Origin of the sequence: Shewanella gelidii, assembly GCF_014647855.1 — a bacterium.
Classification (GTDB): domain Bacteria; phylum Pseudomonadota; class Gammaproteobacteria; order Enterobacterales; family Shewanellaceae; genus Shewanella; species Shewanella gelidii.
The window spans coordinates 57,672-288,357 of the sequence record NZ_BMPZ01000001.1 but is presented as its reverse complement, the minus strand read 5'-3'; the positions used below and the strand labels follow the sequence as shown (position 1 = coordinate 288,357).

189 protein-coding genes, 8 tRNA genes, 1 other RNA gene and 5 pseudogenes (2 of these 203 only partly in view) are annotated in these 230,686 nt (G+C 43.1%); 161 read left to right on the top strand and 42 right to left on the bottom strand.

From position 1 onward, the window contains the following. The 5 genes from ribBA to IEY18_RS01275 form a co-directional block, all read left to right on the top strand. Positions 1–57: the final stretch of a bifunctional 3,4-dihydroxy-2-butanone-4-phosphate synthase/GTP cyclohydrolase II gene (gene ribBA, locus IEY18_RS01295; RefSeq protein WP_188917039.1), read on the top strand. The gene continues 1,047 nt to the left of window position 1, outside the view; the window shows 57 of its 1,104 coding nt (coding positions 1,048–1,104); its start codon lies beyond the left edge, outside the window; it ends in the stop codon at positions 55–57. A gap of 120 nt (positions 58–177) precedes the next feature. Next, entirely contained in the window at positions 178–654 is a 477-nt protein-coding gene (ribH, locus tag IEY18_RS01290) for a 6,7-dimethyl-8-ribityllumazine synthase (protein WP_188917037.1), read from the top strand. Between the two features lie 14 nt (positions 655–668). Further along, positions 669–1,073, top strand: a complete 405-nt coding sequence (nusB, locus tag IEY18_RS01285; protein WP_188917035.1) for a transcription antitermination factor NusB — start codon at positions 669–671, stop codon at positions 1,071–1,073. An 82-nt stretch (positions 1,074–1,155) separates the two neighbouring features. Next, positions 1,156–2,112 (top strand): thiamine-phosphate kinase, encoded by a 957-nt coding sequence (thiL, locus tag IEY18_RS01280; RefSeq protein ID WP_188917033.1) that lies wholly within the window; start codon positions 1,156–1,158, stop codon positions 2,110–2,112. Beyond that, the gene (locus IEY18_RS01275; RefSeq protein WP_188917031.1) at positions 2,112–2,606 is read left to right on the top strand and encodes a phosphatidylglycerophosphatase A family protein; all 495 of its coding nucleotides are present in this window, start codon (positions 2,112–2,114) and stop codon (positions 2,604–2,606) included. The genes thiL and IEY18_RS01275 overlap by 1 nt, the downstream gene beginning before the upstream one ends. Positions 2,607–2,748: 142 nt before the next feature. Here IEY18_RS01275 and recN read toward each other — a convergent pair whose 3' ends face one another. After that, positions 2,749–4,410, bottom strand: a complete 1,662-nt coding sequence (gene recN, locus IEY18_RS01270; RefSeq protein ID WP_188917030.1) for a DNA repair protein RecN — start codon at positions 4,408–4,410, stop codon at positions 2,749–2,751. A gap of 313 nt (positions 4,411–4,723) precedes the next feature. Between recN and IEY18_RS01265 the strand changes: the two genes are divergently transcribed. Further along, entirely contained in the window at positions 4,724–5,632 is a 909-nt protein-coding gene (locus IEY18_RS01265) for a LysR family transcriptional regulator (protein WP_188917027.1), read from the top strand. Positions 5,633–5,750: 118 nt separating this feature from the next. Here IEY18_RS01265 and IEY18_RS01260 read toward each other — a convergent pair whose 3' ends face one another. Together IEY18_RS01260 and barA are read right to left on the bottom strand one after the other, a co-directional pair. Then, entirely contained in the window at positions 5,751–6,359 is a 609-nt protein-coding gene (locus tag IEY18_RS01260) for a YjaG family protein (protein WP_188917025.1), read from the bottom strand. Beyond that, positions 6,349–9,144 (bottom strand): two-component sensor histidine kinase BarA, encoded by a 2,796-nt coding sequence (barA, locus tag IEY18_RS01255; RefSeq protein WP_188917023.1) that lies wholly within the window; start codon positions 9,142–9,144, stop codon positions 6,349–6,351. The genes IEY18_RS01260 and barA overlap by 11 nt, the downstream gene beginning before the upstream one ends. 98 nt (positions 9,145–9,242) lie before the next feature. Here barA and rlmD point away from each other — a divergent pair, with 98 nt between their 5' ends. From rlmD to rpoS, 13 genes are all read left to right on the top strand, one after another. Further along, complete coding sequence (gene rlmD / locus IEY18_RS01250; protein WP_188917021.1) at positions 9,243–10,610, top strand: 23S rRNA (uracil(1939)-C(5))-methyltransferase RlmD; 1,368 nt, start codon at positions 9,243–9,245, stop codon at positions 10,608–10,610. 144 nt (positions 10,611–10,754) lie between these two features. After that, positions 10,755–12,962 (top strand): GTP diphosphokinase, encoded by a 2,208-nt coding sequence (gene relA, locus IEY18_RS01245; RefSeq protein WP_188917019.1) that lies wholly within the window; start codon positions 10,755–10,757, stop codon positions 12,960–12,962. A 180-nt stretch (positions 12,963–13,142) separates the two neighbouring features. Further along, the gene (mazG, locus tag IEY18_RS01240; RefSeq protein WP_188917017.1) at positions 13,143–13,937 is read left to right on the top strand and encodes a nucleoside triphosphate pyrophosphohydrolase; all 795 of its coding nucleotides are present in this window, start codon (positions 13,143–13,145) and stop codon (positions 13,935–13,937) included. 190 nt (positions 13,938–14,127) lie between these two features. Continuing rightward, a complete protein-coding gene (gene pyrG / locus IEY18_RS01235; protein WP_188917016.1) occupies positions 14,128–15,765 on the top strand; it encodes a CTP synthase in 1,638 nt (545 codons plus the stop codon). 126 nt (positions 15,766–15,891) lie between these two features. After that, complete coding sequence (eno, locus tag IEY18_RS01230) at positions 15,892–17,187, top strand: phosphopyruvate hydratase (protein WP_188917014.1); 1,296 nt, start codon at positions 15,892–15,894, stop codon at positions 17,185–17,187. A 103-nt stretch (positions 17,188–17,290) separates the two neighbouring features. Continuing rightward, a complete protein-coding gene (ftsB, locus tag IEY18_RS01225; RefSeq protein ID WP_188917012.1) occupies positions 17,291–17,593 on the top strand; it encodes a cell division protein FtsB in 303 nt (100 codons plus the stop codon). 14 nt (positions 17,594–17,607) lie between these two features. Beyond that, positions 17,608–18,297 carry a 2-C-methyl-D-erythritol 4-phosphate cytidylyltransferase gene (ispD, locus tag IEY18_RS01220; protein WP_188917010.1) on the top strand — a complete coding sequence of 230 codons (690 nt, stop codon included), beginning with the start codon at positions 17,608–17,610 and terminating at the stop codon, positions 18,295–18,297. 19 nt (positions 18,298–18,316) lie between these two features. Continuing rightward, complete coding sequence (ispF, locus tag IEY18_RS01215) at positions 18,317–18,796, top strand: 2-C-methyl-D-erythritol 2,4-cyclodiphosphate synthase (protein WP_188917008.1); 480 nt, start codon at positions 18,317–18,319, stop codon at positions 18,794–18,796. A 23-nt stretch (positions 18,797–18,819) separates the two neighbouring features. Then, complete coding sequence (gene truD, locus IEY18_RS01210; protein WP_188917006.1) at positions 18,820–19,872, top strand: tRNA pseudouridine(13) synthase TruD; 1,053 nt, start codon at positions 18,820–18,822, stop codon at positions 19,870–19,872. Positions 19,873–19,907: 35 nt separating this feature from the next. Beyond that, complete coding sequence (gene surE / locus IEY18_RS01205; protein ID WP_188917004.1) at positions 19,908–20,657, top strand: 5'/3'-nucleotidase SurE; 750 nt, start codon at positions 19,908–19,910, stop codon at positions 20,655–20,657. Then, complete coding sequence (locus tag IEY18_RS01200) at positions 20,654–21,289, top strand: protein-L-isoaspartate(D-aspartate) O-methyltransferase (protein WP_188917002.1); 636 nt, start codon at positions 20,654–20,656, stop codon at positions 21,287–21,289. The genes surE and IEY18_RS01200 overlap by 4 nt, the downstream gene beginning before the upstream one ends. Before the next feature lie 78 nt (positions 21,290–21,367). After that, complete coding sequence (locus IEY18_RS01195) at positions 21,368–22,237, top strand: peptidoglycan DD-metalloendopeptidase family protein (RefSeq protein WP_188917860.1); 870 nt, start codon at positions 21,368–21,370, stop codon at positions 22,235–22,237. Positions 22,238–22,316: 79 nt separating this feature from the next. Then, positions 22,317–23,276 carry an RNA polymerase sigma factor RpoS gene (rpoS, locus tag IEY18_RS01190; RefSeq protein ID WP_188917000.1) on the top strand — a complete coding sequence of 320 codons (960 nt, stop codon included), beginning with the start codon at positions 22,317–22,319 and terminating at the stop codon, positions 23,274–23,276. 92 nt (positions 23,277–23,368) lie between these two features. Here rpoS and mutS read toward each other — a convergent pair whose 3' ends face one another. Beyond that, positions 23,369–25,942: a DNA mismatch repair protein MutS gene (mutS, locus tag IEY18_RS01185; RefSeq protein ID WP_188917859.1), complete on the bottom strand. Its 2,574-nt coding sequence runs from the start codon at positions 25,940–25,942 to the stop codon at positions 23,369–23,371. Between the two features lie 310 nt (positions 25,943–26,252). Between mutS and IEY18_RS01180 the strand changes: the two genes are divergently transcribed. The 15 genes from IEY18_RS01180 (at position 26,253) to IEY18_RS01110 (ending at position 36,973) form a co-directional block, all read left to right on the top strand. Then, on the top strand, positions 26,253–27,245 hold the full coding sequence (locus IEY18_RS01180; protein WP_188916998.1) for a recombinase RecA: 993 nt from the start codon (positions 26,253–26,255) through the stop codon (positions 27,243–27,245). A gap of 12 nt (positions 27,246–27,257) precedes the next feature. Next, a complete protein-coding gene (locus tag IEY18_RS01175; protein WP_188916996.1) occupies positions 27,258–27,707 on the top strand; it encodes a regulatory protein RecX in 450 nt (149 codons plus the stop codon). 180 nt (positions 27,708–27,887) lie between these two features. Next, on the top strand, positions 27,888–30,512 hold the full coding sequence (gene alaS / locus IEY18_RS01170; RefSeq protein WP_188916993.1) for an alanine--tRNA ligase: 2,625 nt from the start codon (positions 27,888–27,890) through the stop codon (positions 30,510–30,512). A gap of 12 nt (positions 30,513–30,524) precedes the next feature. After that, positions 30,525–31,763, top strand: a complete 1,239-nt coding sequence (locus tag IEY18_RS01165) for an aspartate kinase (protein WP_188916992.1) — start codon at positions 30,525–30,527, stop codon at positions 31,761–31,763. A gap of 117 nt (positions 31,764–31,880) precedes the next feature. After that, positions 31,881–32,078 (top strand): carbon storage regulator CsrA, encoded by a 198-nt coding sequence (csrA, locus tag IEY18_RS01160; RefSeq protein ID WP_188916990.1) that lies wholly within the window; start codon positions 31,881–31,883, stop codon positions 32,076–32,078. Between the two features lie 223 nt (positions 32,079–32,301). Next, positions 32,302–32,393: transfer RNA gene (locus IEY18_RS01155), tRNA-Ser, on the top strand. Between the two features lie 21 nt (positions 32,394–32,414). Continuing rightward, positions 32,415–32,491: transfer RNA gene (locus IEY18_RS01150), tRNA-Arg, on the top strand. A gap of 23 nt (positions 32,492–32,514) precedes the next feature. After that, positions 32,515–32,591: transfer RNA gene (locus tag IEY18_RS01145), tRNA-Arg, on the top strand. A 28-nt stretch (positions 32,592–32,619) separates the two neighbouring features. Beyond that, positions 32,620–32,696 (top strand) — tRNA-Arg (locus IEY18_RS01140). Between the two features lie 23 nt (positions 32,697–32,719). Then, positions 32,720–32,796, top strand: a tRNA-Arg gene (locus IEY18_RS01135). 6 nt (positions 32,797–32,802) lie between these two features. Beyond that, positions 32,803–32,894, top strand: a tRNA-Ser gene (locus tag IEY18_RS01130). A gap of 25 nt (positions 32,895–32,919) precedes the next feature. Next, positions 32,920–32,996 (top strand) — tRNA-Arg (locus tag IEY18_RS01125). A 756-nt stretch (positions 32,997–33,752) separates the two neighbouring features. Continuing rightward, positions 33,753–34,010, top strand: a complete 258-nt coding sequence (locus IEY18_RS01120; protein ID WP_188916988.1) for an OadG family protein — start codon at positions 33,753–33,755, stop codon at positions 34,008–34,010. A gap of 21 nt (positions 34,011–34,031) precedes the next feature. Beyond that, positions 34,032–35,834 (top strand): sodium-extruding oxaloacetate decarboxylase subunit alpha, encoded by a 1,803-nt coding sequence (gene oadA, locus IEY18_RS01115; protein WP_188916986.1) that lies wholly within the window; start codon positions 34,032–34,034, stop codon positions 35,832–35,834. 8 nt (positions 35,835–35,842) lie between these two features. Continuing rightward, positions 35,843–36,973: a sodium ion-translocating decarboxylase subunit beta gene (locus tag IEY18_RS01110; protein ID WP_188916984.1), complete on the top strand. Its 1,131-nt coding sequence runs from the start codon at positions 35,843–35,845 to the stop codon at positions 36,971–36,973. 99 nt (positions 36,974–37,072) lie between these two features. Here the strand turns inward: IEY18_RS01110 and IEY18_RS01105 are convergent, their stop codons facing one another. Beyond that, positions 37,073–37,261 (bottom strand): hypothetical protein, encoded by a 189-nt coding sequence (locus IEY18_RS01105; RefSeq protein ID WP_188916982.1) that lies wholly within the window; start codon positions 37,259–37,261, stop codon positions 37,073–37,075. A gap of 104 nt (positions 37,262–37,365) precedes the next feature. Further along, the gene (locus IEY18_RS01100; RefSeq protein ID WP_188916980.1) at positions 37,366–38,622 is read right to left on the bottom strand and encodes a dicarboxylate/amino acid:cation symporter; all 1,257 of its coding nucleotides are present in this window, start codon (positions 38,620–38,622) and stop codon (positions 37,366–37,368) included. Between the two features lie 258 nt (positions 38,623–38,880). On the opposite strand from IEY18_RS01100, the gene IEY18_RS01095 reads away from it, so the two are divergent. The 5 genes from IEY18_RS01095 (at position 38,881) to IEY18_RS01075 (ending at position 45,088) form a co-directional block, all read left to right on the top strand. Further along, a complete protein-coding gene (locus IEY18_RS01095) occupies positions 38,881–39,324 on the top strand; it encodes a YqaA family protein (RefSeq protein ID WP_188916979.1) in 444 nt (147 codons plus the stop codon). An 11-nt stretch (positions 39,325–39,335) separates the two neighbouring features. After that, positions 39,336–42,176, top strand: coding sequence for a M16 family metallopeptidase (locus IEY18_RS01090; RefSeq protein WP_188916976.1), 2,841 nt, complete (start codon positions 39,336–39,338; stop codon positions 42,174–42,176). Positions 42,177–42,361: 185 nt separating this feature from the next. After that, the gene (gene gshA / locus IEY18_RS01085) at positions 42,362–43,948 is read left to right on the top strand and encodes a glutamate--cysteine ligase (protein ID WP_229779714.1); all 1,587 of its coding nucleotides are present in this window, start codon (positions 42,362–42,364) and stop codon (positions 43,946–43,948) included. Continuing rightward, positions 43,949–44,377 (top strand): hypothetical protein, encoded by a 429-nt coding sequence (locus tag IEY18_RS01080; RefSeq protein ID WP_229779689.1) that lies wholly within the window; start codon positions 43,949–43,951, stop codon positions 44,375–44,377. It abuts the gene before it with no gap. 90 nt (positions 44,378–44,467) lie between these two features. Further along, positions 44,468–45,088, top strand: a complete 621-nt coding sequence (locus IEY18_RS01075; protein WP_188916972.1) for a transglycosylase SLT domain-containing protein — start codon at positions 44,468–44,470, stop codon at positions 45,086–45,088. Between the two features lie 69 nt (positions 45,089–45,157). Here IEY18_RS01075 and IEY18_RS01070 read toward each other — a convergent pair whose 3' ends face one another. Then, entirely contained in the window at positions 45,158–46,417 is a 1,260-nt protein-coding gene (locus IEY18_RS01070; protein ID WP_229779688.1) for a sensor domain-containing diguanylate cyclase, read from the bottom strand. A gap of 393 nt (positions 46,418–46,810) precedes the next feature. On the opposite strand from IEY18_RS01070, the gene purE reads away from it, so the two are divergent. The 4 genes and pseudogenes from purE (at position 46,811) to IEY18_RS01050 (ending at position 51,362) form a co-directional block, all read left to right on the top strand. Further along, a complete protein-coding gene (gene purE / locus IEY18_RS01065; RefSeq protein ID WP_188916970.1) occupies positions 46,811–47,317 on the top strand; it encodes a 5-(carboxyamino)imidazole ribonucleotide mutase in 507 nt (168 codons plus the stop codon). Positions 47,318–47,621: 304 nt separating this feature from the next. Further along, positions 47,622–49,496, top strand: a complete 1,875-nt coding sequence (locus IEY18_RS01060) for a vWA domain-containing protein (protein ID WP_229779687.1) — start codon at positions 47,622–47,624, stop codon at positions 49,494–49,496. Positions 49,497–49,587: 91 nt separating this feature from the next. Further along, positions 49,588–50,106: pseudogene (locus IEY18_RS01055) on the top strand (sigma-70 family RNA polymerase sigma factor); the annotation flags it as partial. Positions 50,107–50,213: 107 nt separating this feature from the next. After that, a complete protein-coding gene (locus IEY18_RS01050; protein WP_188916966.1) occupies positions 50,214–51,362 on the top strand; it encodes a hypothetical protein in 1,149 nt (382 codons plus the stop codon). Positions 51,363–51,465: 103 nt separating this feature from the next. Here the strand turns inward: IEY18_RS01050 and IEY18_RS01045 are convergent, their stop codons facing one another. After that, a complete protein-coding gene (locus IEY18_RS01045) occupies positions 51,466–52,716 on the bottom strand; it encodes an HD-GYP domain-containing protein (RefSeq protein WP_188916964.1) in 1,251 nt (416 codons plus the stop codon). A gap of 397 nt (positions 52,717–53,113) precedes the next feature. Then, positions 53,114–53,560 (bottom strand): hypothetical protein, encoded by a 447-nt coding sequence (locus IEY18_RS01040; RefSeq protein WP_188916963.1) that lies wholly within the window; start codon positions 53,558–53,560, stop codon positions 53,114–53,116. A 311-nt stretch (positions 53,561–53,871) separates the two neighbouring features. Here IEY18_RS01040 and IEY18_RS01035 point away from each other — a divergent pair, with 311 nt between their 5' ends. From IEY18_RS01035 to IEY18_RS01015, 5 genes are all read left to right on the top strand, one after another. After that, entirely contained in the window at positions 53,872–57,174 is a 3,303-nt protein-coding gene (locus IEY18_RS01035; RefSeq protein ID WP_229779686.1) for a S41 family peptidase, read from the top strand. A gap of 478 nt (positions 57,175–57,652) precedes the next feature. Beyond that, on the top strand, positions 57,653–58,009 hold the full coding sequence (gene hpf / locus IEY18_RS01030; RefSeq protein ID WP_188916961.1) for a ribosome hibernation-promoting factor, HPF/YfiA family: 357 nt from the start codon (positions 57,653–57,655) through the stop codon (positions 58,007–58,009). 237 nt (positions 58,010–58,246) lie between these two features. Then, positions 58,247–59,626 carry a cache domain-containing protein gene (locus IEY18_RS01025; protein ID WP_188916959.1) on the top strand — a complete coding sequence of 460 codons (1,380 nt, stop codon included), beginning with the start codon at positions 58,247–58,249 and terminating at the stop codon, positions 59,624–59,626. 517 nt (positions 59,627–60,143) lie between these two features. After that, complete coding sequence (locus IEY18_RS01020) at positions 60,144–61,541, top strand: cache domain-containing protein (RefSeq protein WP_188916957.1); 1,398 nt, start codon at positions 60,144–60,146, stop codon at positions 61,539–61,541. A gap of 5 nt (positions 61,542–61,546) precedes the next feature. Further along, entirely contained in the window at positions 61,547–62,167 is a 621-nt protein-coding gene (locus tag IEY18_RS01015; protein WP_188916955.1) for a response regulator, read from the top strand. Positions 62,168–63,202: 1,035 nt separating this feature from the next. On the opposite strand, the gene IEY18_RS01010 is transcribed toward IEY18_RS01015, so the two are convergent. The 5 genes from IEY18_RS01010 to IEY18_RS00990 all read right to left on the bottom strand — a co-directional run bounded on the left by IEY18_RS01010 (position 63,203) and on the right by IEY18_RS00990 (position 69,748). Then, complete coding sequence (locus IEY18_RS01010) at positions 63,203–64,249, bottom strand: DcaP family trimeric outer membrane transporter (protein WP_188916953.1); 1,047 nt, start codon at positions 64,247–64,249, stop codon at positions 63,203–63,205. 392 nt (positions 64,250–64,641) lie between these two features. Beyond that, positions 64,642–65,799, bottom strand: a complete 1,158-nt coding sequence (locus tag IEY18_RS01005) for a BRCT domain-containing protein (RefSeq protein ID WP_188916951.1) — start codon at positions 65,797–65,799, stop codon at positions 64,642–64,644. Between the two features lie 522 nt (positions 65,800–66,321). Beyond that, positions 66,322–67,419 carry an alkene reductase gene (locus IEY18_RS01000; protein WP_188916949.1) on the bottom strand — a complete coding sequence of 366 codons (1,098 nt, stop codon included), beginning with the start codon at positions 67,417–67,419 and terminating at the stop codon, positions 66,322–66,324. A 67-nt stretch (positions 67,420–67,486) separates the two neighbouring features. Further along, positions 67,487–68,713, bottom strand: coding sequence for an alkene reductase (locus IEY18_RS00995; protein WP_188916947.1), 1,227 nt, complete (start codon positions 68,711–68,713; stop codon positions 67,487–67,489). Positions 68,714–68,866: 153 nt separating this feature from the next. Continuing rightward, positions 68,867–69,748 (bottom strand): LysR family transcriptional regulator, encoded by an 882-nt coding sequence (locus IEY18_RS00990; RefSeq protein WP_188916945.1) that lies wholly within the window; start codon positions 69,746–69,748, stop codon positions 68,867–68,869. A gap of 327 nt (positions 69,749–70,075) precedes the next feature. On the opposite strand from IEY18_RS00990, the gene IEY18_RS00985 reads away from it, so the two are divergent. The 9 genes from IEY18_RS00985 to IEY18_RS00940 all read left to right on the top strand — a co-directional run bounded on the left by IEY18_RS00985 (position 70,076) and on the right by IEY18_RS00940 (position 83,348). Beyond that, positions 70,076–70,417 carry a zinc ribbon domain-containing protein YjdM gene (locus IEY18_RS00985; protein ID WP_188916943.1) on the top strand — a complete coding sequence of 114 codons (342 nt, stop codon included), beginning with the start codon at positions 70,076–70,078 and terminating at the stop codon, positions 70,415–70,417. A 552-nt stretch (positions 70,418–70,969) separates the two neighbouring features. Then, positions 70,970–71,140, top strand: a complete 171-nt coding sequence (mads1, locus tag IEY18_RS00975) for a methylation-associated defense system helix-turn-helix domain-containing protein MAD1 (protein WP_017038628.1) — start codon at positions 70,970–70,972, stop codon at positions 71,138–71,140. Next, positions 71,137–72,615, top strand: a complete 1,479-nt coding sequence (locus tag IEY18_RS00970; RefSeq protein ID WP_188916938.1) for a type I restriction-modification system subunit M — start codon at positions 71,137–71,139, stop codon at positions 72,613–72,615. Before mads1 ends, IEY18_RS00970 begins: the two co-directional genes overlap by 4 nt. Then, on the top strand, positions 72,615–74,378 hold the full coding sequence (locus tag IEY18_RS00965) for a DUF262 domain-containing protein (protein WP_188916936.1): 1,764 nt from the start codon (positions 72,615–72,617) through the stop codon (positions 74,376–74,378). Before IEY18_RS00970 ends, IEY18_RS00965 begins: the two co-directional genes overlap by 1 nt. Beyond that, positions 74,375–75,841 (top strand): type I restriction-modification system subunit M, encoded by a 1,467-nt coding sequence (locus IEY18_RS00960; RefSeq protein ID WP_229779685.1) that lies wholly within the window; start codon positions 74,375–74,377, stop codon positions 75,839–75,841. Before IEY18_RS00965 ends, IEY18_RS00960 begins: the two co-directional genes overlap by 4 nt. Further along, positions 75,841–77,061 (top strand): restriction endonuclease subunit S, encoded by a 1,221-nt coding sequence (locus tag IEY18_RS00955; protein ID WP_188916934.1) that lies wholly within the window; start codon positions 75,841–75,843, stop codon positions 77,059–77,061. The genes IEY18_RS00960 and IEY18_RS00955 overlap by 1 nt, the downstream gene beginning before the upstream one ends. 2 nt (positions 77,062–77,063) lie before the next feature. Then, entirely contained in the window at positions 77,064–80,030 is a 2,967-nt protein-coding gene (locus IEY18_RS00950; RefSeq protein WP_188916932.1) for a type I restriction endonuclease subunit R, read from the top strand. After that, positions 80,030–82,567, top strand: a complete 2,538-nt coding sequence (locus IEY18_RS00945; protein ID WP_188916930.1) for an N-6 DNA methylase — start codon at positions 80,030–80,032, stop codon at positions 82,565–82,567. The genes IEY18_RS00950 and IEY18_RS00945 overlap by 1 nt, the downstream gene beginning before the upstream one ends. Before the next feature lie 34 nt (positions 82,568–82,601). Further along, positions 82,602–83,348, top strand: a complete 747-nt coding sequence (locus tag IEY18_RS00940; protein WP_229779684.1) for a retron system putative HNH endonuclease — start codon at positions 82,602–82,604, stop codon at positions 83,346–83,348. On the opposite strand, the pseudogene IEY18_RS00935 reads toward IEY18_RS00940, so the two are convergent. The 3 genes and pseudogenes from IEY18_RS00935 to smpB form a co-directional block, all read right to left on the bottom strand. Then, positions 83,345–84,583, bottom strand: a pseudogene (locus IEY18_RS00935) (integrase domain-containing protein). The gene IEY18_RS00940 and the pseudogene IEY18_RS00935 sit on opposite strands and share 4 nt — an antisense overlap. Before the next feature lie 196 nt (positions 84,584–84,779). Next, positions 84,780–85,135: a transfer-messenger RNA gene (ssrA, locus tag IEY18_RS00930) on the bottom strand. 93 nt (positions 85,136–85,228) lie between these two features. Continuing rightward, entirely contained in the window at positions 85,229–85,723 is a 495-nt protein-coding gene (gene smpB / locus IEY18_RS00925; RefSeq protein ID WP_188916925.1) for an SsrA-binding protein SmpB, read from the bottom strand. Positions 85,724–85,920: 197 nt separating this feature from the next. Here smpB and IEY18_RS00920 point away from each other — a divergent pair, with 197 nt between their 5' ends. The 3 genes from IEY18_RS00920 (at position 85,921) to IEY18_RS00910 (ending at position 87,300) form a co-directional block, all read left to right on the top strand. Beyond that, complete coding sequence (locus IEY18_RS00920; RefSeq protein ID WP_188916923.1) at positions 85,921–86,358, top strand: SRPBCC family protein; 438 nt, start codon at positions 85,921–85,923, stop codon at positions 86,356–86,358. 22 nt (positions 86,359–86,380) lie between these two features. After that, on the top strand, positions 86,381–86,761 hold the full coding sequence (locus IEY18_RS00915) for an RnfH family protein (RefSeq protein ID WP_373290704.1): 381 nt from the start codon (positions 86,381–86,383) through the stop codon (positions 86,759–86,761). Positions 86,762–86,964: 203 nt separating this feature from the next. Then, positions 86,965–87,300, top strand: a complete 336-nt coding sequence (locus IEY18_RS00910; protein WP_188916919.1) for an RnfH family protein — start codon at positions 86,965–86,967, stop codon at positions 87,298–87,300. Positions 87,301–87,451: 151 nt separating this feature from the next. Here the strand turns inward: IEY18_RS00910 and IEY18_RS00905 are convergent, their stop codons facing one another. After that, on the bottom strand, positions 87,452–87,943 hold the full coding sequence (locus IEY18_RS00905; protein ID WP_188917850.1) for an outer membrane protein assembly factor BamE: 492 nt from the start codon (positions 87,941–87,943) through the stop codon (positions 87,452–87,454). A gap of 276 nt (positions 87,944–88,219) precedes the next feature. Between IEY18_RS00905 and IEY18_RS00900 the strand changes: the two genes are divergently transcribed. From IEY18_RS00900 to IEY18_RS00875, 6 genes are all read left to right on the top strand, one after another. Further along, a complete protein-coding gene (locus IEY18_RS00900; protein ID WP_188917848.1) occupies positions 88,220–89,023 on the top strand; it encodes an SAM-dependent methyltransferase in 804 nt (267 codons plus the stop codon). Between the two features lie 50 nt (positions 89,024–89,073). Next, on the top strand, positions 89,074–89,286 hold the full coding sequence (locus tag IEY18_RS00895) for a cytochrome c family protein (protein WP_188916917.1): 213 nt from the start codon (positions 89,074–89,076) through the stop codon (positions 89,284–89,286). 74 nt (positions 89,287–89,360) lie between these two features. Beyond that, positions 89,361–91,073, top strand: a complete 1,713-nt coding sequence (locus IEY18_RS00890) for a tetratricopeptide repeat-containing diguanylate cyclase (RefSeq protein ID WP_188916915.1) — start codon at positions 89,361–89,363, stop codon at positions 91,071–91,073. A 916-nt stretch (positions 91,074–91,989) separates the two neighbouring features. Then, positions 91,990–93,207: an aldolase/citrate lyase/malate synthase family protein gene (locus tag IEY18_RS00885; protein ID WP_188916913.1), complete on the top strand. Its 1,218-nt coding sequence runs from the start codon at positions 91,990–91,992 to the stop codon at positions 93,205–93,207. A 62-nt stretch (positions 93,208–93,269) separates the two neighbouring features. Next, positions 93,270–94,613 carry an isocitrate lyase gene (gene aceA, locus IEY18_RS00880; RefSeq protein WP_188916911.1) on the top strand — a complete coding sequence of 448 codons (1,344 nt, stop codon included), beginning with the start codon at positions 93,270–93,272 and terminating at the stop codon, positions 94,611–94,613. Between the two features lie 267 nt (positions 94,614–94,880). Next, entirely contained in the window at positions 94,881–96,299 is a 1,419-nt protein-coding gene (locus IEY18_RS00875) for an HDOD domain-containing protein (RefSeq protein WP_188917846.1), read from the top strand. 85 nt (positions 96,300–96,384) lie between these two features. Here the strand turns inward: IEY18_RS00875 and IEY18_RS00870 are convergent, their stop codons facing one another. From IEY18_RS00870 to IEY18_RS00855, 4 genes are all read right to left on the bottom strand, one after another. Then, positions 96,385–96,915 (bottom strand): nuclear transport factor 2 family protein, encoded by a 531-nt coding sequence (locus IEY18_RS00870; RefSeq protein WP_188916908.1) that lies wholly within the window; start codon positions 96,913–96,915, stop codon positions 96,385–96,387. 80 nt (positions 96,916–96,995) lie between these two features. Continuing rightward, entirely contained in the window at positions 96,996–97,820 is an 825-nt protein-coding gene (locus tag IEY18_RS00865; RefSeq protein WP_188916905.1) for a M90 family metallopeptidase, read from the bottom strand. A gap of 367 nt (positions 97,821–98,187) precedes the next feature. Further along, positions 98,188–98,544, bottom strand: a complete 357-nt coding sequence (locus IEY18_RS00860; RefSeq protein WP_188916903.1) for a replication protein RepA — start codon at positions 98,542–98,544, stop codon at positions 98,188–98,190. Further along, positions 98,504–99,247, bottom strand: coding sequence for a division plane positioning ATPase MipZ (locus IEY18_RS00855; RefSeq protein ID WP_188916900.1), 744 nt, complete (start codon positions 99,245–99,247; stop codon positions 98,504–98,506). Before IEY18_RS00855 ends, IEY18_RS00860 begins: the two co-directional genes overlap by 41 nt. Before the next feature lie 477 nt (positions 99,248–99,724). Between IEY18_RS00855 and IEY18_RS00850 the strand changes: the two genes are divergently transcribed. Both IEY18_RS00850 and IEY18_RS00845 read left to right on the top strand, forming a co-directional pair. After that, positions 99,725–99,934: a DUF3820 family protein gene (locus tag IEY18_RS00850; RefSeq protein ID WP_188916898.1), complete on the top strand. Its 210-nt coding sequence runs from the start codon at positions 99,725–99,727 to the stop codon at positions 99,932–99,934. Positions 99,935–100,015: 81 nt separating this feature from the next. Then, on the top strand, positions 100,016–100,558 hold the full coding sequence (locus IEY18_RS00845; RefSeq protein ID WP_188916896.1) for a GNAT family N-acetyltransferase: 543 nt from the start codon (positions 100,016–100,018) through the stop codon (positions 100,556–100,558). Between the two features lie 87 nt (positions 100,559–100,645). Here the strand turns inward: IEY18_RS00845 and IEY18_RS00840 are convergent, their stop codons facing one another. Further along, a complete protein-coding gene (locus IEY18_RS00840; protein ID WP_188916894.1) occupies positions 100,646–102,409 on the bottom strand; it encodes a bifunctional metallophosphatase/5'-nucleotidase in 1,764 nt (587 codons plus the stop codon). Between the two features lie 445 nt (positions 102,410–102,854). On the opposite strand from IEY18_RS00840, the gene IEY18_RS00835 reads away from it, so the two are divergent. After that, positions 102,855–103,775, top strand: a complete 921-nt coding sequence (locus IEY18_RS00835) for an SDR family oxidoreductase (protein ID WP_188916892.1) — start codon at positions 102,855–102,857, stop codon at positions 103,773–103,775. Between the two features lie 65 nt (positions 103,776–103,840). On the opposite strand, the gene IEY18_RS00830 is transcribed toward IEY18_RS00835, so the two are convergent. Further along, positions 103,841–104,992 carry a CNNM domain-containing protein gene (locus IEY18_RS00830; protein WP_188916891.1) on the bottom strand — a complete coding sequence of 384 codons (1,152 nt, stop codon included), beginning with the start codon at positions 104,990–104,992 and terminating at the stop codon, positions 103,841–103,843. 276 nt (positions 104,993–105,268) lie between these two features. Between IEY18_RS00830 and rlmN the strand changes: the two genes are divergently transcribed. The 8 genes from rlmN (at position 105,269) to der (ending at position 114,163) form a co-directional block, all read left to right on the top strand. Then, the gene (gene rlmN / locus IEY18_RS00825) at positions 105,269–106,390 is read left to right on the top strand and encodes a dual-specificity RNA methyltransferase RlmN (RefSeq protein WP_188916882.1); all 1,122 of its coding nucleotides are present in this window, start codon (positions 105,269–105,271) and stop codon (positions 106,388–106,390) included. Positions 106,391–106,422: 32 nt separating this feature from the next. Further along, the gene (gene pilW / locus IEY18_RS00820) at positions 106,423–107,211 is read left to right on the top strand and encodes a type IV pilus biogenesis/stability protein PilW (protein WP_188916880.1); all 789 of its coding nucleotides are present in this window, start codon (positions 106,423–106,425) and stop codon (positions 107,209–107,211) included. Further along, entirely contained in the window at positions 107,208–108,197 is a 990-nt protein-coding gene (rodZ, locus tag IEY18_RS00815) for a cytoskeleton protein RodZ (RefSeq protein WP_188916878.1), read from the top strand. Before pilW ends, rodZ begins: the two co-directional genes overlap by 4 nt. Positions 108,198–108,238: 41 nt before the next feature. Beyond that, positions 108,239–109,354, top strand: a complete 1,116-nt coding sequence (gene ispG / locus IEY18_RS00810; RefSeq protein ID WP_188916876.1) for a flavodoxin-dependent (E)-4-hydroxy-3-methylbut-2-enyl-diphosphate synthase — start codon at positions 108,239–108,241, stop codon at positions 109,352–109,354. Between the two features lie 149 nt (positions 109,355–109,503). Next, complete coding sequence (hisS, locus tag IEY18_RS00805) at positions 109,504–110,781, top strand: histidine--tRNA ligase (RefSeq protein WP_188916874.1); 1,278 nt, start codon at positions 109,504–109,506, stop codon at positions 110,779–110,781. A gap of 14 nt (positions 110,782–110,795) precedes the next feature. After that, entirely contained in the window at positions 110,796–111,416 is a 621-nt protein-coding gene (locus IEY18_RS00800) for a tetratricopeptide repeat protein (RefSeq protein ID WP_188916872.1), read from the top strand. A 9-nt stretch (positions 111,417–111,425) separates the two neighbouring features. After that, positions 111,426–112,613 carry an outer membrane protein assembly factor BamB gene (gene bamB / locus IEY18_RS00795; protein ID WP_188916869.1) on the top strand — a complete coding sequence of 396 codons (1,188 nt, stop codon included), beginning with the start codon at positions 111,426–111,428 and terminating at the stop codon, positions 112,611–112,613. Positions 112,614–112,696: 83 nt separating this feature from the next. After that, positions 112,697–114,163 carry a ribosome biogenesis GTPase Der gene (gene der, locus IEY18_RS00790; RefSeq protein WP_188916867.1) on the top strand — a complete coding sequence of 489 codons (1,467 nt, stop codon included), beginning with the start codon at positions 112,697–112,699 and terminating at the stop codon, positions 114,161–114,163. Between the two features lie 208 nt (positions 114,164–114,371). Here der and xseA read toward each other — a convergent pair whose 3' ends face one another. Further along, positions 114,372–115,715, bottom strand: a complete 1,344-nt coding sequence (xseA, locus tag IEY18_RS00785; protein ID WP_188916866.1) for an exodeoxyribonuclease VII large subunit — start codon at positions 115,713–115,715, stop codon at positions 114,372–114,374. A gap of 131 nt (positions 115,716–115,846) precedes the next feature. On the opposite strand from xseA, the gene guaB reads away from it, so the two are divergent. From guaB to tadA, 3 genes are all read left to right on the top strand, one after another. Further along, entirely contained in the window at positions 115,847–117,313 is a 1,467-nt protein-coding gene (gene guaB / locus IEY18_RS00780) for an IMP dehydrogenase (RefSeq protein ID WP_188916864.1), read from the top strand. An 88-nt stretch (positions 117,314–117,401) separates the two neighbouring features. Continuing rightward, positions 117,402–118,979, top strand: a complete 1,578-nt coding sequence (gene guaA / locus IEY18_RS00775; RefSeq protein ID WP_188916862.1) for a glutamine-hydrolyzing GMP synthase — start codon at positions 117,402–117,404, stop codon at positions 118,977–118,979. Between the two features lie 175 nt (positions 118,980–119,154). Beyond that, positions 119,155–119,646: a tRNA adenosine(34) deaminase TadA gene (gene tadA, locus IEY18_RS00770; RefSeq protein ID WP_188916860.1), complete on the top strand. Its 492-nt coding sequence runs from the start codon at positions 119,155–119,157 to the stop codon at positions 119,644–119,646. Between the two features lie 495 nt (positions 119,647–120,141). Here the strand turns inward: tadA and mltF are convergent, their stop codons facing one another. Then, entirely contained in the window at positions 120,142–121,593 is a 1,452-nt protein-coding gene (mltF, locus tag IEY18_RS00765) for a membrane-bound lytic murein transglycosylase MltF (RefSeq protein WP_268244239.1), read from the bottom strand. A 272-nt stretch (positions 121,594–121,865) separates the two neighbouring features. Between mltF and purL the strand changes: the two genes are divergently transcribed. The 6 genes from purL to IEY18_RS00735 all read left to right on the top strand — a co-directional run bounded on the left by purL (position 121,866) and on the right by IEY18_RS00735 (position 131,299). Next, positions 121,866–125,747, top strand: a complete 3,882-nt coding sequence (gene purL / locus IEY18_RS00760) for a phosphoribosylformylglycinamidine synthase (protein WP_188917844.1) — start codon at positions 121,866–121,868, stop codon at positions 125,745–125,747. Between the two features lie 1,150 nt (positions 125,748–126,897). Then, the gene (locus tag IEY18_RS00755) at positions 126,898–128,451 is read left to right on the top strand and encodes a cytochrome ubiquinol oxidase subunit I (RefSeq protein WP_188916856.1); all 1,554 of its coding nucleotides are present in this window, start codon (positions 126,898–126,900) and stop codon (positions 128,449–128,451) included. 14 nt (positions 128,452–128,465) lie between these two features. Further along, the gene (gene cydB / locus IEY18_RS00750) at positions 128,466–129,605 is read left to right on the top strand and encodes a cytochrome d ubiquinol oxidase subunit II (protein WP_188916853.1); all 1,140 of its coding nucleotides are present in this window, start codon (positions 128,466–128,468) and stop codon (positions 129,603–129,605) included. Positions 129,606–129,619: 14 nt separating this feature from the next. Further along, entirely contained in the window at positions 129,620–129,739 is a 120-nt protein-coding gene (gene cydX, locus IEY18_RS00745; RefSeq protein WP_188916852.1) for a cytochrome bd-I oxidase subunit CydX, read from the top strand. Between the two features lie 354 nt (positions 129,740–130,093). Next, entirely contained in the window at positions 130,094–130,441 is a 348-nt protein-coding gene (locus tag IEY18_RS00740) for a hypothetical protein (protein ID WP_188916850.1), read from the top strand. A 246-nt stretch (positions 130,442–130,687) separates the two neighbouring features. Then, positions 130,688–131,299 carry a hypothetical protein gene (locus IEY18_RS00735; protein ID WP_188916848.1) on the top strand — a complete coding sequence of 204 codons (612 nt, stop codon included), beginning with the start codon at positions 130,688–130,690 and terminating at the stop codon, positions 131,297–131,299. Between the two features lie 193 nt (positions 131,300–131,492). On the opposite strand, the pseudogene IEY18_RS00730 reads toward IEY18_RS00735, so the two are convergent. Next, positions 131,493–131,663: pseudogene (locus IEY18_RS00730) on the bottom strand (IS110 family transposase); the annotation flags it as partial. Between the two features lie 131 nt (positions 131,664–131,794). Between IEY18_RS00730 and IEY18_RS00725 the strand changes: the two are divergent. Then, positions 131,795–132,460, top strand: a complete 666-nt coding sequence (locus tag IEY18_RS00725) for an RDD family protein (RefSeq protein WP_188916846.1) — start codon at positions 131,795–131,797, stop codon at positions 132,458–132,460. A 186-nt stretch (positions 132,461–132,646) separates the two neighbouring features. Here the strand turns inward: IEY18_RS00725 and IEY18_RS17360 are convergent. Continuing rightward, positions 132,647–132,816, bottom strand: a pseudogene (locus tag IEY18_RS17360) (IS110 family transposase); the annotation flags it as partial. Positions 132,817–132,959: 143 nt separating this feature from the next. Between IEY18_RS17360 and IEY18_RS00720 the strand changes: the two are divergent. Then, the gene (locus IEY18_RS00720) at positions 132,960–133,841 is read left to right on the top strand and encodes an NAD-dependent epimerase/dehydratase family protein (protein ID WP_188916844.1); all 882 of its coding nucleotides are present in this window, start codon (positions 132,960–132,962) and stop codon (positions 133,839–133,841) included. 46 nt (positions 133,842–133,887) lie between these two features. Here IEY18_RS00720 and IEY18_RS00715 read toward each other — a convergent pair. After that, positions 133,888–134,203: pseudogene (locus tag IEY18_RS00715) on the bottom strand (IS110 family transposase); the annotation flags it as partial. A 266-nt stretch (positions 134,204–134,469) separates the two neighbouring features. Further along, the gene (locus IEY18_RS00710; RefSeq protein ID WP_188916842.1) at positions 134,470–136,473 is read right to left on the bottom strand and encodes a methyl-accepting chemotaxis protein; all 2,004 of its coding nucleotides are present in this window, start codon (positions 136,471–136,473) and stop codon (positions 134,470–134,472) included. 479 nt (positions 136,474–136,952) lie between these two features. Here IEY18_RS00710 and IEY18_RS00705 point away from each other — a divergent pair, with 479 nt between their 5' ends. Further along, positions 136,953–138,896 (top strand): putative bifunctional diguanylate cyclase/phosphodiesterase, encoded by a 1,944-nt coding sequence (locus tag IEY18_RS00705; RefSeq protein ID WP_229779682.1) that lies wholly within the window; start codon positions 136,953–136,955, stop codon positions 138,894–138,896. A gap of 186 nt (positions 138,897–139,082) precedes the next feature. Here the strand turns inward: IEY18_RS00705 and IEY18_RS00700 are convergent, their stop codons facing one another. Together IEY18_RS00700 and IEY18_RS00695 are read right to left on the bottom strand one after the other, a co-directional pair. Then, positions 139,083–142,175 carry an efflux RND transporter permease subunit gene (locus IEY18_RS00700; RefSeq protein WP_188916840.1) on the bottom strand — a complete coding sequence of 1,031 codons (3,093 nt, stop codon included), beginning with the start codon at positions 142,173–142,175 and terminating at the stop codon, positions 139,083–139,085. Further along, positions 142,168–143,289 (bottom strand): efflux RND transporter periplasmic adaptor subunit, encoded by a 1,122-nt coding sequence (locus IEY18_RS00695; RefSeq protein ID WP_188916838.1) that lies wholly within the window; start codon positions 143,287–143,289, stop codon positions 142,168–142,170. The genes IEY18_RS00700 and IEY18_RS00695 overlap by 8 nt, the downstream gene beginning before the upstream one ends. 202 nt (positions 143,290–143,491) lie before the next feature. On the opposite strand from IEY18_RS00695, the gene IEY18_RS00690 reads away from it, so the two are divergent. Further along, the gene (locus tag IEY18_RS00690) at positions 143,492–144,103 is read left to right on the top strand and encodes a TetR/AcrR family transcriptional regulator (protein ID WP_229779681.1); all 612 of its coding nucleotides are present in this window, start codon (positions 143,492–143,494) and stop codon (positions 144,101–144,103) included. A gap of 259 nt (positions 144,104–144,362) precedes the next feature. Here the strand turns inward: IEY18_RS00690 and IEY18_RS00685 are convergent, their stop codons facing one another. The 4 genes from IEY18_RS00685 to IEY18_RS00670 form a co-directional block, all read right to left on the bottom strand. Continuing rightward, positions 144,363–144,926, bottom strand: a complete 564-nt coding sequence (locus IEY18_RS00685; protein ID WP_188916834.1) for a chalcone isomerase family protein — start codon at positions 144,924–144,926, stop codon at positions 144,363–144,365. A gap of 99 nt (positions 144,927–145,025) precedes the next feature. Beyond that, a complete protein-coding gene (locus tag IEY18_RS00680; RefSeq protein ID WP_188916832.1) occupies positions 145,026–145,505 on the bottom strand; it encodes a DUF2947 domain-containing protein in 480 nt (159 codons plus the stop codon). A 171-nt stretch (positions 145,506–145,676) separates the two neighbouring features. After that, a tRNA-Arg gene (locus IEY18_RS00675) sits at positions 145,677–145,753 on the bottom strand. Between the two features lie 147 nt (positions 145,754–145,900). Then, positions 145,901–147,061 (bottom strand): flagellar assembly protein FlgT, encoded by a 1,161-nt coding sequence (locus tag IEY18_RS00670; protein ID WP_188916830.1) that lies wholly within the window; start codon positions 147,059–147,061, stop codon positions 145,901–145,903. Positions 147,062–147,356: 295 nt separating this feature from the next. Between IEY18_RS00670 and IEY18_RS00665 the strand changes: the two genes are divergently transcribed. Then, positions 147,357–147,986 (top strand): FlgO family outer membrane protein, encoded by a 630-nt coding sequence (locus IEY18_RS00665; RefSeq protein ID WP_188916828.1) that lies wholly within the window; start codon positions 147,357–147,359, stop codon positions 147,984–147,986. Continuing rightward, positions 147,983–148,429: an LPP20 family lipoprotein gene (locus IEY18_RS00660; protein WP_188916826.1), complete on the top strand. Its 447-nt coding sequence runs from the start codon at positions 147,983–147,985 to the stop codon at positions 148,427–148,429. Before IEY18_RS00665 ends, IEY18_RS00660 begins: the two co-directional genes overlap by 4 nt. A gap of 136 nt (positions 148,430–148,565) precedes the next feature. Here IEY18_RS00660 and IEY18_RS00655 read toward each other — a convergent pair whose 3' ends face one another. From IEY18_RS00655 to flgA, 3 genes are all read right to left on the bottom strand, one after another. Next, positions 148,566–148,991: a flagella synthesis protein FlgN gene (locus tag IEY18_RS00655; protein ID WP_188916824.1), complete on the bottom strand. Its 426-nt coding sequence runs from the start codon at positions 148,989–148,991 to the stop codon at positions 148,566–148,568. A 27-nt stretch (positions 148,992–149,018) separates the two neighbouring features. After that, a complete protein-coding gene (flgM, locus tag IEY18_RS00650; RefSeq protein ID WP_188916821.1) occupies positions 149,019–149,339 on the bottom strand; it encodes a flagellar biosynthesis anti-sigma factor FlgM in 321 nt (106 codons plus the stop codon). A 75-nt stretch (positions 149,340–149,414) separates the two neighbouring features. Continuing rightward, positions 149,415–150,122 (bottom strand): flagellar basal body P-ring formation chaperone FlgA, encoded by a 708-nt coding sequence (gene flgA, locus IEY18_RS00645; RefSeq protein WP_188916819.1) that lies wholly within the window; start codon positions 150,120–150,122, stop codon positions 149,415–149,417. Between the two features lie 209 nt (positions 150,123–150,331). Between flgA and IEY18_RS00640 the strand changes: the two genes are divergently transcribed. From IEY18_RS00640 to IEY18_RS00395, 50 genes are all read left to right on the top strand, one after another. Further along, positions 150,332–151,252 carry a chemotaxis protein CheV gene (locus tag IEY18_RS00640; protein ID WP_188916817.1) on the top strand — a complete coding sequence of 307 codons (921 nt, stop codon included), beginning with the start codon at positions 150,332–150,334 and terminating at the stop codon, positions 151,250–151,252. Between the two features lie 157 nt (positions 151,253–151,409). Next, positions 151,410–152,243: a CheR family methyltransferase gene (locus tag IEY18_RS00635; RefSeq protein ID WP_188916815.1), complete on the top strand. Its 834-nt coding sequence runs from the start codon at positions 151,410–151,412 to the stop codon at positions 152,241–152,243. A 133-nt stretch (positions 152,244–152,376) separates the two neighbouring features. Beyond that, complete coding sequence (flgB, locus tag IEY18_RS00630; protein ID WP_188916813.1) at positions 152,377–152,775, top strand: flagellar basal body rod protein FlgB; 399 nt, start codon at positions 152,377–152,379, stop codon at positions 152,773–152,775. 2 nt (positions 152,776–152,777) lie between these two features. Beyond that, complete coding sequence (gene flgC / locus IEY18_RS00625) at positions 152,778–153,191, top strand: flagellar basal body rod protein FlgC (RefSeq protein ID WP_188916811.1); 414 nt, start codon at positions 152,778–152,780, stop codon at positions 153,189–153,191. Between the two features lie 31 nt (positions 153,192–153,222). Then, positions 153,223–153,987, top strand: a complete 765-nt coding sequence (flgD, locus tag IEY18_RS00620) for a flagellar hook assembly protein FlgD (RefSeq protein ID WP_188916809.1) — start codon at positions 153,223–153,225, stop codon at positions 153,985–153,987. Between the two features lie 67 nt (positions 153,988–154,054). Further along, the gene (gene flgE, locus IEY18_RS00615) at positions 154,055–155,419 is read left to right on the top strand and encodes a flagellar hook protein FlgE (RefSeq protein WP_188916807.1); all 1,365 of its coding nucleotides are present in this window, start codon (positions 154,055–154,057) and stop codon (positions 155,417–155,419) included. Between the two features lie 230 nt (positions 155,420–155,649). Then, a complete protein-coding gene (gene flgF, locus IEY18_RS00610; protein WP_188916805.1) occupies positions 155,650–156,393 on the top strand; it encodes a flagellar basal-body rod protein FlgF in 744 nt (247 codons plus the stop codon). Between the two features lie 10 nt (positions 156,394–156,403). Next, the gene (flgG, locus tag IEY18_RS00605; RefSeq protein ID WP_188916803.1) at positions 156,404–157,192 is read left to right on the top strand and encodes a flagellar basal-body rod protein FlgG; all 789 of its coding nucleotides are present in this window, start codon (positions 156,404–156,406) and stop codon (positions 157,190–157,192) included. Positions 157,193–157,202: 10 nt separating this feature from the next. Next, the gene (gene flgH / locus IEY18_RS00600; protein WP_188916801.1) at positions 157,203–157,877 is read left to right on the top strand and encodes a flagellar basal body L-ring protein FlgH; all 675 of its coding nucleotides are present in this window, start codon (positions 157,203–157,205) and stop codon (positions 157,875–157,877) included. A 35-nt stretch (positions 157,878–157,912) separates the two neighbouring features. Further along, on the top strand, positions 157,913–158,983 hold the full coding sequence (locus IEY18_RS00595) for a flagellar basal body P-ring protein FlgI (RefSeq protein ID WP_373290702.1): 1,071 nt from the start codon (positions 157,913–157,915) through the stop codon (positions 158,981–158,983). 17 nt (positions 158,984–159,000) lie between these two features. Next, positions 159,001–160,017 (top strand): flagellar assembly peptidoglycan hydrolase FlgJ, encoded by a 1,017-nt coding sequence (gene flgJ, locus IEY18_RS00590; RefSeq protein ID WP_188916797.1) that lies wholly within the window; start codon positions 159,001–159,003, stop codon positions 160,015–160,017. Between the two features lie 43 nt (positions 160,018–160,060). Then, complete coding sequence (gene flgK, locus IEY18_RS00585) at positions 160,061–162,001, top strand: flagellar hook-associated protein FlgK (protein ID WP_188916795.1); 1,941 nt, start codon at positions 160,061–160,063, stop codon at positions 161,999–162,001. A gap of 9 nt (positions 162,002–162,010) precedes the next feature. Continuing rightward, positions 162,011–163,225, top strand: coding sequence for a flagellar hook-associated protein FlgL (gene flgL, locus IEY18_RS00580; RefSeq protein WP_188916793.1), 1,215 nt, complete (start codon positions 162,011–162,013; stop codon positions 163,223–163,225). A 98-nt stretch (positions 163,226–163,323) separates the two neighbouring features. Then, positions 163,324–164,781 carry a flagellin gene (locus tag IEY18_RS00575; RefSeq protein ID WP_188916791.1) on the top strand — a complete coding sequence of 486 codons (1,458 nt, stop codon included), beginning with the start codon at positions 163,324–163,326 and terminating at the stop codon, positions 164,779–164,781. Between the two features lie 217 nt (positions 164,782–164,998). Next, on the top strand, positions 164,999–166,444 hold the full coding sequence (locus tag IEY18_RS00570; protein ID WP_188916789.1) for a flagellin N-terminal helical domain-containing protein: 1,446 nt from the start codon (positions 164,999–165,001) through the stop codon (positions 166,442–166,444). A gap of 223 nt (positions 166,445–166,667) precedes the next feature. Beyond that, positions 166,668–167,084, top strand: a complete 417-nt coding sequence (locus IEY18_RS00565; protein WP_188916788.1) for a flagellar protein FlaG — start codon at positions 166,668–166,670, stop codon at positions 167,082–167,084. A 102-nt stretch (positions 167,085–167,186) separates the two neighbouring features. Then, the gene (gene fliD / locus IEY18_RS00560; RefSeq protein ID WP_188916787.1) at positions 167,187–168,551 is read left to right on the top strand and encodes a flagellar filament capping protein FliD; all 1,365 of its coding nucleotides are present in this window, start codon (positions 167,187–167,189) and stop codon (positions 168,549–168,551) included. Between the two features lie 51 nt (positions 168,552–168,602). Next, a complete protein-coding gene (locus IEY18_RS00555; protein WP_188916786.1) occupies positions 168,603–168,947 on the top strand; it encodes a flagella biosynthesis chaperone for FliD, FliT in 345 nt (114 codons plus the stop codon). 10 nt (positions 168,948–168,957) lie between these two features. After that, a complete protein-coding gene (gene fliS, locus IEY18_RS00550) occupies positions 168,958–169,374 on the top strand; it encodes a flagellar export chaperone FliS (RefSeq protein WP_188916785.1) in 417 nt (138 codons plus the stop codon). Between the two features lie 314 nt (positions 169,375–169,688). Continuing rightward, positions 169,689–171,122, top strand: coding sequence for a sigma-54 dependent transcriptional regulator (locus IEY18_RS00545; RefSeq protein ID WP_188916784.1), 1,434 nt, complete (start codon positions 169,689–169,691; stop codon positions 171,120–171,122). 226 nt (positions 171,123–171,348) lie between these two features. Further along, on the top strand, positions 171,349–172,431 hold the full coding sequence (locus tag IEY18_RS00540; RefSeq protein WP_188916782.1) for a sensor histidine kinase: 1,083 nt from the start codon (positions 171,349–171,351) through the stop codon (positions 172,429–172,431). Further along, entirely contained in the window at positions 172,424–173,776 is a 1,353-nt protein-coding gene (locus IEY18_RS00535) for a sigma-54-dependent transcriptional regulator (protein ID WP_188916781.1), read from the top strand. Before IEY18_RS00540 ends, IEY18_RS00535 begins: the two co-directional genes overlap by 8 nt. A gap of 171 nt (positions 173,777–173,947) precedes the next feature. Beyond that, positions 173,948–174,280, top strand: coding sequence for a flagellar hook-basal body complex protein FliE (gene fliE, locus IEY18_RS00530; protein WP_188916780.1), 333 nt, complete (start codon positions 173,948–173,950; stop codon positions 174,278–174,280). A 40-nt stretch (positions 174,281–174,320) separates the two neighbouring features. Next, positions 174,321–176,015, top strand: coding sequence for a flagellar basal-body MS-ring/collar protein FliF (gene fliF, locus IEY18_RS00525; RefSeq protein WP_188917840.1), 1,695 nt, complete (start codon positions 174,321–174,323; stop codon positions 176,013–176,015). Further along, complete coding sequence (fliG, locus tag IEY18_RS00520; RefSeq protein WP_188916779.1) at positions 176,002–177,048, top strand: flagellar motor switch protein FliG; 1,047 nt, start codon at positions 176,002–176,004, stop codon at positions 177,046–177,048. The genes fliF and fliG overlap by 14 nt, the downstream gene beginning before the upstream one ends. Positions 177,049–177,050: 2 nt before the next feature. Next, positions 177,051–178,064, top strand: coding sequence for a flagellar assembly protein FliH (fliH, locus tag IEY18_RS00515; protein WP_188916778.1), 1,014 nt, complete (start codon positions 177,051–177,053; stop codon positions 178,062–178,064). Further along, positions 178,033–179,373 (top strand): flagellar protein export ATPase FliI, encoded by a 1,341-nt coding sequence (fliI, locus tag IEY18_RS00510; RefSeq protein WP_188916777.1) that lies wholly within the window; start codon positions 178,033–178,035, stop codon positions 179,371–179,373. The genes fliH and fliI overlap by 32 nt, the downstream gene beginning before the upstream one ends. Before the next feature lie 8 nt (positions 179,374–179,381). Further along, the gene (fliJ, locus tag IEY18_RS00505; protein WP_188916776.1) at positions 179,382–179,831 is read left to right on the top strand and encodes a flagellar export protein FliJ; all 450 of its coding nucleotides are present in this window, start codon (positions 179,382–179,384) and stop codon (positions 179,829–179,831) included. A 252-nt stretch (positions 179,832–180,083) separates the two neighbouring features. Beyond that, positions 180,084–182,402: a flagellar hook-length control protein FliK gene (locus tag IEY18_RS00500; protein WP_188916773.1), complete on the top strand. Its 2,319-nt coding sequence runs from the start codon at positions 180,084–180,086 to the stop codon at positions 182,400–182,402. A gap of 61 nt (positions 182,403–182,463) precedes the next feature. Continuing rightward, on the top strand, positions 182,464–182,973 hold the full coding sequence (fliL, locus tag IEY18_RS00495; RefSeq protein ID WP_188916771.1) for a flagellar basal body-associated protein FliL: 510 nt from the start codon (positions 182,464–182,466) through the stop codon (positions 182,971–182,973). 43 nt (positions 182,974–183,016) lie between these two features. Next, complete coding sequence (gene fliM / locus IEY18_RS00490; protein WP_188916769.1) at positions 183,017–184,045, top strand: flagellar motor switch protein FliM; 1,029 nt, start codon at positions 183,017–183,019, stop codon at positions 184,043–184,045. 12 nt (positions 184,046–184,057) lie between these two features. Next, entirely contained in the window at positions 184,058–184,459 is a 402-nt protein-coding gene (gene fliN / locus IEY18_RS00485; RefSeq protein ID WP_188916767.1) for a flagellar motor switch protein FliN, read from the top strand. Between the two features lie 16 nt (positions 184,460–184,475). Further along, on the top strand, positions 184,476–184,850 hold the full coding sequence (fliO, locus tag IEY18_RS00480; RefSeq protein WP_188916765.1) for a flagellar biosynthetic protein FliO: 375 nt from the start codon (positions 184,476–184,478) through the stop codon (positions 184,848–184,850). Then, positions 184,847–185,593, top strand: a complete 747-nt coding sequence (gene fliP / locus IEY18_RS00475) for a flagellar type III secretion system pore protein FliP (protein WP_188916763.1) — start codon at positions 184,847–184,849, stop codon at positions 185,591–185,593. Before fliO ends, fliP begins: the two co-directional genes overlap by 4 nt. Before the next feature lie 15 nt (positions 185,594–185,608). Next, complete coding sequence (fliQ, locus tag IEY18_RS00470; protein ID WP_188916761.1) at positions 185,609–185,878, top strand: flagellar biosynthesis protein FliQ; 270 nt, start codon at positions 185,609–185,611, stop codon at positions 185,876–185,878. Between the two features lies 1 nt (position 185,879). Beyond that, positions 185,880–186,677, top strand: a complete 798-nt coding sequence (fliR, locus tag IEY18_RS00465; protein WP_188916759.1) for a flagellar biosynthetic protein FliR — start codon at positions 185,880–185,882, stop codon at positions 186,675–186,677. Positions 186,678–186,680: 3 nt separating this feature from the next. Beyond that, positions 186,681–187,814 (top strand): flagellar biosynthesis protein FlhB, encoded by a 1,134-nt coding sequence (flhB, locus tag IEY18_RS00460; protein ID WP_188916756.1) that lies wholly within the window; start codon positions 186,681–186,683, stop codon positions 187,812–187,814. Positions 187,815–187,938: 124 nt separating this feature from the next. Further along, on the top strand, positions 187,939–190,038 hold the full coding sequence (flhA, locus tag IEY18_RS00455; RefSeq protein WP_188916754.1) for a flagellar biosynthesis protein FlhA: 2,100 nt from the start codon (positions 187,939–187,941) through the stop codon (positions 190,036–190,038). A 12-nt stretch (positions 190,039–190,050) separates the two neighbouring features. Beyond that, on the top strand, positions 190,051–191,439 hold the full coding sequence (flhF, locus tag IEY18_RS00450) for a flagellar biosynthesis GTPase FlhF (RefSeq protein WP_188916752.1): 1,389 nt from the start codon (positions 190,051–190,053) through the stop codon (positions 191,437–191,439). 4 nt (positions 191,440–191,443) lie between these two features. After that, positions 191,444–192,325 carry a MinD/ParA family protein gene (locus tag IEY18_RS00445; RefSeq protein ID WP_188916749.1) on the top strand — a complete coding sequence of 294 codons (882 nt, stop codon included), beginning with the start codon at positions 191,444–191,446 and terminating at the stop codon, positions 192,323–192,325. Continuing rightward, positions 192,318–193,037, top strand: a complete 720-nt coding sequence (locus tag IEY18_RS00440) for an RNA polymerase sigma factor FliA (protein WP_188916747.1) — start codon at positions 192,318–192,320, stop codon at positions 193,035–193,037. The genes IEY18_RS00445 and IEY18_RS00440 overlap by 8 nt, the downstream gene beginning before the upstream one ends. A gap of 45 nt (positions 193,038–193,082) precedes the next feature. Next, the gene (gene cheY, locus IEY18_RS00435) at positions 193,083–193,466 is read left to right on the top strand and encodes a chemotaxis response regulator CheY (RefSeq protein ID WP_229779680.1); all 384 of its coding nucleotides are present in this window, start codon (positions 193,083–193,085) and stop codon (positions 193,464–193,466) included. Positions 193,467–193,483: 17 nt separating this feature from the next. Further along, positions 193,484–194,221 (top strand): protein phosphatase CheZ, encoded by a 738-nt coding sequence (locus IEY18_RS00430; protein WP_188916742.1) that lies wholly within the window; start codon positions 193,484–193,486, stop codon positions 194,219–194,221. A 15-nt stretch (positions 194,222–194,236) separates the two neighbouring features. Then, entirely contained in the window at positions 194,237–196,432 is a 2,196-nt protein-coding gene (locus IEY18_RS00425) for a chemotaxis protein CheA (RefSeq protein ID WP_188916740.1), read from the top strand. Positions 196,433–196,497: 65 nt separating this feature from the next. Continuing rightward, on the top strand, positions 196,498–197,634 hold the full coding sequence (locus tag IEY18_RS00420) for a protein-glutamate methylesterase/protein-glutamine glutaminase (protein ID WP_188916738.1): 1,137 nt from the start codon (positions 196,498–196,500) through the stop codon (positions 197,632–197,634). Then, positions 197,627–198,163 (top strand): hypothetical protein, encoded by a 537-nt coding sequence (locus IEY18_RS00415; RefSeq protein ID WP_188916736.1) that lies wholly within the window; start codon positions 197,627–197,629, stop codon positions 198,161–198,163. Before IEY18_RS00420 ends, IEY18_RS00415 begins: the two co-directional genes overlap by 8 nt. A gap of 30 nt (positions 198,164–198,193) precedes the next feature. After that, on the top strand, positions 198,194–198,985 hold the full coding sequence (locus IEY18_RS00410; RefSeq protein WP_188916719.1) for a ParA family protein: 792 nt from the start codon (positions 198,194–198,196) through the stop codon (positions 198,983–198,985). Then, the gene (locus IEY18_RS00405; protein WP_188916717.1) at positions 198,969–199,961 is read left to right on the top strand and encodes a chemotaxis protein CheW; all 993 of its coding nucleotides are present in this window, start codon (positions 198,969–198,971) and stop codon (positions 199,959–199,961) included. Before IEY18_RS00410 ends, IEY18_RS00405 begins: the two co-directional genes overlap by 17 nt. Before the next feature lie 7 nt (positions 199,962–199,968). Next, the gene (locus IEY18_RS00400) at positions 199,969–200,466 is read left to right on the top strand and encodes a chemotaxis protein CheW (RefSeq protein WP_188916715.1); all 498 of its coding nucleotides are present in this window, start codon (positions 199,969–199,971) and stop codon (positions 200,464–200,466) included. 188 nt (positions 200,467–200,654) lie between these two features. Beyond that, positions 200,655–201,053, top strand: a complete 399-nt coding sequence (locus IEY18_RS00395; RefSeq protein ID WP_188917838.1) for a DUF2802 domain-containing protein — start codon at positions 200,655–200,657, stop codon at positions 201,051–201,053. A gap of 279 nt (positions 201,054–201,332) precedes the next feature. Here the strand turns inward: IEY18_RS00395 and IEY18_RS00390 are convergent, their stop codons facing one another. Next, on the bottom strand, positions 201,333–201,641 hold the full coding sequence (locus tag IEY18_RS00390) for an EscU/YscU/HrcU family type III secretion system export apparatus switch protein (RefSeq protein ID WP_188916713.1): 309 nt from the start codon (positions 201,639–201,641) through the stop codon (positions 201,333–201,335). A gap of 9 nt (positions 201,642–201,650) precedes the next feature. Beyond that, complete coding sequence (locus IEY18_RS00385) at positions 201,651–203,300, bottom strand: hypothetical protein (protein ID WP_188916712.1); 1,650 nt, start codon at positions 203,298–203,300, stop codon at positions 201,651–201,653. 295 nt (positions 203,301–203,595) lie between these two features. Between IEY18_RS00385 and IEY18_RS00380 the strand changes: the two genes are divergently transcribed. Further along, positions 203,596–204,375: an MlaA family lipoprotein gene (locus tag IEY18_RS00380; RefSeq protein ID WP_188916710.1), complete on the top strand. Its 780-nt coding sequence runs from the start codon at positions 203,596–203,598 to the stop codon at positions 204,373–204,375. A 102-nt stretch (positions 204,376–204,477) separates the two neighbouring features. Next, positions 204,478–205,602: a response regulator gene (locus IEY18_RS00375; RefSeq protein WP_188916708.1), complete on the top strand. Its 1,125-nt coding sequence runs from the start codon at positions 204,478–204,480 to the stop codon at positions 205,600–205,602. 162 nt (positions 205,603–205,764) lie between these two features. On the opposite strand, the gene IEY18_RS00370 is transcribed toward IEY18_RS00375, so the two are convergent. After that, positions 205,765–207,282: a peptide MFS transporter gene (locus IEY18_RS00370; protein ID WP_188916706.1), complete on the bottom strand. Its 1,518-nt coding sequence runs from the start codon at positions 207,280–207,282 to the stop codon at positions 205,765–205,767. 592 nt (positions 207,283–207,874) lie between these two features. Here IEY18_RS00370 and rfaH point away from each other — a divergent pair. From rfaH to IEY18_RS00280, 17 genes are all read left to right on the top strand, one after another. Further along, entirely contained in the window at positions 207,875–208,384 is a 510-nt protein-coding gene (rfaH, locus tag IEY18_RS00365; RefSeq protein ID WP_188916704.1) for a transcription/translation regulatory transformer protein RfaH, read from the top strand. A gap of 551 nt (positions 208,385–208,935) precedes the next feature. Further along, positions 208,936–211,416, top strand: coding sequence for an SLBB domain-containing protein (locus IEY18_RS00360; protein WP_373290691.1), 2,481 nt, complete (start codon positions 208,936–208,938; stop codon positions 211,414–211,416). Between the two features lie 131 nt (positions 211,417–211,547). Next, positions 211,548–214,268 (top strand): SLBB domain-containing protein, encoded by a 2,721-nt coding sequence (locus tag IEY18_RS00355; RefSeq protein WP_188917834.1) that lies wholly within the window; start codon positions 211,548–211,550, stop codon positions 214,266–214,268. Positions 214,269–214,350: 82 nt separating this feature from the next. After that, the gene (locus IEY18_RS00350; protein WP_188916702.1) at positions 214,351–215,322 is read left to right on the top strand and encodes a Wzz/FepE/Etk N-terminal domain-containing protein; all 972 of its coding nucleotides are present in this window, start codon (positions 214,351–214,353) and stop codon (positions 215,320–215,322) included. A gap of 459 nt (positions 215,323–215,781) precedes the next feature. Next, positions 215,782–217,044 carry an oligosaccharide flippase family protein gene (locus IEY18_RS00345; RefSeq protein ID WP_188916700.1) on the top strand — a complete coding sequence of 421 codons (1,263 nt, stop codon included), beginning with the start codon at positions 215,782–215,784 and terminating at the stop codon, positions 217,042–217,044. After that, positions 217,001–217,855 carry a polysaccharide pyruvyl transferase family protein gene (locus tag IEY18_RS00340; protein WP_188916698.1) on the top strand — a complete coding sequence of 285 codons (855 nt, stop codon included), beginning with the start codon at positions 217,001–217,003 and terminating at the stop codon, positions 217,853–217,855. Before IEY18_RS00345 ends, IEY18_RS00340 begins: the two co-directional genes overlap by 44 nt. After that, positions 217,842–218,999 (top strand): glycosyltransferase, encoded by a 1,158-nt coding sequence (locus IEY18_RS00335; RefSeq protein WP_188916696.1) that lies wholly within the window; start codon positions 217,842–217,844, stop codon positions 218,997–218,999. The genes IEY18_RS00340 and IEY18_RS00335 overlap by 14 nt, the downstream gene beginning before the upstream one ends. After that, positions 218,962–220,107, top strand: coding sequence for a hypothetical protein (locus IEY18_RS00330; RefSeq protein ID WP_188916694.1), 1,146 nt, complete (start codon positions 218,962–218,964; stop codon positions 220,105–220,107). Before IEY18_RS00335 ends, IEY18_RS00330 begins: the two co-directional genes overlap by 38 nt. After that, positions 220,104–221,312, top strand: coding sequence for a glycosyltransferase (locus tag IEY18_RS00325; protein WP_188916692.1), 1,209 nt, complete (start codon positions 220,104–220,106; stop codon positions 221,310–221,312). Before IEY18_RS00330 ends, IEY18_RS00325 begins: the two co-directional genes overlap by 4 nt. An 18-nt stretch (positions 221,313–221,330) precedes the next feature. Further along, the gene (locus IEY18_RS00320; RefSeq protein ID WP_188916690.1) at positions 221,331–222,365 is read left to right on the top strand and encodes a polysaccharide biosynthesis protein; all 1,035 of its coding nucleotides are present in this window, start codon (positions 221,331–221,333) and stop codon (positions 222,363–222,365) included. A gap of 3 nt (positions 222,366–222,368) precedes the next feature. Beyond that, entirely contained in the window at positions 222,369–223,472 is a 1,104-nt protein-coding gene (gene wbjC, locus IEY18_RS00315) for a UDP-2-acetamido-2,6-beta-L-arabino-hexul-4-ose reductase (RefSeq protein WP_188916688.1), read from the top strand. Positions 223,473–223,487: 15 nt separating this feature from the next. After that, entirely contained in the window at positions 223,488–224,618 is a 1,131-nt protein-coding gene (gene wecB / locus IEY18_RS00310; protein WP_188916685.1) for a non-hydrolyzing UDP-N-acetylglucosamine 2-epimerase, read from the top strand. A 528-nt stretch (positions 224,619–225,146) separates the two neighbouring features. Beyond that, complete coding sequence (locus IEY18_RS00300) at positions 225,147–226,343, top strand: glycosyltransferase family 4 protein (protein WP_229779679.1); 1,197 nt, start codon at positions 225,147–225,149, stop codon at positions 226,341–226,343. Then, the gene (locus tag IEY18_RS00295; protein ID WP_188916680.1) at positions 226,340–226,936 is read left to right on the top strand and encodes a sugar transferase; all 597 of its coding nucleotides are present in this window, start codon (positions 226,340–226,342) and stop codon (positions 226,934–226,936) included. Before IEY18_RS00300 ends, IEY18_RS00295 begins: the two co-directional genes overlap by 4 nt. Then, on the top strand, positions 226,929–227,561 hold the full coding sequence (locus IEY18_RS00290; protein WP_188916677.1) for an acetyltransferase: 633 nt from the start codon (positions 226,929–226,931) through the stop codon (positions 227,559–227,561). Before IEY18_RS00295 ends, IEY18_RS00290 begins: the two co-directional genes overlap by 8 nt. Before the next feature lie 4 nt (positions 227,562–227,565). After that, the gene (locus IEY18_RS00285) at positions 227,566–228,744 is read left to right on the top strand and encodes a DegT/DnrJ/EryC1/StrS family aminotransferase (protein ID WP_188916675.1); all 1,179 of its coding nucleotides are present in this window, start codon (positions 227,566–227,568) and stop codon (positions 228,742–228,744) included. Between the two features lie 51 nt (positions 228,745–228,795). Beyond that, positions 228,796–230,686: the 5' portion of a polysaccharide biosynthesis protein gene (locus IEY18_RS00280; protein WP_188916673.1), read on the top strand. Its footprint extends 50 nt past the window's final position; only the first 1,891 of its 1,941 coding nucleotides appear in the window; its start codon is at positions 228,796–228,798; its stop codon lies off the right edge, out of view.

The window sequence follows — 230,686 nt, the reverse complement described above, 5'->3', positions numbered from 1 at the left end:
CGCTATCATTCGCTATCGGGTTTTGGACTAGAAGTTACAGAGTATATTGCTGACTAAATAAAGGCTCAGCAAATTCAGGTTTCCCATAAATTGCATAGCGCTCAGGGTAAATAGCTGTGATATCATAGCCGCACTTTTTGCCCGGAGCCGGGTGCACTAGCAAAATTAGGTAAGAAGATGAACGTAGTCGAAGGTAATATCGAAGCGAAAGACGCCAAGGTGGCGATTGTCATTTCACGTTTTAACAGCTTTCTTGTAGAAAGCTTGCTTGAAGGTGCAATTGATACTTTAAAGCGATTTGGACAAGTCGCGGATGAAAACATCACCGTAGTACGTGTACCAGGAGCATTTGAATTACCGATTGCTGCTCGTAGAGTTGCGGCAAGTGGTAAGTTCGATGGCATTATCGCATTAGGTGCAGTCATTCGTGGTGGAACACCACACTTTGATTTTGTCGCTGGTGAATGTAACAAAGGACTAGCACAAGTTTCTCTTGAATTTGATGTTCCAGTTGCATTTGGTGTTTTAACAACCGATACCATTGAACAGGCTATCGAGCGTTCAGGCACCAAAGCTGGCAACAAAGGCGGAGAGGCTGCATTAGGTTTACTTGAGACCGTGAATGTCCTTCAAGCCCTAGAACAACAGTTGTAATAGCAGGAAAGAGAATGAAGCCTTCTGAGCGCCGAAAGGCACGCCGTTTAGCGGTACAAGCCATTTATTCATGGCAACTAAGCGGAAACAATATTGCTGACGTTGAACATGAGTTTTTAACCGAGCAAAATGTAAATGGCGTAGATGTTACTTACTTCAGAGAGTTGTTTAGTGGTGCTGCCACAAAGAAAACTCAACTTGATGAGCTAATCGTTCCACATTTGGAGCGCCCTTTAGATGAAGTTGACCCTATTGAGAAAGCCGTCCTTCGGCTTGCTGTTTATGAGTTAACTTTTAGAAAGGATGTACCTTATAAAGTTGTGATCAACGAAGCCATTGAATTAGCTAAATCATTTGGTGCCGAAGAGAGTCACAAGTTTGTTAACGGTATACTTGATAAATTAGTCGCTCGTAAGTAGCACACCAAATAAACGGTATCTTCGGATACCGTTTTTCATTGCAAAGATAGGAGGTGCGGTTGATGCTGCGCCAATTGACACAATGAAAGAGTTTCAGCTAATCGCAAAATACTTCACTGGCCGCAGTCAATCTCGTCGTGATGTCCAAATTGGCATTGGTGATGACTGCGCTCTCGTGACGCCCGCAGAGAATAAGTCAATCGCAATCTCTTGCGATACACTTGTAGAGAATGTTCATTTTTATCCAGATATACCGGCGAAGCACTTAGGGTATAAGTCGCTGGCGGTCAACCTCTCCGATCTTGCCGCAATGGGTGCAGAGCCCGCGTGGATGACACTCGCATTAACAATGCCAGAAGTCGATGAAACATGGCTAGAGCAATATACAGAAGGGTTGTTTGACGTCGCAGACTACTACGGTGTTTCGCTCATTGGAGGAGACACGACTCGCGGTACTCGCGCGATTACGATTACCGTGCATGGGCAAGTGCCTACAGATAAAGCACTGCGTCGAAATACCGCCCAAGCTGGGGATTGGATTTATGTGACTGGAACGCTGGGAGATTCTGCGCTCGGTTTAGATATCTTGCGTAACAAGCAACAGGTTCCTGGGCAGTATGAATCTTATCTTACCCATCGACATTATCGACCAACACCAAGAGTGTTAGCAGGACAGTCACTGCGGAATTTAGCAAGCAGCGCAATTGATATATCTGACGGTATTGTTTCTGATATTACCCATATTTTAAAGGGGTCAGAATTAGGTGCGGTGATTAGTGTTGAAGATTTACCTTTGTCAGAAGCTATGCAAGCCAGTGTGAGCAATGATGAAGCCATTGGGTATGCGCTAACGGGTGGGGAAGACTACGAGCTGCTCTTTACGATTCCAGAAGCACAAAAAGGGGCTTTAGAAACAACATTGGGCCAAACCGGGGTTAAATTTACCCAAATAGGACAAATGACCCAAGGGACATCATTGCGTTTACTTAAAGACGGGGAGTCCTATATCCCTGCAAATTATAGTTTTGAGCACTTCTAATGCAAATTTGGTCTAGTGATCCTGCGTTAACACGTTTATCTTTAAAAAATCCTATTCACTTATTGGCGCTGGGTTTTGGATCCGGCTTGACCGCAAAAGCACCTGGTACCTTTGGGACATTAGCTGCGGTGCCGTTTGTGATGTTGATGTCGGAGTTGAATAGCTCGTGGTATATCATCATTACGCTGGTTGCCTGCATCGCGGGTATATACCTCTGTGATAAAACAGCTCGAGATATGCAAGTTCATGATCATGGTGCCATTGTGTGGGATGAATTTGCAGGTTTAATGATTACTATGTTTGCTGCGCCAAGTGGCTTTATCTGGTTGGTTGTTGGTTTCTTGCTATTTAGAGTGTTTGATATTTTGAAACCCTGGCCTATTCGTTGGCTGGACGCCAAAGTTCATGGTGGTTTTGGCATTATGATTGACGATATTCTCGCCGGTGTTTTTGCATGGAGTTGTTTACAACTGCTCGTTGGTATTTTTGCCTAGAACAAGAGAGTTAATCGGCAAATTCTATATAGGTTAGAGAGATAGAATGCACATTGATTGAAATCAATGTCGTAAGGGAGTCCATATTCAGGGCTCCCTTTTTATTTGTGTTTGAACTGTCTATTGGCGAATATACCTAAATTCATAAGCAAAGTAATTCTTTGGCATTCGCAAGTGTGTTATCGGTGATGGTATCACCGCCTAGTAATCGTGCAAGCTCAGAGATTCTTTCACTTTGGCTGAGAGGCTGCATCGAGGTTTCGGTTTTCCCTGCTTTCGTTTGTTTATCGACAAACATATGTTGATGACCATTGCCCGCAACCTGAGGGAGATGAGTGACACAAAACACTTGGGTCACATCCCCAAGGCTACGTAGCATTTTTCCAACAACAGAGGCGGTTGGCCCCGAAATACCGACATCAACCTCATCAAAGATTAACGTTGGCGTTGCAACTTTTTGAGCTGTAATGACTTGTATTCCCAGACCTATTCTTGACAACTCCCCGCCGGAAGCGACTTTGGCAATCGGTTGTAAGGGGAGCCCCGGGTTTGTGGTGACCATAAACTCTACACCATCACTGCCTATTGCTGACATCTGCTCAGGTTGATGATTCACCTCGATAAAGAACTTCCCTTTTGGCATATTGAGTGTTTGGATAGATTGCGTCACGAGAGTATTCAATTCTTTAGCGTAACGCTGGCGGCTTTTATGAAGTTTTGTAGCCTTACGCGCATAATCTTCGTAACACAGTGAAATTTCACTTTGTAATACTTCAAGTTGCTGTTCGTTGCTGCTCAAGTCGTCTAATTCACTTTTCAGCTGCTGGTGGTGTGAAAATAACAACTGAGGGGTTACTTGGTGCTTACGGCTTAGCTGTAGCGCAGTAGACATGCGCTGCTCTATCTCTTGAAATAGCTCGGGGTTAAATTCCAATTGACTTATATAGTGCTGTAATTCATTACTACTTTCTTGCACTTGAATCAAAGCCTCATTGAGCATGCCAGAAATACTCTGCAACTCTGGGTCAAGCGTCGATAACCCGTCGGCTTGAGAAACCGCTTGGTTTAAGTGCTGATCGAGATTGAAATCTGGCGAGTCTTGCAGTCGTTCCAAAAGTGCTTGGGCTTGTTCCGCTATTTGTGTGCCATTGGCAAGTTTTTTATGCTCAATTTCAATGCTTTGATATTCACCGTCTTGCAACGCAAATTCATCGAGCTCTTCGACTTGATATTGCAGGAGTTGTTTTCGCGCATCCCGTTCTTGCTGAGTTTGAGAAAGCTTTTTGAGTTGCTTAGTTAAACTTTGATGCTTATAAAAACTATCGGATACGGTTTGAATTAACTGCTTATGATTGGCATAACTGTCTAAGAGCGTCAGTTGGTGCTCTGATTTTAGCATTGCGTGATGCGCATGCTGGCCATGAATTGCGACAAGCAGTTGCCCAAGGGATTTCAATTGAGTCAATGGTACGGGGTTGCCATTGATATAAGCTCTTGAACGCCCATCTTGGCTAATAGTTCTTCTTAATATGCAATCATTTTCGAGTTCTAAATCATTTTCTACTAGCCACTGCTTCGCAGCTGGAATATCAACAACTGAAAAGCTTGCGCTAATTTCTGTTTTACTTGCTCCTGGGCGAACACTATTAGCATCGGCTCTATTTCCTAAGCATAAGCCTAAAGCGTCTATGGCAATAGATTTACCGGCGCCGGTTTCTCCCGTAATGCTGGTCATTCCATTTGAGAACTCTAACTCTAAAAAGCGAACAATGGCATAGTTGCTAATATTAAGCTGGCAGAGCATGGTGTCACTCCATTCATAACAAGTACTGTATTGATGAACAGTATAGACTGTTTTTTTATACAGTTAAACAGTGTTGTTTGGTTTCTGTTCAAAATGGGCTTTATCGGAATATCAATTTTCTATTGATGACTCTAATTGTTCGTTTTGGCTATATGTCACAGTTATTGCAATTGTTATGGAGTTGAGCGGAATTGCGCAAGTAAATGCTGCAGTTAAGTAGCATAATGGCGTGCATGGTGTAATCGGTGATTTGTGAAGCAGGGATACGCTACCCACCGAAATGGTATTTTAAGTGAAGGTGTTGGGTAGAAATATGGGTGACAAATTAGGCGGAGAGTTACAACTTGTGTACTTATTTGTACATCTCGTGAATGCCGGAAGCATCTCTCAGGCAGCGAAAGATTTAGACATGCCTATTGCGACAGTCAGCCGAAAGCTGGCAAAGCTGGAAGAAAAGTTAGATCAGCAGTTGTTTATGCGAAGTACTCGTAAGTTACGCTTAACTGAAGCAGGGCTTGAAATATTTAAACGATATCAATCGCTTATTGCGCAGTTCGATAAGCTTTCTGGTTCTTGTGATGATAAACCTGAGGGGATCTTACGCATTGCCGCACCTATTTCGATTGTTTCAATGGTCTTTATCAAAGTTTTAAAAGAGTTTTGCGATTTATACCCAGATATCAAATTGCATATCGCACAGAGTAATGAAGTTGTTGATCTCATTGATATGGGAATTGACGTAGCAATTGTTGGTGGAGAACAACCAGATTCATCTTGGGTTTCTAGCACTCTTGGTATTTTGAGCTATGGTATGTTTGCGTCGCCATCTTATTTGAATCAAGCGCAACCATTGACGCACCCACGAGAATTAAGTGAACACCATATCGTTAAAGTATGGCCTTTATTCAATTGGCTATTAAAGCATCCGAATGGCGAGTCTTTCTATTTCGACGGTGTTGCAAATTTAACATTGACCGATTTGCATGGTGCGATTCAAGCGACGACTAATGGTGCGGGTATTCTCTATGGACCGATTCTTTTCGTAAAAGATCATTTGAAAAATGGTAATTTACAGCACTTGTTTCCCGATTGGATTGGCGAAAAGCGGCGTATATCGATTTTGTATCATCAACGCAGTCAGCAACCGTTAAAAGTCCGGTTGTTTATTGATTTTATGCAGTCTAAATCAGAACAGTTATTTTCTATGGATACGCCACTCTAATATGGCGAAAAACCATCGTACGCATTTTTCAGTTGGTGATAAAAAAGCCCGCGGTGATTGCGGGCGATTCAAAGTTGTTTGTGCGTGGCGCTGAGCCTATCTATTTGCCAAGGAAGTTTTAGCCTGAAGTTGTTGCTGAAATACCGATATTGGAGATAGCATCAGTGACAAGCTCTTTTCTAAGTGCTTTGACAAAGTCAGCAGTTATTCTAGGGTTGTCTTCAATGACTTCTAGTAACTGTCCTTGGATTGATTTTTCTTCTTGCATCACTTCATGACCAAAGACGTAGTCATCTAAATCACTTTCAGATAGCTCTTGGTCGCAAGTGGCTTCAATATAGTTCGCCACAGTGCTCGAAGAGAGCTTACTGATGTTGATTAGATCCTCTTCCAGTTTGCCCTGAATTGCCCCTAACAGTGTAGTAATGGCCACTACGGCATCAAGCGCTGGAAACACGCCATAAGCATCAAAGTCTTCAGGTTCAGGCGTATTGTCTTCGAGACGCTGTAAATAAATATCAATGTTCAGCTTTAGTTTCTTGTCATACTGGCTCTGCCATAACAAGTTTAAAACGGTATCTAAAACTTTAGAGTCGCCGAACTCTGAGAGTTCTGAGAATAATTGGTAATTGGGAAACATGCGTTGGCATAAGCACAGTGCAAAAAGCTGTTTTTGAGAAAGTTCAAGTGCTTTCAAGCGCTTAAAAAATCCAGGTTTATGACTCATAGGGTAATTCCGCTGATAGCTGGGTGATCACTTGGGTGGCGGCTGATTCTACCTTAGTTAGTTCATCAAGTAACTCTAGTATTTCAGGTTCTAGATCTTCAACTTTGCAGCCTTTCTTCAGTGCGCTCTCAATTTCTTGGCATAACCTTTGTGTTGTTGGAATACCGCAGTAGCAAGAAGCACCGTGTAATTTATGGATCACTTGATACATTTTGTCTGCGTCGAGTTGAGTGAGCGCTTTATCTATATTATCAACTGTGTTGGGCAACGACTCAATCAGCATCGAGAGCATATCCAAAGCGAGATCAGTTTTTTGATTTGCTTGGCTTAAACATAAATCCCAATTGAGCGTGTGTTGCTCAAAATGTGTAAATTTGGGGCGGGTTACCCAGCGACTAATTACATTTTTCAATGCCTGCTCATCGATAGGTTTGGGGAGATAACCGTCCATACCGCTAGCCAGTATTTCTTCACGTTCATCGGCTAGTGCATGTGCGGTCACAGCAATAATCGGTGTATTGCGGTTCAAGGACTCTGCGCGAATAAGTTTTGTCGCCTTCATGCCGTCAATGTCTGGCATTTGGATATCCATTAGAATTAAATCAAAGCGACGACTTTTGGCGAGCTCTACGGACTGCTGGCCGTTAGCTGCAGTGATGACTGTGGAAACAATTTCCCCAAGTAGGGTTGTGATGAGCTTAAGATTCGCTGGGTTGTCATCAACAGCGAGTACGGTTAGCGGATACCTTGGTTCTGGTGCCGGCATATGAGAGTGAGCAACTTGCTGATCGTTATCCAATGGAGGATAAAGTAACTTTTGTGCTAATACATGTTCGCCGACTGGTGATGTAAGCACTGAGTCACAATGGGGACGAATGTATTGAGCAAGTCCCTCTTGGTTATCACACTCATTGAGCATAATGAGATTGTTGGTTTGGGCTTTTATATCTTGCAATAAACGAGCAACATCGGTGCATGATTCATGATGGTTACAATTGAGCAGCGCGCAATCAAACTGTTGTGTTTTTTCTTCAGCAAGTCGTTTTAATTGCTCAAAATCTGTGAAGTAGGTGACATGCATATTCCAACGTTGTAATTGCCGGCATAGAATTTCACGGCTTAAGAGCCTCGGCTCGTATACCAGTACAGATTGCCCTGCGAGCTTTTTCAACTCGATTGGTTCACCCAATGGGAACTGACTTGTTTGCATCGGGAGAACAAACCAGAAAGTAGAGCCTTTGCCCTGAGTCGAGTGAAACCCTATTTGGCCTCCCATTTGATTGACCAAACGTTTTGTAATGATCAATCCTAACCCTGTGCCACCAAAACGGCGTGAAATCGAGGAGTCGGCTTGACCAAAAGCTTTAAAAAGTAGTTCTTGATGAGCATCACTAATGCCAATGCCGGTATCAATCACTTCGCAGCGTACAGACACCTTGTCATCTTGAACGTCGGCCACTTCTAAACGCAAGCGGACAAGTCCTGATTCGGTAAATTTAATCGCATTGCCAAGTAAGTTTGTAATAATTTGGCTAAATCTGAGAGCGTCTCCAGAGACGCTGTCAGGCACATCTTCCGCAATGTCGACGACCAACTCTAATTGTTTAGCATGAGCACTACCAGCAATCAAAACAATGACGTCATTTAACGTGTCTCGCACTGAAAATGGCATATTTTCAAGCACCATTTTTCCTGCTTCTAACTTGGAAAAGTCTAGAATGTCATTGATGATATTTAGGAGTGTAGACGCACTGCGTTCAATTGTTTTGATGTAGTCCCGCTGACTAGAGTGCAAAGGGGTTTTGATGAGCTGCCGAGAAAAACCGATTACACCGTTCAGCGGAGTACGTAACTCATGGGACATATTGGCTAAGAACTCAGACTTAATACGACTTGCTTCTAGTGCTCTTTTCTTTGCTAAATCGAGTTCAACGTTTTGGATTTCGATTTGCTCTAGTGTTTCCCTTAGATCAGAGGTTGCTTGGTCAATATTTTGCTGCATCTCATCATGATATTCAGAAAGCGCACCAGCCATAGCATTAATACCACGCTTTAGAAGGTCGAGTTCTCCAATTAAGTTACCTTCTAAGCGGGTGTCGAGCTTACCTTCTCGTATTTTGGCAACAACGCGCACCATTTCTGTAATTGGCTGGGTGACGCTCTTTACCAGTCTAAAGGTAAACAATAGGTTAAGCTGCACCCCAATGAGTACAATAATAAAAGCCGCAACCGCAGCCCTGTGCTGCTCAAGTAAAGCCGTTTCTTTGTTTAAGTATAAAGTGACGTAACCCAGAATTTGAGCGTCTTGGTTTCCTGATAATCGCCCTGTAGTGCTTGTATAAGGAACACTTGTTGTTGCAATAATAGGGGCTCGAAGTAGTAGACTGTCACCGATTTGCTCAAATTCAGTTGTTGTTAACTGGCGAACTTCACGTTTATAGCGCATCACTTCAAAGTCTTTGTGATAGTGAGAGGTCACAAAAAGTTGGTTGTCGGCATCAAAAACGGCAATTGATTTAATGAGTGGTGAGCGGTTGAGTTGAGCGGCAGCGAGCAGGCGTTTGGTTGCTTCACGATTATTGCTCTCAATCCCGAGTTCACTGGCTATGGCCAGTGGTTCAATAATGTTACTTCCTTGTTCAACGAGAGTCTCTTCTAATTCATAGAAGCGATTTATGGTAAAGTAGCTGCCCAACAGAATACCGACCAGAACAGTTGGCGCTAGAGCAAGTGCTAAAACCCATGATCTAAGGCTATATTTAGTTCTGCCGTTGATACTATTCATTCGGCGGCGGTATTCCCAATTACAAAAGATGAATCGTTTGCTTAGACTGCCAGAAATAGGCCTGTCTTTGCCAGTAGTTTATTGATTTCGAGAGATAGATGGCACAATTTTTTAAACCAAAGCCCAAGCGCACGAAGCAACTTTCTCCGCGATTACCGCTTCAGATTGAACAATTAGATCATTTGGGGGCTGGTATTTCTCAGCACCAAGGTAAAGTTGTGTTTATTCCGAATACCTTGCCTGGCGAAGATGTTATTGCTCAATTAGTTGAGCAAAAAAAGAGTTATGCACGTGGTCGAGTTATTGAAATTACAAAACAAAGCCCAGATCGTGTTCAGCCGGCTTGTGAGTACTATGGCCAGTGCGGCGGCTGTGATATGCAGCACCTTCATGTTGCGAAACAGAGACAACATAAGCAAAAGGCATTGGCCGATATAATCAGCCGAGCAATCAAACAAGATATCGTTAAGCCTTCCATCATTGAGGGCGATGCGTGGGGTTATCGACGTCGCGCTCGATTGGCAACAAAATATAATAAAAAATCCAAGCGTTTATCTTTAGGTTTTCGAGCACCACAAAGCAATGATGTTATTGCAATTCAGCATTGCAAAGTGCTTATGCCTTCATTATCGCAATTGATTGCACCACTGTCTGAATTACTAAATACGCTCGCTTGTCGAACCAGTATTGGCCATGTTGAACTGACCGCTGCGAAAAATGGCTTGTTTATTGTATTAAGAATAACCCAAGACTTGCGAGAAAGTGATGAATCCGCATTAGAGGGCTTTGCTCGAGAGCACGATGTGGCATTGTGGCTGCAGCAAGACGACGGCCTGTGCATTGCGTTGAAAGACACAACTGCACCACAGGAAGCCGCATCATCCATAGCCCAAGCTCCGTTTTATGAGGTGGCTTTGGCTTCTGGTCAACATTGCAAACTTGAGTTTTCTCCAGGGAATTTTATCCAAGTAAATGGTGAAATGAATCAGTTAATGATTGCTCAAGCGGTTAAGTGGCTTGCCCTTCAGCCTGGAGAAAGGGTGCTTGATTTGTTTTGTGGGGTCGGTAATTTTAGTGTTGCTTTGGCTCAATTTAACGCAGATGTTGTTGGGGTCGAAGGCGTGCCCGCGATGGTTGCGCAAGCAAAGATAAATGCAGCTCAAAACCATATTGGTAACCTTGAGTTTTTCCATGCAGATTTGAGCCGGGATTTAAATGAAGCCAGCTGGCTTGGGAAAATTGACAAGTTGCTTCTTGATCCTGCCCGGGCTGGTGCTTATGAAGTACTACATCAACTGGAGCAAATGCAGCCTAAAAAAGTTGTTTATGTTTCTTGTAATCCCGCGAGCTTAGCACGTGATGCTCAGGTGCTCATTGAACAAGGTTATCAACTGAAGCAACTCAGTATGCTGGATATGTTTCCTCAGACGCACCATATCGAGGCAATTGCACTATTTGAGCGTTAAATTTGCTGAGTGTTTGGCCATTTGCCCATTGTATTTGCTATCTTTCTTGTCTCTTTAAAATAGAAAGTTATGATGTTATATCAAGATATTTGTCGCTGGTTTTGAGGCATAATATCGATTCGACGTTAATTAAGGAATGTATCCATGGTATCGGTTCGCGAAGCGCATTTTGATGATCCTAATTTTCAGCTAGAAGCTTGGGCACAACGCCATATATGTGACAGTGACGAAGCTGAAAAAGTGCTGCAATTGTTTCAACAAATCGACGACCTAAAATTCCAAGATAAAAACGTCAAACAATTACTGTTAGTACAAGCGCGTGAAATGATCGAGATTTTAGCCCCATTAAATATGGATCTAGAAACGCTTCAAGCCGCAGTTCTATTTGTCATGTTAGATGCTGGGTTATTGGACAAAGAGGTAATCGAAGCGCGTTTTGGGGCGAGTTTAGCCAATTTAGTCGGTAGTGCTGTCACGATGAATGCGATTGGAAACTTACAAACCTCGAGTTCATCCGAGCCTCAAGTTGACAATATTCGTCGAATGCTCCTGGCTATGGTCGAAGATGTAAGAGCCGTGGTTATTAAACTCGCTGAAAAAGTGTGTCAGCTTCGTCAGGTTAAAAATTCTGATGAAGAAACCAGAGTTTTATTAGCCCGAGAAATTTCAGATATTTATGCGCCACTCGCGAACCGCCTTGGCATTGGTCAACTGAAGTGGGAATTGGAAGACATTTCATTTCGGTATTTGCATCCGGAAACATACAAAGACATTGCCAAACAGTTGGATGGCAAACGGTTAGATCGTGAGACCTTCGTTGATGAGTTTGTCAGTCAATTGCAAAGTAAACTCGATGCCGAAAATATTCGAGCCAAAGTCTACGGTCGACCAAAACATATTTATAGTATTTGGCGAAAAATGAAAGGCAAGCAACTCGCTTTTGATGAGCTATTTGATGTGCGCGCGGTTCGAATTGTGACTGACCGCCTTCAGGATTGTTACGGCGCTTTGGGAGTGGTGCATACGCTTTGGCATCATATTCCTCGGGAATTCGATGACTACGTCGCCAACCCTAAACCAAATGGTTATCAATCGATTCATACTATTGTCGTGGGCCCAGAAGGGAAGACGGTTGAGATCCAAATTCGTACCCAGGAAATGCATGACGATGCCGAGCTTGGTGTTGCCGCCCACTGGAAATATAAAGAAGGGCATGCAGGTAAGCAGAGCGGTTACGAAGAGAAAATTAATTGGCTACGCAAAATTTTGCAGTGGCAAGAAGATGTGGCTGAAAGTGGCAATTTAGTTGATGAGATCCGTAGTCAAGTTTTTGAAGATCGTGTCTATGTATTTACTCCGAGCGGTGAAGTCGTCGATTTACCCCAAGGTTCAACTGTTTTAGATTTTGCCTATTATATTCACTCACAAGTTGGACACCGCTGTATTGGTGCAAAAGTTGATGGCCGCATCGTTCAATTCACTTATCAAGTGGATACCGGCGAGCGCGTTGAAATTATTACTTCCAAGCAACCTAACCCCAAAAGAGATTGGTTAAACCCAAACTTAGGCTATATCCGTTCCTCACGAGCGCGTTCAAAGATCTTGCACTGGTTTAAACAGCAAGATAGAGACAAAAATATCGTCGCGGGTAAGGAGATGTTAGAAACAGAACTAACTCGGATTGGTATGAAGTTAAAAGATGCGCAAAGTGCTGTTGAGCGTTTCAATATGGTGAGCATGGATGATCTTCTGGCTGGTATTGGCGGCGGTGACGTGCGCTTAAATCAAGTTGTGAATCATGTTGAAAGCCAGAACCGAGCGTCAGAGGTCACAGACGAAGAGGTTGTTGAAGGCATCGTAAAGAAAAGCCAGCAACACAATAAACAGGCATCTTCAGCAAAAAGCAAAGGCCAAGTTGAAGTGAATGGCGTGGGTAATTTAATGAGCCATATCGCCAATTGCTGTCAGCCCGTTCCCGGAGATGAAATCTTTGGCTACATTACGAAAGGCCGTGGTATTTCGGTGCATCGTGCTGATTGTGAACAAGTCAAAGAATTATTGCGTGTTCACCCGGAACGCTCTGTGGATGTGGTTTGGGGGGAGAACTACTCAGGCGGCTATAAAATCCGTATTCGGGTAACCGCGAATGATCGTGGCGGTTTGCTTCGGGATCTGACTACAGTGCTTGCAGCAGAAAAATCTCATGTTTTAGCGATGAGCTCTTCTTCGGATGTGAAAACTCAAACCGCAGCGATTGAGCTGGAACTAGAGCTGTATAATCTCGATGGGTTGTCTCGAATATTGCAAAAAATTGCTCAAGTTGAAAGTGTCATTGAAGCGCGTCGTCTTTAACGGCAACCACACCTAAAGCATGCCTAAACGTGGCCAGTCCGAATAGTCGGATTGGCCATTTGAAGGATGGCTTAATACCAATTAAATTGAGATATCTTGGGATGTTGTTTGGCATGTGTTTATTTCATCAATCTGTAACCCCATCGCATTGCAAATCCTGCGTGAAAAGTGAGAACTCTTATGTCCCCAACCGCTGATATAACCCCTTTACTGAAGATAATGGCGCGGTTACGAGATCCTGAGACTGGCTGTCCATGGGATAAAGTGCAGACATACCAAAGTATTGTGCCTTTTACTCTCGAAGAGGCTTATGAAGTTGCTGATACGATTGAACGAATGGCGCTAGATGAATTACCTGATGAGCTGGGAGATTTGTTGTTTCAAGTTGTTTTTTATTGCCAGTTAGGTAAAGAGCAGGGCATCTTTGACTTTGCCACGGTCGTTGATCGCGTTTGCCAAAAACTAACCAGTCGTCATCCGCATGTGTTTGGCGATATTCAGCTCACCTCAACAACACAGGTGAAACAAACGTGGGAGGCAATAAAAGCCAAAGAGCGACAAGATAAGTCGCTCCACTCTGCGTTAGATAATATTCCAGTATCACTACCTGCACTTTCTCGGGCTGTTAAGATTCAGAAGCGAGTCGCAAGAGTGGGTTTTGACTGGCCAGATCTTGGGCCTGTGGTCGATAAAATTCATGAAGAGTTTGATGAAGTTTTATATGAAGTTAAACAGAAAGACGTTTCACCGCAAAAAGTACAAGATGAAGTCGGAGACCTATTATTTGCGGTGACTAATCTTGCGAGGCACCTCAAGGTTGATCCGGAACAAGCCCTAAGGCAAGCCAATCGCAAATTTGAACAGCGTTTTCGGGGTGTAGAGCAAAAAGCTTTGGTCAGTGGAAAGCCTATGGAGTCTCATAGCTTGCAAGAGCTCGATGTATATTGGGAACAAGTAAAACAAGAGCTGAGCTAAATGAGCAGACTTCTCTAGGTCTTGTTCATCGCGTTTAGCTGAAAATTGTCGGTCAGCAAACTGATTTTTGCTCAGGAAGTCAGATAATAGTATTTGTTAATTGTCGAAGCTGTGCGCCTTTGGTATAATATTTTCCCGTCCTAGTGCTTTATAACAAGCACGTATTTCAACTCAATTTCTCAGGTTCAGCATGACGACTAGGTATATCTTCGTGACGGGTGGCGTGGTTTCATCACTCGGTAAAGGCATTGCTGCTGCATCACTTGCAGCAATTTTAGAGGCTCGTGGCCTCAACGTAACTATTATGAAGCTGGATCCGTATATCAACGTTGATCCTGGCACCATGAGCCCAACCCAACACGGGGAAGTATTTGTTACTGAGGACGGAGCGGAAACGGATCTTGACTTAGGCCATTACGAACGTTTCATTCGTACCAAAATGAACCGTCGCAATAACTTCACTACCGGACGTATTTACGAAGAAGTACTGCGTAAAGAACGTCGTGGAGATTACCTCGGTGCAACAATTCAGGTCATCCCTCACATTACGAATGCGATTAAAGAAAAAGTCATCGCAGGCGGTGAAGGTCATGATGTCGCTATTGTAGAAATTGGTGGTACCGTTGGTGACATTGAGTCGCTTCCATTCCTTGAATCGATTCGTCAATTGGGTGTAGAGCTAGGACGCGAGCGCACTTTATTTATGCATTTAACGCTTGTGCCATTTCTTGGTGCAGCAGGCGAGGTAAAAACTAAGCCGACTCAACACTCTGTTAAAGAGTTACGTTCAATTGGTATTGCACCAGATGTTCTAGTTTGTCGTGGTGATCGTGCTATTCCTGCAAATGAAAAAGCAAAAATTTCATTATTCTGTAACGTTGAAGAGCGCGCAGTTATCTCGCTAAAAGACGTCGATAGCATATACAAGATCCCCGCATTATTGCGTTCGCAAGGTTTAGATGAGTTGGTCGTTCGTCGTTTCCATTTGGAATGTGATGACGCGGACTTATCAGAGTGGGAAAATGTAATTTATCAAGAAGCAAACCCTAATGGTGAAGTTACCATTGGTATGGTTGGTAAATACATTGAATTGCCTGATGCATATAAATCAGTCAACGAAGCATTAAAACATGCTGGCTTAAAGAAGCGTGTGTCGGTCAATATTAAGTATATTGATTCGCAAACAGTTGAAGCAAAAGGCGCCGAAGTGCTTCAAGGTTTAGATGGTATTTTGGTCCCGGGCGGATTTGGCGAGCGTGGTGTTGAGGGTAAGATTTTTGCTGCTCAATATGCACGTGAGAATCAACTCCCATATTTTGGGATTTGTTTGGGAATGCAAGTCGCGTTAATTGAGTTTGCGCGTAATGTTGCAGGCCTAGAAAATGCGCATTCGAGTGAGTTCTGCAAAGAAACGCCACATCCAGTTGTGGGGCTGATCACAGAATGGATGGATAATGACGGTAAACTCGAACAACGTCATGAAAATTCTGATTTAGGCGGTACAATGCGCCTAGGTGCTCAGTTATGTCACTTAATTGAAGGCACAAAAGCTGCAGCAGCGTACGGTGAGCCAACTTGTGTTGAGCGTCATCGTCACAGATACGAAGTGAATAACGCATATAGAGAGAAGTTAGAACAAGCCGGATTGGTATTTAGTGGCTTGTCATCAGATAAAGAATTAGTAGAAATGATCGAATTACCAAACCATCCATGGTTTGTTGCCGGTCAATTCCACCCTGAATTTACATCTACCCCTCGAGATGGTCAGCCATTATTCGAAGGTTTTGTTGCCGCAGCCGACGCGTATCAGAAACGCGATTTAGGCTAACCCTTTTTCCGATAAGGCCGGCGTTCTGCAAAGATCGACCGGTCTTTATTCTTTTAAAGGCAAGGTAAGTTCAGGTTTGAAGAATTTGTTTTATTTTTATTTTTTAAATCTTTAATCGAGGACATTATGGCTAAGATCGTACATGTAATTGGTCGCGAAATCATGGATTCACGCGGTAACCCAACAGTAGAAGCTGAAGTACACCTGGAAGGTGGGTTTATTGGTATGGCCGCAGCGCCATCAGGTGCTTCTACCGGTAGTCGCGAAGCGCTTGAGTTACGTGATGGTGATAAATCACGTTATTTAGGTAAAGGTGTGTTAATGGCGATGGGCAATATTAATGGCCCAATCCGTGACGCACTTGTTGGTAAAGATGCAACCGCGCAAGCTGAAATTGATCAGGCGATGATCGATTTAGATGGCACAGAGAACAAAGACAAGCTTGGTGCAAATGCAATTCTTGCTGTTTCACTAGCAAACGCCAAAGCCGCAGCAATGAGTAAGGGAATGCCGCTATTTGCTCATATTGCTGAATTGAATGGTACGCCAGGTCAATATTCAATGCCATTACCAATGATGAACATTCTAAATGGTGGCGAGCACGCTGATAACAATGTTGATATCCAAGAGTTTATGATTCAACCTGTTGGCGCAAAAACTTTCCGTGAAGCGTTACGTATGGGTGCTGAAATTTTCCATACTTTGAAGAAAGTTTTACAAGCAAAAGGCTTAAATACTGCTGTTGGTGATGAAGGTGGTTTTGCTCCAGACTTAGCGTCAAATGCTGATGCGCTTGCTGTGATTAAAGAAGCGGTCGAGAAATCAGGATACAAGCTTGGTTCAGATGTAACACTAGCGCTTGATTGTGCAGCATCAGAATTTTACAAAGATGGTGAGTACAACCTTTCTGGTGAAGGAAAAGTGTTCTCAGCAAATGGTTTCTCAGATTTCTTGAAGTCGCTTTGCGAAGAGTACCCTATTGTTTCTATCGAAGATGGCCTCGATGAATCTGATTGGGATGGCTGGGCTTACCAAACACAAATTCTTGGTGATAAAGTGCAGCTTGTAGGTGACGATTTATTCGTAACGAACACTAAGATTCTAGAGCGCGGTATTACGAATAACATTGCCAACTCAATTTTGATTAAGTTCAACCAAATCGGTTCTCTTACTGAAACGCTTGCAGCAATCCGTATGGCGAAAGAAGCTGGTTACACCGTAGTTATTTCACACCGTAGTGGTGAAACCGAAGATGCGACGATTGCTGATTTAGCTGTTGCAACGGCCGCAGGCCAAATCAAGACAGGTTCTCTATGTCGTTCTGACCGTGTTGCGAAATACAACCAGTTACTACGTATTGAAGAGCTGCTTGAAGAGAATGCTCCGTACCGAGGTTTAGTTGAAATTAAAGGTCAAGGCTAAAAATTTGACCAAAGTACAAAAAGGCCACCACTAGGTGGCCTTTTTTGTTGTACTATCTGTTTACTATATTCCAATGAAGCGACGACCCTGATCTCATAGCCTTATGAAACGTTTAGTTTTTGTCATCACAATTGTCTTAGCACTTTTACAGTATCGCCTATGGATTGGTGAGAATAGCTTGACTGAATATTACAGTTTGGAGAAGCAAATTGCTTTGCAACAAGCAACAAATGCAAAACTAATCGATCGAAATGAAGTTTTAAAAGAAGAAATTTATGAACTCCGCAGTGGTACCGTTGCACTAGAAGAGCGAGCCCGAAATGAACTTGGCATGGTCAAAGAAGGTGAAACTTTTTACCGTGTAGTCAATCGTGATTCAAACAAAATTAAAAAGACATTTCAGTAGTAGAGGCATGGGCTTTGAAAACACAACCCTCTAAAGTCGTTGCCATTGTGCCTGCGGCTGGGATCGGTAGCAGAATGCAAGCCGATATTCCTAAGCAATACTTACCATTAGGCGAACAATGTATCCTTGCTCATACGCTTGATGTACTTTTAAATCACGACAAAATAGATCAAGTCGTCGTCGCACTTAACCCTGAAGATCAAACGTTTCCTTCACTCGCTCAAGCAACACATCCAAAGTTGACTACCGTTGTCGGAGGAAAAGAGCGTGCAGATTCTGTTTTAGCAGGGTTAAAAATTGCCGATTCAGGCTCTTGGGCACTCGTTCATGATGCTGCGAGACCATGTTTAAAGCCTTCTGACATTGATAAATTGCTGGCGTCGAGGCTAGATAACCCGCAAGGGGCAATATTAGCAATGCCAGTAAGAGATACGATGAAGCGTGCAAATACCCAAGGGAAAATCGGTGAAACCGTATGCCGGGAATCGCTATGGCATGCATTAACGCCACAGCTCTTTCCTGCCGAGCTGCTCGCATCATATTTAGACAAAGCGCTGCAAAATGGCGTAAATATTACAGATGAAGCGTCTGCGATGGAGTGGGGCGGTGTTCAACCCGCTTTGGTTATAGGCCGTGCAGATAATATAAAAGTGACCCATCCTGATGATCTTGCATTGGCTGAGTTATTTTTGGCTCGCAGATAATGGTAAGGAGTGTGTTTCAATGACGAATATCCGAATTGGCCATGGATTTGATGTACATAAGTTTGGTGGCAATGCGCCGTTGATGCTTTGTGGTGTCAATGTGCCTTATGACTGTGGTCTTATTGCGCATTCCGATGGTGATGTTGTACTTCATGCGATAAGTGACGCTGTACTTGGTGCGCTAGCTTTAGGTGACATCGGTAAACACTTTCCTGATACCGATCCACAATTTTCAGGCGCAGATAGTCGTGTCCTATTACGGCACTGTATTGCGCTTGCAAAGGAGCGCGGCTATGGATTAGGGAACCTCGACGTTACGGTGATCGCGCAAGTTCCGAAGTTACTACCTTATATCCAAGCTATGCGTGATGTGTTGGCTGAAGACTTTGAGACAGAAGTTGAAAATCTGAATGTGAAAGCAACAACGACCGAAAAGTTAGGCTTTACCGGGCGAAAAGAAGGCATAGCTGTTGAAGCTGTCGTATTGTTAATTAAATAAGATGAAGTGACTACAGAACGATCATGACACAAACCAACGCATTGTATTATTTACTGGGTAAGCCGAGCGCGCAAGCTAACCTTAAAACCCATAATAGTGACTTTATTGTAAAAGAAATATTGCCTTTTGAGCCAACAGGTGAAGGCGAGCACCATTTGCTGCATATACAGAAAGACGGCTTAAATACGATTCAGGTTGCGGACAAACTTGCCAAATTTGCAGGCATTCATTCCAAAGATGTCAGTTTTGCCGGGCAGAAGGATAAATACGCAGTTACACAGCAATGGTTTGGCGTACGTATTCCTGGGAAAGAGACACCGGAATGGAGCCAGCTGAATTCAACTGATTTGTCGATACTGTCTGCCCATCGTCATACAAAGAAGTTGAGAACAGGTGCTCTTGTGGGCAATCGATTTAAGCTGACACTGCGTGAAGTCTCTGATATTGAAGATGTGAAACTAAGAATTGAACAAGTTTCACATCAAGGGGTTCCGAACTATTTTGGCGAGCAACGTTTTGGCAACGGTGGTCGTAATTTGATCCAAGGTCGTCAAATGTTAGCCGGACGAAAGGTTAAAGATCGCAATAAGCGCAGCATGTATTTATCGGCAGTACGATCGTATCTTTTCAATCAATGTGTAAGCCAACGATTGGCGACGCACAGCCACGCTAAATTAGCAGGCGATTGTGTCATGTTATCTGGTAGTAAGAGTTATTTTGTCGCTGACTCATGGGATGAAACGAACTGCAAACGTTTATTGGAGAAAGATATCCAGCTTTCAGCGCCGCTATGGGGGAAAGGAGATATGCTTTCTAAAGGTGAGGCTGCGCAATTTGAAAAGAGCGTTTTATCTGAGTTCGAGCAGGATTGTGAGGGACTTGCCCAAGCGGGGCTGCAACAAGAGCGACGCCCCATGATTGTCGAGCCCCAAGGTCTGAAGTATGTAGTTGAGGATAATGTATTAACTTTGGAATTTGTCTTGCCTAGTGGTTGCTATGCGACGTCAGTGTTGCGAGAATTATTTGATTATCAGGATATGAGCAAGCAGCCACAACCCTCAACCGATAACGCATGAATAGTCGTGATTTGTGAGTACAGAAGGAGCAATGTTTGATGAAGGTTTTGGTAAGCAATGATGATGGGATTCATGCGCCGGGTATTCAAGCCTTATCGAATGCGCTTGCAGAGTTTTATGAAGTATTAACTGTTGCCCCTGATCGAAATTGCTCGGGAGCAAGTAATTCCCTAACATTGACGAACCCTTTAAGAGTGCAACGATTGTCGAATCAACGGGTTTCTGTCAACGGAACGCCGACAGATTGTGTTCATTTAGCGATAAGAGAACTGTGTGATGGTGAGCCTGATATGGTGGTATCGGGTATAAATGCTGGTGCCAACTTAGGAGATGATACCCTATATTCAGGCACTGTAGCTGCTGCTACAGAAGGTCGATTTTTAGGTTTACCGGCAATTGCCATTTCTTTAGTCGGCAGCAAATTAGTACATTACGATTCAGCGGCTACTTATGCCTGCAAAATTGTGAAAGCGTTACGAGAACACCCGATCGATAAGGACCAAATTTTAAACGTGAACGTGCCAGATTTACCTATTGCAGAGATTAAGGGAATCAAAGTAACGCGGCTAGGCGCTCGGCACAAAGCTGAAGGAATGATTCGTACCCAAGACCCCGCTGGTCGCGAGATATTTTGGCTTGGGCCGCCAGGTGAAGAGCAAGATGCAAGTGAAGGGACTGATTTTGATGCTGTTGCTAATGGCTATGTTTCTGTCACTCCCCTAACTGTGGACTTAACGGCGTTTGAACAAATTTCAAAATTACAGGATTGGATAGAAAAAATATGAGTCAGGTTGCTTCAACATCAGCGCGAAACATGGCGTTGAAATTATCCGAAGCAGGTATTTTATCTGCAGAAGTATTGAAGGCCGTCTCAGAAACGCCAAGGGAGTTGTTCTTAGATGCCGCGCTGGCACACAAGGCCTATGAAAACACGGCATTACCGATTGGGCAGGGACAAACCATTTCACAACCATATATCGTAGCAAGAATGACGGAGCTTTTGTTGCAGCACCAACCTCAATCAGTGTTAGAAATTGGCACTGGCTCAGGTTACCAAGCTGCAGTTTTGGCTCAGCTAGTACCTCAGTTGTACACGGTAGAACGAATCAAGTCTTTGCAAATCATGGCGAGACAAAGGCTGAAACGGTTAGATTTGCATAATATTGCGTTTAAATATGGGGACGGTTGGCAGGGCTGGCGTAATCGAGCGCCATTTGATGCCATCATGGTGACAGCAGCAGCAGCAGAAGTTCCTTCAGAGTTATTGAAACAATTGGCTGATAATGGTGTGTTGATTATTCCTGTGGGTGAAGATCACCAACAGCTTCTGCGAGTCACACGACGTGGCGACAAGTTTACTTCAGAAGTGATTGAATCGGTCAAATTTGTGCCACTTGTGAATGGTGAACTTGCCTAAGATTATTTTGATCTAAAAACAGGAAGCTTAAAAACAAAAGGAACTAATTTGAAGCAAAGTTGGCTGCTCTTTATAGTAATGATAGCGATACTTTTGAATGGTTGTAGCTTCCAAGCTGCGAAGCCGGCTCCTGTAGACTCAATTTTTGAGCGAAGTAAGCCAATCTACAATAAAGGCTCATTAAAATCGACTCGATATAAAGTGAAGAAGGGTGACACGCTTTACTCTATTTCGTGGGGGGCGGGCAAAGATTTCGTTGAGATTGCTCGGCTGAATCGGATGAAAAAACCGTACACGATATACCCCGGACAAGTGTTGTATTTACAGCCGCTAAAACCACGAAAAAAACCTATTTCCAGTAAAGTAAAACCTGTTTCCACCCGCCCACAAATCACTTCCGCACCGAAAGTGGTCAAGAATCAAACGCCTAAATCAAGCAAAAGCTCTAATCAAAAACAGCAACAAAGTGCAAAAAAACAGCTTGATCGGGGTCGCAACTCTGCGTACTCTGTAACCAGTGCCACACAAAATATTAACAAAAGTATACCTTCGTCACGATCAACGTTACCCAAACAAGTGAGTCGTTGGTTTTGGCCTTCAAAAGGGCGTTTAGTGGGTACCTTTTCTGCCAAAGAGCAGGGAAGTAATGGAATCAAGATAGCGGGGCGACGCGGGGATATTATTAAAGCCGCGGCAGATGGAAGAGTTGTATATGCTGGGAATGCGCTGCGTGGGTATGGCAACTTAGTCATCATTAAGCATAGCGATGATTATTTAAGTGCTTATGCACATGCAGACAAAATCTTGGTCAAAGAGAAACAAAGCGTAACCGCAGGACAAATGGTTGCCAAAATGGGGAGTTCAGGTACCAATCGAGTGATGCTTCATTTTGAAGTTCGCAAACATGGTAAATCAGTGAACCCTTTAAATTATTTGCCTAAACGATAATGGTTTAGGAGCCGTATTGGCGTTGGAGGATAAAACAGTGCAGTAATTTTAATGATTGAAAGGTTAGGGAGAGTTCATTATGAGCCGCAAATCAAATGCCGCAAAGGCAGAAAAGCCAACAAATTCAAACCCCAAAGCCGTCAAGGATGCCAGTGTAGTCGTTCAAGAAGAAACCGAACAATTGGTTCAGGAAGACCTACAAAAAAATCTAGACGCGACACAACTTTACCTCAGTGAGATTGGCTTTTCGCCATTACTAAGCGCAGAAGAAGAAGTTTATTTTTCCCGAAAAGCTCTTAAAGGGTGTGAGAAATCTCGCAACCGTATGATTGAGAGTAACCTAAGACTTGTCGTTAAAATTTCTCGTCGTTATAACAACCGCGGATTAGCATTGTTAGATTTAATCGAAGAGGGAAATCTCGGATTGATCCGCGCCGTTGAAAAATTTGATCCAGAGAGAGGGTTTAGATTTTCTACATACGCCACGTGGTGGATCCGTCAAACAATTGAACGTGCAATCATGAATCAGACGCGGACCATACGTTTGCCAATTCATGTTGTGAAGGAATTAAACGTTTATTTGCGTACAGCGAGAGAGCTAGCGCACAAGCTTGACCATGAGCCAACAGCTGAAGAAATCGCTGAAAAACTTGATATCCCAAGTAGTGATGTTAGCAAAATGTTAAAGCTCAATGAGCGGATTACGTCAGTGGATACACCTATCGGTGGCGAGAATGACAAGGCTCTACTAGATGTCATTGCTGATGATGACTCAGTTGGGCCCGATCATAAAGTACAAACAGAAGATATTTCTAACTCTGTAGTGAAATGGCTATATGAGTTAAATACTAAGCAAAGAGAAGTGCTTGCCAGAAGATTTGGCCTCATGGGTTATGAGCCATCAACATTGGAAGATGTCGGCTCTGAAATTGGTTTGACGCGTGAGCGCGTTAGACAGATCCAAGTTGAGGCGCTACGCAGACTTAAGGATTTATTGAGCCAGCAAGGATTGTCTGTTGAAGCGTTATTTAAAAGCTAGGATTAGTTTTTAAGAGCTATAAGAATGTTGATAAAATTTTTAATTGAAAAGCCACCGATTGCTCGGTGGCTTTTTTTTATTTTACGACTTTGCTATGAATTGAGCTGCTGCTTCAGCTTATACAGTAGGTCGTGAGCTTCTCGAGGGCTCAAGTCATCGGGATTGATTTGCTGTAACAATAACTCGACTTCTGAATCTTGGATAACCGAAACGGGCATTTGCGTTGACACATTTGTATCCGGATGGGGCTCATTATTTTGTGTTTCTAGATGGTGTAACTTGAGCTTGGCGGCTTGAATGACTTTCTTCGGAACACCTGCTAACGCTGCAACCTGTAAACCATAGCTTTTACTAGCTGCGCCTTCTTCTACAGCATGCATAAAAGCAATGCTATCACCGTGCTCCACTGCGTCTAAATGGACATTGAAAACATTCGACATTATCTGAGGTAAATGTGTTAATTCAAAATAATGGGTTGCAAATAGAGTCATCGCATTGATTTTTTGTGCCAAGTACTCGGCTGCTGCCCAAGCAAGTGACAAACCGTCGTAAGTCGAAGTACCTCGACCAATTTCGTCCATAAGAACTAAACTATTTGGTGTCGCATTATGTAAAATATTGGCTGTTTCAGTCATTTCGACCATAAATGTCGACCGTCCTGATGCTAAATCATCCGAAGCGCCAATACGCGTAAATATGCGATCAATCGGACCAATTCTTGCTGAATGGGCAGGTACAAAGCTTCCTATATGTGCCATAAGAGTAATTAAAGCGACTTGTCGCATATAGGTAGACTTACCTCCCATATTAGGTCCCGTCACTATCAGCATTTGACGTTGCGGATTGAGCGTGACGGGATTGGCGATGAAAGGACTTTGGCTAACCTTTTCTACGACTGGGTGGCGACCAGATTCGATCTCTATACCCGGCTCTTTTGTTAAGCTGGGACAGCAGTAGCCCAGCAAATCAGCCCGTTCAGCAAAGTTGCTTAATACATCTAGCTCCGCCGCTGCAGACGCAAGATCTTGTAGCTCATGTAGTTTGGGCAATAACAAGTCAAACAACTCTTCCCACAATCGTTTTTCAAGAGCTAAAGCTTTTCCTTGGCTGGAAAGAACCTTTTCCTCATGTTCCTTGAGCTCTGGTGTAATATATCGCTCTGTGTTTTTTAAAGTTTGGCGCCTTTGATAGTGCATTGGTGCAAGATCAGATTCACGTCTGCTCACTTCGATATAGAAACCGTGAACTTTGTTATAGCCAACTTTGAGCGTACTAATTCCTGTTTGCTCTTTTTCTCTGGCTTCAAGCTGCAACAAATAGTCATTGGCACCATCACTAAGGCTTCGCCACTCATCAAGCTCATGATCATAACCTGCGCGAATTACACCGCCATCACGTATGAGCACCGGCGGGTTATCGACTATTGCGCATTCCAATAATTGTAATTGTTCTGGGAACTCTGCCAACTTTATTGCGAGACGCTGCAAGTGAGAATTTTGACTTGAACCGAGCACCGCTTGAATATCAGGTAGCAATGTTAAAGCTTGCCTCAATCGAGCGAAATCTCTTGGCCTTGCCGTCCTTAACGCGAGTCGCGCCATGATGCGTTCGACATCGCCGATACTTTTTAAAATATGATGAAGAGCTTCAAAACTGCCTCGCTCCAATAGCTCTTTGACCGCAGTATGCCGAGATTGGATGGATTGGTGATCGGTGAGCGGTTGATGGATCCAGCGCTGCAACATTCGGCTACCCATTGCCGTGGCTGTATTATCTAGCACCCAAGCAAGTGTATTTTCCGTGCCTCCAGAAAGATTCCGAGTGAGCTCTAAGTTCTTGCGCGTTGCGGCATCAAGCACAATGCTATCTTCGGGATTTATTCGCACAATTGATTTGATATGCGGTAATGCGGCTTTCTGAGTGTCTTTTACATACTGCATCAAGCAGCCTGCAGCTTGTAGCGACAATTTTGCGTCTGTTATACCGAAACCATGTAAGTCTTTTGTTCCAAATTGATTTAACAAAAGGGTATGACTCGTATCCGAATCAAACTCCCATTCTGGTCGTCGTCGCTTTCCTTTGATGTCATTGATTAACATCAGCTCAGCAAAGTCTTCGCTGTAAAGGAGTTCTGCTGGTGCTGTTCGTTGTAGTTCTGTTTCCAGCGCTTCACCGTCTGCTAATTCGCAAATCACGAATCGGCCAGATGATAAGTCAAGGGTCGCATAGCCAAACCCGACTTTGCCTTCATAAACAGCGGCAAGAAGGTTATCTTGTCTTTCCTGAAGTAGCGCTTCATCGGTCAGCGTACCGGGCGTAACGACTCGAACAACTTTTCGTTCTACCGGTCCTTTTGACGTGGCTGGATCTCCTATTTGTTCACAAATTGCGACAGATTCACCTTGTTGAACAAGTTTTGCGAGATAGCCTTCGACGGCGTGATATGGAATGCCAGCCATGGGAATTGGGTCGCCTCCGCTTTTACCCCTAGCGGTCAAAGAGATACCCAGTAGCTGTGATGCATTCTTCGCGTCTTCGTAAAACAGCTCATAAAAATCGCCCATCCGATAAAACAACAACATGTCAGGGTGCTCAGCTTTCATACCGAGATATTGACGCATCATTGGTGTGTGTTTTTCCAAATTAGGGGCTGACTTGGCATTCATGGCTTGGCTTTGACTCTCTACAGACTGATGATAAATTTTGTGGCTGCTCATCTTATCAATAAAATCGCAATATGGGCGTGATTTATTCGGTAAAGTTGTCGGGTCTATCGTGATTAGCTAAAAGGTGAAAATGCGCGGAAATAGGAATTAATGCGGGAAAATAAAAAATTATTCGTACAGCACTTGATACTGTACAATCATACAGTATACTAGGCGTATCAAATGAGACTCGCAGAACCAAGATATCGAATTTGCGTGGCTTGTATCAAGTATGCATACAGTACTAATGCTGTAGTTAGAGGGAAACAAGATGAAGGCTGATCCAAATAAAGAAAAGGCACTTGCTGCAGTTTTAGGACAAATTGAAAAGCAGTTTGGTAAAGGTTCTATCATGAAACTGGGTGAAGATCGCTCAATGGATGTAGAGACGATATCTACCGGTTCTTTATCTTTGGATGTTGCTTTAGGAGCGGGCGGATTACCTATGGGACGTATTGTAGAAATATACGGACCCGAGTCATCAGGTAAAACAACCTTAACGCTTGAGGTGATTGCAGCAGCTCAAAAGCAAGGTAAAACTTGTGCATTTATTGATGCAGAGCACGCACTGGATCCTATCTATGCTCAGAAGTTAGGTGTTGATATTGATAATTTATTGTGTTCACAGCCTGATACCGGTGAGCAGGCATTAGAGATTTGCGATGCACTCACACGTAGCGGAGCGGTTGACGTCATCATTGTTGACTCCGTTGCAGCATTAACACCAAAAGCTGAAATTGAAGGTGAAATCGGTGATTTAAAGCAATCAAATACACTGCTTATTTTTATCAACCAAATTCGTATGAAAATTGGTGTTATGTTTGGTAACCCAGAAACGACAACAGGTGGGAACGCGTTAAAGTTTTACGCTTCTGTTCGACTCGACATTCGCAGAACCGGTGCAATTAAAGAAGGTGACGAAGTCGTCGGGAATGAAACTCGAGTGAAAGTAGTAAAAAATAAAATTGCTGCTCCCTTCAAGCAGGCTGAATTCCAAATTCTTTATGGTAAAGGGGTGAATAGCACTGGTGAGCTTGTAGATCTAGGTGTGAAGCATCAATTGGTTGAAAAGTCGGGTGCATGGTATAGCTATAAAGGCGACAAGATTGGCCAAGGTAGAGCAAATGCCGGGAAGTATTTGCTTGAACATCCAGAGGTTGCCCAAGAAATTGATACGGCACTGCGCTCCAAGTTATTAACGAAGGCTGCACCAGTGACTGAAGGCGAAGAAAATATCGACCTAGAAACCGGTGAAGTGTTTTAAGCTTTATTCTGAATGAGCCAATCTGCTAGACAAATCGCGGTCGCGCTTCTGGCGCGCCGCGACCACTCCCGTCAAGAACTTCAAATCAAATTACGCCAAAAAGCCTTCGAGTCATTGGAGATTGAACAAGCGCTCGATTATTGTGAATCGAACCAGTATCTATGTGATGAGCGCTATGCTCAGTTATTAATAAAAAGCCACATTTCTAAAGGCTACGGCCCCGCTAAAATTCAGCAAAGTTTATATCAAAAAGGTGTGAGTAAAAGCATCGTTTCAGAGGTGTTGCAGCAAACGGATTGTGATTGGTTTTTACTGGCCAAAAGCCGGGCTTTAAAAAAGTTTGCGGGAAAACCAATAGCGGATGCCAAAGACAAAGCAAAACGAATTCGCTTTTTGATGGGGCAAGGATTTAGCTATGACCAAGTTGCTTTTGCACTTGAGTATGATCCTTATGAGACGTAATAAACCCGATTGTGTAATTTTAATTTTGATCTTGACTCATTTTCTTTTCTTCGTGCCGCTATATCTGTAAACAACACTAGTCGTGCACAGTGTCTCTGCTTATAATGCTTGAAATTTATTATGCGTTTAGCTCAAAAGGCTAGTTATAGAGCGCCACTTTCTCAAACTCAGGAAGATTTCATGTATCAAACCACTGCTGCGCTAAGAAGTGCTTTTTTGGATTTTTTCAACCGAAATGGTCATCAGGTTGTGGACAGTAGTTCACTTGTTCCTGGAAATGACCCTACGTTGCTCTTTACCAATGCTGGTATGAACCAGTTTAAAGATGTTTTCTTGGGAATGGATAAGCGCAGCTATACACGAGCGACAACAAGCCAGCGTTGTGTACGAGCTGGTGGCAAGCACAATGATTTAGATAATGTTGGATATACGGCTCGTCACCATACATTCTTCGAAATGCTAGGCAACTTTAGCTTTGGTGATTACTTCAAAAAAGAAGCCATTCGTTACGCATGGAGCTTCTTAACTGAAGAATTGAAACTTCCTAAAGAACGTCTGTGTGTCACGATATATGAAACTGATGACGAGGCATTTGATATTTGGACGCAGGAAATCGGTGTTGCGCCAGAAAACATCATTCGAATCGGAGATAATAAAGGTGCAGCATACGCATCTGACAACTTTTGGCAGATGGGAGACACTGGCCCATGTGGTCCTTGTACCGAAATTTTCTATGATCACGGCGATCATATTTGGGGAGGACGCCCAGGGACACCAGAAGAAGATGGTGATCGATTTATCGAAATCTGGAACATCGTTTTCATGCAGTACAATCGCCAAGCAGATGGCACTATGGAGCCCCTGCCTAAACCTTCTGTGGATACCGGCATGGGGATTGAGCGCATAGCGGCGATTATGCAAGGTGTTCATTCAAATTATGAAATTGATATCTTCCAAAAGCTTATTGCAAAAACAGCGCAGATTATCGGTACGCATGATCTAGAAAATAAGTCCCTAAGGGTCATTGCAGACCATATTCGCTCTTGTGCGTTTCTGATTGCTGATGGCGTGATGCCATCCAATGAGGGTCGTGGATACGTGCTGCGCCGTATTATTCGCCGTGCAGTTCGTCATGGTAATAAGTTGGGGGCGACAGAGGCTTTCTTCTTCAAACTTGTGCCAACGCTTATCGATGTTATGGGAGATGCAGCGAAGGAACTCGTACGTACACAAGCGGTTGTCGAGAAAGCGTTAAAAGCTGAAGAAGAACAATTTGCACGAACACTTGAGCGTGGTTTAGGGATTCTAGATGTAGCTCTTGGAGCGCTTGAAGGTGAAATACTCGATGGCGAAACCGCATTTAAGTTGTATGACACCTATGGTTTCCCGGTAGATTTAACTGCGGATGTTTGTCGCGAACGAAATATCCAAGTTGATGAACCTGGATTTGAAGCTGCAATGGCGGAGCAACGTAGCCGGGCACAAGCCGCGGGACAGTTTAGTGCTGATTACAATGCTGCTTTAAAAATTGATGAAACGACAGCCTTCTTGGGTTATACGGACCTATCCAGCAAAGCGCGAATCACGACCATTTTCGAAAACGGTGAAAGCGTAAAACGTATTTCTCACCAAGAAGAAGTGATCGTCGTACTGAGCGAGTCACCGTTTTATGGCGAGTCCGGCGGGCAAGTCGGTGATCAAGGCATTTTGATTGCTGATGGTATTGAGTTTGTCGTGACTGACACGCAAAAGTACGGTGAAGCGTTAGGGCACATTGGTGTTCTAAAGCAAGGTCAACTCGAAGTGGGTCAAAGCATCGAAGCGAAGGTTGATAAGAAAAAGCGTCATCGCACAGAGCTCAACCATTCAGTAACCCACTTATTGCATGCAGCGTTGCGCAATGTACTTGGCGAACATGTGACTCAAAAAGGCTCTTTGGTTGATTCTGAAAAATTGCGATTTGATTTTTCACATTTTGAAGCGGTCAAGCCTGAAGAGCTACTCGCAGTTGAAGAGATGGTGAATACACAAATTCGACGTAATCATGCTTTGACCTCCGAAGTGATGGACATTGAAGCTGCTAAAGAAAAAGGTGCGATGGCGCTATTTGGTGAGAAATACGACGCAGAAGTTCGTGTAGTATCTATGGGCGATTTTTCAATTGAGCTTTGTGGCGGTACTCATGTTGGTCGAACTGGTGACATTGGTCTATTCAAGTTAACTTCTGAAGCGGGTATCGCCGCGGGTGTTCGCCGAATAGAAGCTGTGACTGGTGCAGCGGCTATGGCATATGTTGCTGAGCAGCAGGCCGAGCTCCATATGGCTGCAAATATACTGAAAAGTGATGCAGGGTCAGTTGTCGCGAAGTTAAAAGCGCAACTTGATAAAACCAAAGCACTTGAGAAAGAATTGTCTCAGCTGAAGGATAAGTTAGCAGCAGCTGCGGGCGCAGACTTAGCTAGTGAAGCTCAAGATATTCACGGCGTAAAAGTACTGGTTAAAAAAGTTGAAGGTATAGAGCCCGGCGCTCTACGTGGTTTACAAGATGAACTGAAGCAAAAACTAGGTTCTGGTGTGGTGTTACTTGCAATTGCTGGCGAAAACAAAGTGAACTTGATTGCTGGTGTGACCAAAGATCTTGTCAAAAAGGTTAAAGCTGGTGAACTTGTCTCTATGGCCGCTGCGGGTGTTGGTGGTAAAGGTGGTGGTCGACCTGATATGGCGCAAGCCGGTGGTAGTCAGCCAGAAAACATCGACGCGACTTTATCAAATGCAGTAACTTGGTTAACTGAGCGTCTTGCTTAAAAAGAGGTGAGTGTGGTTGAAGGACAACAACAAAGCACTTCACCATTGTTGGTAAAAAAGTTTGGTGGAACTTCGGTAGGCTCAATTGAGCGTATCGAAGTTATCGCTGAACAAGTGGCGAAATCTTTTCATCAAGGTGAAAGACAAGTTCTTGTTTTATCTGCGATGGCAGGCCATACCAATCATCTTTTTGGGTTGGCTAATCAAATCGAGCGTGTGCCTGATGCTCGAGAGTTGGATATGCTGGTTTCGACTGGAGAGCAAATTAGCGTAGCTTTGATGGCGATGGCGCTTCAAAAGCGAGGTTTAAAAGCACGGTCTTTGACCGGCGACCAAGTTCAAATTCATACCAATAATCAATTCGGCCGCGCAAGCATTGAGCGTGTTGATACTGACTATCTACAGATGTTACTTCAGCAAGGCATTATTCCTGTCGTTGCTGGGTTTCAAGGGCGTAACACTCAGGGAGAGGTGACCACACTTGGTCGCGGTGGTTCAGATACGACGGCAGTTGCAATTGCGGCCGCACTTTCTGCGCAAGAGTGTCAAATCTTTACCGACGTTGCTGGTATTTATACAACTGATCCAAACATAGAACCTTCAGCGCAGAAGCTTGCGGCGATCAGTTTTGACGAGATGTTTGAAATGGCTCGACTGGGAGCGAAAGTTCTGCATCCTGACTCTGTATCGTACGCGGAACGATTTAAGGTAAGGCTACGGGTGTTGTCTAGCTTTGAAAAAGGTTCTGGTACGCTTGTACAGTTTACTTCGGCAAAGCAGCCATTAGAGAAGGTTGTAGGCATCGCAGGCGTCGCAGAGCAAGCGATGATCAGCTTGCCGGATCTGGAGAGCGGCAGTGAAAGTTATCAAAAAATCTTTCAATTACTAGCAGCTCACGGTGTTGAAGCGGACCTAGTTTCAAAAACGCTTAGTGATAAAGAAACAATTTGTTTTACTTTAAATGATTCTGAGCTTGATTTGGCTTTGGCAACGCTTGATAGTATTAGCCAAGTTGTTAAATTAGGTGCAGTGCATAGTCACCGAAAATTGGCAAAATTGTCATTGGTTGGGGACGGCGTGTTTGCAAAAAGTGATATCCTCGCAAAAGTTTTTGAAACTTTGACCTTGATACAAACTGACGCAAAAATGATTACGACGTCGGATATCAAACTGTCGTTAGTCATTGACCAAAGCGCGTTGCATACCGCAGTTCGGGCGTTACATCACGCTTTTGAACTAAATAAGGCATAATTAAATAACTGTTTTAGTATTGAATACTATTATTTTGTACTAAGCTAACCTTATAATAAGGACATAAACGCATAAGTGATTTGCGTTAATAGCAATTAGTAATAAAGGAGCAATCGAATGCTGATATTGACTCGTCGTGTTGGTGAAACATTGATGATTGGTGACGAAGTTACAGTTACAGTTTTAGGTGTAAAAGGTAATCAGGTTCGAATTGGTGTGAATGCACCAAAAGAAGTTTCTGTGCATCGTGAAGAGATTTATCAGCGCATTCAGTCTGAAAAGACCGGTGGTGCCCCTGAAGGTGGTAACTTCTGATTTCAATCAGAAATGAAAGTTAGATAAAAGAAGTCAGTTTAAATGCTGGCTTTTTTGTTTTTTCTATCGTTTAAAAGCGCAATTGTTTACTGAATATCGTGCTCTAATCACAAGGCTGGCGTGTAATTACAGCAATATGCTTAAAAACACCTCAAACAGTTAGGGTTTCGGAAAAAGGGTTTGACTTATTTTCGTCAAACAGTAATATGTGCGCCAAGAAAACGGAGAGGTGGCCGAGTGGCCGAAGGCGCTCCCCTGCTAAGGGAGTATGGGCTTTAACTCCCATCGAGGGTTCGAATCCCTCCTTCTCCGCCATTTCTTACTAATCAATACGATGCGCGTGTAGCTCAGCTGGATAGAGTACCTGGCTACGAACCAGGCGGTCAGAGGTTCGAATCCTCTCACGCGTACCATTTTGATTTAGAAACAATACGATGCGCGTGTAGCTCAGCTGGATAGAGTACCTGGCTACGAACCAGGCGGTCAGAGGTTCGAATCCTCTCACGCGTACCATTGTTTCACACTGCTATAATTTTTAGATGCGCGTGTAGCTCAGCTGGATAGAGTACCTGGCTACGAACCAGGCGGTCAGAGGTTCGAATCCTCTCACGCGTACCATCTAAAAATATCAAAGAATTTAAGCGCGTGTAGCTCAGCTGGATAGAGTACCTGGCTACGAACCAGGCGGTCAGAGGTTCGAATCCTCTCACGCGTACCATATTTCGGAGAGGTGGCCGAGTGGCCGAAGGCGCTCCCCTGCTAAGGGAGTATGGGCTTTAACTCCCATCGAGGGTTCGAATCCCTCCTTCTCCGCCATTATTTTTATATTTCTACCGAATTTGCGCATGTAGCTCAGCTGGATAGAGTACCTGGCTACGAACCAGGCGGTCGGAGGTTCGACTCCTTCCATGCGCGCCAAATACTCAAACCCTGCATTCGCGGGGTTTTTTTATATCTATTTACCATGCCAAATTGTTATTGCAATCTGCTGGTGCTTTCCAAATGATTATGGTTTTGTTGGCCAATAGATTGAAAGCATCGGAAGTTGGTCAATGTCTTGTAAGGTCTAAGCTGGTTTTACTGCGATTGATTGCCCTTTAATGTCCGACCTGGGAACATGTAAAAAAGGTATTGTATTTTAAAGGTTTACGCTGCTTGAGCATTTTGTGCTTTAGTCTTGCATAATTATGTATTCATGGTAGGAAGAAGGTGTTTTTTTGGAAGGGATAACTAGTCATTTTATTGAATAATTTGAAATTCATCATTTTTATTGTTCATTATTCTCCATATTGAATTTGCAATAACTTTATAACGTCCTTCTGATCAACAACAAAAAAACTCAAGAACTATATAATTCTTAAAATATAGCGGTTAGGATTGGTGAATGTTCATCAAACATTAATTTTTTTTACAAAATTTGGTATGACCAATTTACATGTGAAGGGTAAATTTGTTATAGATTAGTTATGTTTTTCATCTCTAGCCAGCGGTCTTAGAGTGTTCTACTCGGTTCGCTGCTTACGCCAATCTGAATTTTTCATCTGTTCCGGTGAATAATTATATGTTTTATTATGCGTTGGATTGACGTAAAGTCATTCGGGTGTGTCTCGATTTATGGGTACAACTGAAAGAAGACAGCTAAGATGAGTTGTTGAAAAGAGTGAAGGGGAAGATATGACATCGATATTCCAACAAATATCCGACGCCTTGGGCATTATGGTCTTAGGCATGGGGTTGGTATTTGTGTTTCTAAGCATCTTAATTGTAGGTGTTAAATTAGTTGCTAAATGGGGAGCGCCCGTTGTTTGCGCTAAACCGAGTACCGCTGCTGCACCACAGCAAGTACCTAACCATGGCAACAACATGGAACCTCAGCTCCTAGCTGCTATTACTGCGGCTATCCATCAATATCGCAATCGCGCGCAAGCTTAGTTTTAATTTTGGGGAATGAATATGAGTAAGCCACTAGCATTAACCGATGTCGTCTTAAGAGACGCTCACCAGTCACTGTTGGCTACCCGCCTGCGTCTCGAAGATATGCTGCCAATTGCACCATCGTTAGACAAAGTCGGATTTTGGTCGTTAGAGTCGTGGGGTGGTGCCACATTTGACTCTTGTATCCGTTACCTAGGTGAAGATCCTTGGGAGCGTATCCGTGAATTGAAGAAGGCGATGCCTAATACACGTCAGCAGATGTTACTTCGCGGACAAAATCTATTGGGCTACCGTCACTATGCTGACGACCTTGTAAATCGCTTCGTTGAGCGTGCACACACCAACGGCGTCGATGTTTTCCGTATTTTTGATGCAATGAACGATGTCCGTAACCTTGAAGCTGCAACAAAAGCAGTCGTTGAAGTTGGTGCGCATGCACAAGGGACGCTTTCGTACACAACAAGTCCCGTTCACACGCTTGAAACGTGGACTGATTTGGCGAAGCGCATCGAAGATCTAGGCTGTCACTCACTATGTATCAAAGATATGGCCGGCCTATTGAAACCTTTTGAAGCATACGAGCTGATAAGCCAAATCAAAAAGTCGACAGATCTTGAGTTGACCATGCAGTGCCATGCAACAACCGGTTTAAGTACGGCAACTTATCAAAAAGCAATTGAAGCAGGCATTGATGCGCTCGATACATCTATCTCTTCAATGAGCCAAACTTATGGTCATTCTGCGACAGAAACGCTTGTAGCTATGGTTGAAGGTACTGAGCGTGACACAGGGTACGATCTTGTATTGCTTGAGGAAATCGCAGCTTACTTCAGAGAAGTGCGTAAAAAATATGCACAGTTTGAAGGCAGCCTGAAAGGTATTGATTCGCGAATTCTGCGCGCACAAGTACCAGGTGGCATGTTAACGAATATGGAAAACCAACTGAAAGAGCAAGGTGCTGGTGACAAACTTGATCTTGTTTTAGAAGAGATCCCACGCGTTCGTGAAGATTTAGGCTTTTTGCCTTTGGTAACGCCAACGTCGCAAATTGTAGGGACACAGTCGGTCATCAACATCTTAACAGGAGAGCGTTATAAGTCGCTTACCAAAGAGACGGAAGGCGTGCTAAAAGGTGAATATGGTGCAACACCTGCACCGGTCAATGCGGAGCTACAAGCGAGAGTTCTTGATGGTGCCGAAGCGATTACTTGTCGCCCAGCCGATTTGCTCGAACCTGAGCTCGAAAGACTCCGTGCTGAGCTAGCTGGTATCGCGAAAGAAGAGGGCATTGCGCTTGCAGAAGAAGCTGATGATGATGTTCTGACCTATGCATTATTCCCACAAATTGGATTGAAGTTCCTTAAAAATCGCAATAATCCAGACGCTTTTGAGCCTGCTCCTCAAGCACCAACGGAAGAGAAAGCTCAACCAACAGCTGCCAAAGCGCAGGCAAGTGACCAAGCCCCAGAAACTTACACCGTCAACGTGCAAGGCCAGCAATATGTAGTGCAAGTCGCTTCAGGTGGCGATATCAGTCAGGTGACGCCAGTTGCAGCTCCAGTTGCGGCAGTACCAGCAGCCCCAGCGCCAGTTGTTACGGGTGCCGTAACTGCTGAAATTAGTGCACCGCTATCTGGTAACATTTTTAAAGTAAATGTTGCGCCAGGGGCACAAGTTCAAGAAGGTGACGTAGTGATCATTCTGGAAGCCATGAAAATGGAAACCGAAGTGCGTGCCACTGCCAGTGGTGTGGTTGCTAGTCTTGCCGTGCGCGAAGGTGATTCGGTTGCCGTTGGCGATATATTGTTAGCGTTGTCTTAGGAGCATTTATGGAAGGTTTACTTGCTTTCTGGGCAGAATCTGGTTTAGCGAATTTTACGTCAGGTCAATTGTTAATGATGGGTGTTGGCGCACTGTTATTATTTTTGGCCATCGCGAAAGGCTTTGAGCCTTTACTGCTTTTACCTATTGGTTTTGGTGCGATATTAGCTAACATTCCAAATGGAGGCTTTACCGATGAAGGTGGCCTGCTGTGGTACGTGTACCATGTAGGGATTGAAACTGGTGTATTCCCGCTGCTCATTTTTATGGGGGTGGGCGCATTAACGGATTTTGGTGCGTTGATTGCTAACCCCAAAATGCTTTTGCTGGGTGCAGCAGCGCAGTTTGGTATTTTTGCAACCTTGATTGGTGCAATTGCGTTAAATCTAGTTCCCGGGTTTGAATTCTCTATGCAAGATGCTGCGGCAATCGCGATCATTGGTGGTGCCGATGGGCCCACGGCGATTTTCTTAGCCTCTAAGCTCGCGCCAGAGCTTCTAGGTGCTATTGCGGTTGCAGCATACTCGTATATGGCATTAGTGCCGATAATTCAACCACCCATTATGAAGCTTTTGACTACTGAATCAGAGCGTCAGATTAAGATGGAACAGCTTCGTGAAGTCGGTAAGCGTGAGAAGATTATATTTCCGCTGATGGTGCTTGGTTTGACGATTCTTTTCCTTCCAGCAGCAACACCGCTTGTGGGGATGTTCTGTTTAGGTAATTTGATGCGTGAGTCTGGCGTCGTGGACCGTTTATCGAATACAGCTCAAAACGAACTGATCAATATCGTCACCATTTTCCTTGGTTTAGCTGTCGGATCTAAGCTGTCTGCAGATAAGTTTTTACAAGTAGAAACGTTAGGCATTCTTATACTTGGTGCCGTTGCATTTGGTATTGGTACCGCGACGGGCGTACTTATGGCTAAGCTGATGTGTAAGTTATCAGGCGGTAAGATTAACCCATTGATTGGTGCAGCAGGTGTATCAGCAGTGCCCATGGCAGCAAGGGTTGTGAATAAGGTTGGATTACAGTCTAACCAACACAACTTCCTGTTGATGCACGCAATGGGACCAAACGTCGCTGGTGTACTTGGTTCCGCTGTAGCTGCCGGTGTCTTGCTTGCTGTACTAGGCTAAAATCAAGATGGCTTGGTTTCACGATTAAACTGTGAATCCATAATAAAAAACCTGCTTAATCACATAAGCAGGTTTTTTTGTGGGCGATGGTTTGGCTCGTTACCACTGGCCAATGTTTTGGTCGGCAGTAATCCAAAGCAATAGACTGAGTGCACCGATGACGACACTACTGATTGCAATGATATAGATATACCCCTTTTTGCCTTGACGTAAAGGGACTTGATTCACTTGTAAAAATAGAGTCCAAGCCACACAAAGCAAAAGCGGGAGGAGAAATAATTTGTTCATAGAAGGCTTAGTCCTGGTGTGAGCGCATCGACAATAAATCCTCAGCAATTGAAATAATAATGCGCAGAAATTTATTCAGCGTCAATTAATTACCTCAACAAGCTTCAGTTTGTCTTTAAAGGCATTTCATCCATACGTTCATTCTCGTCAAAGGTTTGTTGATCGAATTGCCCTTCTGATTTACCAATAACGACCACAGTCATCATATCGCCTGTCACATTGGTACAGGTACGGATCATATCAATAACGCGATCAATGGCAGCAATAAATGCGATTCCTTCAAGTGGAAGGCCAACAACACCTAAGGTGACGGAGAGCATCACCATTGCACTACCTGGAACACCAGCTGTGCCAACCGATGCAACGGTGGCGGTGACCGCGATGAGTCCATAGTCACTCATATCGAGTGGAATACCATAAATTTGTGCTATAAAAATTGCCGCGATTGCAGGGTAAATACCACCACAGCCATCCATATTCATTGTGGCACCTAAGGGCAGAACAAAAGAAGAATAGCGCTTTGAGACGCCCATTGACTCGGTGCATTTCGTGCTGGCCGGGAGCGTGCCAAAGCTAGATGCTGTTGTGAATGCTACCAGTTGAGCTGGCATAGCTTTGCGAAAGAACTGCAGTGGGCTGACCTTCGCGGCAAATTTAATGAGACCGCCATACACAAAAATAATATGGATGAATGCCGCAATGTATATGGCCGCAATAAATTTTCCAAGTGGCAGTAAGGTCGATAGCCCATATTTACCTACGACCCACGCCATAAGGCCAAACACACCGATCGGAGTTAATTTGAGAACGAGTCGGGTTAATTGGTACATGACTTCTGCACCAGCCTCAATGGCTTGCTTTAAAGGCCTCGCTTTTTCACCCACTTGGTTAATAGCAACTCCAACTAGTGCGGCAAAAACAATAATCTGCAGTACCTTGCCTTCTGCCAGTGACGCAAAAGGGTTAATGGGGATCATATTCAGCAGAACTTGACTAAACCCTGGAATATCTCGATGCCTAATCTCTGTCGTCTCAAGCTGCATCGAACCGCCCATATCGATGAGGCTACCTATACTTAAACCAATGAGAGAGGCAAGCGTGCCTGTAAACATAAACATTGCTAACGTTTTGAGGCTGAGTCGCTTGAGGCTCACTTCTCCACCTAAAGAGGTAATACTGACAACGATGGCGCAAAAAATGAGTGGTGCTACCAACATTTTTATTGCTGCAATAAAGAGGTCTCCCAGCGGCTTAAAGATTGTCGCTTCTGCCCCCATGAATACGCCAAGAATAATACCAAGAGTAAAACCAGCGACCACTTTTTGCCAAAAAGGGATATTTGAGAGAACGCGCAAATTCATATCATTTCCAGTTGGAGAGCGCTCAGTGCAATGGGTTTGTAGTGTAATAAAGGCCTGTAGAATTTCGTTATATGAGAAATTCACTTGCACGAGCGTTGGGTTATTACATGTATTGTATCCATTGTTTCTATTGCGAACCAAAGCGTTTTTATTTATAACTTATCGAGATAAGTAATTTCGTTCCTAATCCTTCCTAAATTTAGTAAGCATTAAGGTGCTTGGGCCCAACGCCTCTACAAATTCAATAGGTATTTATTGTTGGCTACATTATGGTTGATGTTCACAGGTGCATTTATTGCTGCAACTGTATTACCGGGCGGTTCAGAATTACTTTTGGTGGGGTTTATTCAGCAAGCGTCCGTTCATTGGCTTTGGCTCGTTGTGGCTGCAAGTATAGGTAATACACTGGGTTCGGTCACGAGTTATTATTTGGGGCGATTAGGGCGAATTGCGCAAACACCAGAACTCATGGCGAAAGGAAACTATCAGCGTAGCTTCAAGTTATTACAGCGATATGGCAGCATTGCGATGTTGTTTGCTTGGGCCCCTGTCGTGGGGGATGTTTTGTGTATTTTGGCTGGGTGGCTACGATTGCCAATTGGCCGCACATGTTTTTTTATCGCGATTGGGAAAACCTTTCGCTATTTCATCGTGGCAGCTGTTGCTTTGCAATGGTTTGAGCCCGCAGTAAGCTTATTGTAGGAGTATTGGTTTTGAAAAAATGGACCTTGGCTTTAGCTTCACTTTCAATTGCGTTGGCGGGGTGCGTCGTTATCCCGAACCAAGCAAATGTACCTGAGGGGGTTACCCTCATTGAAGCTTCAACATCTAAAGCGAATGAAGTCAGTATTAACTACAAGAAATATCAGCTTGCGAATGGCTTAACTGTCATTTTACATCAGGACAAATCCGATCCGTTGGTGCATGTAGATGTAACCTATCATGTGGGTGCAGCGAGAGAACTCCCTGGACGTAGTGGCTTTGCGCATCTTTTTGAGCACATGATGTTTCAAGGTTCGCAGCACGTTGCCGATGAGCAGCATTTTAAAGTGGTTACAGAGGCTGGAGGGTCACTGAATGGCACCACCAATTCGGATAGAACCAATTACTTTGAAACAGTTCCCAATAATCAATTGGAAAAAATGTTGTGGCTTGAGTCTGACCGTATGGGCTTTTTATTACCTGCATTAACGGATGCAAAGTTCGAAGTACAGCGTGAGACCGTAAAAAATGAACGCGCACAACGTGTCGATAATCGACCTTATGGGCGCATGAATGAGCGATTCAATCAGGCTTTTTATCCACAAGGCCACCCTTATTCATGGCCTGTGATTGGTTGGCCAGAAGATTTGAATCGAGCCACACCAGAAGACGTCAGACTCTTTTTTCAACGCTGGTATGGCCCTAACAATGCCACATTAACGATAGGTGGGGACTTTAATGAGTCACAGGTTCTAGCATGGGTTGACAAATATTTTGCAGAGATCCCACAAGGACCTGAAGTAAAGACTCCCGCGAAGTCGCTCGTGACTCTCGATAAAACCCGTTATATCTCGATGGAAGACAAGGTTCACCTTCCTTTAATCAAAATTGCTTTTCCAACGGTATATGCTCGTCATGAAGACGAAGCACCTCTTGATATGCTCGCCAGTATTTTAGGGGGAGGAAAAACGTCCTTATTCTATAAAAACCTAGTAAAAGATGGCTTTGCGGTTCAAGCAGGTGTGAGTCATCCATGCCAAGAGTTAGCTTGCCAAATGTCAATGTATGCACTTGCTAACCCAGCAAAAGGCGGAAAGCTTACTGATGTTGAAGCTAGAATCCAACAGTCCATTGCCGAGTTTGAAAAACGAGGCGTGACAGAAGCGGATTTGCAGAAGGTTAAAGTCCAGTTTGAAGCGGATACTATTTTTAATTTGCAAAGTGTGCGTGGCAAGGTTTCAACTCTGGCGTTTAATCAAACATTTGCAGGCAAACCTGATCTCATAGCCGAAGATTTAGCGCGTTATCAAGCCGTGACTTTAAAAGATGTGTGGCGTGTATTTCACACCTATATAAAAAATAAGCCAATGGTTGTAATGAGTGTGGTGCCAGAAGGGGCATCGGCGTTAGTTGCTTCTGCAGACAACTTTCAAGCACCTTTGCCATTAGTTGCTCAATCAGCTGTTCAGGGAGTTCAAGCTTACACTCCACCCCCGCTATCGTTTGATCGCAGCCATATGCCTGTAGCCACGAAAGCCCCCGGTATCACAGTGCCTACTTTATGGAATGACCGGTTGAACAATGGTGTTGAGGTCATTGGCACTCAAAGTACGGAAACACCAACGGTTGAACTCGTCATTTACTTGAATGGCGGTCATCGTTTGGTGGATGTGAAGCAAGCTGGCTTAGCACAGTTGACCGCGGCAATGCTTAATGAGTCGACTCAGCTTCGAACGACTGAAGAATTAACACAGGCTTTAGAATTGCTTGGGAGTAGTGTGCAGTTTGGCTCAAGCCAATATCAAAGTTATATCAAGGTTTCGTCGCTTACTTCCCAGTTAGAAAGAACAATGGCAATCGTAGAAGAAAAGCTATTTCAACCTGGATTTAAGGCGGCAGACTTTCATCGTATTAAGCAACAACAGTTGCAGTCTCTCCAGCACCAGCGGTCTGATGCGAATTATCTCGCAAGTACCGCTTTCAGCGAGTTGATGTTTGGTCGAGGTTCTTCATTGGGTGTCAGTAGTGGTGGTTCATTAGTAAGTGTGGATCGGTTAACACTTGATGATGTTAAGTCTTTTTACGCCCAGCAATATCGTGCAGGAAACGCACAAATTGTCGTGGTCACTGATATGGAGCGTTCGGTGTTCATGCCCTTATTATCGGGGTTAAACCGATGGCAAGGAGAATCCGTTACCTATCAACCCATAGCTGAATTTCCAAAACTCCAAAAAAGAACCATTTATTTAGTGGACAAACCGGGGGCTGCACAATCGGTCATTAACATTGGTAAGCGAGCACTAGCTTATGATGCAACCGGCGATTTTTATAAAGCCTATTTGATGAATTACCCGCTTGGTGGCGCTTTTAATAGCCGAATTAATTTGAATTTACGTGAAGATAAGGGCTACACCTATGGCGCACGTTCAGGGTTTAGCGGTGGAGAGGAAACGGGTTACTTTAAAGCAAGTGCGAGTGTACGCACCAATGTTACAACTGAGGCCATTCAAGAATTTTTGGCAGAAATCTCTCGATATCAAAGTGCTGGTATGTCCGCTGGTGAACTACACTTTTTAAAGAGTTCTGTCAGTCAAAGCCAAGCGCTTGATTATGAGACTCCTTATCAGAAAGCTGGTTTTTTACGTATGTTGCAAAAATACCAGCTCAGTCCGCAATATACTGAGGAGCAAAGTGAAATCATCGATAACCTTGAGCTCAGTGAATTAAACAAACTTGCACAAAAGCATATGGATCTGGAGCAAATGGTGATCTTGGTTGTTGGCGACAAAAAGGTCATTGAGCCAAACCTCAAAAATTTAGGGTATGATTTGGTTCAATTAGAGTTGAATTAACTAAACTTATCCCCATATCCCAATTAGCAGCGAGATAGCAATACTGCGGCGACAATTTGGATTGTCGCCGCATTCAGTTTTTTAAATACCCGTCAGGCTTTTGGTGTTTGAATAATTCTTTTTGCTTTATCTTGATCCGATTCAAAGTGTCATCGCCGAAAACGACCGTTTTCATCTGATGAACACTGCAATTACTAGAGAAAAATACATTGGATTCTTTCAGTCAGTGGGTTGACCAACTTTCAAATGAACAGGGGCGTCAAGCTCTATTAGGCATGTTGAGAGGGGTAGAGCGTGAAGCGTTAAGAATTGATAAAGACGGGTATTTAGCGACCGATCCGCATCCGCAAGCTTTAGGTAGCGCATTGACTCACTCTCGAATAACAACTGACTACAGTGAAGCTTTGCTAGAGTTCATTACGCCTGTTGAAACCAATATTGATAAGTTGCTTGAGGGGTTGACGAAAACCCACGCTTATACCGTACAAAATTTAGATGGCCAACAATTATGGCCTGTCAGCATGCCTTGTTATGTGGGAGATACCAAAGATATTCCCATTGCCCAATATGGCAGTTCCAATGTTGGTAAAATGAAGACTTTATACCGCCAAGGGTTGACCTATCGCTATGGCGCATTAATGCAGATTATCTCTGGTGTTCATTTTAACTTCTCTGTTTCACAAACATTGTGGGATACGTTATACGAGCAAAGTGATAAAAGTCTAAGTCGATGCGATTTTGTTTCTGAACGCTATTTTGGAATGATCCGCAATTATCGTCGTTTAGTTTGGGTCTTACCTTACTTATTTGGTGCCTCTCCTGCTTTGTGTGGCTCTTTCATTAAAAATCGCCCCTCTGATTTGCCATTTGAGAAGACAGGGAAGGGGACTTTATATTTGCCCTATGCGACTTCTTTGAGAATGAGTGATCTTGGCTATACCAATAAAGAGCAAGAAAAGCTGTCGATTAGTTATAACTCGTTGAGCGAGTACTTAGCTGGTATGCATGAGGCGATCAAAATGCCGTCGGCGAAGTTTGCTGAAATCGGTGTAAAAGTGGATGGACAGTATCGTCAACTGAACGATTATGTTTTACAAATTGAAAATGAATTCTATTCGCCGATCCGTGCGAAACGGGTGAGTTTGAAAAATGAAAAACCTTCTCAATCTCTCGCACGTGCTGGCGTCGAATATATTGAAGTTAGAGCGCTCGATGTCAATCCGTTTAGTCCAATCGGAATTGAAGCGTCCCAAATTCGTTTTCTTGATCTGTTTTTACTTTATTGCTTGCTAAGTCCTTCTGCAGCCTCTGATGATACTGAAAGCCAAGAAATTGCCGCAAACTTAAAGTCAGTGGTATTAGAAGGACGTAAACCCGGTTTAATGTTGAGCAAAAATGAGCAACCTATTTCACTACAATCGTGGTTGTCAGATTTGATGGCAGAATTAAAGCCACTGGCAGTTTTGCTTGATGGAAAGCCTGAGGGTGAATATCAACTTGCGTTAATGACGTGGGAGCGTGCTGTTGACCAGCCTGAAGCAACGATTTCTGGGCAAATAATGCAACAAATTTTTGAACAAGAAACTGACCATGGATATTGGGTCATGGGGCTAGCAAAGCAGTATGAAGAGCAAATGAAGGCGTACCCATTAGCGCAAACAGATATCGATGAGTATATGGCAGAAGCAAAATCCTCAATTAGTGCTCAAAAAGAACTGGAAAAAAGCGGTGGGGACTTTGACCAATTTCTAAAAAGCTACATGGAGAGCTAAGTGTTCGTGACCCGTGTGTTGCCCGTATTAGGCATGTTGCTTTGGATGAGCGCATGCTCTCATACGCCAAATGAAAAAGTAGTTTGTGGCACGGTATCCAGTTACCTGCCACCCGCTGCGGAACAAGATTTGTTTAGAGCCATTGTGACCCACATTGATGGTCAGCCAGTGATTTCTCGCCCCAATTATCAACTGCAACCTGGACGTTATGTCTTTACGTTAGCAGAATTAATCTTGGATCATCGCCTCCAAGTACGGCCATCCGCTCGTGTTGTGAAAACATTAGAGATACAAGTGGCGCAGGATCAACGCTATCACCTTGCTGCAAAACTAAACACCGATAAAATCTATATCGGTGATGACCAGGGATTTTGGCTGCCTGTGGTGAGGCTTGAAGAAAACCACCAATGTGAGATTCAAACGTTATAAAGCGGATGTTTTTTCAAGGTAAGCGTTGCATAATTTGATCTCGAGTGTGAAACTAATTTTATATTTAATAAGAACTTGAGTCGCAGTTTAATGAAGCTTTTAAATTCTTTTGCCCTTTGTACTGTCGGCGCTGTGTTGTTGTGCGGCTGTGCGACTGCCCCCCCAGAAAATCCAGATAATATATGCGCGATTTTTCAAGAAAATCGTGATTGGTACGACGCAGCTGTCGATACCCAAGAAAAATGGGGGGTCCCCATTCATGTGCCTATAGCCATGATGTATCAAGAAAGCTCGTTCAAACACGATGCCGCCCCGCCAATGGAATATTTTCTCGGCTTCATTCCAACAGGGCGAGCGAGTGATGCATATGGCTATGCTCAAGCTAAGACGATGACCTGGGATGATTACGTACGTGAAACAGGAAATTCATGGTCGAGTCGGAGTGATTTTGATGATGCGATGGATTTTATGGGATGGTTTATTTATAAAACCCATAAAATTAATGGTGTATCTAAGTGGAATGCTAAGCAGCAATACCTCAATTATCACGAAGGTTGGGGGGGATATAAGCGAGGAAGCTATCGGGCTAAATCCTGGTTAGTGAAAGTGGCGAATAAGGTGGACCAAAGATCTAAACGCTACGCCGGTCAATTAAAAGGGTGTAAAGAGGACTTAGACTCGTCTTGGTTGTGGCGAACATTCTTTGGTTAGTTGAGGCAGTTTTTTCAGTGCAATAGAGGTGAAAAGCAGACGACCCAGTCTGCTTTTTGCATTCACGTTTTAATCAAGAATTGAAAGATGCTGGCTTTCTTGAGCGAGCTTTTTGGCACGCTTGGCGGAATACATTCTTAAGTCTGCTTCCTTAAAAGATTTTTCCCAATTAAAAAAGTATTCAGCGATACCATAGCTAAAGCTAATCGGGGGAGATTGTTCCTTCATCTTGATTTCTAGCGCTTCGAGCTGAGTTGTTAAAGTCGCTTCATCGCCTTGAAGAAGCGCAACAAATTCATCGCCACCGTAACGAGCAACTGGAAATTGTGGAGACCACATTTTTTTTAAGTGTTTGGCAAATGTTTGTAGCGCATAATCACCGGCCTGATGCCCCAGTTCGTCATTTAGGGGCTTTAGGTTATCCATATCGAGGATCACGATAAAGCTATTGCCTTCAGCTCTTGGTGGTGTTTCTGCAATCATTGAGTCAAACTTTTTACGATTATAGAGCTGGGTAAGCCCGTCCATTGTTGCTAGAGTCTCAATCTTTTTCGATTTTTGGTATAAGGCAATAGCATTTGCTGCTTCAGATGTTAGAACACTCACTAGGTTGGCATCATAGTCCCCAAAAGCATCCGCTTTACTACTGTCCAAATTCATCATGGCGTAGAGTTCACCATCAATATGGATAGGACTTGATAAGGTTGAACGAATCGGCTCATTAGACGCCTGTAGCAAGGTTTGTTGGTCTTCTTTAGAAAGAGTGCTGTCGGAGTTAATGTTTTCCATGTCATTGATCACGACTACCCGATCACATCGGCCATCGGTGAGTCGATATTCAAAAGTTTCTTCTAACGAAAAATTAATAGTTCTAAGTGCGTCAATATCCAGACCGATCACACATTCGAAATGCAAATGTTTGGTTTTCTTATCGACTAAAATAATGCTGCCCATCTCAGCATCATCGATAGAGCTGACAGCTTTCGCTAGAAGTGCATCTAAAAAGGATTGTTCTGAGTGGTAATGACTAGAGAGGTGAACTAGTTCGTAGGTTGTATCGTTGATATGCATCACTTGTTCTAAGTGTTGCCAAAGCCGATTCAGTCGCGCTTTGTGGATGTAGTAAGCGCATGTATAACCGACTAAGTAAATACAATTGAGAGTCAGTAGTTTAAGACCTGCGAGTTCATCTGCAGGAAAGACAAATATGAATAATATCGAAATGAGCAGCATCGGCATGGCAAGCAGTAATAAGTGCCACTTCAAGTCTAAGTTATCAATTTGTTTTTTCTTGAAGCTGTCTTTTTTGACGTTAATTCTTCGTTGCACCTAAGTCATCCTTCCTTAGTTGCTTTATTGTCATCATCTCAGCTAAAAAAGCTGACCCGCAAAAAGCATCATTATTAAACATTGTTCAATATAAGTGTGATCTTCTAGGATGAATCCATAGCAGATGCACTGTGGGATAGTCTCAAGGCATATAACAACAAATTATCAAATATTTCATTGAGATACGCGCATTTTTGAGCGTTTATACATTCATGAATGTCGCGAGGGTACAAAATGAGCTAATCGTTTTGTTATTTTTTTAATTAGTGAAAACTGTTTTATCTCCATGAACCCGAGGAATTGTCTGTACCTTAGGCCAATAAATTGGAGTATAATACGCGCCGATAATAACACTAACTTCTATAAATCACCCTACATATTAAAGGAATTCCAATGAGTAAACCATTTGTTGCCGTTTTAATGGGATCGGACTCTGATCTACCTACCATGCAAGCGACTCTTGATGTACTTAAGACCTTTGACATTCAATTCGAAGCAAAAGTAACTTCAGCACATCGTACTCCAGCAGCAACTCACGCATATGTAACTGATGCTGAAGCTCGCGGTTGTAAAGTATTTATTTGTGCTGCTGGATTAGCCGCCCATTTGGCTGGTGCAGTTGCAGGTATTACAACCCGCCCAGTTATTGGTGTACCAATTGATAATGGCCCACTTCAAGGCCATGATGCACTGCTTTCTACAGTTATGATGCCAGGTGGTGTTCCCGTTGCCACTGTAGCAATTGGTAGCGCTGGTGCGAAAAACGCAGGTTATCTCGCTGCGCAAATGTTGGCAGTTGGTGATGACGAGTTAGCCGCCGCAGTTAAAGCTGAACGTCAAAAAGCTGCTGAAGCAGTGCAAGCTAAAGATGCTAAGCTTCAAGCGAAACTAGCACAGTAATTCTTCCCTGATTACTTGGCGCTTAAGTGATTAGATTGGCTTAAGTGTGAAAGTGTAAGGATAAAAGGCGACCTTAATTAAAGGGCGCCTTTTTTATTGGCTAGGATTGGCACCTAGGTTGTGAGCAACACTGAGGCATTCACTTATTAAGTCATCGTACCAATAAAAGAGAACCCGCAAATTACAGCTGAACGGCGCCTCGATTTAATTACAAAAAATTTTTATTTTCATAGCCCTTTTTTCAATTCGGTTCGTTTGAATGAGTTACAAGCACCATAGAATGACACCGTCATAGGGAATGATTATGAAATATGTTTGCGGAACAAAAGCGTTAACCGGTCGATATAAAGTGATGGCGACCCTAATTACATCAGCACTTGTCATTGCAGGCTGTAGTGGACAACACTCGAGTAAAAAGGAGTCACCAGCAGCAGAGAGCATTGAAGTGAGTATTGCAAACCCAGCCGAAGTTCAAGCTGCAAAACATGCGATGGCACGACATCAAGAGCATTTCTCGAAAGCAAAAATGCGAGTCGCTGCACTGCAGCAAGGTATGGCCGTGAGTGTGGATGCCTACGCGCAACCTAGCTTCTATCATGGGCCGGAACAGCCTCAACATGCACAGTCCAATTCAGACAAATTTGCGAGTCAAGAAGAGGGTGGTTTTAAGCGTGTACTCACGCAGCCGGTTTCAACGTTTTCGGTCGATGTCGACACCGGTAGCTATGCAACGATGCGTCGCTGGATTAATCAAGGCCGCTTACCTCAAGCACAAACAATACGAATCGAAGAACTGATTAATTATTTCAATTATCAGTATCCTACGCCTGATTCTCAGACGCAGCCGTTTTCCGTAGCTACCGAATTGGCACCGTCCCCATATTCTGATGACAAGATGTTACTTCGCGTTGGCCTGCAAGGGTATGAAGTGGATAAAAAATTAATTGGTCCAAGTAACTTAGTGTTCTTGATGGATGTCTCTGGTTCGATGAACTCCCCAGATAAACTGCCACTGCTAAAGCAGTCTTTATTGATGCTCGCGAAGCAACTTTCTGCGCACGATAAGATATCAATAGTGGTTTACGCAGGTGCAAGTGGCGTCGTACTCGATGGTATTGACGGCAATAACCACCTGCAAATCGCAAATTCTTTGGCAAAAATGCAGGCTGGTGGCAGTACTCATGGGAGCGCCGGGATTCAGCTTGCTTATCAACTCGCTCAAAAACACTTTATCGAAGGTGGCGTGAATCGAGTCATTCTGGCCACTGATGGTGACTTTAATGTCGGAACGACGGATCAGGCTGAGCTTGAGGCTTTAATCCAGCGCAAACGGAAGTCAGGCATCCAATTAACCACGCTAGGTTTTGGGCAAGGTAATTATAATGATCATTTAATGGAGCAACTCGCTGACAAAGGGAATGGTCAATATGCGTATATTGATACCTTAAGTGAAGCGCGCAAAGTGTTGGTTGATGAGATCTCTTCGAGCTTACTGACAATTGCGCAGGATGTGAAAATTCAAATCGAGTTTAATCCAAATCTGGTCGCTGAGTATCGACTGATTGGATATCAGAATCGTCTCCTCAAGCGTGAAGACTTTAATAACGACAAAGTTGACGCTGGAGATATCGGTGCAGGGCATAGTGTTACAGCTTTGTATGAACTGGCCTTAAATGGCAGTACCAATCAAAGTGTAGATCCATTGAGGTATGTAGACAAACAAACAAAACCTTTACAACCCAAAGGGAAGATTAATAATCATAAGTCTGATTTTCATAAAGAAATAGCATTTGTGAAACTGCGTTATAAACCTAAATTTAATGAACAGAGTATTTTGCTAAAACACCCAGTCTACCAAAATTCGGCCAAAGCATCGTTTGATGGTGCGAGTACAGATTTTAGGTTTGCCGCATCGGTAGCAGGTTTTGGGCAACTGCTAAATCAATCTGTTCATGTGGAGCGGTTTGACTATGCGAATGCAATTGCGATTGCACAGTCTTCTATGGGAGAAGATCCCTATGGGTATCGTCATGAATTTGTAAAGCTCATTAAAAATGCAGAGCTGTTGTCTCAAGCGAATGCCAATTTAAGCGATTCAAATCACAGTGTTAACTCGGCTGTACAGCAGGCTAGAATATCTCCTGCTAGCATTAAGCTAAACCCGATCCCAAAAACATAAGGGTTAATTCACTGATACTGGGGATTAACTGGAGGCTGTATTGAGTCAAACCTTTTCAACACAAGAGCCAGATATATCTGATGAAGAGTTGATGCTCAACTACAGCCGAGGCGATATGGTTGCCTTTGAGCACTTGTATCTCAAGCATAAAGGCGGCCTCTATCGTTACTTTGTGCGGCAAATTGGTGACCAACAACTTGCTGAAGATCTATACCAAGAAACATGGAGCCGAGTCATTCGGGCGGCTGCCCAATATCAATCGACGGCAAAGTTTACAACCTGGCTTTATAAAATTGCCCATCATTTGCTGATAGATCATGTACGTGCTGTTAAACCTGTTGATTTGGTGCCAGAAATCGATGATGTCAATGACATTGATAGGGAAGATCTGAATGCGCTCGATAGGATGTATATCCAGCAGCAAAAGTCACAAGTTTTAAAGCACTGTATTGCGCTGCTCCCATGGGTGCAAAAAGAGGCGTTAATATTAAATTTTGAATTGGGATTTACGGCAAAAATGATTAGCCAGGTTGTGAACGTCACCTATGAAGCAACGAAGAGCAGACTTCGTTATGCTAATCAAAACGTGAAAGAATGTGTCGCCCAAAAGTGGCAAGATACAGACCTCGATTTCTGCACAAATGATACATCAGCATTTTCTAGTCTATCTAGCACATCTCGCAAACAGCCAACCCATGGCGCAGAAGAGGAGTGAGCATGCAAAAAAATGATACTTCTGACACCACGGAAAATCGCCGTTTGTATCAACTTAGTGCAACGGAGCAGCCATCTGCTGAGCTAGACAAAGAAATCTTGCATCTCGCTCAACGTCAGCTAGATGTGTCGGGTATTTCATCTGAATTTGAACAAGATGATCAAAATCTAGGTAAACACAAACCCAATGAGTCATTGGGGAGTGATTCTGATGGCGGTTTTGCGGCAAACACTAGCAAAACTTCGCATCAGCAAGCAGATCTACGACATCAAGCCGCTTCAATTTCTTGGGTTGCAAGGATGCGCCGTTATCGCTGGCCGATTTCGACGGCGGCTTCGGTTATTTTTATCTCTTTCGTGTTTTTAACGAATCAAGCGTTTATGCTTCGAGAAGCTCGCATTACAGAAGAGCAATTCTTAAGTTCTGACACTGAGCCCGCGCCTGTTCATGCTGAGTTGTTGAAAAAAACTATGCCTCAGCAAAAGGGCGTTGAGCAAGCAAGCAGAGAACGAAAACAGATGAACAAAGCCTCATCAGCAGCGCCTCATCCTGAAAACAATAGTGCGCTTCAAGCGCAGCGCGCAGCGCGAGTTAAAGCTGCTGCCGAAATGGATGCACAACAACATGACAAGCGTGTCAAAATGTTAGAGCGTTCACCTACCGAGCACTCGCGTTCAGAATTTACTTCGTCCCCCAAGCAAGCCATTGTGCAATCAACGGAGATGTCACCGCAGGTAATAGATGTGGTTCAACCGCGCGCGACTGCATTACCTCAGTTGAAACAGGTTCGTCGTCCAAATGAGGCTGGAGCAAGTGCGCTGGATTCAGAAACGACGACAGAAATGCTTGGCAAAAGCGATGATATAGAATTAAAAACAGCGGTCGAATCAACTAACAAAATTGCTGTAACTGGTCCCTTTACTGCAGCTGAGTTACAGCGTATTCGGCTTGGCATTGCAGCTGAGCAGTTTGGAGCGAAGCAATCCATGAAGTTAATGCTAGGTTTGATCCGTGCTAATGAGTTGCATGATGCGGATGCGCTTTATGTTTATTTGCAAAACCAATTCCCAGAATTGGAGAATCCAGAGCATGAGCAATATCAAGCATTCGTCGAGCTTGCAAACATGCTACAGCATGCGCATCAACAATAGACGACAAGCAGCCCCAGTTTTCAAAACGGAATTTGGAGATGGGGCTGAATATTTGTTTTCATTTAAGTGTGTGGGAGAATTGATGGCTCTTTTGAAGAGCCAGTTAGTTTGGCTTCAATTCAAAAAACTCAGCAGGGGAAGAGTTCGGGTCATCATTGAGGGATGCTTTGGAAAGGTGTTCAAATTTATCTTGGATTTCAGTCAAGCAATCCACAATCTCAGGGTCAAAGTGTTTTGCTCGGCCTTCTAATATTATTTCCATTGCGCGTTGATGACTGAACGGTTCTTTGTAGCAGCGTGGTGACGTCAGTGCATCGTACACATCTGCAAGGGCAACAATTCTTGCTGCAAGGGGAATTTGTTTGTTGGATAATCCTTGAGGATAGCCCGTGCCATCCCACTTTTCATGATGGCCTGAAGCAATATCTTCGCCCATTTTAAGGAGCGAACATTGGGGAGCGTATTGCCGCAAGCTATGGATGACCGAACTCCCAATTAAGGGATGTGATTGCATTTTTTGATACTCATCGGCAGAGAGCTTGCCGGGTTTTAGTAGGATTGAATCAGCAATTCCCACTTTGCCGATATCGTGCAAAATCGCAGACAGAGCAATGTCCTGAATAAACTCTCCTGTTAACTCTTCTGGTGCGCTTTCTTTTGTCGAAAATTGAATGGCGAGCATACGAGCATATTGCCTCATCCGCAATAAATGAGCACCAGTCTCATTATCTCTGTACTCAGCTAAGCGCGCTAAACCGATAACGGTTGCTTGCCTTGAAGCTTGAATTGAGATGAGAGAAACACTGAGCTTATTTAATAGGTAAGAAATTGATAACGTCAGCATGGCATTGATCACGAGAAAGTTGATGCTGACAACTGCCCATATTGTTGCATTAAAGTCGGGAAGGCTAGGCCAACTAAGAAGACCAAAGTGATAAGCAAAGCCGATAAGAGTCAAGGTGAAAATATTGATGACTTGCGCGTATAGACTGTGTTGGTAACCCAATAGCATCGCGGCAAGAGGGGGGAAAATAAATAACCAAAAAAAGCCTGCGCCCGTTGGGCCAATGGCAAGTAACATACTTGCGCCAACAAAATACCCTAAATAGCAGCCTACTAAATAGCGGGTTGAATTAGCTAATCGTTTCGCAAAAAGAACAATGAGTAAGAGCATATAAAAGACGGTGTCTAACGCCACCATAAGCCAATTATTGTCTTGAGCAAACAGATAAACACTCGTGAGGTAAACAGGGATACACAATATCGCTAGAAACGAAAAGAGTCGTTTAAAAATCAGTTTTCGCCAATGACCGATACTCACATCGGAGATTTGGTTCACACTGTCGATATTCATTAAGGTTCCTTGTGACTACTTTCCATTAAAGTGATTTGACATAACAGGTTAGCACTCGTTTTGCCTACATAGACAGTGCGACCTTAGTTGTAGGATAGCTGCAATTTGATGCCCAATTCACCGCGTTGAGTGCCCGATTCTAAAGCGCCGAAAAACGTCTTCGTCACACAATTTCATTGTCGTCACGGAGTTTTATTGGGCTAATGATAGTACAGTCCTCTTTTGTAAAAACATGTCTCGCGTCATAGGGAATCATAGCCGAATCCACGGTTTTTAGTGTGATGAACAATTCAAATTGTGACCCCACAGCGCAGAACGGCATGCTATAAAAAACTCACTCACCCGTAGAAAGTAGTCGTGTAGGTTCATTGTTATAGGTCGTGGCTGTAGCTTAATTTTATGATGATTGCGTGAGCCAATCCCAAAGGCCAAAAGAGCTTTCGGGTAAAAGATCGATACCTAAAGCGGATTTGAGTATATAAAGCACAACAAACCCTAAACAGGTACAAATCAATAAACTTAAACAAAGAGTCAGCGTGAGCATCAGTGCTGAGATGCTTTTCTCTCTTCGAGTGAAAGCGCGTTTGTTTTTGCCCAGCAAAATGACGTAGTAATAGCGCCACATGATGAAGGGAAGAGAGAAAGTGCCGCGACGATCGATGAAATGTCGATTCCAAACTCTATCACCCAAAATCATTTTGATCCCCACCAACTGCTCATCAGTGTAGCTTGCCGCTAATTCCTTTGGTAGATGGCGAAGTAAGCTCGCCAATATCGGGTCATTGCGAATTGAACTGGGTGCTTCTTGGTTCGGTTGTTCAGCAGAGCACTTTTTGCTGGTCACATTGATGTCCCTAGATTGATAGCATCGATTAACACTCAGTATAGGATATGCACGATAGTCGGCCGCTGAGTTTGTGTTTTCGTTGAACAATCAATGTTGGATGACACATTTGCTAAAACTTCTACCCAACCATTGTGCTGCGTTTGGTAATTGATTTTGTTAATGTCACAGTCGCTTACTCTGTAGCTGTTTATATAGGCTTTCCAGCATGAACTTGAATGGTGGCAATTGTCATTTCTGATTCAAAGGCTACAGAATCGCTTTATTTGTTGTTGATTTGAACAATGACTCGTTCACTAGAAAGGCTCGTTATGACTCGTTTTCGCTCATCTTTAAAAAATGCTCTGATTTTTAGTTTGTTATCGAGTGCGCTTCACTCACAGTTTGTCGTGGCTAAGTCACCTCAAAGTGCCGATATGCAAGGTTACTATCGAATGCCAGCTTTGCACGAGCAAACGCTTGTATTTACGGCAGAAGGTGATTTATGGAAAAAATCGCAAGATGAATCACATGCACAACGTTTAACATCATTGGCCGCTGAAGAAAAGAATGCGGCGATTAGTCCTAACGGGAAATGGGTTGCGTTCTCGGCGAACTACGAAGGCACCACTGAGGCTTATGTTATTGGCATTGCTGGTGGGCAAGCGAAACGAGTGAGCTTCGAAAATAGTCGAGTACGTGTACAAGGGTGGACGCCAAGTGGGCACGTATTGTATGCCACTGATAATGCTCAAGGCCCAACCAATCGTTGGGTATTGAAGTTGGTGCACCCAGAGACATTGGAAGTGGCTGACATTCCCTTAGCTGATGCCATTGAGGGGGCGGTTGATGATGCCGAAAAGAACATTTTCTTTACGCGGTTTGGGCTTCAAGCAACGGGAGACAACGCGAAGGTTTATCGTGGTGGTGCGAAAGGGGAGTTATGGCGATTTCAATTGGGGTCTCAGCAGGAGGCGACGCGCTTAGCCCCGCAACATGAAGGGTCAATGCGGCAGCCTATGGCTGGCAAATCGCGATTGTTTTTCGTCAGCGATCAAGACGGTAATCCAAATATTTGGTCAATGACGTATGCAGGAGAAGATCTCAAGCAGCATACTCACTTTGTTGATTGGCAGGTGCGTGACGCCCAACTATATAGGGACAGTATCGTTTTTCAGCTTGGAGCTGACATACAGCATTTGGATATAGAGACAAACCAGATAAAAAAGTTAACAACGACATTAGTATCTGATTTTTCTCAGCGACGTGAACAGTGGGTACAACAACCCATGAAGTACGTCGAACATGCGCAAATATCTCCAAGTGGCGAACAAGCGGTGATTACGGCGCGAGGTCATGTGGCAATTGCAGCAACCGATGGGCGGCGTCTAGTTGAGATTGGCGATGGCAAAAGCCGAATTCGCTCGGCACTCATGAGTCATGATGGTCAATGGATCTATGCGATAAGTGATGCCAGTGGTGAGCAAGAGGTGTGGCGATATCCTGCCAATGGTCAACCTGAAGCAAAACAATTGACTTATAACGGGCAGACGCTTCGCATGAGCCTAAGCTTATCTCCTGATGGTCGTTATTTAGCGCATGATGATTATGACGGCAACGTTTGGTTATTAGATTTGAAAAAGTCGCAGCAACAGAAGATTGTTACGGATGGTGAAGGCCTTGGACCATACGCGGATCTAGTTTGGTCGGCTGACAGTAACTTCTTGGCATTGACCAAACAACAACTCGGTCATAGCCGCAGTCAAATCGTGCTTTATTCTGTAAAAGAAAAAAGGACGCAAGCGATTACCAGTGACAAATATGAATCATTTTCTCCAAGCTTTAGTTCAGATGGTCAGTGGTTATATTTTTTATCAAATCGCGAATTCAATGCCACGCCATCGTCCCCTTGGGGAGATCGCAATTTGGGGCCTCAGTTTAATCGTAGAACCCAAATTTTTGCGGTTTCGTTATCTGAGCAAGCGGCATTTCCCTTTAAAAAACCAAATGAATTGACAACTACGGTGGTGGAAGGCGATGAAAAATCTCAGCCCCATTTAGCAAAAATTGATTGGAACAATTTGTCGATGCGTTTATGGCAGGTGCCGGTTGTTTCCGGTAACTATAGTCGGCTCAATGTACTTGAAGATAAGCTCTTTTTTATTGAGCATCCTGCAGCGGGAACACCACGTCTAAAAATTCTAAAGGTCGATGCACTCAAGCCTAAACTCGATACTTTTGCGGAAGATGTTGCTGATTATCAATTGTCTGCTGATCAAAGCAAAATGCTTGTGCGTAAGCATAGTCAGAAGGGGCGTGAACTTTTAATTATTGACGCTGGTGAAAAAATCGCAACGGATCTCAGTCTAGCGAAGGTGCGAACCGAGCAATGGCAACTCAAAGTAACCCCCCAAATTGAATGGTCGCAAATGTTTGATGATGCCTGGTTAATGCACCGGGACTCTTTTTACGACAAAAAGATGCGTGGCACCAATTGGGTTGAGTTACGTCAAAAGTATTTACCATTGGTTGCACGCTTAACTGATCGTCATGAGCTGAATGACATATTTAAGCAGATGATGGGAGAACTTAATGCGTTGCATTCACAAGTGCGTGGTGGTGATTCGCCAGTTGATGGAAACACTGCCAAAGCGGCAAGTTTAGGTGCATTGTTAAAGCAAACTGATAAAGGCGTTAAAATCAGCAGTATTTACCAAGATGATCCTGAGCTACCGCAGATGGCTTCCCCACTTGCGACACCCGGTGTAGATGCCAAAAATGGTGATCGACTTGTTGCGATTAATCATAAGCCTGTGAGCACGGTGGCTGATGTCACTCGCTTATTGCGTAACCAAGCAGGAAAACAGGTCTTACTCACGCTAAAACGTGGTCGAGACTTACATCAAACGGTCGCTGAGCCGGTTACTGTAAAAGCGGCGAACAAGATGCGCTATCGTCATTGGGTCACCCTAAATAGTCAGCAGGTTGCTAATCTAAGCAATCAAAAAATGGGCTATTTGCACCTTTATGCCATGGGCGCGAAAGACATTGCTAATTTTGCCCGTGAGTTTTATGCCAATATAAATAAACAGGGATTGATTATTGATGTGCGACGCAATCGTGGTGGCAATATTGATAGTTGGATTATTGAGAAACTACTCCGCAAAACCTGGGCGTTTTGGCAGCCGACCCATGGTACTGCCAGTGGCAATATGCAGCAAACTTATCGGGGCCACCTAGTTGTACTTACTGATCAACTGACCTATTCAGATGGAGAGACATTTGCTGCAGGCATTAAGTCGCTTGGTATTGCGCCGTTGATCGGCAAACAAACTGCGGGAGCTGGTGTTTGGTTATCTGGTCGTAATCGATTAACTGATAAGGGAATGGCTCGGGTTGCTGAATATCCACAATATGCAATGGATGGGAGTTGGATTATAGAAGGCCGAGGTGTCAGTCCAAATATCGAAGTCGATAATTTGCCCTATGCCAGCTTTCAAGGCAAAGACGCACAACTTGAAGCTGCATTTGATTATTTAGCCAATCAAATTAAATCGTCACCAGTTACTCCTTTAAAGGCTTTGCCAATCCCAAGTGATGGCGCGGCAAAAGATGTACGTCCTTTAGGTTTGTAATGAACGGATTATTGAGTTTATAAGTTTTAGGGTGTTATCAAGCGTTTTGGTTCCCAGCTTGATAGCACCCTTTTTTATGTCAGGCGAATGCGGCATCTAGGGTTAGGTCATTGCTTATCCATGTGTTTCATCAAACAGTCCCTTGATTCATATTTGTTGAGAATAATCACAAGCATTGTGTTGTGACTCACAAAATACAATTGTGATTTGGAATGGTTAAGCTTGTATATATTCCGATAGTGATCCGGCCAGCAATTGTATGCATAGTTTCACTAGCATTCATATTGTGAACCCTCTATGCTGTGATTGTAGCTTTGTGGAACAACAGCGCGAAATGTAAGTCTTAGGGACCGTCATTCGTAATTCGAAAGAATCGTGACATAGTAAGCCGCTCAGTGTGAATTGCACTTGTGTGTTTTTATGTTGTTACGCTGCTGTCATCAAGGTCTATTTGTAGAATCACAGAAAAGGAAAACCTATGAAAATAAATCTTTCGGGTCACCACGTTGATGTTACAGATTCAGTTAAAGAACATGTCGCTGAAAAGTTTTCCAAAATAGAAAAACACTTTCCATCACTTATATCTCTAGACGCTATCATTGCTAAAGATCATAAACAGTATGAAGTGGAATTAACCACGAATTATGAGGGCGTCCGAGTATCAGCCCGTGGCTGCGATGATGTGATGTATCCAGCAATTGCGCAAGCGGCCAAAAAACTCGATGCGGCACTAAAGCATCGTAAGGGACAACTCAAAGCTGACCTTCATCAAAAACCGGTAAGCACTGCACCAGAAATTGCTGCAGAGATTGTTCAGGAAATGGATTTAACTTAAATGAAAATGAGCAGGGGAAACCCTGCTCAAATATTTACCAGTAATAGACCCCCGCCAAATACCCACATAAACGAGAAAATGAATTAGCAATTGAACATCAATGAAGTGATACGCTGCGCTTTAAGTTGTGTGAGAAATCATCAATGAGAATTAAATTTAGTGGTTCGAAATGTGACGATTTCACTATGAGCTGCTACTGTTGAGTAAGTGTTTGATTGTTAATAACGAGCTGTCTGAATGAATATCAATCATAAACTGCATATCATCACCATTGTTCCAGTCATTATTGCGCTAACTGCTGTTCTTTATGTCACGCAGATGCAATATCAAGCGCTGTCAGAACAAGCATTAGATGTATTCCGAGAAAGTGTGGTAAAGCATCGCAAAGAAGAACTGACCAATTATGTTTCGATTGCGAATGGTGCGATCAAACACGTGATTGAGGATGAACAACTACCAACCCACATTGCAAAAGAGCGAGTTAAAAAAATGCTCTATGAAATGCGCTTTGGCGAAGATGGTTACTTCTTTTCTTACCATTATGACGGTACAGCCTTGGTATTGCCGGGACAAGAATGGCGTGTGGGAGAAAACTGGATAGAGTTAAAAGATAAGCATGGCGTGATGGTGATCCGCGATCTAATTCAGGCCGCACAGTCCGGTGGTGGGTACCTCAATTATATTTTTAACCAGCCATCAAAGGGCGAAGTCGCTAAAAAACTAGCCTATGCAGAGCAAGTTGGACCTTGGCAATGGATGTTTGGTACAGGCGTATATATTGACGATATTGATGAACAGACCGCTAAATTAAATGAATCGTTTGCAGACCATATTAGCCGGACGTCAATGACGACGTTATTTATCGGTATCTTATCGGTTACAGGGGTATTTGTGGCAGGCCTTTACATTCGTGTTGGTGAGCGTAAGCTCGCGAATTCACAACTCAGGGAACTGAATCAAAGAATTTTTCGTACACAGGAAGAGGAGTGCAAACGGGTTTCTAGAGAGTTACATGATGGTATAAGCCAAACTGTAGCCGCCACGAGGTTTGCTTTAGAAACGGCACAGCTGAAGTTGGAAGTCGGTCATGATGCGTCGAGTGAATTAGATAAAGCGATAAATCTAACGCAGCAAACGGTTCGAGATATTCGTAGCATTTCACATGAGTTACATCCTGGGATATTAGAAGATTACGGTTTAGGTGCTGCGCTCAATGAACTTGGCAATGAGTTCTCTCAAAGAACAGGGATTGAGGTCAAGTTAGACCGGTTATCCGTTCGAAAGATCCTTTCTGCTGAAATTAGTAGTGCCTTGTATAGAATTGCACAAGAGTCATTAACAAATATTGAACGGCATTCGGGAGCGAAGAAGGTCAATATTTCTCTTAGTTTATCTAGCGGCAGTTTAACCTTAGAAATACACGATGATGGTCATGGTTTTGATTATGAAAGCTATGAGCACTCAGCCAAGCCAAGTGAAGGAATTGGTTTAAGAAATATGAAAGAGCGTTTGCATTTTTATAATGGCCAAATTTCAATTAACTCTAGTCGCACACATGGTACGAGTATTATTGCGCGTATTCCAAAAAACCAGTTGAAATACTATGGTGACGAGTAGTAAACATCTCCCTAACTTGTGTTTTATTGTACGAAGTCATGATTGAATTAAAGTTGATATTTGATATCCATTCTCATTTGCGCTTGGTGTTTTATGCAAGGCGTTCGCTGATGGCAATTCCAATTTGTTTCTGAATTATGAACTTTTTTTAAGGGTTTTTACTTATATAATTTTGCGAGTTTGTACTTAAAGAGATGCTAAATTGCCATATTACGGTGCAGCTTTAGCGTCTGTGGAGGCTTAGAATCGGTTTATTCGGGGCTGAAATAATACCTGTTTTTAGGTTCTTTTTTGTTTTAGCTCTCCCATTTTTAATCGCTTTTGCGAATGATTGCGCTGGTCGAGATGAATGCCGATTTATTAGAATGTGATCTGTGTCAGCTCAAGTTGCTGAATCTTTGATTAAGTCATCAAAATTGAACCCTGCCCCAAGTAATCTCAAAGTTGATTAGCTGTTAAGATATGCGCCTTGTCAGATCTAGATTGATTCTTGATAGAAAAGCTGAAGGCATGAGTAATGAATATTAATCATAAGCTGCATATCGTAACGATACTTCCTCTAGTTTTAGCACTCACAGCAGTGCTGATTGTCACGCAGATGCAATACAGAGAATTATCTAATCATGTCGTTGAGGTGTACCGGCAGAGCATTATCGATAATCGAAAAGACGAATTAAAAAACTACTTATCAATCGCCAACGGTGCATTAAAACATTTACATCAGGATCAATCTGTCAGTCAACCCCAAGCGCAAGCCCTAGTGAAGTCGATGTTAGCTGAAATGCGTTTTGGCGATAATGGTTATTTCTTTGCCTATGATTTTGATGGCAATAGCCTTGTATTGCCTGCACAGGAATGGCGTGTTGGAAAGAATTGGTATGACGCTGATGATGGCAATGGCGTGCAGTTTATCCAAGCTTTAATCTCTCGAGCTGAAAACGGGGGGGGATATTTAAATTATCTTTTTAATCAACCTTCGAAAGGAGGTGAAGTGAGCAAGAAACTTGCTTATGCAGAAAAGCTTGGCAATTGGGATTGGATGTTCGGTACCGGAATTTACATTGATGATATTGATGAACAAACCCAACTTCTAAATAAATCAATTTCCCGCCATATTGGTTACACCTCGTTCATGGTATTGTTGATAGGTATTTTATCGATCATCGCCGTATTTATTGCGGGCCTGTTCATCAGAATAAGTGAGAAGCGCTTAGCGAACATAAAGTTAAGGGCGCTCAATGAGAGAATCTTCCAAACCCAAGAGGAAGAGTGCAAGCGAGTTTCTCGCGAACTTCATGATGGTGTGAGTCAAACCGTTGCAGCAGCTCGTTTCTCTTTAGAAACTGCGCAGCTCAAGCTAGAAATCGGTGGTGACTCTACTGAAGATATGAATAAAGCGATTACCCTGATCCGTCAGATAATGCTAGATATACGAAGTATTTCACATCAGTTGCATCCAGGGATTCTTGAAGACTATGGGCTAGGGGCTGCCCTGAAAGAGCTGGGACGTGAGTTTTCTCTACGTACGGGAATTGAGGTCAAAGTGCAGCGGTTGTCAGTGCGAAAAATCGTATCTACCGAGCTTAGTGGTGCCTTATACCGTATCGCGCAAGAGTCGCTGACAAATATTGAGCGTCATTCTGGCGCAACCGAAGTACGCATCTCTTTATGTCTGTCACCAGGCTGGTTAACATTAGAGATTGCTGATAACGGTCGAGGTTTTGATTATTTAAGCGTGGATTCATGCAGTAAACCCCTAGAAGGGATTGGTTTACGGAATATGAAAGAGCGTTTAAGTTTCTACAATGGTATTTTGAAAGTTGAGTCTGCATCCGGTAAAGGAACCAGCTTAATTGCGCGGATCCCCCAAAGCGAACTACGCTACAATGCAGATACATCTTATGAAGGAGGATAATAATAATGATTCGAGTACTCCTCGTTGACGATCATCCCATGTTTAGAGAGGGCTTACGCTATCGTTTGAGCTTAGATAGTGAAATCCAGGTGGTCACTGAAGCTGAAAACGGCCGCCAAGCGTTAGACCTTTTACGCTCGATTGAAATTGATTTAGTGTTGATGGATATCAATATGCCAGAGATGGATGGCATGTATGTACTAGAGTTGATCAAAGAGCAAGAGATCGACTGCAAAGTGTTGATGTTAAGTATGCACGATAACAAAGAGTATATTGTTGCAGCAATGCGCCATGGAGCCGATGGATATATCTTAAAAGATGTGCCAGGAAAAGAGCTCATTCAAGCCATTAAGAAGGTCGCAAGTGGTAAATCCTACTTTAGTTCTGAAGTCACTGAGATTTTATCGAGAGAGCTCGCTAGTGAGCAGCGTGGAATTGTGACGCGCCGAGAACAGTTGGTGTTACGATTGATTTCCCAAGGCATGAATAATAAACGCATCGCTCAAGAAATGAACGTGAGTGTGCGAACCGTCGAAACCCATAAACGCAATATAAAAATTAAATTGGGAATTGATAATACCGTGGGTTTGGTACGTTATGCGATAGACCATGGCTTAGACCGATAAGCTGAACACGGTGCATATTGAGGTGCTTGAAGTGATGTAGCCATCGTCCATTATGTGGCTGATGGCACGTTTTATAAAAGCACCTGATTATGAAATGTTTACTCTTCTACTCTTCTACTCTTCTACTCTTCTACTCTTCTACTCTTCTACTCTTCTAGTTTAACCTTGCTTTTGTATATGTTGATTGATTCGCTTTTGTTTCCGTGAAGCTTTATAGCTTATTCTTAATAAGCGTATTCAATGCGTTTATTTGAAAGTTGTTGCAGATATGGGGGGAGTTAATTCATTCGAGTTCATGCTGTGAATATAGCGGTTTCTACGGTCAGTCTCCAATTTCAACGTTCAAGCTTTTATTGAAATACTTGTTTAAAACTTGGGGGGACGAAGAGTTTATAAATGTTCAGTGTGAATGATTTTGTCGAAGAGAAATTGATCTGAGCAGTCAGTTAAGCAGGTCAATCGACGATTCTAAGCGATAACTTATAGGACGAGTTAGCCAAATTTTTAATGGACTGATAGGTTGTAAACAAGATTAATTGAGAGCATTGCGCGCAAGTTTGGTGAAGCTAAGTCGATTTAATATTTGTCTTGAGAATGATTTGGAAATTGAAAAGGCGAAACGTGGGGGCCATTTAAAAAAGAGACCCGGAGCCATAGGTTGAGAGCTCCAGGTAAAAATGCAAAGCATGGCTGCTATGCGGTGGGAGTAAAATGTCGATGAGGTCCAATCTCATCCGAACGTGCCCTCTAATATCTGGTCTGAGGGCGATACAACTCGACCGTATCCCAACGTATCGAACTGTAATTCTAAATCTTTTCATGTGCATTCAATGCACGGGGCTAACTCATTTTTACGCTTATCACTTCAAGTGACTTTTTAATTCTTGATTTAAACTTGCTAATACTATTGGAGCTTTACTTTATACTGTTGATTTAATTTGCGATATTTAATCTCACGCCTGAGCTAAACAGTTTATTATTCTGATAATAAGTGGCGCAGAATTCTGCGCCACTTCAATCAGTTTCGGCTAAGGACTAAAGAGCGTACTTAACAGATACTTGTAGGTAGTCTGAATCGTTGTCTTCAGCTTCGTAGTTACCAAACTCAACACCAACGCTTAGAGACTTGTTCACTTGCTTAATCAAGTTAACAGCGTAGTGGTTGCGGTCAGTATCTACACCTGGGCCAGCTAAATCTTCAACTTCTGAGTGACCGTAGTACACTGTAGAGCGAAGGTCGCTAGTCCAGAAGTGACGGTAAGCAACGGTATAAGCGATAGTTTCTAGTAAATCACCATCAGCGTCTACTGCATCACCAGCGTTGTGGCCTGGAGAGATATAACGACCAGCTGCACCAGCGTTGAATGCTACGCGTAGGTCATCTTTACCGAATGTTTTGAACTTACCATGTACGCTATAAGCGAACTGAGTTCCGTCAGCAGCACCAGCAACACCGTTGTCATCAAAAGTACGTGCTAGACCAGCAACAGCAACTTGACCCCAATCGCCTTTGAATGTGTAGCGACCTACAACATCTGGGATTGTTTGGTTGTCATCAGCAGAAGTTGGGTTTTCTAAAGCTAGCTCTAGACCACCATTGGTGTAACGTACTTGACCTTGACGGATGAATACTTGACCAACATGTGGGCCACCAAAGTCTAGTGACTCAGGGATAGATGCTAGTGGCATGAAAGTTGACCAAGTTTGACCGACTTTCCAGTTTTTGTATGCGATGAATGCGTGGCGCATACGTGGGTTATAAGAGTTAGAAACTTTGTTGTTACCATTTCCGCCGTAGAAGTCATACTCTAGGAAACCAGTGACGTCGCCGTTTTGATACTTAACGTTGAAACGAGACTCTTTCGCGTGGATTTGAGTCTTGTTAGTATCAGGAGCTGAACCGCCTGTACCGATCCAAAGATCACGGTAGCCAATGTCACCAGCTACGTGGCGAACGTCAGCTTTGAAGTAACCACCAAAAGTAAGCTTTTGGTTGTCATCGATTTGAACGGTATAACCAGCGAAGGTTGGCGCAGACATTAATGCTGCTACAGCGATTGCTGCTTTAGTTAGTTTGTTCATCAATATGCCTTTTTATTGTGTTTTACTAGTTGGTTGCTCTTTATTTACAAAGGCGCCAGATTTTAATCTAACTTTGCCTCTGCAAACTTATTTCTTCTATAAAGCTAACCTTATGGCTTTGATGATGTTTTTTTTATCCGTGTTTTCACTTAAATTGACTAAGTGTTTACACTTAGAAAGATTGGTTTTGTTGAGGTTAAATAATGTTAATAAATTGGGATGTGTTGTAAATATTATTTTTGTGAAGTTAAACCTGCGCTAGATCACATAACGAGTGAGTGCTGTTTCTTTTATTTAATATATGTGTTTAACACGTTTGATGCAATTATAAATAAGAATTTTATTATATTAAGACATGCGGAGCCCTGATTTCACGATATAAACACACCTATTTAGGCGATATTTAAATGGGACTTTAATGCTGCTAGCCAAGTCGTTTCCGAAACCACTTGATACCCTTTGTCTGTGAAAGCGTTTTGTCTTAAACGTTCAATTTTTCGGTACCAGCTACTGTGTTTTTCGGACAAATCGGTTAAACCGCCGACCACGATATATTGTGTTGTCTCACTAGGGTGTCTTGCCAATTGCGCGCCGCTTTCAATGGCTTTTTTTTCATAAGCAGAACGATTGGCATATTCAAAGTGGCCAACAAAGCAGATTGTCGCCTGATTTGGGGGAATAACCATATCGATATGGTTGCATGTGTCAAATGAAATGGTATGAGACTGGCTTGGCAGGGAAAATTCTCCCAAGTACTTTAGCTTTTCTAAAAGGCGATGCTTACTTTCATCTTCAATCATTTTGCTTTTAATGATTTTTTGCAAATCTTTTGTGAGCGCACTCATAGGCCATGAATATAAGTGTTCCATATAGTTTGTATACCAATGCTCTAGTGCCACTATATTGTGATGGTTTTTCGGTGCGTAAGACTCAAATTTGCTGATTATTCGGTGTAACTGTACAAATTCAGAATGTCCTCTGCAGGTGTAACGATCTAGTAAAGGAACGGTCTCGAGCTGATCTTCGATAAGCTCAAGTAAATCATCGATTTCTTTATCTTGAATCGATCGCGTGAGTACAATGTCTTCTACAAAGTTAACAAGCTCTTGATACTCGCTATTCAATCGATAGCGGGGCTCGCACTTTAGCCAGATATCAAGCAGCAGTTGATTATAGTTACAGAGTTGATTGCACTCTGAAATGCCGACTGCAATGTTATGTAAGCAACGTAGCCCATGCTGAAGGTGTCCGTGAGAAGGTCGATAAGCTTGATGTTTATGTTTGCGGTAGTGTTCCAAACGAACACTCAGTGATAAAGGGATGAGCGTTGTCGCAGTGAGGGCTAAGAACTCATGTTCATCAATGGCTACAAGCTTCAATCGTTCAATATGTTCAATGTTTGCTTCAGTTGCGAACGGGCCAATACAGACGAGGTGCAATTCATCGCAGATATGTGTCATTGGCGCGTAACCGGCTTGCTGAGCCAATGTTCTTAAAGAATGTAATGTTGTCTCGTTAAGACCAATAAATCCGACCTGTAATGATTGCACCAGTGACCTCCGTGTCAGTGTAGCGAACTGTCCCCATCATTTTGGGTGGTGAGTAAGCAAAGCAAAAATATATGTGCTTTTTCAGCGACTTTAGATAAACGAATGATTCATCGTTGTGATCTGGATCTTGTTTTGGTTGTACACGTGAACCGGCGGGTTCGCAGTGTGTTTTTGATTGTTAACTAGATGCGCTAAATGCATCAAATCCTGTGTAGCTGATACAGCGAAGTTAAGGATTATTCTCTTTTGTTAGTTTTGGATGCAGTTTCATTTGCAGCGATATACTCAAGGTGAATTCAAATAATGTCGCGGATTTTAGTTGCGCATATGGATGGCATAGTGTGTTGAATGTGCAAGCTCATTGCGCTCATTTTTAATTCAAGCGTGGTGAATGCATGACAACATATTTTTGGATGTTGGCCCAGCAGCGTAATAAAATGGATTGAAAAGGATAGCCGATGAATTCCCTTGCTTAAAATCAAGCTCTTTAAGCAAGGGAGTATTGCTGAACGTTTAAAAACTCTATGGTTTTGCAGAACATCTTGGGTAGTCGGTATAACCTTCTGCACCGCCACCGTATAGGCTTAAGCGTGCATCAGAATCAAATTCTGCTAGCGGTTGTTCATTGGCCATTCGCTCCACTAGATCTGGGTTGGTTACATAGGGTGTGCCAAAAGCAACGAGGTCGACCAAGCCATCTTGCAATAGTGCTTGAGCCGTTTGTTTCGTTTGCTTACCAGCCACCATAATAGGGTGAGGGTAAACTGAGCGAACTTGTCGACGAAAATCAGTAGTTACAGGTAAGTAATTGCCTATATTCTCGGAAAAGTGAACATAAGCCAGCCGCATTGGCGCGAGTTGCTGAAGTAGTGCCATGGTGAGCGCTACGATTTCAGGGTCTTCGCTGGCGGCGCCTTCTGTAACCATTGGTGACAATCTCACCGCCACCTTACTAGCCCCAATTGCATCGACCGTCGCTGCGAGCGTGTCAACTAACAATCGCATTCGGTTTTCTAGGGAGCCACCATATTCATCTGTGCGTTGATTACTGGCAATTCTTAAAAACTGATCAAACAGGTAGCCGTGAGCACCGTGGATCTCAACCCCATCAAAGCCAGCGGCAATCGCATTCTTGGCTGCTTGGACAAAATCATTTTTAGTGGCCAGAATTTCCTTGGTGCTCATCGCTTTTGGCGGGCTAGTTTCAATCATGCCGAAGCCACCATCCGGTAGCGGGCCGTATACTTGATCTGGAATTTTGATTGCCGATGGTGCAACGATGGCTTGCCCTGCAATACGCTCATGGCTGCGACGACCCACATGCCAGAGCTGGGCAAATATTTTGCCGCCAGCATCGTGGACCGCTTGGGTAACTTGCTGCCAGCCTGCTATTTGCTCTGCGGTATAAATACCTGGGGTCATCGAGTAGCCTCGGCCAACTGCAGACACTGGTACTCCTTCACTAATGATGAGCCCAGCTGAAGCGCGCTGGCGATAATATTCAGCCATTAATAGATTTGGAATGTCGCCGGGTTGCGTACTGCGAGAGCGGGTCATTGGTGCCATTACAACACGATTTTTAGTTTGAAATGCATCAAAGGTAAATGGGGAAAATAGCATGGGATGAATCCTAAATTGGTCAATCGAATTTGGTTGTTTTTTGGTTTTATTTTCAGTCGCTAGTCGTTTATTGCGCACTGTTCACATCACTTCGACCTTGCAGTTGCTCATAAGCTGGATAGTCAGTAAACCCTTGCTCATTGCCGCCAAATAAAGTTTGTGGATCATGAGTCGCCCACGGTTGATTCTGTTCAATTCTAAGGGGTAAATCGGGATTGGCAATAAAGGGACGGCCAAATGCAATCATATCGGCAAAACCATTATTTAAAGCATCTAGAGCTCGTTTAAGATTATATTTTCCCGCGTAAATCATTACGCCATGATAGGCATCTCGCAAGGTTTGTTTAAATGCGTTACTCATCGGTGGTGCATCGTCCCAGTCGGCTTCAGCAATATGGATATAGGCCACCTTGTGCTGGTTCAGCATTGTCGCAACGGCAGTGTAAGTTTGCTCTGGTGTGGCATCAACGGTTCCATTTAGCGTGGTCAGTGGTGCTAGCCGTACGCCAACTCGCTTAGCACCAATGGCGTCTGCAACTGCGGATACCACTTCATCTAGAAATCGGAGTCGGTTTTTCAAGCTTCCCCCATACTGATCGGTGCGATGATTGGCTTCTGAATCAATAAATTGATTGATTAAATAGCCATTGGCTGCATGTAATTCAATACCATCAAACCCTGCATCAATGGCATTGAGCGCTGCTTGCTTGAACTCTGCAACCACCTTGGCAATATCATTAATTGTCATTGCACGGGGGAAACTCACATCCACAAAGCCGGGTTGGTTTTGACCATCATCTACAAAAACTTGCACCTTGTTTGCTGCAAGGGCTGAAGCAGAAATTGGGCTCTGACCACCGATGTTATCACTATGGGTCACACGGCCAACATGCCATAGTTGTGCAAAAATCACCCCGTGGTTCGCATGCACTGCATTGGTTACTAAGCGCCAACCTTCTATTTGTGCTTTTGTGTAAATTCCGGGTGTCCAAGCATAGCCTTTACCCATTGGTGAAATTTGCGTGCCCTCGCTAACAATGAGTCCTGCGGAGCTACGTTGGCCGTAATAGGTTGCCATCATGGTGTTAGCAATATCACCCGGTTGAGAGGCTCGTGAGCGAGTCATCGGTGGCATGACAATGCGATTGGTCAGTTGATAAGGACCTAGAGTGATCTCCTCTAACAGTGGGTTAGTTGGCGAGGTAAATTGTGCCGTGTCTTTTATCGGCTGTGCTGATGCTGAGGGCTTAGTTAAACTCTCCCGGTTTGTTGGTGTTTGATTGCGTGTAGACATAGTTAATGCTCGTTGTTTGGTTAACAATGAACCAATACTACCCGCTGTAATTCATTAGATTAACGGCAACAAAAACAAATCAATTTTGTAGTTTTCGCAAAAATCAGCCTCATCTAAAATCAAAGTAAATGCTTTTATCCTTGTTACGCCTTCTTACAGGGTTAACCGAGGTTGAATGTAGTCAATAAAAGCAGAAATGCGTCTAGCAACATTTGACGACTTATAGAAAACCGCATGCACTTGGCTTTGGTCGGTATAGCGCTTTTTGTGGGATTGAAATAATGGCACTAATCGTCCCGCCGAAATATCACTATTCACCATAAATCCAGATAAACAGGCGATGCCATTGCCTGCAAGCGCCAATTGGCGAACCGTTTCACCATTGCTTGCTGCAATTGTCGGCATGAGGGAGTCGCATCCCTGTAGTGGCCATTGGTTTAGATGCTTTGGCTGATGAAATCCAATAATCTGATGCTGACTTAATTCTTTGATTGAATTTGGTATGCCGTGCTCTGATAGATAATCCGCCGAGGCGACAATATGTAAATCGCTGGTACCCAAAGCTCTAGCATGGAGACTAGAGTCGGCGAGTTTGCCAATTCGAATGGCAACATCGGTGCGCTTTTCAATTAAATCAATGAAACCTTCATTAGAGGTGAGCTCTAAATCTATGTGTGGGTAAGCGAGGCGGAACCCTCTGATTAAGGGAATTAACTGATGGAATAGGAAAGGGCTGGCCGCATCAACCCGCAGCTTACCTTTGGGTAACGTCCCTTTGCTGGTCAGCGCCTCTTCTGCTTGGCGAATGTGCTGTAAGCTGCCACGCACCGATTCGACAAATTGTCGCCCTTCAATAGTGAGTTCTACCCGTCTTGTGGTTCGGTTAAAAAGGGTTACGCCGAGCTGTTGTTCCAGCTTACTGATACTGCGCGAAACACGTGCGACTTGAATATCAAGCTGTTCAGCAGCGAGGGAAAATCCGCCACTGTCAGCGACGGCCAATAAGATTGTTAGATCATCAGAGCGGGTTCGCATCACTCACCAAAGTCAAAGCATTAATTGTTGCACTTATAGCAAATATTGGTATTGCATTGAAGTTGTTATTGGCAAAACTAAACGCTAGAGTCCTCTCTTGTTCGGCGCTGGAACCTGTTTTTAACAATAGAGCAGAGGGTAAAAGAAGAGAGCGATTCCTCTCACGGCAACTGCGAGAATTGTGATGCGCCACAAGTGCATACGCTGGCCGTTGTACGTTATCTTGAGTATGATGTGGCCATAAATTTTTCCCGAAGGTTATGCTTTAACCTGATGGTTGCAAAATCCTAACTGAATAACATTATTCAAATTTAAAGAGAGTACATCATGAGCAACATCCCACCTTGTCCTAAATGTGAATCCCCTTATGCCTATGAAGATGGATCGCAGTTGATCTGCCCCGAGTGTGCTCATGAATGGAACCCGAATGAAGTGATCGTTGATCCTGATGCCATTATTCTTAAAGATGCTGTTGGCAACCTATTGGCTGAAGATGACAAAGTCACTTTAATTAAAGATCTTAAAGTCAAAGGCTCATCATTAGTATTAAAAGTGGGCACCAAAGCCGTCATCAAACGCTTTGTCGATGCTGACCATGACATCGACTGTAAAGTCGATGGCCACGGGCAAATGATGTTGAAATCAAAGTTTGTAAGAAAGCAAAACTAGTTGTAGTTGCCATATTGGTAAAATGTTTAAAAACATCCGCATATTGCGGGTGTTTTAGTTTGATGCTAATGATAGTGAGCTAGTGGACAGTCCAAAATGAGGCTAAAATTAGTCGAGTAAAGTAGTGGCGATTCAGAAAGAGGTGCAGATTTTAATGCCGAACACAGTTTGGCTTTTGATGGGTATACTCCGCTTATGCTTGCGATTGAACTTGATGAGGCTGAAATAGTTGAAGCAATGATTGGTTCTACTCATCATAATGTAGATTGGGCCGCAACTTGTTTAGAGAAACACACTAATAAGCGTGTAGACATCAGTATGATAATCAGTAACTGGCAATCGAAAAAGGTTTTAAAACTGTTATCAGAACGCTATCCAACGCAATAGTATCTTACCAACTGTAATTACTTTGAAGCTCTCGCTACTAACTAAAGGTGTAAAAAGCATCTTTATGTTAGTAGCGGGAGCTTTGTCATTGCCGATTCCCCAATTTTCTCATATTCTCTCACTACCCGTTCTAATTAATTAAACCAACATGAGATAACACTCTGAATGGTAGACCAAATTTTAACCTTGAAAGAGGTGGCTGCTTACCTAAAGTTGGCCGAAAAAACAGCATATAGATTGGCAAGCGAAGGCAAGCTTCCTGGTTTTAAAGTCGGCGGTTCTTGGCGCTTTAAGCGTGAAGACCTTGAGGCTTGGATAGAAGAGAGTAAAAAATGACTGAAAAACTAACGCTCTCCCAATTAGAGCAATACTTATCAAAAGCCGCCTGGATATTAAAAGGTCCAGTTGACGCTTCTGACTTCAAAGTATACATATTCCCACTGCTTTTCTTTAAGCGTATTTCTGATGTGTACGATGAAGAATTCCGTATAGCACTAGAAGAATCAGATGGTGATGAAGAGTACGCAGCATTACCTGAATTTCACCGCTTTGAAATCCCTGATGGTTGCCATTGGAAAGACGTTCGAGAAACAACAACTAACGTAGGTACAGCGATTGAAAATGCCCTTCGGGGTATAGAACAAGCTAACCAAGAATATTTATACGGTATTTTTGGTGATGCACAGTGGAGCAACAAAAATAAGCTTTCAGATGAATTGCTGATTAACCTCATTGAACACTTTTCTCAATACACGCTAGGAAATCAAAATGTTGACCCTGACATGCTGGGTAACGCATACGAGTACCTGATCAAACACTTTGCTGATTTAACCAATAAAAAAGCGGGTGAGTTCTATACGCCTCGCTCAGTGGTACATCTTCTTGGCTTAATACTTGACCCGCATGAAGGTGAAACTATTTACGACCCAGCCTGTGGTACAGGCGGTATGTTACTTGAGTGTGTTGATCACCTTAAAGACAATAAAGAAGATTACCGAACGCTAAAACTCTTTGGGCAAGAGAAGAACCTAACATCAAGTTCTATTGCTCGTATGAACATGTTCTTACACGGTATAGAAGACTTTGAAATATTGCGTGGTGATACGTTGCGTCACCCTGGGTTCTTTGAGGCGGATGGCCTTAAAACCTTTGATTGTGTCATTGCCAACCCACCATTCTCGTTAAAAGATTGGGGTGCTGATACCTGGGCCAATGATCCTTATGGGCGTAACATTGCTGGAGTACCACCAAAAGGCAATGGTGATATGGCGTGGGTGCAGCACATGGTTAAATCTATGAACAGCACTGGCCGTATGACAGTCGTATTACCGCATGGCGCGTTATTCAGAAAGGCTGCGGAAGGTAAAATCAGAAAACAATTGCTAGAAAGCGATTTATTAGAAGCCGTTATCGGTTTAGGACCAAATGTATTCTACGGAACTCAACTAGCCGCTTGTGTCATGGTTTTTAAACAAAATAAACCGGCTGATAAGAAAGGTAAAGTGTTGTTTATTGATGCCTCTGATCAAATTCGTGTTGGTCGAGCTCAAAATTTCCTAGAGCCAAGTCACGTTCAACAAATTTACGATTGGTATCACGACTATCAAGATGTCGAGTACTACGTAAAAGTCGCATCAATGGATGAGCTTAAAGAAAACGACTTTAACCTTAATATCCCACTCTATGTAGAAAAAATTATTGAAGACAAATTACCCTCTGTTGAAGAAGCAATGGCTGATTTAAAACAAGCATGGCAAGCAAGTTTGGATGCTGAACAAAAATTTAAGAACGTATTAAAAGGTTTTTTATAATGGCTTATTCAAGCTTATCAATTAAGCAGTTAATCACTGATATCAGCGATAACAAGTACTATCTACCTGCCATTCAACGTAAGTTCGTTTGGGGGGAGGAAAAAATTTGCAACCTGTTTGACTCTATCATGCGCGATTACCCAATTGGAACTTTCTTGTTTTGGGATTTAGCAGCTGAAAAAGCCGATCAATATACTTTTTATGAGTTTCTCAAAAACTATCATGAGCGTGACTCAAAGAATGAGTTAGTGCGTAAAGACTTTACTCAAGAAGTACGAGGCGTTCTTGATGGCCAGCAACGAATTAGCTCTCTGTATATTGCCTTACAGGGTGTTTATTGCTCAAAGAGAAAATACGCGAAGAAGGCAACCAATAATGCTTATCCTGAACGCCAACTGTATCTAAATTTGTTTGGTGATGAACAAACATACGAGTTTAAGTTTTTAGAGAAAAAGGATGCGTTAATTAAGGATGATGCTAACTATTTCTACCTAGTAAGGGATATACTAAAACAAGCTAAAGATGTGGACCCTCAAGATATACTAGAAGAGCTTGAAAGTAATGCGTCTGACGATGCAGACCTGCTTAAGCGCAATGGCCGTGTAGCTAGGAAAAAGCTGTTCTTATTAGCGAAAAAATTAAACCAAGATGAGCTAATCAATTACTTTAAAATTGTTGATAAAGACCTTGATGAGATCCTTGATATTTTTGTCCGTGTAAACAGTGGCGGCACAATATTATCTAAGTCAGATCTTCTGTTTTCAACGCTGGTGGCACACTGGGAAGATGGTAGAGAGCAAATAGAGCAGCTTATAGAGAGCATGAATGGTGAAGATAGTCTGTTTAATTTCAATACAGACTTTTTGATGCGTACTTGCTTGTTCCTCGTTGATGCACCAATGAGCTTCAAGGTACAAACTTTCGATAAAAATAATATCGCTAAGATTCGTGATAATTGGGAAGCAATAGTTAATGCATTAACACAAACATCTTCGATGCTTCGTGAGTTTGGTTTCAACAAGACCAGACTATCATCCAATTATGCGGCGACCCCAATTGCTTACTATCTATATAAATGTGGGAAAGTAGATAAAGAATCAAAAGTTGAGCTACGTAAGCTGGTAGTTCATAGTCTGCTAAAACAAATCTATAGTGGTCAAGCTGACTCAGCCTTGAGTGGGTTACGTGACGGTCTTAGAGATCGTAACATTGAAGGGTTCCCCTTAAAAGATTGTCGCTTTTCATTCACTAGTTATCAGCATACAAAACTTGCTGGTGGTAAGAGACTCAGCATTGATAGTGATGATATTGAAGACTTCTTAGAATACAAAAAAGGTAGTTTCTGTTTTGTGCTTCTATCTGTTTTGTACCCCGATTTACAGTTAGACCAAATTAGCTTCCATCAAGATCATATGCATCCTCACAGCGGATTTAAAACGCCTGCTCTGAATGCATTGGAACTGAATCCAGAAGAGATTAGTCGCTGGCAAAACTTGAGAGATCAACTCCCAAACCTTCAGTTACTTGAAGGGCAAGAAAATTCTGGCAATAAGAATGCGATGCCACTAGAAAACTGGGTAGTAGAGAGTGAAACCGATGAGCAATATTATCGCCAGCGAAACTACATACCAGCAGCGCAATCGCTCAAACTGGAAGACTTTGAACAATTTTTTGAAGCCAGAAAGCAGTTATTACGAAAGCAGTTACACCAAATATTTGATGTTGCTTTACACGCTGAAGCCGTGGAGTTAACCGAACAATGATGACTCAACAAGAATTAGAAAAATACCTTTGGGGTGCTGCGACTACTTTACGTGGCACTATCGATGCGGGTGATTATAAGCAGTACATCTTCCCGTTAATGTTCTTTAAACGCATCTCAGATGTATACGATGAAGAGTTTGATAACGCCTTAGCGGAAAGTGATGGTGATTTAGAATATGCCGCTTTTGCAGAAAACCATCATTTCCAAATCCCAGATGGGGCGCATTGGCAAGATGTTCGAGAGGTGACAACTAACGTAGGTTTAGCATTGCAAAACGCCATGCGTGCTATTGAAAAAGCTAATCCAGATACCTTAGATGGTATTTTCGGTGATGCGAGTTGGACCAATAAAGACCGACTTTCTGATGCCATGCTCACTAACCTTATTGAGCATTACTCGCAGCATAAATTAAACCTTAAAAACGTACCTGACGATAAGCTAGGTAATGCTTACGAGTATTTGATCAAAGAGTTTGCCGATGACAGCGGTCACACCGCAGCAGAGTTTTACACCAATCGCACGGTAGTTAAACTGATGACAATGATCATGGACCCACAACCGGGTGAATCAGTATACGATCCTACCTGTGGTTCTGGTGGTTTATTGCTTAACTGCGCCTTGCATTTAAAAGATGAAGGCAAAGAGTACCGAACACTTAAGTTATATGGTCAAGAGATTAACCTATTAACTTCAGCTATTGCTCGAATGAACATGTTTATGCATGGCATTGAAGAGTTCGATATCGTGCGTGGCAATACCTTGTCTAATCCAGGCTTGCTAGAAAACGATGAACTTAAAAAGTTTAACGTTATCTTAGCTAACCCTCCTTACTCAATTAAATCATGGGATCGTGGCGCATTCGAAAATGATCCTTTCGGTCGAAATTTATGGGGCATGCCACCACAAGGTTGTGCAGATTATGCATTCCAACAACACATTCAAAAAAGCTTAGATCTAGGTAATGGTCGTTCAATTTCACTTTGGCCTCATGGTATTTTGTTCCGTGATTCAGAAGCTGAAATGCGTAAGAAAATGATTGAGCAAGATTTGGTTGAGTGTGTAATAGGCTTAGGACCAAATCTCTTCTATAACTCGCCAATGGAAGCATGTTTGTTAATTACTAAAACAAACAAAGAAGATCATAAAAAGGGAAAAATCTTATTTATAAATGCGGTAAAAGAAGTTAGGCAGGATAAAAATATTGGTTATCTAGATCAAGTTCATATCGACAAAATATTTAATGCGTATAGCAAATTTGAAAGTGAAGATAACTTTGCTGTGTTAGTCGACAAACTAGAGGTTTTAGATAAGAAAGCCAATATGGCCATTAATTTATACGTTCGTCCTGACTCCTTAGTTAATAGCGAAGAAGCCTGTTTTGCGACAGCTTATCAAGAGTGGCAACAGTCATCAGATAATTTAAAACAATCAATGGAAAAGTTATTTAAGGAGTTAGATTAATGTTAGACATGGAATCTATTAAAAACTTCACTATTGATAAGTCAGAGTGGAAGGCGGTTAAGTTTGGTGATGTAGTATTTGAGCCAAAAGAGTCAGTTAAAGATCCTGTAGCTGAAGGCATAGAACATGTTGTTGGTTTAGAACATATTGACGGTGAAGATATTCACTTACGCCGCTCAGCAAGTATTGAAGAAAGTACCACCTTTACAAAGAAATTTAGCAAAAATGATGTGTTGTTTGGCCGACGTAGAGCTTACTTAAAAAAAGCAGCTAAAGCTTCATTTGAAGGGATTTGTTCTGGTGATATAACCGTAATGCGTGCTAGAGAGGAGTTACTTATTCCTCAACTGTTACCATTTATTGTAAATAACGATAGTTTCTTTGACTATGCCATCACACATTCGGCAGGTGGCTTATCACCAAGAGTTAAATTTAAAGACCTAGCAAATTTTGAATTTTCTATTCCTGGTAAATTAGGCCAACAAAAGCTGCTTTTACTTTTAAAAAGTTTAGATGAATCTATACAAGATGAATTGAGCCTTAAACGAAAACTTTCCATTAATTTAGAAACTCAAATTGAACATAAAATACATGGTGAAATTTTAAATGGCAAAACTATAAATCAAGTAATTGATAGCTTGTCAGGTAAGAGGGAAGTTATAAAGTTACAAGAGCTTGGTGAAGTCATAAAAGGTAAAGGTATCGCCAAGTCAGAGGTTATAGACAGTGGAATTCCTTGTGTCAGATATGGTGAGCTTTATACAAAACACCACAGAATAATTAGAAAGTTTCATTCTTTTATTTCTTTAAAGTCTTCGGAAAAAGCTGTAAGGCTTAAAGTTAACGATATTTTATTTGCTGGTTCTGGAGAAACAATTACAGAGATTGGTAAATCTGCGGCTTTTATAGAAAATATCGAAGCATATGCTGGGGGGGATATTTTGATATTCCGTCCGAAAGATATGGATGGCACATATTTAGGTTATTTGATGAATTCACAGCTAGTGAGGCATCAATTGAATAAATTTGGAACAGGAGCAACAGTTATGCATGTATATAGCTCAGATATACACAAAATAGTTGTTCCACACAGAAGTAAAGATGAGCAGATCAAAATAGCAAATTCATTAGAAGAAATAGCCAGTAATATAAGGCTTTTAGATAAACAGGTTCACAAGACTAAAGAGTTATTAACTTTATTACTCAGCAAGGTGTTTTAGGTATGGGATTTACCGAATTAAATAGTGTGGAACACTACATCATCCATCAAATGAGTGGTGTTAATTTAAATGCCAATCAAGTTTCAGAGCCACAACCAACTTTTGGGGTTAAATGGCAATTCCAATCGCCAGAGCAACTAGGTCGTGGTGTCAATGAGGTATTAGTTGAGTCTCAATTGGTTAAGGCGTTAATTCGTCTTAATCCTGAGATTGAAGCTAATCCAAACTTGGCGGATGAAGTAATACATAAGCTCCGTGCTATTTTAATTTCGGTAAATCAAGTAGGTTTAGTTAAAGCTAACGAAGAGTTTTTCGCTTGGATGACAGGTGAAAAGACCATGCCATTTGGTGAAAATAATCGCCATGTACCGGTTAAGCTAATCGATTTTGAAGACTTAACTCGGAACGATTATGTAGTAACTAACCAGTTCCGTATTCACCAAAGAGAAACCAAAATACCAGATGTAGTATTGATGATTAACGGTATTCCTGTGGTAGTTGGTGAAGCGAAAACGCCAATTAGACCCTCAGTAAGTTGGTTAGACGGTGCGCATGAAATTCATCAAATATATGAAAATGCTGTGCCGCAATTGTTTGTACCTAACGTTTTATCTTTTGCCACAGAGGGTAAAGAACTGTTTTATGGTGCTATTCGCTGTCCGCTAGAGTTTTGGGCCCCATGGCGTGTAGAAGAGAATGACAGTCAAATATCTAAAGTGCTAGGTTTAGCCGAAATTGGCAAAGAGCTAACAGACTTGCTTAGCCCAGCTCGTTTACTTGATATTATGCGCAACTTTTCTTTGTTTACCACTAACAAGAAAAAGCAGCGTATTAAGGTTATTCCTCGCTTTCAGCAATATGAAGGGGCGAATAAAATTGTCCAGCGTGTTATTGAAGGCAAAATTAAAAAAGGCCTGATATGGCACTTCCAAGGCTCGGGTAAATCATTACTCATGGTGTTTGCTGCGCAAAAGCTAAGACGAGCACCAGACTTAAAAAGCCCTACAGCCATCGTATTGGTCGATAGAATTGACCTCGATACACAGATAAGTGGAACCTTTAATGCCGCTGATGTAGCTAATGTTGCTACCACTGAGACGATTAAAGAACTACAACAAATGATTGAACGAGACACTCGCAAGATCATTATTTCAACTATTCACCGTTTCCGTGATGCAAAGCCAAATATGAATGATAGAGAAAACATCATTCTATTGGTGGATGAGGCTCACCGCACGCAAGAGGGTGATTTAGGCCGACAAATGCGTGCAGCATTACCTAACGCATTCCTATTCGGTTTAACTGGTACGCCAGTTAACAAGGCAGATAAAAATACCTTTTGGGCGTTTGGCTCTGAGGAAGATAAAGGTGGCTATATGTCACGTTATACCTTCCATGATTCAATTCGAGATGAAGCAACATTGCCTCTGCACTTTGAACCACGATTAGTTGATGTACATGTTGATAAAGACGCACTTGATAAAGCTTTTGAAGAGTTTAAAGAAAGTGCTGCACTAACTGACGAAGAAGCCGATGAGCTAAACAAGAAATCGGCAAAAATGTCAGCGTTTTTGAAGTCGCCTGAGCGTGTTGAAAAAATCGTAAAAGACATTGCTGAACACTTTAAAGCTAAAGTAGCGCCTCATGGCTTTAAGGGCATGATAGTTACACCAGATCGTCATGCTTGTGTGCAATACAAAGAAGAGCTAGATAAGTACTTTCCTGAAGAGGCCAGTAAGGTTGTTATTTCTACTACTGCCAATGATGATTTTGAGTTTAAGCAAAAGTGGGCGGTAGATAAAAGTCAGCAAGAAAAGATTGTTGATGAGTACAACGATGCAACATCAGAGCTTAAGTTCATCATTGTAACAGCCAAGCTGTTAACCGGCTTTGATGCCCCAATTTGTCAAACCATGTACTTAGACAAGTCATTAAAGGACCATACGTTACTTCAGGCAATTTGCCGTACAAACCGGTTATATCCTCAAAAAACATTTGGCTGTATTGTTGATTACTTTGGTGTATTTGATGATGCTGCCAAAGCACTAGAGTTTGATGAGCAAAGTGTTAAGCAGGTTATTACTAACCTTGGTGATTTACGTTCTAGGTTGCCACAAGCAATGGCTGATGCGTTAAGACACTTTGAAGGGGTAGATAGAACTCTTGATGGGTTTGAGGGCTTAGAAGCAGCACAGAACGCTATTAATACCGATGAAAAGAAAGATGCCTTTGCCAAAGACTTTAAGTACCTTGCTAAGTTATGGGAGTCTTTATCTCCTGATAATATCTTGGATGTTTATAACCAAGACTATAAATGGCTAGCTCAGGTGTTTGAGTCGGTAAAACCTGCTTCGGATAATGTTGGTAAAATGCTGTGGTTGGCACTTGGTGCGCAAACCACACAATTGATCCACGAGAATATTCATGTAGGTGAAGTGCATACGCTAGAAGAGTTTGTGTTAGATGCTGATGTCATAGAAAACATCTTCAACAACCCAGACCCGAGAAGAGTAAAACAGCTCGAAAAAGATCTAATTAAACGCTTCGTCAAACATGGCGGCAATGCCAATTTTAAAAAGCTAAGTGAGCGTTTAGAAGAGCTGCGTGACAAGGCTGAAAAAGGCTTAATTACCTCAATTGAATTCGTAAAAGAGTTATGTGCCATAGCCAAAGATACGGTTAAAGCTGAAAAAGAGCTAGAACAAGAGCTTCAAGAAAAGTCACCAAAAGCTGCACTTACAGAACTGTTCTTAGAGCTTAAGACTGATGAAACACCTGCTGTTGTCGAGCGCATAGTTACCGACATTGATGCAATCGTAAGGGTAGTCAACTTCCCTGGCTGGCAAAACACAGTAGGTGGTGAACGAGAAGTACAAAAATCACTACGCAAAGCCTTACTTAAATACAAATTACATAAAGACCAAGTGCTATTTGATAGGGCATATGGTTACATCAAGGAATATTATTGATGGAAAAGCATGAAGAAGTGCATCGCGCGGCTAGAGCGCAGGCAAAAGAGATTTGGAAGTTGCTTGAGTATATTCGTGGTGCGGCTCCAATTTCAGATTATCGTTCACTAGCTTACGCCATTTTGTTTATTCGATATCTGCAAGACATTAGTGGAAAACATTTTGAAGCACCAGGATTTTATACGTTTGATGAAATTCGCTCTCATATACATAGTCTTACATCACATTGTATAGATTTAGGCTTGCTCCCTACAAATCTAGGTCATATAGCGAGCGAGTCTATCCAAGAGATTCTTCTCAAGAACAATCGAATTGATGAAGAATCTGTAAGGTTGGCTATACGAGGGAAATTAGTAAATAGACACAAAGATGTAGCTAGGTTTACCCTCTCTGAATTGAATAGCCTTTTCGCAGAGAATGAGTCTAAATCAGGAAGTGAGTTTTATACACCTAGAGATGTTAACAGGCTAGTAACGACTTTAGGTTTGAATTATTCTCCTAGGTCAGTTTGTGACCCATTTGCTGGTGGAGGTAGTACCGCATTTTCATTTCATGAAGCGATGAAGGGGCAAGTCAGAGTTGATACGCAGGAAATGAATCCTGACATTTATTTTCAATTGGTCGTCACTAGAATCTTGAGACAGATTGGTGGGGATGATTTCTTAGAAGACTCGATCAGCAACCCTAAACTAAATAGTGAGCTTTATGACTTAGTCGTTTCCTTTCCGCCTTTTGGTCTGAAACTTCCCATATCATTAAGGGAGCGATTGTTCCACGATAGTTCTAGACCTTGGCTATGGTTAGGAGAGAAACTTCCAGCGTCAAGATCCGACTGGGTAACAACGCTTTCTATGCTGCCACCTTTAAATAATAAAACCAAACTAATTATCGGAATGTCTTTGAGCGCATTGACTAGAACTGGTTCCGAAGCTTCTGTTAGGAAAGTTCTCTCCGAACAAAATATTATTGATACAGTTATCTTATTACCTAAAGGTATCCATTACTCCACTGGAATAGCAACGGTCTTATTAGTCTTTGATATGAATCCACAGCAAAGCCAAAACAAGGTTCGCTTTGTTGATGCATCGCTTTTTTACCAACCTCGTCGAGGGAGAAATATACTCGCCCCAGAGAACATTGAGCGTATAGTTGAGTCTTGCATTTCTGATGGGCGCTTTAGTAAAACAGCAACTCTAGATGAAATTGCTCAAAATAAATTCAACCTAAACCCGAGCCTTTACGTTGAAAAAACGATAAAAGTAAGCCAGGTGAAACTTACAAATTTCAGAGGTTACACCGATTTCACCGTCCCTATACATGAATCTTTGACTGTCTTAGTCGGAGAGAATGGAGCAGGTAAAACTTCAATTCTTGAAGCTATCTCATGTGGTTTAGGACCGTTTCTAACCGCAATGCCTGAAGCCAAAGGTAAGTTGATTCGTAAATCAGACATTCATGTTGGTTCTAATGGTGTTGCTGACTTTGCTCGTATATCAATGGATACGGCTTCTAGTTTAAGCTGGGATTTAGTAACGAAGGGCTCAGATAGAAATACTCTAGCTAAAATTGGTACTCAGGCACTATCTGATTTTGCTAGTCAAATTGTTGATAACATGGATGAATATCCGCTTATCGCTTATTACGGAACAAATAGGGCACTGTCTTCTTCAAGCGGAAAGGTTTCAATTAGCCCTTTTGAAGAGGCTCAACGAAGTGAAGGGTACGATTCAGCTCTCGATGCAAAAATCAACTACGGTTCGCTCAAAAATTGGTTCTCAAAAATTGAGGTCGACGAGCTAAAACTAAGAGATGAAAAGAAAACCCACTCCTTTTCCCACCCCGCAAAAGCTCTTGTGAAAACGGCTGTAAAGCAAATAGTGGAAAGAGCAGAGGATGTTGCTTTTGATAAAACGATAAACGATGTTGTTGTGTCTTGGAGAAATGAGAATGATGAGGTCATATCTTTAGGTTTAGAACAACTAAGCGAAGGCTATCGAAATATGGTTGCACTTACTATCGACCTAGTAAGAAGAGCTTATCTCTTAAACCCTACTTCAAAATATCCGCTCGATGTATCTGGAGTAGTTATTATCGACGAAATTGAGCTCCACTTGCATCCAAGATGGCAGCAAAAGATTCTAGGAGATTTAAGGGACTTGTTTAAGAGCATTCAGTTCATTGTCACTACACATAGCCCTCAAGTACTGACAACCGTTAATGTCGAATCTATTCGTATTGTGTCTGCCGATGCGAAAGAAGCGAAGCAATTAACTGGAACTAGCACCTATGGGGCAGAGAGTTCACGGATGTTGGAAGACGTGTTAGGTGGTTCAACTCGTCCTCAGCATATTGAAATTGTACGAAAGTTAAATCGTTATACTGAACTGGTGGAATCTGACCAATGGGATTCAGATGAAGCGTTAGGGCTAAGAGAAATATTATATAAATGGGGCGGGCAAACAGAAGCAGAGCTTCAAAGGCTAGAAACAGATATTCGTATTCGTGAGTTTGAGCGAGACAATGAAAAAAATCAATAAAGGATCAGAGCCAAACCGGCTAGGAGTATTCAGAGTGGTAAATCCTGATGCTTTGTGGGATAAAGGTTGCAAAAACAGTGGATTAATTGGTGAGACTTTCCGTTGCTGTGCTACTAGATATCATGAAACTCAACAACAATTGCGGACGGATCAAGGCAATTTATGTGCATATTGTGAACAGGATTTATTATCTGGGACAAACGGAATTCTGGACGACTGTCGTATTGAGCATTTTCATCCCAAGTCGAGACGTAAGCTGGGAGAGGTTAACTGGGGGTTAAATTGGGCTAACTTACTAGTTGTTTGCTGTGGAGGGAATCAAAGGAAGGTTGTTGATCCCGAAAATCGATTTGATACTAGGCCTGAAAACTACTCTTGTGATGTACTAAAAGGTGATAAAATTCTAGATACAATTGTCTTTAACCCTCTAAATTTACCAGATATCAATATTTGGAAGTTTTACCGCTCGACAGGCTTGATTGATGTCGATGAAAGTATTTGTACGGCTCGTGGTCTAGACGTCAAAATGGCCCGTCAAACCGTAAAGGAGCTAAACTTAAATTCTCCACGAATCATGCGAGCTCGAAAAGCAATCCTCGATAACCTCAATAGTCGAATTACAGAGAGGTTGAAGAGTGGAGAAACAGTAGAAGAAGCCCGAAGAGTTTTAGCCGCATCAGTGCTTAGAAAGAATAGAGCAGGTGATTGGCCCTCTTTTTTTAGTACGACACGCTTTTACCTAGGTCAGCAAGCTGAACAAATTTTAGTTCATCCACTTTAAACTTTCATAAATTGCTTGGTTCCTGTAACAGAGAGGCTGCCTTTGGCGGCCTCTGCTATATGCCCGCTCCACCAGCTCATCATGGGCCTTCTACGCTCTAAAAAATCAGAGCGGTTGTAAGCAGCTCGCACCAAATTTGAGTCAACGTGTGATAAGGCTGCTTCAATTAGATCTGATTCAAAACCTTGTTCATTAAGCGTTGTACTTGCCATTGAGCGTAGTCCATGGCTAACCAGCTTACCTCCAAACCCCATTCGTTTTAATGCCATATTTGCAGTCTAAGAATTACAGTGAGTTTTGGGGTTTCTATCAGATGCGAATATATATTCGCGGTGGCCACTTATCGGTTTAATTGTATCTAGAATACCAAGCATTTGTTTCGTTAGTGGAATGACATGCTCTCTGCGTTTTTTCATTTTTTCAGCAGGTATCGTCCAGATTAAATTCTCAATATCTATTTCTTCCCAACGAGCTGTAGCGGCTTCTGAAGGCCTTGAGATAGTGTGAAGCTGCCATTCTATAAGACATCGAGTAACACGCTTAATAGAGGCTTGTGAAAGCGCTAGCATCAGGTTTGGTAACTCTGATGGTGGTAGCGTCGCCATATTTTCTTTTTTTGGCTTTTTAAATGCTGAGCGCATGCCAATAAGAGGGTTAGCGTCGATATAACCACAGTTGACACCATAGTTCATGATTTCATTTAGACGTTGGTTTAAACGTTTTATTGTTTCTAAACTGCCTTGAGCTTCAATAGGGCGGAATACCTGAATTACTTTAGGAGCTTTGATGTCAATCAATGGTACCGCACCAAGTTCGGGGAAAACGTGCCTTTCTAATGAGCGCCATGTTTTAGCTGCATGATCTTCGGTGACTTCATGCTTTTTAATTTCTAGCCATTCGGCGGCTACAAATTTTAAGGTATAGAGTGACTCTTGCTTTAACTTGAATGATTCTTGTTCTCGTTTTTCTTTGGGGTCGATACCACTTGCAACAAGTTCGCGGTATTCGATTACCGCTTTTCTTGCTTTGACTAATGACACTTCAGGGTAGGTGCCTAATCCTATATTTACGCGTTTCTTTGTTACTGGGTGATAGTATTTAAAGTTCCAGTGCTTTGAACCGTTAGTTCGCACTCTTAGTTGGAGGCCGTTGCCATCAGAAAGTGTTTTCTCTTTAGAACCAGGTTTTAGGTTCTTGATTTGAGTGTCTGTCAACGGTGTTGATCTTCTAGCCATAAAATCAAGCTCTCCAGAGGAAGTCGTTAAGCTATAGTATCCCAAAGATAGATGAAAATTCGTTGGGATACTCGCTGGGATACTAAAATTTTAAGCTTCTATGAAACCTTACAAGACCTTATGATACTTTAAGTTGTTGATTTTACGTTTTTCAGGCAATAAAAAAGACGTCCTGAGACGTCTTAATTACTTAATTTGGTGGAGGCGGCGGGGCTCGAACCCGCGTCCAGAAAGCCTACATCCAAGGCGCTACATGCTTAGTCTCTCTATTGGTTAACCAAGTACACTCCGAAAGACAGGATTGCAATTGGCGAGTTCGGTACTGCTTCGCGGTTCACCCCCGAACAAGGTTCCCTCGCTAGTACGATGTAAGATGACCATCAAAATCCACTGCCCATGTACGAAACGTGTGGCTGATGGCTAGCTAGCCTAAGCTGCTAGAGCGTAGTTATCGTCGTTTGCAACTATAACTGTGCGGCTTTTTACGAGGCCAACCGCCCCTCGGCATGCTCCCAGGGTTTCGTGAATCCTGTCGAATCCAAAATCGCCCCCAAGTACAAATTGATTGTAACGCTTTGTCTGCTAATTACCTAGTGACATTTACCAAGCGACAATCGTTTGTTCGTTTTGCGTTCGAAATCAGCGTTACTTGCGTAACGAATCTTTCATTGTGCGTGATTTTTCAATCTGCCATTCGCGCTCTTTGGTGTCGTCCCGTTTATCGTGGTCTTTTTTACCTTTACCGAGTCCGACTTCAATTTTAACCCATGCGCCTTTGGCCCAATACATTGATATAGGCACCAGAGAGTATCCTTGGCGGTCCACCATGCCCTGGAGTTTATCGAGTTCTTTGCGCTTGAGTAATAATTTACGCGAGCGCATTGGGTCGCATACCACATGTGTTGATGCGGTATTGAGTGGTGTGATGGTACAACCAAACAAGTAAGCTTCGCCGTCTCTAATAAACACATAGCTTTCAGAGAGGTTGATTTTACCCATTCGAATCGACTTCACTTCCCATCCCATGAGGGATAGACCTGCCTCAACCTTGTCTTCGAATTTATAGTCGAAGGTTGCACGCTTATTGCGAGCAATTGTTGCGGTTGGATTCTTTGATTTTTTTGCATTTTTCTTAGCCATAGGCCAGCTATTATACGCGCACCTGAGCAAGATGGAATTGCTGCAACGGCAATATTTAGTCGATTAGTGTGGCAAAAGCAGAGTTTGTTGGTTTTTTATGCGTTAATCCACAGCGGTGATGTTGGTCTAATGCGTTTTTTTAGAACCGTGTTAAAATTTGCCGTTAATAGATAAATGGAATAGTGAAAGCAAAGTTAATGGCGCAGATAACTCGTAGTGTCTTAGTTCGTTTTAGTGCGATGCAAATGTATGAGCTGATCAATGATGTTGAGTCTTACCCAGAGTTTTTACCCGGCTGCGTCGGTGGCAAAGTGCTCGAGTTTGATGGGGAGACCATGCTAGCTTCAGTTGATGTCAGTAAAGCGGGGATAAGCAAAACGTTTACGACGCGCAATCACGTCATTCCAGGCAAGCTGATTAAGCTTGCTTTAGATAGTGGTCCCTTCAAGCATTTAGACGGAGAATGGCGCTTCATTGAGCTGGCTGAAGATGCTTGTAAAGTTGAGTTCGAATTAAGTTTTGAATTTTCAAGTGCATTGGTTGAAGTGGCATTTGGCAAAATTTTTAAAGAGCTCATGGGGTCGATGGTGACGGCCTTTACCTCGCGCGCAAAAGTGATTTATCTCAATGACTAGCAATGCGAAGAATCAAGGCTTGATGAGTGTTGAAGTCATTTATGCGCTGCCCAATCAACAGAAACGTATTCGCTTGCAGGTCAAATCTGGCACGACTTGTATTGAAGCGGTCACACAAAGCAACATCGCAGCACTTTTTGACGAGATAGATTTAGCATCCGTTAAGCTTGGGATCTACAGCCGCTCAGTAAAGCATCATCAAGTGGTGAAATCCGGGGAGAGAATTGAGATTTATCGCCCTTTGCAAGCCGATATGAAAGCGATGCGAGTCAAAGCTCAAGAGGTTCGGCAACGTCGGTTAGAAGAAACCTTAGTGTTTGAACGTTGCAATGAATGCCGCCGCATTTGTTTTGAGTGTCGCCCGAAAAAAGCTGCGCTTGCAGCGTTAGCTCAGGCGAGTTAGTGATTCTTAAGTTGAACTTTGGCAGTGTGATGGATTCCCGCTAGGAATCCATTTTGCTTGGCTTTATCGTTTCTGCTTCCTAAATGTTCATTTGTCGATTTGCGTATCCTTCGTCATATTGAATTCACCTTTCACAGTCTGTATAAAGGAGACCAAGATCAAACAAGGCCATAATTTTTGCGCCTGAAACTTGGTAGCCTTTGATGAATTGTGAACCCAATACATTTGCTGTGAATGTCGTTTATGCTTTACCCGAGCAGCAAAAAGTGATTTCTGTAACCGTTGAACCAGGAACGAGTTGTATTGAGGCGGTGCGCCAAAGTCATATTGTTGATTTTTACCCAGAGATTGATTTAGAAACGGTGAAGCTGGGTATTTATAGCCGTTTGGTCAAACATCATGAGGTACTGCAACCTGGCCAGCGGGTAGAAATCTATCGCCCATTAATTGCTGATCCTAAGGATGTACGCCGTCGTCGTGCAGAGAAGGCAAAATTGGAAGGTCGTGCAAATAAAGTGACCGGTGGAAAGCTCTCTTAGACCTGAGAATGGTGAAATCGTCATGGGGCGAGTAACCTATGAATATCAAAAAAGCGCCGATGGGCGCTTTTTTTGGTTAAGTAATCACTGCTTATTGAAAGTAAGCATGAATCCATTCGAACTTTCATGCTGGCCTGCTTTTCAGTGATACTTAGTCGAATTTCTTCTGGGCTTGGGGTTGGCCAGACTCCTCTTCAACCAGTGGTTTTTTCTCTGGTCGTTGCTCAGGAACCTGGGGTTGTAAATCCTTTGGGTTTGCCATTGGAAGCTTGCTTTGTTCAAGCGGCGTATAAAATTCAGCACTCAATTCATAGTCGCCATCGACTTTGACTAATTTGTCAGCTTCAAACCTTAAAACAAGTTCTTTGTGGGTAATTTTCGCATTGCGGCCATTTTTATAATGATAAACATAATACCAAGTATCATCAGCAAAACTATCTCGAAGAACCGGCCGGCCTAAAATATATTCAGCTTGTTCTTTTGTCATCGCAATACGCAACTGCTCGACCTGTTGAGGCTCCATGTAGTTGCCTTGTGGGATATCAGGCTTATAAATCAACCAATCGAATACGCTACAGCCACTGAGTGTGATGGAAAGCGCCATTGCGCCGACGAAGGTAAGACTTTTATTTTTGATGGTCATTGAATGCGCTACTTCTTTAAAAATTGCTGGCCATAATACCCAAGCTCTATAGCTACTGACAAGTGTTTGCGTTGAACGTTCCAATTCCTTAAGCGTTTTCACGAATAAGTCCGGTTCGTGTACGGTTTCTGTTACGTCACCGATTTAATATTTCTGGTTGCAAATCCAGTGATTGTTTTACTTTTATGCAGCCAATGCTAAATTGAGCAAATAGCTGTATTGGTTAATTAAAGTTAATTGTTTACTAATGTAAGACTGTTGAACTTTTGAGGTGCAATTGTGGTGAAGAGTGGTCATTTAATTTGTGTTGGAACCGGTATGGTGCTGGCTGGCCAAATAAGTGCTCTCAGTCGCAGTTATATTGAGCAAGCTGATATCGTGTTTGCGCTCATGCCCGATGGGTTTGCTCAACTTTGGTTAGAAGATCTCAATGAGAATGTCGTAAATCTGCAGCAGTTCTATGCTAGAAATGGTGAGGCTAAAAGTCGGCGCTTAACCTATGAACAAATGGTAAATGCCATGCTGGCTGCGCTTCGGCAGGGGCAAAATGTAATGGGTGCATTTTACGGCCACCCAGGTGTATTTGCTTGCGTACCGCATCTTGCGATTGCGCAGGCCAAGCGGGAAGGATTCATTGCCCGTATGGAGCCCGGCATCAGTGCAGAAGCATGTTTATGGGCTGACTTAGGCATTGATCCTGGGCAAACCGGCCATCAAAGTTTTGAAGCAACGCAATTTATGTTTTACCAGCACACGCCAGATCCTGCTTGTCATTTGTTGCTATGGCAAATTGCGATTGCGGGAGAACATACATTGAAAACGTTTCAAACCAATGAATCTCGCTTGCAAGTGTTGGTCGAGTTGTTACTGCAGTGGTATGCGGGTGAACATGAAGTCATCATCTATGAGGCTGCGAACTTGCCCATTCAATCTCCAAGGATAGAAAAGTTGCCTTTATCAAGCTTACCCCAAGCGCATTTAACAACGGCGAGTACGTTATTGATCCCCCCGGCACGTAAATTGGCCGTAAATACGCAAATATTGACTAAACTTGGCATTACGGCTGCCGATTTAGGTTAATGTGACTCAAAGTAAAATCAGTTTTTGTTTTTTAAAAAGGAATTCTTGATATGTCAAAGTTAAAAGATTTTATGGTTGATTTAGCAAGTGATGCAAAATTGACGGAAGCGTATCGGCAGAACCCAATCGATACCATGAAAAGTTACGGCCTTACGGACGATGAAATCAAAGCTGTGATGAGTAATGATCAAGACGCCTTGAAAAAAATTACCGGTGAAGATGATTTTCAGCATTATATTATTATTCACAAATTTGATGAATAAATAGCCAAGTGCGTTTTATCCTCCTGTTTTCAATATTACTGAGCAGCTTGCCTTTAGGGGCAAGTGAGCTCGCTGTGGATGATTTTTTAATTGAAATTGAAAATAAAATTAAAACGCAACCCAATGTTGTTCCGGATCTCGTCGATCGTGTTCTCGAGTCAAACCAGGCTTTGACCGCTGAGCAAAGAGCTCGCTTGCTACTTTCACAAAGCCATCTTAAATTGCTTAGTGCTGACTATGGCGCATCTTTAATTCTATTGAACCAGGCTGAGGAACAAAGGCCGCCCGCACACATTTTGACCAAGATTTATCATTATCAATCTACGGCATATTTGCTGTTGCAAGACTATGATAATGCACTCAAGGTTATTGCCGCGAACCTTTCTCGAATAGAGAAAATCGAAGATTTGGATGTAAAAATCATTTCCTACATTCGATTAGCCAGTGTATTTGATCAATTGGGAGCGTACGAGGAAGCGATGACTTATGCACTGCTTGCTCGAGATTTAACCCAAGACACCGATCCTCACAATTATTGTTCAGCCGCAATTTCTGTGGCTGTTAGTCATTTGGAATTAGGCCATCTATCTAAAGCTAAATCAGGCTTTTTTGCGAGCAAACGAGCCTGCATTGTCGCGAAACACGATATTGTTACTGCGATGAGTATTAAGGGGTTAGGGCATGTCGCGCTAAAAATGGGTGATTATCCCGAAGCAGAGAAGCGATTGTTAGAAGCTCTTAAAGCGTATCAACCCTTTCAATATCAGCAGGAAATCACAGCGATTCAAGCGCTATTGTCGGAAGTCTATTTAGCTTTAGGTCAGGTCGATAAAGCCCATGATTATGCTCAGCGTGTACTTGCAGCAAAAACTGACAATTCAGATGTACTTCATTTAGAAATTGCGACTCGTGTGCTATCCGGGGTAATGCAACAACAGCAGCAATACGAACTTGCTTATCAGTATCTGCGAGACAGTAATTCATATCAAGATCAAATCATGAATGCGGCAAAAGCAAAAGCCAACGCCTATCAAACTGCAAAGTTCAATAGCGCAGAAAAAGAACGTGAAATTGCCCTTTTGAATAAAGACCGAGAACTGTACTTGTCAATGCAGCTTACTAAAGAGCAAGAGCATGCCAATATGGTTTTGCTAACGACCCTGTTGGTCGGTGGAGTTTTCTTTTTAGGGATTTTGGTCGTTGTTGGCTATATGCAAAAACAAAAGTTTATGCGGTTATCCAAAATCGATTCATTAACGGGCATTATGAATCGTGGCGCGGGACAGGATATGGGGGAGGATGCTTTAATTAAAGTTCAGGCTCAACAAGGAAGCTATTCGGTAGTTCTGTTTGACATGGACCATTTTAAGTCCATCAATGATAACTTTGGTCATGCTACGGGGGATTGGGTACTTAAAAAAGTGGCAGACACAATTTCAGGCATGCTCAAAAATAGCGACATTTTTGCCAGAGTAGGAGGAGAAGAGTTTGTGATCCTTTTGCCTTTTGCGGATGAAGCGCATGCGCTAGGTGTTGCTGAAAGTTGTAGGCTGGCGATTGAAAGTATTGATACCAAATATTCTGGTCAAGATTTCTCTATTACCGCCAGTTTTGGGATTGCGCATTTAGCCGCTGATGATTTAAGCCTTGACCCGATTTTACATCGCGCTGATGTCGCACTGTATCACGCTAAAGAGCAGGGACGGAATTTGGTCTCTAAGTATGTTGCAGAGATGGAAGGCTTTGGCAGTAATGCTGCCGTTCAAAATCAACTGGCGCTCAATTAAATCCATTTGTTTTTGTTTACCTCACCGGTTTTTCTCTTTACCAAATCGACATCTTTTATCCAGACATGTGAATCACACATATCAACCTTATATTAATAAGCATGCCTAGAAACAGTGTCTGTGAGGTGCCTTTTTGCGGCGTTGTTCCTCCAAGCGCGCATAATGGTTCGAATAGAGATGATCTACCGCTGGATGGAGATCCTTGATCATGATGAAAGATAGGGGCCAATCTCGACCAAACAGTAAAACCTGCATCTTGTGATTTAATTAAAACACTTTCCTAACAAACCAGTATTAATCTTCAAGCCTAATTTCAAAATAATTTGGCGCTTTACCAAAATAATTATGCATTTCTGACGGGCAACACTTAGCCACTATTCAAAGAACTCACATTAATGCGTGCTTACCTTTACGTTAGCGTCAAAATAAAACGACTGTTTGAATTCTCTGTTTTGTAATTTCCACTCAAGCTGCTGATATTAATTGATAAATTGACTATAGGCTAAAGTCTAAGCTAAACAAAATGCCCAAATGACTCAAGTTTGTAATCTGTGTTTGCGTGTAAATAATTCATTGCGTCATGTAAAAAAAATACGGATAAGCATTCGCGTCGAATGACGTGGTCAACTGGTAAGACAAATTTTTTAGAACCAACCTTCACAATAGGGCGGGCTAATTTATATGTAATATTTACAGTTACTTAGGTGGGAGTCTGTCTTTTGGTCAGACCAATTTTTGAGGTTGTTTTTATTGATCTAAGTCAAGCTTTGTTCGCTTTAGCATTGTTGCAAATACAATGGTTAGTCGATAACTTTTAGTACGAAACAAACATTTGCTGGTTTTTTGGTCGGGATCACCAATTTCGACATTTGCGGTTAGCTGGATTGTTATAAAAGAGACTTTAGGAAAGATTGGGATGACACAACAAGTACAGTTAAAGCAAAAGAACACCTCGGTATCGCCATTGATGCTGAAGGGATCTGATGTGGCAGGCCAAGAGCGCCTTTTGAATGCTCAATCATTGTGTTTATTAGCTCATGTGTGTGAGGCTTTTTCAAAAGACCATGCAGCACTTTTAGCGCAACGTATTGTACGACAAGAACGGTTGGATTGCGGTGAATTACCGCAGTTCATGAAGCAAACTCGTGCTGTCCGTGCTGGAAAATGGACTGCAAACGCATTGCATCGTCAATATACCAATCGAAAGGTTGAGCTCAAATTAGATCCTCGTCATCTTGAAAGCGCTGGTGCGCAAACAAAGCAGATTGATGGGGTGGTGATTGACTATCAAACGGTGATGACGTGGCCAGAACGTATTGCGGCAATGTTACGTGCGATGGAGCTGACACGTGGGGAGTTGGCTATTGGTTTGGCTTATCACGAAAGCCAAGGCATTGCGCTCACTCCAAATTTAGCTTGCCGAACAAGACCTTTAGATGAGATTGAGGGCAATGTGCACCTGAATGAAGAAGGTATTCCTGCAGCACTGTTTGACTTGACGATGCACCTATTTCATAACTTTCGCCACCAATTATTACATGGTGCTATGCCGCATGTTGAGATCGACGATATTCAATCTGCTGACGAAGCATACTGGTGGTCGAAAGTGCTCTCTTTTTTAGAAAATCGCTTTTGCTTAAAGCCTGGAACGATTAAATGTACCTGCAAAATTGCCAGTTATAGTGCGGTATTTGAAATAGAAGAGGTTGTTCATGGATTAAGAAATCACGTCATTGCATTACGGAGTGATATTAATTCGTTCTCTTTAGCTTATAACGAATCATTTATCCATCAGCAGGATAGGCAACTTCCCTTCGACGTACTCAAGGATAGTCGCCACCCCATTTCAGATGCATATTTAAGGCAAATTGTGAAGGTCGCGCATCGACGTGGCGTATTAGCATTGACTGAGATGGACACTAACAATTTCCAGGATGAGCAAGATGCTATTCATCATATCTCTCACGTCATTCGATTAGGGTATGACGGCATTTCAATATCGGATGAGACTTTATTGGCATCAACTAAATCATCAATTGAACAATATATTGGTGAACATAATGACAATCAGTTGCACATAACACGTGATGTCGATGCACCTGTTGCCGTCAGCGATTTAATCAAATCACAATAGACCGAAACTCTGTTTGATAGAAACCCAAGGCCGAAAGGCTCGTATAAATAAGGAGTAGCCTTATGAAAGAAGCAACTACCCAAATGACCCGTCAACAAAAAATTGAAAGTATTGAACATGATTGGGCAACTAATCCGCGCTGGAAAAACGTTCGTCGCCCATATTCTGCGAGTGAGGTAGTGGCTTTACAGGGATCTGTCGTCATTGAAAATACCATGGCGAAACGTGGCGCTAAAAAGCTATGGGAACTTCTCCATGGGGATGCCAAAAAAGGCTATGTTAATTCGCTGGGTACACTCAGTGGTGGTCAAGCGGTGCAACAAGCAAAAGCAGGGTTAGAGGCCATTTATTTATCAGGGTGGCAAGTTGCTGCTGATGGTAACTTAGCGGGTGCAATGTACCCCGATCAATCTTTATACCCCGTGAACTCGGTGCCAACACTCGTCTCGACAATCAATAGTGCGTTTCAGCGAGCCGACCAAATTCAATGGTCGAATGAAATTGAGCCAGGCCAGAAAGGCTATGTAGATTATTTCTTGCCAATTATTGCAGATGCCGAAGCTGGATTTGGTGGTGTACTGAATACCTTTGAGTTGATGAAGAGTATGGTTGATGCAGGTGCTGCGGCGGTTCATTTCGAAGACCAGCTGGCTTCCTTAAAGAAAGATGGTCACATGGGTGGCAAAGTGTTGGTTCCAACTCAAGAAGCGATTCAAAAGCTTGTTTCTGCGCGTTTAGCAGCAGATGTATGTGGTGTCGACACCCTCATTATTGCACGAACGGATGCCAATGCAGCAGGGTTGCTTACTTCTGATTGTGATAGTCAAGATCGAGACTTTTTGACGGGGGAGCGAACCAAAGAAGGTTTTTATCGTGTGAATGCTGGGATTGACCAAGCGATAGCTCGAGGTCTTGCTTATGCTCCTTATGCTGATCTGGTTTGGTGTGAAACTGCGACGCCTGATCTTGAAGAAGCACGTAAGTTTGCTGATGCAATTCATCAACACTTCCCAGATCAGATCTTGGCATATAACTGTTCGCCATCATTTAATTGGCGTAAAAATTTAGATGACGAAACCATTTCTCGTTTCCAGCAAGAGTTGTCTCAAATGGGGTATAAGTACCAGTTTATTACTTTAGCTGGCATCCATAACATGTGGTACAACATGTTCGATTTGGCATATTGTTCAGCGCGAGGTGAAGGGATTAAGCACTATGTCGATAAGGTACAAGAAGCTGAGTTTGCCGCATCGAAGAAAGGTTATACCTTCGCTTCTCATCAACAAGAAGTGGGAACCGGTTATTTTGACCGCGTGACTAACATTGTTGAGGGGGGGGAATCGGAAGTGACTGCGATGACAGGTTCGACGGAGGAAGCGCAATTTCCAGTCAATGATCCCGAATAACGCCAATTAAGTTTAGCAACCGATGGTTGTGTCGCCCCATGCTATATCCTACGTGTAGCATGGGGCTTTTATTTGAACTGGCCTACAGCTTGAATATTATTATTGCCTATTTAACTCTCTGAAGTTGCTCTAAAGCGTTTTACTGCTAACATTTTAATGTAGAACACAAAATAATAACGACAAAGCAAGGTTGTACTGCATTTGAATACGGTAACGGGGAAAACCAAAGGGACTGAATATTGGACACAACGGATCAGTGAGCAGGAGATGCCTGCGCTGTGCTCTACGGTTGGCACATTAGAGAAACTAGCAAGAGACGATAAATCTTCTTTGTCGATTCTTGGGCGTAGTGTTATGCACGATAACGCCCTGACCGCACGGATCCTCCGTGTCGTTAACTCCGCAATTTATAGTAAAGGTAATACGCAAATTACGACGGTGAGTCGTGCAGCAGTCATTTTGGGTTTTGACTGTCTACGCAATATTTGTATTACTGCCAAATTACTGTCTAGCTTACTTGAAAATAAGAACCTTTCTCCCAAGGTGTATGAGCGTTTGCTAAAGCTGATGGCGCAAGCATTCCAAGCGGCTGTGCTCGCCAAAATGATGCTTTATGAGCATGATGAAGAAGTGCAGGAGCAGGTATTCATTGCCGCATTACTACACCATTTAGGTGAAAGTGCATTTTGGAGTTCCGGCGGCGAGCTTACCGAGCAGTTAGATGCAGAACTGAATAAATTGATTCATGTTAAAGATCAGCACGCACTGATTCGAAAGCGACTTGGCACCACCTTTTCGCAATTGTCGTTGGGGATTGCTAAAAACTGGGGGTTAGGTGAGGTTTTGATTAAATCTTTGACCAATCCGTTAGAAAAAACTCCAGAAACTCAGTCTATTTTTATTGCGAATCAACTCAGTGAAGTTTTGACGCAAACTGAGCAAGATCCTGAGCGATTTGAAGCGTTGATTGCTCAAGCTTCAGAGATGCTGGGCGTTGATGCGAAAAAGTTCCGAAAAAAAGTGATTCGATGTGCTAGTGCAACACATAAATTAGTGGATGCATATGATGCCAAAGCCCTTGGGAATTATTTGCCTACAGAAGATTCATTAAAGCGCATTACCGAATCAGAAGAGGATGAAAAAGCGCAAGAGGCAGACAAATTAGTTCGCCAGAATGATGCCAGTATTGAGCTAAAAAAGTTAAAACAGCTTACTCGTTTTACTGTTGCTAAGACTGATTTTAATTTGATTATAACAACGGCGTTAGAAGGCATACTTGATGGTGTTGGTGTGGATCGTTGCGGGATTTGGCTTGTGAGTCCATGCCGAAAAAAGTTACAGCCTCGGATTGTGCTTGGAGATGACGTTGAAACAATGAAGCGCGAATTTTCCGTGAGTCTAACTGAGCTCAATAACGTGTTTAAGCAATGCTTAGTGAAAAGAGAAAATATTTGGGTGAATGACCCTAATAGTAAGACTTGGCGAGCGAAACTTGGAGATTACCATCGTGAGCTGGTCTCACCAAAAGGCTTTGTGTTGTGCCCGTTGGTGGTTTCAGACAAAGTTATCGGTGTTTATTATGCTGACCGAGTGACGACTTTGCGAAAGTTTGACGATGAGAGCTTTGATAGCATTTCACATTTTGCGCAGTTAGCAAATGTTTGTCTTTCGGTATCGACTCGTTAACTTACCCTTCTTGTACATTAAATCCATGACATAGGGCGGCGTGATTTGACTTACGCCGTTCTACGTTATGCTTTTATAAGTTCTGTTATGGGACCGGTTTGTTTTTTTGACTAGACTCAGCCTGAATTTGAGCGGTAATTTTTTTAGCCATTGGGTTTGGGATAGGAAAACTCAAATGATATTGAGCAATTTTCCAACCATTTTTGGTTAAGAGCAGTGTTCCTGTCCCTCGGCTTAAACCATAACTACTGTTATACAAAATTTCATCAAATACAATGACATTTCCGTGATGGTTTAGAGTTCTATGATGAACGTCGTAACGCCAGCCTCGAGTTGGTGATGCGTACTTTCTAAATTCTGGCATACGCCAATGCTCGCTTGCATCTGTACCAATAAATACGGCGTTTTCAAGATAAAGGTTGAAATATGCTGGCCAGTTAGCACTTGCGGCATAGGCATGAAGTTGATCGAGCAACTGATGTGCAGGTGCTAATTCTGCTGTGAGTGGTTGCTGAAAGGAGTCATGTTTTATTTTTTGTTCGGCGTTTACTGTAAAAGTGAGTAAATTCAATAAAACAAGGAGTAAAACAACTTTCATTGGGTTTTGGCTGATCATTTTTAACCTATTGCTTTGAGGGCATAAGGCAAGAGTTTAATTAAAATTTTTGGTATTGGATACATGAGTTGTTGGCCTCATCAATGCCAGTTGATGGGATCAAGTCGATAAAACTGACTCAATTGCTTATAGAGTTCAGGATATTGAGCCGCCATTGATTGAGATTGTTCGAAAAAGACTTCACTGACCACGGCAAAAAACTCTGCTGGATTGGTGGCGCCATAATTGTCAAAAAGTGAGGGCGTATTTGTAGCGACACAGTGCTTCAACGCTTCAAACTCTTGGCTTAATACTTTTGACCATTGTTGGTAATCTTTTGACGTGGCCAAGATAGGGGCACCATTGGCTGAACCGCTCTCTTGATCGAGTTGATGGGCAAATTCATGGATCACAACGTTGTTGCCATCAAAAGGCGCTGCTGCGCCAACAAGTGTGTCATGCCAGGATAAAATGACTTTGCCATTTTCCCATGATTCTCCAGAAAGTACGCGGCGGTTATACCATACAACGCCAGATGCATCTGTTTGTTCATTTTCAGTAATAAACGCGGATGGGTAGACGAGGATTTGTTTTAGTTGAGGATAAAACCCGGTCTGACGATTTAAAAGTAATAAACAAGCTTGCGCTGCAATTGTGACTTTGACTTCATCGTTTATCTGTATACCTTCACACCCTACAAACTCTTTTTCATGAATAAAGACTTGGATGTGTTTTTTTAATTGCAGCTGCAGATCTGCGGGCATGCTTAAAAAATAAGGAAAACGCTTCTTTAGAATATGACGCCATCGAGTTGGAAACGGTGAGCTTACAACTTTTCGACGGCGGTATTGGGCACGTTGTGGGCTTGTCACGAGCCAAGCGATAGCAACGCACCCTAAAATAAGCATCAAAATAAAAGACAGCATAGTCGCTCCAATATCCAAGGGATATATAAGAGATAAGGTCAAATGTTTGAAATGCAAGTCGTAGATATATAGCGTAAACATCTAGCTCATGCGACTTTAAGCTAAATCAAATCAGCAAATTAGTATCTATGACATGAATTGTTGTTGATATGGTTGGAAGTCAATTGTCGTTTTTGTTGGACGGATAGTGTTTCTTTTGGTGGTGAGCCTAAAGAAAAAGAAAGACTGGTAGCAAACAGGGCAAGCAATAAGGTTGCGGGGTTGAGCTTATTAAGATGAACATTAATAAGTTACATATTTTGCTTGCCCCTTGAGCCGTGCTACCAGTCAAGGGAGATGTTGAGCCACACGTAACGTCAATGACGATTTATTTGGCGCTTTGAGCTTTCTTGCTGTCTTTCATTGCCTGATATTCTTGTTCAATGAGGTCTCGAATTAACCTAGATTTTGCAATGCCTTGGTGTGTTGCCAATTCCGTGAGCTGTTGAATTACCGTTTCGTTTAAACTAAATGTCGCATTCTTTGATTTTCGGTTCGGTGTTTTGTGAATGGGTTGCTGATGAGCCGAAACCAAAGTGAGAGCAATGGGTGAATGTTTTGAAGCTAACGCCGCTTCACCCATAGCATAGCGAGAGGCATCTTCAATAAAGTCTTCTAAAGAGACCGGCTTTATAAAAGCAACGTTAGATGACGTAACGTTTTTCTTGAGATCTGCTAGAGCCATATTGATTTCCTAAGGTCGAGACTTGCTTTGTGAGGATGAATTGTTTGATTTCATCAGCATTCTTTAGATTAAACATTTCGCAAGCAATGTTTCTTATTTCGTCAGCAGCCTTGCCTTTGGGATCCATTTCTATCACTGAACATCCAGACTCTTCACTATCGTCATAGATGTTGCGGCAATAAGTAATTGCATTGAGTACATTGATATCGTATGAGCGACAAATCTCTTTTGCTTCCAATATACGATTGGCTTGACTTGGTAAACTTGGGCATTGAGTCATTACAAAGTTCGCCTGCAATTTGGGGTTTATCATCATGCAGGTTGCGACGATGTCCTCCATATGATTGACTGTTTTTAAGTCGCGGCGTTTAGGTCGTAGGGGCATCAATATGTAAGAGGCGACCGACATGGTTGCACGAAGCGCTAAATTGTCTTGTCCACCGCAATCGACGATGACGACATCATAATGTGACTCTAGACTGAGTAAATCGTTGCGAATTTTGCCATAGAGTTGGACACAGTTAATGGTCGTCAGCTTTGGAACTGCATTTCTCGCGTGTATCCAATCTGAAGTGGAGCGCTGGGGATCGCAATCGACCATGATGATTGAAGCCGCACACTCTTCGGCGAGATACACCGCTATGTTTTGAGCTAGGCAGCTCTTACCGCTACCACCTTTCTCTCCGCCGACTAGAATAATCATCTTGATGACCTCTCATAAAGGGTGATGCTGCTTGCTTTATATGCGTGAAAATCTTGGCGCAGTACTCTTCAAATAACCTTCGCAATGAAGGATTGAATATGGCACGTTCTTCACTCACTGAAGTTGCAAAACCTGTAACAATAAATTCACTTTAGACATCATTGTTTGGGGCGTCAACTGCTTGATTTTTGACATGTTTACGCTCGAATGGCAGTCGCTATTATTTTGACTTTATGCAAGTGGAGGCCAGATTATTGACGTCCTGACATACATGGTGGGCACTTGAGTTACTCGATGATTATCAAGGGTTTATTTTGTTTTATTATGAATGATGTTCACTGCTCTGAGCGAAATTAGAAATGAATTTGTCGCTTACTCGCAATAAAATATTTTTTAATTTTTTTACTGTGGTGTTAGGGAAGCATTAAAGAATTCGTTACTATGCCCCCAAGATTGAATGAAGAGTGATGTATTGCGATGGAGCAACAACAGCTGGTAGAAGCCGTGAATCAAGTCATGCCATTTGGGAAATATGCTGGGCGCCGATTACTAGAATTGCCTGAGCCTTATTTAGTTTGGTTTCACAGTAAAGGTTTTCCTGAAGGGAAGTTGGGGCAACAGTTAGCATTAATGTATGAGGTGAAGCTAAATGGTTTAGAAGGAATGCTTAAACCATTATTGAAGTAGCTCAAACCTGCTAATTTGACTGCTAGATTTACTAACCCACCGTTCCCATCCTAAATGGTTTAAAAAGATACTGTGAGATATATGAACCAAGGCAACAATTATCGTATACAGGGCTTAAATCCAAAAATCGGTAGACTGTATGCTCATGACTTATCAAGCCTTTATCATGATTCAGTACAACATTGCGCGAATGGTATTTATTCGCAAGCGCAGTGCGATGCATGGTCGTTTGCGCCGCGATCAGACTATTATTGGTTCAAGCAGTTATCACGTAATAAGAGTTGGCTAGCGCTCACGCAACCGCAGTCATCATCTGCACAGGAACGCGTGTGTATGGGGTTTGTCAGCATGGCCACTCGATTTCAAGAGCGTGGGTATATTGAACATTTATATGTAGCACCGCATTACCAGCGGCAGGGTATCGCAATAGAGTTATTAAATCAGTTAGAGTGCTGGGCTGTTGCTCAAAATTACCGACAGCTGACGACGGATGCCTCTGCACTATCGAAAGCCGCCTTTTTACGCCAAGGCTTCCATATCAAGCATAAAACCTACCAACAAAAGCGCGGGCAAATTTTACAAGGTTTTTATATGGTGAAATCCTTAAAAGGTCATCATATTTAGAGTGTAACGCTGTTGACGGATGCATTGAAAATGATTCGCCGTATTGATGCTTCTATCTAGTCGCTGTCTCATGTCCCATTGATGATGCTAGCTGTGCTGACTGATGTAGCTTAGCTGTGGTGCTAACGGCTGATCAATCACTTCCTTTTTACGGGCAAATTGCATAAATGCGGCCGCGAGGTTGATGTCTTGAATATCTTTTTGCCAGCATGATTGCAGTAAAGCTTGATAGCCTTCCTTACCCGATGCCGTATACGAGCTAGATACACCGACATAGTAATGATGGGTTTCTATGGGTTTCCAGACCAACTCTTGATTGTGAATATCATGATTCGCAGGATGTAGTTTGTCCAAAATTTGCAGTTGCTGAAGGCGGCTACCTATGGGCTGGCGACCGTCGTAGTGATATTTCAGACCATAGGTATATGGAAAGCTGCCAGCGCCCGTGCCGATAACACCGTTATTTGTCGCGGCATTAATTGCAGACTCAATGGCTTCAATCAGATAGCAGCCTTGAATTTGGTAGCGGACAAGTGGGAGTTCAAAAGGCAGAACGCGGCCAATAATATCGGCGACACTGATTTTTCCCTGCTCAAGGGAGTGGCGGACGCCGCCGGCATTATGTAGTGCAAAGTCTATATCAGCAGAAACCTCTCGCGCTTCGTGGTACATACTTTTGCTGACCCAAGGAGAAATTTCACTACCGTGGGGTAAGTGCTTACTGGGTAGACGAGAATGCTGTAGCGTTTTGGGTACAAAAGCGAGGATTTGATGTTCAAGCGCGTCGATTGCTGGGCGATATTGACTCCCAATTGCATAACGAATTGCGACATCCTCTTCATCCCACAAGATCCCTGGATGATCGGTTAATATGCTGCGGATTTGCTCATAATCATCTTCATCAACATCTTGAGGGGATTGCAAAAGAAACTGCTCATCCAGCATAAAGTTATTATTGCCCAGTAGTCGGGTCACTTTGCCAGAGGCATCAAATTCAATATTTGCGAGCCCTAACGTCTCAGCATGTAAGCCCGCATGCACAATCGGTGTCTCGTTGACACGCTCGCCATAGGTGAGGTTGCTTCTGCCTAATTTGCGAAAATCGCCTTGTAAGGTATGGGTATGCCCACCCACAATAAGACTGATCCCTTCGACTTCTTGCGCAAGAATTCTATCCTGTTGTAACCCCAAATGGCTGAGCACAATAATATGATGAATACCTTGCTTTTTAAGTGATTGTACGGTGTTTCGAGTCGTGGCAATGGCGTCTATAAAATGCACATCTGCATCTGGGCGCGCAATTTCTTTCATTTGATCAAGCGTGATGCCGACAATGGCAAGTTGGCGGTCATGAAAACTGCGGATTAGAGGTTTGGCAATGTGGTTCACTGGATCATAGTCATACAGCCTCGGCTCACCGCACAATGGTGCAACTTTACCTTTTTGCTCTCGGCTGAGATCCATATTGCCAGCCAAAATGGGAAAGTTTGTTGCTTGGATGAATTCTTTGACGGGGCCGTTTCCTGCATCAATTTCATGATTTCCGAGGACCATTGCATCTGGGGTCATCATCGATAGCAAATGAGCGTTTGCGGCACCTTTAAACTGGTTAAAATACAAAGTGCCTTGGAAGCTATCGCCCGCGTGCAGAAACAGAAATTCCTGCTGATTTTGTTGGGCTGCTAGTCTTGCTTGTTTGACTTGATATTGCAGCCGTGCGTAGCCGCCAGTATGGCTATATAACTCAAATGATTTATTGTGATGCTCGATATTAAATTGGATGCGACTGGGCTCAAAATGAGAGTGGGTATCATTTATATGGGCAAGTTTGAGTGTATAAGCTGTTTGCATGGAGTCCTCGATTAGTGAGGGTGAATTATACGCCAAAACCAATTGGTGTGGGAATAGCACTGGTCACAGGTTATAGGTCACAGGTATTGCTGCACTATGTTATCGGCAGAAAGTTGCAATAGGGTGTACAAGTAAGCAGAGCTCTTTTTAGTGCTAAAAATTTGTTTTTGGTAAAGCCTAAGTATCCACGGCGTTCCGAAGGTGTGCCTGTACATAGGCCAGCGGTAGGCAATGGGGATGATTATCAGGCGATATGAATAGCCACTGAGTCGCTAGGCTCCACGCCGTACCAACATTCGCATTGAAGTTCTCCTTTTGCAGCTACAAAGTCTCAATAACTGCGGGCTAGTTCATGGAGTGCTAAAGCAAATTTGAACTGGAAACTGGTGCGACATATAGTGAAGGGATCTCGCGTATAGTCTGGTATTTCGGTAGAGGAATTTTGATGAACGATAAATATGGCCGCATTTTGGTCGCTGGCTCAACTGGCTACTTAGGAATGCATATTGTTAAAGAGCTAGTAGAGAAAAAGTGTGACTTTAAGGCTCTCGCGAGAAGTACAGGCAAGCTAACGGAGATGGGGGTTGACGAAGATAAAATCATCCATGCCCGTGTCACTCGAGCTGATTCCCTGCAAGGCTGCTGTGATGGGATTGATGTCGTTATCTCCTGTTTAGGCATTACCCGGCAAAAAGATGGTCTGAAATATATGGATGTCGACTATCAAGCTAACCTTAACTTGCTGGAGGAAGCTGAGCGAGCAGGGGTGAAAAAGTTCATTTATATTTCCGCTTTTAATGCGCAAAATTTGCAACACATTCGTATTTTAAAAGCGAAAGAAAAATTTGCTGCAAGACTACTAGCATCTGAAAAACTCACTCCATGTGTGATTCGCCCAAATGGCTTTTTTGTCGATATGAAAGAGTTCTACATCATGGCTAAATCAGGCAAGGTGTTCCTGTTGGGTAAAGGCGATGTGAAACTTAACCCCATTCATGGTGAAGATTTAGCAAAGTATTGTATTCGAGCCATTCTAAAAGAAGGGCAAGAGTATGATGTTGGTGGCCCTGAAGTTCTTTCAGAAGATGAGATTGCCAAACTTGCGTTTAGCGCGCTGAAGAAAGAAGAAAAAATATCGCATTTTCCAGATTGGATTCGGCGTGTCATACTCTTCTTTAGCCGCTACTTACCTGAAAAGAAAACTGGACCGGCGGAGTTTTTTCTTTCAGCAATGGCGCAAGATATGATTGCACCTATTTATGGCACTAAAAAGCTGGGTGAGTACTTCAAAGATTTGGCGAGAAGAGAAAGAGCGCTTGCACAAAAGGCCAAGAACAAAGGCGAAACACCGGATTCAGGCGCCTAAATCTAGTCTTTTCATTGCAAGCATGTGCGCCTGATAGCTAAAATTTTTTAGCATTTTATATAAAGCTATTTGGAGGTGTCACTTTGCTCTATGTTGAGTGCCGTTGACACTTCACCTTCACTTTCATCGGCTTCATCTTTGGCTACGCTTGTGCGCGCTTCTTCATGCCCCATATCTGCGGAAAATACGATTCCTTTTTCTTTCATGCGTTTTTCCCACTGACTACGAGCCAGCTGCTGCATGTCAATTGCGGGATCGTTTAAGTCGACAATTTCTAAACCAAGCAGTGACTCGATAATGTCTTCTTGGGTGACGACACCAAGGATGTCACCATACTCATCCACGGAAACCGCAATTTGTGTATTGCGTCGGATCATCAGCTCAAATAACGGGAGGATGCGTGCCGAAGACGGGATGACGAGCAAATCGCGTTTGAACTTTACGAGCTGGGCTTGTGGCGTTTGATAGTTGGCGAGAATAATGTCACTTCGATCCACATAACCAATAATATCTTCATTGTTTTTTTGAAATAGAGGAATTCGAGTAAATGGTTTGTCGCTGTGCAGTTTTACAAATTCTTCAACTTTCATACTGGCTGGTAGATTAAAGATAACTGTTCTTGGGGTCATAATTGCAGTGACCGGAACATCTTTGGCGGAAAGCATTTGAGTGACAATTTTTGATTCTTGTTCATCAAGTTCACCGGACTCATGCCCCATTTTCGCCATGGCGCTGATCTCTTGTCTGACAAAAGGCTCCGGTGTACTTTCACTCATAGTTTTTGTGACTTGTTGAGACATCCAAATTAACGGTTTCGTTGCGCGTTCGAGCCATAACAAAACATATGACACCGCCGGCGCTAGCTGCCGCCACTGGTTCGCCCCGATGGTCTTTGGAATGATTTCTGAGAAAAATAAGATTAAAAAAGTCAGCACCCCCGAGAATACCCCGAGCATATCGTCACCAAATACCTTGGCTGCTTGGGCGCCAGCAACCGCTGCACCCACAGTATGGGAGATTGTATTTAAGGTTAGAATTGCAACGAGAGGTGATTCTACGTTTTCTTTTTGTATATTTAACCGCGCTGCGGCGTCCGGATTTTCTTCGGCCAAGGCCGAAATGTAGCTGGGTGTCACTGAAAGTAATACCGCCTCAAATACACTGCAAAGAAAAGAGATCGCAATGGCGAAAAAAACGATGGCAATAAGGGTGAACATGGGTTGATTTACCTATCCTTAGTCTCAGGGATTTAATGGTCATTGATATTATGTATTAAACGATGGTGTGACCTACAGGAGAAAGTCGGAATAACTGTATTATCTTCTGCGCAATCAAATGATTGTTTAATTATAGGGCTATCTTAAAGCATTCATAGAAGAAATTGCATCGGCGATACAAACTTGTTTGGCTTGGGCTGCCCCTAGCTATCAGCGCCGATGGCCTGTATAATTCTGCGCCCTGTTTCAGGTTTATTGAGTTTTGAGGTTAGACAAATGAGTGACAAAAAGATCAATTTATTAGATCTCGATCGCAGGGCGATGCGAGCTTTTTTTGCCGATTTGGGTGAAAAACCGTTTCGTGCCGATCAGCTCATGAAGTGGTTATATCACTTTGGTGTCAGTGACTTCGAACAAATGACCAATATCAATAAAAAGCTGCGAGCCAAGCTGGCGGCCAAGTGTGAGGTGGTTGCGCCTGAAATCTCAAGTTATCAAAAATCTAATGACGGCACGATTAAATTTGCGATTAATGTCGGCCAAGGCCAAGAAGTTGAAACCGTCTATATTCCAGAAGAAGATAGAGCGACACTGTGTGTATCGTCTCAAGTTGGCTGTGCATTAGAGTGTACCTTTTGTTCGACGGCGCAGCAGGGGTTTAACCGAAACCTAACTGTTTCTGAAATTGTTGGCCAAATCTGGCGTGTCTCGCACTTTTTAGGTTTTGCGAAAGAAACGGGTGAACGACCGATTTCAAATGTTGTGATGATGGGCATGGGTGAACCGTTATTGAACTTATCTAACGTTATTCCAGCGATGGATATTATGTTAGATGATTTAGGTTTTAGCCTTTCAAAGCGCAGAGTGACAGTATCAACTTCTGGCGTTGTACCGGCTTTAGATAAGTTGGGTGATGCGCTGGATGTGGCGTTAGCCGTGAGTATTCATGCTCCTAATGATGAGTTGCGTGATGAGCTTGTTCCAGTGAACAAAAAGTACCCTTTGGATGACTTTTTGGCCAGTATTCGTCGCTACCTTTCTAAATCAAACGCTAACCGCGGGCGAGTAACTGTTGAGTACGTGATGCTTGATCACATCAATGATAGTACTGATCAAGCCCATGAACTGGCTAAATTGATGAAAGAAACGCCGTGTAAAATCAATCTTATTCCCTTTAACCCGTATCCTGGTTCGCCGTATGGCCGTTCGTCCAATTCACGTATTGATCGTTTTTCTAAAGTGCTAATGGAGTACGGCTTAACGGTTATTGTTCGTAAGACCCGTGGTGATGATATTGATGCTGCTTGTGGTCAGCTTGCGGGGGATATCCGTGATAGAACGAAACGTTTAGCGAAAAAACGCATGCAAGATAACCAAATTTCGGTCACAATGGATTAACTCTTTGTTTGCTAATAATAATGGGCTTGCCAATGAAGCAAGGATTGCCACAAATTTGTTTAATGCTCACGCTGGCTGTTTCGATGACAGCGTGTGTTACTGAGCGTACCTATACTGGTACCGATATTCCCGTCTCTCAAAGAACATTTGATAAAGAGTTAGCCGCCAGAGACCGACTTAACTTAGGTTTAACCTATTTAAGGAAAGGCAATAGTGTTCAAGCGAAGTTTAACCTAGACAAAGCAGAAGAATACGCCCCATACCTTGAAGATGTACATGTTGCTAAAGCTTACTATTTCCAAACTGTAGGTGAGGTTATTCGCGCCGAAGAAGCCTATGAAAAAGCAATCAGCCTCTCAACAGCGACCGGTAATTCATACAATAATTTTGGTGTGTTTCTTTGCCAACAGAAGAAGTATGAAAAATCAGAGAAGATGTTTTTAGCGGCCATCAATATTCCCAAATATACGCGTATTGGCTCAAGCTATGAAAACCTTGGCCTCTGTAGCAAAGAAGCTGGTCATATCGAAAAAGCACGACAGTATTTTGAGATGGCGTTAAAATATGAGCCTCGACGTCAATCAACCTTGCTTGAGTTAATCGATATGGAAATGGACGCTCAACAATACACCATGGCCAAAAGGCAGCTCGAGCGGTATCATTCTGTTGCTCAGCAGTCGGCTCAAAGCTTGGCTTTAGCAATAGAAATTGAGCAAGGGTTGAATGATCTTATTGCGGCCTCACGATTTGGCCTTATTTTGCTGGCTAAATTTCCCCAGTCGCCCCAAGCCTTGCAGTACAAAACAAGTTTGCAACAATGACAAATCAAAACGAAGATCTGTTCGCTCAAGAAGAGAGTGAACGCGAAGAAACACTAGGTCCAATCCTACGGGCCGCCCGAGAGCAAAAAGGCATGTCGATAGACGACATTGCAGAGCGTTTGCACCTGCGACCGAGTATCGTCAAAGATATTGAAGCAGATTGTTTCAATGATATCGCTTCTTCAACCTATGCCCGTGGCTATGTCAGGAATTTTGCTCGAATTGTTGAGGCTTCAGAGCCTCAGGTGATGGCGTGCCTTGCTCGTCAGGTGCCATCTGTTGATGAGCACGCAATGCAGAGTTTTTCGCGCAAAACCAGCCGTGAAGCCCGAGACAATCGTTTAATGTTAGTAACCTATTTGATTGTAGCGGTCTTACTGACATTATTGATTGTTTGGTGGGTGCAAAAATCTGAGCTACTGTCTGGGAAAGACTTTTCGCAACCAACAGTTGAGGAGATTGCTGAATCACTAGAAGATGAGCCGTCTCCAATGCTCCGCGAACCAGAAGCCAATGCGGCCCCTGAAACCGCGCTAGATAACGACGCTGAACCTGCGCCTGCAGTCAATCAACCGCAGTTGAATGAGCGTGAAGCTGCGGTGGTTATGGCAGCCTCCATTGCTGAGCAAGATTCGTCTTCCGCAATGACCGCGGTCAATCAAGCGATTGATGAAACTGCGTTAGAGAGCACACCCAACACTCCTGTCGATGCTGTAAAATTAGCGAAATCTGCAAACGGGTTGACTGCGTTAGAAGTCAGCCTGACTGGTGACTGCTGGATTAAAGCCACCGATGCGACAGGCAAAGTATTGATTAATGATTTGAAAAAATCAGGTAAAACCATTTCTGTCACAGGAAAACCTCCTTTTAAGTTGGTGCTTGGTGCGCCGCAAGTGGTTTCGATGAAACTTGATGGGGAGTCTGTTGATATGAGCCAGTTCCCACGTAATCGAGTTGCTAGAATTACGGTACCTGTTCAAGGTTAATCGTAGTGAATCCCAAAGAATTCAAATAGAGCAAACTTAAGATGTACAACGAGAATCCAATCATTAGACGCCCATCAACTCGAATTTATGTTGGTGATGTACCGATTGGTGATGGAGCACCCATTGCCGTTCAGTCGATGACAAATACGCGAACGACCGATGTCGAAGCGACCGTTGCTCAAATTCGAGCGTTAGAAAATGTAGGTGCTGATTTAGTTCGAGTATCGGTACCGACAATGGATGCCGCCGAAGCATTTAAGCTCATTAAACAACAAGTCAAAGTGCCTTTGATTGCAGATATTCACTTTGATTATCGAATTGCACTAAAAGTTGCTGAATATGGTGTCGATTGCTTGCGGATTAATCCTGGCAATATTGGCAATGAGGAACGTGTTCGCAATGTTGTCGATTGTGCTCGTGATAAAAACATTCCGATTCGTATCGGGGTTAATGGTGGTTCATTAGAGAAAGACCTCATGGATAAATACCATGAGCCAACGCCAGAAGCCCTCTTAGAGTCGGCCATGCGTCATGTGGATATTTTAGATAGACTGAACTTTGATCAATTCAAGGTGAGTGTTAAAGCTTCCGATGTCTTCCTTGCTGTTGAGTCATATCGCTTGCTGGCCAAGCAAATTCAGCAACCATTGCATCTCGGGATTACTGAAGCGGGTGGCGCTCGTGCCGGTGCCGTTAAATCAGCGGTTGGTATGGGAATGCTACTGGCTGAAGGCATTGGTGATACGCTACGGGTTTCGCTTGCTGCTGATCCGGTTGAAGAAATCAAAGTCGGTTTTGATATTTTAAAGTCGCTACGTATTCGCTCTCGCGGCATTAACTTCATTGCTTGCCCGTCATGTTCTCGTCAGGAGTTCGATGTCATTACGACGGTCAATGCTTTAGAAGAGCGCTTAGAAGATGTTACGACAGCAATGGATGTGTCGATTATTGGGTGTGTAGTTAATGGACCTGGCGAAGCCTTAGTCTCCGATATTGGCCTCACTGGCGGGAATCGTAAGAGTGGTTATTACGATGATGGAGAACGTCAAAAAGAGCGCTTTGATAATGAAAAAATTGTGGATCAGTTAGAAGCAAAAATTCGAGCAAAAGCTGAGTTAATGGCAAATCGGATCCCAGTAAACGAACAAGACAAATAACGCTGAAAGCGCGCTTTTTTTATACAAACTAAAATGTTTCAACCGCCTTTAGGGAGAAATCCTTAAAGGCTGTTTTACGTTTGGCGCTGATACGCCTATAATGCGGAACATTTTTGAATTTTAATCAGCTAGTAATACGAGTCGAGCCCGTGGCAAAACAGATCCAAGCGATTCGCGGAATGAATGACATTCTGCCAACTCAAAGTCCTCTATGGCAAAAAGTAGAAGCTGAACTTCGAGCTTCTGTCAGTGCGTATGGATATAGTGAAATCCGTATGCCTATCGTTGAGAGTACTGACCTTTTCAAACGCTCTATTGGTGAAGTGACCGATATTGTCGAAAAAGAAATGTATACGTTTGAAGATCGCAACGGAGATAGTTTGACCCTGCGCCCTGAAGGCACTGCATCCACAGTTCGAGCAGGTAACGAGCATGGGTTGCTGTATAACCAAGAGCAGCGTTTATGGTATATGGGACCAATGTTTCGCCATGAGCGCCCGCAAAAAGGCCGCTATCGTCAGTTTCACCAATTTGGTGTAGAAATCTATGGTATAGCGAGTGCTGATATCGATGCGGAAGTGTTGATGTTGTCGGCCCGTTTATGGGAAAAACTTGGAATAAGTGAGCATGTAACACTTGAGTTAAATACCCTTGGTGACAGTGAAGAACGCGCGACATATCGTGACGCTTTAATTGCTTTTTTAGAGCAATATAAAGACCAGTTAGATGAAGATAGCCAGCGTCGTATGTACACCAATCCTCTACGTGTTTTAGATTCAAAAAATCCAGAGGTTCAAGCTTTATTAACAGACGCACCTCAGCTTTCTGATTACCTTGGCGAAGATTCAAAAGGACATTTTTCACATTTGTGTGAACTCCTTGACGCTGTGGGTATCCAATACACCATTAATCCAAGGCTCGTCCGTGGACTTGACTACTATAATCGCACTGTTTTTGAGTGGGTCACGTCAAGTTTAGGTGCCCAAGGTACTGTTTTGGCGGGTGGCCGTTATGACGGCTTAGTGGGTCAATTAGGTGGAAAGGACACTCCAGCAGTTGGTTTTGCAATGGGGCTGGAGCGTATAGTTTTACTGCTAGAAACCTTGGAACTGACTAAAGATATTCCGGCACCTGTTGATGTGTATGTCACGGCAATGGGTGACAATTGTAAGATAGAAGCGATTAAAGTCGCAGAGCAGTTACGCCAACAACTGCCACAGCTTAAAGTAATGAGCCACTGTGGTGGTGGTAATTTTAAAAAGCAAATGAAACGAGCTGATAAGAGTGGTGCAAGTATCGCGCTTATCCTTGGGGAAAATGAAATCGCTGCGGGTCAAGTTGCAGTGAAGCATTTGCGAAATAATAATGAACAACAGCTCGTTGCCCGTGATGATCTGGTAACGACTTTGGCTGGATTGGTTGAATAAGAGGGGAAGTGTGCGTGGAAATTTATAGCACAGAAGAACAACAAGTTGACGCAATCAAAACATTTTGGAAGGACTATGGAACATCGATCATTATCGGTGCGGTCGTAGGTCTAGGAGGCTTATATGGTTGGAATACCTATTCTGATTATAAAGTCACCCAACAAGAGAAAGCTTCTGAAGCATTTCAAAGTGTAGGCTTACAGCGTGCAGACCCTGTTGCGATGAAAACAGCGGCCGCAGAATTTAGCACAGCCCACGACCAAAAAGGTTATCAAGCGATGCTTGACTTGATCTTGGCGAAAGCTGCGGTTGATGCAGGTGATTTAGCCGAAGCAGAAAAAGTATTAAAACAAGTGATAGCAGCCAAGCCAGGTTCTAGCCTTGATGTGATTGCGACCATTCGCCTTGCGCGGATTCAAGCTGAGCAAGGCCAGCTTGCAACAGCAATCGCCACTTTAGAGCAAGTGACTGATGAAGCTTTCCTTGCGCAGCGCGATGAATTAAAAGGTGACTTTTTGAGTCGTCAGGGCGATGTTGAGAAAGCAAAGGTTGCTTATCAATCTGCAATGGACAAGGGTGGAGCTGCTGCAAGCCCAGGCCTAAAAATGAAACTTGATAGCTTGAATCAAGCCTAAGGATTGCCAATGAAATCTTGGTGTAAAACCCTCATTGCTTGTGGTTTAAGTTTAAGTGTTCTGACTTCATGTTCATCAAATGATGTTGAAGAAGAGCCAGCCGCGCCTTTAAAAGAGTTACAAGCTAGCGTATTTCCTGAAGTGAGCTGGAGTGTCTCTGTTGGCAACGGCGTCGGGAGCTTCTATTCGCAATTGTCTCCTGCGGTTCGCTACGGCAAAGTTTTTGTTGCGGGTCGATTCGGAGAGGTTGCTGCCTTTGACGAAAACACCGGTGATCAGGTATGGAGCCGAGATTTTAGCGAAGTATTTCGTTCAGCTGCTTTGGCAAAAAATAAAGGTGCGCGTTTGTCCGGTGGTATAACCGCGGCGCGAAATAAAGTCTTTATTGGTGGTGAGAGCGGCATGCTTGGTGCGCTAGACGCTGAGACTGGTGAGCTGGCATGGTATGCACTTACAAGCGGAGAAGTGCTTTCAGCACCAACCGTTGCTGAAGATATCGTTGTGGTACATACCGGTATTGGCACCATTGAAGCTTATGATGTTGAGAGTGGTAAGCAAGTTTGGACCAATGAGAACCAACTCCCTAACTTAACGCTTCGCGGTACAGGTTCGCCTGCTTATGAATCTGGCGGCTTTTTTGTTGGCAGTGCCGATGGCAAAGTCTCAGTGATTATCAAAAGCAATGGGCAAACGGCTTGGCAACAACCAATCTATACGCCTACTGGTGGCAATGAATTCACGCGCATGGCTGATGTCGATATGAAGCCGGTGATCGTGGGCCAAAATCTTTACGCAGTGAGTTATAACGGTAACCTTGTGGCGATGGAGATGCGCTCGGGTCGTATTATTTGGTCGCGTAAATATTCTAGCTTCAACGAGCTGGCTGTATCTGGCCTAAGCTTATTTGTTGTTGATGATTACAGCCGCATTTATGCCGTGGATAAGCGTAATGGGCTAGAGTTATGGAGTAACTCTGAGCTGATTAATCGCAATCTAACTTCTGCTGCCGTATTTGGCGAGTATGTTGTGGTTGGTGATTTTGAAGGCTACCTTCATTTTATAGCGCGTGAAAGTGGTAAGATTGAAGGCCGTCTTAAAATAGATGATTCAGGCTTGTATAGCCAACCTGTCGTTGTTGCAGATAAGCTATATGTGCAAACTCGGGCGGGTAAAGTCGCTACCGTTACGCTTCCGTAGCGCTGAATGCAATAGCATTGATAGCCCCCGGAAGTGTGTTCTGGGGGCTTTTTAATTATAAAGAAGTAAATTGAGGCAAAAACATGATTCCTGTAGTGGCCCTTGTGGGTCGGCCTAATGTAGGTAAATCCACATTATTTAACCGTCTCACCCGTACGCGAGATGCGTTAGTCGCTGACTATCCTGGGTTAACCCGTGATCGCAAGTATGGCCGTGCCCATTTAGCTGGATACGAGTTTATTGTTGTTGATACTGGTGGCATCGACGGTACCGAAGAGGGTATCGAAACGAAAATGGCCGAGCAATCTTTGGCAGCCATTGAAGAAGCTGATGTAGTCTTGTTCATGACAGATGCCAGAGCGGGTTTGACAGCGGCTGATCAGGCTATTGCCCAGCATCTACGTAGTCGTGATAAAACGACTTTTGTGGTTGCCAATAAAGTTGATGGTATTGATGGTGACTCTGCTTGTGCTGAGTTTTGGTCATTAGGTCTTGGTGAAGTTTACCAGATGGCTGCATCGCAGGGCCGAGGTGTGACGAATATGATTGAGTATTCGCTGGCGCCTTACGCTGAAGCGATGGGTATCAGCAAAGATGGTCAGCAAGATGAAGACGTGGCTGCGCGTGAATATAGTGAAGAAGAAGCAGAGGCAGAGCAAAAACGTTTGCAGGATTTGCCGATTAAGTTAGCGATTATTGGCAAACCCAATGTCGGTAAATCTACGCTGATTAATCGTATTCTCGGTGAAGACCGCGTGGTGGTTTATGACCAGCCCGGCACAACCCGAGACAGTATCTATGTCCCTATGGAGCGTGAAGGCCGAGAGTACATTTTGATTGATACGGCTGGTGTTCGCCGTCGCGCGAAGGTGCACGAGACCGTGGAGAAGTTCTCGGTTATTAAAACCTTGAAAGCTGTTGAAGACTCAAACGTTGTTTTACTTGTGATTGATGCGCGCGAAGGGATCGCTGAGCAAGATCTTGGGCTGCTTGGTTTTGCGCTTAATGCTGGGCGAGCACTGGTTATCGCCGTTAATAAATGGGATGGCATTGATCAAGAAGTAAAAGATCGTGTCAAGAGTGAGTTAGATCGCCGTCTAGGCTTTATCGATTTCGCTCGCATTCACTTTATCTCAGCACTGCATGGTACGGGCGTTGGCCATTTGTATGAGTCTATTGAAGAAGCATATGACAGTGCTACACGTCGCGTGAGCACGTCGATGTTAACGCGTATTATGCAAATGTCGCAGGATGATCATCAGCCACCAATGGTGAATGGTCGACGTGTGAAGCTAAAGTATGCGCATGCTGGTGGCTATAACCCTCCAATCGTTGTCATCCATGGCAACCAGGTCGCCAAGTTACCCGATTCTTACAAGCGTTATATGATGAATTATTTCCGTCGTTCACTCAAAGTTGTTGGCACGCCAATTCAATTGCGTTTTCATGAAGGTGCCAACCCATTTGAAGGGAAAGTCGAGAAATTAACACTGAGTCAGGAGCGTCGTCGTAAACGTATGATGGGTCATATCAAAGACAAGAAGAAATAGTCTTTGAATCGTTTTTAACGTGAATGTCACTATAAAAAGGAACCTTAGGGTTCCTTTTTTGTGATTTTGACTACGACGGGGAGGTAAACTCAGAAGCATTACCACGATGTTTACTCGTTGTTTGATAATAACTGCTGATTATTACGATGCACCTTTTCAGTATTTAAGTCGTGAAGATGCGTATCACCACATCGTCATTTTAACCATCTTAACTCTCATCAATGTGGGTGATGGTCGAGGTCAGACTGCCTTGATGTAATTGCGTCACTACCGTTTCCCCAATTTTAGCCGCATGTGAAGATGTTAAAAGCTGGCCTTTATTGTTTCGACTAATGCTATAACCACGGCCAAGGGTTGATAAAGGACTAACCGTATCGAGTTGGTGAGCCGCTGATTCAAATCGCTGCTTTGCCTGCTCAAAAGTCTGGGCTACTGCACCGTCTAACCTTTGACTTAAATAGGTTAGTTGTCGCTCTGCTAAATCAAGTTTATTTGCAGGGGAACGTTGTAAGAGCCTCGCAGAGAGTTGCTGCTGTATGACGTAGTGCCGATTTAGTTTCTGGCTGACAGATTGGTTAAGCCGATACTCAAACTCATCAAATTTCTGTTGAAGGCTTTGTAAGCGAACTTTGGGGTCTTGCCGAGAGAGTTGATGTTGTATGTGTTGCAGCTGATTCGCGCGCTTCAAGCTAAAATGCTGCCAGCTTTGTTGTAAGCGATCGTGCCACCGGTTGATTTGTTGACGTCGCTGCTCACTATCTGAAGAAAGAATTTCTGCCGCTGCTGAAGGGGTCGGGGCTCTTAAATCAGCCACATAATCACTGATAGTGGTATCGACTTCATGGCCAACAGCAGACACAACGGGGATTGCACTATTGTATATTGTATGGGCAAGCGCTTCGCTATTAAAGCACCATAAATCTTCTAAAGAGCCGCCACCACGCGTGAGGAGCAACACATCAACTTCAGCTCTCTCATTGGCAACCTCTATGGCTCGACACAGCTCTTTTGCCGCGATTTCCCCTTGCACCTGGCTTGGGTAGATCACAACCTCGAGTGACGGGTCTCGTCGATGCAGCACATGTAATATATCGCGTATTGCGGCACCGGTTGGGGAGGTGATGATGCCGACTTTACCAATGGGGGATGGTAAGGTGCGTTTGGTCTCCACAGAAAACATGCCTTCTGCGGCGAGCTTCATCTTCAACGCTTCATATTGCTGTGCTAAAAGACCATCACCTGCCGGAAGCATGCTGTCGATAATGAGCTGATAATCACCTCTCGGCTCATAAACACTAATCGTGCCTTTCACCAGAACTTGTTGTCCATTATTGGGAACAAAGGTGACGGAACGGTTACGGCCTTTAAACATCGCGCAACGAACTTGAGAGCGACTATCCTTAAGCGTGAGGTACCAGTGGCCTGAACTTGGCGAGGAAAAATTGGAGATTTCAGCTTCTAACCAGATTTTTCCAAGTTGATTCTCCAAAATTTGTCGAACTTCACCGTTCAGCTTAGAGACTGTATAAACGTTGTTTTTTAGCGTTTGCATCAGGATTTAGCCGCTAATGGTAATTTTTTACTATTTTCCATTTACCACTGCGTATATGCAAGGTATAATTCCGCCGCAATATTTTACCTCTATTATTAAATAATATCCTACCTATCGGGGAAATGTTGCTCATGCTACGTTTAATTAAAGATGCACTTACTTTTGACGATGTGTTGCTGGTTCCAGCGCACTCGACAGTCCTCCCTAACACTGCAAGCTTGAAAACTCGCCTTACCAATAAGATTGATCTAAATATACCTCTCGTCTCTGCAGCAATGGATACTGTAACTGAGTCGCGCCTTGCGATTGCGATGGCTCAGGAAGGTGGTTTAGGATTTATTCATAAAAATATGAGTATCGAACAACAAGCAGAAGAAGTTCGTAAAGTTAAAATTTATGAAGCTGGTATTGTTCAGCAACCGGTCACGATTTCTCCAACCACTACGCTTGCTGAATTGAAGCGTTTGATTGAGAAAAATGGCTTTGCCGGTTACCCAGTTGTGAACGCCGCCAATGAGCTTGTTGGTATCATCACCGGTCGTGATACTCGTTTTGTGACGGATTGGAGCAAAACGGTCAATCAAGTGATGACACCGCGCGATCGTCTAGTCACTGTGCTCGAAGGTACGCCTTTAGCGGACGTTCAAAAGTTAATGCATGAACACCGTATTGAAAAAGTTTTAGTGGTCGATGATAACTACAAACTGAAAGGTCTCATTACGGTTAAAGATTTCCAAAAAGCAGAGCAAAAGCCCAATGCTTGTAAAGATGAGCTTGGCCGCTTACGTGTGGGTGCCGCTGTGGGTGCTGGCCCAGGTAATGAAGAACGAGTTGATGCATTAGTCAAAGCTGGCGTAGATGTATTATTGATTGATTCATCTCATGGGCACTCTGAAGGTGTATTACAACGTATTCGTGATACCCGTGCGAAATACCCTGATTTGCAAATCGTTGGGGGTAACGTCGCAACCGCAGATGGCGCAGTGGCATTGGTTGAAGCTGGTGTGAATGCTGTTAAAGTCGGTATTGGCCCAGGCTCAATTTGTACCACCCGTATTGTTACAGGTGTTGGTGTTCCTCAAATTACAGCTGTATCTGATGCAGCAGAAGCGGTAAAAGCGCTTGGTATTCCAGTCATTGCAGATGGCGGTATCCGCTTCTCTGGTGATTTAGCAAAAGCACTGGCTGCTGGCGCATCATGTGTCATGGCGGGTTCTATGTTTGCGGGTACCGACGAAGCTCCAGGTGAAACTGAGCTTTATCAAGGTCGTGCATACAAATCATACCGCGGTATGGGGTCGCTTGGCGCAATGTCTCAAGGTTCTTCTGATCGTTATTTCCAAAGTGATAACGCGGCGGACAAGTTAGTACCAGAAGGTATCGAAGGCCGCGTCCCTTACAAAGGAAAACTGAAAGAGATCATCCATCAACACATGGGTGGTTTGCGCTCGTGCATGGGACTTACAGGTTGCGAAACCATTGATATCCTAAATAACAAAGCTCAGTTTGTTCAAATTACCGCTGCAGGTATGGGTGAATCCCATGTCCACGACGTGACAATGAGCAAAGAAGCACCTAATTACCGTTCTGGCGGTTAACTCCACAATGGAATATGAGGGCAAACACGATTGCCCTCATTGATTTGAATTCAATCCCTACAAATTTAAGCGAACAAAAAGGTTTCCCATGAGCGATATTCATGAGCATAAAATCCTGATCCTTGATTTTGGATCTCAATATACCCAATTAATCGCACGTCGAATCCGTGAAATCGGTGTCTACTGTGAACTGTGGGCGTGGGATGTGTCTGAAGAGCAAATTAAAGGCTTTGCCCCGAACGGCATTATTCTCGCGGGTGGACCTGAAAGCGTAACTGCTGAAAACTCACCTCGTGCGCCACAATATGTGTTTGAAGCGGGTGTACCAGTCCTTGGGATTTGTTACGGCATGCAAACGATGTCTGAACAGCTCGGTGGCAAGGTTATTCAAGGGATTGGTGAGGGTGAGTTTGGCTACGCTCAAGTCGAATTGCAGGCGCCATCTGCGCTATTTAAAGCGATTGAAGATGCGGTCAGTGAATCGGGTAAGCCGTTACTTGACGTGTGGATGAGCCACGGTGATAAAGTTTCTGAAATTCCAGAAGGCTTTGTAGCTGTTGCGAACACAGAGACATGCCCATACGCCGCAATGGCAAATGAAGACAAACAGTTTTACGGCGTGCAATTCCACCCTGAAGTAACCCACACGCGCCAAGGCAAGCGTATGCTTGAGCACTTTGCGTTAGAGATTTGTGGTTGCCCCGCCAATTGGAAGCCTTCATCAATCATTGAAGATGCGATCGCGCGCCTGAAAAAACAAATCGGCGATGATGAAGTCATTCTTGGTCTTTCTGGTGGTGTTGACTCATCGGTTGTGGCGATGCTGCTACATCGCGCGATAGGGGACAAGCTGACGTGTGTATTCGTTGACAACGGATTACTTCGCTTAAATGAAGCAACGCAAGTGATGGATATGTTTGGTGATCATTTTGGTCTTAATATCATTCATGTTGAAGCTGAAAACCGTTTCCTTGATGCGCTCAAGGGCGAAAGTGACCCAGAAGCTAAACGTAAAATTATTGGCCATGTGTTTGTCGACATTTTTGATGAAGAATCGAAGAAGTGCGTCAATGCAAAATGGCTTGCTCAAGGTACGATCTACCCTGATGTGATTGAATCTGCAGGCAGTGCTACGGGTAAGGCGCATGTGATCAAATCACACCACAATGTCGGTGGATTACCTGATGACATGGAGCTGGGTCTTGTTGAACCATTGCGTGAACTCTTTAAGGATGAAGTGCGTAAAATTGGTTTAGAACTGGGCTTGCCATATGACATGCTATATCGTCACCCGTTCCCTGGACCAGGCCTTGGCGTGCGTGTGTTGGGTGAGATTAAGAAAGAGTATTGTGACTTACTAAGATTGGCGGATGCAATCTTTATCGATGAGCTAAGAAAAGCTGAGCTCTACGACAAAGTTAGCCAAGCATTTACCGTCTTTTTACCTGTTCGCTCGGTTGGCGTAATGGGTGATGGTCGTAAATATGACTGGGTTGTTTCTTTACGAGCGGTTGAGACGATTGACTTTATGACCGCACACTGGGCACATCTACCGTATGATTTCTTAGGTCGTGTATCGAACCGCATTATCAATGAAATTGATGGGATCTCACGCGTGGTTTACGATATTTCGGGTAAGCCGCCAGCGACAATTGAGTGGGAATGATGCCACTGAACTTCTAAAGTGATGTTTCACTGGATTGAAGATAAAAAAGGCGCCTCGGCGTCTTTTTTTATATAATCGCGTCAGCCATTGATGATGACTTCAATTGGTTGGTTAGGCATCAATGTACCAATGATTGTGTTTATATTAGAAGTTTTTCTAGAGTGAGTAAGACGCATTGCAACAATTAAAAACAGATGAATATTGGATGGAAAGAGCCATTGCTTTAGCAGCGCAAGCGGAGGCTAAAGATGAAGTTCCGGTCGGCGCAGTACTCGTCAAAGACGGCGAGTTGATTGCTGAGGGTTACAATTATTCGATAGGTCTTTGCGATCCGAGTGCGCATGCCGAAATGCAGTGTTTGCGTGTGGCTGGACAAGTACTGGAAAATTATCGACTCTTAGATACAACGATGTATGTCACCCTAGAGCCGTGCGCAATGTGTGCGGGGGCGATGGTGCATAGTCGTATTAAACGTTTGGTATTTGGTGCGGCCGATGAAAAGACGGGAGCGGCGGGAACCGTGATGAACCTATTGCAGCATCCAAATTTAAATCATCAATTGCAAGTCGAGGGGGGCGTGATGGCTGAAGCCTGCAGCGAACAGCTCAGCAATTTCTTTAAACGACGCCGTAAAGAGCATAAAGCGAAGAAACAACAAAAAGGATAATTCGCCGCTAGTTTGGCACTCGAATAAAAGTGAAAAACTGCTTTTGTCGATTTAACATGCGTAAGTGGCGTGTTTTTAACATTGTTCGCCGTCTTGATGCATTTCTCATCATTTTTTTGTTTTTCATTTGAAAGAGTTATCCATATATTTGACGAGAATTATCATATTCTAAATCGCTGAAGTTCTACAATCATACTTTTTGACGGTATTCGTTTTTACGCGGCGACTATCTTGAATATTGATGTAAACGATACAGTTAAGCTTTCGCTAATTATATGGCGAAATATCTGTTACTGTAACCCTTTAATTCATCATCATGAGCATTTTTAGATTGTTCTACATTGCAATTTTGAGTGCGCATCATAACGCTAGCCGTTTCATTTTCACCAATTAATTATTTTTGCACCTTGTCATTGTCCAGAATATAAAACGGCCCTTTGGCTGCATTCAATGCACGGCCCTGTGTGCTGCCAGAGCCTTGCAAAGGCTGCGCGTTTATTTCGGTTGGCTCGCACTGACTTCTGATTCTTTGCTGTTTTTTGGCGGGGAAAGGATAGCAGTCGTTTGTGACATTTCTGATTTTTCATCAAAGTGGGCGCTTTGGCTATCGAGCCAGACCATGGTGTCGTAATAACGGCGAATATTATCTACATAGTGGGCAGCTTCGCTTCCTCGAGCATAGCCGTAGCGGGTTTTTTGGTAATATTGTCTTTGTTGCAATAACGGTAAGACTTGCTTTACGTCCCGCCATGCACTTGGATTAAGTCCCATATTTTCGGCGAGCTTACGTGCATCTTCCACGTGCCCCATACCAATATTATAAGAGGCGAGTGCGAACCAGATGCGTTGGTTTTCCGGGATAGAATCTGGCAAACGTCGTAATAACTTTTTCAAATAGCGCGCGCCACCCTCAATGCTTTGCTCTGCATCAAGTCGATTTTTAATTCCAACCTGCTTGGCGGTCGGCAGTGTTAACATCATCATCCCGCGAACGCCAGTAGGAGAACGTGCCTTAGGATTCCAGTGGGACTCCTGATAGCTTGTTGCCGCTAGTTTTCTCCAGTCGAGCTCGCCAGCATAGGTTTGAAATAAATGTTTATACTTTGGCAGTTTGCTATCAATTGCGCGTATGAAAGCTCGAGTATCAACATAGTCAAAACGTTTTACATGGCCAAAATAGCGTTCATTTAAATGCTCAAGCGTGCCCTTAACATTAACCTTATGCCAGAACTCAAGTAGATGGCTCATCAAGGTGTCGCTCTGGTTTGCAGGAAGGAGCCAAACGACGGGCAGATCATTGGCGAGGATAGGACCTTGTCTTAATTCTGGCATCATTCTGCGGTTAATCAGTAAGCTACTTGAATCACTTACTGTATATTGCAGCTCTCCTTTTGCGATGAGGTGCAAAAGTTCTTCGTTGTCTTTGCCATAAACCTGTTTCCATGTCAGCTCTGGGTGCTGTTGCTGATAGCGGCTCAGTGTTTCTACATAGGCTGAATCGGCATTAATGGTAATGGGTTCATCAATGTCGGTAATCATTCGGGGCCGCGATGAGCCTTGTCGGTAAACCAAAATCTGATCTACAAAATATAAAGGTGGACCAAGCCTAAAACGTGCTTTGCGGTTGGGAGTTTCCGTTAAGCCTGCGGCAATGATATCAATATCTTGGTTTTCTAACGCCGCGTATAAATCAGAAACACTGGCGTAAGGCGTCATACTTAATTTCAAACCGAGGTGGCGAGCAAATCGTTTAGCGAGTTCGTAGTCAAAGCCATACTTACCCTGACCGGTCGTGATATAAATTTGCGGGCCATAGAGAGTGCCGACTTTGAGGTGGGTTTTCGGTTCTGCACTTGATAGTTTTTCATCTGACACGGTTTGTTCTTGGCAAGCCACCAATAAACTGCATGTCATGAAAATCAAAAAATATCTAAGTGTTGTTAGCAAAATTAAACGCCATTTAAATCAATAAGATGTAGCTGTTCCCTGCTTTGATGAGGCTCCATTATTACACAATAAGTATGGCTTAGCATTCTGCAAGTGCGAATCTAGATTTTGTTATCCTTAAATATGATAACTGTTTTCTTAAAACAGGGGCGTCAATTGGCCTTGAATCGCACGTCAGACGAAGCGCTAAAGGTGATTTGTAGCGCACATTTCCCTATAATAGCGCGCAGTTCTGACCCTGCAATTTATAATCAAAAAGGTGAAAAGACGTGATGGAAATCATCCGCGGAGCCCCCGCACTTTCTGCGTTTAGAGTGCAAAAGTTAATGGAAGCATGTCGTAGTGCTGCATTACCCGTTAGCCAGATTTATGCTGAGTACATCCATTTAGCTGATATGTCCGGAACGCTTTCCAGCGACCAACAGCAACAGCTTGATAAGATTCTGACTTATGGTCCAGCCATTGAGTCGCACCAACCTTCTGGCTCGCTTATTTTTGTTACCCCTCGTCCAGGCACCATTTCTCCTTGGTCTTCTAAAGCAACGGATATCGCATATAATTGCGGCCTTAACCAGATCAATCGCCTTGAACGTGGCATTGCTTATTATGTGGAGTCTGATGAGCTTACCGTTCAGCAGCAGGGAACCTTAAATAATCTATTACACGACCGTATGGTTGAAGTTGTTGTGCCCACCTTTGAAAGTGCTGCGCAACTATTTAATGAAACCGAGCCAGCCGCGTTTACCAGTGTCAATATTTTAGGGGAAGGCCGCCGGGCACTCGAATATGCCAATACAGAGCTTGGCCTTGCCTTAGCGGAAGATGAAATTGATTATCTTGTTGAAAATTTTGTTGCACTAGGCCGTAACCCCCACGACATTGAGCTGATGATGTTTGCGCAAGCAAACTCTGAACATTGCCGTCACAAAATCTTTAATGCAGATTGGAAGATTGATGGCAAAGAGCAGCCGAAGTCATTGTTCAAAATGATTAAGAATACCTATGAAGTCACACCGGACAACGTGCTATCTGCCTATAAAGATAACGCGGCTGTGATGACCGGTGGCACGGCAGGTCGCTTCTTCCCAAATGCTGAAGGTGTTTATCAATACCATACCGAGCCAATGCACATCTTGATGAAGGTGGAAACCCATAACCATCCGACCGCAATTAGCCCATACCCGGGTGCTGCAACAGGTTCTGGTGGTGAAATCCGAGATGAAGGGGCAACTGGCCGAGGCTCTAAACCGAAAGCCGGTCTGACCGGTTTCAGTGTGTCAAACCTTAAAATTCCTGGTTTTGAGCAACCTTGGGAACAAGATTATGGCAAGCCATCTCGTATTGTAAATGCGCTCGATATTATGACAGAAGGTCCACTGGGTGGCGCCGCATTTAATAATGAATTTGGTCGCCCGGCCCTGCTAGGTTACTTCCGAACCTATGAGCAAGAAGTGAATAGCCATAATGGCGTGGAAGTTCGTGGTTACCACAAGCCCATTATGCTCGCCGGTGGTTTAGGAAATATCCGAGAAGATCATGTTCAAAAGGGTGAGATCACGGTTGGTGCGAAGTTGATCGTACTTGGTGGTCCAGCCATGAATATTGGCCTAGGTGGCGGTGCTGCTTCATCGATGGCATCGGGCCAATCAAGCGAAGATTTAGATTTTGCTTCAGTGCAGCGTGAAAACCCAGAAATGGAACGTCGTTGCCAAGAAGTCATTGATCGTTGCTGGCAAATGGGTGACGACAATCCCATCCAATTTATTCATGACGTTGGAGCGGGGGGCTTATCTAATGCTTTCCCTGAGCTTGTCAGTGACGGTGGTCGTGGTGGCAACTTTGAACTGCGTAATGTGCCGTCTGATGAGCGAGGCATGAGCCCGCTAGAGATCTGGTGTAACGAGTCGCAAGAGCGTTACGTCATGTCTGTTGCTTCGGAAAATTTAGAAACGTTCGCTGCAATCTGTAAGCGTGAAAGAGCGCCATTTGCCGTTGTTGGTGAGGCGACGAAAGAAGAACATTTAACGCTGACCGATAATCATTTTGATGACAAGCCGATTGATTTGCCGCTTGAAGTGTTGCTTGGTAAAGCGCCTAAAATGAGCCGCGATGTGGTTTCGGCGAAAGCACAATCCAAAGCGCTTGATCAGCAAGAGATCAATGTTGCCGATGCAGTACGTCGTTTATTGCGTTTGCCAACCATTGCTGAAAAAACTTTCCTGATCACCATTGGCGATCGCAGTGTCACAGGTTTAGTGAATCGCGACCAAATGGTTGGACCTTGGCAAGTTCCAGTTGCTGATTGTGCAGTGACCGCTTCAAGCTTTGATGCTTATTGCGGTGAGGCTATGTCTATGGGTGAGCGTACACCACTTGCCTTGCTTGACTTTGGCGCGTCTGCTCGCATGGCCGTTGCAGAGTCCATCATGAACATTGCCGGTGCAGATATTGGCTCGATGAAACGCATTAAACTGTCTGCGAACTGGATGTCTGCAGCAGGGCACCCAGGAGAGGACGCCGGACTTTATGAAGCGGTGAAGGCCGTGGGTGAAGAATTGTGTCCAGAATTGTCGTTGACCATCCCAGTCGGTAAAGACTCGATGTCAATGAAGACCGCATGGCAAGACGGTGGCGAAGATAAAGCAGTCACTTCTCCGATGTCTTTGGTCATTACGGCATTTGGTGCCGTCCAAGATATTCGTAAAACCGTAACACCAGAGCTACGTAGTGACAAAGGGGAAACCTGTTTGTTAGCCGTTGATTTAAGTAACGGGCAACGTCGACTCGGTGGCTCATGCCTTGCGCAAGTTTATGGGGAGCTGGGTGATTTAGCCCCCGATCTCGAACAAGCATCGAATTTGCGCCACTTCTTTGAAGTGACTCAGCAACTCGTTGCGGATAACAAATTGATCGCGTATCACGATAGAAGTGATGGTGGCCTATTTACAACGCTTGTTGAAATGGCTTTTGCGGGGAATACAGGTTTAAACATTGAATTGGATGGCGTTGAGGGGACCGATGTAGAAGTCCTATTCAATGAAGAGCTTGGTGCCGTCATGCAGGTGAGCGCGCAAGATGCAGCGCAAATTTGCCAGAGTTATTCTGCCGGCGGGGTTGATTGCAAGCCCATTGGTACTTTGCAGCCTGGTAATCAGATTCGAATTAGTCGAGATGGTCGTCCTGTTGTGACAGAGTCTCGTAGCGAATTACGTACGATTTGGGCAGAAACCACTTATCAAATGCAGTCGTTGCGTGATAACCCGCAATGTGCACTAGAAGAACACCAATTGAAGCAGAACCCTGACGAACCGGGTTTGAGTGCCCAATTGAGCTTCAACCCGAGTGAAGATGTCGCCGCACCATTTATTCTTAAAGGTGCAGCACCTAAAATGGCAATTTTGCGGGAACAAGGTGTCAACTCTCATTTAGAAATGGCTGCCGCATTTGATCGTGCAGGTTTTGAGAGCCGAGATGTACATATGAGTGATATTCTCGCGGGCCGCATCTCTTTAGAGGAGTTCCAAGGACTAGTTGCTTGTGGTGGCTTCTCTTACGGTGATGTGCTGGGTGCCGGCGAGGGTTGGGCGAAATCAATCCTGTTCAATGAGCGTGCTCGAGATCAGTTTACGCAATTCTTTGCCCGTGATGATAGTTTTTCCCTTGGTGTCTGTAATGGTTGCCAAATGCTATCGAACCTCAAAGAAATCATTCCGGGTACCGAATTGTGGCCACACTTTGTGAGAAACCGTTCAGAGCGTTTCGAAGCCAGATTCAGCTTAGTTGAAGTTCAACAAAGCCCATCTATCTTCTTTGAGGGTATGGCGGGGTCAAGAATGCCTATCGCCGTATCACATGGTGAAGGGCGTGCAGAATTTAAGAGTCCTGAGCAGCAACAGGCCGCACTTCAGTCAGGCACTGTGGCAATCAAGTATGTCAATGGACTAGGGGAAGTAGCAACTCAGTATCCGCAAAACCCGAACGGTTCTCCTGATGGTTTGTCTGGCATATGCTCGACAGACGGCAAGGTGACAATCATGATGCCGCACCCTGAGCGCGTGTTTAGAACCGTGGCGAACTCATGGCATCCTGATTCTTGGGGTGAAGATAGCCCTTGGATGCGGATGTTCCGTAACGCTCGCGTTAAGATTGGTTAATTATTTAAAAATGCATAATAACCTTTGGTTTTAGTCAAGAAAGAGCTGGGTTTTACCTAGCTCTTTTTTTATGCCGTCAATTTGGAAAAGTTAATCAATTTAATTATATCAGTGGCTTATAATATGATTAGGTAAATCTAATAATTAGAATTGTGTAATTGTGCCGCTAGCCACTCTTTGACTCCTTAATGGGTCATAATCTTCATTTATAGATGTGAATTCCAGCATGGAATACGCTGTATTGCCCATTGGAATTTATTGTGTCATTGCTGTTGAGAAAATGAGTCCCATTCATTTTTCGCTACTTCTTGACCTCATTTCATCGGAATTCTTGCTGATAAAGACGTTATCACTTGACTGTGTTGGCGTCATATTCTGAGCTCATTTGCTCACAATGAAATTGGAGCGTGTATTATTTTGTTTAATAACAGGTGGTTGCGCTCATTATTTCTGATGGGGGATACAATTTTATGTGGCAATGGGTATATTGAGATTTCAAAGCAGTGACTAAATGCTTTATGACTTTATGGGTAGTTATTCAAGTGAAATAGAAATTGAGTTGAACTGTATTTTTTATTTTCTCTTTAGATTTCGCATTGCACTACTTTTTGTACTATCTTGTTTAATAATGTCTTTTTGTATATACCTTGAGCGCCTGCTTGTGCATTTTTGTTATTTCAGATGGTTTCGCGTAGTAAATTGTGTGAAGTTGATTAAAACAAGGCTTTTTGCTTGATTTATTTTCGCCCTACCATGGCTGGTTTTTTTAATCAACGCCTCTTGGGGTGTTAGTGTGCGGTAACTCGCAAATTATTCCTGTTCTTGAGCTTGTCGTTGATTTGTTGGCTATGGCGATGCTATAAAATGATGGCTTATATGAATGAGTTGCTTCAGTTTTTGTTGAATTTGTCCCGTTATATCGATTTGTAAGCTCAGCCGATATAAATTGCACAATTGCTACATTTGCAGCAGCTTATTAAGGATATACCCACAAAGATTAATTAACTTTCATTTAATCTTGCGTGGGACACGAAAGGTGCATTTTAGATACTTTTGTATTAGCAATGGCAAAAGTCATTCAATCTAATGCCGATTATATGCAGCCAGCCCATATGAATAATGGTTGGTTTTTCCACGTGAGGAGTCACAAATGATTGTTGAAGAGGTTGTTGAGCTATCGCGCTTTCAATTTGCGATGACAGCAATGTATCACTTCCTGTTTGTTCCCCTAACTTTGGGGCTAGCATTTTTGCTAGCGATCATGGAATCACTTTATGTGATGACAGATAAACAAATATATAAGGATATGACCAAGTTCTGGGGTAAGTTATTTGGAATTAACTTTGCAATTGGTGTGACAACCGGTTTAGCAATGGAATTCCAGTTTGGTACAAACTGGTCTTACTATTCCCACTACGTTGGGGATATTTTTGGTGCACCACTTGCGATTGAAGGTTTGATGGCATTCTTCCTTGAATCGACGTTCGTGGGAATGTTCTTCTTTGGTTGGGACCGATTCAGTAAACGCCAACACTTGGCAGTGACTTGGTTGGTTGCAATTGGTTCGAATATGTCTGCACTGTGGATTCTTGTGGCCAATGGTTGGATGCAAAACCCTGTCGGTTCGGTATTTAACTATGAAACCATGCGTATGGAAATGACGAGTTTCGCTGACGTATTGTTCAACCCGGTTGCTCAGGTCAAGTTTGTCCATACCGTAGCTTCTGGCTATGTTGCGGGTTCAATGTTTGTACTTGCAATCAGTGCATATTACATCCTGAAGAATCGAGACTTACCTTTTGCTCGTCGCTCTTTTGCAATTGCTGCGAGTTTCGGTATGGCTTCTATTTTGTCTGTTATCGTACTCGGTGATGAATCAGGATATGAAGTTGGCGAAGTGCAACGCGTTAAGTTAGCTGCGATTGAGGCTGAGTGGCATACTGAGCCGGCACCAGCGGCATTTACGGTAGCAGGTTTCCCTAACCAAGAAACGCAACATACTGACTACGCCCTTAAAATTCCGTATGTCATGGGGATAATCGCCACCCGTTCTATTGATGAACAAGTGGTCGGCTTGAAAGACTTAATTGCAAACCATGAAATTCGAATCCGCCATGGTATGGAAGCATACGCACTGTTAGAAAAATTGCGTGCAGGTGACGAGACGCCTGAAGTCAGAGCGGCTTTTGAAGACGCCAAAGTTGATTTGGGTTACGGCCTCCTTCTGAAGCGTTACACCGACAAGATTGTGGATGCCACTGAAGAACAAATTAAAGCCGCAGCGCTCGACTCTATTCCGCAGGTTGCACCTATGTTTTGGACCTTCCGGATCATGGTCGCTGCCGGTGTCTTGATGCTGATTATTTTCGCAGCTGCATTCTGGCAAAGTACGCGTCATCGCATTGCTGAGAAGAAGTGGGTGCTGAAAGCTGCATTGTACGGACTGCCGTTACCTTGGATTGCAATTGAATGTGGTTGGTTCGTTGCAGAGTATGGTCGCCAACCGTGGACTATCTCTGAAGTGCTGCCGACCTTTATGTCAGCATCTAGCCTGAGTGCCGGAGATCTTTGGTTCAGTATTATCAGTATCAGTGCCTTTTACACCGTGTTACTCGTGATTGAGAGTTACTTAATGGTTAAGTTTGCCCGTCGTGGTCCAAGTAGCTTGAAGACCGGCCGTTATCACTTTGAGCAGCAGGCATAACAGGAGCATTCATCATGTTTGATTATGAAACGTTAAGATTTATTTGGTGGGCGCTCATTGGCGTGTTGTTTATCGGTTTTGCGGTTACTGACGGTTTTGATATGGGGGTTGGTGCATTGCTTCCGTTTGTCGGAACCGATGATACTGAACGCCGTATTATGATTAACTCAATTGCCCCGCATTGGGACGGTAACCAAGTTTGGTTAATCACGGCCGGTGGTGCTTTGTTTGCGGCGTGGCCAATGGTTTATGCCGTATCGTTCTCGGGTTTTTACATTGCGATGGTTTTGACACTGCTCGCATTGTTTATGCGCCCCGTTGGTTTTGATTATCGCTCGAAAATCGAAGACCCAAAATGGCGTAAGTCTTGGGACTGGGCAATTTTCTTTGGTAGCTTCGTTCCTCCGCTCATTATTGGTGTTGCATTTGGTAACTTGCTCCAAGGGGTACCATTTGATTTTGATGAGTTCTTAAGAGCAACCTATCATGGTGGTTTCTTTGGCTTGTTAAATCCATTTGCCTTGGTCGCAGGTTTAGTGAGTGTTTGTATGTTCATGATGCAAGGTGCAACATGGCTACAAATGAAAACAGAAGGTGAGCTCAGGGTTCGCGCAGCTAGCTTTACACAAGTGCTCGCACTTGCTGTGACTCTGTTGTTTGCAGTTGCAGGTGTCTGGCTAATGAATGGCATTGATGGTTATGTGATTACATCGAACCTTGATCATTTTGCAGCGTCTAATCCTGCAAACAAAACCGTAGCAATCGAAGCTGGTGCTTGGTTAGCCAACTACGATAAATATCCAATTACCATGTTGTTCCCTGTTTTGGGGTTAGCATTGCCATTACTTGTGATTGTATGTAGTCGTTTTAACCGCTGTGGTTTTGCGTTCTTGTTTAGCTCATTAGCCGTTGCCTCAGTGATTTTAACTTGTGGCGCTGCGATGTTCCCATTCGTGATGCCTTCGTCACTTGACCCGAACCTGAGTCTGACAATGTGGGATGCTACAGCGAGTGAAATGACGCTGACGGTTATGACATTTGCCGCAATCATTTTTGTCCCGATTGTTTTAAGCTACACAGCGTGGACGTATTACAAGATGTTTGGTCGCCTTGATCGTAAGTTCATTGCAGATAACAAGACATCACTCTATTAAAGGAGCAAATAATTATGTGGTATTTCACTTGGATACTTGGTGTATTACTGGCTTGCTCTTTTGGCATTATTAATGCCTTGTGGTTAGAGCACACAGAAAATATGGATCGCGCGATTGAGCAAGAGGACTCATAGTCTACTATTTTGTAACCTTTTGATTTTGTAGCCTTTGATATATGGCTACGGAATCAATCGCGAAAAAATAATTGAGCTCAAAATCAAAAAGCCTGCCTGTGCAGGCTTTTTTGTATATAACATCGAAGATTAAGTGAGTCCCCCCTTGGCTAACGAGCTTGATTTCTGCCATTGCTCGGAAATACAACAAGTGAATTCAAGGTTTGGGAGTTATAAATGCTCTTCATTTGAGGAAAATGTTGCTCGCTTAAACTGCGAATTCTTGTCATCATTCGCTATTACTTGCCAATGGCTAGAGACGTCGTTTTGTCGAACCTATTTAAGTTTTTTGCCATCATATATTGTGTCTGCTGCATGGCAACGGCTTGGTTATCACAGCACTTACTCGGAGCCGGAATGTGGTTTTGGGCTATTCTGACTGCCGGAGTTTTTGTTGCAATATCTCCGTATTTACCCAAATTCACAGATTCAGGTAAGCACTTTGCGGTTAGCTTGAGCACGGTTATTGCTGGCGTTTCGGCTTGTTTTTCAATTTGTGCTGTGGGCTTAGGCTTGCTTGCTGCAACTGTTGGTGGAAACTTCCGGCTTGACGTTGAGGAAGCATGGCTGCTTATCCTGTTTGGTCTGACCGCCATCATGGGGATTATCTTGGTCGTGGTGAATCGTCGAGATATTAAGAACAGTCAACAATTTGAAGCTTAGCCTATCTTATCTATAGCTGTGCTAGCGTCGCCTTAGGCTAGTGTCTGCAACTGTCCAAAAAAGTTGAATTCAAAGTATTAAAAATCACAACAGTTTGGATATTTTCTCTTCGATTTGTCGTTTATTAGGCATTTTTCAACCAGAAAATGCGTCAAGATGAATTGACGCAGCGGCATTCGAAGCTTTTCTAGGTGAAACTCTTGATGTTTTGTATAAAGTTGTTCGAATATATGGAGTTCGTAGCAAATGGAATTTAAGCAAGTCCCTCTTACTTCACCGTTATCTAATGATATGAAACACTCCATAGAACTTTTTCTATATCGTGCAGCGGAGCTATTAGAAAATTATGATGACTTAAAAAAGAATGGTGTTGGCTTCGGAGGATTATCCAATTATTCATTCGAAGACGGTGTGATTTCAGGTCCATCATTAAATGTTTGTAGGCATAGATTAAAAGGACTTTTTGTCGATTTTCGATTCTTTTTTGGGAATGACGAACCAACAAACTTCCTCAGTTTTACTGGTGTACTTGGAAAGTTAACTGATGATATTGGCTTTAGAAGTGTTCTAAAAGAATCCAAACAGTTTTGGATCGAAAAGGGATTTTTAGATGGCTGGTCCAAAATACCAGCGCGTGAAATGATACGAATTTACTTTAATTCACAAGCATTCCATGGTCGTCATATAAACGAAGGTGAATACCTTGAATTAATAAAATCCTTTGATCAAAAAACTCTTGAATATATACTCGTTTTTTATATTTCGGATAGAATTCAAAGTATAAAAAATATAAGTTGGGTGCTGGAAAAGGTTTGTAAAGACAATGTGTTGCAAGTTCCAGCATATAAATATGCCTAACAAGCCAATTAAGCGTGGGACTGCTAAAGCTTGGCGCAGTTCCACTTCGTTACACAGTTTAGCCAAGCGTTTATCAGCCTCTTTGTGAGGAGCTGGAGGACCCCCTCAAAATTCGGATCTTCCAGCATTGTGAAGCAACTTGATGTATTCATGCATCTCCCAGCGTAAATGTAGCTCTGTTATCTTGTTGTTTTTCCTCTTCCTTCGATTGGAATTGTCTTGCCAGTTTCGTGATAGAAGCTTTTGCACTGGAAATACGACCCAAATGAATGGATTGCGCACTGCGTTGATCTTCAATATAGGCAACTTCAACAAATTCTTTGTGAGTGTCTAAACCTATGAAAAGTATGTTATGTTTGCTCATGCTGATCTCCAATTTTTAGTTTCTTTAACAAAACTATTATGGCTCTGGCTTCAGCTAACCCACGATTGATTGGAGATCAGCATCTTTAGTGGGGAGTCATTATGTCTATGTACTCAAGGAGAGTTAAGCACATGGATTCTAGTCCTAATTATAATAACTACACACTAGATGAACTTTTAGACGTTCAAAACCATATTGATTCAGAGCAATACCCTGAAAGAGCAAAAGAAATTAAGCTAGCTATCTCTAATAAAGCGAGTGATCCCGCGACTAAGGCTGAGATGGAAAGGCAGCAAGAATTAGATAAATATTCTACTTTCGGCCCTCGATTTTGGGCATCAATTATTGATGGTATTGTTATTAGCGTTCTTTCAGCAATTCTTGCTTACTTAGGAACCCAAGCAGGTGGTGGAATACAGGCAACATTAGGGTATATCGACACTATGCAATTTGCTGTTTATTCTATTGCTCTTCATACTCTTTACGGTCAAACCCTCGGTAAAATGGCGTTAGATGTAAAAGTAGTAGATCATCTATCAGAAAAAGGAATTAGTTTTAAACAAGCCTTCTTGCGAGATTGTGTACCTGTTGTAATGTTAATATTATTATTAATTGCTTCTCTATTTTTACCTGTTAACCAAGTAGGTGAAACACCTGATTGGTTAATTTATGCAATGATGGTTTTTGGCATTTCATACTTTTTGTGGCATTTACTTGAGATAATCACAATGCTATTCAACGACAAAAATAGAGCAATGCATGATTTTATCGCGGGAACGGTAGTAATTCGCACATAACAGGTTAAAAAATAAGGATAAAAGCAGCTAGCTGTTATCGTTCCTCAACATTTTAGCCAACTAAATTTTGCCCATTAACAGGGCGCTGGGGGCTCCCCTCAAAACTCAGGTCTTCCAGCAGTGTGAACCAACTTGATGTATTCATGCATCGCCCAGCGTAAATGTTGCTCTGTTATCTTGTAGTTTTTCCTCTTCCTTCGATTGGAATTGTCTTGCCAGTTTCGTGATAGATGGTCTTACACTGGAAATACGATCAAAATGCATGGGTTGAGCACTGCATGCTCTTCAATATAGGCGACTTCAATAAACTCTTTGTGAGTATATAAGCCGATGAAAAGTAAGTTATGTTTTCTTATGCCGATCTCCAATTTTTAGTTTCTTTAACAAAACTATTATGGCTCTGGCTTCAGCTAACCTACGATTGATTGGAGATCAGCATCTTTAGTGGGGAGTCATTATGTCTAGTAGCTTTGAGGTCAATCATGAGTAAGGTGCCTAAATGAGAGTATTGGTAACGGGCTCTGCGGGTAGAGTCGGGCGTGCAATCTATATTAAATTAATGCGAACACATGACGTAGTCGGCATTGATAAAACGCCATGCTCAATAGCCGATTACATTGGTGATATTCGTGATAATGCTCTGATTGAGGGGGCACTTAAAAATATTGATGTCATCATTCATACAGCGGCTCTTCATGCTCCCCATGTTGGTTTTGTGCCTGATTCAGAGTTTCAATCTATCAACGTAGATGCAACTGAGAAACTGGCTTTGGCTGGCGTAAAAGCAGGTATTAAGCAGTTTATTTTTACCAGTACAACTGCATTGTACGGTAACGCTTCGACGCCTAAAGGGATTGCTGGTTGGGTTAATGAGCAAGTTACTCCGCAACCCAAGTCGATTTACCATAAAAGTAAAATTGCTGCTGAAACTAAGCTCGAAGAAATTTCAAACCTGTTTCAGCTTCCGGTGACTGTGCTGCAAATGTCGAGGTGTTTTCCAGAGCAAGCGGATTTAATGGCAGTATTTCGTCTGACTCGTGGAATTGATGCTCGTGATGTAGCAAACGCTCACTTATGTGCTGTGGAAAAGCGCTTAAGTGGTTTTAATCGTTTTATCATCTCTGGTGCAACACCTTTTCATCTTTCTGATTGCGAAGCTCTATATTCTGAAGCTGGATCGGTCATCAAGCGTAAGTGCCCAGAAATCGCGTTAGCATTTAAACAAAGAAATTGGCAGTTACTTCAAAGCTTAGATCGTGTGTATGATTCATCGTCCGCACAAGAGAAATTAGGTTGGTCGCCTATACATGGTTTTGAAAGTGTTTTGGAAATGCTAGATACTGAATCAGCAGAAGTATTACCAATTTTGAAACGCAGCTAATAAGAGACAATGGCGTCAATCGTTAATTTCGAGCTTTTGGCGTTTCTCACATCACACCACCTCTTAGCATTGAATTTAACGTGACAACCATCTTCCTGATACAGGCAATTATCGCCACTTTCTTTGGTTCTCCTGCACCTATTAGTCGCTGGTCAGTTTCTTTGAAGACAGGATTGGACGGAATTGCAGACATCATCGCCATGTATAGAGCAGTTCTGGATTGATTCCTCCTCCTTGAGTTTTTCTTTGACCTTTGAAACGGCTGTTTCCCTACATTGGCTCAGTTTTGGCTGTTTTGCCTATCCCTTTCATGCTTTGAGGGATGACGTTTTAGCTTGATAGTCAGGGCATGATTCGATGAGCGCGCTGAGGCTAGTTGCAAAATTTATTTCCTCCTTTGCTTCCTTTGTCTCTGCTCTTGTTGGCATGTTCACCGCCGGAAGAGTTTTTTGAGCTGCATTGCCTAGCAACTGGCGGGTTTATTTAAATGGGAACGCTGAATTATTTTTCTTCGGGACGTAAGGCAAGTGAAAATTGCCAGCGGCGGTGAAATGAAAGGCAAATAAAAGCGGCTCATATATGAGCCGCTAAATCTTAGTATTTTAAACAGAAAGACTTTCGAACAGCGTTAAACTTTGAATACACCGATCTGCTGTTGCAACTCACTTGCGACATCAGATAACTCTTCCGCAGTTTGTACGGTTTCGTTTGCTCGCTGTTCTCCTTCTTGCGCAAGAGCTGTAATTTGATGGAGGTTACGCGTGATTTCCTCTGCCACTGCACTTTGTTGTTCTGTGGCACTGGCTATATCAGCCGTTACGCCTGCGAGTTCGCCAATTCTTTGGGTGATTTCGGTCAACTGCTCATTGGCTTGGGCGCCTTGATCTGCCGAATGTCCTCCAAGTTCTTGGCTTTGTTCCATTTGGGTTGCAGTCACGCCAACAACTTGCTGTAAGCGACCAATTGTTTGCCCAATTTCAGAAATGGAAGACTGGGTTCGTTGAGCCAGATTACGCACTTCATCGGCAACGACGGCAAAGCCTCGCCCTTGCTCACCTGCTCGGGCCGCTTCAATGGCGGCATTCAGAGCAAGTAAGTTCGTCTGCTCTGCAATAGAGTTAATCACTTCTGTGACTTGACTGATCGCATCGCTTTCTTTGCTAACATCTCCGACCGCATGATGACTACTGCTCAGCTGTGAGCTGAGATCGCGTAAACCATTGACGACTTCTTCCAACTGCTGCTGCCCTGATTGCGCAGCATTATCGACTTGCTGACTTTGGCTCGCACCATGGTTTGCGTGATCCGCCACATTGCGAATCGACACTGACATCTCTTCAATAGCGGTCGCGATTTGGTCGGTTTGGGCCATCATCGCTTGCGCCTCTTCCCCATTCAAACGAGCAACTTCCTGAGATTGAGTGGCTTGTGCTTCTACCTGTTTCGCTGACTGTTGTAATGAGACAATCAGCTGCCTTAAATTCGTAGCCATATTGCTTGTGCTAATGGTGATTTGATCGACTTCATTGTCACTGTTTTCTGTTGCCGTGGGTAAGTTACGGCTCAAATCTCCGTTGCCTAGTGCTTCTAGATGTTGCTGAAGTAGCTTCAATGGATTGAGAGATTTATGTAAAACAATAGACAGTAAGACCGTGATTAAAATGATGCCTGCAATCGCGACCGCGGCATTGATTTTAAGGAGGGTGAGGCTTTCTTCGTTGAGTTCTTTACTTTCCACTTGCCCGACAAGTGACCAGTCCCAACCGGGGACTAAAATACTATGGGCAAGGGTGTCTTGCTGTCGATGATTGATGTACTCATGGGCGGTGTCATATTGCTTTGCCTGTGCAAGCGATAAACCGTTAAGCACATCATCAGTCACTTTGCTGCCGACGTCGTAACTAGGGTGCGCAATTACACTGTTGTCAGCGTTTCGGAGTAATAAGTAATGACCAGTTTCTTCCAGTTTAAGTTTATTTACGACTTCGCGGATTTGCGTTAATGAACTTGTGATATCAAATCCAACATACATGATACCAATCACTTCGCCTTCTTTACTCAAAATAGGGCGGTAGACGGTCATATAGTCTTTTCCAAAAAGGTAGGCGTAACCTTCATAACTTTGACCAGCGATGAGCGCCTCATAGCCTGGGTGATCTTTACCAAGGTAAGTGACTAATGCACGTTTACCATTGGGCTTTTTGAGGGATGTAGTAATGCGCAGAAAGTCGTCACCATCCCGAACAAATACCGTCGCTGTTCCACCAGTCAGGTTGGCAAATCGATCGACTTTACTTTTTGATGCGTTGAGTTGTTCGCGCTCATGAGCTAGTGCTGGAGTGGCCTTGCCAAAAATCTTAACGGTTTTATCTGGTTTTCTAAATTGTCCTGGATACATCTCCCGAAACACATCAGCACTGCGTCGGCCTTGTTCTAATAAGCTGTCGTATTGCAGTTTTAAAAGGTCAGCCAATTCATGCATTTGTACCTGCATGGCTGAGGCGCCTTTGTCTTTGATTTCATTTGAAGCGGTTGTGTAGGATATCGAACTTAAAATGGCAAAGATTAAAATAGTCAGCAGGAACGCGAGGGTACCGATCTGCTTTGCAATAGGCCAATGCTTATAATTCATAGTTTTTTTGGTCTTTTCGGTGGATGGTTGCTGGAGCACTCTAAACTTTTTTTTAACAATTGTATTTGCGCCATATCTCAGAAAAACGGTAAGAATTTGGGCTGGTCGTTTTATCGACTATTGCTTGGCGAGGGATGGATCGGGCTACTCGCCAAATTGAGATGTAGGTCGCAAACAGCTTGTTCTATCTTTGGTTTAGCTTTTGCTTAAGCGGAGGCTTTTCAGAATCTATGATTGGGCTAATTAGGCGATACCTCTTTGGAGGTATTTGCAGTATAAAGATATTGAACCTGTCTTTTTACTATAGCCTTCTAAGCTGCATCTTATTGATATATATCACTGAAATTGCAACAATCTCAGTGAAAAATTCAAATTAAAATTGTGCCCATTTAGACCCTCTACTATACTTGCCGTAGAATAATCGCCCTTGTTTTTACACAAGAATTTATACTCACCTTTTCTATTTATTAAGATTCCTTATGGCGCGCTTTTCAAGAGTATTACTTGTACTGTTTAGCAGCATGATGGTTTTATATCTCATGTTCGTAATTACGTTTACCCAAGGTATGGGTGTTCTGCAAAAAGAGAACTTTCACCAAGCAATCAGTACGTTCCAAATATCCGAAGTTAGTGCGATTGATTCACAAATTGCTGCAGTTTTGTTTTTAGAAAACGAAATCGTGAAGGACACAGAAGGCTATTATGCGGTGCTGTCTCGTCAAGGCGGTCAAATTCAAGCCGTTAAGATAAGAGATATCTTCAGCAAGGTGATGTTGTTCAGTAACTTACCATTATTATTGGTGGTGTTCTTTGCTTTTGTATTTCCGTATTACATGTCTAGTCGCGCAGAGCAAAAAACAGCCAAATCCTTAGGGCAAGTGAACGAGCAGGCAGATAAGTTACTCAGTGCCTTTAGCATTGAGCTAGCTGAAGTGGCGCAGCAAAACCCAGTCTCAAAATTAAGCTATACCTTGAATGCACTTAACGACCGCGTGCTGCATTATCAAAGGGAAACCGAAACCAATATTTTTCAAGATAAATTGACGGGACTTGCAGACAGACATGCGTACTTATCTTATTTAGAGATCCAGCTTGCTAGAGCAGAGGAAGCAGGGCATAAGCAAGCATTGCTATTTGTTGATCTTGATGGCTTTAAACAGGTCAATGATTCTTTCGGGCATAGTTTTGGTGATGAGGTTCTGATTCAAGTTGCTGGCCGTTTGATGAATATTGTTCGCAACCATGACTTAAGTAAAACACACCCTGTGAATCATATTGAGCAAAACTTGTCTCGTTTAGGCGGAGATGAGTTTTCAGTATTTATCGAACACCTAGAAGATGAAGGTCAAGCGATCGAAATTGCGCAAAGCATTTTACAAGAAATGGAACGTGATTTTTTGCTTGGTAATAAAGTTGTCAAAATCGGAGCAAGCATTGGTATTGCTGTCTATCCCGATAGTGCGTCTAACCCAAATACATTGCTGCAAATGGCAGACGTTGCTATGTTTCGCGCTAAAACCGATGGCCGAGGAATTTTCAGAGTTTATTCGCCGGAAATGGGCAGCAAAATGCGCCGCTATCATTACTTACTTGAAGAAATGCGGCTTGCATTGGCGACGCAAAACTTTAGTTTGTCGTTCCAGCCGATTGTTCATGTGGAAGATTGCAGCATTGATTACTTTGAGTCTTTAGTTCGTTGGAATCACCCTGCGGAAGGGATGATTACTCCTGGTGAGTTTATTCCGATTGCAGAAGAGTCAAACTTAATTTTAGAGCTGGGTGACTGGATATTGTTTGAGGCCTGTCGACAAATGGCGGCTTGGTACAATGCTGGGATGCGTAAAGTGAGGATTTCCGTGAATATTTCGGCGGTGCAGTTAAAGCATCGTCGGATGCATCAATGGGTGATGCAGACGATTGACAAAGCCGGCTTACCGCCGTCGGCGTTATTATTAGAGATTACAGAGTCTTGCTTTATTGATGCGCCGCAAAAAGTCATTGAAGAATTTGAAAAGCTGCGTGAAGACGGCGTTCAAATTGCGATTGATGATTTTGGTACCGGCTTTAGTTCGTTGTCGACCTTGGCTGAGTTACCAATTGATGTCATTAAAGTTGATAAGCTTTTTATTGACCAAGCGAATGTAAACCCGAAGTACGACAAAATCTTAAACTCAATTAGTGAACTTGGGCAGCACCTAAACCTTAAGATTGTGGCAGAAGGTGTGGAGCAAGCACAGCAGTTTGAACTCGTGAAAAAATTGGGGATTCAATGTGTGCAAGGGTATCTTATTAGCCGTCCAGAAACTTCGCGAAATGTGGGCTCCAAGGTGCTGAACAGTAACTTTAGCCAAGTGGCGCAATCAGGTACCAATGTTTGGCAGCCCCAAGCGTCGGAGCTACCACCAGAGCAGACCTCTGCTTAGTTGATGCTGAGATTACACGAAGAAGCTCTCGTCTGTGATGCACTTATAGCATAAGACATGGTTGATAATTCCCAAGCCCAGCTCAGCAGTAAAGCAATTGCCTAACATCTTGGTCATCATGTTTGTTTTTAAAAGCTGCCGTTTATCGAGGCGGCATCCCATGAGTCTATTAAGCTTATCGGCGCTTTAATTCACCGTTTGTATTTCTTGATTGTTTCCTACTCGCTTTTTACGTGATTTTCGCTGGGGCGTCATCCATAGAGAATACATCACCGGCACCCAAACCAGAGAGAGAAGCGTGGTCAATAGAGTGCCCCCTGCAATTGCGATGGCAAAGGGAGGCCAAAATCCGCCGCCAGCGATAATTAATGGGAGGAAGCCACCAATGGTTGTAATGGTTGTTGAGCCGATGTGGCGTCCACAACTACTGACTGCATCAATGATCACCTGCTGATCACCTTGACGGGCTGTTTTTAAGTCTTCTAGCTCAGCCAAGATGACAATCGCTGCATTGATTGCCAATCCCATTAAACCCAGTAATCCAATGATCACCGTAAAGCCAAATGGATATCCAAATACATAAACGGCGAGCAGACCAAGGCCCGCGGATTGTCCTGCGCTCAGCAAGATGATGCCTGTGAGCCGAAAAGAGTTGAATGACAGTACGACCGTTGTAAATAGCAGTGTTGCAACGAGAACGATATTTGAAAGTAAGTTGCCTACAGCTTCGTTGCGCTTCGCGCTTTCTCCGCCAATTTCGATGCGATAACCACTAGGTAACTGGATGTCATTCACCTGTTGACGTATATCGTTGAGAACCTTAGCCGGCAACACATCAGCTGTGATATAGGCTTCAATAATATTGACCCGCTGACCATTGCGGCGGGTAATTGAACCTCGACTTACGTCAATACGTGTTTGTGCGAGTGCTGAAAGTGGAATGCCGGTTCCCTGAGTCGACAGCAGATTGAGTTCAGTTAGCCTCGTTTGTTGTTCTCTTGCGCGCTCGACTAAACGAACTCGCACAGGTAGCGACTCTGTTTGTTCGATGATGCTTCCGCCATTTATTCCCGCTGTTGCGGCTTGGATTTGATTCGCAATATCGGCCAAGCTCAACCCGCTCATTAAACTTGCATCTTCATTGACTTGCAGCCACAACTTTGGTGCCCCTGCACCCAATGTGGTTCGAGTGTGAAGTACATCTTCGGTTTGGTTTAAAATTAAGCGGACCTGTTCGCCAATGATCCTGAGTTGCTCTAGGTTTGAGCCATAGACCCTGAGCTCTACTGGCGCGTTAAAAGGTGGGCCTTGTTCAAGCTTGCGAACTAAAACCTGCGCAGCAGTGTATTTTTTATCAAAAGACTTTTGTATCTCAGGAATTAGCTGGTTTGCAGTCTGGAAGCTTTCTGCGGTCACCATGGCTTGCGCGTAGTGAGTAGCACCCTGCTGGCGTTGGGTAATGTTGTAATAGAAAGAGGGCGTATTGCCACCAACGACCCAACTGACATCGTTTACCCCCTGTGTAAGATGTAAATCGGCATCCATTGCTTTGATTTGAGCTAACGTATTATCAAGGCTGACATGGGGCGCGAGATAGACTTCAATTTGGAACATATCTCGGTCTGATGGCGGAAAGAATTGCTCTGTCATTTTGCCCGCAGCGACGAAGCCAAGGAGTGGCAATACCCCAATAATGAGTGCAGACAGAAAGGGGCGCTGCAAAGCAATTTTAAGCGTTGCTCGGAAACTTCGGCTAAGAAATGGCGCAGAAATGCCGGTTTGCGTCCAAGTCTTGCGGATTTTCTTGGGACTAAAGCGTCCTGCTAGACCTGCAATTAAAGTATGGGAGATGACATAGGAGCCAAGCAAGGCAAATATAACTGATATGGCGATGCCGCCGACAAATTCTCCCGCTGCACCAGGCATAAGTACGATGGGAGCGAATGCAAGCATGGTCGTCATTGTTGACCCGGCGAGCGGGAGCCATAAATGCCGCAGTGTTTGCTCAACGGCTTTGAGCTTGCCTAAGCCTTGCTGCCGCCGTTGCGAGATTGCGTCGACGATGACAATTGCATTGTCGACCATTATTCCCAGTGCAACCACAAGCCCAGTGACAGACATTTGGTGTATGGGTAAACCGACATACTTCATACAGGCTAAAGTGAATAAAGCGGTTAAAGGAAGAGACAAAGCGACGATTAAGGCATTTCTTAGTCCCAAGGTGAGCATCAAAACCACAAGAATAATGACAAAACCTTGAACCAAGTTTATCAGTAGGTTTTCAAGGCGCTCACTGGTATAGCTTTCTTGCTCGAATAACCATTCTATTTTTATATTCGACGGCAATGCGGATTCTAGATCGGTTACTGCGACTTGTACTTGTTGCTGCCATTGGTCAACCCGCACGCTTTTAATCATTCTGGCGGCGACCATAACGCCATGACGTTGCTTGATTAGCGCAATACTAGATGCGGGTGTTTTAGCTTGACGCTTAACGGTTGCGATATCACCTAAACGGATAATTTGGCCCAAGTGATCAACTTTGATCGGCACTTGTTTGATGCGCGTGATTGAATCAAGTTCACCTGAGATCTCAACCAGTGCTCTAAAGCTCTGATTGTTTAATTCACCCGCTGATATTTTGCTGTCGGCTTGCTCCAGTTTGGTGGCAATAACCGCGGGCGTGAGCTGCAATTGATTAATTTTGTAGTTTTCCAGTTCCACCAAAATTTCTTCTTGTGGCTCGCCATAGAGCTTCACAAAATCGGTACCTTGCAGTGCCCGAAGTCGACTTTGAAGCTCTTTTGCATAGCGCTTGAGCATGTCGGTTCGTGGGGCACCGTCTCCTTGCCAGGAGACGCCCAAGATGACGGTGCTTGCATAGCCAATTTGGTCATCTAACCGAGAGTTTCTGGCTTGTTCGGGAAGTTGTGCATTGGCATCAGCAATTAGATCTCGAGCTTTTGACCATACGGGAGCGGTTTCTAAGACGTCATCTTTTAATTCCAGTTGGATTACGGAGATCCCGGGGCGAGATGTTGAATTGACTAGTTTTAATTCTTCTAAGCGGCGTAATTGATTTTCTAAAACTTCAGTGACTAAAGACTCGACTCTAGAAGCAGAAGCGCCGGGAAATTGAGTAATCACAGAAGCAAAGCGATTGGTGATATGCGGATCTTCGGAGCGAGGCAAGCTAGAGACTGCGCCAAATCCTGCGACTAATAATAGCGCGATGATTAGGCTGGTAAGGCGGCCGTTGTGAACGAGGTGCTTAATCATTGTGGCCATGCTCCTGTGGATTAACCAGCTGACCAGACACTAATTTGTGGAGCCCTTGACTGACGAATTGTTCCTTGTCTGAAATTGCACCTTGAATATACGCTTTGTCTCGATCGGTATAGATGATTTCGACGTCTCGACGTTGCACGATAAATGCGTGTTCTTGCGGCTTGATCACATAGATATTCCAAAGGCCGCGCATGCCTTCTGTTAACGCGGCAATCGGTACCCAGTAACCTGTTTGTTGAATTTGCTGCTGGTAATCCAAGTAGGCAAGCTCACCATTGATGACCGCCGCATTTTTGGGCAGCGCAATACGTACTTCTTGTGTGCGGGTGACAGGATTCAGCTGACCACTAATACCGCGAATGCGTGCTGTATATGTTTGTTTACCAACTTTAACACTCACTTGCTGGTCCGTACTAAAGCTACGTGCAACTTCAACTGGAACACCAATAAATGCTTGCGGTGTATTGCTTTGGATTAAAGTAAAAACTGGACTGCCGAGTTGGACCACACCACCAAGATTCTGGTGCCGTTCGGCAACACTTCCTTCAAACGGAGCCAGTAACGTTGATTTTTCTAAGTTGAGGTTGATGGCAGATAGGCTCGCTTGCAGCTGCTTTTTCCTCGCGAGTAAACTGTTGAGTTGCCCTTTAACTTCATCCAGTGTTTGTTCAGAGATATAACCTTGATTCGTCAGCTCTAAGCTTCGATTGAGCGTGCTTCGCGCTAAGTCTATATCCGCTTGGTTTTGCAACAAAGATGCATCCACTTCTTGTTGCTGGGCGAGCAATATACTGACGTCGAGCTGTGCTAGGGGCTGTTTGGCGCTGACTTTATCTCCACTGTCGACGTAGAGCTGTTTGATTTTTCCGGAAAGCTCAAATCCAACTCCTGTGGTATTCGCCGCGCGAATATTTCCGGAAAAGAATTGTTTGTGAGCATAGAAATCGGTTTGGTTGAGCGTTTTGACTGCGACGGTTTGCAAACTCGGCTCTGCTTGAATGTCAGCATTTTGGTTACCGCACCCAGTGAGTGGCATGATGAAAACCATCAATGTTGCTATTGATGCTAAATAGAATTTTAGGGATTGCGTTGGTTTGGTTTTCATAATCAATGTTCCACGTAAAAATCGCAATACGTTTAAGTATCATGGTTGCAACTAGACTACCCAGTCTAGTTGTATCAAACTGGACTGTCTAGTCTACTTTGTGATTAAATGTGTTTTAGCTTTTCGACGCGCTGATGATAGTGTCGTGTAACTTTGAGACGTAGTTATTAAGTTGTTTGCCAACATGAGTGAGAATGAAGTCATGCCTAAAAGCACCCTGAGTCGCAGTGAACAAAAAAGAGCGCAAGTCCTAGAGGCTGCAATTGAACTGTTTTGCGACAAAGGCTATCCGCATACCAGCATGGAAGAAGTTGCCAAGCTGGCCAATGTTTCAAAGCAAACGGTCTATTCTCACTTTGGAAGTAAAGATGAGCTATTTGTCGCTTCTATTGAATCGCGCTGTGTCTTTCATGGAGAAAGTGAGTCGGTGTTAATCGACCCGCTGAATCCAGAAGAAGAACTAATCGCTTATGCGCAAATGTTTAGCTCGATAGTACTGTCACAAGAGGCGCTCACTGTATTTAGGGCTTGCATCGCGAATTTGGATAGTCACCCGCAATTATCGGATATGTATTTTCAGGCCGGACCAATGCATACAATTGAAATATTGTCGGACTACTTGCAAAAAATGGAGAAAACAGGCTGTTATCAATTTGATAACACAAGAGATTGTGCAGTGCGACTGTGCATGATGTTACTGGGCGAAATGCGTCTCAAGCTTGAACTTGGTTTGGCAACCCAAGCGCTTGAACCTAGTCGGCATGGATATATGCTTGGTTGTATTCAAATGTTTTTAAAGGCTTATCGAGTTTAGGCTTAATAAGGGCCGAGCTGCATATCGCACCACTTGAGCGCCATGCTGTTATCTATGGAATAAGTGAATGCGATTCGCGTTCTAGGGATATGTTCTATCAATTACTTTGAACTGACGAGCTACCTTTAAACGTGGAAGCCTTCCTGCTTTGATTGACAGTGAAGGCTTCAAGATTGAGTGGATTTACGTCAATCCGTTTAAATGAGCCCACTTGTTTAAAGCCTGCTACAGACTTCAATTCGTGGTGCGTTCATTTCAGTTATAAACTGAGCATGGCCTCTTTAAGACTGTTTTGTGCCGGTTCATTGCCAAGCCATATTCCGAGTAAAGCTTCACGAAAAGCTATATCTTCAAATTGACCTTGTGCTTTGCCATTTTTATAGGTGGTAACACGACCAGAGGAAAAGGTGACAAACGTAAACTGATCGCCCTCAGAAACCCCACTTTCAAATAACGCCATAAACTGAGCTATCTTATCGTCAATATGACTTGTATTGTCATGGGTGGCTGCATTGAAGCCATCTTCAATTGCCGCTTGCATTTTTTCGGCGGTGATCATGCCTGAGACAATATTGAGGCGAATTATTGCAGGGCTTTGTTGCAGAACTTGCGTGAGATCATGAGCTGGTGCCGGAAGGTATAAACTACCAACGTACAGATCCATAAAAAACTTACTGCGAATGCCTGCACCATTGAGTATCAAAGGCTGTTCGGACCAAATAATCTGTTCTTTAATCTCGACATCTGCAAGCTCCCTTGCGGCAGTGTCGTTGGTATTTAGCAAAAGGAGTAGCGCCAAGGATGTGGCGAGTAAATACTTCATGATTTTACTTTTCCATAATTAATAGCGTAGTGGCAATGTGCCCGTGTGAACATGAATGTCGCGTTCGAACTCAATATATCAGTGTCCACGGTTTAAGTATTAGTTACGTGTTCCAACTTGGTATTGGCCTTTTTGGTCGAACCAAGCGGCTTGTTTTTGCTTTGGAGCGATTAAAAGTGGGCCATCGTCAAAGAATAAGAAGCACTTCCAGTTTCTTTCAAATACTTGCCAAGTGGTTTCAATGACTTGGTACTTGTCGTAACAAAAATAAACTTTGGCTTGGGGTTGCCATTGAATGAACTCAGCAATTACTGTAGGCAGTGCAGGGTCTTCGCTATCCCACGCGCTTTGCCAGTGATCTGTTTGCTGCCAGGTATTTCCTTTTGCTGCCCAATCTCCTTTTGAAAATTGATCAGGACGACTGCATTTATTGCTTATCCATTGATTCCAGATTTGCATTGAAGCTTTTTCTGTTAATGGGAAAATTTGCGATTTGTCTTCATCAGAAACTGGCAAATCTTTGTGATTAAAGATCCACTTGCGTTTGTATTGCGCTAAAGGAATATGAGCAGAGGTCAAGTAACCACTCCAAGTCGAATAAACAAGGCGTATATTATAAAGATGTGTATCGATTTAGGGAATGACAATTGTCATTCACGAGTGTTAAACCAAGGTTTTAGAGCGGATTCTGAGCAAGGCTGAAGCAACGAGGGGATGAAGTCATAGCTGGCGACCTTGATTGGAAAAGAATGGCGTCCCCTAGAGGATTCGAACCTCTGACCTGCCCCTTAGGAGGGGGCTGCTCTATCCAGCTGAGCTAAGGAGACATATTCAACGTCAGCCATTATATAAATAATTTGTAAAAATACTATGATTGGAATGGATTATGTTTCTTATCCGAATGATTATTAGACAAAATTATCCCCTTTATCCAAATGTTTACTTTTGGGCAAAGGGGAAAATCTGGATTGAAACTAGATTTTAAGTGCGATATCACTGATTTGAATGTTGTAGCTGGCATTCTGATTTTTGAGTACTGCGGTGGCCGTCATTTCACTGATTTGGTCTATGATGACTTCTGCATTGCTCTCGCTTGCGAGGGGGCGCAGTTTGCTGAGCCTATCGGGTAAGTTTTTTTGCAAAATGATTTGGAACTTATCACCGACTTGTACACCATTTTGTCGGCCGAGGTTAATAATAATTCTATCGGCTTGCCTGGCAACCACCTGTGCCATGACTGGACGGCAGCTCAATAGGTTGTCCAAATCCTTAATGGCACTATTTAAAATATTATCTACTCGAGTCCCGTATTTCGATTGCCAAAAATTACGGGTGTTGGTGGCCACCTTTTGCTGACGTTCGTATTCCCAAGGTGCTTGGGAGTGATAATTCTTACGCCAAATCCGCTCACCACTGATGCCATGGTAGAGGGACAAAGTGAGACCAAATTGTCTAATCGGCGGCTCTGCCCAAAAGTTTAGAAAGCTGCTTTCAGACTTTTCTGTAGAAATGTCAGTGATTTCTGAGGTTAATACGTACTGACTATCAGTGGTTTCACTATACCAACTTGGAAGGCGGTACCCCATGGTGTCATGTAGATTGCTATTCATTTCCAGGCGATCTTGACTGTGATCATGGGCTAACGCTGAGCGAGAAGTTTGATTAATACTCTGGCTCAAATGTTCTGAAATATTTTGTCCAAAATTTTCAAGTTGCCCATATCGGAGTTGGCTTCGCTCCTTCACTTCGGTTTGCGGGATTAGGACGGCAACTTTTGTATTGGCTCCCATGCATTGAAGCGCAGGATCACTAAAGATATCGACTCTGAGTTGAACCGTTAACTGGTTTCCTTCGATGCGTTCAGAAATGAGCTCGACCTCACCGGTTGATGCGGCTTGATGGACATCGTATTGATCAGCTGTTAACTGGCCGTTTGTGACTTGCTGGTGGCTGGTATAGCTCATTCCTGTCTTCAACATGGCATAGTGTGTTGCCTGATCAACAGCTTGTTGCCGGGCAAGATTAATGTCGCCATTGATGATTTGGGCTTGGCCGCTGGATTCAATCCACTCGCCGTATACGGGCGATAACCAGAATAATAGCCCCACCGATAAGATTGTAAGATGTTTATTCATCAGTATTTACTCTTAGGTTAACCCCTCTCACTGCGAATATGAATTCGATTCGAGCAGGGGCAACAAAGTGCACCATTCAGCGAATTCATATCGAATTGAAGTCGATGATTTGTCACTTTTGCTATTGATGAGCAAATAGCTAGCAAGTTATATGCCTTTAATTGTTCGCGCCGAAAATAATAATCGTAAAGTTTCAGCTATGCTTGCCGATACAGAAAAGTAGGTAGGTAATGATGTGGTCAGCGTAGAGTTTAGGCTGAGACATGATTACTAAGTAAAATATAGGAATCCTTCGATGAAACTAGCTGCATTGATCCCATTGCTAATGCTTTCAGCTTGTATGAGTACAGTAGAGCCGGAGCCTCAAAGTGTTCGATTGAATAGCGGCTATGGTTTATCACCGACCGATAGTGTCAATCACTTGTCGCAGCGAATTGTAAACTCATTGGTGCGAAATAACGATGTCCTGCGCTCTGACCAACCTTTACTCGTGACAACGCCCGTTGTATTGGACAGCTTATTTGAAAGTAATAAGTTTGGCTTACAGTTACAGCAGGGGATGATGACGGCCTTGCATGAACATAAATTCAACCTTGTTGATGTCAATGTCGCGGATAATATGAGAGTTGCGCCAAATGGCGAATTCATGTTGTCACGTGATTGGCAACAACTTCCCGCAGATGTCGCTGTAGAACATGTTTTGGTGTCGACGATGAGTATGAACAAAACGGGTGTTGTGCTCAATGCTCGCATCGTCAATATCGTAAATAACCGAGTCGTTTCTGCAACGCAAGCTTCTGTTTTACAGAAAGAACTTCCTGAATATATTGTGTTGTCACCAAAAGTTATTGCGAAAGGTGGTTTGCTGTATCGCAATGAAAACCATGGCGATTCACACGTACGTATCATAGGAGACAAGCAATGAAACTTTGGTTAATTGCGCTATTACTCATGTTGACTGGGTGTGCGACTCAAGATAGATATGTGCAGTGGGAGACGGAGGCACCAGAAACTTTCCCCAAGATTAGTGCAGTGGGGTATGCAACTTTGGCCATGCAACCAGGGAAGACACAGTCTCAGAAAGTGCTTGCAGCGATGCAAGCTTCAAAAATTGCTGCTTACCGAGAATTGACTGAGCAGGTCTATGGACAAAGGTTATCTTCGAAGAGTAGCGTGAGTGACTGGGTTTTGAAAAATGATACGATTAATGCATCTGTTTCGGGAGTCATTCGAGGTGCGAGAGTCGTGCGGTCGTACCCTGCAGGCGAACATTATGTGACTGAATTAGAGTTAGATTTTTCACAAGTATGGGCTTTATATCAGCAACAACATAAATCGAGGAAAGTGAAGCAAATTACTTACTTCTAATTCAAACAGTAGACATCGATATCATACAAGCCGCGTGAACGCGGCTTTTTTTGATCCAACCCCCAGTGCTTTATGTGTCCACGTCGCGTGTTCTGCTTTTTTGGGGGGGACATCGTTATTTTCAAATGAGATATGGCTAGGCTTTGATGTTATTGCCTAGAGTTGCAGAGCTTGTTGTTTTGCCTTTTTCGTCATAGGTCATTGTCGATGAGCTGCGACTCGCCTGTAAGGCTTGTGAAAATCGGTTGATACTTGCCATGTTGAGATCGATAAGATCGGCATTTTGAGCATTGAGCGTTTGGCAATCTGCCAGCTGCTGCTCTGCAATACGGATTTTTTCTTGAATGACGGGGTTAGATTTTGCTTGTGCTATATCAGGCTGGTTTGCGATGGCTTGGTCGTTGATTTGCAACTGTTGGAGGAGGGCAGCTTTTTGGCTAGCTAAAGACAAAAGGGTATCCGCATCTTGAGCGACCAATGCCTGCTTTTCTTGCTCAATAATCTCTTTGAGATTGAGCAAGAGGTTGGTTTGATTATCGACCAAATTTTCTATGTTTGTCATATCTAGCCGGTAACCTCACATGCTAGTTTATTCAGTGTGTAGTTGGCTTAGCTCTGATTCAAAAGTGCTAATATTTGCTGCTAGTTTTTCAGCATCAACTTTATACTTACCTTCAGCAATAGCCGCCTTAATTTCGGCTACTTTATTTAAGTCTACGTCAGGCATCGCACTCATTTGAGATTGTACCCCTTGTAGCTGCTGAGCTTGCTCGGTAATCATCACTGAATCTGCACTTTTAGGTGCAGAATTACTGGTGGATGGCGAACTATTCGCCACATTGTTTTGTGTCTTTTGCGAACGAACTTGTGTGTTTGCGGAAGACTGTAATTTATTAATATCAATAGCCATTTTAGGCTCCAGCGTCGAATGTTCAAGTTTCCTTAACTTGAATATCGGCTTAGTGGCAAAAATCTTTAGCTCATTTTACATTTTAATTTCAACTTCTCCAATGCCTGTGACTCTGGCATCGATAGTTTTGCTAGAACGACTGTTACGAATGCGAATTGAATCACCTAAATTGCCGTCTCTTAATGCTTCGCCTCGTGTCTTAATGACAAAATTACTGGTGCGTGCGTATATAGAGACTGTATCTCCTTTGCATACGTAGCACAGGTTGTTTTCAAAAATGGGCTGACCTTTGGGTACTCTTCTTTTGACGCGAATCCCTTCGAGTTGTGTGACTTCATTAAATTGCTTGCCGCGAATGGCGCTTTGTTCAATGAAGCGTTTCTCTAATTGATGTTGCTCAATCAGTTCTCCTGCTGCGAGTACCTCTTTGGCGACAACAATGGGGTAGAGAATACTGACTCTGACGGATACATAGATCTGCCAAGGGTAGGCTAGTTCATCGGTGATACAGCTTATTTTGACCGTGTTATTACGACTAATTTTACGTTTCGAAGCCAGCTCCGCTTTTAACTCAGACTGACAATTAGGAATCGCGAGCCTGTTATCATATATCTGTGGTGTAATTTCGACCTTTGCTGTTGATGGCACAGTAATTTTTTTGGCAACGACCTCTTTAGCTAAAGAAGTTATGGCCGATAAAGAAGGCGCAGCCGTTGTTGTTGGTGAATAACCAATCAGCAGCGTCGATAAAATACTAAAAAACAGAAGTAATTTTACTTTCATAATGAAGAGACTAGCGTGTTGTGCCAGAATACACCTATACTTTTATTCAGGTCGTTGCCTTTGGACGTATATATGACAAATTCTTAGTCAATATAATGACTCCAAAAGCTTCTAAAACAATTATTACGACTAGTTAAAGCAAATAGTATGCCTATACTGAGTTAGAGCGGTGTCGGTAAACAAAAAACAAGACAACACAAGGCAGAGTTATGTCGAGCATTCTTGAGTCAGTCAATAAACGTACGCAATTAGTAGGGCAGAACCGATTGGAGTTGCTCTTATTTAAGCTGAATGGACGCCAGCGCTATGGGATCAACGTATTTAAAGTGAAAGAGGTGCTGCAGTGCCCTCCATTAACAGGACTTCCTAAGCTCAACCCTTATGTTCGAGGCGTCGCTCATATTCGGGGTACGACGATTTCTGTAATTGACTTGAGTGCTGCGACTGGTGGTAGACCGATTGAAGATATCTCGAATTGCTTCATCATTATTTCCGAGTATAACCGTAGTGTTCAAGGTTTTTTGGTGAGTTCAGTAGAGCGCATTATTAACATGAACTGGGAAGCTATTTTGCCACCACCACAAGGAGCTGGTCGTTCTTCATATCTGACGGCGGTGACCGAAATTGAAGGTGAACTGGTTGAAATTCTGGATGTTGAGAAAATTCTTGATGAAATTTCACCGGTACAAACTAAAATTAGTGATGATGTTGATGAAGGGTTGACCATTGATCGGGAAGAAAATTTCCACATTATGGTGATTGATGATTCCTCGGTGGCAAGAAAGCAAATTATTCGTTCGTTAGAGCCATTGAATTTGCAAATTGATACCGCAAAAGATGGCAAAGAAGCCCTCGATAAGCTCGTTGCGCTGACGTCTGAAATTGATGATTTATCAAAAGAGATCCCACTTATTATTTCAGATATTGAAATGCCTGAAATGGACGGTTATACCTTGACCGCTGAAATTCGTGACAATCCGAAGCTGAAGAATATTAAAGTTGTTTTGCATACATCACTCAGTGGTGTGTTTAACCAAGCGATGGTTGAAAAGGTTGGTGCGAATGACTTTATTGCTAAATTTAATCCAGACGAACTTGCTGCTGCAGTGAATAAGCATCTAAGTTTATAGCAAGCGATAAGCCATTTAGTTACCAGCTAAGTGGCTTTTCATACCATACAAGGCTTGTATAAACGGAAGCGCTAATGTATAACGCAGCGGTTTATCATTCGGAATAAAAGAAGTTGGCATAGGGAATTGGCAATTTCGTTATATTTAGGAAGTTATAGTGCCAAATAAATCACTCGCAGAAACAGAATACACACAATTCCGCCTGTTTTTAGAACAGCATAGTGGAATTGTTTTGGGTGAAAACAAACAGTATTTGGTTCGTTCAAGGCTCGCTCCCTTGATGGGTAAGTACAATCTACCGTCGTTATCGGAAGTGGTTAAGCAGTCGATGAAGCCATCGGAAAGGCAATTGCGAGCAGCAGTGATCGATGCCATGACCACAAATGAAACTTTATGGTTCCGAGACCGTTATCCATTTGAGCTGTTGGCTAATAGTTTACTACCCGAGTACGGCAAGTTAGGCCGTCCTGTTAAAATTTGGTCTGCGGCATGTTCATCAGGACAAGAGCCCTACTCATTAGCGATGACGGCGCTGGAGTACCAACAGAAAAAACCTGGAGCATTACCGAAAGGGGTAAGCATTCAAGCTACAGACTTGTCACCGTCGATGCTCGAACGCTGTAAAGTTGCAGAATATGACAGTCTTGCGTTGGCAAGAGGCTTGTCGGAAGAGCGGAAGCGTCAATTCTTTGAACCAACGACCGTTGGCTCTATGAAGCTCAAAGATAATGTGAAGCGTTTAGTTAACTTTCGCTCGCATAATTTACTTGAGAGTTATGGTTTGTTAGGCAAATTTGACATTATCTTTTGTCGTAATGTTCTCATTTACTTTGCTCCAGAGGCAAAAGCTAAAATTCTGCGGCAATTCGCTGCCGCGCTGAATCCTAATGGGATCTTATTTCTTGGTGCTTCAGAGTCTATTGCTGGTTTAACCGATGAATTTGACATGGTTAGATGTAACCCTGGTATCTACTACCGTAAGAAAACATAAGCGCTTATATTTATTTAGAAAACACCAGCAGTTTGCTGGTGTTTTTGTCTATAGACACTCCTTTCAAACAAACTAATCTTCTTTTGGCATATTAATTGCTTTTATTCCCTCGTAAGCACGAGGAGGCAATTTTATGGCGATTAATTTTGATAACGCACTTGGTATTCACCAATACACGATCGGTATACGTGCTAAGCGCGCTGAAGTCATTTCTAGCAATATCGCAAATGCCGATACTCCTCATTATAAAGCGCGAGATGTCGATTTTGCTGCAGCGATGCAAGCGGCAAAAACAAGCCAGTCCGGCATGAGTTTGAATAAGAGTAATGAAAAGCACTTCGATTTATCGATGCAGAGCCAACAACATGTTGGATATCGAGTGCCAAATCAGCCGGATACCGGTGATGGTAATACGGTTGATGTTCAACAAGAGCAAACCGCATTTATGGAAAACGCTTTGGAATATCAAATGTCTCTTGGCTTTTTAGACAGCAAATTTGCCGGGTTGCGTAAAGCGATTAAAGGAGAGTAGCGATGAGTCTATTTAATATTTTTGATGTTGCAGGCTCAGGGATGTCAGCGCAGTCCGTGCGACTAAACACTACCGCAAGTAATATCGCGAACGCAGATTCTGTCTCAAGCAGCGTGAATGAAACGTACAAAGCCCGTCACCCTATTTTTGAAGCAGAGATGGCGAAAGCAACCCATGATCAGCAAGCAGTTGGTGTTCAAGTTCGAGGTGTTGTTGAAAGTGATGCACCTTTAACCCGAGAGTTTTCTCCTGACCATCCCTTGGCTGACAAAGATGGGTTTATTTACAAATCTAATGTCAATGTGATGGAAGAGATGGCCGATATGATCTCCGCTACGCGATCGTATCAAATGAATGTACAAGTTGCTGATGCTGCAAAATCGATGCTTCAGCAAACCCTTAGAATGGGTAAATAATTTTGATGACAAATATCGTGGGAGGTAAGTTGTGAGCCTCATAAACTCAGTAAATCAAGCGTCACCGACTAGCGTTAGTTCGAGTCAGACTAGTTCTCCGTCGGCATCGAGCACATCAACTACGGGTAATCCGTTTTTAGATAGTGTTCGTCTGCCAGAAAGTGAGCCAGTTGCTGAATCAAACAACCAAAGCCTGACGCAAGATGACTTCTTTTCTTTGTTGAGTCAGCAACTCTCAATGCAAGATCCGTTTAAACCGGTTGATAACGACCAGATGATCTCGCAGATGTCCTCATTTTCAACAGTAGATGGCATCAACAACTTGAACAGTGAAATTCAAAATTTGAATAGTGTGATGTCTTCTAGTCAAGCATTGCAAGCTTCAGGTCTGGTTGGACGAAAAGTTTTAATCCCTTCTGATACTGGGAATGTCTCAGCTGAAAATAGAGTGCTGAACGGTGTTATTAGCACCCCATCTTCTATGAATGATATTACGGTTCGAATTGAAGATGAATCCGGCCAGTTAGTGAAAAGCTATGTTGTTGATGGGAGTGCCGGAGGCAACATTGATGTGAAGTGGGATGGCTTAGATCAAGATGGCCAACCTGTTGCCGCTGGTAATTACTCAATGAAAGCTAGTGGAAAGATTGATGGCGCGGCGCAAGAGTTGCCTGTGTCTACTTATGCTCATGTTGAAAGCGTGTCTTTAGGCACGGCACAGACAGGAGCGATTTTGAATCTGCGTGGTGTTGGCGGAGTCAAGCTCGGGGATGTACTCGCGGTTTCTGAAACCTAATACGAGTCAATCATTGTTGGGCACTCAGTCAGCCCGGTAACAAATTTAGATAAGATAGAGGTTCATTATGTCTTTTAATATTGCTTTGAGTGGAATATCTGCCGCGCAGAAAGATCTAAATACGACGGCAAACAATATTGCCAACGCCAATACGATTGGCTTTAAAGAGTCGAGAGCGGAATTTGCAGATGTATATGCAAATTCAATTTTCTCTAACAGCAAAACGGCTGTTGGTGGCGGTGTGGCGACTACGCAAGTTGCGCAACAGTTTTCACAAGGTAGCTTGCAATTTACCAGTAACTCGTTAGATATGGCGATTAATGGTGGTGGCTTTTTTGTGACATCATCTGAGCAAACTGGCCAAGATTACGCCTTTACTCGTGCCGGTGCTTTTAAGTTAGATTCGAATAACTACATGGTTGACTCCGCGGGTAATTATCTTCGAGCTTTCCCCGTTGATGAAGTGACGGGAACGTCAAACTCTGTGAGTTTAGATAATACGACTCCGATTCAAATCCCTGATACTGCGGGTAGCCCAGCGATGACATCTGCCGTCGGTATTCAAATGAATTTGGATGTCAAAGAAACGCCACTCAATCCGGCCAACTTTGACCCAACTGATTCGAGTACCTATAACAAGGCCACAGCAGTCACCACATACGACTCTCTGGGTGAACCACATATTTTGACGACCTATTTTGTGAAGCCTCAAGGGGCATCGTTTGCCGGTCAAAGTAGCTGGGTTGCGTATTATGCCGTAGACGGTCAACAAGTTGATATTGTTGGTGGTGGTCAAGCCTATGGTGTGGATACCACGGGTGATGGTGCTGCAGACTCAACCGCAAATGCTGCGACTACCGGAGGTTGGCAAGGCTCTATTCTTTCTTTTGACAGTGCAGGTGCTTACACCGGCACGTCACCAGCAACGCTAACCACTGAAGCGTTGGGTATTGGTGGGGCGGATGTACTTGGCCCTGGTGCTGATGGTTCGCAAACGTTGACGGTGACATTTAATAATCCGACGCAATATTCAGCGCCATTTGAAACCACAGAGCTGACACAAAACGGTACAACCGTCGGGCGTTTGACGAATGTCGAAGTTGGGACTGACGGTTTGATCAATGCAAAATATAGTAATGGTGCTACAGTCGCACTAGCGCGTGTTGCACTGGCTCGCTTTGGTAATGACCAAGGTTTGACTCAGGTGGGCAATACGTCATGGAAGGCAAGCTTAGATTCAGGCCCTGCACTTGCGGGTGAAGCGAATACCGGTACATTCGGTGCGATTCGTTCATCAGCACTTGAGCAGTCAAATGTTGATTTAACTACTGAGCTGGTTGATTTGATTTCAGCACAGCGAAACTTCCAGGCGAATTCTCGAACGCTTGAAATTAACAATACATTGAACCAAACCATCCTTCAGATCCGTTAGGTTTCGGGGCAAGGTGCTGCTAGGCGGCAACACCTTGCCTTCATTCTTATCTGGTGAATAAACAAACGCCTCCTTATCTTTTCGAAGAATGATTCCGGTGATCACGGCTAGAACGTCTTCTCGCTTAATTGCTGATTTACCTCCTATTTATGACCAAAAACTCTTTGTGTGCTCTTATGGCATAGTTATTGCTTTTACAATGTATTAGCAAAAGATTGACGGAGCCTAAGGTGGATAAATTTCTTTATGTGGCAATGAGTGGTGCGAAGCAAAACATGAATGCTTTAGCTGTTCGTGCCAACAACTTAGCCAATGCGAATACTGACGGCTTCAAAGCCGATATGGCTCAAGCCCGTTCAATGCAGGCATTCGGTGAAGGGTTACCAACACGAGTTTTCTCCATGACTGAGATCCCATCTGCCAATTTTCAGTCAGGTTCGTTGAAAAGTACCGGTCGAGATTTAGATGTCGCCGTTAATGGTGATGGTTGGATTGCGGTTCAAGCACCTGACGGTGGTGAAGCATATACCCGTAGTGGTGGTTTGAAGTTTGATGCGACTGGGCTGCTTCATAACGGCCGAGGCAACCCGGTGATGGGAGATAATGGACCAATTGTTCTCCCACTGCCTATAGAAAAAATTCAAATTGCTCAGGACGGTACGATTGCCGTGCGTCCACAGGGCGCGACTGCAGATATCGTTGAAGAGGTTGGGCGGATCAAGTTAGTGAATCCCGGTAATGATCAATTAATGCGTGGAGAGGATGGTTTGTTCCGACAAATAACAGGTAACCCTGCTCCGCAAGATCCCTTAGTGATGCTGGAAAGCGGCGCAATTGAGGGAAGTAACGTCAATGCTGTTAGTGAAATGACAAATCTAATTGACTTGCAGCGACAGTTTGAAATGCAAGTGAAAATGATGAAGAACGCAGAAGAAAACGACAAAGCCTCTGCCTCACTTATGCGTATTAGTTAGGAGATAGATTATGCATCCCGCTTTATGGATTAGTAAGACAGGCTTAGACGCCCAGCAGACGAATATTTCGGTTATTTCAAATAACGTTGCCAATGCGAGTACTGTTGGATACAAAAAAAGCCGCGCAGTGTTTGAGGACTTACTGTATCAGACTGTGAATCAGGCTGGTGGTATTAGTGCCTCTAATACTAAATTGCCCAATGGCTTGAACGTGGGCGCAGGGACAAAAGTTGTCGCGACGCAAAAGCAATTTACCCAAGGTAATATGCTAACAACAGACAATTCGCTGGACATGATGGTCGAAGGGCCAGGATTTTTTGAAGTTCAGTTACCAGATGGTACCGCGGCTTATACTCGAAATGGACAATTTACACTGGATGACACCGGTCAAATTGTAACGCCGGGTTCAGGATATGTTGTTCAGCCTCCAATTACGATCCCACAAAACGCAGTTTCTATTACCGTTTCTGCTGAAGGTGAAGTCTCGGTGAAAACGCCAGATGCTGCCGAAGCGCAAGTCGTGGGCCAATTTAGTATGGCTGACTTTATTAACCCTGCAGGTTTGGATGCGATGGGACAAAACTTGTATACCGAAACGGGTTCAAGTGGCACACCGATCCAAGGCACGGCATCGCTGGATGGTATGGGTTCGATTCGTCAAGGCGCACTTGAAACTTCAAACGTGAATGTGACGGAAGAGCTGGTAAATTTGATTGAAGGTCAGCGAGTTTATGAAATGAACTCCAAAGTGATCTCAGCTGTTGATCAAATGCTCTCTTACGTGAACCAGAATTTGTAAGGAGTATGTCATGGTTAGATTGATGGCATTAACTTTAGCGGCTTTATTGGTTGGTTGTAGCTCGACCCAAGAAAAGCCCATTCCAGACGATCCTTATTATGCGCCCGTATACCCAGAAGCGCCGCCAACCAAAGTTGAGCCGACCGGATCACTGTTTCAAAGTAGCCAAGCGTCTAGCCTCTATTCCGATCTAAGAGCACATCGTGTTGGAGACATTATTACGATTGTGCTGCAGGAATCGACACGCGCTTCAAAAAGCGCCGCGAATGAGATTAAAAAAGGCTCAGATCTGACACTTAACCCAATCACTGCGGCAGGTCAAAACGTCACGATTAACGGCAAGTCTATCGATATTGGCTACAAAGACGATATGAATACCAAGCGAGAGTCGGATGCCGACCAAAGCAACAGCCTGAGCGGCAGCATATCGGCAAATGTCATGAAAGTTCTCAATAACGGCAACTTAGTTGTTCGCGGTGAGAAATGGATATCTATCAATAATGGTGATGAGTTCCTACGCGTAACGGGCATCGTACGAGCACAGGATATAAGTCCTGACAATACCATTGAGTCGCAACGTATTGCGAATGCTCGAATTCAATATAGTGGTACCGGCACGTTTGCTGATGCCCAAAAAGTGGGATGGTTGAGTCAGTTCTTTATGAGTGACTTATGGCCATTCTAGGGAGGCTTACCATGAAAGCAAAAACACTGATTGGCATGCTGCTCTTTCTCATCATAGCAATGCCCGCTGATGCTCAACGCATTAAAGATATTGCAAATGTGCAGGGCGTTCGTAATAACCAGTTGATTGGTTATGGCATGGTCGTCGGTTTGCCAGGAACGGGAGAGAAAACTCGTTATACCGAGCAAACGTTTAAAACTATGTTGAAGAACTTTGGCATTAATTTACCGGAGAGTTTTCGCCCGAAAGTAAAAAATGTTGCTGTGGTGGCCGTCCATGCTGATATGCCCCCATTTATTAAGCCGGGTCAAACGCTTGACGTTACAGTATCAAGCTTGGGTGAAGCGAAGAGTTTACGGGGTGGAACATTACTCCAAACGTTTTTGAAAGGCGTTGATGGGAATGTTTATGCGATTGCGCAGGGGAGTTTGGTCGTCAGTGGATTCAGTGCTGAAGGCTTGGATGGCTCCAAAGTAATCCAAAACACGCCCACCGTGGGCCGGATCCCCAATGGCGGTATCATTGAGCGTGCCGTGGTTTCACCGTTTTCATCTGGCGACTTTCTGACTTTCAATTTACGTCGAGCAGATTTTTCTACCGCGAAAGCGATGGCCGACGCCATCAATGATCTTCTTGGAGCCGGAATGGCTCGTCCTCTAGACGCCTCATCAATTCAAGTGAGCGCGCCTCGCGATGTATCTCAACGGGTGTCTTTTCTCTCTGTGTTAGAAAACATCCAAGTGGAACCCGCATCAGAAGCAGCGAAAGTCATTGTCAATTCACGAACCGGCACCATTGTTGTCGGGCAAAATGTGCAGTTGTTCCCTGCTGCAGTTACTCATGGTGGCTTAACGGTAACCATCGCTGAGGCGACGCAAGTCTCGCAGCCAAACCCACTTGCTGGTGGGGAAACGGTCGTTACTAGTGAAAGTACCATTGACGTTGCTGAAGATAGCCGCCGCATGTTTATGTTTGATCCTGGGACCACGCTTGATGAACTTGTTCGTGCGGTCAATCTCGTTGGTGCCGCGCCGTCAGATGTTCTCGCCATACTCGAAGCGCTAAAAATGGCAGGCGCTTTGCATGGTGAGTTAATCATCATCTAATTATTGTCGGTTTTGTTATGGAAAAGCTCTCGAACTCATCGCACTTCCTTGACTTAAGTAGCCTTGACTCATTGCGTAGTAAGGCGCAACAAGATAGCAAGGGTGCGCTTAAGGAAGTCGCTCAGCAATTTGAGGGTATTTTTGTTCAGATGCTGATGAAGAGTATGCGTGATGCAAATGCTGTATTTGAGTCTGACAGTCCTATGAACAGTCAATACACCAAGTTTTATGAGCAAATGCATGATCAGCAAATGTCGATGGATTTGTCAGATAAAGGAATGCTTGGTTTAGCTGATCTAATGGTTCAGCAATTAGACCCCGATTCAAGCCAATTAATGCCGGCATCTGGCCTTCGCGGCAACATGAGTCCTGTGCAAAAGGCAAGTATGGCCGTGGAGATAAGCGACCCGAGGCCGTCAAAGGCGATGAATATAACCGCGCAATCAAATGCGAGCCAATACGCAGCGAGTAACTTGGAACTGCAGCAAGTCTTATCTGGCGAGATCAAGCCTTCAATGGCGATTGTGAAAGACAAATTGAATTTTGAGAGCCCCAATGATTTTGTTACTCAGTTGTATCCTCACGCCAAAAAAGCGGCAGATACTTTAGGCACAACCCCTGAGTTACTTATTGCGCAATCGGCACTAGAGACTGGTTGGGGCCAAAAGGTCATCAAAACGTCGGCTGGGGAATCAAGTCATAACCTCTTTAATATCAAAGCCGACAAGCGTTGGTCTGGTGAAAAGTCTCAAGTGAATACGCTCGAATATGAGCAAGGGCGTGCGGTGAAACAGAAAGCAGATTTCCGCGTTTATGAAGGTATCGAACAAAGCTTCCATGATTTTGTGAACTTCATTTCGAACAACAGCCGCTATCAAGAAGCGCAAAAGCTCGCTGACAAGCCGGAGCAGTTTATACGCGCATTGCAGCAGGCTGGTTACGCAACGGATCCGCAGTACGCGAATAAGGTGATAAAAGTCATGAAGACGATAGTTCAAGAAGTCAACATCATGGCCAATGGCGGTGGTGAATAATGAAAAGTATTACCAACACCTTCCTACAGATGCGAGGTGAATCATGGGCTTAGATCTTCTCAATATTGCAACGTCCGGTGTTGTTGCATCTCAAGCACAGCTTGCGGTAACCGGTAACAATATTGCAAATGCGAATACCGAAGGGTATCACCGCCAAGTCGCGACACAAGGCACGTATGAATCGCAAAAGATAGGTGATAGCTATTTTGGCGCAGGAGCATATGTTGCGGATGTCAAACGAGTTTACAACCAGTATGCGGCGAAAGAGCTAAGGATTGGGCAATCGAATCTGAGCGAAGCAGAAATGAGCCTAACGAAGCTCAATGATCTGGACGAATTATATTCTAAGGTCGGCAAAGTTGTGCCGCAAAGTTTGACCGATTTTTACGAGAGCTTAAATAATCTCGCGGGTTTACCTGATGACATTGCAATCCGAAATTCAACTTTAGTTACGGCTGAACAAGTTGCCGGCAGCCTGAATCAGATGCAATCTCGTCTTGATGACAAATTGCAGCAGACCAATGAACAAATTGCCACGATTACGGACCGTATTTCTGAAATCAGTAATGAGCTCGGTGCGCTTAACCTCGAGATCGTCAAGTCAGAAGGTAATGACCTTCAACTATTAGACAAACAGGATGCATTGATCCAAGAGCTTAGTCAGTACTCACAAGTGAATACGATTCCAATTGGCAATGGTGCAAAAAGCATCATGCTCGGTGGCTCGGTGATGTTGGTATCTGGTGAAGTTTCCATGAGCATGGGAACGAAACCTGGTGATCCATCTCCCAATAAGCCAACGCTCACGACGACGATTAATAATACCGTTCAAGATGTGAATGGGGCGTTGATGGGAGGCGAGTTGGGTGCGCTGTTTAAGTATAGAGACGGTGAGTTGAGTAAAGCGATTAATGAATTGGGACAACTTGCATTAGGTGTAGCCGACTCATTTAATGAAATGCAATCCCAGGGTTTTGATTTGAACGGTCAAATGGGACAAAACCTATTTACTGATATTAATGATCCGAATGTGTCATCAACACGAGTCGGAACCTTTTCGACCAATACCGGGACTGCCGCTTTAAGTGTGGAAATTGATGACGTGACTCAGCTTACGGGGAGTTCATATGAGCTGAAGTTTGCCACAGGCACACCTGATACCTATACGCTTATTGATGATCTGACAGGGAAAGAAACAGCACTTACGTTAAATGGTGCAGGTACGCAGCTCCTAGGTGGTGATGGCTTTATTATTAACATTGACTCGGGTGCATTTGCGGATCGAGACCGTTTTGAAATCTCCCCTACATCCGGCGCTGCTGCTGGTATTAGCCTCGCCTTTTCTGACCCGGAATTACTCGCTACTGCCTCACCCAAAGTGACGGCTGACGCCGCAAACTCTGGCAGCATGGCGGTTAAGCTAACGAGCATTGATGATCGAAACGCTGTGAACTTTCCGTTAACGGATAGTGAGCTGACCTTTGATATTGACATGTTGGCAGGTACTTATGATGTATTTGATGTCAATGGTACAGCGATTAGCACTGGCACAGCTATTACGCCGGGCACACCACCGACAATTTCTGCCCATGGTTTTACTTTTGAATTGAATACCACCACAGCCACAGCATCTGAACGATTCACATTTGATCTCTCTCATGCAAAAGGCGACAACACGAATACCGTTGCAATGGCCACGATGAGTGAGTCAAAACACATGGAAAATGGTGATGCAACACTCGTTGACCTATTTGAAGAAACCAAACTAAGTATTGGTGGTAGTAGTAAGTCTGCACAAGTTCGGAGTGCATCCGCTGAAATTATCTACAGCCAAGCTTATGAGCGTCAGCAAAGTGTTTCGGGAGTCAACCTAGACGAAGAAGCTGCGAAGTTAATGCGGTATCAACAGTCATATCAAGCATCAGCCAGAATCATGACCACAGCGACTCAGATTTTTGAAACGCTATTTAGTTCTACGCGATAGGAGCAGATGATGAGAATTTCTACCGCACAAATGTTTACTCAAAATAGCAACAGCATTCTGAATAAACAGTCCGCTGTCAATTTGGCAACTCAAAAAATATCCAGTGGCAAACGCGTTGAAACGTCGGGTGAAGATCCTGTCGCAGCATTAGGTATTGATAACCTCAATGGCAAAAATGCGCTGATCGATCAGTTTGTGAAAAATATCGATTATGCGACAAACCATCTTGCAATCGCCGAATCAAAGCTAGGAAGCGCAGAAACGCTTGTCGCGTCAATGAAAGATCAAATTCTTCGGTCAATGAACGGCAGTTTGCAAAGCGGTGATCGGCAAGTCATTGCCGATGAGTTGAGAGAGTCACTGCAAGAGCTGGTCTCGATTGCAAATTCAAGAGACGAATCTGGCAACTACATTTTTGCGGGCTTTAAAACCGATCAGCAGCCTTTTGCCTTTGATAATAGCGGGAATATGATTTACTCCGGTGATTCAGGCGAACGAACTTCCGGTGTCGCGACTGGCGTCGCGATTGAAACAAATATCCCGGGTGATCAGATATTTATGAACGCCCCCAACCCGCTAGGAGACTTCGGTGCCAATTATTTGGCTGGTCAGACTGAAAACTTCCAAGTCAAGAGTGCTGAAATAACCAACAGTACGCCTAGAACGGTTGTCGCGCCAGAAAGTTATACATTTGCATTTACTGACAATGGTACTGGCGGTGTGCAATTGGAGGTGTTTGATTCCGGTTCGAATTCTATTTATACCGATACGAATTTTGACCCAACCGCTGCCGTAGAGGTGAACGGAATGGCTATCAACATCTCTGGAACCCCTGGTGCAGGTGACTCTTTCACTTTGGAACCTTTAACAGCGGTCAGTATTTTCGACACTTTAAATCAAGCGATCTCAGTGATTGAAGATGGCCAATTAGCAAATACGCCGCAAGGAAATTCAGAGTTGGCACAAATATTGGATTACTTACGGGGTGGCACAGATCAAATTGGCATAATAAGAGGTAAGGCTGGCAATAGTCTGAACAGCTTAGAAAGTTTCAAGTCTGCCCATGTCGAAGAAAAGATAGTGAATAGTACCGCGTTATCGATGTTAGAAGACTTAGATTATGCAACCGCTATTACTGAATATGAAAAACAACGACTCGCACTTAATGCCGTTTCACAAGTATTTGGTCGAGTGAACTCTACATCACTATTCGATTATATCTAGTGGCAAGCGTAGAGACTAAACACAATTAAGCTGTCAGCAATATTAGCAGTTTAGCCAAGCTCCAAGTCTTGGCGTTCAACTAAGAAGAGGAATATACAATGGCTATTTCCGTTAATACTAACGTTACATCAATGAAAGCTCAGGGTAACCTGAACAAAGCACAGATGAAGACAGCGACCTCTATGGAGCGTCTAGCATCTGGCCTACGAATTAACAGCGCTAAAGATGATGCGGCAGGCCTGCAGATCTCAAACCGTATGACCAGCCAGATCAACGGTATCGGTGTTGCCATTCGTAATGCGAATGACGGTATTTCGATTGCGCAAACTGCAGAGGGTGCGATGCAAGAATCGACCAACATTTTGCAACGTATGCGTGATCTATCCCTCCAATCAGCAAACGGTTCTAACTCAGCAGAAGATAGAGCTGCACTGCAAAAAGAAGTGAACTCACTTCAAGCGGAATTGACGCGTATTGCTGAAACCACATCTTTTGGTGGACAGTATCTATTAGATGGTTCATACGGAACCCAGTCATTCCAAGTTGGCCCAGATGCCAACCAGATTATTGAAGTATCATTGAAGTCTGTTGCAGCCGCGAGTATTGGTGCTTACCAAAGTGATACCGCAGGTACGATTTTTGGTGGCGCTATTTCTACGGGGCCGGCTGGGACGAACGGCTCGACTGGCGACACGTTGACAATTACTCAAGGTACAAGCGGTACTAATATCGTGACAGCCGATGAAGATACTGCAACGGAAATCGTTTCAAAAATCAATCAGGCGGGTACAGGTGTTACTGCTTCTGCAGAAACAAGAATCCGTGCGAATTTGACGGCGGGCTTTGATACATCGTTGATTATGAATGTTGACGATGGCACGGCAACCGCTTCTATTGACTTAACAGGTATTGGAAACAATGCAGACCTTGCCGCTGCAATTAACAACTTTTCTGGTGAGACAGGCGTTTCAGCCAACCTTTCAAATGGTGAGTTAACGATTACTGCGGCAAACGGCGCTGATGTTAACTTTACGTCGCTTGCGAGTAACACCACGGGTGCATTGGCACTTCAAAACATCGATGGCAATGGTAACCTTTCTGCTGCAACAAACGTAACCACTGCTGGTGTAGTTGCAACTGCGGTTGGTGCCATTACGCTTAGCTCGGCAGATAGCTATACGGTAACCTCTGCGTCAACGCTTGCGGCTGAATTGACCGGTGAAACAACGGGACAGTTTGCTGGAGTAAATACCGTCAATATTGCGTCTGCATCCGGAGCACAGGCAGCGATTGAAATTATCGATGGGGCGATTTCGAGTATTGATGCGTCTCGAGCCGATTTGGGTGCGATTCAAAACCGCATGAGCTTTACGATTAACAACCTCAGTAACGTGATGAACAACGTTTCTGATGCTCGTAGCCGTATTCAGGATGTTGACTTTGCCAATGAAAGTGCTGAATTAAGTAAGCAGCAGATTCTACAGCAGTCTTCCTCAACCATGCTGGCCCAAGCAAATCAGCTACCACAAGTTGCGCTGTCGCTTTTGGGTGGCTAAAAGAAGGCACTAAAAGCCAATTAATAGCAATTATTAGTATGAATAGGCTCCTGTATAGGAGTCTATTTTTTTGAAAAATATAATATTTTTATAAAATCAATAAAAATATTAAAGTTCCTAAATTTCGTGCCGTTAACTTAAGTGTAACCAATAAGATCCGCCTGGCTTAATGATAGACAGGCATCATTTAAGTCAGGAATGCGAAGAGGAATAAATTATGGCTATTTCAGTAAATACCAACGTTACTTCGATGAGAGCCCAAGGTAACTTAAATAACGCACAATCAAATACTGCCACTTCAATGGAGCGTTTAGCCTCTGGTCTACGTATTAACAGTGCAAAAGACGATGCTGCGGGTCTACAGATCTCTAACCGTATGACCAGCCAGATTAATGGTCTTGGTGTTGCGATGCGTAACGCGAATGATGGTATCTCGATTGCTCAAACCGCTGAAGGTGCAATGCAAGAATCAACAAACATCTTGCAACGTATGCGTGACTTATCACTCCAGTCTGCAAACGGTTCAAACTCTTCTGAAGATAGAGCGGCACTGCAAAAAGAAGTGAACTCACTTCAATCAGAACTAACTCGTATTGCTGAAACAACTTCGTTTGGTGGTCAAACACTACTCGATGGTTCATATGGTACTCAGTCTTTCCAAGTGGGTTCTGAAGCGAACCAAACGATTGATGTTTCGTTAAAATCAATTGGTGCATCTAGTATTGGTGCTTACCAAAGTGATGCTGCAGGTTCAATTTTAGGTGGTGCATTAGTCGCTGCAGCAGCTGGTACCAATGGTACAACTGCAGGTGACATCACAATCACTCAAGGTACCGCCGCGACAGCAGTGACTATTGCTGATGAAGATACAGCTACGGAAATTGCAAGTAAAATTAACCAAGCGGGTACTGGTGTTACTGCTTCAGCTGAAACCAATGTTCGAGCAAACTTAACTGCAGCCTTTGATACTTCATTGATCATGAATGTAGATGATGGTTCGAGCACGTCATCACTGAACTTAACTGGTATTTCGAACAATGCAGATTTAGCGACTGCAATTAATGATGCTTCGGGCGAAACTGGTGTGACGGCGAATTTAGATAATGGTACTTTGACGATTACTAGTTCAAATGGTGCAGATATTAACTTTACTTCGTTAGCATCGAACACCACTGGTGCTCTAGCATTGAATAACGTTTCAGCAGCTGGTGTCGTTTCAGCAGCAACTAACGTTACAACCGCTGGTGTAGTCGCTACTGCAGCAGGTGCGTTAACCCTAAGCTCTCCAGATTCTTACACCGTAACTGGTGGTGGTACTGCAGAATTTACAGGTGAGGCAACAGGTGCGTTTGCCGGTGTGAACACAGTTGATATTGGTACATCATCAGGTGCACAAAATGCGATTGCGATTATTGATGGTGCGATTGCAGGGATTGATGGTAACCGAGCTGACCTAGGTGCGATTCAAAACCGTCTTGACTTTACCATTAGCAACTTGAGCAATGTACAAAACAACGTTGCAGATGCAAGAAGCCGTATTCAAGATGTTGACTTCGCAGCAGAAAGTGCTGAGTTAAGTAAGCAGCAAATTCTACAGCAATCATCTTCGTCTATGTTAGCCCAGGCGAACCAGCTACCACAGGTCGCGCTATCGCTACTTTAATTAGCTAAACTTAGTGAAAGACTAGTTTAACATACTAAGTAAAAAGCTAAGTGAATCAATAAGATTAGTAAAACTCTAAAGGAAGATTCACGATTGAATCTTCCTTTTTGCTCAAAATTAGCTTGTGTGATGAGAGTAAAATTAGTCCATTGATGTTGTTTTTAAGTGTTGATGAATCAGCTTTTGTTAGAAACTTAGCACGTTTAAATTGAGAGAGGATGTTATGGATATTAATTTGCAGGGTGTACCCCACCCATCTATAACAAACCGTGTTGATCAAAAGCCTGAAACTAAACCTGTCGCAGAACCTACTTTGGTCGGTAGTGCAAAAGTGACCGAAGAAGAGAGTGTGCGGTTAGTGAAAGCGGTCAGCGAAACTGAAGAGAGCTCAAAAGAGACGGCGAAAGAGAAGCGGGATGCTGAAGCCCTTGCTGAAGTCGTTGAGCAATTATCAGACGTTGTGACTATGATGAACAAAGGATTGGCTTTTTCCGTGGATGAAGACTCCGGAGCTGCCGTGGTTAAAGTAATGGATATCGACTCTGGAGAAATTATTCGCCAAATTCCAAGTGATGAGGCACTGGAGTTGGCTCAAAAATTGCAGGATGTCAAAGGCTTGTTAATGAAGACCGAGGCTTAGTATTTAAAACGCTAACCGAGTTCTTCGCGTATGAATTACATCATTGGACTGTGGCGTTAAGGCATAGCAAAAGTTGATGTAAAGAGTTTAGTTGAGGTAACTATGGGATTAACATCAGTAGGGCTGGGTTCTGGCCTAGATATTAACGGCATCGTATCGGCGCTTGTCGGCTCTGAACGTGATCCTAAAGTCGCCGAGTTTAACTCCAAAGAAGGTGAGATTACGTCAGAAATCTCCGCACTTGGCAGTTTAAAAAGCGCATTGTCTACCTTCCAAGACAGCTTAGATTTTTTATCGAAAGCTGAATCATTCGAAAGCAATCAAACTTCACTGTCTCAACGAGACTATTTGTCTGCAACGGTTGACGATACCGCTGTGGCTGGTAGTTATAATATTTCTGTTGAACAACTCGCTGAAAGTCAAAAAGTTGGCACCATTGCGGTCGCTGATGTCACTGCCGCTTTGGATGAGGGAACATTGAATTTTGCTGTCGATGGTGAAGACTTTGATATTGAGGTTACCACTGAAGATACACTGCAAACCTTGGTCGCGAAGATTAACGATTCCGAAGATAATATTGGCGTAACGGCAACGATTGTAAACAGTGATGCAGGTGCACAGTTAGTCTTAACTTCTGATGAAACGGGGATTGCCAATAATATTACCGTTACAGCAACCGATACGGGCGCCGGTACCGTGTTGGCTGACACCTTTACGATGACCGAATTGCAAGAAGCAAAAGATTCGATTATTTATGTGGATGGTTTGAAGTTAACTTCTAGTAGTAATGAAATTACAAATGCGATTGATGGTGTAACACTAAACCTGAAAGATGCGGATGTCGCTGAAACAACTAAGTTGACCGTATCGAAGAATACAGGCGCTGTTGAGACTGCGATTGGCGAGTTCGTAGGTGCCTACAATGAAATGATGGAAACCATTGGTGGGTTAACAAGCTATAACGCTGATACTGAACAGGCCGCTGTGCTGCAAGGTGATGCCTTGCCTCGTGGTATTCAAAGTCAGATTCGCAATGTTATATCCTCAGCTTTTTCTACCTCGAGTGGAAATTTATCACTAGCTTCACTAGGGGTGACCACCACCCGTTCCGGAACTTTGGAAATTGATGACGATATTCTTCAAGATGCCCTTAAGAATGATATGTCAGATATTAAGGACATGTTTTCTGCCGAAAACTCAGGCTTTGTTGCGAAAATGACAGGCTACCTCGATGCATATACTGAGACTGGCGGCGTCATTGATAGCCGTGATAGTGCTTTAGATGGTCGACTGGATCGCCTCAATAGTGACCGAGAAAGCTTCGCATTAAAAATGTCGGCTTTAGAAGCTCGATTGTATAAACAATATAACCAGATGGATTTGATAGTCGGTCAGCTCACTTCGCAAAGTGCAGACTTACAAGCGCGACTTGACTCATTGCCTGGCGTAGTGAGAAAAGAGAAATAGTAGTACGCCTAGTTTTCTCATTTCTCACAATCCGACCACAGGATGTTTCCTATGATATCGCAACAGCACCGCGAGTTAGTTCAGCAGCTTGATCATATTAATCTAGATTGTCAGACCGCCTTTAAACAAATCAATGATCTGAAACAAGCACAAGAAGATGAAGAGTTGGTCTCTAAATTGCAAGAGCTTATCAGTAAGCGTCAAATTTCCCTTGATGCCCTAATTGCTGACTCTACGTTTGTTGATGCAAGCTACCTAGAAAGGCAACTAGAAATGACACTTAGCCTGAAAGTGAAGGCTAAAAAGGTGATGACCCGACTGCAAACAGATTTGCACTTAGGGAAAAAACACCAACGACAAATTAATGCTTATAAAAGCGTAGATGCAAATAAATAGGAAGGTAGTTATGAGAGGGTCACTACAATCATATCGAAAAGTCTCACTTGAGAGTGAGATTGCGGTGGCATCACCGCATCGCTTAGTTCAGATGATGTTTGAAGGTGCCTTACGTCGCATTGCTGAAGCCAAATACTCAATACAACAAAAAGACTATGCCCAGAAGGGCGAGGCAATCGGTAAAGCGATTGGTATTGTTGCGGGATTAAACGGTAGCTTAGATATGGATGCTGGCGCGGAAATATCTTCAAACTTAAATGCATTATATGATTTTATGCTTCGTAGGTTGTCTGAAGCTAATTTAAACAATGATGCCGAAGCACTTGATGAAGTGTCTGGTTTATTGAGAACGATTAAAGAGGGTTGGGATGCGATACCTGCTGAGCATCACCAGTTGACCTCAGCTGAAGGTCTAGAAAACGCTTAAAATCTGTATACGCTAAGGCGCTAATATTGCGCCTAGTGTCTTTACATCGGTAACAGCGTCTTATTCTGATTCTAGTGAAACTTTAATCGTTTCTTCTCATCTTGGTTAGGGTTTTCGCTTTAAAAATGAACTAAAATCAAGTCTGTCGGGCATATTCGCCATCATATACTTGCTTATCCTCGGCTGATGTTACAATATTCATCTTAAACCAGATTTGGAACAAATTATTCCGTGTAGTTTGCTATGATGTAGTGATGCATATGATGATGAATTTAATGCAAATCAACAAATTTTAGCGCTTTATGGCTTATTGAATGATGCAGACAGACCAACGAATTTTATTAGTTGAAAACCAGCCTGAGCGAGTGAAGAGCTTATCGTGCATTTTTGAGTTTCTGGGCGAAAGTGTCGAGTTAGTTTTACCTGAACAATTGACCGAAAAATTAATGCATGCGCGTTATCGTGCAGTCGTATTAGTTGCTGGCAGTGCACCCTTAAGCGAGTTTCAATCATTTTGCCGCGCCAGTGCATGGCAACCTTTCCTATTGCTCGGTGAACTTGATCTCTTTGATGAAACAAACCTTTTAGGGACTATCGAACAACCACTCAATTACCCTCAGCTCACAGAGCTTTTGCACTTTTGCCAAGTATTTGGGCAAGCGAAGAAGCCTCAAGCACCGACTAGCGCAAATCAAACCAAGCTGTTTAGAAGTATGGTTGGCAGAAGTGAAGGCATTGCCAATGTTCGTCACCTCATCAGCCAAGTGGCCAATTCAGATGCTACTGTGATGGTGCTAGGCCAATCTGGCACAGGTAAAGAAGTTGTGGCTCGCAATATTCACTATCTCTCTGATCGTCGTGATGGTCCATTTATTCCAGTTAACTGCGGTGCGATACCCGCTGAGTTGCTGGAAAGTGAACTGTTTGGTCATGAGAAAGGATCTTTTACCGGTGCGATTAGTAGCCGAAAAGGGCGATTTGAATTAGCAGAAAATGGCACCTTATTTCTCGATGAAATCGGTGATATGCCATTGCAAATGCAAGTTAAATTGCTACGGGTGTTACAAGAAAAAGTATTTGAACGTGTGGGCGGCACCAAGACACTGACGACGAATGTTCGAGTTGTGACCGCAACACATCGTGACTTAGAGACAATGATCTCCGCCGGCGAGTTCAGAGAAGATCTATATTACCGCTTGAATGTCTTCCCAATTGAAATGCCATCTTTACAGCAACGCAAAGATGATATCCCACTATTACTACAAGAACTTGTTAGCCGTGTTTACAATGAAGGCCGAGGAAAAGTTCGCTTCACAAAACGTGCCATAGAATCATTAAAAGAGCATAGTTGGTCGGGCAATGTTCGAGAGCTATCTAATTTAGTCGAGCGCTTAACGATTTTGTATCCTGGTGGTTTAGTAGATGTAAATGACTTACCCATTAAGTATCGTCATATCGATGTGCCGGAGTATTGCGTTGAGGTCAGTGAGGAGCAACTAGAAAGAGATGCATTGGCAGCTATTTTTAGTGACGAAGAACAGATTGAATTACCCGAGTCTAAGTTCCCGTCAGAATTGCCACCAGAAGGCGTGAATCTGAAAGATTTACTGGCAGAGCTTGAAGTCGACATGATCCGTCAGGCCCTCGAGCAGCAAGATAGTGTGGTTGCGCGTGCAGCAGAAATGCTTGGTATCCGGAGAACGACATTAGTCGAAAAGATGCGAAAATACGGCATGAGTAAAGATTAATTTTTGCTAAATCCTTGTTGTTTTTTTGACCGAGCCCAAGTTATTAACTTGGGCTTTTTGATATCTCTCAATAAATTAGTACAATTTCTCAACAGTTCAAGATAACCTAATTTCGTTAATAATGGCTCGGTAAAAGGATAGGTAAACGCTTTGCGTTTGTCTGGTTTGGGCTTTGGCACGGAAACTGCAGTGACAGCTGTAGAGCATATTTTTTGACGGAGTGAGCATGTCTGCCAATCCAGTATCTATTGAAACATATACGACCCGCAGCAAGGTCGATTTACCTGCGCGAGAGGCGGCGAATATGTCGAATCGAATGGAGCATATTCTTCAGGCAATGCCTTCTGGGATTATTATTCTCAATGGTGATGGCTTTGTAACCGAAGCAAACCCTGTCGCAAGGGAGCTTCTCGGGCGGCCTTTGCAAGGCATGCGTTGGCTTGATGTCATCAATCGCTCGTTTTCGCCTAAAGATGATGATGGTCATGAAGTCTCGCTTCGAAATGGGCGTCGAGTAAAAATTGCAATTACGCCGCTGAGCCCTGAGCCTGGGCAGTTAATCGTATTAACAGATTTAACCGAAACGCGCCTATTGCAAAAAAACCTGTCACATTTACAACGCTTGTCTGCGCTAGGGAAAATGGTTGCAACTCTCGCTCACCAAGTTAGAACACCACTTTCAGCGGCATTGTTATACGCGTCTAACTTAGGGAGCTCCAAGCTTTCAGATGCAGCGAAAAACAAGTTTCAAACCAAGCTAGTGGACCGGTTGAATGAGCTTGAAGGTCAAGTTAATGACATGTTGTTGATGGCTAAAGGTCGTCATGAAGCGCTGGGTGAGCCCACCGCCGTAGAAGAAATCTTCTCTTCAGTGATGGCGAACTGCGAGCCGTTAGCTGAGCGTCACCAAAGTAAATTAAGGTGTATTAATCAAAGTTCATCTCCAATAATGGCAAACAGTGGGGCGCTTAGTTCTGCGATTAACAATCTTGTTGTGAATAGCTTCGAGGCTGGTGCAGATCAAGTGACGCTGCATTGCTTTGAGGAACAATCGCAAGTTTGCATTGATGTTGTTGATAATGGCAAGGGACTTGAGCCAGAGCTACAAGCGAAAGTACTAGAGCCATTTTATACCACTAAGCCACAAGGTACTGGTTTAGGGCTTGCAGTTGTGCAATCTGTGGTTCATAACCATGGTGGTCAAATTAAATTAAGCTGCATTAAAGATGTGGGTTGCAAAATATCCCTAACTTTTCCAGCTCATTATGTAGAAGGTAGCAAGGTCAATAAGGAGGCGCAGTATGTCTGAAGCCAAATTACTACTCGTTGAGGATGACCATGCTTTACGTGAAGCGTTATTGGACACACTGCTACTGGCACAATATGAATGTGTTGATGTTGCGTCAGCAGAAGATGCAATTGTGGCGCTCAAAGCAAATCACTTTGATATGGTGATTAGTGATGTGCAAATGGAGGGTATTGGTGGCATGGGGCTGTTGAATTACTTACAACAACATCATCCCAAAATACCCGTGCTATTGATGACTGCGTTTGCAACGATTGGCAGTGCGGTGAGTGCCATTAAGTTGGGTGCCGTCGACTATTTGGCAAAACCATTTGCGCCAGAAGTGCTCCTCAATCAGGTTTCACGTTACTTAACTAAGACTGCAGATATTGATTCCCCCGTAGTTGCAGATGACAAGAGTTTAGCTTTGTTATCACTTGCAGAGCGGGTCGCTAGCTCAGATGCTTCTGTCATGATTTTGGGGCCGAGTGGCTCTGGCAAAGAAGTTCTAGCACGCTATATTCATCAAAATAGCGCTAGAGTGGAAGAACCCTTTGTGGCAATTAATTGCGCAGCAATACCAGAAAATATGCTTGAGGCAACCTTATTTGGCTATGAAAAAGGTGCATTTACTGGAGCCTATCAAGCTTGCCCTGGTAAGTTTGAACAAGCGCAAGGTGGGACGATTTTGCTTGATGAAATCTCTGAGATGGACCTAGCGTTACAAGCGAAACTATTGCGGGTATTGCAAGAACGCGAAGTGGAACGCTTAGGTGGTCGTAAAACCATTAAGCTAGATGTCAGAGTTTTGGCAACGTCTAACCGAGATTTAAAAGCAGTGGTTGCAGATGGGAAGTTCAGAGAAGATCTTTACTATCGAATTAATGTATTTCCATTAAGTTGGCCTGCTTTAAATCAACGGCCAGCAGATATTATTCCTCTAGCAAAACATTTAATTCAGCGGCATGCCAAATTATCTAATATTTCTGAAATTCCAGAGCTTGATGATAGTGCCATACGTCGATTGTTAACTCATCGTTGGCCTGGCAATGTCCGAGAATTAGATAATGTCGTTCAACGTGCATTGATTTTAGCGAATGGCCAAGAAATTGTGGCGACGGATATCATTATTGATAATGAGGAAGCTGCGATGGCTGCAAGCCCAGAATCAGCGCCGCAATCTAAAGTTAACGAGCCAGAAGGGCTTGGTAATGAATTGAAAGCACAAGAACATGTGATTATTTTGGAAACTTTGGCGCAATGCCAAGGGAGTCGAAAACTTGTTGCTGAAAAACTTGGTATTAGTGCGAGAACACTCAGATATAAAATGGCCAAAATGCGTGATATGGGTGTACAAATCCCTGCATAACTCCCTCCTTGGCACAGCTTTAATTGTCGCGTGCTTAAAATGACATCAGATTGAGCCAATAATCGTCACTTCGGTGACGATTCTTCTATTTGCTAACATCTTGGCAAACTAATTGCAGAATCAAAGTATCGATACAGTTTTCGTCAATTATTCGGCGACAGGAGCCTTGGTATGCAAATCGGCGCTAATTCTTTACTTCAAGAAATGCAGTCACTTAAAAGTGAAGTGACTCCTGGTGCAATCCAGCCTCGAATTACCCAACAAGTCAACAACACTACGGGGAGTGATTTTGGACAGTTACTTGCCCAAGCTGTAGGCAATGTCAGCGAATTACAGAGTACATCGGCTAATTTAGCCACGCGCTTAGAAATGGGCGATTCGACAGTGACACTGTCTGATACGGTGATTGCACGAGAAAAAGCCGGTGTCGCATTCGAAGCAACCGTGCAAGTGCGTAATAAGCTGGTTGATGCTTATAAGCAAATTATGAGCATGCCAGTTTAATGAAGTTTTCTGAAAAATAGGTGATCACGTGAGTACAGATATGGTGGTAGGGTCTGATCCTTCAACAGTCGATAGTGGACTGGGTCAAGAGACTAAATCCGGTGTCGTTGGCAGCTTAGGCAGCGCAGATATGCTTCGTCAAGTGACGATGATTCTTGCTTTGGCGATCTGCCTTGCTTTGGCTGTGTTCATCATGCTTTGGGCTCAAGAGCCTGAGTTTAGACCCTTGGGTAAGATGGATACCCAAGAAATGGTTCAGGTACTTGATGTTTTAGATAAGAACAAAATATCTTATCAAATTGATGTCGATGTACTCAAAGTGCCTGAAGACAAATATCAAGATGTCAAAATGATGCTGAGCCGTGCAGGCCTTGATAGCGCATCAACGAATCAAGACTATTTGAGTAAAGGTAGTGAGTTTGGTGTGAGTCAACGCATGGAGCTTGCGCGACTTAAACAAAGCCAAGAACTGAACTTAGCGCGTGCGATTGAAGAGTTTAAAAGTATTAGTCGAGCCAAAGTGATTTTGGCACTACCAAAAGAAAATGTCTTTGCACGTAATAAATCGAAACCTAGCGCTACCGTTGTTATAAATGCTCGTCGTGGTGGTTTAGGGCAAGAAGAAGTCGATTCAATTGTTGATATTGTTGCTTCAGCTGTTCATGGGTTAGAGCCATCAAGAGTGACTGTGACGGATTCAAATGGACGCTTGTTGAATTCAGGTAGTCAAGACGGTGTATCCGCCAGAGCGCGTCGAGAGCTAGAGCTTGTGCAGCAAAAAGAAGCCGAATATCGCACTAAAATTGACTCTATTCTCATGCCTATTCTTGGGCCTGAGAATTTTACATCTCAGGTTGATGTGAGTATGGACTTTACTGCGGTAGAGCAAACCGCAAAACGCTTCAACCCAGATATTCCAGCGCTTCGAAGTGAAATGACTGTTGAAAACAATTCCGTGGGAAATACCAATGGTGGTGTACCTGGTGCATTGTCAAATCAGCCGCCTGCTGAATCTAACATTCCACAAAACGCAACGGGCCAAGGAAGCGAAGCAAACGTTTCAGGCAATAGCCACAAAGAGGCGACGCGTAATTTCGAACTCGATACCACGATTAGTCATACCCGTCAGCAAATTGGCGTTGTTCGTCGAGTGAGTGTCTCCGTTGCGATTGATTTTAAAACCGCTGCAGCGACTGAAGAGGGGCAAGTCAATCGAGTACCACGGACAGAGCAAGAGTTGTCGAATATTCGTCGCTTGCTAGAAGGAGCGGTCGGATTTAATACCCAGCGCGGTGATATGCTTGAGGTTGTTACTGTACCGTTTATGGATCAGCTGGTAGAAGCTGTCCCTGAACCACCAATATGGGAGCAGCCTTGGTTCTGGCGTGCCATCAAGCTAGCCGTTGGCGCAATCATTGTTCTGGTTCTTATTCTGACAGTCGTGCGACCTATGTTGAAACGTTTAGTTTCACCTGAAAAAATCGATATGCCAGAAGAACCTAAACTTGGGCAAGAGCTTGCTGAAATTGAAGACCAGTATGCGGCTGATACGCTGGGCATGTTAAATCGTCCTGAGGCTGAGTATAGTTATGCTGACGATGGCTCGATTACAATCCCAGACTTACATAAAGACGATGATATGATTAAGGCGATTCGTGCTCTCGTTGCCAATGAGCCGGAATTATCCACACAGGTTATTAAAAGTTGGTTGGTAGAAGAAGATGACGGACAATAATGGCGAGAACAAAGCTGGTTCAGCAAACTTTGATGTTGACTCATTAACCGGCATTGAAAAGACAGCGATCTTGCTCTTAAGTTTGAGCGAAGCCGATGCTGCATCCATCTTAAAACACTTAGAGCCTAAACAGGTTCAAAAAGTGGGGATGTCGATGGCGTCTCTTGAAGATTTTGGCCAGGAGAAAGTGATCGGTGTACATAAGCTGTTTCTTGATGATATTCAGAAATATTCATCGATTGGTTTTAATAGTGAAGAGTTCGTCCGTAAAGCGTTAACCGCTGCACTTGGTGAAGATAAAGCCGGTAATTTAATTGAACAGATTATTATGGGAAGTGGCGCCAAAGGTTTGGAGTCATTGAAATGGATGGATGCCCGCCAAGTGGCAACGATTATTCAAAACGAACATCCTCAAATCCAAACCATTGTATTGTCTTATTTGGAACCGGATCAAGCTGCTGAAATTTTTGGGCAGTTCCCTGAAAATACGCGGCTTGACTTGATGATGCGAATCGCCAACTTAGAAGAGGTGCAACCTGCAGCTCTACAAGAGTTGAACGATATCATGGAGAAACAGTTTGCTGGTCAAGGTGGCGCACAGGCTGCGAAGATGGGCGGTATGAAGGCGGCAGCAAATATCATGAACTACCTAGATACTGGTGTTGAAGGGCAGTTGATGGAGACCATGCGCGAATCGGATGAAGAGATGGCGCAGCAAATTCAAGATATGATGTTTGTATTTGAAAACTTAATTGACGTTGATGATCGCGGCATCCAAGCGCTACTTCGAGAAATCCAGCAAGAAGTATTGATGAAGGCGCTTAAAGGTGCAGATGATGCATTGAAGGATAAGATTCTGGGCAATATGTCTAAACGTGCCGCAGAGTTATTAGCTGATGACCTAGAAGCAATGGGGCCAATCCGAATTAGTGAAGTTGAAGTCGCACAAAAAGAGATCCTGTCTATTGCTCGTCGCTTAAGTGATAGTGGAGAAATTATGTTAAGTGGTGGCGGTGGAGACGAGTTCTTATAATTATGAGCACAAAAGCCCCCCAACAAGAGCACTCAACCGAAGCATTTGAAGCCGATGTTAGTTTCGCACATTGGCAATTGCCTGATGTGACTCAGGACGCCATTGAATCTCCAGCGAATCTTTTTGGGAAAAAAGCCAATCACCCAGAGGTGGAAAAGCAAGAACAAGAATCTGTTTTGCCACCAACAATGGCGCAAATAGAAGATATTCGAGCGCAAGCAGAAGCCGAAGGCTTTGAACAAGGTCAGCAAGAAGGTTATCAAAACGGTCTCGAAAAAGGGCGCTTGGAAGGGCTAGAGCAAGGTCACCTTCAAGGGCTAGAGCAAGGGCAGCAGCAAGGCTATGAGCAAGGCATTGCCGAGGCTCAAACTCAGTTGGAACAACTCAGCCAACTCATCGAACAGTTTCAGCAACCCCTTGCCATACTCGATAGTCAAATTGAGTTGGAGCTGCTGAACTTGGTGTCAGGATTAAGTCGTGCCGTGATTGGACATGAACTTAAAACGAGTCCGGAGCATATTTTAGCAGCGCTTCGTCAGGGAGTTGACTCTCTTCCTATCAAAGAGCAGCAAGTGACTATTCGGCTGCATCCTCAGGACGCGCAACTCGTTGAGGAACTATATAGTGAAGAGCAATTACAACGTAACCTATGGAAGATAGAGCTGGATCCAAGTTTGTCACAAGGGGACTGTATTGTTGATAGTCAGAGATCACGCGTTGACGTGACTTTAGAAACAAGAATGCGCAGTATTTTTGAGCAAGTTGCACAGCAACAATCTCAATTAGAAAGCCAAATCCAGCAGCAAGAAAAGGCGCTTGAACAGTCACAGCCTTCTGCAGCATCAAAGTCCGATATACAAAATCCACAAGTCGGGCCATCCGAGACTGAACAAGCCATCATTGATCAGCGTGCTGAGCCCTCCGTTCAAGTGAGCCTAGAGCCGACTGTCGATCCAGAACCCGCTCGTCATCAAGGTGACCAAGATGCAGAATCGCCAACACCAACTACTGACTAAACTCAAACAGCGAGCTGGCAGCTTACCGTCTTTTCGAGCTGTAGCGAGTGGCCAATTGGTTCGTGTCGTAGGTTTAACATTAGAAGCAAGCGGCTGCCGAGCGCCGGTCGGCAGTTTATGTTCGATTGAAACGATTGCGGGTGAGCTGGTAGCCGAAGTGATAGGTTTTGATGATGAACTCTTATACCTAATGCCAATTGAAGAGCTTCGTGGGGTGCTTCCTGGAGCTAAAGTTACGCCACTGGGAGAGCAAACCGGACTAAATGTAGGTTTGTCTTTATTAGGGCGAGTGTTGGACGGCAACGGCCAGCCCCTCGACGGTTTAGGCGCCTTACATACCGAACAGCATGCACCTCGGCACGGACAAACAATTAATCCATTAGCACGTCGCGCGATATCGGAGCCATTAGATGTGGGAGTTCGTGCAATTAATACGATGCTAACAGTTGGCAAAGGTCAGCGCATGGGCTTATTTGCAGGCTCTGGTGTCGGTAAAAGTGTTTTACTTGGAATGATGACGCGTGGGACCACGGCAGACATTATTGTTGTTGGCTTAGTGGGTGAGCGTGGTCGAGAAGTTAAAGAGTTTATTGAAGAAATTTTAGGCGAACAAGGCCGAGCTCGCTCTGTTGTGATTGCTGCTCCAGCAGATACATCGCCGTTAATGCGTTTACGTGCCTGCGAAACATCAACTCGAATCGCAGAGTATTTTCGAGATTTAGGTTACAACGTCCTTTTATTGATGGATAGTCTGACTCGATATGCCCAAGCGCAGCGTGAGATTGCGCTGGCCGTTGGTGAGCCGCCAGCAACTAAAGGATATCCGCCTTCAGTTTTTGCAAAGCTACCTAAATTAGTGGAAAGGGCTGGTAATGGTGGGCCAGGCCAAGGTTCAATCACTGCATTTTATACGGTATTAACTGAAGGTGATGATTTGCAAGACCCCATTGCTGATGCGTCTCGAGCGATTCTAGATGGTCATATCGTATTGTCTCGTGAATTAGCTGACTCAGGTCACTACCCGGCCATTGATGTTGAAGGTTCCATTAGTCGAGTTGCCCCCATGGTGATTTCAGATGAGCATCTTGAAGCTATGCGCAAAGTAAAGCAAACCTATGCGCTTTATCAACAAAATAGAGACTTAATTTCTATTGGTGCTTACTCTCAAGGCAGTGACCCTCGAATTGACAATGCAATACGTCTTCAGCCTGCAATGAATGCGTTTTTAAGACAGTCGATGTCTGAATCGATCGCATTTGCTGATGGTGAGCTAATGTTGATGCAGCTTGCGGCTCAATGCAACGCGTGAGGTGAATAATGGCGAGACCTGATCCGCTCTTAACTGTACTCAAATTGGCGACTGATGCTGAAGAGCAAGCCGGGATGCAGTTGCGGGCAGCGCAGATGGAGTGCCAAAAACGAGATGCCCAACAACAAGCCCTGCAAAATTATCGTTTGGACTACATGAAGCAGATGTCCATGCAACAGGGACAAAATATTAGTGCGAGTGCTTATCATCAATTTCATCGTTTTGTGCAACAAATTGATGATGCAATCGCGCAGCAGATCAAAGCATGTGCGGAAGCTGATAATCAGCGGCAGCATCGTCAAACTCATTGGCTTGAAAAGCAGAAAAAACGTAAAGCGGTAGAGTTGTTGTTAGAACATAAAGCCGAGAAAAAAGCGGTGAAGGCTCAAAAAGCCGAGCAGAAAATGTTTGATGAATTTGCCTCTCAACAATTTTTCAGAAAGCGCTCAATAAGATAAAAGCTCCCCAAATATTTGAGGTGTATTTTGTTTGCTTTACTGGGAACCCCTTGAACCATCGACTTTTTTGACGCCTTTTGTTATCGGCGAAGAACTCTGTTAAGTGTCGGGAGTTCCATATGTTAAAAGTTGGCTCTAAGTTTGCATTATCTTCGAGTGTTGCACCGGGCAACCATGCAAGCGTTCACATAAGCCGATTGTTTACAAGATGGGGTGTTCGGTTATGAATGGAAAAGAATTCTGGAGAAGTTCATGTCGCAGTTAACTAATACGCTGATGGGTATAACCACAGAAACGAACTTAAGCAAATCAAGCGCTGATTTGCAAGTGTCTGATTCTGAGGTTTTTTCTGCGGAGTTTTCGAAGGCTAAGCAAAACTATTCTTCAACACTGGCAACATCTTCAGTCGCCGCTGATGTTGAATCGCACACCAATGAAACTCCAAAAACTTCGCAGCAACAAGCACAGCAAAGTAGTGCTAAAATGGTGTTTGAGCAAATCGCGATGTCAGAGCAAATCGACAAAAGTCAGAAATCTGCCGCTGATTCGGGTGAGGACTTGCCGCTTGAAGATAAAGGTGCAAAGAAAGTAACTATTGCCGATTTAAAATCGCAATCACTTCTCGTTTCTGAGCCTGTGACTCCAGCGTTGAAGCCAAGCAAAGAAAAAGAAACCACTCCGCTGCAGCCGGGAAATGTTGAGCAACACCCTGGAAAGCCCACAAAGTACATTTTACCGATTGAAGACAGTATTGAGCAATTTGAGGCCGTGACTCCATTGAAAGGCGATGTTTCAATAACAGATAAAGCATCAAGCATTGTGGCAGGCGTGGATGTCGCAAAAGACGTCAGTAAATCTGAAAGCAAGATAGTTGATTCACAAAAACTTGATATGCAGCGGGCTAACCAATCTACGAACACGAATGCAGGCACTCAAGAGTCTAAGCACATTTTTACTGAGCGATTTGTGAATGGTACACAAGATGAGCCTGAGCTTGTCGAGCAGTCTCGTTACAATAAAGACAGGTACTTTGCGTTAGAAAATGAATCTAGGCAAAAAGGGTCAACCGTAAATTCTGCAGCCAATCAGTTCGCGACACAGCAAGAAAAAAGTAAGTTAAACATTGATTCTTCAACGAAAACAACTGGAGCAGAAAATACTCAGATTGTTGATAAAGCGAGTCATGAGGGTAAAGCTGTTATCAGTGAAGACGCTGCTGAGAACAAGCCTGTTGTTAGCAAAGAAGTCACAGAGAGCAAATCTGGCTCTTCATTGAAATTCACTGAACTAAATGTTGAGTTAGCTGAAAGCAAACATGTCACTCAAACTGATAAGAAAGATCACAGTAGTGCTCGAGCACAAATTCAAGTCGAGCCGCAAACACTCGCGGTTGATAAAATTGTTAAGCCAACAGAATCTACAAATTTAGAATCAAAGGTGACTGTGAAATTTGAACCTGCAAAGGTTGAAGTTCCACCACAGTTTAGCAAGGCCGAGCCCAACAACGCTCAAGCTGATTTCAAATCCCCGACGTTGCTCAGTGACGCAGATACCGTAAGCATGTCAACTGCGGGTAAGACAAGTGAGCTTGTCCATCAAGCTCAAATGCAAGTTAATTCAGCCATGAAACCTGAACAAGCAAAGCAAAATCTAGCAGCGGAACCTGTTCAATCAGAGATTTCGAAGCAACTAAATCTTATGTTGAAAGGAAGTGCGGAAGATGCAATAAAATCGTCGCAACCGATTGAAAATGCTTTGTCAGCAGCTTTGAAAGGATCAGAACGTTCACTGACCGCGCCGCCTAATGGCACGATTATTTCTGCTGCTGAAGTCTTAGGCAAAGAGCCGCAAAAGAATATAGAAAATTTAGAATTGGCTAAAGCACAGCTGGAGATTGGCAAGAAGGCTGATTTGATACCTAAGATTCAGACAGATGCGAAAAGCTTGCTTGCGGCTTCGCAAGAGGCAATGCAATTGGCTCATTCCGCAAAAGGTCTAGGGCTTGAGGTGTCAGGCGTTGATAAAGCGTTTGAATTGGAACTTGATAACCGCTTGCAGTCTGTCGGTCATAGTCTGCAAAGTTCTGCTCAAGTCAGGCAAGATGTGCAGCAAATTCAAGTTTCTTTAAGGCAACCTAGTGAAGCAAGCTTGTCGATGGCTCAAGTCATTCAACGGTTTGCCCCGGTCATGCAAAAGCAATTGTTGGGACTAGTTAATCGCGGTGTGCAGCATGCTGAGATCCGTCTTGATCCTGCCGAACTTGGCAGCATGGTTGTGAAAATCCAAGTGCAGGGCGATCAAACACAAGTTCAATTCCAAGCTTCTCAAGCGCAAACAAGGGATGTTCTTGAGCAAGCGATGCCACGTTTAAGAGAAATGTTGCAACAGCACGGCATGGAGTTAGCTGATGGGCAAGTTTCTCAAGAACAAAATCATGGTCAAAGTCGTCATGAAGAAGAGACTCAAATAGGCTATTCTGCAGAAGAGCAGTTGGAAATATCAGCAGAAGAACTGGTATTAAGCACAAATCAAGCAACAAGTTACGAAACGGGTATAGATTATTACGCTTAAGTAGGTAATCTATAGCCCTATAACTAAATGAAAGTGTTGCATGCGTTGATGGGATACAAAAATGGCTGAAGAAGAATCTCTGGAACTAGAAGAAACCGGTGCGCCAAAGAGTAAGAAAAAGCTCTTTATTATTATCGGGATTGTCGTCGTTCTATTGCTGGCAGGTGGCGGTGCCGCTTGGTTTTTCCTAGCTGGTGGTGAAGAACCCGTCGCTGAGTCAGCGGAACAAGTTGAAAAAAAGGTTTCAGTTGAAGAAGCATTTTATGTTGCTTTGCCGCGACCATTCTTATTTAACTTACCCGGACCTAAACGAGCTCGACTGGTTGAAATCAAAGTTCAACTAATGGTGCGTGGCTCAGATGACAACACGACGACGATGAAACACATCCCTTTGATTGAAGATGCGTTATTAACAACCTTTAGTGGTGCAGAAATTCAGAAGTTGAGTACCCAAGCAGGTAAAGACGAAATGCGTCAGCAAGCGTTGTTAAATGTCCAAAATACACTGCAGCCAATTACCGGACGTAAGGTGGTTGAGAAAGTGCTGTTTACTGGTTTTGTGATGCAATAGTTTGCGCTTCTTCAAGTGCAAACCCAATGATGAAGGCTAACTTGTGAGTGATTTATTAAGCCAAGACGAGATTGATGCGCTACTTCATGGTGTCGATGACGTAGAAGAGGAAGAGGTAAGTGATGGCTCCGGTGTGGCAGCCTCATATGACTTCTCATCACAAGATCGTATCGTTCGCGGACGAATGCCAACGCTCGAGATTGTTAATGAGCGCTTTGCAAGGCATTTGCGCATCAGTATGTTCAACATGATGCGCCGAGCCGCAGAGGTGTCAATTAACGGCGTACAAATGCTCAAGTTTGGTGAGTATGTGCATACGTTGTTCGTGCCAACAAGTTTGAATATGGTTCGCTTCAGCCCATTGAAAGGAACAGGGCTGATTACCATGGAAGCGCGACTAGTTTTCATTTTGGTCGATAATTTCTTTGGTGGCGATGGACGATTCCACGCAAAAATTGAAGGGCGTGAATTTACGCCGACTGAGCGACGTATTGTTCAATTATTATTGAAAATTATCTTTGAAGATTACAAAGATGCATGGGCACCGGTCATGGATGTTGAGTTTGAATATCTGGATGCCGAAGTCAACCCTGCGATGGCGAACATCGTTAGCCCAACAGAAGTGGTTGTAGTGAATTCATTCCACATTGAAGTGGATGGCGGCGGCGGGGATTTTCACATTACCATGCCGTATTCAATGATCGAACCGATCCGTGAATTGCTTGATGCGGGTGTTCAAAGTGACAAGCAAGATACTGATATGCGTTGGTCACAAGCACTTAAAGATGAAATTATGGATGTAGATGTTGGTTTTGATACCACCATCGTTGAACAAGAAGTCAGCTTGAAAGACATTATGAATTTTGAGGCGGGAGATATTATCCCAGTTGAACTGCCTGAGCATGTTTTAATGCGAGTTGAAGATTTACCTACTTTCCGTTGTAAAGTCGGTAAAGTTCGAGAAAATATGGCGCTTCGGATTTGTGACAAGATTGCACGACCAGAAACTGTAAAATCAGAGCTACAGTTGGTGACTCGTAAGGGCAAAGCTCGAGATCTTTCAGAATTATAGGAATAAGAACGAATGAGTACTGAAGATACAGGTGATGATTGGGCTGCAGCAATGGCAGAACAAGCGATTGAAGAAGCAAAAGCATCTGATGCAGCTGAAGCTGTAGAGCTGGATGAACTGCAAAATGAAGCGAAGCCAATGAGCGAAGAAGAAGCTTCAAAACTTGATAGCATCATGGACATTCCGGTTACCATTTCAATGGAAGTTGGCCGTAGCTTTATTAGTATTCGCAATTTATTGCAATTGAACCAAGGCTCTGTTGTTGAGCTGGATCGAGTTGCTGGAGAACCATTAGATGTCATGGTCAATGGTACGCTCATTGCGCATGGTGAAGTTGTTGTAGTGAATGACAAGTTTGGTATTCGTTTAACGGATGTTATTAGCCAAACTGAACGAATTAAGAAGCTCAAATAATAGAGGTTAAGTCGATATGTTTGCACTGCTCGGTTTTGCCACCACTGAAGCTGAGCCTATTGCAAATGGGCAGTCAGCAAATTTGAGTGCAATGGCGAGTATGATGGGTGGCCTCATACTTGTACTGGTTATTATTTTTGTGCTGGCATATATCGTCAGAAAGCTCAATTTGACCCCGTCATCCCATGGTGTGATGAAAACGGTTGCCGTGACACCTCTTGGTCAAAAAGAAAAACTTGTTCTTGTTGAATTGGATGGCCAGCAATATCTGTTGGGTGTTACACAACAGCAGGTGAATTTGCTAGACAAGTTAGATAAGGCTGTTCAAATCGAACCCGATAGTGCTTCATTTGCGAGTCGACTAAAACAAGCGAGTACCAAGCAATCATGAAACGAACTCTTTCAATCATAGGCTTATTTGTTTCGCTTTTTGCCCCTTTCGCGTTTGCACAAGACGGCATCTTGCCAGCCGTTACTGTGACGACTGCCCCAGATGGTTCAACGCAGTATTCGGTTACGATGCAAATATTGTTGCTGATGACCGCGTTAAGCTTTTTGCCAGCAATGGTTATTATGCTGACATCTTTTACGCGGATCATTGTGGTCCTGTCTATTTTACGTCAGGCAACCGGTTTACAGCAGGCGCCATCGAATCAAGTGTTAATTGGCATGAGTCTTTTTTTAACGTTTTTCATTATGTCACCCGTGTTTGAAAAGATTTACGATGACGCTGTTCAACCATACATCAATGAGACTTTACCTATCGATCAGGCCGTGATTGCTGGGAAAGAACCCTTGAAAAAGTTTATGTTGTCTCAGACTCGATTGACAGATTTGGACACCTTTATTGAAATTGCAGGTTACGACAATATTGCGTCGCCAGAAGATACACCAATGACAGTTGTGATCCCCGCCTTTATTACCAGTGAATTAAAAACTGCGTTCCAAATCGGCTTTATGCTATTTGTGCCCTTCTTAGTGATAGATCTGGTGGTGGCAAGTATTTTGATGGCCATGGGTATGATGATGCTGTCACCAATGATTGTATCTTTGCCATTTAAAATCATGTTGTTTGTATTAGTGGATGGCTGGAGTCTGGTTATGGGCACGCTGGCAAATAGTTTTGGTGTGTAGCGTGAAGGAGGGGAAATGAGTCCAGAAGCACTGATCGACATTTTCCGAGAAGCACTGTCTGTTATCGTCATGCTCGTATCGGCAATTATCTTGCCGGGTCTAGGTGTTGGGTTGATTGTTGCTGTCTTTCAGGCGGCAACTTCCATTAACGAACAAACCTTGAGTTTTTTACCTCGTCTGTTGATGACTTTATTTGCACTTATGTTTTTGGGTCATTGGTTAGTACAAACCATGATGGATTTTTTTCTTGAAATGGTTAACCGCATTCCGCAAGTCATAGGCTAATATGAACTTCTTGCTGAATGACCTCATGCAAACCATCGCATCATATATGTGGCCGCTTTATCGTGTCACCAGTATGCTCATGGTCATGGCGATATTTGGTGCCAATACAACCCCAGCAAGAATACGCTTATTACTTGGTGTTGCTATTACTGTGGCGATCGCTCCAGTGCTTCCACCAACGGAAAATTATGAGTTATTTTCTTTGGGGGCAATATTCATAACGGCCCAGCAAATCCTTATCGGTGCCGCAATGGGGTTTGTTAGTATTTTATTGATGCAAACGTTTGTATTGACCGGTCAGATTATTGGTATGCAAACATCTTTGGGTTTTGCGTCCATGGTTGACCCTGGCTCTGGTCAGCAAACACCAGTGATTGGTAACTTCTTTCTTCTATTAACCACCATGGTATTTCTTGCTGTTGATGGTCATCTCGTCATGATAAGAATGCTGGTAGCCAGCTTTGAAACCATCCCTGTATCAGATCAGGGCATCATGGTTTCATCATATAAATCTTTAGCTGAATGGGGCGCATATATGTTTGGCGCCGCGCTGACGATGTCGATTTCAGCAATTGTAGCCTTATTACTGATTAATTTATCATTTGGGGTGATGACGCGAGCATCACCACAGCTCAATATTTTTGCCATTGGTTTTCCTGTAACCATGGTGAGTGGCTTGTTGATCCTGTGGTTAACACTGACACCTATCATGGAGCATTTTGATGAAGTGTGGCAGGCGGCACAATTACTGCTTTGTGACATGCTTGGACTGCAATGCAACGTGAATGGAGGCTTCTAGCGAATGGCAGAGAATGACTCCAGTCAGGAACGTACCGAGGAACCCACCAGTCGGCGCAAGGAACAGGCGCGAGAAAAGGGGCAAGTTGCTCGTTCAAAAGAATTAGGAACAGCTGCTGTTTTGCTATCTGCCGCGATTGGTTTTGCCTTGGTGGGACCTACTTTAGGGGCAAGTCTGCATACCATCATGAAACAAATGTTTTCTATGACGAGAGAGCAAATCTTTGATACCACAGAAATGTTTCGTGTATGGGGTGTGGTGTTGTCTGAGCTTGCAGGTCCGTTACTAACATTTATTTTATTCCTTGGCTTTGTCGCATTTATGGGAAATGTCGTACTAGGTGGGATTACATTTTCTACGAAAGCTTTTTTGCCCAAAACGGACAAAATGAACCCAGTCAATGGCTTCAAACGCATGTTTGGTATTCAAGCTTTGGTCGAATTGACCAAAGGTATTGCGAAGTTTTCGGTGGTTGCGATTTCTGCTTATTTTTTACTGAGTTTCTTCTTTGGGGATATCTTAAATTTATCTCGAGATCACTTACCTGGAAACATTTACCATGCCCTGGATCTATTGGTCTGGATGTTTATCATTCTGTGCTGCTCTATGTTATTGATTGTTATCATTGATGTGCCATTCCAGATTTGGAATCACAATAAACAATTAAAAATGACTAAGCAGGAAGTGAAAGATGAATACAAAGATACAGAAGGTAAGCCTGAAGTAAAAAGCCGTATTCGACAATTGCAGCAAGAAATGGCACAGCGACGGATGATGGAGCAGGTGCCTGAAGCTGATGTCATCGTTGTCAACCCTGAGCATTACGCCGTTGCAGTTAAATACGATGCTGACAAATCAGCGGCGCCGTTCGTGGTCGCAAAGGGCGTGGATGACGTTGCATTTAAAATTAGAGAAATTGCGCGCGCGAATGACGTTACTGTGGTCTCAGCCCCACCACTTGCCAGAGCTATCTATCACACGACTAAAATAGATCAGGAGATCCCTGAAGGCCTCTTTACTGCCATTGCCCAGGTGCTGGCTTATGTATTCCAGCTGAAACAATACCAAAAAGGCCGTGGACGCAAACCTATCCCCATTCCGTTAAACCAGCCTATCCCTGATGATTTGAAGCATTAGGTTTTAGTTGCTTGTGCAGAAAGCCAGCAGCTGTTTCGCTCCATACCGCAGGCTCTCGTCATTGGCTTGATCTTTGCTTTATACCGCTTAGACCTCTGTAAACGTCAAAGATTGGGCGATATTAATGGACGTAAAAGCAACTGTTGGGCAAATTTGGAATTCAAAATCAGCCAATTTAAAAGGCGTAGGCACCCCCCTTTTAGTGCTTGCGGCTTTGGCGATGATTGTATTACCAATGCCTGCATTTCTATTGGATATACTGTTCTCATTTAATATTGCGCTTGCTTTAGTGGTATTACTTGTTGCCATTTATTCTGATCGCCCTCTCGATTTTGCCGCTTTCCCGACGGTGTTGCTCGTAGCAACATTGCTCCGATTGGCACTGAACGTTGCTTCAACACGTGTAGTGCTGCTTGAAGGTCACAATGGTGGGGATGCTGCGGGTAAAGTGATTGAAGCCTTTGGCTCTGTCGTTATCGGTGGTAACTATGCTGTGGGACTCGTGGTCTTTCTCATTCTCATTATTATTAACTTTGCTGTTGTGACTAAAGGTGCCGGGCGTATTTCCGAAGTCAGCGCCAGATTTACGTTGGATGCGATGCCGGGTAAACAGATGGCAATTGATGCTGATTTAAATGCTGGTATTTTGAATCAAGATCAAGCGCGCTTACGCCGAGCTGAAGTCACCAAAGAGGCAGACTTCTACGGCGCAATGGACGGTGCTTCGAAATTTGTGAAAGGTGATGCGATCGCGGGTATTTTGATCCTCGTGATTAATATCTTAGGCGGTTTTGTCATCGGTATGGTGCAACATGGCTTAGATATTTCATCAGCCGTTGAAATCTATACATTGCTAACCATTGGTGATGGTTTGGTCGCGCAAATCCCAGGATTATTGCTGTCTATTGCAGCTGCGTTGATGGTGACACGTCAAAATGAGTCTGGAGATATGGGGCAAATGGTCATGAGCCAGATGTTTGACAGTCCCAAGTCACTTGCCATTGCTTCCGCTGTTTTATTTGTCATGGGTGTTGTACCGGGCATGCCGCATATCGCTTTTTTAAGTTTTGCCTTGATTACTGCAGGCGGGGCTTACTATCTGAATAAGCGTAACGATAAGGCTCGCGAACTTGCGATAGAACAGGCGAAGCAAGGCAGTATTGAAAAACCAGATAAAGAGCCTAAAGAGCTGAGCTGGGATGATGTCCGTCATGTCGATACCATCGGTCTTGAAGTGGGTTACCGCCTGATCCCTCTGGTTGATAAAAGCCAAGGTGGTGAGCTATTAAGTCGTATCAAAGGGGTTCGCAAGAAACTGTCTCAAGAGCTTGGGTTCTTGGTTCCTGCGGTGCATATCCGCGACAATTTAGATTTAGCGCCAAATATTTACCGAATTTCCCTTATGGGCGTCGCGGTTGGTGAAGCTGAGATCCGTCATGATTGTGAGCTTGCGATCAACCCTGGACAAGTCTTTGGGCAGCTTGATGGTATTGCGACCACGGATCCGGCATTTGGCCTCGAGGCGGTGTGGATCGCGCCAGAATTAAGAGAGCACGCCCAGACGCTCGGATATACCGTTGTTGATGCCGCGACGGTAGTCGCCACTCATATTAGTCAAATATTGACAAATAGTGCAGCGAAACTGCTTGGCTATGAAGAGGTGCAACAACTACTTGATATGCTTGCGAAGAATTCACCGAAGCTGGTAGATGGCTTTATCCCTGAAGTGATGAGCTTAGGGAACGTAGTGAAAGTGATGCAAAACTTACTAAACGAAGGAGTTTCAGTTCGAGATTTACGAACCATAGTGCAAACCCTTGTGGAGTATGGCGGAAAGAGTACAGATACCGAAGTGCTGACCGCTGCAGTACGAATTGCGCTTAAGCGAATGATTGTTCAAGAAATCGCCGGGCCAGAAAACGAAATCCCTGTCATAACTTTGGCGCCAGAATTGGAACAGATGTTGCATCAGTCGATGCAAGCGACAGGAGGCGAAGGGCCGAACATCGAGCCAGGCCTTGCAGAGCGCATGCAGCAGTCACTTACCGATGCAGCGCAAAAGCAAGAAATGGTAGGGCAACCCGCAGTTTTATTGACATCGGGGATGTTGCGCTCAACATTATCGCGTTTTGTTAAATTTACGATTCCGAATTTAAGAGTGATTTCTTACCAAGAAATTCCTGATGAAAAGCAAATTCGCATCGTGTCTGCCGTAGGTCAATAGAGGGTTTGTTCCGTGAAGATTAAAAGATTTTTTGCTAAAGATATGCGCGCAGCACTCGCTCAAGTAAAAGACACACTAGGTTCTGATGCTGTCATTATGTCAAATAAGAAAGTGACCGGTGGAATCGAGATTGTTGCGGCTGTCGATTACGACGAGCCTAAACCTGACTTGAGCTCCAAGGCAAATATTCCGCCATTTATGGACATGAGCGAAGACAAAGTCTCGCTAGCAAGCAAGCCAAATGTAAAAGCGCAAACCCGACAAAACCCTGCGCCAGCACCTGACACACTACAAGCTTTGCTTGAAAAGCAGCAAAGTCGACTTCAGCAGCAAATTAGCGAACAGAAAGAAGATCTTGATATGCCTCAATGGGCAAAGGCGTTACAAGGCCCTGCAGAAACGCAAAAGCCTAAGCCTGAGCCGCGTCGAGATTTCAATGCTTCACTCAAAAAGAATCACCAGAAGCAGCACTTAGAAGAAATGGATGCATTACGTGAAGAGCTTGCTTCGATGCGTAGTTTGTTGACGCATCAAGTGTCCTCTTTGATGGAAGAACAAAAAAAGCGCACCGATCCGGTAGGTGCAATGCTAGAAAGCAAATTGCTAGAAGCTGAGTTTTCTGTTCCTGTAGCAAAAAAGCTCGCCGATTTAAGTCAACATTATACGCCCGCAGATTTAGTTCGTGCGTTACCTCAAAGTTTGGCTAACATGCTCGATAATCAGGGAGACGATATTGTTCGTCAAGGTGGTGTCGTGGCTTTTGTTGGTCCTACAGGTGTAGGTAAAACGACGACTCTAGCTAAAGTTGCCGCGAGATTTGCGGCTCACCATGGCGCCGATCAGGTCGCACTTATTACCATGGATCATTATCGTATTGGTGCCTATGAGCAGCTAGCAACCTATGGTAAAATCATGGGCTGCCCAGTGAAGCAAGCTTCTGATTTAAATGAATTGGAGCAAATTCTTTATCAGTTTAGAAACCGCAAGCTAGTATTGATAGATACAGCAGGAATGGGACAACGTGATATGCGTTTGTGTCAACAACTAGATAATCTTGCTCAAAACAGTCGTCTACCGATACGCAGTTACTTGGTATTATCAGCGACAGCACAGCGTCGAGTTTTACAAGATGCAGTGCAACATTTTAATCGAATTCCGCTTTCTGGCGCTATTTTGACTAAATTAGATGAATCTGTGTCACTTGCTGGCGCATTAAGTGTATTAATTCAGTGTGGTTTGCCATTAAGCTATGTTACTGATGGACAACGAGTACCTGAAGATATGAAATTGGCCGATACACTAGTGCTCGCTAAACAGGCATTGTCAGTGTTAAATGACGCAGAAAAGCATTCGATACAGGATACTGTGCGGTCTGATAATATGACCCACGCATTTGAGTAGAGCTATGACACCGGATCAAGCAAGCGGTTTACGTATGATGAATCAACCACATAATGAGAAAGTAAAAGTAATTGCCGTTACTGGTGGTAAAGGGGGCGTTGGTAAAACAAACGTTTCTATTAATACTGCCGTATCTTTGGCGGAAAAGGGAAAGCGTGTTTTAGTCCTTGATGCTGACTTAGGCCTCGCAAATGTCGATGTCATGTTAGGGATCCGCGCAGAACGTAACTTGTCTCATGTTTTATCTGGCGATGCAGAGCTAGACGATATTATCGTTCGTGGCCCTAAAGGCATCGGTATTGTACCTGCAACGTCCGGTACGCAAGCTATGGTTGAGCTCAATCAAGCTCAACACGCAGGGTTAATTCGTGCTTTCAGTGAAATGCGCTCGCAGTTTGATGTGTTAATTGTCGATACTGCAGCCGGTATTTCAGATATGGTTTTAAGCTTTTCTCGCGCCTCACAAGATGTGTTAGTTGTGGTCTGTGATGAGCCGACATCGATTACTGATGCCTATGCGCTTATCAAAATTCTAAGCCGAGAACACGGCGTATTTAGATTTAAAATTGTTGCCAATATGGTGCGTAGTTTAAGAGAAGGGATGGAGTTATTTGCTAAGTTAAGCAAAGTGACGGATCGTTTCCTTGATGTCGCGTTAGAACTGGTCGCAACGATTCCATTTGATGAAAACCTTCGTAAAGCTGTGCGTAAACAGAAAGTTATTGTTGATGCTTATCCCAAGTCGCCAGCTTCAATTGCCTATCATGGACTTGCAAATAAGGTCATGAGTTGGCCAATTCCTCAACAACCAGGTGGTCACTTAGAGTTCTTTGTCGAGCGCTTAGTTCAGCAACCCGATTATCAAGAGGATAGAACGAGTGAATAAAGCCGCTGCGTATACTAGTCTTGACAATAAAGCGAACGTCGTCGAACAGTATGCACCGTTGGTAAAAAAAATTGCTCATCACCTTTTGGCGAGGCTCCCAGCTTCAGTTCAGCTCGATGACTTGACTCAAGCTGGCATGATGGGGCTGCTTGAAGCCTCTTCAAAGTTTGACGGTAGCAAAGGTGCCAAGTTTGAAACGTTTGCCGGGATCCGCATTCGTGGCGCAATGCTTGATGAGATCCGTCGAGGTGATTGGGTGCCACGCTCAGTGCATCGTAATCAACGTCGTGTCGCTCAAGTGATTGACGAATTAGAACAAGAGCTGGGTCGCGATGCACGTGACACAGAAATCGCAGAAAGACTTGATATAACCCTGAATGAATACCATCATATTCTAAATGATGTTTCTGTAGGGAAAATCATAGGCATAGAAGATTTAGGGGTGACGCAAGACGTCATATCTGCTGACGAAGCGTCCTATGACAATACCTTTGATTCACTATTAGATAAACAATTTCAAAGTGCGATGGTTGCGGCAATTAAGCTGCTTCCAGAAAGGGACGCGCTAGTGTTATCACTTTATTATGATGAAGCACTGAATTTAAAGGAAATTGGAGCTATTCTTGAAGTAAGCGAATCAAGAGTTAGCCAAATTCATAGCCAAGCAATGTTAAGACTTAAGGGCAAGTTGAAACATTGGACACAAACATAATTATTAATATAGAGCATTACAAGTATTAGCTCACCGGAGGAAACCTTGGACAAGAATATGAAGATTCTTATTGTTGACGACTTTTCAACAATGAGACGTATCATCAAGAACTTGTTGCGAGACTTGGGGTTTAACAATACCCAAGAAGCAGATGACGGAAACACCGCTTTACCTATGTTGCAAAAAGGCGAGTTTGATTTCGTTGTTACAGACTGGAACATGCCTGGCATGCAAGGTATTGACTTGCTAAAGGCGATTCGCGCTGACGACGAATTAAAACACATTCCTGTGTTAATGGTAACGGCAGAAGCGAAGCGTGAGCAGATTATTGCTGCAGCGCAAGCTGGCGTAAATGGATATGTAGTGAAGCCATTTACAGCAGCAACACTGAAAGAGAAGTTAGATAAGATTTTTGAACGACTCGGCTAAATTAGCGAAGGTGAGCAATGCAAGCACAAACAACAAAGCTTATTTCGCTAGAGCAAGCCAAAAAGCTGGTCGAGTTGCTGGAGCAAGATCAACAGCAACAAGCTGATGAATTAATTAGTGAGATTTCAGCGCCTCTTCAAAGTGACTTGTTCGATGAAGTGGGAAAACTGACGAGGCAGCTGCATAGTGCTTTAATGGATTTTCAGCTAGATAGTCGCTTGATTGAGCTTGCGAATACAGAGATTCCAGATGCTAAAGAACGCTTAAATTATGTCATCGATATGACAGAGCAAGCGGCAAATAAAACCATGGATGCTGTAGAAGAGTCATTGCCGCTAGCAAGTGCAATTCACGCCAATATTCACTCAGTGAAGCCGGTATGGGACAAGCTCATGCGGCGTGATATTGATATTACAGAGTTTAAAAAGCTTTGCCATGATGTCCAAGACTTTATGGTTCGAAGTGAGCAGGACTCTGACAGGCTTAGAGATTTATTAAATGAAATCTTAATGGCACAAGACTTCCAGGATTTGACCGGACAGATGATCCGACGCGTGATTGAACTCGTGCGGGAAGTAGAAAATAGCTTAGTTTCTTTGCTGACAGTATTTGGTGATGAAGCCGAAACTGAAGTTGCAGCAGCGGAAACAACAGACATAGATGCAGAAGGTCCGATAATGAATGCGGAGTTGCGAGAAGATGTCGTCGCCGGACAAGACGAAGTAGATGATCTGCTTTCTAGTCTAGGTTTCTAATTAGGAGTCAAATGAATGGCCTTTGATGTTGATGAAGAGATTCTCCAGGATTTTTTGATTGAAGCTGGCGAGATCTTAGAACTTCTGCAAGAGCAATTAGTCGCGCTTGAGAACAATCCTGAAGATACGGATTTACTCAATGCCATCTTCCGTGGCTTCCACACCGTAAAAGGTGGTGCAGGCTTTTTAAGCCTGACTCCAATGGTTGACGTGTGTCATGAAGCCGAGAATACATTTGATTTATTAAGAACCGGTAAGCGTGGTGTGAGTGCGGAATTAATGGACGTCATTCTGCAAGCAGTTGACTCAATTAATACCATGTTTGATCAAACGCAAGCTGGTGAACAGCAAGATCCTGCGGAGCCTCAGCTACTTGCTGACTTAAAATTGTTGAGTTCAGGAGAGCTTTTACCTTCTGAAAAAGGTGAAGATGCTGCAGAGCCAGAGCCAGAGCCAGAGCCAGAGCCAGAGCCAGAGCCAGAGCCAGAGCCAGAGCCAGAGCCAGAGCCAGAGCCAGAGCCAGTAAGTGATGCTGATATCGATGAAATCAATGACGACGAATTTGAAGCATTACTCGACGCCCTTCATGGCGACGGTAAGGGACCCGCAACGACCGAAAAGCCAAGCACTGAAGTCGCACCGGTTAGTGGTGATGATATTACGGATGACGAGTTTGAGTCGCTGCTTGATGAGTTACATGGCTCTGGAACATTTGCGAGCAAAGCGCCAGGAGCTAAAGTTGTTGAGCCAGAGCCAGATTTAGCTCAAGCCGTTGATGCTGATGAAATTACTGATGATGAGTTTGAAGCACTATTAGATGAGCTTCATGGCAAAGGAGCGCCTGCAGCAGAAAAAGAAGCCAAGCCTTCGAAGCCGAAAAAAGCGAAAGCAGAACCCAAGGCAGAGACTGTCAAGCCAGCAAAGAAAGCTGTTAAAGCTAAGCCTGCAGCAAAGACAGAGGCTGCTCCAGCGAAGACTCAGGTTGCTGCTAAGCCTAAAGCTCCTGCAAAAGCTGCTGGGCCGAGTGTCCCGCAAGGTGAAACGACAGTTCGTGTTGATACAGCGCGCTTAGACCAAATTATGAATATGGTTGGTGAGCTGGTATTGGTGAGGAATCGCTTGGTTAGCCTTGGTGTCACTCGTGAAGACGAAGAGATGTCAAAGGCCTTGGCAAACTTGGATTTGGTTACCGCAGACCTTCAAGGCGCAGTCATGAAGACGCGGATGCAACCCATCAAGAAAGTATTTGGCCGCTTCCCACGAGTTGTACGAGACTTAGCACGTTCACTAAATAAAGAGATTGATCTTGTCATGATTGGTGAAGAAACCGATCTGGATAAGAACCTTGTCGAAGCGTTAGCCGATCCATTAGTTCACTTGGTGAGAAACTCGGTGGACCACGGTATTGAAATGCCTGCCACTCGTCTTGAAAATGGCAAATCAAAGACCGGAACCATTACGCTTTCTGCCAGCCAAGAAGGCGATCATATCCTGCTTAAAATCGAAGATGACGGCGCAGGAATGGACGCTGAAAAGCTGAAGCAAATAGCAATCAGCCGCGGTGTTTTAGACGAAGATGCTGCCGCTCGCATGTCTGACAATGATGCCTACAATCTGATTTTTGCTCCGGGATTCTCAACCAAAGTTGAGGTTTCAGATATTTCAGGTCGTGGTGTGGGAATGGACGTGGTTAAAACCCGTATCACCCAGCTCAACGGTACAGTTCACATTGATTCGGCACACGGTAAAGGCACAAGACTCGAGATTAAAGTCCCATTAACCTTAGCCATTATGCCAACGTTAATGGTTGAAGTTACTAAGCAAGTCTTTGCATTGCCGTTATCGAGTGTGAATGAGATTTTCCACCTTGATTTAACCAAAACCAATATCGTTGATGGCCAATTGACTGTGATTGTACGAGATAAGGCTGTTCCTTTATTCTATTTGGAGCAGTGGCTTAGCCGTACCAGTACCGGTTTTAAGCATGGCGACAAAGAGCATGGTCATGTTGTGATTGTACAATTAGGTACATCCCAAGTTGGTTTTGTTGTGGATTCTCTTATCGGCCAAGAAGAGGTCGTGATTAAACCTTTAGGTACGTTGCTTCATGGAACGCCTGGTATGGCTGGTGCAACAATTACCTCTGATGGCGGCATTGCGTTGATCCTCGATGTTCCAGGTTTGTTAAAGCATAACGCCGGTCGCAGATAGTCTGTGTCCGCACATTCCTTGCAATGAAGGTGCGACCTTCGGTGCAAGGAATGATAAGGATTTAAATGGGTATTAAAGTTTTAATCGTCGATGATTCTAGTTTTTTTCGTCGGCGAGTGAGTGAGATTGTGAAGCAAGACCCAGAGCTTGAAGTCATCGGCACGGCATCCAATGGTGCTGAGGCTGTACAAATGGCGCAGAAACTTTCTCCGCAAGTGATTACGATGGATATTGAAATGCCCGTCATGGACGGCATTACAGCCGTTAAAAAAATCATGGAAAGCACACCAACACCGATTTTAATGTTTTCTTCGCTGACTCATGATGGAGCGAAGGCAACGCTCGACGCGTTAGAAGCCGGCGCATTAGATTTTTTGCCGAAACGCTTTGAAGATATAGCGACGAATAAAGAAGATGCGACCAAGCTATTGCAACAGCGAGTCAAAGCTTTGGGGCGTCGTCGTATGTTTCGGCCCGCTGCCAGACCTGTTGCAAAGCCTCAAGTGCAAGCTAAGCCTACCGCATCCCGCCCTTTAGGAAGAACCGCCACGACGGCATCAAAGCCTGTAGCAACTCCAGTCCGGGCTAAAACTGGTGCCTCAGGACCTTCAAAGGCAAGTGGAAAACATTACAAATTACTCTTGATTGGTACCTCCACCGGTGGACCCGTTGCATTACAAAAGATTCTGACTCAGTTCCCTGCCAATTATCCGCACCCTATTTTATTGGTTCAGCATATGCCCGCTGCATTTACGCCAGCTTTTGCGAATCGACTGAACGGTTTATGTAAGATCGGTGTGAAAGAAGCGGAAAACGGAGATGTACTACGCCCGGGGCAAGCTTACTTGGCTCCAGGCGGTATGCAAATGATGATAGAGCGTAGCGGGGGCTCTGGTAGGCTTAAAGTTATTCCTGGAAAGGCGGATATGAACTATAAGCCGAGTGTTGATATCACTTTTGCTTCGGCTTCAAAGGCTTTTTCATCGGACGTGCTTGCAGTTGTGTTAACTGGTATGGGAGCTGATGGCCGTGAAGGCGCTCGTATGCTTAAAAGTGCAGGGGCAGTGATATGGGCGCAAGATGAAGCAAGCTGTGTCGTTTATGGAATGCCGCAGGCTGTAACCGCCGCGGGGATCTCTACGCAGTCCATTGCTTTAGATCATATGGCAGATGCAATCATTAGAGAATCAGGTCGTGGCTAAGGTCAAAAATATTCAGACTGCATTATGGCTCACCATTTTTTTATTGGGTGTTGCAGTGGTGGTATTTGCGGGACTATTTTTTGACACATTAAATAAAAATCGGTTATTGGACGAAGAAGTTCAAACATTACAAAAGAGCCAAGTTTTACTAATGGTTCCGGATGATCAAGCAGAAGCGATTGCAAACTGGCTAGCAAGCAATCCGGAGCAAACACAGTCATTATTGCAGCACGCGCAGACCGGTCAGCAGACATCTGTGCAACTTGACACCGATGGCAGCTTGAAGTCGATTGACGAAAGCAAATCAAGGACAGAAAAATCAGCAGGTGCTCCATTGCTTGCTGATTCGCAACAGGTCATTCCTGAAGATGGCAATGGAAACGCAACAAAGCAATCGAACAACCAAGTAAAGCGTGATACTCAGCCGTTATTGGAACCGAAAATCGTATCTGATAGCAAAGGCGATGTTAAAGTTATTACTCTTCCCCATGGCGGAATAAGAGTAACAACTCGAGAAGAAAAAAATTAGTTTTTAACGCGTGCAACTGAGGATGTTTGTTTGAAAGTTTGGACCATTGCAAATCAAAAAGGTGGCGTAGGTAAGACAACCTCGGTTGCCAGTCTCGCAGGTTCCCTCGTTAAACGCGGTCAGCGTGTGTTGATGATCGATACCGACCCTCATGCCTCACTCGGCTACTATTTGGGTATTGACTCAGAAGAAGTCTCTGGGTCTCTCTATGATGTCTTCTTAGCCCATAAAGAATTAACGCACACTTTGGTAAAGAAGCATATTGTCACAACGTTGGTTGACAATTTGGACTTACTTCCAGCAACGATGGCATTGGCAACCTTAGATAAAGCGCTAGGGCACCAAGGTGGTATGGGGCTCGTCTTAAAGAAATTGCTATCGCTCGTTGAAGATGATTACGATGTTGCCTTAATTGATTGTCCACCGGTACTTGGCGTACTGATGGTGAATGCATTGGCAGCTAGCGATCATATTGTTGTACCTGTTCAGACTGAATTTTTGGCGATCAAAGGTTTGGATAGAATGATTAAAACGATGGAGTTAATGGGCCGAGCCAAAAAAGTAAAATATAACTATACCGTGGTTCCGACTATGTACGACCGCCGTACCAAAGCTTCTCCGGCAGCACTTCAGCAACTCAGTGAAGATTATGGGCATGCACTTTGGCCTGACGTTATTCCAATAGATACCAAGTTCCGAGATGCGAGCCTTGCACATATGCCCGCATCGCACTTTGCGGGTTCGAGTCGTGGTGTAAAAGCTTACGATAGGCTACTCGACTTTTTAATGGAAAAGGAGCTTGGCCATGTCAAAATCGGTTGATCAGACTGTTTTTGACTACTTTTCGTTATTATTGACGGAAGAAGATAGTCAGCCTAAAGCCTCTGCTGCTTCCTTGGCGGTTGCCGCGAGTGCGAATACTGCAATCGAACATGTTATTGCTGCTGAGGCTATGCCAGCGATTATGCCCAAAGTTGAGCAAAAAACTGACTATAAGGTAAATAAGCCGGCACCTCAGTTCGCAGAACCTTCTGCGAAACTGGATAAACAATCGTTAGAAAGCCTGCTCGCTTCAGTCTCTACTGCAGAAGTAGCGAAGCCAACGATAGAGAACCAAGTAGAAACCCGAACAAAAAATCAAACGGAAAATAGGTTTAAAACTAAGCCAAAAATCAAAGAACAGTTAAAAGAACAGGCAAAAGTTCAAACACAGGCTAAAGTTAAAGAAAATGAAGCCGAAAAACAGGTAGTTGAAAAAGTTGTTGCTGATGATGTGGAAGTTGCCGCTCAAGTTCAAGAAGGGGCAGCCCCACCAAGTATTACAAAAGATTTACAGCAACAACTCGATGATGAGTTTCAGGTACTCTTTTTTAAAGTCGCTGGGTTAACGCTTGCAGTGCCTTTGGTTAGTCTGGGCGGCATTGTTAAAGTTGAGCACATTAACCAAATATTTGGTCGGCCGGATTGGTTTTTAGGGGTTCAGTCCCATCGTGATAGCCAACTGAATTTAGTTGATACTTGTGCCTGGGTGATGCCAGATAAGTATGATGAAGCCTTAGCGGAAAGTGTAGACTATCAGTATTTTGTAGTTTTAGAAGACAGTAACTGGGGACTGGCTTGTGAATCATTGGTTCATACCGTGAAGATCAATAAGTCTCAAGTGAATTGGCGTGGTAAAGCAGGGAAACGACCTTGGTTAGCTGGCGTCGTAAAAGAACAAATGTGTGGCATTTTGAATGTGCAATCGCTAATCGAAATGTTAAATGCGGGTTTAGGTTGTCAAGATCCTATTGATTGAGGTAGATATGACAGATTCAAGAAATGTAGCGGCAGTTGCGGCAGGTAATAACGAAGATGCGGTTTTGCAATGGGTTACCTTTCGGTTAGACAATGAAACGTATGGTATTAACGTAATGCAAGTTCAAGAAGTATTACGTTATACCGAAATTGCACCAGTGCCTGGCGCACCACATTATGTACTCGGTATCATTAACCTTCGCGGTAATGTAGTGACTGTTATCGATACCCGCTCTCGTTTTGGTTTACAGTCTACCGAAATTGATGAGTCTTCTCGAATCGTGATTATTGAAGCTGAAAAGCAAGTGATTGGTATTTTGGTTGATAGCGTGGCAGAGGTTGTCTATCTTCGTCGCTCTGAAATTGACAATGCACCTAATGTTGGTACCGAAGAAAGCGCTAAGTTTATTCAAGGTGTAAGTAATCGTGACAATGAGCTTTTGATTTTAGTTGATTTAGATAAGCTTCTTTCTGATGAAGAATGGGCGGAAATCTCTCAGCTTTAATTCGCCGATATCACGATAAAATTCTGATGTTTAATTTAATGGCCACTGTTGAAGTGGTCATTATTTTTTGTGGTTCGTTTGGTAAAAAGTGATTAGAATATCAATAGTTAGTGGTACGCTCTAGTAAAGTAACGCAGAACTATACAATATTTTTGAGTGTTTGATTGGGGTACTTTGGTATGGAAATGATGGGCGATCAATTTTTAATCGCAGCGCTCGTTTATGTGATTGCCTGCTTAGGCCTTGTTCTCTATTTGCAAAAGCAGTCAAACAAGTTGAGAGCAAAGGTTGATGCGCTTACAGTACTGATGAAAGAAAGTGACCGGCAACGTGACGCATTCAAACGTGAATTGAATGAACTACGCAGCGGTACTATTGGTGTTGGGCGCCGTGTAATCGAGTTAGAAAAGAAGTTGGCAAAACAAGATGCGAAGCTAGATGAGGCCAACCAACAAGACCCACAGGCTAGATTGTATAGTCGGGCGATGAAAATGGTGAGTTTAGGCGCAGGTGTTGAAGAATTAGTTCAAGAATGTGAGTTACCTAAAGCTGAAGCAGAATTGATATTACGTTTGCATCGAAAGTAGGTTTCGGGACAGTTGAATCCACTTTCAGTTTGCTTTCCTGTGGCAGAGCTAAAGCGAAAAAAGTGCCGAAAAAACCTTAACAGGTATGGGGATCGAGTATTAATGGGTTGCGCCTGATATAGCTACAGCAAAGGGTAGGTGAATTGATAAAGATTTTTTGTTCTCACGCTGACTACATTTTAAGAGTTTTATTTTTGTCGTGCTTATTGAAATCCCCTGATTTATTTATAAAAAATGCTTCTGCGTTACTTATTTTTGAAGCCATGATTCACAAGTTGTCTAAACTTCTGCCACTATTTTTTGGTGCATGTTATTCCACTTTTCTGGATACTTCCCTTCCAACATGTAAACAAATGCGATAATTTCCGCGATAATTGTATAGAGTTCAACGGGTATTTCTTCGCCCTGTTCCAGCGTTTGTAGGAATTGCGCTAGGTGAGGGTCTTGATGGATGTGTATACCAACCTCTTGAGCTAGTGCAATGATCTCCTCAGCAATAACCCCTTCACCTTTAACGGTTACTTTGGGCGCTTCGCCTTCGTTGTATTGCAAGCCAACGGCTTGACGCGTTTTCTGTTCGTCGTTCATTTTAATCCCCTAAGCTTCAGTATGGACGAGATAATGGTCACCAGGAAGAATGGTCGGAGGTACTTTCGTCTCATGGGTATAAATCTGGCTGATGTTAATATTCACTTCTGAGAATTTCTTGATGAGTCCCTCGGTAAACAATGAGATTTTTGACAATAGGAGTGGGCTCTCACAATGAAAGTGTAACTCGAGAGACTCCTGTCGCTTGTGAGCAATAACTAACAGCGGAGAGCTTTGTAGATTAAACTTAAGCTGTAGCTTCCATTGTGGGGGCCTTTCGTCAGCGTCTTCATGGCTTGACTGTTCATACATTCCCTCAAGCTGCTCATGATTCTGGTTAAATTGATAAGGGGCGGCAAAGTACCACTGATGTTGGTTTTCTAGACTTGTTTGTTGAAAAATTTGCAGCCCACTTGCTAATCGATTGATTGTTTCTAGCGTTCCTGACTGTTGTAACTGTTCCAATAACGGGCTCGGTATTTGGCTGGCCTGCTGGACTTGACGTAGGTATTGAATTAACTGGCTACTTACGGGTAAAGACTGAGTTAGTGCTTGCTGACCCAGTAAAAGCTGAAATAACAGAGTGATAGGATGTAAATTATTGGATGGTGTTATTTGAGTCAGATGTAGCTGCTCTGCTAAATGAATACTTGAGTATTGATGTAGTCGTTGTTTAACCGATGCAGGGCTCGCAAGCTGAGTTAAGAGATCGGGCGATAGTGAAGGAAGATATCTAAGCAAACGATGCGTGAGGCTTTGGCTACTTTGGTTGCTTGCTGGTTTTTGTATCGCTTCACTCTCTTGATCGTCACCAAAGTTTTTTAGCACTTGGTAAATTTCTGTTTGAGATGGAGAGTTTTTAGTGGCCGAGTGGGGGGAGGCTTTAGTGTTAGCATCTGTTGCTTGTACTGTTTTGTTGTTTGTTTTTTCTGGAATTCCTGAACGCTCTAACTTTGCAAACAGTTGAGCGTATCCATCACTGACGGTGATGAGCCTCTTGAGTTTGTTTTCACGGCTTAAAGCTTGTCCTTGCTGATTTTCTATCGTATGGGTGGATTGTGCTGTTGGTAAAAGTTGAATTTCAGAGCGGCCAGCAATGGGAGACAGTTCTAGGTTTAATCGATTTGAAGCAAATGTTATGCGGGCTAAATACTTGCCGTTATTTAACTGAGCGTGAGAATCAATTTTGATGCTAGAGCCTTTGTCAAAATTCAAAACACCATTTTTAATGTCTACGTCGGGTAAGGGATAGCCATGTTTCCTCGCAGCAAGAGACTCAAGCGATTGAATAGAAACATGATTGACTTGAGCCAACTTTTTAATTGCATTTGGTAGCGGTAAGATTTTTGGCTCATTCACGCCAACGAGCTCATATCTATTTGAGTCGTTTTTAGAGCCTTTAGTGTTTTTATTCTGAGTGACTTTCAGTAAGTGCTGATTGGCATGTGCCAATGAAGAGACGTTTGCTTGGTTGACGATAGAAAATTGTAACGTCTGCTGATTTATCTGCAGTATGGGCTGCTGATTGCTAAACTTTACGAACACGGGGATCTGAACTGGGCTTGTTGTTTCACGAATACCGAGAACACTGGAACGCAGTGAGGTTTTACTTTGACCAAGCAGATTTGTTAATGCATGAATCGGATTTAAGGGTTCCATTATTCGGGCCTAAATGACACGCGTGATCATAATTTAACACAAAATTTGAAGCCTATTTGTCATTATGGTTTGTAATTGCTCAATGCGACGTACGATTGATAATGAAATCTATTAATTATGGCTCAGGATAAGTGTAACAGTCGGTAAAAAATGTCGTAAAGTCATTTTATTAGCGGTATGATCCTTCGCTCGTTCGGCGCGAATAGGCAGTACATTGTTCGCGAATTGTTGGTTGGATGTCGACCAACATGCATTTTACCGTGCGCTAATTATTGAAAGTGGTGAAAAGATAAATATGAAGTTGAAATGGATTGTGTTGCCCTTATTCTGTGTGTTGGGGCAATCGACGTTAGCATTTGCAGATGATCAGCAAGTGAGCGAAGCCGACTCAAAGGAAAGAGTTGCAGTAGTATTCGATGATCCTCGTGACCCATTTGAAGCGCTCAACCGAGTGATTTGGGATATTAACTATGAAGTCATTGATAAAAATATTTATCGACCTGTTGCTCATGGTTACAATGATCATGTTCCTTTGCCGGTTAAATCGGGCATCAACAATTTTGTTCGGAACTTTGAAGAGCCAAGCTCTATGGTCAACAATGCCTTACAAGGCAAGTGGAAGTGGGCTGCGAATGCGGGTAGCCGATTCACCTTGAACTCCACTATCGGTATTCTGGGCGTGGTTGATGTCGCTGATATGATGGGCTTGCCACGAAAGCGAGACGAATTCAATGAAGTCTTGGGATATTATGGTGTGCCGAATGGACCCTATTTCATGATGCCGTTTTTGGGGCCTTATGTCACCAGGGAACTCGCCTCAGATTGGGTTGATGGTCTATACTTTCCATTATCAGACTTTACCATGTGGCAATCTGCCTTAAAGTGGGGCTTAAAGAGCCTTCATAGCCGAGCTGCGGCAATTGACCAAGAGCGTTTATTAGACAATGCACTAGACCCATATATATTTGTGAAAGATGCTTACTTTCAGCACATGGATTATAAAGTCTTTGATGGTGACGTTCCTTTAGAGCAAGAAGATGACCTTTTAGACGAGTACATGTTGGAGTTGGAATAGCTGTAGAGCAACACAAGCATTTAGATATCATTTAACATTGTCTTGCTCTGTCCATTGGTATGTAACAATGGGCTTATGCTATCAATATCCTTAGGGGATTATATGGCATTAAGTGATATCTCTGTTTTGTTTGTTGAGGATGACCCCGTATTTCGGAGCTTAGTTTCCGCTTATCTTGTAAAACATGGTGCAAAGGTGACAGAAGCCGAAGACGGTGAAGTTGGCCTTCAGTACTTTTTAACTCAGACATTCGATGTGGTTCTCGCTGATTTAAGCATGCCTAATATGGGCGGTTTAGAAATGTTACGAGAGCTTCAGAAAGCAAATTCTCAAGTTCCTGCAATTGTGATCTCTGGTAACAATGTGATGGCAGATGTCGTTGAAGCGCTGCGTGTTGGTGCCAGTGACTATATCGTCAAGCCTGTTTCTGATCTTGAAACGATTGAAACAGCTATTTTGCAGGCAATAAAGGTGCCTCCTCAATCCGAAGAGGAATTGCAGCAACATCAAGAAGAACAGTCTTATAAAGAGCTGCAAGAAAATTTGCAATTGCTTGAGCGAGATACAAGCGCAGCGAGCTCTATTCAACAGCAGTTATTTCCAAGCCATTGCATCGATTACCCGCAAGCTAACCTGAAATATAGTCTTTTCAATTCCGACGAAGTCAGTGATTACTTTATTGATTCTCGACTAGTTGATAGTCAGCATATCGTGTTTTATATGGTGGATATGAGTTCCAATTCAAGTCAATCTACCTTTGCGAGTGTATTACTTCATAGTTTAGTGACTGAAAAGCTAACCAGCTTTCAAGCGGGTGAGAGTGCAACGGTTTTGCAGCCATTTGGCATGTTAAGTTATTTGAATGAGAAGTTGCTAGTGAGTGGCTTAGAACTAGATATGGACATCATTTATGTGTCGATTGATCTTGAAAACCTAAGAGTAGCGATAGCGAAGTCGGGCAATACGTTGCGATGCTATATTAGAACTGAGCAACAGTTAACGCCGTTGATACTTGCTGACACGCCGGAGTTGGGCACATTAGACTGGGGAGAGCCAAGCTCGCAGTTTCGCACACTTTCGAAATCCGAAGCCTTATGTATTTCAACGACCCATCCCATACACAAACAGAGTTTGCTACATAATGAGTTTTGTGGCCATTGCGTGAGCCCTAATTTACCGGAAGGAGGGTTTATTCAGTTGTCGTTTGGTGAAAGTTTGGCGTCATAGAGTGGCCTGAAACCGCTTCGTGGTTTGAAATGAGTGATGTTGATTATATTTGTAAGTCAAAACGCTTTGTTGTAACTGCATAAAAAAACGCCTCGGAATGAGGCGTTTTTTGTGAGTCAGAAATACTGTACGATGAGGTTTTAGTCGTTTAAGCCCAACACTTTAGTGGTTGGTTTTAATCCCTTCATGCTCACCCGTTACCGCGATTTCCTGTTCTAATACTTCTTCTTCAGTATGGCTTTCAGCTTTGTCTTCTGCTCCGTGCATCCAATCAACTAGCTTGTCAGCCATAAAGTAGAGGATTACGCCTGAGATAGTTGCGGTGATGGCAATCCCCGCAAAAATCGACATTGCATTAGCAAGTTGCTCTTCTACAGCGCCACCATGACCGATAAATGATCCAACTAAACCGCCAATTTTGTTGGCTGCTGCGATAAATAGGAACCAAGCACCCATAAGCAATGAAGCAATGCGAAGTGGAGCCAATTTAGTCACCATTGATAGACCGATTGGCGATAAGCATAACTCACCCATGGTATGGAAGAAGTATGCACCGACTAACCACCACATACTTGATTTAGCGGTAGCATCGCCACCCATTTCCATAACTGCGCCAATCATAAACAAGAAGCCAACAGCGAGTAGGAATAAACCAAGGGCAAATTTAACTGGCGAGTTAGGCTCTCTTTTACCGAGACGGATCCAAATTGAAGCTATCACAGGTGCGAAAACGACAATGAATATCGCGTTTAATGATTGGAAATAAGTCGTAGGCACTTCCCAGCTACCAATCATGCGATCAGTAAAGTTATTGGTAAACAGGTTCATCAATCCGCCTGCTTGCTCAAATCCAGCCCAGAAAATGATGGTAAACAAGCCCATAACCATAATAACTTTAATACGGTCGCGTTCAACCTTGGTTAGTGGTTCTTTACGAACTTCACCTTTTTCTTCATTCCTTTGCTTTTCAAGTTTAGCCGCCGGTATTGTACCAATGTCACCTAATAGCTTTTGGGCAAATAAGAACTGAATAATGAGTGATGCAACCATGCCTATACCAGCACAGAAGAAGCCCGCTTGCCAGTTGTTCACGAATACTTCTTGTCCATCAACAACGGCACTATGGCCAAATGATGTGTAGGCCCACGCAACGATAAAGCCAGATAGGGCTGCACCAACGTTAATCCCCATATAGAAGATAGTGAATGCACCATCACGTCGGTGATCGCCTTCTTCGTATAGGTCACCAACCATTGTTGAAATGTTTGGTTTAAACAGACCGTTACCTAGAATAAGAGTGCCTAAACCTATATAGAACAATGTCGTTTCAAGGCCTGGGAACCAGTCATGAGGCGCGGCCAAGGTGAATTGACCAGCAGCCATTAAGAAGCCACCAATATAAATTGACTTTCTTTGCCCCAAAATATTATCAGCTAACCAGCCACCTATAAGTGGAGTCAGGTACACTAAACCCGTGAATGTGCCGTATAGTGATAATGCATCCGCTTGAGTCCAGCCTAGTCCACTACCACCTTCTGATTGGACTTTGTCTACTAGATAAAGTACGAGAATTGCTCGCATTGCATAGTAACTGAATCGCTCCCACAGCTCTGTTGTAAACAGTAGGAACAACCCGGTAGGGTGACCAAGCATGGTTCCCTTGGGTTTAGATACGCTCATTTATTTTCCACCTTCAACTTGTGATTACCCACGAACAAAAAAAGCGTCGTGGAAATATTTTGTAAATAATTCTTCTAGTCAGGCACCATGTTTTTGTGAATCAAGTGTGCTTTTTGCGTGCAAGCGGGTTATCTATAACATGTGGGCACAAAGAATTTATCCACGATAACCGGTCTCGCCAAGCCAACCACTTGATATCTACGACGTACATAGTGTCATGCAAGAGATTTATAGTATTTATATATTATTCAGAGCTTTAATGTTGAAAACATCTTAGGTAAATGGTTACTTTGAGTTATCAAACGCATCAGTTAAACGTTAATAACGTTACATTGTAAAAATTGTATGTTCACCAAGCTAACATGAAAAAACGTCACAAACTCCAAAAATCCACACTTATATACCCTTTTCGACGCGTAAAAGTCAATTTTCGTTCAGTGATTGTTCAGTATCTAAACTATTGTATTTTATCTGCTGGTGTTCTTCATTAATTGGCGAAAACAATGACACTTTCGTGCGACAAATCCTTTCAACAAATAAGGATGTTTGCTAATATTCCACGCCGTGAATAGGACGTCGCAGTGAGAGATAGATGAAAGCTTGGTATTTATTGTATTGTAAGCCCAGAAATGAGTTCAGGGCACAGCAAAACTTAGCCCTTCAAGGGGTTGAGTCGTATTTGCCCATGTTACTCTCAGAACCTACCTCAAAATCAAAGTCTGCTAAGTCGACGCCATTGTTTCCGTGTTACCTTTTTGCTTTTTTTGATCCGCAAGAATTTCCTATCAGTCGCATTCATTCAACACGTGGTGTTGCGCGTCTTGTTGGCTGTAAAGAAATGCTAGTACCAATCGATGAATCAATTGTGAACGGTGTTAAAACTCAAGAGCAAAAGGTAAGACGAGAGGTTGTGAGTCTCGCACATGAACCTCTCATGCGAAGTGGCGACAAAGTCGTTGTTCATTCTGGGCCTTTTTCAGAACTAGAAGGCATATTTGATGAGACTTGCGGCAATAAACGGTGCCACGTTTTGTTTACCATCATGGGGCAAACAAAACGGATCAGTGTGCCGCAAGCTGACTTGAAGAGAGTTTGTGCGTAAAGCTATATCACTCTTGTAAGATATTCGCTATAAGATAACCAAAGCTTGGACGTCGCTAAACGTCGTGATTATCTTTAACGTCTACTTAAGTCTATTGTTTTTAAGAAGGTTTTCTTATGGTCTTAGGACCATAAAATTTGTATTGACTAATGTTTGTGCGGTTGAACTTTTTGATTTATTAAAATCAAGTTGAAGTTGCCTCGAATGTTATAAGATGTCGCGTCAATTGTTAAATAAGGCGGTTGTTTTAATCTCTCGCTAGTGAAAAAGTAGAAAGTCGTTAAATCGATGGGCATTGCTGGAGCCGAAACCAATGGGCGGTAGCGTGCCTAAACGGCGTGAAGTAATCAACTTCACCCATTTGACAACTTATTCGTGTCAGATGTAAGCCTCTGTTTTGGTATAGCAAAAACCGATATGAGTATTGCGGCATTAATAGCCAGTTCTGCGTACTTGTTTTCAAATCAAATTTAAAGTGGGTTGAGTATTGCTCTACTTTTCAGCCCCAAAATTTTCGATGTTATCTATAAACTGTTTTTGGAGAAGCTATAGTGTTACGTAACTTTAAACTGATGTTGATGGCTACTATTGCTATGTGGGGAATGATCGCGTTACATGCAGCGGCTATCACACCTTCTCCACAGATGATTGAACAATTTAAAGCGTTGCCTAAGTCAGAACAGCAACGGCTAGCGAAGCAATACGGTGTAGACCCATCAATTCTTAGTTCGGGAAGTCGGACAACTACAATTCAAAACCCAGAAGTTGTAGCACCTCGAAAGGCTACAAATAACGTAGTGGATCAATCTGAGAGTGAAGGGTTGAACCAAGCCACTAAAACCAAATCTAGTGTTGAAGCGCTAGAAAGTAAAAAAGAAAAGCAATTAAAGCGCTTTGGTTATGATCTGTTTGCGGGAGAACCCACGACGTTTGCTCCGGTTTCTGACGTGCCTGTGCCTTCTGAATACATGGTTGGCCCTGGCGATACGTTGAATGTGCAATTGTATGGCAAAGAACATAATGAATTTACGTTAACAATAAATCGAGAAGGTGTGGTTCAGTTTCCAGATTTAGGCCCGATTAGCTTGAACGGGCTTACTTTTGCAGAAGTTCGTGAGGTATTGAAGCGTCGTATTGATCAAGCCATGATTGGCATTCAAGCGAGCATCACTATGGGTGAGCTTCGCTCTATTCGTATTTTCGTTGCCGGCGATGCTTATAAACCAGGCTCTTATACCGTATCGAGTCTTTCTACGATGACGCAAGCCTTGTTTGTCTCTGGGGGCGTAAACCAAATTGGTAGCCTGCGTAACATTCAGCTCAAACGCATGGGGAAAACCGTTGGCACTTTAGATTTGTATGACTTGCTAATGAAGGGCGACGCTTCTGGAGATATGCGCTTGCAGTCGGGAGACGTTGTGTTTATCCCTCCATCTGGTGGAAGTGTTGGTATTAAAGGTGAAATTCGTCGTCCAGCAATCTATGAACTGAAAAACAACGAAACAATCGCAGATGTGCTGCGAATGGCAAGTGGTCTAAAGCCAGGCGCCTATCCCAAAGCCAGTAGCATTGAGCGTTATAAGCTAGCTGCAAATAAAACAGTCATTACTATTGACCTGACAACAAAAAGTGGTTTGAGCTCGCGAGTCAAAAATGGTGACATTATTAGTGTTAAATCATCATCAAGTCGCATTGATAATGTTGTCACTATTAGTGGCGCAGTTATACGCCCTGGTGAGTATCAATGGTCACCCAATTTAAAAGTAGCTGACATACTCCCTTCTATTTGGGGGGATTTGACGATTTCTGCAGACCTTGATTATTGTTTATTGGTTCGAGAAATAAATCGAAGAGGTGATATCGAAGTTCAAACCGTCGCTCTGGGACAGGCGATTACGAAAAGGAGCAGTAAACAAAATATAGTGCTGCAACCAAGGGATCATATTGTTGTATTTGACTATTCGGATCGTAAAAAACTGCTCGCTCCAATCATCGCCAAATTGAAGAAGCAAAGTCGATTTGGTGATGCGGTAAAGACTGTCAATATTGGTGGCAATGTTAAGTTTCCGGGTCAATATCCTTTGACTAAAAAAGCGAAAGCAAAAGATCTACTCATTGCTGCTGGCGGACTGCAAGAAGGTGCTTACACGCTCGCTGCAGAGTTGACCCGTCAACTCGCGAGTAAAAACGGTGTTAAAAGCCAACATACGCAAATTAGTCTTGAAGATATTATCAATAATGTTAGCGCTGCCAATGTTGAGCTGCAAAGTAGAGATATTATTACGGTAAGAACGTTACCCGATTTTCAAGAGACTCGTTGGGTTAAGGTTCAAGGAGAGGTTGTATTTCCAGGTTCTTATTCAATTCAGCGTGGTGAAACCCTCAAGCAAGTGTTAGAGCGTGCAGGCGGTTTAACTGAAGAAGCATCGGCTAGAAGTGCTGTTTTTTTACGAAAATCAGTACAGCGTAAAGAGCAGATAGAGCTTTCTAAATTGTCAGATGAACTACGTCGCGATATTGCTGCTAGGGCGTTAACTAAAGATGGCGCGATAATTGGCTTTGCTGATGCTCAGTTAATGTTGAACGAGCTCGAGAACGTAAAAACGGTTGGGCGGCTCGTTGTTGATATCAACGCGATTAATATGGGCATTGTTGATGCCAATATTGATTTAGAAAATGAGGATGAAATCTATATTCCGGCTAAAAATCCTACTGTGTCGGTTATGGGGCAAGTGCAGTATCCAAGTACTCATCGTTACAAACAAGGCCTAAAACTCGAGGATTATCTGAATTTAGCCGGTGGACCACGAAAGCGCGCTGACGATGATCGCGTATATGTACTAAAGGCTGATGGCTCAGTGATGATGCCAAGTTCATCGCTTTGGTATAGCGATAATCATCCTATAGAACCAGGCGACTCTATCATCATGCCGCTAGATACAGAATATAAAGATAGTTTGACTCTATGGAGTCAAGTTACTCAAATCATCTATAACACAGCCGTTGCGATTAGCGCTATTTCTAGTATATAGATTTGATTAGTAGCATGGGCATAACCCGATATATTCAAGTATTAACCATTTATTTGAGAATAGAAAACCAGTGCAGTTATTCTGGAGAGAAAGTGAAAACAACAATTAGAAAGATATTTCTTGCATTCCCTATGATGTTAATTGCTTTTTTGTGGGTCAATTCCGTAAGTGCGATATCACCTACGCCACAAATGTTAGAGCAATTCAAGAGTTTGCCAAAATCAGAGCAACAACGTTTAGCGAGACAATATGGCATTGACCCAGCGTTACTGAGTGGTATCGATACGAATCAGCCGACGCGACTCGAAACTCCACAACTAGTCACACCGCGCCCGACTTCTGATGGCTTCAATACTCAGCCTGCAGATTCGTATAAAGTTGAACCTGAAGTCATTGATTTCACGGATGATGATACTGACTCTTTAAAGCGCTTTGGATATGAGTTATTTGCCGGCGCTCCCACAACTTTTGCGCCGGTTTCTGATGCGCCCGTGCCAGCTGAATATCTTGTTGGGCCAGGGGATAATATAAAAGTCCAACTCTATGGCAAAGAAAACAAAAATTACGATCTAGTGATTAATCGCGATGGGGTGATTCAGTTTCCAGAACTGGGGCCAGTTAATGTTAACGGGCTCACTTTTTCTCAGCTTCGCGAGTCGCTCACAGAAAGAATTAAGCAACAGATGATCGGTATCGAGTCCAATATCACTATGGGTGAATTAAGATCGATTCGAATTTTTGTGGCAGGAGATGCATATAAACCCGGTTCCTATACTGTTTCAAGTTTATCAAGCATGACACAAGCATTATTTGTAGCAGGCGGTATTAACGAAATTGGTTCGTTACGGAACATCCAGCTAAAGCGCAATGGTAATCTTATCGGCAAGCTGGACCTCTATGACTTGCTTATTCATGGGGATGCATCTGGTGATAAACGACTGAGAAGTGGTGATGTCGTATTTATTCCCCCTGCAACGAAAATTGTTGAAATTGATGGTTTTGTTAATCGTCCTGCGATATATGAATTGCAGCAAGGTGACAATCTAGCTGACGTAATAAAAATGGCGGGGGGCGCAAAACCCGACGCTTATTTAAAAACAGTAAGTATAGAGCGTTACAACACTCAAGGATTAAAAGCGATAAAACTCATCGATTTGTCGTCTAAACAAGGACTCCAGTTCGTTGTTAAGGCCGGTGACGTCATTGGAATTGAAGGAGCTTCTCTACAATATCAGAATGCTATAACGTTGGTTGGTGCTGTGATTCGCCCAGGTCAATATCAGTGGCAGCAGGGGATCTCCGTTAAAGATTTAATTCCACAAATTAAAGGACAAGTAAAAAGAAGTGCTGATCTTCAATACTCGCTCGTTGTCCGCGAGAATAACAGCAGTGGAGAAATAGAGATCATTCAATTTTCTTTGAATGATGCAGTTAACTTGTCGGATGCAACGCAAAATATCGTTCTGCATGAGAACGATAAAATTATTATTTTCAATAAAAACGACGATACGCAAAACAGGTATGAACTCAATAAACTCGTTCAAAACCGCATAAAAAAGATAAGCCAATTGTCTAGTAATTCTTTGCTCGGCAATGATTTATTTAAAGCTGGGTTTGCTCAGCTGGAAAAAGCAGAGCTTGATAACAAAGAGCAAATAGCTGGTGTGGTTGTGCATAAGAAGTCTGAACAAAGCAAAGAACAAGAGCTTGTTTCAAGCGAAGTAAATAAGATGCTTGCCAACTTATTCTTTGATAAAGAACTCATCCAACTCAGTCATGTGCTCAACCGCAGTGAATTGCTATTTCCCATTATTGTAAAACTAAATCAACAAGGCGATGCAGGTGATTCTGTCGATGTAGTTGCAGTGAATGGCCCAGTACGGTACCCAGGCGTTTACCCCCTTGCAAATAAAGGGACGATTAAAGATCTGGTGACTGCAGCAGGTGGCCTTAAAGAAGGCGCATATACACCGAGAGCTGAATTAACGCGTACATTTATGGGCGAGAATGGGTCAAACATCAAGCATCATGGCTTATGCCTATCGTCTGCTTTAGCAGGTGAAGTTGACGATAATATTGAGCTCAAAGGAAGAGATGTCCTCACTGTATTGACAACACCAGACTGGCAGGAAAACCAATCAATTGAAGTGCGCGGCGAGGTTAAGTTTCCTGGTGTATACAATATTCGTCGAGGTGAAACATTGTTAAGCGTTCTTGAGCGCGCGGGCGGATATACTGAGTACGCGTATCTACCAGCAGCCGTTTTTGTGCGTGAAGCGGTTCGAAAACAAGAGCAAATCGAAATTAAAAAACTTGCTGATACGTTAAGGCGAGATATTGCCACGCGAGGTGTATCTAAAGATGGCAATGTTGTGAATTATAGCGAAGCGAAATTGATGCTCGCGGATTTGGAAAACATTCAAGCGGTTGGACGTTTAGTTGTTGATTTACCCGCGCTTGCAATGGGCGTTAAGCAAGCGGACATTCAGTTGGAAGATAGCGATGTGTTGTATGTGCCTTCGACTAAACAAACTGTGGCAGTAATGGGCGAAGTGCAACATGCTGCAACGCATCGCTATAAAGAAGGCTTAGGTTACAGTGAGTATATTTCTATGTCCGGTGGCTCAAGACAAAGAGCCGATGAAGATAGAACCTATATTATCCAAGCTAACGGTTCTGTTCTTTTGCCGTCGTCATCTTTTTGGTTTGATGACAATCAACAATTGAAGCCTGGTGACACGATTATTGTTCCACTTGATACGGAATATAAAGATAATCTGACACTTTGGAGTCAAGTCACCCAAATTATTTATAATACCGCAGTGGCGATAGCAACTGTTTCGAACTTATAGCCTTTAAACTAATTCCCAAGTTGTTTATTTGGTTTGTAAGAATAACTAATTAAAATTAACTTTTAGTAAGTAAAAATTAAACATGAATTCAAGTGTATCTCGAGTGTCGCAAGAGCCTGCCGAATTAGCGAATAAGTACCAAGCTGTCAACGCAGATGAAATTGATTTACGAGAGTTATTTGGCGTTATTTGGAAAGGAAAACTGCTAATTATTAGCGTGACCATTTTTTTTGCCGTTTGCTCTGTGATATTTGCAATCATGCAACCTAATATTTATAGATCTGAAGCATTGCTTGCTCCTGCCGCTGAGGAACAGGGCGGAGGCGGTCTCGCTGCATTAGCTGGACAATTTGGCGGGCTAGCGAGCATGGCTGGCATCAATTTAGGCGGCGGCGGTTCTGATAAAACTCAACTGGCCATCGAAGTTATGAAATCTCGCCAGTTTGCAAGCGATTTTATTCAGCGCCACGATTTATTGTCTGATTTAATGGCCGCTGAGAAGTGGCATATCGGGGATAATAGCATCACTTATGACGATGATATGTATGAAGCATCTACAGGAAAATGGATAAGAGATGTTAATGCCCCTTTTAAGCCTGAACCGTCCATGCAAGAGGCATTTAAAGAGTTTAAAAAGGTAGTGAGTGTCAATTCGTCTAAAGACACTGGCATGGTTACGGTTGCTGTAGAACACTTAGCTCCAGCAGTTGCAAAACAATGGGTTGAGTGGTTAGTGCTAGACATTAACACCGTGATGAAGGAGCGCGACGTTGCTGAAGCCAAGCGGAGTACCGCGTTCTTACGGTCGCAAATTCAACAAACTAATGTCGCAGATATTCGCTCAATTCTGTACAAGCTGGTTGAAGAGCAAGCAAAGACAATTATGTTCGCAGAAGTGCGTGATGAATACGTATTTAAAACCATAGATCCTGCGATAGTTCCAGAAGAAAAAGCCAAACCTAAACGCGCTTTAATATGTGCTTTAGGTACAGTGTTAGGTGGCATGCTGGCCGTTATGTTTGTTCTCATTAGGCATTTTATTAGAAAAGAGTAATTGCCATATTTTGGATATCATATTAGGGCCAATGCTACGCAGGAACGGCCGGGTCTATGGTGATGGGGCGAACGACACGAAGCAATACCATGATTAAATCGGCAAGAAGAAGGCTATTCCTCGTATCCCAACTAGGAGCAACGTTGGGTATTTGAAAGGCGACCTCCCGGGAATGAAGCTGTGGCGGTGTTGAAGGCTGGCGACTTAGAAGCCCTGGAAATAAGACAACTGATACCATCGCTCCTCAACAGTCCTTTGGTTATATATGGCAGCTGACAAGCTTAGGCGGAGAGATTACAACGTACCTGTCGGTGAATCACTAGCCCGGGTTGGGGTGTTAAACAAAATGACAGGCCTCACCATGCCTGGAAGTAAAATGGTTCGTTAACTAGAAGTTGGATAAGGCAAATAGCGCATTACCCATTAATTGATCAACAAAGCCTTTTTAAAGTGGTATAGATGAAGAGTTTGGTTAGGATAGGGACTGGCAGTTTAACTGTAATTATTACACAGTTTATTACCAATGCTGTTATGAATAAAGTAATAGCTGTATATTGTGGTGTTGCTGCATATGCACAAATAGGTAGTATCCAAAACCAGCAGCAAATTATTCTTCCGTTGTCTGGGCAATGTTTGGCAACAGGTGTAACAAGATTTACATCAAGAAATAGATATCACCATAAGAAGCTAAAGTATCATGTTGCAAATAGCTTGTTTTACTCAATATTGCTATGTTTGGTCGTATTGTCTTTATGTATTGTACTGTATGTAAGCTCAGACTTTTTTGATTCTTTATATATATTGGTTTACGTTGCTTTGCTTCCGCTAGTGGTGGTTCACAATTGGTTTCTTTCAATACTGAACGGACTTGGCGAAGCTAAGAGGTATTTAAAGATTTCATTAATAACCGTTTTGTCAAACTTTACAATAACAACTGTATTAACAGTAGGGTTTTCAACTCATGGAACTTTAATCGCAATTGCGATAAACCAAGCTGTTGCATCACTAATAACCATTTTGTTCTATCTTAGAAAATTTGAGATTTTTGATGTAGCTTATATCCGATTTAATCAGTCAATATTCAAGAAATATCTAAAGTATGGGTGTATGACTTTTGTTTCTCTTTCGACAATACCGTTGGCAATTTTTTTGCTACGCCTTGATTTAATCGAAAAGTATGGTGAAGTATTAGCAGGGCAGTGGGATGCAATGCTTAGGCTTAGTATTATGTACTCTCTTGTTATTACTTCTTTTTTGAGTATTGTATATTTGCCTAAAATAACTAACTTGAGATGTGATGTTGAAATAGTTGATTTGCAGTATAAGTTTATAAAGTATGTATCTATTTTTGCAATCCCATTTTTTGGAGTCATTTTTTTGTTGAAAGGGTTTGTGGTTGAATTGCTCTTCACCCAAGAATTTCTAGGTATGCTAAAATTCTTTACTCCTCAGTTAACAGGCGACTTTTTCAAGATATTAACATGGGTAGTAATGTGTTACTTTGTAACAAAAGGAGTTGTGATAAATCATATTCTTTTAAATTTAGTTTTTGGATTGCTATTCTTTTTGATGGCAAAAATAAGTTTAAATTTTTCTTCAAACATATCAATCGGGTATGCCTTAAGCCAAGTGTTATCTTTCATTTTTTCATTGTTAGTAGTTTCAAGGTTTGTTAAAAATGCATCTGTCAAGTATAAAAGTAAAGTCAAGTCAAGCTTTTAATAAGTATATTTCGCGCAAGAAAGTTCATAAAGCAATATTTTACACCGGTGCGAAGAAAAATATAGGTGATTCTATGGTGCCGTGGCTTATTAATAGCATTAGTGGTTCGGACTTTCAGTATTCTAATCCTTTAGAAGCTTCTGGCTCACACTTATTTTCAGTTGGGTCAATTTTGCAATATGCTAATAAAGACTGTTTCGTGTGGGGATCAGGTTTTATAAGTTGTAACTCAAAATATAAGTCTTTGCCTAAATCAATATCCGCAGTAAGAGGTCCATTAACTGCTTGTAGGGTAGAGCAGCTTAGCGGAAATAAACCTTCTATATTCGGTGACCCTGCACTTATTACGCCGAATCTAATCGATGGCTCAATAATTGAAAATTTGGCAGCCAAAAAAGAAAATGCTAAAATTGGGTTGATACCTCATTATGTCGATAAAATTCAATTGGAACAAACGAAGATATATCATGAAAACAGTGTAAAAGTAATTGATGTTGAAACAGATGATATTTACGATTTTGTTGCTGAATTACATACTGTGGATATAGTAGTGTCGAGCTCTCTTCATGGAATAATTTTGGCTGAATCGTTTGGAATACCCGCTGTTTGGGCGAAATTCTCGAATCGTGTTTATGGAAATGATTTTAAATTTCACGATTACTATTTATCTACTGGTAGGCCTATGATTACGCATCAGTCTTACTTAGATATCACTAGCAGTACTCTAAAACCAAACCAAAGAATATCGGATAGCTTGCTCACTAGCATAACGGATAGTTTGATTGAGGTTTATCCAGGTGAATTCAAATAGAACAGTTATTGTGCCACACGTAGGCGCCGGAGGCGGTGCTGGTATATATATTAGCGACATTTATTCATATTTTAAAAATAAAGTGGGTAATGTAGATGTGATAGGTCCGTTTTCTTGTTCCTATTCAGGGCTGAACTCTGATTATCTCTTATGTAAATCGTATTTTCCTAACTATAAAGGAGTTAGACTACTTGCCAAAATCTTTTGGTTGGTTAATTGCCTTTTGATGCACTTTTTTTTCTTAGGGAGTATAAGAAAGTGTATAGCAGAAATACCAGCAGGTACAACGTTGATTCTTACTTCTAGTATACAGATCCATTGGGCTAGAATGTTTAAAAAATTAGGGTTCAAAGGCAGGGTAGTATGTTTTATTCAAGAAAACCTTGAATTAGATGGTTTGTTCGGCCTTTATATTAGAAGGTTTTGTTTAAATCATATTGATGAGTTAGCTTGCATTACGCAAGATTGGCATGACTATGCATCAACCTTCAACGTCGATTCAACGTTGGTAATGAATAGCTTTGATGAGTATCATTTTAGTAATACTGTTTCATATCATGCTAGCGTTGTGGAGACAAAGTCTTTGGCAACAAGCAAACATAGTGATAACTCTGTATTACTCTACTTAGGAGGTGGTCAAAGAATTAAAGGTTGGGATTTCATTAAAGAGGTTTTTTTGAATTTATCAAAAGAATACAACATTGAAATATTATGTTTGGGAACATTCTCGGCAACGCAAAAGAAAGAAATTGAATGTATTAATACAAGAATGACAAATGAGTCTAAGCTAACTGTTTTAGAAAATGTGTCTGATGTTAAACTTTTTTATTCGATATGTGACTTTGTATTAATCCCCATAATTTCACCACATTTTTGTCGGCCAGCAATTGAAGCAGGTTTTTTTACAAAAACATACATAATTCCAGATTTTTCAGAGTTAGAGTTTTTCGCTAAACACGAAGAAAATTGTTTAAAATATCAGTCTAATAGCTTTTCTTCATTTTCAAAATCAGTTTGCCGTCTTCTTGATGAAAAAAAACTGTGTTCTCGTTTAGCAAGGAGCAATAAAGCATTTGCTAATAAAATTTTTTATCTAGGACGTTTTGATGATGATATGGGAAAGATTTTCTTATCGAATAAATAAGTTTGATCTATATGTGTTCTCGATAGTTTTCTTATCTATAAGCCCAATTTTTTCATATCATACTAGAATTGGTGCTTTGGGTTTTGTGATATTATGGGGCTCTATTAGAATTTTTAAGAACCCTAGTGAATATGTGTTGGTTACAAAAAACGATCTGGTTTTACTTTTATACGCTTTTTGTATTTTTTCTTTATCATTATCAACGGACATTTATTACGCACAGCTATACGGTTTAAATACTTTTTCATTTTTGTTGTTTCCATGCTTCTTTATTTACGGTTATGTGGTAAGTAAAACATTAAGCTTTGATGATTTTGCTACTAGGTTCGAGAAAATTGTCGTTTTTTTGTCTGTAGTTTCACTTTGTATATATTTATTTGTATCTGTTTTCCCATCGACTATTAATTATTTTTTTACATATGAATATGAAGGGTTTAGTGCTAAAACAGTTATTCTCCTCAACGTGCTTATTCCCGATGGTCAAGTTTTATTTCGAAATGCCGGAGTGGCGAGTGAACCAGGTTTGTACCAGTTGATTTTAAACTTAGCATTGCATTTTAGACTCCTTCGTTTAAAAAAGCTGGACTTGGCCTCTACTGCTTTAATAATGTCGATTGTAACAACAGACTCAACAGTGGGTATTTTTATTTGTTTTGTTATTTTGTGTTTTAATTTAAGCTTGAGGTTGATTTTTATGTTAGCCCCTGTTGTTATCATGTCGTTTTCGATAATTGTAGATTTGTTTTTTTATCATCTTGAATATAAACTTTTTGGTTCAGTAGCATTCAATGGTCGGATGTTGCCGATTTTAAATTTAATTGATTTGGCTGCAGAATACCCTTTGGGTATGGGCTCAGTCCTCTATACTCATTATCTCGAAATATTAAATATTGGTGGGTGGGATTCGTATTCACAATTGTACATTAGATACGGCATTCAAGGGTTGTTGTTTGGCGTAATATGCCTTTTTATTTTGATGAAAGAATCCATTCTTCTATTTTTTATTGTGTCTGTTACATTATTATCTCAAAATGTTTTTTTTATACCGTTTTTGGTGGTTTTGTATTTTTATGCTATAAACGCGGTTAAGGTAAGGTGGGGGAAATGAAATCAATATTGTTTTTGGGTTATAATGTCACTGATGAGTGCGTCGATAAACTAATATCTATAGACACTTTACCTGCTTTGCAAACAATAAAGCTATCTAGAGGGTTGTATGAAATATTTAATAGAGACCCTATATCACTTTCGTGTTTTACTGTGGTTCCAATTCAAGACTTCCCAATTGGTAAGAAATTGTATGTAAAAGGGAACTTTGGGGCAGGAGTTAATACTAAGGGGGTATCATTTATTAACGTGCTTTGTTTAAAGCAAATCTCTAGATTTTTTTCAATTCTATTTCATTATGTTAATTTGAAAAGTAGGCCTGATTTTGTTTTTATTCATGGGTGTGATTTGTCACTAATTAGTTCTGTTTTTGTTTTAAAGCTTCTTTTTCCTAATGTTCATGTGCAAGTCGTTTTAACAGATATGGCATCTTTGCCACTCGCATCTGATGGATTAATTCGGCGTTGTCTTAAAATTTTTAGTTCTAAGCTGACTAAATTATTATTAAAAAGGTTCGACTCTTGTGTTTCTCTTTCCAGAGATTTAGGTGAATATTACTTCTCAGGAAAAAGAATTATTAGTTTACCTGGCGTTGTAGTTCCAGGTGATAACTCAGTTAATAAAATGGAGCTGTCGATTGACTCTAACGTTTTTAATCATTTGTATTCTTCTTCTGGTAAACATAAGATTTTGTATGCTGGTACAATAATCAAATCTTATGGAGTGGAATCTTTAATAGAAAGCTTGGATTTTCTTGATGACTCTTTCGTTATTTACTTCTTTGGTAAAGGGCCTGATTTGGATTACCTAAAAGCTGTCGCTAAGAAAGATTCGCGTGTAGTTTATGGCGGGTTTCTTAATAAGGCTCAGTTGGATTTGTTTATAGAGAACGTTGATGTTCTCGTAAACTGCCGCAGCAGTAATCTGGAATTTTCAAAGCTTTCCTTCCCTTCCAAATTGCTCGAGTATTCATTATCAGGTAAACCTGTTATCACTAGCAGGATTGAAACTATACCCGATGAATTAGCTGGCTACTTTCTTTATTTTAATGATCAGACGGCTCTAGAAATTGCTAATGAAATTAAAAGATTTTTCAAGCTTTCTGAAGTGGAAAGGGAGATGGTAGGGGCGAAATTAAAAGACTTTGTTGTCAATACATATAGCCCTAGCGCGATATTTGATAGGTACTATAATTCTAATGTTTAAACTGTTTGAGGTTTTTTTATGTTTACTGGTAAGGTATTGTTAATAACTGGTGGGACTGGCTCATTTGGGAATGCCGTTTTAAAACGATTTTTAGATACTGATATCGCAGAGATTCGTATATTTAGCCGGGATGAGAAAAAGCAAGATGATATGCGTAAAAAGTATAATAATCCTAAGTTGAAGTTTTATATTGGAGATGTGAGGGATTATAATAGTGTCCTTTCTGCTACCCGCGGGGTAGATTTTATATATCATGCTGCAGCATTAAAGCAGGTACCGTCCTGTGAATTTCATCCTATGGAAGCTGTTAAGACCAATGTTATTGGTACTGAGAATGTTCTCGAAGCAGCTATAGCTAACGAAGTTTCGCGCGTTGTATGTTTAAGTACTGACAAGGCAGTTTATCCGATCAATGCTATGGGTATATCAAAGGCTATGATGGAAAAAGTCATGGTTGCGAAATCTCGTAACGTAGACCCTTCCAAAACGGTTATATGCGGTACGCGCTACGGAAATGTAATGGCCTCGCGCGGTTCAGTTATTCCTTTATTCGTAGATTTGATTAAATCTGGTAAGCCATTAACGATTACAGATTCAAACATGACGCGATTCATGATGACCTTAGATGATGCAGTAGACCTAGTTTTGTATGCATTTGAACATGGAATGAACGGTGACATATTTGTGCAAAAAGCCCCTGCCGCAACAATTGAGGTATTAGCAAAAGCTTTAACTGAGCTATTAGGTGTGCCAGAACATGAGATTAAGGTTATAGGTACTCGCCATGGAGAAAAGCTCTATGAGTCACTGTTGAGTTGTGAAGAGATGCTAGCCTCAATAGATCATGGAGAATACTATCAGGTTAAACCTGATATGCGTGATTTAAATTATGGTAAGTTTGTAGAGGATGGCGATAATAGAATTTCTGAGACTGTAGACTATAACTCTCATAACACAGAACGTGTTGATGTCGAACAAATGAAGCAGTTGTTACTTAAGCTGGATTTTGTGCGAGCAATTTGTGCAGGCGAAGATTACGAACTGGATGCGTAAATTATGAAAATTTTAGTAACTGGTGCTGAAGGGTTTATCGGAAAAAATCTGTGTTTTCAGCTTGTAGAAAGTGGATTTGATGATTTATTAAAAATCGACAGAGATAATTCTAAAGATGATTTAGATAACGCGTTGAAAGTTGCTGATTTTATTTTTCATTTGGCAGGTGTTAATCGACCTAAAAATGAATCTGAATTTAGAGAGGGAAATGCGAATCTAACCTCGTATATAGTAGCTAAGCTACAAGAGTTTGGTCGTAAAACGCCTATTTTGCTCACGTCATCGATACAGGCCGAGAGAGATAATGCTTATGGAGTGAGTAAAGCAGAAGCTGAAAAATCTGTTAATAATTATTCATCTAAAACCCAAGCAAAAGTATTTGTTTATAGATTGCCAAATGTTTTTGGGAAGTGGTGTCGCCCTAATTATAATTCAGTTGTTGCAACTTTCTGTCACAATGTAGCAAATGGCTTGCGGTTAACCATTAATGACCCAAGTGCTAAAATAAATCTTGTATACATTGATACAGTTTGCGAGCACTTTATTAGTCATCTTAACGCAGATAAGCCAAGCGGTGAACAGTCTATTTCTCCTGTATATCCAACAACTGTCGGTGAAATTGCCGATGCTTTAGAATCTTTTAAATCTAGCAAGGAATATTTAATTACTGAAAATGTTGGAAATGGCTTTCTGAGAGCACTTTATTCAACTTACATTAGCTATTACAGTCCGGACCAGTTTTCATACAATGTCCCTTCCTACGTTGATCCTCGTGGTACCTTTTGCGAGTTACTGAAAACAAAAGAATCCGGACAGTTTTCCTATTTTACCGCACATCCAGGTGTCACTCGTGGCGGACATTATCATCATACAAAGAATGAAAAATTTTTGGTGATTAAGGGTAAAGCAAAATTTCGCTTTGAACACATAGCAACTGGTGAGCGATATGAACTTGACGTTGAAGGTGAAGAATGTCGTGTGGTCGAAACTGTACCTGGTTGGACGCATGATGTTACCAATATTGGCGAAGAAGAACTTATTGTAATGCTTTGGGCTAATGAAATTTTTGATCGTGAAAAACCAGATACAATTGCAAAACCGCTTTAGGCTAGGAATAACATTTTGAAAAAACTAAAAGTAATGTCAGTGGTCGGTACCCGACCAGAAATTATCCGCTTGTCACGTGTTCTGACTAAACTTGATGAGCATTGTGAGCATATTTTAGTTCATACTGGTCAGAATTATGACTTTGAGCTTAACGAAGTCTTTTTTAATGATTTAGGGGTACGCAAGCCTGATCATTTTCTTAATGCTGCGGGAAAAAATGCAGCAGAGACAATAGGCCAAGTGATTATCAATGTAGATCAGGTGCTTGAGCAAATTCAACCTGACGCGATGTTGGTTCTAGGTGATACCAATTCCTGCTTAGCTGCAATTCCAGCTAAGAGGCGTAAGGTACCTATTTTCCATATGGAAGCTGGGAATCGCTGCTTCGACCAACGTGTTCCTGAGGAAACTAATCGTCGCATCGTTGACCACACTGCCGATATCAATCTTACTTATAGCTCAATTGCTAGAGAGTATTTGTTAGCTGAAGGACTTCCTGCTGATCGCGTGATCAAAACAGGGAGCCCGATGTTTGAGGTGCTGAATCACTACATGCCACAAATTGATAGTTCTGATGTGTTATCCCGGCTTGGATTAGAAGTTGGCCAGTTCTTTGTGGTTAGTGCACACCGGGAAGAGAATGTAGATTCTCCTAAACAGCTTAAGAAACTAGCAGAGACGTTGAACACTGTAGCTGAGAACTACGGTATGCCAGTGATTGTATCAACACATCCAAGAACACGAAATCGAATCGAAGCACAGGGAATTGAATTTCATAAAAATATCCAGCTACTGAAACCGCTTGGTTTTCATGATTACAATCATTTACAGAAAAACGCAAAAGTAGTTTTGTCTGATAGCGGAACAATCAATGAGGAATCATCAATTATGAATTTTCCTGCACTAAATATGCGTGAAGCACACGAGCGTCCAGAAGGAATGGAAGAGGCATCTGTGATGATGGTAGGGCTTGGTGTTGAGCGAGTAATGCAGGCTTTGCAAGTATTAGAATCTCAACCGGCAGGGGAGGAGCGTTTATTGCGACAAGTATATGATTACAGCATGCCAAATGTATCTGAAAAAATGGTGCGTATTATTCATTCTTATACAGATTATGTTAAGCGTGTTGTTTGGAAAGAGTTCTGATAGTCATTCTCAACAGTTAAATCGGGGCTTGTTGATATATTTCCAGAACTATTGTCAACTTCCGCACTCAGGTCCTGAATCATCTAATTCAGGGCTCAAGAAATGGCGAAGTAAAAGTACAATGTAAATAACTGGCGAGAGTACAACAAGACACTAGCGAATTGTGGTTCCGTGGCCTTTTGGCTTGATAAGAAAGTGATTACAGCGGGGCATGAATGTAAGCCCAATGGCCAGCGTGGCCAGGATTGCGAATTCAATGACTCTGCCATAACTACCGCATTGATGATCTTGGCAAGTCTTTGACTTGAGCTTCTGTCAGACGCAAGGCTTCATTTATTTAATCTTTGTCTTGATGGGCACTGAACTACAAGCACGGGTTGCGGCGTTTAACAAAATGACAGGCCTCGCCATGCCCGAAATCGAAATGGTTCGTTAACCAGAGATTAGACAAGGGAAACTGCGCCTTAACCAATTAATTGTTCAATAAGGCCTTATTAGGGTGTAAACACTATTCATATGAAAATTTTGTTGTTAACACAATGGTTTGATCCTGAGCCCACTTTTAAAGGGTTATTGTTTGCAAAAGCTTTACGAGATAAAGGGCATCAAGTTGAAGTAGTAACTGGGTTCCCCAACTATCCAGGTGGAAATGTATATGACGGTTATAAAATTTCTATCTATCAGAAAGATATTGTCGATGGAATAGTTATTCACCGCTGCCCACTTTACCCAAGTCATGATAGTTCGGCATTAAAACGTATATTAAATTATATTACGTTCGCATTGAGCTCTTTATTTGTTGGCATGGTTAAAGCTAGAAATATAGACGTAATATATTCTTATCATCCACCTTTAACCACTGCTTTGTCGGCAATGGTGCTAGGTTTTTTTAAAAGAGTTCCTTTTGTTGTTGATATACAAGATTTGTGGCCAGATACTCTCGCGGCTACAGGCATGCTAAGCAACAAAAAAGTACTAACAGTAGTAAGTAAGTTTTGTCAGTTGGTATATCGGCAAGCGTCGAAAATTGTTGTTTTATCTCCCGGTTTTAAATCAAACTTGGTTCAAAGTGGCGTGCCTAAGAGCAAAGTGGATGTAATCTATAATTGGTGCGATGAATTGGCACTATTGAATGCCGAACCAAGTAACGGTTTGCTACCAAATAATGGGAATTTAAATGTCCTTTTTGCCGGTAACTTAGGGTTAGCTCAAGATCTTCCTTGTATAGTGACAGCTGCTGAATTGATTCAAAAAAGAAATGTAAACGTAAACATAGTGTTTTTGGGAGATGGTGTTGCTAAATCATCCGCTCAAACTTTGGCAGAGCAGAAAAAGTTACTTAATGTCACATTTTTACCTCGAATGCCAATGTATAAGGTTGGTGGGGTGCTGTCGCAAGCGGATGGTTTACTAGTTAATTTAAGGGATGATGAATTATTTAGAATTACAATACCTTCACGGACCCAAGCAAATTTATGTATAGGTAAGCCCATTATTATGGGAGTTGCAGGAGATGCAGCTGACTTAATTCATAAAGCTCGTGCAGGGTTTGTTTGTAATCCAAATGATCCTATATCTCTTGCTGATAACATAGAACAATTAGCTTCCATGTCAGCTCAAGAACGATTTGTGATGGGAGAACGTGGTAAGGAATACTATGATAAACATTTGTCATTAAACATTGGTGTTGAAAAGTTTATTCGTATATTTAAAGAGGTTTCATGAAAAGGTTATTTGATATTATGGCTTCTATGTTCGGCTTGGTTTTGCTTTCTCCAATCATGACTGTTATTGCATGGAAAATTCGGAATAACCTTGGGTCTCCTGTACTTTTTCGTCAAACTCGCCCAGGTTTAAATTGCGAGCCGTTTGAAATGCTTAAATTTAGGTCAATGAAAGATGCCGTCGATTCCAGTGGGGCGCCATTACCAGATGAAGACCGGATGACCCCATTTGGGAAAAAGCTTAGAGATTCTAGTTTAGACGAGCTTCCCGGGTTGATAAGTGTCCTAAAAGGGGATATGAGTTTAGTTGGTCCAAGGCCATTATTAATGCAATATTTACCACTTTATAACACAGAGCAGGCTCGGCGCCATGATGTTCGCCCTGGAATTACAGGTTGGGCACAGGTGAATGGCAGAAATGCAATTAGCTGGGAAGACAAATTTAAACTAGATGTTTGGTATGTTGATAATCAGTCTTTCTTGTTAGATATAAAAATTCTTCTTTTAACTATTAAAAAGGTTTTCATAAAAGAGGGGATTTCAGCAGAAGGACATGTAACGATTGAGCCTTTTAAGGGCAGTTCAAATGAGTAGCGTTTGTGCTATTTTAGGTGCGAGCGGTCATGGTAAGGTTGTTGCTGAACTCGCTGAGTTAAATGGGTACTCAGAAATCAAATTCTTTGATGATGCATGGCCCCATAAGTTGCAAGTTGAGCACTGGAGTGTAGTTGGAAATACGCAAAGCCTTTTTGAATCAATTGATAGTTATGATTGTATTGTTGTCGCAATAGGTAACAACTCAGTTCGATATAGCAAACATAGAGAAATTGTAGAGGCTGGAGCAAAGTGCCCTCCTCTCATTCACCCTAAAGCTATCGTCAGTAATTATGCTCAAATTAAAGAAGGAACCGTTGTAATGGCGGGAGCAGCTGTTAACCCCTTTTCAACCATTGGTGAGGCTTGCGTTCTTAATACTAACTCTTGTGTAGATCATGATTGTGCATTGCAAGATGGTGTGCATATTAGCCCGAATGCAAGTCTTGCAGGCGCTGTGCAAGTCGGTGAAAAAGCCTGGGTTGGTATTGGTGCTCAAGTTCGGCAGCAAATTAAAATTGGCCCTGAAGCTGTTGTTGGTGCAGGGGCCACGGTTGTTAAAGATGTTCCTAAAGGAAAAACTGTAGTAGGTAACCCTGCTAAAATAAAAGTCAGTAATAGGTGATGTAGTGTTAAATTCCCCATTTTCTCCTTGGCCTTCATTTACTCAAGAAGAAGCAGATATAGCAAGTAAGATTATTTTGTCTAATAAAGTAAATTATTGGACTGGAACAGAAGGTAGAGAGTTTGAAAAGGAGTTTGCCGAATGGGCAGATAGTAAATTCGCTGTCGCTTTGGCGAACGGCACATTAGCTCTCGATATAGCATTAAAGGCATTAGAAGTCGGTGAGGGGGATGAAGTTATTACAACACCTCGAACATTTTTGGCTTCTGCTTCAAGTATTGTGACGGCAGGTGCTAATCCAGTTTTTGCGGATGTAGACTTAAACAGTCAAAATATAACTGCTCAAAGCATTAAAGAAGTGTTAACACCAAAAACGAAAGCTGTGATAGTTGTTCATTTAGCTGGAATGCCTGCAAATATGGATGAAATTATGGATTTAAGTCGTGAGTATGGATTCTATGTGATAGAGGATTGTGCTCAGGCTCATGGCGCAAAGTACAAGGGAAAATCAGTTGGCTCGATAGGTCATATTGGTGCATGGAGTTTTTGTCAAGATAAGATTATGACGACAGCGGGCGAGGGGGGCATGGTGACCACCAGTGATCGTGACCTTTGGTCAAAGATGTGGAGTTATAAAGATCATGGTAAGAGTTATGACGCTATATATAACAAAGAGCACCCGCCAGGTTTTCGATGGCTGCATGAAAGCTTTGGCACAAACTGGCGTATGACTGAGATTCAGGCTGCAATAGGAAGAATTCAATTGCGCCGCATGGATGATTGGACTAAAAAACGCCAAGATAATGCTGAAGCTATCGACCGCTCAGTAATGGACATTTCTTTAGTTCGGACTGTAGAAGTTGGAAGTGAATGCAGTCATGCTGCTTATAAGCACTATTTGTTTATTAAACCTGAGCTTTTGGCTGATGGCTGGAGCAGAGACCGTATTGTTGAAGAGATTTCAGCTCGCGGCGTACCGGCCTTTCAGGGTAGTTGTTCTGAAGTGTATATGGAAAAGGCATTTGATGAAACTCCGTGGCGACCAAAAGTAAGGCTTAAGAATGCTGTAGAACTAGGAGAGACTAGCTTGATGTTTCTTGTTCACCCTACGCTGACTTCCAAAGAAATCAGTAAAACCCGTTCAGTGCTGCAGGAAGTTTTAGAGTTGGCATCGCAAGTATAGTCAAACTACTTTTCTCTATTGTTTTGCTTTTTATGAAATAAGAAGGTTGGTATGGATATCCTTCAGGTTCTCTTTTCTTTAAAAAGAAGCCATAAACGTCTCATCAGCGTAATAGTAGATGCTGGATTTTTAATCCTTTCGTTTTGGTTTGCTTTATTTGTTCGGATTGACTCTTTAAGTGTGCTTGTTAACCCCTCATTCTGGTTGATTATTGTACTGGTGGCTCCTTTAAGTGTTGTGGCATTTGTTAAGCTAGGTTTGTATCGCGCAGTATTACGCTATATGGGAATTCAAGCGCTGGGAGCCATTATATTAGGCGTTCTAGCATCTACAGTTAGCTTAGTATTCATTGGATACTTTTTGGATGCCGGGCTACCGCGTACCGTTCCTTTGATTTATGCTGCTTTTGCTTTGGTTTTTGTTGGTGGAAGTCGCGGTATAGTGCGCTCCGCAGTTGGCTCTGGCCTTAAAAATATTGGCGAGCCTGTCATCATCTATGGTGCCGGTGTGAGTGGGCGGCAACTTCTTACCTCATTAGCGCAAAGCCATGAGTATTACCCATCGGCTTTTGTGGATGATGATGAAACATTGCAAGGCAATATCATTCAAGGAGTTCATGTTCACTCTCCCTATAGTATTAAAAAGCTTGTAAACCAAAAAGCCGCAACGAAGGTTTTACTCGCCATGCCGAGTATTTCTCGTAAAGCGCGGCAAGAAATATTGAGTCGTTTGGAACCATTGTCAGTGCAAGTTTTAACCATACCTGCAATGGCTGATTTGGTAAATGGTGACAAGCTTTATAGTGATATCAAGGAAGTAGAAATTTCTGACTTACTTGGCAGAGATGCTGTCGACCCTCGCGTTGATTTAATGACAGCAAACGTTCGTGGTAAAACCGTGATGGTTACGGGGGCGGGTGGTTCGATTGGTTCTGAGCTGTGCCGACAGATAATTCAGCAAAAGCCAAAACGATTAGTTTTGTTTGAATTATCTGAGTTTGGGCTTTATTCCATCGAAAAAGAGCTAACCGCTAAGGTGAAGGATCAAGGGTTAGATGTAGAGATATTCCCAATCATGGGCTCTATTCAAAAGCAAAATCGTTTAGAAGCTGTGATGAGCTCGTTTAAAGTTGAAACTTTATATCATGCAGCGGCCTATAAACATGTGCCATTGGTTGAGCATAATGTGGTCGAAGGCGTACGTAATAATATTTTTGGTACCTTGTATACGGCGCAAGCTGCAATCAAAGCCAAAGTTAAAACCTTTGTTCTCATTTCAACTGACAAAGCGGTTCGCCCTACCAATGTGATGGGGACAACCAAGCGCATGGCTGAATTGGCTTTACAAGCACTTGCGAATGAAGAGAACAATACACGGTTTTGCATGGTTCGTTTTGGTAATGTTCTAGGCTCATCTGGATCTGTTGTGCCTTTATTTCGCCGCCAAATTGCTGCGGGAGGCCCTGTTACAGTAACTCATCAAGATATTACTCGTTTCTTCATGACGATCCCTGAAGCTTCTCAGCTTGTCATTCAGGCGGGCGCTATGGGTAAAGGTGGTGATGTATTTGTGCTGGATATGGGAGAGTCCGTTCGTATTGTAGATCTAGCTGAAAAAATGATCCGCCTCAGCGGTTATGAAGTGAAGAACAGCGAGACCCCTGATGGCGAAATAGAAATTCAGTTTAGTGGCCTTCGACCTGGTGAAAAACTATACGAAGAGTTATTGATTGGTGATGATGTTATAGGGACTGAGCATGAACGCATTATGACTGCCAATGAGCAATTTATGCCTTGGTCAGAGTATCAAGTTGTTTTGAGTCAGCTAGATAAGGCTTGTCATGAGTTTGACCATCAAACTATTCGCGATATTTTGTTGCAAACGCCCACGGGCTTTAATCCCACAGATGGTATTTGTGATTTAGTGTGGCAGCAAAGACAAA

Bases quoted from the DNA above. Each gene is read 5' to 3' on its own strand.
- IEY18_RS00985 (WP_188916943.1), top strand. From the start codon at position 70,076: ATGAGCAACATCCCACCTTGTCCTAAATGTGAATCCCCTTATGCCTAT.
- guaB (WP_188916864.1), top strand. From the start codon at position 115,847: ATGCTACGTTTAATTAAAGATGCACTTACTTTTGACGATGTGTTGCTG.
- IEY18_RS00725 (WP_188916846.1), top strand. From the start codon at position 131,795: ATGGATTCTAGTCCTAATTATAATAACTACACACTAGATGAACTTTTA.
- fliP (WP_188916763.1), top strand. From the start codon at position 184,847: ATGAAACGAACTCTTTCAATCATAGGCTTATTTGTTTCGCTTTTTGCC.
- relA (WP_188917019.1), top strand. From the start codon at position 10,755: ATGGTATCGGTTCGCGAAGCGCATTTTGATGATCCTAATTTTCAGCTA.
- IEY18_RS01000 (WP_188916949.1), bottom strand. From the start codon at position 67,419: ATGCTATTTTCCCCATTTACCTTTGATGCATTTCAAACTAAAAATCGT.
- cydX (WP_188916852.1), top strand. From the start codon at position 129,620: ATGTGGTATTTCACTTGGATACTTGGTGTATTACTGGCTTGCTCTTTT.
- IEY18_RS00965 (WP_188916936.1), top strand. From the start codon at position 72,615: ATGGCTTATTCAAGCTTATCAATTAAGCAGTTAATCACTGATATCAGC.
- IEY18_RS00990 (WP_188916945.1), bottom strand. From the start codon at position 69,748: ATGCGAACCCGCTCTGATGATCTAACAATCTTATTGGCCGTCGCTGAC.
- IEY18_RS00670 (WP_188916830.1), bottom strand. From the start codon at position 147,061: ATGAATAAACATCTTACAATCTTATCGGTGGGGCTATTATTCTGGTTA.
- IEY18_RS00875 (WP_188917846.1), top strand. From the start codon at position 94,881: ATGCCTGCGCTGTGCTCTACGGTTGGCACATTAGAGAAACTAGCAAGA.
- IEY18_RS00735 (WP_188916848.1), top strand. From the start codon at position 130,688: ATGGAATTTAAGCAAGTCCCTCTTACTTCACCGTTATCTAATGATATG.
- oadA (WP_188916986.1), top strand. From the start codon at position 34,032: ATGAGTAAGCCACTAGCATTAACCGATGTCGTCTTAAGAGACGCTCAC.
- pyrG (WP_188917016.1), top strand. From the start codon at position 14,128: ATGACGACTAGGTATATCTTCGTGACGGGTGGCGTGGTTTCATCACTC.
- IEY18_RS00755 (WP_188916856.1), top strand. From the start codon at position 126,898: ATGATTGTTGAAGAGGTTGTTGAGCTATCGCGCTTTCAATTTGCGATG.
- IEY18_RS01050 (WP_188916966.1), top strand. From the start codon at position 50,214: ATGCAAAAAAATGATACTTCTGACACCACGGAAAATCGCCGTTTGTAT.
- IEY18_RS01275 (WP_188917031.1), top strand. From the start codon at position 2,112: ATGCAAATTTGGTCTAGTGATCCTGCGTTAACACGTTTATCTTTAAAA.
- IEY18_RS01260 (WP_188917025.1), bottom strand. From the start codon at position 6,359: ATGAGTCATAAACCTGGATTTTTTAAGCGCTTGAAAGCACTTGAACTT.
- mazG (WP_188917017.1), top strand. From the start codon at position 13,143: ATGTCCCCAACCGCTGATATAACCCCTTTACTGAAGATAATGGCGCGG.
- IEY18_RS00545 (WP_188916784.1), top strand. From the start codon at position 169,689: ATGATGCAGACAGACCAACGAATTTTATTAGTTGAAAACCAGCCTGAG.
- IEY18_RS00395 (WP_188917838.1), top strand. From the start codon at position 200,655: ATGGGCGATCAATTTTTAATCGCAGCGCTCGTTTATGTGATTGCCTGC.
- rodZ (WP_188916878.1), top strand. From the start codon at position 107,208: ATGACAAATCAAAACGAAGATCTGTTCGCTCAAGAAGAGAGTGAACGC.
- IEY18_RS00970 (WP_188916938.1), top strand. From the start codon at position 71,137: ATGACTGAAAAACTAACGCTCTCCCAATTAGAGCAATACTTATCAAAA.
- fliQ (WP_188916761.1), top strand. From the start codon at position 185,609: ATGAGTCCAGAAGCACTGATCGACATTTTCCGAGAAGCACTGTCTGTT.
- IEY18_RS00705 (WP_229779682.1), top strand. From the start codon at position 136,953: ATGGCGCGCTTTTCAAGAGTATTACTTGTACTGTTTAGCAGCATGATG.
- ispG (WP_188916876.1), top strand. From the start codon at position 108,239: ATGTACAACGAGAATCCAATCATTAGACGCCCATCAACTCGAATTTAT.
- thiL (WP_188917033.1), top strand. From the start codon at position 1,156: ATGAAAGAGTTTCAGCTAATCGCAAAATACTTCACTGGCCGCAGTCAA.
- IEY18_RS00885 (WP_188916913.1), top strand. From the start codon at position 91,990: ATGACACAACAAGTACAGTTAAAGCAAAAGAACACCTCGGTATCGCCA.
- IEY18_RS01035 (WP_229779686.1), top strand. From the start codon at position 53,872: ATGACTCGTTTTCGCTCATCTTTAAAAAATGCTCTGATTTTTAGTTTG.
- IEY18_RS01200 (WP_188917002.1), top strand. From the start codon at position 20,654: ATGAGTCAGGTTGCTTCAACATCAGCGCGAAACATGGCGTTGAAATTA.
- IEY18_RS00445 (WP_188916749.1), top strand. From the start codon at position 191,444: ATGACACCGGATCAAGCAAGCGGTTTACGTATGATGAATCAACCACAT.
- IEY18_RS00655 (WP_188916824.1), bottom strand. From the start codon at position 148,991: ATGACAAACATAGAAAATTTGGTCGATAATCAAACCAACCTCTTGCTC.
- IEY18_RS00390 (WP_188916713.1), bottom strand. From the start codon at position 201,641: ATGAACGACGAACAGAAAACGCGTCAAGCCGTTGGCTTGCAATACAAC.
- IEY18_RS00320 (WP_188916690.1), top strand. From the start codon at position 221,331: ATGTTTACTGGTAAGGTATTGTTAATAACTGGTGGGACTGGCTCATTT.
- IEY18_RS00570 (WP_188916789.1), top strand. From the start codon at position 164,999: ATGGCTATTTCAGTAAATACCAACGTTACTTCGATGAGAGCCCAAGGT.
- IEY18_RS00420 (WP_188916738.1), top strand. From the start codon at position 196,498: ATGGGTATTAAAGTTTTAATCGTCGATGATTCTAGTTTTTTTCGTCGG.
- IEY18_RS00400 (WP_188916715.1), top strand. From the start codon at position 199,969: ATGACAGATTCAAGAAATGTAGCGGCAGTTGCGGCAGGTAATAACGAA.
- IEY18_RS00565 (WP_188916788.1), top strand. From the start codon at position 166,668: ATGGATATTAATTTGCAGGGTGTACCCCACCCATCTATAACAAACCGT.
- IEY18_RS00430 (WP_188916742.1), top strand. From the start codon at position 193,484: ATGCAAGCACAAACAACAAAGCTTATTTCGCTAGAGCAAGCCAAAAAG.
- IEY18_RS00660 (WP_188916826.1), top strand. From the start codon at position 147,983: ATGAAACTTTGGTTAATTGCGCTATTACTCATGTTGACTGGGTGTGCG.
- wbjC (WP_188916688.1), top strand. From the start codon at position 222,369: ATGAAAATTTTAGTAACTGGTGCTGAAGGGTTTATCGGAAAAAATCTG.
- IEY18_RS00350 (WP_188916702.1), top strand. From the start codon at position 214,351: ATGAATTCAAGTGTATCTCGAGTGTCGCAAGAGCCTGCCGAATTAGCG.
- aceA (WP_188916911.1), top strand. From the start codon at position 93,270: ATGAAAGAAGCAACTACCCAAATGACCCGTCAACAAAAAATTGAAAGT.
- IEY18_RS00685 (WP_188916834.1), bottom strand. From the start codon at position 144,926: ATGAAGTATTTACTCGCCACATCCTTGGCGCTACTCCTTTTGCTAAAT.
- IEY18_RS00830 (WP_188916891.1), bottom strand. From the start codon at position 104,992: ATGTTCACCCTTATTGCCATCGTTTTTTTCGCCATTGCGATCTCTTTT.
- flgK (WP_188916795.1), top strand. From the start codon at position 160,061: ATGGGCTTAGATCTTCTCAATATTGCAACGTCCGGTGTTGTTGCATCT.
- fliE (WP_188916780.1), top strand. From the start codon at position 173,948: ATGCAAATCGGCGCTAATTCTTTACTTCAAGAAATGCAGTCACTTAAA.
- IEY18_RS00895 (WP_188916917.1), top strand. From the start codon at position 89,074: ATGTCAAAGTTAAAAGATTTTATGGTTGATTTAGCAAGTGATGCAAAA.
- hpf (WP_188916961.1), top strand. From the start codon at position 57,653: ATGAAAATAAATCTTTCGGGTCACCACGTTGATGTTACAGATTCAGTT.
- flgH (WP_188916801.1), top strand. From the start codon at position 157,203: ATGGTTAGATTGATGGCATTAACTTTAGCGGCTTTATTGGTTGGTTGT.
- ftsB (WP_188917012.1), top strand. From the start codon at position 17,291: ATGAAACGTTTAGTTTTTGTCATCACAATTGTCTTAGCACTTTTACAG.
- fliR (WP_188916759.1), top strand. From the start codon at position 185,880: ATGAACTTCTTGCTGAATGACCTCATGCAAACCATCGCATCATATATG.
- IEY18_RS00695 (WP_188916838.1), bottom strand. From the start codon at position 143,289: ATGAAAACCAAACCAACGCAATCCCTAAAATTCTATTTAGCATCAATA.
- IEY18_RS00535 (WP_188916781.1), top strand. From the start codon at position 172,424: ATGTCTGAAGCCAAATTACTACTCGTTGAGGATGACCATGCTTTACGT.
- flgG (WP_188916803.1), top strand. From the start codon at position 156,404: ATGCATCCCGCTTTATGGATTAGTAAGACAGGCTTAGACGCCCAGCAG.
- IEY18_RS00370 (WP_188916706.1), bottom strand. From the start codon at position 207,282: ATGAGCGTATCTAAACCCAAGGGAACCATGCTTGGTCACCCTACCGGG.
- flgM (WP_188916821.1), bottom strand. From the start codon at position 149,339: ATGGCTATTGATATTAATAAATTACAGTCTTCCGCAAACACACAAGTT.
- nusB (WP_188917035.1), top strand. From the start codon at position 669: ATGAAGCCTTCTGAGCGCCGAAAGGCACGCCGTTTAGCGGTACAAGCC.
- IEY18_RS00865 (WP_188916905.1), bottom strand. From the start codon at position 97,820: ATGCTGTCTTTTATTTTGATGCTTATTTTAGGGTGCGTTGCTATCGCT.
- fliL (WP_188916771.1), top strand. From the start codon at position 182,464: ATGGCTGAAGAAGAATCTCTGGAACTAGAAGAAACCGGTGCGCCAAAG.
- cydB (WP_188916853.1), top strand. From the start codon at position 128,466: ATGTTTGATTATGAAACGTTAAGATTTATTTGGTGGGCGCTCATTGGC.
- fliH (WP_188916778.1), top strand. From the start codon at position 177,051: ATGAGCACAAAAGCCCCCCAACAAGAGCACTCAACCGAAGCATTTGAA.
- rpoS (WP_188917000.1), top strand. From the start codon at position 22,317: ATGAGCCGCAAATCAAATGCCGCAAAGGCAGAAAAGCCAACAAATTCA.
- IEY18_RS01015 (WP_188916955.1), top strand. From the start codon at position 61,547: ATGATTCGAGTACTCCTCGTTGACGATCATCCCATGTTTAGAGAGGGC.
- flgA (WP_188916819.1), bottom strand. From the start codon at position 150,122: ATGAAAGTAAAATTACTTCTGTTTTTTAGTATTTTATCGACGCTGCTG.
- ribH (WP_188917037.1), top strand. From the start codon at position 178: ATGAACGTAGTCGAAGGTAATATCGAAGCGAAAGACGCCAAGGTGGCG.
- IEY18_RS00575 (WP_188916791.1), top strand. From the start codon at position 163,324: ATGGCTATTTCCGTTAATACTAACGTTACATCAATGAAAGCTCAGGGT.
- IEY18_RS00710 (WP_188916842.1), bottom strand. From the start codon at position 136,473: ATGAATTATAAGCATTGGCCTATTGCAAAGCAGATCGGTACCCTCGCG.
- IEY18_RS00595 (WP_373290702.1), top strand. From the start codon at position 157,913: ATGCTGCTCTTTCTCATCATAGCAATGCCCGCTGATGCTCAACGCATT.
- IEY18_RS00860 (WP_188916903.1), bottom strand. From the start codon at position 98,544: ATGGCTCTAGCAGATCTCAAGAAAAACGTTACGTCATCTAACGTTGCT.
- flgC (WP_188916811.1), top strand. From the start codon at position 152,778: ATGAGTCTATTTAATATTTTTGATGTTGCAGGCTCAGGGATGTCAGCG.
- IEY18_RS00950 (WP_188916932.1), top strand. From the start codon at position 77,064: ATGGGATTTACCGAATTAAATAGTGTGGAACACTACATCATCCATCAA.
- flgB (WP_188916813.1), top strand. From the start codon at position 152,377: ATGGCGATTAATTTTGATAACGCACTTGGTATTCACCAATACACGATC.
- fliN (WP_188916767.1), top strand. From the start codon at position 184,058: ATGAGTACTGAAGATACAGGTGATGATTGGGCTGCAGCAATGGCAGAA.
- ispF (WP_188917008.1), top strand. From the start codon at position 18,317: ATGACGAATATCCGAATTGGCCATGGATTTGATGTACATAAGTTTGGT.
- IEY18_RS01025 (WP_188916959.1), top strand. From the start codon at position 58,247: ATGAATATCAATCATAAACTGCATATCATCACCATTGTTCCAGTCATT.
- IEY18_RS01060 (WP_229779687.1), top strand. From the start codon at position 47,622: ATGAAATATGTTTGCGGAACAAAAGCGTTAACCGGTCGATATAAAGTG.
- recN (WP_188917030.1), bottom strand. From the start codon at position 4,410: ATGCTCTGCCAGCTTAATATTAGCAACTATGCCATTGTTCGCTTTTTA.
- IEY18_RS00295 (WP_188916680.1), top strand. From the start codon at position 226,340: ATGAAAAGGTTATTTGATATTATGGCTTCTATGTTCGGCTTGGTTTTG.
- IEY18_RS00375 (WP_188916708.1), top strand. From the start codon at position 204,478: ATGGCATTAAGTGATATCTCTGTTTTGTTTGTTGAGGATGACCCCGTA.
- IEY18_RS01010 (WP_188916953.1), bottom strand. From the start codon at position 64,249: ATGAACAAACTAACTAAAGCAGCAATCGCTGTAGCAGCATTAATGTCT.
- IEY18_RS01075 (WP_188916972.1), top strand. From the start codon at position 44,468: ATGAAGCTTTTAAATTCTTTTGCCCTTTGTACTGTCGGCGCTGTGTTG.
- IEY18_RS00960 (WP_229779685.1), top strand. From the start codon at position 74,375: ATGATGACTCAACAAGAATTAGAAAAATACCTTTGGGGTGCTGCGACT.
- truD (WP_188917006.1), top strand. From the start codon at position 18,820: ATGACACAAACCAACGCATTGTATTATTTACTGGGTAAGCCGAGCGCG.
- IEY18_RS00870 (WP_188916908.1), bottom strand. From the start codon at position 96,915: ATGATCAGCCAAAACCCAATGAAAGTTGTTTTACTCCTTGTTTTATTG.
- IEY18_RS00740 (WP_188916850.1), top strand. From the start codon at position 130,094: ATGGCAACGGCTTGGTTATCACAGCACTTACTCGGAGCCGGAATGTGG.
- mads1 (WP_017038628.1), top strand. From the start codon at position 70,970: ATGGTAGACCAAATTTTAACCTTGAAAGAGGTGGCTGCTTACCTAAAG.
- fliO (WP_188916765.1), top strand. From the start codon at position 184,476: ATGTTTGCACTGCTCGGTTTTGCCACCACTGAAGCTGAGCCTATTGCA.
- IEY18_RS00405 (WP_188916717.1), top strand. From the start codon at position 198,969: ATGTCAAAATCGGTTGATCAGACTGTTTTTGACTACTTTTCGTTATTA.
- smpB (WP_188916925.1), bottom strand. From the start codon at position 85,723: ATGGCTAAGAAAAATGCAAAAAAATCAAAGAATCCAACCGCAACAATT.
- eno (WP_188917014.1), top strand. From the start codon at position 15,892: ATGGCTAAGATCGTACATGTAATTGGTCGCGAAATCATGGATTCACGC.
- xseA (WP_188916866.1), bottom strand. From the start codon at position 115,715: ATGCAAACGCTAAAAAACAACGTTTATACAGTCTCTAAGCTGAACGGT.
- IEY18_RS00340 (WP_188916698.1), top strand. From the start codon at position 217,001: ATGCATCTGTCAAGTATAAAAGTAAAGTCAAGTCAAGCTTTTAATAAG.
- mutS (WP_188917859.1), bottom strand. From the start codon at position 25,942: ATGAATGCCAAGTCAGCCCCTAATTTGGAAAAACACACACCAATGATG.
- IEY18_RS01120 (WP_188916988.1), top strand. From the start codon at position 33,753: ATGACATCGATATTCCAACAAATATCCGACGCCTTGGGCATTATGGTC.
- purE (WP_188916970.1), top strand. From the start codon at position 46,811: ATGAGTAAACCATTTGTTGCCGTTTTAATGGGATCGGACTCTGATCTA.
- IEY18_RS00905 (WP_188917850.1), bottom strand. From the start codon at position 87,943: ATGACCATCAAAAATAAAAGTCTTACCTTCGTCGGCGCAATGGCGCTT.
- alaS (WP_188916993.1), top strand. From the start codon at position 27,888: ATGTATCAAACCACTGCTGCGCTAAGAAGTGCTTTTTTGGATTTTTTC.
- flgL (WP_188916793.1), top strand. From the start codon at position 162,011: ATGAGAATTTCTACCGCACAAATGTTTACTCAAAATAGCAACAGCATT.
- IEY18_RS00945 (WP_188916930.1), top strand. From the start codon at position 80,030: ATGGAAAAGCATGAAGAAGTGCATCGCGCGGCTAGAGCGCAGGCAAAA.
- flgJ (WP_188916797.1), top strand. From the start codon at position 159,001: ATGGAAAAGCTCTCGAACTCATCGCACTTCCTTGACTTAAGTAGCCTT.
- bamB (WP_188916869.1), top strand. From the start codon at position 111,426: ATGAAATCTTGGTGTAAAACCCTCATTGCTTGTGGTTTAAGTTTAAGT.
- IEY18_RS01195 (WP_188917860.1), top strand. From the start codon at position 21,368: ATGATAGCGATACTTTTGAATGGTTGTAGCTTCCAAGCTGCGAAGCCG.
- IEY18_RS01110 (WP_188916984.1), top strand. From the start codon at position 35,843: ATGGAAGGTTTACTTGCTTTCTGGGCAGAATCTGGTTTAGCGAATTTT.
- pilW (WP_188916880.1), top strand. From the start codon at position 106,423: ATGAAGCAAGGATTGCCACAAATTTGTTTAATGCTCACGCTGGCTGTT.
- IEY18_RS00910 (WP_188916919.1), top strand. From the start codon at position 86,965: ATGAATTGTGAACCCAATACATTTGCTGTGAATGTCGTTTATGCTTTA.
- der (WP_188916867.1), top strand. From the start codon at position 112,697: ATGATTCCTGTAGTGGCCCTTGTGGGTCGGCCTAATGTAGGTAAATCC.
- barA (WP_188917023.1), bottom strand. From the start codon at position 9,144: ATGAATAGTATCAACGGCAGAACTAAATATAGCCTTAGATCATGGGTT.
- flhB (WP_188916756.1), top strand. From the start codon at position 186,681: ATGGCAGAGAATGACTCCAGTCAGGAACGTACCGAGGAACCCACCAGT.
- IEY18_RS00855 (WP_188916900.1), bottom strand. From the start codon at position 99,247: ATGATTATTCTAGTCGGCGGAGAGAAAGGTGGTAGCGGTAAGAGCTGC.
- IEY18_RS00835 (WP_188916892.1), top strand. From the start codon at position 102,855: ATGAACGATAAATATGGCCGCATTTTGGTCGCTGGCTCAACTGGCTAC.
- IEY18_RS01265 (WP_188917027.1), top strand. From the start codon at position 4,724: ATGGGTGACAAATTAGGCGGAGAGTTACAACTTGTGTACTTATTTGTA.
- IEY18_RS00640 (WP_188916817.1), top strand. From the start codon at position 150,332: ATGTCGAGCATTCTTGAGTCAGTCAATAAACGTACGCAATTAGTAGGG.
- IEY18_RS00665 (WP_188916828.1), top strand. From the start codon at position 147,357: ATGAAACTAGCTGCATTGATCCCATTGCTAATGCTTTCAGCTTGTATG.
- IEY18_RS01175 (WP_188916996.1), top strand. From the start codon at position 27,258: ATGAGCCAATCTGCTAGACAAATCGCGGTCGCGCTTCTGGCGCGCCGC.
- IEY18_RS00380 (WP_188916710.1), top strand. From the start codon at position 203,596: ATGAAGTTGAAATGGATTGTGTTGCCCTTATTCTGTGTGTTGGGGCAA.
- fliF (WP_188917840.1), top strand. From the start codon at position 174,321: ATGGTGGTAGGGTCTGATCCTTCAACAGTCGATAGTGGACTGGGTCAA.
- rlmD (WP_188917021.1), top strand. From the start codon at position 9,243: ATGGCACAATTTTTTAAACCAAAGCCCAAGCGCACGAAGCAACTTTCT.
- IEY18_RS00920 (WP_188916923.1), top strand. From the start codon at position 85,921: ATGGCGCAGATAACTCGTAGTGTCTTAGTTCGTTTTAGTGCGATGCAA.
- IEY18_RS01100 (WP_188916980.1), bottom strand. From the start codon at position 38,622: ATGAATTTGCGCGTTCTCTCAAATATCCCTTTTTGGCAAAAAGTGGTC.
- IEY18_RS00385 (WP_188916712.1), bottom strand. From the start codon at position 203,300: ATGGAACCCTTAAATCCGATTCATGCATTAACAAATCTGCTTGGTCAA.
- flhA (WP_188916754.1), top strand. From the start codon at position 187,939: ATGGACGTAAAAGCAACTGTTGGGCAAATTTGGAATTCAAAATCAGCC.
- IEY18_RS00425 (WP_188916740.1), top strand. From the start codon at position 194,237: ATGGCCTTTGATGTTGATGAAGAGATTCTCCAGGATTTTTTGATTGAA.
- fliI (WP_188916777.1), top strand. From the start codon at position 178,033: ATGCAGAATCGCCAACACCAACTACTGACTAAACTCAAACAGCGAGCT.
- rlmN (WP_188916882.1), top strand. From the start codon at position 105,269: ATGAGTGACAAAAAGATCAATTTATTAGATCTCGATCGCAGGGCGATG.
- IEY18_RS00355 (WP_188917834.1), top strand. From the start codon at position 211,548: ATGATGTTAATTGCTTTTTTGTGGGTCAATTCCGTAAGTGCGATATCA.
- IEY18_RS00850 (WP_188916898.1), top strand. From the start codon at position 99,725: ATGGAGCAACAACAGCTGGTAGAAGCCGTGAATCAAGTCATGCCATTT.
- IEY18_RS00330 (WP_188916694.1), top strand. From the start codon at position 218,962: ATGATGATATGGGAAAGATTTTCTTATCGAATAAATAAGTTTGATCTA.
- IEY18_RS00555 (WP_188916786.1), top strand. From the start codon at position 168,603: ATGATATCGCAACAGCACCGCGAGTTAGTTCAGCAGCTTGATCATATT.
- IEY18_RS00500 (WP_188916773.1), top strand. From the start codon at position 180,084: ATGTCGCAGTTAACTAATACGCTGATGGGTATAACCACAGAAACGAAC.
- IEY18_RS00845 (WP_188916896.1), top strand. From the start codon at position 100,016: ATGAACCAAGGCAACAATTATCGTATACAGGGCTTAAATCCAAAAATC.
- IEY18_RS01020 (WP_188916957.1), top strand. From the start codon at position 60,144: ATGAATATTAATCATAAGCTGCATATCGTAACGATACTTCCTCTAGTT.
- fliD (WP_188916787.1), top strand. From the start codon at position 167,187: ATGGGATTAACATCAGTAGGGCTGGGTTCTGGCCTAGATATTAACGGC.
- IEY18_RS00915 (WP_373290704.1), top strand. From the start codon at position 86,381: ATGAGTGTTGAAGTCATTTATGCGCTGCCCAATCAACAGAAACGTATT.
- fliG (WP_188916779.1), top strand. From the start codon at position 176,002: ATGACGGACAATAATGGCGAGAACAAAGCTGGTTCAGCAAACTTTGAT.
- csrA (WP_188916990.1), top strand. From the start codon at position 31,881: ATGCTGATATTGACTCGTCGTGTTGGTGAAACATTGATGATTGGTGAC.
- IEY18_RS00995 (WP_188916947.1), bottom strand. From the start codon at position 68,713: ATGTCTACACGCAATCAAACACCAACAAACCGGGAGAGTTTAACTAAG.
- fliS (WP_188916785.1), top strand. From the start codon at position 168,958: ATGAGAGGGTCACTACAATCATATCGAAAAGTCTCACTTGAGAGTGAG.
- flgE (WP_188916807.1), top strand. From the start codon at position 154,055: ATGTCTTTTAATATTGCTTTGAGTGGAATATCTGCCGCGCAGAAAGAT.
- IEY18_RS00290 (WP_188916677.1), top strand. From the start codon at position 226,929: ATGAGTAGCGTTTGTGCTATTTTAGGTGCGAGCGGTCATGGTAAGGTT.
- IEY18_RS00840 (WP_188916894.1), bottom strand. From the start codon at position 102,409: ATGCAAACAGCTTATACACTCAAACTTGCCCATATAAATGATACCCAC.
- IEY18_RS00325 (WP_188916692.1), top strand. From the start codon at position 220,104: ATGAAATCAATATTGTTTTTGGGTTATAATGTCACTGATGAGTGCGTC.
- IEY18_RS00540 (WP_188916782.1), top strand. From the start codon at position 171,349: ATGTCTGCCAATCCAGTATCTATTGAAACATATACGACCCGCAGCAAG.
- fliJ (WP_188916776.1), top strand. From the start codon at position 179,382: ATGGCGAGACCTGATCCGCTCTTAACTGTACTCAAATTGGCGACTGAT.
- IEY18_RS01180 (WP_188916998.1), top strand. From the start codon at position 26,253: ATGAAGGCTGATCCAAATAAAGAAAAGGCACTTGCTGCAGTTTTAGGA.
- IEY18_RS01045 (WP_188916964.1), bottom strand. From the start codon at position 52,716: ATGAATATCGACAGTGTGAACCAAATCTCCGATGTGAGTATCGGTCAT.
- guaA (WP_188916862.1), top strand. From the start codon at position 117,402: ATGAGCGATATTCATGAGCATAAAATCCTGATCCTTGATTTTGGATCT.
- purL (WP_188917844.1), top strand. From the start codon at position 121,866: ATGGAAATCATCCGCGGAGCCCCCGCACTTTCTGCGTTTAGAGTGCAA.
- IEY18_RS00345 (WP_188916700.1), top strand. From the start codon at position 215,782: ATGAAGAGTTTGGTTAGGATAGGGACTGGCAGTTTAACTGTAATTATT.
- IEY18_RS00720 (WP_188916844.1), top strand. From the start codon at position 132,960: ATGAGAGTATTGGTAACGGGCTCTGCGGGTAGAGTCGGGCGTGCAATC.
- IEY18_RS00700 (WP_188916840.1), bottom strand. From the start codon at position 142,175: ATGATTAAGCACCTCGTTCACAACGGCCGCCTTACCAGCCTAATCATC.
- rfaH (WP_188916704.1), top strand. From the start codon at position 207,875: ATGAAAGCTTGGTATTTATTGTATTGTAAGCCCAGAAATGAGTTCAGG.
- IEY18_RS00690 (WP_229779681.1), top strand. From the start codon at position 143,492: ATGCCTAAAAGCACCCTGAGTCGCAGTGAACAAAAAAGAGCGCAAGTC.
- IEY18_RS01105 (WP_188916982.1), bottom strand. From the start codon at position 37,261: ATGAACAAATTATTTCTCCTCCCGCTTTTGCTTTGTGTGGCTTGGACT.
- IEY18_RS00955 (WP_188916934.1), top strand. From the start codon at position 75,841: ATGTTAGACATGGAATCTATTAAAAACTTCACTATTGATAAGTCAGAG.